218 protein-coding genes, 2 tRNA genes and 1 pseudogene (2 of these 221 only partly in view) are annotated in these 221,071 nt (G+C 67.1%); 119 read left to right on the top strand and 102 right to left on the bottom strand.

From position 1 onward, the window contains the following. Positions 1 to 510: the 5' portion of a MalM family protein gene (locus tag ACXU4B_RS07310; RefSeq protein WP_131409127.1), read on the bottom strand. The gene continues 360 nt to the left of window position 1, outside the view; the window shows 510 of its 870 coding nt (coding positions 1-510); the start codon lies at positions 508 to 510; the stop codon falls past the left edge of the window. A gap of 14 nt (positions 511 to 524) precedes the next feature. Continuing rightward, complete coding sequence (gene asnS / locus ACXU4B_RS07305) at positions 525 to 1,925, bottom strand: asparagine--tRNA ligase (RefSeq protein ID WP_131409125.1); 1,401 nt, start codon at positions 1,923 to 1,925, stop codon at positions 525 to 527. 121 nt (positions 1,926 to 2,046) lie between these two features. On the opposite strand from asnS, the gene ACXU4B_RS07300 reads away from it, so the two are divergent. The 9 genes from ACXU4B_RS07300 (at position 2,047) to radA (ending at position 8,735) form a co-directional block, all read left to right on the top strand. Then, positions 2,047 to 2,373: a HesB/IscA family protein gene (locus ACXU4B_RS07300; RefSeq protein WP_131409123.1), complete on the top strand. Its 327-nt coding sequence runs from the start codon at positions 2,047 to 2,049 to the stop codon at positions 2,371 to 2,373. Between the two features lie 205 nt (positions 2,374 to 2,578). Continuing rightward, positions 2,579 to 3,016: a 30S ribosomal protein S6 gene (gene rpsF, locus ACXU4B_RS07295; protein WP_121878540.1), complete on the top strand. Its 438-nt coding sequence runs from the start codon at positions 2,579 to 2,581 to the stop codon at positions 3,014 to 3,016. A 14-nt stretch (positions 3,017 to 3,030) separates the two neighbouring features. Continuing rightward, positions 3,031 to 3,261: a 30S ribosomal protein S18 gene (gene rpsR / locus ACXU4B_RS07290; RefSeq protein ID WP_017462785.1), complete on the top strand. Its 231-nt coding sequence runs from the start codon at positions 3,031 to 3,033 to the stop codon at positions 3,259 to 3,261. Positions 3,262 to 3,373: 112 nt separating this feature from the next. Next, on the top strand, positions 3,374 to 3,823 hold the full coding sequence (gene rplI, locus ACXU4B_RS07285; protein WP_131409121.1) for a 50S ribosomal protein L9: 450 nt from the start codon (positions 3,374 to 3,376) through the stop codon (positions 3,821 to 3,823). 194 nt (positions 3,824 to 4,017) lie between these two features. Next, positions 4,018 to 5,445 carry a replicative DNA helicase gene (locus ACXU4B_RS07280; RefSeq protein WP_131409118.1) on the top strand — a complete coding sequence of 476 codons (1,428 nt, stop codon included), beginning with the start codon at positions 4,018 to 4,020 and terminating at the stop codon, positions 5,443 to 5,445. Between the two features lie 158 nt (positions 5,446 to 5,603). Then, positions 5,604 to 5,756 carry a DUF3309 family protein gene (locus ACXU4B_RS07275; protein WP_131409116.1) on the top strand — a complete coding sequence of 51 codons (153 nt, stop codon included), beginning with the start codon at positions 5,604 to 5,606 and terminating at the stop codon, positions 5,754 to 5,756. A 12-nt stretch (positions 5,757 to 5,768) separates the two neighbouring features. Continuing rightward, complete coding sequence (locus ACXU4B_RS07270; protein ID WP_131409114.1) at positions 5,769 to 5,984, top strand: hypothetical protein; 216 nt, start codon at positions 5,769 to 5,771, stop codon at positions 5,982 to 5,984. Between the two features lie 201 nt (positions 5,985 to 6,185). Beyond that, the gene (alr, locus tag ACXU4B_RS07265; RefSeq protein WP_131409112.1) at positions 6,186 to 7,274 is read left to right on the top strand and encodes an alanine racemase; all 1,089 of its coding nucleotides are present in this window, start codon (positions 6,186 to 6,188) and stop codon (positions 7,272 to 7,274) included. A gap of 78 nt (positions 7,275 to 7,352) precedes the next feature. Beyond that, entirely contained in the window at positions 7,353 to 8,735 is a 1,383-nt protein-coding gene (gene radA, locus ACXU4B_RS07260; protein ID WP_131409110.1) for a DNA repair protein RadA, read from the top strand. Positions 8,736 to 9,156: 421 nt separating this feature from the next. Here the strand turns inward: radA and purU are convergent, their stop codons facing one another. Both purU and ACXU4B_RS07250 read right to left on the bottom strand, forming a co-directional pair. Next, entirely contained in the window at positions 9,157 to 10,014 is an 858-nt protein-coding gene (gene purU, locus ACXU4B_RS07255) for a formyltetrahydrofolate deformylase (RefSeq protein ID WP_131409108.1), read from the bottom strand. 5 nt (positions 10,015 to 10,019) lie between these two features. Beyond that, positions 10,020 to 10,817, bottom strand: coding sequence for a cytochrome C assembly family protein (locus tag ACXU4B_RS07250; protein ID WP_131409106.1), 798 nt, complete (start codon positions 10,815 to 10,817; stop codon positions 10,020 to 10,022). Between the two features lie 130 nt (positions 10,818 to 10,947). Here ACXU4B_RS07250 and ffh point away from each other — a divergent pair, with 130 nt between their 5' ends. From ffh to rplS, 5 genes are all read left to right on the top strand, one after another. Next, the gene (ffh, locus tag ACXU4B_RS07245) at positions 10,948 to 12,330 is read left to right on the top strand and encodes a signal recognition particle protein (protein ID WP_131409104.1); all 1,383 of its coding nucleotides are present in this window, start codon (positions 10,948 to 10,950) and stop codon (positions 12,328 to 12,330) included. 177 nt (positions 12,331 to 12,507) lie between these two features. Continuing rightward, on the top strand, positions 12,508 to 12,762 hold the full coding sequence (gene rpsP / locus ACXU4B_RS07240; RefSeq protein WP_131409102.1) for a 30S ribosomal protein S16: 255 nt from the start codon (positions 12,508 to 12,510) through the stop codon (positions 12,760 to 12,762). Positions 12,763 to 12,764: 2 nt separating this feature from the next. Next, positions 12,765 to 13,280 carry a ribosome maturation factor RimM gene (rimM, locus tag ACXU4B_RS07235; protein ID WP_131409100.1) on the top strand — a complete coding sequence of 172 codons (516 nt, stop codon included), beginning with the start codon at positions 12,765 to 12,767 and terminating at the stop codon, positions 13,278 to 13,280. Positions 13,281 to 13,313: 33 nt separating this feature from the next. Continuing rightward, a complete protein-coding gene (gene trmD, locus ACXU4B_RS07230) occupies positions 13,314 to 14,087 on the top strand; it encodes a tRNA (guanosine(37)-N1)-methyltransferase TrmD (protein ID WP_131409098.1) in 774 nt (257 codons plus the stop codon). Positions 14,088 to 14,118: 31 nt separating this feature from the next. Continuing rightward, entirely contained in the window at positions 14,119 to 14,511 is a 393-nt protein-coding gene (gene rplS, locus ACXU4B_RS07225; protein ID WP_131409096.1) for a 50S ribosomal protein L19, read from the top strand. A gap of 643 nt (positions 14,512 to 15,154) precedes the next feature. On the opposite strand, the gene ACXU4B_RS07220 is transcribed toward rplS, so the two are convergent. Together ACXU4B_RS07220 and epmB are read right to left on the bottom strand one after the other, a co-directional pair. Continuing rightward, on the bottom strand, positions 15,155 to 17,197 hold the full coding sequence (locus tag ACXU4B_RS07220; protein WP_131410428.1) for an EAL domain-containing response regulator: 2,043 nt from the start codon (positions 17,195 to 17,197) through the stop codon (positions 15,155 to 15,157). Between the two features lie 151 nt (positions 17,198 to 17,348). Continuing rightward, on the bottom strand, positions 17,349 to 18,359 hold the full coding sequence (gene epmB, locus ACXU4B_RS07215) for an EF-P beta-lysylation protein EpmB (RefSeq protein ID WP_131409094.1): 1,011 nt from the start codon (positions 18,357 to 18,359) through the stop codon (positions 17,349 to 17,351). A gap of 84 nt (positions 18,360 to 18,443) precedes the next feature. Here epmB and efp point away from each other — a divergent pair, with 84 nt between their 5' ends. The 8 genes from efp (at position 18,444) to ACXU4B_RS07175 (ending at position 24,759) form a co-directional block, all read left to right on the top strand. After that, positions 18,444 to 19,013: an elongation factor P gene (gene efp / locus ACXU4B_RS07210; protein WP_131409092.1), complete on the top strand. Its 570-nt coding sequence runs from the start codon at positions 18,444 to 18,446 to the stop codon at positions 19,011 to 19,013. A gap of 275 nt (positions 19,014 to 19,288) precedes the next feature. Then, on the top strand, positions 19,289 to 20,629 hold the full coding sequence (locus ACXU4B_RS07205; protein ID WP_131409090.1) for a TRZ/ATZ family hydrolase: 1,341 nt from the start codon (positions 19,289 to 19,291) through the stop codon (positions 20,627 to 20,629). A gap of 11 nt (positions 20,630 to 20,640) precedes the next feature. Further along, positions 20,641 to 20,895, top strand: a complete 255-nt coding sequence (locus tag ACXU4B_RS07200) for a YciI family protein (RefSeq protein WP_131409089.1) — start codon at positions 20,641 to 20,643, stop codon at positions 20,893 to 20,895. 31 nt (positions 20,896 to 20,926) lie between these two features. Next, positions 20,927 to 21,673: a bifunctional 2-polyprenyl-6-hydroxyphenol methylase/3-demethylubiquinol 3-O-methyltransferase UbiG gene (ubiG, locus tag ACXU4B_RS07195; RefSeq protein WP_131409087.1), complete on the top strand. Its 747-nt coding sequence runs from the start codon at positions 20,927 to 20,929 to the stop codon at positions 21,671 to 21,673. Further along, entirely contained in the window at positions 21,670 to 22,350 is a 681-nt protein-coding gene (locus ACXU4B_RS07190) for an HAD family hydrolase (protein ID WP_131409085.1), read from the top strand. The genes ubiG and ACXU4B_RS07190 overlap by 4 nt, the downstream gene beginning before the upstream one ends. Beyond that, positions 22,347 to 23,186: an isoprenoid biosynthesis enzyme family protein gene (locus tag ACXU4B_RS07185; RefSeq protein ID WP_131409083.1), complete on the top strand. Its 840-nt coding sequence runs from the start codon at positions 22,347 to 22,349 to the stop codon at positions 23,184 to 23,186. The genes ACXU4B_RS07190 and ACXU4B_RS07185 overlap by 4 nt, the downstream gene beginning before the upstream one ends. Positions 23,187 to 23,299: 113 nt before the next feature. Then, on the top strand, positions 23,300 to 24,253 hold the full coding sequence (folE2, locus tag ACXU4B_RS07180) for a GTP cyclohydrolase FolE2 (protein ID WP_131409081.1): 954 nt from the start codon (positions 23,300 to 23,302) through the stop codon (positions 24,251 to 24,253). Between the two features lie 68 nt (positions 24,254 to 24,321). After that, positions 24,322 to 24,759: a YbaY family lipoprotein gene (locus ACXU4B_RS07175; protein ID WP_131409079.1), complete on the top strand. Its 438-nt coding sequence runs from the start codon at positions 24,322 to 24,324 to the stop codon at positions 24,757 to 24,759. 44 nt (positions 24,760 to 24,803) lie between these two features. Here ACXU4B_RS07175 and ACXU4B_RS07170 read toward each other — a convergent pair whose 3' ends face one another. Then, a complete protein-coding gene (locus ACXU4B_RS07170) occupies positions 24,804 to 26,141 on the bottom strand; it encodes a dihydroorotase (RefSeq protein WP_131409077.1) in 1,338 nt (445 codons plus the stop codon). Continuing rightward, positions 26,131 to 26,391 (bottom strand): membrane protein insertion efficiency factor YidD, encoded by a 261-nt coding sequence (gene yidD / locus ACXU4B_RS07165; RefSeq protein ID WP_131409075.1) that lies wholly within the window; start codon positions 26,389 to 26,391, stop codon positions 26,131 to 26,133. The genes ACXU4B_RS07170 and yidD overlap by 11 nt, the downstream gene beginning before the upstream one ends. 125 nt (positions 26,392 to 26,516) lie before the next feature. Between yidD and dksA the strand changes: the two genes are divergently transcribed. After that, entirely contained in the window at positions 26,517 to 27,668 is a 1,152-nt protein-coding gene (gene dksA, locus ACXU4B_RS07160) for an RNA polymerase-binding protein DksA (protein ID WP_131409074.1), read from the top strand. 62 nt (positions 27,669 to 27,730) lie between these two features. Here dksA and ACXU4B_RS07155 read toward each other — a convergent pair whose 3' ends face one another. Next, positions 27,731 to 28,162 (bottom strand): SufE family protein, encoded by a 432-nt coding sequence (locus ACXU4B_RS07155; RefSeq protein WP_131409072.1) that lies wholly within the window; start codon positions 28,160 to 28,162, stop codon positions 27,731 to 27,733. Between the two features lie 183 nt (positions 28,163 to 28,345). Then, positions 28,346 to 29,734: a cysteine--tRNA ligase gene (cysS, locus tag ACXU4B_RS07150; RefSeq protein WP_131409070.1), complete on the bottom strand. Its 1,389-nt coding sequence runs from the start codon at positions 29,732 to 29,734 to the stop codon at positions 28,346 to 28,348. A 249-nt stretch (positions 29,735 to 29,983) separates the two neighbouring features. On the opposite strand from cysS, the gene ACXU4B_RS07145 reads away from it, so the two are divergent. The 11 genes from ACXU4B_RS07145 to ACXU4B_RS07095 all read left to right on the top strand — a co-directional run bounded on the left by ACXU4B_RS07145 (position 29,984) and on the right by ACXU4B_RS07095 (position 41,762). Beyond that, positions 29,984 to 30,520 carry a glycine zipper 2TM domain-containing protein gene (locus ACXU4B_RS07145; protein ID WP_205746534.1) on the top strand — a complete coding sequence of 179 codons (537 nt, stop codon included), beginning with the start codon at positions 29,984 to 29,986 and terminating at the stop codon, positions 30,518 to 30,520. 370 nt (positions 30,521 to 30,890) lie between these two features. Further along, complete coding sequence (locus ACXU4B_RS07140) at positions 30,891 to 31,898, top strand: N-acetylornithine carbamoyltransferase (RefSeq protein ID WP_131410424.1); 1,008 nt, start codon at positions 30,891 to 30,893, stop codon at positions 31,896 to 31,898. Positions 31,899 to 31,900: 2 nt separating this feature from the next. Next, the gene (locus ACXU4B_RS07135; protein WP_131409068.1) at positions 31,901 to 32,524 is read left to right on the top strand and encodes an FMN-binding negative transcriptional regulator; all 624 of its coding nucleotides are present in this window, start codon (positions 31,901 to 31,903) and stop codon (positions 32,522 to 32,524) included. Then, a complete protein-coding gene (locus ACXU4B_RS07130) occupies positions 32,521 to 33,000 on the top strand; it encodes an OsmC family protein (RefSeq protein ID WP_131409066.1) in 480 nt (159 codons plus the stop codon). Before ACXU4B_RS07135 ends, ACXU4B_RS07130 begins: the two co-directional genes overlap by 4 nt. Before the next feature lie 41 nt (positions 33,001 to 33,041). Further along, entirely contained in the window at positions 33,042 to 34,235 is a 1,194-nt protein-coding gene (locus ACXU4B_RS07125; RefSeq protein ID WP_131409064.1) for an argininosuccinate synthase, read from the top strand. A gap of 168 nt (positions 34,236 to 34,403) precedes the next feature. Next, a complete protein-coding gene (locus tag ACXU4B_RS07120; RefSeq protein WP_131409062.1) occupies positions 34,404 to 35,603 on the top strand; it encodes an acetylornithine deacetylase in 1,200 nt (399 codons plus the stop codon). A 37-nt stretch (positions 35,604 to 35,640) separates the two neighbouring features. Continuing rightward, positions 35,641 to 36,906 (top strand): acetylglutamate kinase, encoded by a 1,266-nt coding sequence (locus tag ACXU4B_RS07115; RefSeq protein WP_240734088.1) that lies wholly within the window; start codon positions 35,641 to 35,643, stop codon positions 36,904 to 36,906. A gap of 3 nt (positions 36,907 to 36,909) precedes the next feature. Beyond that, positions 36,910 to 37,866 carry an N-acetyl-gamma-glutamyl-phosphate reductase gene (gene argC / locus ACXU4B_RS07110; RefSeq protein ID WP_131409058.1) on the top strand — a complete coding sequence of 319 codons (957 nt, stop codon included), beginning with the start codon at positions 36,910 to 36,912 and terminating at the stop codon, positions 37,864 to 37,866. A gap of 123 nt (positions 37,867 to 37,989) precedes the next feature. After that, on the top strand, positions 37,990 to 39,285 hold the full coding sequence (argH, locus tag ACXU4B_RS07105; RefSeq protein WP_131409056.1) for an argininosuccinate lyase: 1,296 nt from the start codon (positions 37,990 to 37,992) through the stop codon (positions 39,283 to 39,285). A 12-nt stretch (positions 39,286 to 39,297) separates the two neighbouring features. After that, on the top strand, positions 39,298 to 40,503 hold the full coding sequence (proB, locus tag ACXU4B_RS07100) for a glutamate 5-kinase (protein WP_131409054.1): 1,206 nt from the start codon (positions 39,298 to 39,300) through the stop codon (positions 40,501 to 40,503). Next, positions 40,500 to 41,762, top strand: coding sequence for a glutamate-5-semialdehyde dehydrogenase (locus tag ACXU4B_RS07095; protein ID WP_131409052.1), 1,263 nt, complete (start codon positions 40,500 to 40,502; stop codon positions 41,760 to 41,762). The genes proB and ACXU4B_RS07095 overlap by 4 nt, the downstream gene beginning before the upstream one ends. Before the next feature lie 30 nt (positions 41,763 to 41,792). Here the strand turns inward: ACXU4B_RS07095 and kynU are convergent, their stop codons facing one another. From kynU to ACXU4B_RS07080, 3 genes are read right to left on the bottom strand one after another with little or no spacing between them, the layout of a single operon-like run. Beyond that, complete coding sequence (gene kynU / locus ACXU4B_RS07090) at positions 41,793 to 43,073, bottom strand: kynureninase (RefSeq protein ID WP_131409050.1); 1,281 nt, start codon at positions 43,071 to 43,073, stop codon at positions 41,793 to 41,795. 60 nt (positions 43,074 to 43,133) lie between these two features. Continuing rightward, positions 43,134 to 43,640 (bottom strand): hypothetical protein, encoded by a 507-nt coding sequence (locus tag ACXU4B_RS07085; RefSeq protein WP_131409048.1) that lies wholly within the window; start codon positions 43,638 to 43,640, stop codon positions 43,134 to 43,136. Further along, a complete protein-coding gene (locus ACXU4B_RS07080) occupies positions 43,637 to 44,671 on the bottom strand; it encodes an amidohydrolase family protein (protein WP_131409046.1) in 1,035 nt (344 codons plus the stop codon). The genes ACXU4B_RS07085 and ACXU4B_RS07080 overlap by 4 nt, the downstream gene beginning before the upstream one ends. Positions 44,672 to 44,866: 195 nt before the next feature. Between ACXU4B_RS07080 and ACXU4B_RS07075 the strand changes: the two genes are divergently transcribed. Continuing rightward, on the top strand, positions 44,867 to 45,241 hold the full coding sequence (locus ACXU4B_RS07075; protein WP_131409044.1) for a YciI family protein: 375 nt from the start codon (positions 44,867 to 44,869) through the stop codon (positions 45,239 to 45,241). A 34-nt stretch (positions 45,242 to 45,275) separates the two neighbouring features. Here the strand turns inward: ACXU4B_RS07075 and ACXU4B_RS07070 are convergent, their stop codons facing one another. The 4 genes from ACXU4B_RS07070 to ACXU4B_RS07055 form a co-directional block, all read right to left on the bottom strand. Further along, a complete protein-coding gene (locus tag ACXU4B_RS07070) occupies positions 45,276 to 47,360 on the bottom strand; it encodes an FUSC family protein (protein WP_131409042.1) in 2,085 nt (694 codons plus the stop codon). 81 nt (positions 47,361 to 47,441) lie between these two features. Then, a complete protein-coding gene (locus tag ACXU4B_RS07065; protein ID WP_240734030.1) occupies positions 47,442 to 48,200 on the bottom strand; it encodes an N-acetylmuramoyl-L-alanine amidase in 759 nt (252 codons plus the stop codon). A gap of 142 nt (positions 48,201 to 48,342) precedes the next feature. After that, positions 48,343 to 48,906, bottom strand: coding sequence for an elongation factor P-like protein EfpL (gene efpL / locus ACXU4B_RS07060; protein WP_131409038.1), 564 nt, complete (start codon positions 48,904 to 48,906; stop codon positions 48,343 to 48,345). 75 nt (positions 48,907 to 48,981) lie between these two features. Further along, positions 48,982 to 49,743 carry an SDR family NAD(P)-dependent oxidoreductase gene (locus ACXU4B_RS07055; protein WP_131409036.1) on the bottom strand — a complete coding sequence of 254 codons (762 nt, stop codon included), beginning with the start codon at positions 49,741 to 49,743 and terminating at the stop codon, positions 48,982 to 48,984. Between the two features lie 253 nt (positions 49,744 to 49,996). Here ACXU4B_RS07055 and ACXU4B_RS07050 point away from each other — a divergent pair, with 253 nt between their 5' ends. Next, on the top strand, positions 49,997 to 53,212 hold the full coding sequence (locus tag ACXU4B_RS07050; protein ID WP_131409034.1) for a hypothetical protein: 3,216 nt from the start codon (positions 49,997 to 49,999) through the stop codon (positions 53,210 to 53,212). A 30-nt stretch (positions 53,213 to 53,242) separates the two neighbouring features. Here ACXU4B_RS07050 and ACXU4B_RS07045 read toward each other — a convergent pair whose 3' ends face one another. The 14 genes from ACXU4B_RS07045 to ACXU4B_RS06980 all read right to left on the bottom strand — a co-directional run bounded on the left by ACXU4B_RS07045 (position 53,243) and on the right by ACXU4B_RS06980 (position 65,388). Beyond that, the gene (locus ACXU4B_RS07045; RefSeq protein ID WP_131409032.1) at positions 53,243 to 53,809 is read right to left on the bottom strand and encodes a GNAT family N-acetyltransferase; all 567 of its coding nucleotides are present in this window, start codon (positions 53,807 to 53,809) and stop codon (positions 53,243 to 53,245) included. Next, complete coding sequence (locus ACXU4B_RS07040) at positions 53,806 to 54,273, bottom strand: GNAT family N-acetyltransferase (protein ID WP_131409030.1); 468 nt, start codon at positions 54,271 to 54,273, stop codon at positions 53,806 to 53,808. The genes ACXU4B_RS07045 and ACXU4B_RS07040 overlap by 4 nt, the downstream gene beginning before the upstream one ends. Next, entirely contained in the window at positions 54,267 to 54,869 is a 603-nt protein-coding gene (locus ACXU4B_RS07035; protein ID WP_131409028.1) for a YdeI/OmpD-associated family protein, read from the bottom strand. Before ACXU4B_RS07035 ends, ACXU4B_RS07040 begins: the two co-directional genes overlap by 7 nt. A 9-nt stretch (positions 54,870 to 54,878) precedes the next feature. Next, on the bottom strand, positions 54,879 to 55,364 hold the full coding sequence (locus ACXU4B_RS07030; RefSeq protein WP_131409026.1) for a GNAT family N-acetyltransferase: 486 nt from the start codon (positions 55,362 to 55,364) through the stop codon (positions 54,879 to 54,881). Beyond that, complete coding sequence (locus tag ACXU4B_RS07025; RefSeq protein ID WP_131409024.1) at positions 55,361 to 56,680, bottom strand: metal-dependent hydrolase family protein; 1,320 nt, start codon at positions 56,678 to 56,680, stop codon at positions 55,361 to 55,363. The genes ACXU4B_RS07030 and ACXU4B_RS07025 overlap by 4 nt, the downstream gene beginning before the upstream one ends. Before the next feature lie 69 nt (positions 56,681 to 56,749). Next, complete coding sequence (locus ACXU4B_RS07020) at positions 56,750 to 57,124, bottom strand: hypothetical protein (RefSeq protein WP_131409022.1); 375 nt, start codon at positions 57,122 to 57,124, stop codon at positions 56,750 to 56,752. Between the two features lie 43 nt (positions 57,125 to 57,167). Beyond that, positions 57,168 to 57,932, bottom strand: a complete 765-nt coding sequence (locus ACXU4B_RS07015) for a LytR/AlgR family response regulator transcription factor (protein WP_131409020.1) — start codon at positions 57,930 to 57,932, stop codon at positions 57,168 to 57,170. Next, the gene (locus tag ACXU4B_RS07010) at positions 57,929 to 59,194 is read right to left on the bottom strand and encodes a sensor histidine kinase (protein WP_205746533.1); all 1,266 of its coding nucleotides are present in this window, start codon (positions 59,192 to 59,194) and stop codon (positions 57,929 to 57,931) included. Before ACXU4B_RS07010 ends, ACXU4B_RS07015 begins: the two co-directional genes overlap by 4 nt. A gap of 138 nt (positions 59,195 to 59,332) precedes the next feature. Next, positions 59,333 to 60,247, bottom strand: coding sequence for a hydroxymethylglutaryl-CoA lyase (locus tag ACXU4B_RS07005; protein ID WP_131409016.1), 915 nt, complete (start codon positions 60,245 to 60,247; stop codon positions 59,333 to 59,335). A 24-nt stretch (positions 60,248 to 60,271) separates the two neighbouring features. After that, on the bottom strand, positions 60,272 to 62,281 hold the full coding sequence (locus tag ACXU4B_RS07000) for an acetyl/propionyl/methylcrotonyl-CoA carboxylase subunit alpha (protein ID WP_131409014.1): 2,010 nt from the start codon (positions 62,279 to 62,281) through the stop codon (positions 60,272 to 60,274). Between the two features lie 89 nt (positions 62,282 to 62,370). After that, positions 62,371 to 62,889 (bottom strand): cupin domain-containing protein, encoded by a 519-nt coding sequence (locus tag ACXU4B_RS06995; protein ID WP_131409012.1) that lies wholly within the window; start codon positions 62,887 to 62,889, stop codon positions 62,371 to 62,373. A 93-nt stretch (positions 62,890 to 62,982) separates the two neighbouring features. Next, on the bottom strand, positions 62,983 to 63,375 hold the full coding sequence (locus ACXU4B_RS06990; protein ID WP_131409010.1) for a VOC family protein: 393 nt from the start codon (positions 63,373 to 63,375) through the stop codon (positions 62,983 to 62,985). 55 nt (positions 63,376 to 63,430) lie between these two features. Next, entirely contained in the window at positions 63,431 to 64,225 is a 795-nt protein-coding gene (locus tag ACXU4B_RS06985) for an enoyl-CoA hydratase-related protein (protein WP_131409008.1), read from the bottom strand. 71 nt (positions 64,226 to 64,296) lie between these two features. Then, a complete protein-coding gene (locus ACXU4B_RS06980) occupies positions 64,297 to 65,388 on the bottom strand; it encodes an MBL fold metallo-hydrolase (RefSeq protein ID WP_131409006.1) in 1,092 nt (363 codons plus the stop codon). A gap of 184 nt (positions 65,389 to 65,572) precedes the next feature. Between ACXU4B_RS06980 and ACXU4B_RS06975 the strand changes: the two genes are divergently transcribed. From ACXU4B_RS06975 to ACXU4B_RS06965, 3 genes are read left to right on the top strand one after another with little or no spacing between them, the layout of a single operon-like run. Then, positions 65,573 to 65,818 (top strand): FeoA family protein, encoded by a 246-nt coding sequence (locus ACXU4B_RS06975; RefSeq protein ID WP_131409004.1) that lies wholly within the window; start codon positions 65,573 to 65,575, stop codon positions 65,816 to 65,818. Then, complete coding sequence (gene feoB / locus ACXU4B_RS06970) at positions 65,815 to 67,659, top strand: ferrous iron transporter B (protein ID WP_131409003.1); 1,845 nt, start codon at positions 65,815 to 65,817, stop codon at positions 67,657 to 67,659. The genes ACXU4B_RS06975 and feoB overlap by 4 nt, the downstream gene beginning before the upstream one ends. Continuing rightward, complete coding sequence (locus ACXU4B_RS06965; RefSeq protein ID WP_131409001.1) at positions 67,656 to 67,955, top strand: DUF6587 family protein; 300 nt, start codon at positions 67,656 to 67,658, stop codon at positions 67,953 to 67,955. Before feoB ends, ACXU4B_RS06965 begins: the two co-directional genes overlap by 4 nt. A 15-nt stretch (positions 67,956 to 67,970) precedes the next feature. On the opposite strand, the gene ACXU4B_RS06960 is transcribed toward ACXU4B_RS06965, so the two are convergent. Then, a complete protein-coding gene (locus ACXU4B_RS06960) occupies positions 67,971 to 68,879 on the bottom strand; it encodes a tetratricopeptide repeat protein (RefSeq protein ID WP_205746532.1) in 909 nt (302 codons plus the stop codon). Positions 68,880 to 69,052: 173 nt separating this feature from the next. After that, positions 69,053 to 69,484 carry an SRPBCC family protein gene (locus ACXU4B_RS06955; RefSeq protein WP_131408999.1) on the bottom strand — a complete coding sequence of 144 codons (432 nt, stop codon included), beginning with the start codon at positions 69,482 to 69,484 and terminating at the stop codon, positions 69,053 to 69,055. Positions 69,485 to 69,685: 201 nt separating this feature from the next. Here ACXU4B_RS06955 and ACXU4B_RS06950 point away from each other — a divergent pair, with 201 nt between their 5' ends. After that, positions 69,686 to 69,871 (top strand): hypothetical protein, encoded by a 186-nt coding sequence (locus tag ACXU4B_RS06950; protein WP_131408997.1) that lies wholly within the window; start codon positions 69,686 to 69,688, stop codon positions 69,869 to 69,871. Positions 69,872 to 69,884: 13 nt separating this feature from the next. On the opposite strand, the gene ACXU4B_RS06945 is transcribed toward ACXU4B_RS06950, so the two are convergent. The 3 genes from ACXU4B_RS06945 to ACXU4B_RS06935 all read right to left on the bottom strand — a co-directional run bounded on the left by ACXU4B_RS06945 (position 69,885) and on the right by ACXU4B_RS06935 (position 73,240). Next, on the bottom strand, positions 69,885 to 71,492 hold the full coding sequence (locus ACXU4B_RS06945; protein ID WP_131408995.1) for a carboxyl transferase domain-containing protein: 1,608 nt from the start codon (positions 71,490 to 71,492) through the stop codon (positions 69,885 to 69,887). 140 nt (positions 71,493 to 71,632) lie between these two features. Then, positions 71,633 to 71,908 (bottom strand): hypothetical protein, encoded by a 276-nt coding sequence (locus ACXU4B_RS06940; protein ID WP_131408993.1) that lies wholly within the window; start codon positions 71,906 to 71,908, stop codon positions 71,633 to 71,635. 147 nt (positions 71,909 to 72,055) lie between these two features. Next, on the bottom strand, positions 72,056 to 73,240 hold the full coding sequence (locus tag ACXU4B_RS06935) for an acetyl-CoA C-acyltransferase (RefSeq protein ID WP_131408991.1): 1,185 nt from the start codon (positions 73,238 to 73,240) through the stop codon (positions 72,056 to 72,058). Between the two features lie 235 nt (positions 73,241 to 73,475). On the opposite strand from ACXU4B_RS06935, the gene ACXU4B_RS06930 reads away from it, so the two are divergent. Continuing rightward, the gene (locus ACXU4B_RS06930; RefSeq protein WP_458910871.1) at positions 73,476 to 76,295 is read left to right on the top strand and encodes an autotransporter domain-containing protein; all 2,820 of its coding nucleotides are present in this window, start codon (positions 73,476 to 73,478) and stop codon (positions 76,293 to 76,295) included. 55 nt (positions 76,296 to 76,350) lie between these two features. Here the strand turns inward: ACXU4B_RS06930 and ACXU4B_RS06925 are convergent, their stop codons facing one another. From ACXU4B_RS06925 to ACXU4B_RS06910, 4 genes are all read right to left on the bottom strand, one after another. Next, positions 76,351 to 77,508 (bottom strand): isovaleryl-CoA dehydrogenase, encoded by a 1,158-nt coding sequence (locus tag ACXU4B_RS06925; RefSeq protein WP_131408987.1) that lies wholly within the window; start codon positions 77,506 to 77,508, stop codon positions 76,351 to 76,353. A gap of 118 nt (positions 77,509 to 77,626) precedes the next feature. Then, positions 77,627 to 79,777, bottom strand: a complete 2,151-nt coding sequence (gene yccS / locus ACXU4B_RS06920) for a YccS family putative transporter (protein ID WP_131408985.1) — start codon at positions 79,775 to 79,777, stop codon at positions 77,627 to 77,629. 141 nt (positions 79,778 to 79,918) lie between these two features. Further along, the gene (locus ACXU4B_RS06915; protein ID WP_131408983.1) at positions 79,919 to 81,022 is read right to left on the bottom strand and encodes a Glu/Leu/Phe/Val dehydrogenase dimerization domain-containing protein; all 1,104 of its coding nucleotides are present in this window, start codon (positions 81,020 to 81,022) and stop codon (positions 79,919 to 79,921) included. 249 nt (positions 81,023 to 81,271) lie between these two features. Then, the gene (locus tag ACXU4B_RS06910; protein WP_131408981.1) at positions 81,272 to 81,595 is read right to left on the bottom strand and encodes a YXWGXW repeat-containing protein; all 324 of its coding nucleotides are present in this window, start codon (positions 81,593 to 81,595) and stop codon (positions 81,272 to 81,274) included. 173 nt (positions 81,596 to 81,768) lie between these two features. On the opposite strand from ACXU4B_RS06910, the gene ACXU4B_RS06905 reads away from it, so the two are divergent. The 3 genes from ACXU4B_RS06905 (at position 81,769) to ACXU4B_RS06895 (ending at position 86,948) form a co-directional block, all read left to right on the top strand. Further along, the gene (locus ACXU4B_RS06905; RefSeq protein ID WP_131408979.1) at positions 81,769 to 82,395 is read left to right on the top strand and encodes a TetR/AcrR family transcriptional regulator; all 627 of its coding nucleotides are present in this window, start codon (positions 81,769 to 81,771) and stop codon (positions 82,393 to 82,395) included. Next, a complete protein-coding gene (locus ACXU4B_RS06900) occupies positions 82,392 to 83,324 on the top strand; it encodes an alpha/beta fold hydrolase (protein WP_131408977.1) in 933 nt (310 codons plus the stop codon). Before ACXU4B_RS06905 ends, ACXU4B_RS06900 begins: the two co-directional genes overlap by 4 nt. A gap of 153 nt (positions 83,325 to 83,477) precedes the next feature. Then, a complete protein-coding gene (locus ACXU4B_RS06895; RefSeq protein WP_131408975.1) occupies positions 83,478 to 86,948 on the top strand; it encodes a methylmalonyl-CoA mutase family protein in 3,471 nt (1,156 codons plus the stop codon). Between the two features lie 127 nt (positions 86,949 to 87,075). Here the strand turns inward: ACXU4B_RS06895 and ACXU4B_RS06890 are convergent, their stop codons facing one another. Next, the gene (locus tag ACXU4B_RS06890) at positions 87,076 to 87,246 is read right to left on the bottom strand and encodes a hypothetical protein (RefSeq protein ID WP_458910853.1); all 171 of its coding nucleotides are present in this window, start codon (positions 87,244 to 87,246) and stop codon (positions 87,076 to 87,078) included. 201 nt (positions 87,247 to 87,447) lie between these two features. Between ACXU4B_RS06890 and ACXU4B_RS06885 the strand changes: the two genes are divergently transcribed. Then, a complete protein-coding gene (locus tag ACXU4B_RS06885) occupies positions 87,448 to 88,155 on the top strand; it encodes a polysaccharide deacetylase family protein (RefSeq protein WP_131410422.1) in 708 nt (235 codons plus the stop codon). After that, on the top strand, positions 88,152 to 89,264 hold the full coding sequence (locus tag ACXU4B_RS06880) for a glycosyltransferase family 4 protein (protein ID WP_131408971.1): 1,113 nt from the start codon (positions 88,152 to 88,154) through the stop codon (positions 89,262 to 89,264). Before ACXU4B_RS06885 ends, ACXU4B_RS06880 begins: the two co-directional genes overlap by 4 nt. 36 nt (positions 89,265 to 89,300) lie before the next feature. On the opposite strand, the gene ACXU4B_RS06875 is transcribed toward ACXU4B_RS06880, so the two are convergent. The 4 genes from ACXU4B_RS06875 to ACXU4B_RS06860 form a co-directional block, all read right to left on the bottom strand. Continuing rightward, positions 89,301 to 90,752: an Hsp70 family protein gene (locus ACXU4B_RS06875; RefSeq protein WP_131408970.1), complete on the bottom strand. Its 1,452-nt coding sequence runs from the start codon at positions 90,750 to 90,752 to the stop codon at positions 89,301 to 89,303. A 153-nt stretch (positions 90,753 to 90,905) separates the two neighbouring features. Continuing rightward, positions 90,906 to 91,118 carry a DUF3820 family protein gene (locus ACXU4B_RS06870; RefSeq protein ID WP_131408968.1) on the bottom strand — a complete coding sequence of 71 codons (213 nt, stop codon included), beginning with the start codon at positions 91,116 to 91,118 and terminating at the stop codon, positions 90,906 to 90,908. Beyond that, the gene (locus tag ACXU4B_RS06865; protein WP_165583162.1) at positions 91,115 to 91,537 is read right to left on the bottom strand and encodes a VOC family protein; all 423 of its coding nucleotides are present in this window, start codon (positions 91,535 to 91,537) and stop codon (positions 91,115 to 91,117) included. Before ACXU4B_RS06865 ends, ACXU4B_RS06870 begins: the two co-directional genes overlap by 4 nt. A gap of 42 nt (positions 91,538 to 91,579) precedes the next feature. Continuing rightward, positions 91,580 to 92,389: a class I SAM-dependent methyltransferase gene (locus ACXU4B_RS06860; RefSeq protein WP_131408966.1), complete on the bottom strand. Its 810-nt coding sequence runs from the start codon at positions 92,387 to 92,389 to the stop codon at positions 91,580 to 91,582. Between the two features lie 113 nt (positions 92,390 to 92,502). On the opposite strand from ACXU4B_RS06860, the gene ACXU4B_RS06855 reads away from it, so the two are divergent. Continuing rightward, the gene (locus ACXU4B_RS06855; protein WP_131408964.1) at positions 92,503 to 92,925 is read left to right on the top strand and encodes a hypothetical protein; all 423 of its coding nucleotides are present in this window, start codon (positions 92,503 to 92,505) and stop codon (positions 92,923 to 92,925) included. A gap of 219 nt (positions 92,926 to 93,144) precedes the next feature. After that, on the top strand, positions 93,145 to 93,555 hold the full coding sequence (locus tag ACXU4B_RS06850; RefSeq protein WP_131408962.1) for a VOC family protein: 411 nt from the start codon (positions 93,145 to 93,147) through the stop codon (positions 93,553 to 93,555). A 54-nt stretch (positions 93,556 to 93,609) separates the two neighbouring features. Here ACXU4B_RS06850 and ACXU4B_RS06845 read toward each other — a convergent pair whose 3' ends face one another. The 3 genes from ACXU4B_RS06845 to ACXU4B_RS06835 all read right to left on the bottom strand — a co-directional run bounded on the left by ACXU4B_RS06845 (position 93,610) and on the right by ACXU4B_RS06835 (position 95,936). After that, a complete protein-coding gene (locus ACXU4B_RS06845; RefSeq protein WP_131408960.1) occupies positions 93,610 to 94,320 on the bottom strand; it encodes a DUF899 family protein in 711 nt (236 codons plus the stop codon). Positions 94,321 to 94,418: 98 nt separating this feature from the next. Then, positions 94,419 to 94,892 carry a hypothetical protein gene (locus tag ACXU4B_RS06840; RefSeq protein WP_131408958.1) on the bottom strand — a complete coding sequence of 158 codons (474 nt, stop codon included), beginning with the start codon at positions 94,890 to 94,892 and terminating at the stop codon, positions 94,419 to 94,421. A gap of 33 nt (positions 94,893 to 94,925) precedes the next feature. Beyond that, entirely contained in the window at positions 94,926 to 95,936 is a 1,011-nt protein-coding gene (locus tag ACXU4B_RS06835) for a tetratricopeptide repeat protein (RefSeq protein ID WP_131408956.1), read from the bottom strand. Between the two features lie 192 nt (positions 95,937 to 96,128). On the opposite strand from ACXU4B_RS06835, the gene ACXU4B_RS06830 reads away from it, so the two are divergent. After that, the gene (locus ACXU4B_RS06830; protein WP_131408954.1) at positions 96,129 to 98,435 is read left to right on the top strand and encodes a transferrin receptor-like dimerization domain-containing protein; all 2,307 of its coding nucleotides are present in this window, start codon (positions 96,129 to 96,131) and stop codon (positions 98,433 to 98,435) included. A gap of 70 nt (positions 98,436 to 98,505) precedes the next feature. Here the strand turns inward: ACXU4B_RS06830 and ACXU4B_RS06825 are convergent, their stop codons facing one another. The 4 genes from ACXU4B_RS06825 to ACXU4B_RS06810 all read right to left on the bottom strand — a co-directional run bounded on the left by ACXU4B_RS06825 (position 98,506) and on the right by ACXU4B_RS06810 (position 101,519). Beyond that, positions 98,506 to 98,766, bottom strand: coding sequence for a GIY-YIG nuclease family protein (locus tag ACXU4B_RS06825; RefSeq protein WP_131408952.1), 261 nt, complete (start codon positions 98,764 to 98,766; stop codon positions 98,506 to 98,508). 24 nt (positions 98,767 to 98,790) lie between these two features. Continuing rightward, positions 98,791 to 99,276, bottom strand: coding sequence for a hypothetical protein (locus ACXU4B_RS06820; protein ID WP_131408950.1), 486 nt, complete (start codon positions 99,274 to 99,276; stop codon positions 98,791 to 98,793). A 99-nt stretch (positions 99,277 to 99,375) separates the two neighbouring features. After that, on the bottom strand, positions 99,376 to 100,833 hold the full coding sequence (locus tag ACXU4B_RS06815) for a phytoene desaturase family protein (RefSeq protein WP_205746531.1): 1,458 nt from the start codon (positions 100,831 to 100,833) through the stop codon (positions 99,376 to 99,378). 182 nt (positions 100,834 to 101,015) lie between these two features. Continuing rightward, positions 101,016 to 101,519, bottom strand: coding sequence for an ExbD/TolR family protein (locus ACXU4B_RS06810; protein WP_240734029.1), 504 nt, complete (start codon positions 101,517 to 101,519; stop codon positions 101,016 to 101,018). Positions 101,520 to 101,663: 144 nt separating this feature from the next. Here ACXU4B_RS06810 and ACXU4B_RS06805 point away from each other — a divergent pair, with 144 nt between their 5' ends. The 6 genes from ACXU4B_RS06805 (at position 101,664) to ACXU4B_RS06780 (ending at position 107,108) form a co-directional block, all read left to right on the top strand. Beyond that, the gene (locus ACXU4B_RS06805) at positions 101,664 to 102,269 is read left to right on the top strand and encodes a 2'-5' RNA ligase family protein (RefSeq protein WP_131408948.1); all 606 of its coding nucleotides are present in this window, start codon (positions 101,664 to 101,666) and stop codon (positions 102,267 to 102,269) included. A 111-nt stretch (positions 102,270 to 102,380) separates the two neighbouring features. After that, on the top strand, positions 102,381 to 103,778 hold the full coding sequence (locus ACXU4B_RS06800; protein ID WP_131408946.1) for a M20/M25/M40 family metallo-hydrolase: 1,398 nt from the start codon (positions 102,381 to 102,383) through the stop codon (positions 103,776 to 103,778). 187 nt (positions 103,779 to 103,965) lie between these two features. After that, the gene (locus tag ACXU4B_RS06795) at positions 103,966 to 104,733 is read left to right on the top strand and encodes a class I SAM-dependent methyltransferase (RefSeq protein ID WP_131408944.1); all 768 of its coding nucleotides are present in this window, start codon (positions 103,966 to 103,968) and stop codon (positions 104,731 to 104,733) included. Then, the gene (locus ACXU4B_RS06790; RefSeq protein WP_458910852.1) at positions 104,687 to 104,950 is read left to right on the top strand and encodes an oxidoreductase-like domain-containing protein; all 264 of its coding nucleotides are present in this window, start codon (positions 104,687 to 104,689) and stop codon (positions 104,948 to 104,950) included. Before ACXU4B_RS06795 ends, ACXU4B_RS06790 begins: the two co-directional genes overlap by 47 nt. A gap of 124 nt (positions 104,951 to 105,074) precedes the next feature. After that, positions 105,075 to 105,887 carry a creatininase family protein gene (locus tag ACXU4B_RS06785; RefSeq protein ID WP_131408940.1) on the top strand — a complete coding sequence of 271 codons (813 nt, stop codon included), beginning with the start codon at positions 105,075 to 105,077 and terminating at the stop codon, positions 105,885 to 105,887. 45 nt (positions 105,888 to 105,932) lie between these two features. Continuing rightward, positions 105,933 to 107,108: a YVTN family beta-propeller repeat protein gene (locus tag ACXU4B_RS06780; protein ID WP_131408938.1), complete on the top strand. Its 1,176-nt coding sequence runs from the start codon at positions 105,933 to 105,935 to the stop codon at positions 107,106 to 107,108. Between the two features lie 166 nt (positions 107,109 to 107,274). Here the strand turns inward: ACXU4B_RS06780 and ACXU4B_RS06775 are convergent, their stop codons facing one another. Next, complete coding sequence (locus ACXU4B_RS06775; RefSeq protein WP_131408936.1) at positions 107,275 to 107,694, bottom strand: RcnB family protein; 420 nt, start codon at positions 107,692 to 107,694, stop codon at positions 107,275 to 107,277. 261 nt (positions 107,695 to 107,955) lie between these two features. On the opposite strand from ACXU4B_RS06775, the gene ACXU4B_RS06770 reads away from it, so the two are divergent. Next, positions 107,956 to 108,954: an LLM class flavin-dependent oxidoreductase gene (locus ACXU4B_RS06770; RefSeq protein WP_131408934.1), complete on the top strand. Its 999-nt coding sequence runs from the start codon at positions 107,956 to 107,958 to the stop codon at positions 108,952 to 108,954. Between the two features lie 7 nt (positions 108,955 to 108,961). On the opposite strand, the gene ACXU4B_RS06765 is transcribed toward ACXU4B_RS06770, so the two are convergent. From ACXU4B_RS06765 to ACXU4B_RS06740, 6 genes are all read right to left on the bottom strand, one after another. After that, complete coding sequence (locus ACXU4B_RS06765; RefSeq protein WP_131408932.1) at positions 108,962 to 109,993, bottom strand: HDOD domain-containing protein; 1,032 nt, start codon at positions 109,991 to 109,993, stop codon at positions 108,962 to 108,964. Between the two features lie 101 nt (positions 109,994 to 110,094). Continuing rightward, entirely contained in the window at positions 110,095 to 111,357 is a 1,263-nt protein-coding gene (locus tag ACXU4B_RS06760) for a TIGR03862 family flavoprotein (protein WP_131408930.1), read from the bottom strand. Between the two features lie 10 nt (positions 111,358 to 111,367). Next, positions 111,368 to 111,922 (bottom strand): YaeQ family protein, encoded by a 555-nt coding sequence (locus ACXU4B_RS06755; protein ID WP_131408929.1) that lies wholly within the window; start codon positions 111,920 to 111,922, stop codon positions 111,368 to 111,370. A gap of 81 nt (positions 111,923 to 112,003) precedes the next feature. Next, the gene (locus ACXU4B_RS06750) at positions 112,004 to 112,759 is read right to left on the bottom strand and encodes a slipin family protein (RefSeq protein WP_131408928.1); all 756 of its coding nucleotides are present in this window, start codon (positions 112,757 to 112,759) and stop codon (positions 112,004 to 112,006) included. 25 nt (positions 112,760 to 112,784) lie between these two features. After that, positions 112,785 to 114,152 carry an NfeD family protein gene (locus tag ACXU4B_RS06745; RefSeq protein ID WP_240734028.1) on the bottom strand — a complete coding sequence of 456 codons (1,368 nt, stop codon included), beginning with the start codon at positions 114,150 to 114,152 and terminating at the stop codon, positions 112,785 to 112,787. A 132-nt stretch (positions 114,153 to 114,284) separates the two neighbouring features. Then, the gene (locus ACXU4B_RS06740) at positions 114,285 to 116,255 is read right to left on the bottom strand and encodes a S1 family peptidase (protein WP_240734027.1); all 1,971 of its coding nucleotides are present in this window, start codon (positions 116,253 to 116,255) and stop codon (positions 114,285 to 114,287) included. 264 nt (positions 116,256 to 116,519) lie between these two features. On the opposite strand from ACXU4B_RS06740, the gene ACXU4B_RS06735 reads away from it, so the two are divergent. From ACXU4B_RS06735 to ACXU4B_RS06725, 3 genes are all read left to right on the top strand, one after another. Continuing rightward, the gene (locus tag ACXU4B_RS06735) at positions 116,520 to 117,395 is read left to right on the top strand and encodes a pseudouridine synthase (RefSeq protein ID WP_131408925.1); all 876 of its coding nucleotides are present in this window, start codon (positions 116,520 to 116,522) and stop codon (positions 117,393 to 117,395) included. A gap of 65 nt (positions 117,396 to 117,460) precedes the next feature. Beyond that, positions 117,461 to 118,528 (top strand): class I SAM-dependent methyltransferase, encoded by a 1,068-nt coding sequence (locus ACXU4B_RS06730; RefSeq protein WP_131408923.1) that lies wholly within the window; start codon positions 117,461 to 117,463, stop codon positions 118,526 to 118,528. Beyond that, positions 118,525 to 119,238 (top strand): pseudouridine synthase, encoded by a 714-nt coding sequence (locus ACXU4B_RS06725; RefSeq protein WP_131408921.1) that lies wholly within the window; start codon positions 118,525 to 118,527, stop codon positions 119,236 to 119,238. Before ACXU4B_RS06730 ends, ACXU4B_RS06725 begins: the two co-directional genes overlap by 4 nt. 21 nt (positions 119,239 to 119,259) lie before the next feature. On the opposite strand, the gene ACXU4B_RS06720 is transcribed toward ACXU4B_RS06725, so the two are convergent. Next, positions 119,260 to 119,460, bottom strand: coding sequence for a hypothetical protein (locus ACXU4B_RS06720; RefSeq protein ID WP_131408919.1), 201 nt, complete (start codon positions 119,458 to 119,460; stop codon positions 119,260 to 119,262). Between the two features lie 224 nt (positions 119,461 to 119,684). On the opposite strand from ACXU4B_RS06720, the gene ACXU4B_RS06715 reads away from it, so the two are divergent. Together ACXU4B_RS06715 and ACXU4B_RS06710 are read left to right on the top strand one after the other, a co-directional pair. Continuing rightward, positions 119,685 to 121,244: a protein adenylyltransferase SelO gene (locus ACXU4B_RS06715; protein WP_131408917.1), complete on the top strand. Its 1,560-nt coding sequence runs from the start codon at positions 119,685 to 119,687 to the stop codon at positions 121,242 to 121,244. A 9-nt stretch (positions 121,245 to 121,253) separates the two neighbouring features. After that, positions 121,254 to 121,709: a hypothetical protein gene (locus ACXU4B_RS06710; RefSeq protein WP_165583161.1), complete on the top strand. Its 456-nt coding sequence runs from the start codon at positions 121,254 to 121,256 to the stop codon at positions 121,707 to 121,709. Positions 121,710 to 121,812: 103 nt separating this feature from the next. Here the strand turns inward: ACXU4B_RS06710 and ACXU4B_RS06705 are convergent, their stop codons facing one another. The 3 genes from ACXU4B_RS06705 to ACXU4B_RS06695 form a co-directional block, all read right to left on the bottom strand. After that, positions 121,813 to 122,901: an aromatic ring-hydroxylating oxygenase subunit alpha gene (locus ACXU4B_RS06705; RefSeq protein ID WP_131408915.1), complete on the bottom strand. Its 1,089-nt coding sequence runs from the start codon at positions 122,899 to 122,901 to the stop codon at positions 121,813 to 121,815. 73 nt (positions 122,902 to 122,974) lie between these two features. Continuing rightward, a complete protein-coding gene (locus ACXU4B_RS06700; protein WP_240734026.1) occupies positions 122,975 to 124,846 on the bottom strand; it encodes a 3'-5' exonuclease in 1,872 nt (623 codons plus the stop codon). Between the two features lie 62 nt (positions 124,847 to 124,908). Continuing rightward, entirely contained in the window at positions 124,909 to 125,832 is a 924-nt protein-coding gene (locus tag ACXU4B_RS06695; protein WP_131408913.1) for an oxygenase MpaB family protein, read from the bottom strand. Positions 125,833 to 126,072: 240 nt separating this feature from the next. Between ACXU4B_RS06695 and ACXU4B_RS06690 the strand changes: the two genes are divergently transcribed. Further along, entirely contained in the window at positions 126,073 to 127,164 is a 1,092-nt protein-coding gene (locus ACXU4B_RS06690) for a 3-deoxy-7-phosphoheptulonate synthase (protein ID WP_276322564.1), read from the top strand. 6 nt (positions 127,165 to 127,170) lie between these two features. Here the strand turns inward: ACXU4B_RS06690 and ACXU4B_RS06685 are convergent, their stop codons facing one another. Continuing rightward, positions 127,171 to 127,596 carry an OsmC family protein gene (locus ACXU4B_RS06685; protein ID WP_131408909.1) on the bottom strand — a complete coding sequence of 142 codons (426 nt, stop codon included), beginning with the start codon at positions 127,594 to 127,596 and terminating at the stop codon, positions 127,171 to 127,173. Between the two features lie 154 nt (positions 127,597 to 127,750). On the opposite strand from ACXU4B_RS06685, the gene ACXU4B_RS06680 reads away from it, so the two are divergent. Then, entirely contained in the window at positions 127,751 to 128,026 is a 276-nt protein-coding gene (locus ACXU4B_RS06680; RefSeq protein WP_131408907.1) for a GNAT family N-acetyltransferase, read from the top strand. A gap of 143 nt (positions 128,027 to 128,169) precedes the next feature. Continuing rightward, positions 128,170 to 128,868 (top strand): DUF1345 domain-containing protein, encoded by a 699-nt coding sequence (locus ACXU4B_RS06675; RefSeq protein WP_131408905.1) that lies wholly within the window; start codon positions 128,170 to 128,172, stop codon positions 128,866 to 128,868. A 62-nt stretch (positions 128,869 to 128,930) separates the two neighbouring features. On the opposite strand, the gene ACXU4B_RS06670 is transcribed toward ACXU4B_RS06675, so the two are convergent. Next, positions 128,931 to 129,413 (bottom strand): YajQ family cyclic di-GMP-binding protein, encoded by a 483-nt coding sequence (locus tag ACXU4B_RS06670; RefSeq protein ID WP_131408903.1) that lies wholly within the window; start codon positions 129,411 to 129,413, stop codon positions 128,931 to 128,933. 112 nt (positions 129,414 to 129,525) lie between these two features. Here ACXU4B_RS06670 and ACXU4B_RS06665 point away from each other — a divergent pair, with 112 nt between their 5' ends. Next, positions 129,526 to 130,704, top strand: a complete 1,179-nt coding sequence (locus tag ACXU4B_RS06665; protein WP_131408901.1) for a BaiN/RdsA family NAD(P)/FAD-dependent oxidoreductase — start codon at positions 129,526 to 129,528, stop codon at positions 130,702 to 130,704. 49 nt (positions 130,705 to 130,753) lie between these two features. Then, a complete protein-coding gene (locus ACXU4B_RS06660) occupies positions 130,754 to 131,665 on the top strand; it encodes an NAD(P)-dependent oxidoreductase (protein ID WP_276322563.1) in 912 nt (303 codons plus the stop codon). Here the strand turns inward: ACXU4B_RS06660 and ACXU4B_RS06655 are convergent. Together ACXU4B_RS06655 and ACXU4B_RS06650 are read right to left on the bottom strand one after the other, a co-directional pair. Then, complete coding sequence (locus tag ACXU4B_RS06655) at positions 131,662 to 132,129, bottom strand: YaiI/YqxD family protein (RefSeq protein ID WP_131408897.1); 468 nt, start codon at positions 132,127 to 132,129, stop codon at positions 131,662 to 131,664. The two genes, ACXU4B_RS06660 and ACXU4B_RS06655, sit on opposite strands and share 4 nt — an antisense overlap. Next, the gene (locus ACXU4B_RS06650) at positions 132,126 to 133,007 is read right to left on the bottom strand and encodes a PhzF family phenazine biosynthesis protein (protein WP_131408895.1); all 882 of its coding nucleotides are present in this window, start codon (positions 133,005 to 133,007) and stop codon (positions 132,126 to 132,128) included. The genes ACXU4B_RS06655 and ACXU4B_RS06650 overlap by 4 nt, the downstream gene beginning before the upstream one ends. A gap of 166 nt (positions 133,008 to 133,173) precedes the next feature. Between ACXU4B_RS06650 and ACXU4B_RS06645 the strand changes: the two genes are divergently transcribed. The 4 genes from ACXU4B_RS06645 to ACXU4B_RS06630 all read left to right on the top strand — a co-directional run bounded on the left by ACXU4B_RS06645 (position 133,174) and on the right by ACXU4B_RS06630 (position 136,413). Next, complete coding sequence (locus tag ACXU4B_RS06645) at positions 133,174 to 133,776, top strand: rhomboid family intramembrane serine protease (RefSeq protein ID WP_131408893.1); 603 nt, start codon at positions 133,174 to 133,176, stop codon at positions 133,774 to 133,776. A gap of 137 nt (positions 133,777 to 133,913) precedes the next feature. Beyond that, positions 133,914 to 134,732 carry a histone H1-like repetitive region-containing protein gene (locus tag ACXU4B_RS06640; protein WP_131408891.1) on the top strand — a complete coding sequence of 273 codons (819 nt, stop codon included), beginning with the start codon at positions 133,914 to 133,916 and terminating at the stop codon, positions 134,730 to 134,732. Between the two features lie 140 nt (positions 134,733 to 134,872). Continuing rightward, positions 134,873 to 135,268, top strand: coding sequence for a hypothetical protein (locus ACXU4B_RS06635; protein WP_205746530.1), 396 nt, complete (start codon positions 134,873 to 134,875; stop codon positions 135,266 to 135,268). Positions 135,269 to 135,288: 20 nt separating this feature from the next. Further along, entirely contained in the window at positions 135,289 to 136,413 is a 1,125-nt protein-coding gene (locus ACXU4B_RS06630) for an aminopeptidase (RefSeq protein WP_338069380.1), read from the top strand. Here the strand turns inward: ACXU4B_RS06630 and ACXU4B_RS06625 are convergent. Further along, positions 136,410 to 137,405 (bottom strand): cytochrome c, encoded by a 996-nt coding sequence (locus tag ACXU4B_RS06625; protein ID WP_458910851.1) that lies wholly within the window; start codon positions 137,403 to 137,405, stop codon positions 136,410 to 136,412. The two genes, ACXU4B_RS06630 and ACXU4B_RS06625, sit on opposite strands and share 4 nt — an antisense overlap. Here ACXU4B_RS06625 and ACXU4B_RS06620 point away from each other — a divergent pair. After that, complete coding sequence (locus ACXU4B_RS06620; protein WP_205746529.1) at positions 137,404 to 137,742, top strand: thioredoxin family protein; 339 nt, start codon at positions 137,404 to 137,406, stop codon at positions 137,740 to 137,742. The two genes, ACXU4B_RS06625 and ACXU4B_RS06620, sit on opposite strands and share 2 nt — an antisense overlap. 266 nt (positions 137,743 to 138,008) lie before the next feature. After that, positions 138,009 to 139,199 carry a nicotinate phosphoribosyltransferase gene (pncB, locus tag ACXU4B_RS06615; protein ID WP_131408886.1) on the top strand — a complete coding sequence of 397 codons (1,191 nt, stop codon included), beginning with the start codon at positions 138,009 to 138,011 and terminating at the stop codon, positions 139,197 to 139,199. Between the two features lie 574 nt (positions 139,200 to 139,773). Here the strand turns inward: pncB and ACXU4B_RS06610 are convergent. From ACXU4B_RS06610 to ACXU4B_RS06600, 3 genes are all read right to left on the bottom strand, one after another. Further along, complete coding sequence (locus tag ACXU4B_RS06610; protein WP_131408884.1) at positions 139,774 to 140,574, bottom strand: MetQ/NlpA family ABC transporter substrate-binding protein; 801 nt, start codon at positions 140,572 to 140,574, stop codon at positions 139,774 to 139,776. Between the two features lie 68 nt (positions 140,575 to 140,642). Next, entirely contained in the window at positions 140,643 to 141,329 is a 687-nt protein-coding gene (locus ACXU4B_RS06605) for a methionine ABC transporter permease (protein ID WP_131408882.1), read from the bottom strand. Further along, positions 141,326 to 142,357 carry a methionine ABC transporter ATP-binding protein gene (locus tag ACXU4B_RS06600; RefSeq protein WP_131408880.1) on the bottom strand — a complete coding sequence of 344 codons (1,032 nt, stop codon included), beginning with the start codon at positions 142,355 to 142,357 and terminating at the stop codon, positions 141,326 to 141,328. Before ACXU4B_RS06600 ends, ACXU4B_RS06605 begins: the two co-directional genes overlap by 4 nt. Before the next feature lie 165 nt (positions 142,358 to 142,522). On the opposite strand from ACXU4B_RS06600, the gene ACXU4B_RS06595 reads away from it, so the two are divergent. Further along, positions 142,523 to 143,005 (top strand): glutathione peroxidase, encoded by a 483-nt coding sequence (locus tag ACXU4B_RS06595; RefSeq protein WP_131408878.1) that lies wholly within the window; start codon positions 142,523 to 142,525, stop codon positions 143,003 to 143,005. Here the strand turns inward: ACXU4B_RS06595 and dacB are convergent. Continuing rightward, on the bottom strand, positions 142,993 to 144,594 hold the full coding sequence (dacB, locus tag ACXU4B_RS06590; protein WP_131408876.1) for a D-alanyl-D-alanine carboxypeptidase/D-alanyl-D-alanine endopeptidase: 1,602 nt from the start codon (positions 144,592 to 144,594) through the stop codon (positions 142,993 to 142,995). The genes ACXU4B_RS06595 and dacB overlap by 13 nt on opposite strands. 120 nt (positions 144,595 to 144,714) lie before the next feature. Between dacB and ACXU4B_RS06585 the strand changes: the two genes are divergently transcribed. After that, the gene (locus ACXU4B_RS06585; protein WP_131408874.1) at positions 144,715 to 145,197 is read left to right on the top strand and encodes an FKBP-type peptidyl-prolyl cis-trans isomerase; all 483 of its coding nucleotides are present in this window, start codon (positions 144,715 to 144,717) and stop codon (positions 145,195 to 145,197) included. A 54-nt stretch (positions 145,198 to 145,251) separates the two neighbouring features. Here the strand turns inward: ACXU4B_RS06585 and ACXU4B_RS06580 are convergent, their stop codons facing one another. Together ACXU4B_RS06580 and ACXU4B_RS06575 are read right to left on the bottom strand one after the other, a co-directional pair. Beyond that, the gene (locus tag ACXU4B_RS06580) at positions 145,252 to 146,367 is read right to left on the bottom strand and encodes a phospholipase A (RefSeq protein WP_131408872.1); all 1,116 of its coding nucleotides are present in this window, start codon (positions 146,365 to 146,367) and stop codon (positions 145,252 to 145,254) included. A gap of 136 nt (positions 146,368 to 146,503) precedes the next feature. Continuing rightward, positions 146,504 to 146,929: a hypothetical protein gene (locus tag ACXU4B_RS06575; RefSeq protein ID WP_458910850.1), complete on the bottom strand. Its 426-nt coding sequence runs from the start codon at positions 146,927 to 146,929 to the stop codon at positions 146,504 to 146,506. A 196-nt stretch (positions 146,930 to 147,125) separates the two neighbouring features. On the opposite strand from ACXU4B_RS06575, the gene ACXU4B_RS06570 reads away from it, so the two are divergent. Further along, positions 147,126 to 148,355, top strand: a complete 1,230-nt coding sequence (locus ACXU4B_RS06570; RefSeq protein ID WP_131408868.1) for a winged helix-turn-helix domain-containing protein — start codon at positions 147,126 to 147,128, stop codon at positions 148,353 to 148,355. Here the strand turns inward: ACXU4B_RS06570 and ACXU4B_RS06565 are convergent. Further along, positions 148,352 to 148,660, bottom strand: coding sequence for a hypothetical protein (locus tag ACXU4B_RS06565; RefSeq protein ID WP_458910849.1), 309 nt, complete (start codon positions 148,658 to 148,660; stop codon positions 148,352 to 148,354). The two genes, ACXU4B_RS06570 and ACXU4B_RS06565, sit on opposite strands and share 4 nt — an antisense overlap. A 506-nt stretch (positions 148,661 to 149,166) precedes the next feature. Between ACXU4B_RS06565 and ACXU4B_RS06560 the strand changes: the two genes are divergently transcribed. From ACXU4B_RS06560 to ACXU4B_RS06535, 6 genes are all read left to right on the top strand, one after another. Further along, positions 149,167 to 149,376, top strand: coding sequence for a cold-shock protein (locus ACXU4B_RS06560; RefSeq protein ID WP_114823570.1), 210 nt, complete (start codon positions 149,167 to 149,169; stop codon positions 149,374 to 149,376). 281 nt (positions 149,377 to 149,657) lie between these two features. Then, positions 149,658 to 149,867, top strand: coding sequence for a cold-shock protein (locus ACXU4B_RS06555; RefSeq protein ID WP_131408866.1), 210 nt, complete (start codon positions 149,658 to 149,660; stop codon positions 149,865 to 149,867). A 119-nt stretch (positions 149,868 to 149,986) separates the two neighbouring features. Then, complete coding sequence (locus tag ACXU4B_RS06550) at positions 149,987 to 150,868, top strand: alpha/beta hydrolase family protein (protein WP_131408864.1); 882 nt, start codon at positions 149,987 to 149,989, stop codon at positions 150,866 to 150,868. Positions 150,869 to 150,934: 66 nt separating this feature from the next. Beyond that, a complete protein-coding gene (locus ACXU4B_RS06545) occupies positions 150,935 to 151,993 on the top strand; it encodes an NADH:flavin oxidoreductase/NADH oxidase (RefSeq protein ID WP_131408862.1) in 1,059 nt (352 codons plus the stop codon). A gap of 33 nt (positions 151,994 to 152,026) precedes the next feature. Next, positions 152,027 to 152,899, top strand: coding sequence for a pirin family protein (locus ACXU4B_RS06540; RefSeq protein WP_131408860.1), 873 nt, complete (start codon positions 152,027 to 152,029; stop codon positions 152,897 to 152,899). A 110-nt stretch (positions 152,900 to 153,009) separates the two neighbouring features. Then, entirely contained in the window at positions 153,010 to 153,312 is a 303-nt protein-coding gene (locus ACXU4B_RS06535; protein ID WP_131408858.1) for a DUF962 domain-containing protein, read from the top strand. Positions 153,313 to 153,324: 12 nt separating this feature from the next. Here ACXU4B_RS06535 and ACXU4B_RS06530 read toward each other — a convergent pair whose 3' ends face one another. Beyond that, positions 153,325 to 153,714 (bottom strand): cytochrome c, encoded by a 390-nt coding sequence (locus ACXU4B_RS06530; protein ID WP_131408856.1) that lies wholly within the window; start codon positions 153,712 to 153,714, stop codon positions 153,325 to 153,327. A 225-nt stretch (positions 153,715 to 153,939) separates the two neighbouring features. On the opposite strand from ACXU4B_RS06530, the gene ACXU4B_RS06525 reads away from it, so the two are divergent. Continuing rightward, complete coding sequence (locus ACXU4B_RS06525) at positions 153,940 to 154,701, top strand: tRNA threonylcarbamoyladenosine dehydratase (RefSeq protein WP_165583194.1); 762 nt, start codon at positions 153,940 to 153,942, stop codon at positions 154,699 to 154,701. An 87-nt stretch (positions 154,702 to 154,788) separates the two neighbouring features. On the opposite strand, the gene phbB is transcribed toward ACXU4B_RS06525, so the two are convergent. Both phbB and gluQRS read right to left on the bottom strand, forming a co-directional pair. After that, on the bottom strand, positions 154,789 to 155,529 hold the full coding sequence (gene phbB / locus ACXU4B_RS06520) for an acetoacetyl-CoA reductase (RefSeq protein WP_131408852.1): 741 nt from the start codon (positions 155,527 to 155,529) through the stop codon (positions 154,789 to 154,791). A 157-nt stretch (positions 155,530 to 155,686) separates the two neighbouring features. Next, complete coding sequence (gene gluQRS, locus ACXU4B_RS06515; protein ID WP_131408850.1) at positions 155,687 to 156,547, bottom strand: tRNA glutamyl-Q(34) synthetase GluQRS; 861 nt, start codon at positions 156,545 to 156,547, stop codon at positions 155,687 to 155,689. Positions 156,548 to 156,759: 212 nt separating this feature from the next. Between gluQRS and htpX the strand changes: the two genes are divergently transcribed. The 5 genes from htpX to ACXU4B_RS06490 all read left to right on the top strand — a co-directional run bounded on the left by htpX (position 156,760) and on the right by ACXU4B_RS06490 (position 161,861). After that, positions 156,760 to 157,659, top strand: coding sequence for a protease HtpX (htpX, locus tag ACXU4B_RS06510; RefSeq protein ID WP_131408848.1), 900 nt, complete (start codon positions 156,760 to 156,762; stop codon positions 157,657 to 157,659). A 101-nt stretch (positions 157,660 to 157,760) separates the two neighbouring features. Next, a complete protein-coding gene (gene htpG / locus ACXU4B_RS06505) occupies positions 157,761 to 159,632 on the top strand; it encodes a molecular chaperone HtpG (protein WP_131408846.1) in 1,872 nt (623 codons plus the stop codon). A 144-nt stretch (positions 159,633 to 159,776) separates the two neighbouring features. Next, on the top strand, positions 159,777 to 160,679 hold the full coding sequence (locus ACXU4B_RS06500; protein ID WP_205746528.1) for an AEC family transporter: 903 nt from the start codon (positions 159,777 to 159,779) through the stop codon (positions 160,677 to 160,679). Between the two features lie 126 nt (positions 160,680 to 160,805). Beyond that, entirely contained in the window at positions 160,806 to 161,180 is a 375-nt protein-coding gene (locus ACXU4B_RS06495; protein WP_131410401.1) for an RNA-binding S4 domain-containing protein, read from the top strand. A 105-nt stretch (positions 161,181 to 161,285) separates the two neighbouring features. Continuing rightward, a complete protein-coding gene (locus tag ACXU4B_RS06490) occupies positions 161,286 to 161,861 on the top strand; it encodes a response regulator (RefSeq protein ID WP_131408844.1) in 576 nt (191 codons plus the stop codon). A gap of 89 nt (positions 161,862 to 161,950) precedes the next feature. Here the strand turns inward: ACXU4B_RS06490 and ACXU4B_RS06485 are convergent, their stop codons facing one another. Next, entirely contained in the window at positions 161,951 to 163,393 is a 1,443-nt protein-coding gene (locus tag ACXU4B_RS06485) for a catalase (protein WP_131408842.1), read from the bottom strand. A 342-nt stretch (positions 163,394 to 163,735) separates the two neighbouring features. Between ACXU4B_RS06485 and ACXU4B_RS06480 the strand changes: the two genes are divergently transcribed. Next, the gene (locus ACXU4B_RS06480; RefSeq protein WP_131408840.1) at positions 163,736 to 163,987 is read left to right on the top strand and encodes a hypothetical protein; all 252 of its coding nucleotides are present in this window, start codon (positions 163,736 to 163,738) and stop codon (positions 163,985 to 163,987) included. 52 nt (positions 163,988 to 164,039) lie between these two features. Here the strand turns inward: ACXU4B_RS06480 and mutS are convergent, their stop codons facing one another. Further along, on the bottom strand, positions 164,040 to 166,619 hold the full coding sequence (mutS, locus tag ACXU4B_RS06475) for a DNA mismatch repair protein MutS (RefSeq protein ID WP_165583160.1): 2,580 nt from the start codon (positions 166,617 to 166,619) through the stop codon (positions 164,040 to 164,042). Between the two features lie 270 nt (positions 166,620 to 166,889). On the opposite strand from mutS, the gene ACXU4B_RS06470 reads away from it, so the two are divergent. The 10 genes from ACXU4B_RS06470 (at position 166,890) to ACXU4B_RS06425 (ending at position 176,597) form a co-directional block, all read left to right on the top strand. After that, positions 166,890 to 168,290 (top strand): amidohydrolase family protein, encoded by a 1,401-nt coding sequence (locus ACXU4B_RS06470; RefSeq protein WP_131408838.1) that lies wholly within the window; start codon positions 166,890 to 166,892, stop codon positions 168,288 to 168,290. After that, positions 168,277 to 169,419, top strand: coding sequence for a dipeptidase (locus ACXU4B_RS06465; RefSeq protein ID WP_131408836.1), 1,143 nt, complete (start codon positions 168,277 to 168,279; stop codon positions 169,417 to 169,419). The genes ACXU4B_RS06470 and ACXU4B_RS06465 overlap by 14 nt, the downstream gene beginning before the upstream one ends. A gap of 153 nt (positions 169,420 to 169,572) precedes the next feature. Beyond that, on the top strand, positions 169,573 to 170,079 hold the full coding sequence (locus ACXU4B_RS06460; RefSeq protein WP_131408834.1) for a CinA family protein: 507 nt from the start codon (positions 169,573 to 169,575) through the stop codon (positions 170,077 to 170,079). Between the two features lie 122 nt (positions 170,080 to 170,201). Beyond that, positions 170,202 to 171,239 carry a recombinase RecA gene (gene recA / locus ACXU4B_RS06455; protein WP_131408832.1) on the top strand — a complete coding sequence of 346 codons (1,038 nt, stop codon included), beginning with the start codon at positions 170,202 to 170,204 and terminating at the stop codon, positions 171,237 to 171,239. A gap of 17 nt (positions 171,240 to 171,256) precedes the next feature. Then, on the top strand, positions 171,257 to 171,871 hold the full coding sequence (locus ACXU4B_RS06450; RefSeq protein WP_205746565.1) for a short chain dehydrogenase: 615 nt from the start codon (positions 171,257 to 171,259) through the stop codon (positions 171,869 to 171,871). An 18-nt stretch (positions 171,872 to 171,889) separates the two neighbouring features. Then, positions 171,890 to 172,390, top strand: coding sequence for a regulatory protein RecX (locus tag ACXU4B_RS06445; RefSeq protein ID WP_131408828.1), 501 nt, complete (start codon positions 171,890 to 171,892; stop codon positions 172,388 to 172,390). 85 nt (positions 172,391 to 172,475) lie between these two features. Continuing rightward, a complete protein-coding gene (alaS, locus tag ACXU4B_RS06440; protein WP_131408825.1) occupies positions 172,476 to 175,112 on the top strand; it encodes an alanine--tRNA ligase in 2,637 nt (878 codons plus the stop codon). 263 nt (positions 175,113 to 175,375) lie between these two features. After that, positions 175,376 to 175,582: a carbon storage regulator CsrA gene (gene csrA, locus ACXU4B_RS06435; protein ID WP_131408823.1), complete on the top strand. Its 207-nt coding sequence runs from the start codon at positions 175,376 to 175,378 to the stop codon at positions 175,580 to 175,582. Between the two features lie 75 nt (positions 175,583 to 175,657). Next, a tRNA-Ser gene (locus ACXU4B_RS06430) sits at positions 175,658 to 175,750 on the top strand. A 256-nt stretch (positions 175,751 to 176,006) separates the two neighbouring features. Beyond that, entirely contained in the window at positions 176,007 to 176,597 is a 591-nt protein-coding gene (locus ACXU4B_RS06425) for a hypothetical protein (protein WP_131408821.1), read from the top strand. 36 nt (positions 176,598 to 176,633) lie between these two features. Here the strand turns inward: ACXU4B_RS06425 and ACXU4B_RS06420 are convergent, their stop codons facing one another. The 7 genes from ACXU4B_RS06420 to ACXU4B_RS06390 form a co-directional block, all read right to left on the bottom strand. Further along, positions 176,634 to 177,362: a UDP-2,3-diacylglucosamine diphosphatase gene (locus tag ACXU4B_RS06420; RefSeq protein WP_131408819.1), complete on the bottom strand. Its 729-nt coding sequence runs from the start codon at positions 177,360 to 177,362 to the stop codon at positions 176,634 to 176,636. A gap of 5 nt (positions 177,363 to 177,367) precedes the next feature. Then, positions 177,368 to 178,072, bottom strand: a complete 705-nt coding sequence (locus tag ACXU4B_RS06415) for a peptidylprolyl isomerase (RefSeq protein WP_131408817.1) — start codon at positions 178,070 to 178,072, stop codon at positions 177,368 to 177,370. Positions 178,073 to 178,128: 56 nt separating this feature from the next. After that, positions 178,129 to 179,646 carry a Ppx/GppA phosphatase family protein gene (locus tag ACXU4B_RS06410; RefSeq protein ID WP_131408815.1) on the bottom strand — a complete coding sequence of 506 codons (1,518 nt, stop codon included), beginning with the start codon at positions 179,644 to 179,646 and terminating at the stop codon, positions 178,129 to 178,131. 85 nt (positions 179,647 to 179,731) lie between these two features. Next, on the bottom strand, positions 179,732 to 181,834 hold the full coding sequence (ppk1, locus tag ACXU4B_RS06405; protein ID WP_131408813.1) for a polyphosphate kinase 1: 2,103 nt from the start codon (positions 181,832 to 181,834) through the stop codon (positions 179,732 to 179,734). An 83-nt stretch (positions 181,835 to 181,917) separates the two neighbouring features. Then, positions 181,918 to 183,180: a phosphate regulon sensor histidine kinase PhoR gene (gene phoR / locus ACXU4B_RS06400; RefSeq protein WP_131408811.1), complete on the bottom strand. Its 1,263-nt coding sequence runs from the start codon at positions 183,178 to 183,180 to the stop codon at positions 181,918 to 181,920. A gap of 80 nt (positions 183,181 to 183,260) precedes the next feature. Then, positions 183,261 to 183,950, bottom strand: coding sequence for a phosphate regulon transcriptional regulator PhoB (gene phoB / locus ACXU4B_RS06395; protein ID WP_131408809.1), 690 nt, complete (start codon positions 183,948 to 183,950; stop codon positions 183,261 to 183,263). 120 nt (positions 183,951 to 184,070) lie between these two features. Continuing rightward, positions 184,071 to 185,756: a M48 family metalloprotease gene (locus ACXU4B_RS06390; protein WP_131408807.1), complete on the bottom strand. Its 1,686-nt coding sequence runs from the start codon at positions 185,754 to 185,756 to the stop codon at positions 184,071 to 184,073. Positions 185,757 to 186,014: 258 nt separating this feature from the next. Between ACXU4B_RS06390 and grxC the strand changes: the two genes are divergently transcribed. From grxC to ACXU4B_RS06375, 3 genes are all read left to right on the top strand, one after another. Next, a complete protein-coding gene (gene grxC / locus ACXU4B_RS06385; protein WP_131408805.1) occupies positions 186,015 to 186,278 on the top strand; it encodes a glutaredoxin 3 in 264 nt (87 codons plus the stop codon). After that, complete coding sequence (locus ACXU4B_RS06380; protein ID WP_131408803.1) at positions 186,275 to 186,679, top strand: carboxymuconolactone decarboxylase family protein; 405 nt, start codon at positions 186,275 to 186,277, stop codon at positions 186,677 to 186,679. The genes grxC and ACXU4B_RS06380 overlap by 4 nt, the downstream gene beginning before the upstream one ends. Before the next feature lie 215 nt (positions 186,680 to 186,894). Continuing rightward, entirely contained in the window at positions 186,895 to 187,908 is a 1,014-nt protein-coding gene (locus tag ACXU4B_RS06375) for an isocitrate dehydrogenase (protein ID WP_131408801.1), read from the top strand. Between the two features lie 55 nt (positions 187,909 to 187,963). Here the strand turns inward: ACXU4B_RS06375 and ACXU4B_RS06370 are convergent, their stop codons facing one another. From ACXU4B_RS06370 to ACXU4B_RS06340, 7 genes are all read right to left on the bottom strand, one after another. After that, positions 187,964 to 188,425 (bottom strand): carboxymuconolactone decarboxylase family protein, encoded by a 462-nt coding sequence (locus ACXU4B_RS06370; RefSeq protein ID WP_131408799.1) that lies wholly within the window; start codon positions 188,423 to 188,425, stop codon positions 187,964 to 187,966. Between the two features lie 34 nt (positions 188,426 to 188,459). Further along, positions 188,460 to 189,359 carry an RNA polymerase sigma factor SigJ gene (gene sigJ, locus ACXU4B_RS06365; RefSeq protein ID WP_131408797.1) on the bottom strand — a complete coding sequence of 300 codons (900 nt, stop codon included), beginning with the start codon at positions 189,357 to 189,359 and terminating at the stop codon, positions 188,460 to 188,462. Between the two features lie 58 nt (positions 189,360 to 189,417). Further along, positions 189,418 to 190,362, bottom strand: coding sequence for an aspartyl/asparaginyl beta-hydroxylase domain-containing protein (locus ACXU4B_RS06360; protein WP_131408795.1), 945 nt, complete (start codon positions 190,360 to 190,362; stop codon positions 189,418 to 189,420). 83 nt (positions 190,363 to 190,445) lie between these two features. Further along, positions 190,446 to 191,231 (bottom strand): bifunctional hydroxymethylpyrimidine kinase/phosphomethylpyrimidine kinase, encoded by a 786-nt coding sequence (gene thiD / locus ACXU4B_RS06355; RefSeq protein ID WP_131408793.1) that lies wholly within the window; start codon positions 191,229 to 191,231, stop codon positions 190,446 to 190,448. A 9-nt stretch (positions 191,232 to 191,240) separates the two neighbouring features. Next, on the bottom strand, positions 191,241 to 192,620 hold the full coding sequence (locus ACXU4B_RS06350) for a PhoH family protein (RefSeq protein ID WP_131408791.1): 1,380 nt from the start codon (positions 192,618 to 192,620) through the stop codon (positions 191,241 to 191,243). A 151-nt stretch (positions 192,621 to 192,771) separates the two neighbouring features. Then, positions 192,772 to 193,233, bottom strand: coding sequence for a peroxiredoxin (locus tag ACXU4B_RS06345; RefSeq protein ID WP_131408789.1), 462 nt, complete (start codon positions 193,231 to 193,233; stop codon positions 192,772 to 192,774). 306 nt (positions 193,234 to 193,539) lie between these two features. Next, entirely contained in the window at positions 193,540 to 194,136 is a 597-nt protein-coding gene (locus ACXU4B_RS06340; protein WP_425481403.1) for a glycine cleavage system transcriptional repressor, read from the bottom strand. Between the two features lie 150 nt (positions 194,137 to 194,286). On the opposite strand from ACXU4B_RS06340, the gene ACXU4B_RS06335 reads away from it, so the two are divergent. From ACXU4B_RS06335 to ACXU4B_RS06325, 3 genes are all read left to right on the top strand, one after another. Then, a complete protein-coding gene (locus tag ACXU4B_RS06335; protein ID WP_131408787.1) occupies positions 194,287 to 194,778 on the top strand; it encodes a hypothetical protein in 492 nt (163 codons plus the stop codon). Between the two features lie 310 nt (positions 194,779 to 195,088). Beyond that, on the top strand, positions 195,089 to 196,015 hold the full coding sequence (dapA, locus tag ACXU4B_RS06330; protein WP_458910848.1) for a 4-hydroxy-tetrahydrodipicolinate synthase: 927 nt from the start codon (positions 195,089 to 195,091) through the stop codon (positions 196,013 to 196,015). A gap of 38 nt (positions 196,016 to 196,053) precedes the next feature. Next, entirely contained in the window at positions 196,054 to 196,647 is a 594-nt protein-coding gene (locus ACXU4B_RS06325) for a hypothetical protein (protein WP_131408783.1), read from the top strand. 91 nt (positions 196,648 to 196,738) lie between these two features. Here ACXU4B_RS06325 and fdxA read toward each other — a convergent pair whose 3' ends face one another. Continuing rightward, positions 196,739 to 197,062, bottom strand: coding sequence for a ferredoxin FdxA (gene fdxA, locus ACXU4B_RS06320; RefSeq protein WP_131408781.1), 324 nt, complete (start codon positions 197,060 to 197,062; stop codon positions 196,739 to 196,741). Positions 197,063 to 197,111: 49 nt separating this feature from the next. Further along, positions 197,112 to 197,187 (bottom strand) — tRNA-Glu (locus ACXU4B_RS06315). A 187-nt stretch (positions 197,188 to 197,374) separates the two neighbouring features. Here ACXU4B_RS06315 and pcnB point away from each other — a divergent pair. From pcnB to pgi, 6 genes are all read left to right on the top strand, one after another. Further along, positions 197,375 to 198,730, top strand: a complete 1,356-nt coding sequence (gene pcnB / locus ACXU4B_RS06310) for a polynucleotide adenylyltransferase PcnB (protein WP_131408779.1) — start codon at positions 197,375 to 197,377, stop codon at positions 198,728 to 198,730. After that, positions 198,727 to 199,209 (top strand): 2-amino-4-hydroxy-6-hydroxymethyldihydropteridine diphosphokinase, encoded by a 483-nt coding sequence (gene folK / locus ACXU4B_RS06305; protein ID WP_131408777.1) that lies wholly within the window; start codon positions 198,727 to 198,729, stop codon positions 199,207 to 199,209. Before pcnB ends, folK begins: the two co-directional genes overlap by 4 nt. Before the next feature lie 56 nt (positions 199,210 to 199,265). Continuing rightward, complete coding sequence (gene panB, locus ACXU4B_RS06300) at positions 199,266 to 200,096, top strand: 3-methyl-2-oxobutanoate hydroxymethyltransferase (protein ID WP_131408775.1); 831 nt, start codon at positions 199,266 to 199,268, stop codon at positions 200,094 to 200,096. 26 nt (positions 200,097 to 200,122) lie between these two features. After that, entirely contained in the window at positions 200,123 to 200,968 is an 846-nt protein-coding gene (gene panC / locus ACXU4B_RS06295) for a pantoate--beta-alanine ligase (RefSeq protein WP_131408773.1), read from the top strand. A gap of 104 nt (positions 200,969 to 201,072) precedes the next feature. Further along, entirely contained in the window at positions 201,073 to 201,459 is a 387-nt protein-coding gene (gene panD / locus ACXU4B_RS06290) for an aspartate 1-decarboxylase (protein ID WP_090450268.1), read from the top strand. Between the two features lie 112 nt (positions 201,460 to 201,571). Beyond that, the gene (gene pgi, locus ACXU4B_RS06285) at positions 201,572 to 203,215 is read left to right on the top strand and encodes a glucose-6-phosphate isomerase (protein WP_131408771.1); all 1,644 of its coding nucleotides are present in this window, start codon (positions 201,572 to 201,574) and stop codon (positions 203,213 to 203,215) included. On the opposite strand, the gene queG is transcribed toward pgi, so the two are convergent. Then, positions 203,212 to 204,282, bottom strand: coding sequence for a tRNA epoxyqueuosine(34) reductase QueG (gene queG, locus ACXU4B_RS06280; protein WP_131408769.1), 1,071 nt, complete (start codon positions 204,280 to 204,282; stop codon positions 203,212 to 203,214). The two genes, pgi and queG, sit on opposite strands and share 4 nt — an antisense overlap. Before the next feature lie 59 nt (positions 204,283 to 204,341). On the opposite strand from queG, the gene ACXU4B_RS06275 reads away from it, so the two are divergent. The 5 genes from ACXU4B_RS06275 (at position 204,342) to ACXU4B_RS06255 (ending at position 211,043) form a co-directional block, all read left to right on the top strand. After that, the gene (locus ACXU4B_RS06275; protein ID WP_131408767.1) at positions 204,342 to 205,826 is read left to right on the top strand and encodes an NAD(P)H-hydrate dehydratase; all 1,485 of its coding nucleotides are present in this window, start codon (positions 204,342 to 204,344) and stop codon (positions 205,824 to 205,826) included. Further along, positions 205,823 to 206,281: a tRNA (adenosine(37)-N6)-threonylcarbamoyltransferase complex ATPase subunit type 1 TsaE gene (tsaE, locus tag ACXU4B_RS06270; protein ID WP_131408765.1), complete on the top strand. Its 459-nt coding sequence runs from the start codon at positions 205,823 to 205,825 to the stop codon at positions 206,279 to 206,281. Before ACXU4B_RS06275 ends, tsaE begins: the two co-directional genes overlap by 4 nt. 229 nt (positions 206,282 to 206,510) lie before the next feature. Beyond that, complete coding sequence (locus ACXU4B_RS06265) at positions 206,511 to 208,088, top strand: N-acetylmuramoyl-L-alanine amidase (RefSeq protein WP_240734023.1); 1,578 nt, start codon at positions 206,511 to 206,513, stop codon at positions 208,086 to 208,088. Between the two features lie 131 nt (positions 208,089 to 208,219). Beyond that, positions 208,220 to 210,058: a DNA mismatch repair endonuclease MutL gene (gene mutL, locus ACXU4B_RS06260; protein ID WP_131408761.1), complete on the top strand. Its 1,839-nt coding sequence runs from the start codon at positions 208,220 to 208,222 to the stop codon at positions 210,056 to 210,058. Positions 210,059 to 210,131: 73 nt separating this feature from the next. After that, positions 210,132 to 211,043 carry a DUF1684 domain-containing protein gene (locus ACXU4B_RS06255; RefSeq protein ID WP_131408759.1) on the top strand — a complete coding sequence of 304 codons (912 nt, stop codon included), beginning with the start codon at positions 210,132 to 210,134 and terminating at the stop codon, positions 211,041 to 211,043. A gap of 69 nt (positions 211,044 to 211,112) precedes the next feature. Here ACXU4B_RS06255 and ACXU4B_RS06250 read toward each other — a convergent pair whose 3' ends face one another. Continuing rightward, entirely contained in the window at positions 211,113 to 211,895 is a 783-nt protein-coding gene (locus tag ACXU4B_RS06250; RefSeq protein WP_131408757.1) for an enoyl-CoA hydratase/isomerase family protein, read from the bottom strand. Between the two features lie 154 nt (positions 211,896 to 212,049). Between ACXU4B_RS06250 and ACXU4B_RS06245 the strand changes: the two genes are divergently transcribed. From ACXU4B_RS06245 to ACXU4B_RS06235, 3 genes and pseudogenes are all read left to right on the top strand, one after another. After that, complete coding sequence (locus tag ACXU4B_RS06245) at positions 212,050 to 212,763, top strand: FKBP-type peptidyl-prolyl cis-trans isomerase (RefSeq protein ID WP_131408755.1); 714 nt, start codon at positions 212,050 to 212,052, stop codon at positions 212,761 to 212,763. A gap of 36 nt (positions 212,764 to 212,799) precedes the next feature. Beyond that, positions 212,800 to 213,605 (top strand): annotated as a pseudogene (locus tag ACXU4B_RS06240) (CoA pyrophosphatase). Beyond that, complete coding sequence (locus ACXU4B_RS06235) at positions 213,602 to 214,471, top strand: sulfurtransferase (protein ID WP_131408749.1); 870 nt, start codon at positions 213,602 to 213,604, stop codon at positions 214,469 to 214,471. The pseudogene ACXU4B_RS06240 and the gene ACXU4B_RS06235 overlap by 4 nt, the downstream one beginning before the upstream one ends. Before the next feature lie 3 nt (positions 214,472 to 214,474). Here the strand turns inward: ACXU4B_RS06235 and ACXU4B_RS06230 are convergent, their stop codons facing one another. The 4 genes from ACXU4B_RS06230 to uvrA form a co-directional block, all read right to left on the bottom strand. Beyond that, the gene (locus ACXU4B_RS06230; protein WP_131408747.1) at positions 214,475 to 215,230 is read right to left on the bottom strand and encodes an enoyl-CoA hydratase/isomerase family protein; all 756 of its coding nucleotides are present in this window, start codon (positions 215,228 to 215,230) and stop codon (positions 214,475 to 214,477) included. 102 nt (positions 215,231 to 215,332) lie between these two features. Beyond that, a complete protein-coding gene (locus tag ACXU4B_RS06225) occupies positions 215,333 to 216,778 on the bottom strand; it encodes a DUF4139 domain-containing protein (RefSeq protein WP_131408745.1) in 1,446 nt (481 codons plus the stop codon). Positions 216,779 to 216,882: 104 nt separating this feature from the next. After that, the gene (locus ACXU4B_RS06220; protein ID WP_131408743.1) at positions 216,883 to 217,389 is read right to left on the bottom strand and encodes an acyl-CoA thioesterase; all 507 of its coding nucleotides are present in this window, start codon (positions 217,387 to 217,389) and stop codon (positions 216,883 to 216,885) included. Next, positions 217,386 to 220,283, bottom strand: coding sequence for an excinuclease ABC subunit UvrA (gene uvrA, locus ACXU4B_RS06215; protein ID WP_131408741.1), 2,898 nt, complete (start codon positions 220,281 to 220,283; stop codon positions 217,386 to 217,388). The genes ACXU4B_RS06220 and uvrA overlap by 4 nt, the downstream gene beginning before the upstream one ends. Before the next feature lie 196 nt (positions 220,284 to 220,479). On the opposite strand from uvrA, the gene ACXU4B_RS06210 reads away from it, so the two are divergent. Then, on the top strand, positions 220,480 to 221,071 hold the 5' portion of the coding sequence (locus ACXU4B_RS06210) for a DUF2059 domain-containing protein (RefSeq protein ID WP_458910847.1). It continues 113 nt past the right edge of the window; the window shows 592 of its 705 coding nt (coding positions 1-592); it begins with the start codon at positions 220,480 to 220,482; the stop codon falls past the right edge of the window.

Raw genomic sequence — 221,071 nt, 5'->3', positions numbered from 1 at the left:
CGCGCGCTTGTCGGTGACCTCGACGCTGCCGAAGGCGCCGGTGGTCTCGTCGGTCCAGCCCATGTGCTCGCACAGGCCCACGTCCTGCGTGTTGATGGGCTGGAAGCCTTCGTCCAGCAGCACGACCGTGGGAGCAAACAGGTAGCTGGCGCGCAACCAGCGGCTGCTCAGTTCCGACTTCAGCGCGATGCGGTAAGGCATGGCGGCCTCGCGCGGCAGGGCGAAGCTGATGAAGTAGCTGCGTTCGCCATTGAGGCTGGCGACCATGCTGCCCGGCCCCAGCACGAACTTCTTCGGCTGCCAGGGCAGGGTGTTCTGGAACGAAAAGTCCGCGAACGTGCTGCAGCACGGCGTCGCCTGTTGCAGCGCGGTCCGGGCCTGGTCGAGGCTGTTGCGGGTGTCTTCGGGTGGCCGCAGGTTGGGCGGCACCAGCGTCTTGACGTTGTGACAGCCGGCGGCCGCCAGGGCGGCAGCGGCGAGGGCGGAAGCGACGATCAGGCGAGGACGCATAGACGGTTCGCAGCTCAGAATTCGGCCGTCCCCGCGGCACGCGGGTAGGGGATGGCGTCGCGGATATTGGACAGGCCGCACACGTAGACCAGCAGCCGCTCGAAACCGAGGCCGAAGCCGGCGTGCGGCACGGTGCCGTAGCGGCGCAGGTCACGATACCAGCCGTAGGTGGCCGGATCGAGGCCGAACTGGATCATGCGGCGGTCGAGGTAATCCAGGCGCTCCTCGCGCTGGCTGCCGCCGATGATCTCGCCGATGCCGGGCGCCAGCACGTCCATCGCGGCGACGGTCTTGCCGTCGTCGTTGAGGCGCATGTAGAACGCCTTGATCTGCTCGGGATAGTTCATCACCACCACCGGGCGGCCGACGTGCTTCTCGGCCAGGTAGCGCTCGTGCTCGGTCTGCAGGTCGATGCCCCAGGCCACCGGGAACTCGAACTTCTGGCCCGACTTCTTCAGGATCTCGATGGCGTCGGTGTAGTCGATGCGCTCGAACGGCTGGCTGATGAACGCCTCCAGCCGGCTGATCGCATCCGGCTGCACGCGCTCGGCGAAGAACGCCATGTCATCGGCACGCTCCTCCAGCACGGACTTGAAGATCGCCTTGAGGAAACCCTCGGCGCAGTCGGCATTGGCGTGCAGGTCGGCGAAGGCGATCTCCGGCTCGACCATCCAGAACTCGGCCAGGTGGCGCGGCGTGTTGGAGTTCTCGGCGCGGAAGGTCGGGCCGAACGTGTACACCTTGCTCATCGCCAGGCAGTAGGCCTCGACGTTGAGCTGGCCCGACACGGTCAGGAACGCCTCGCGGCCGAAGAAGTCCTTGCGGAAATCGATCTTGCCCTTGTCGTCGCGCGGCAGGTTGGCCAGGTCCAGCGTGGACAGGCGGAACATGTCGCCCGCACCTTCGGCATCCGAGGTGGTGATGATCGGCGTGTTGATCCAGAAGAAGCCCTGCTCGGTGAGCCAGCGGTGGATCGCCGTCATCATGGTGTGGCGCACGCGGGTGACCGCGCCGAACAGGTTGGTGCGCGGGCGCAGGTGCGCCACTTCGCGCAGGAACTCCATGGTGTGCGGCTTGGGCTGGATCGGGTAGGTCAGCGGATCGTCGACGAAGCCGGTGACGGCGACTTCGTCCGCCTGGATCTCGAAGCGCTGGCCCTTGCCCTGCGAGGGCACCAGGGTGCCGGTGACGATGACGCCGGCGCCGGTGGTGAGGTGCTTCACCTCGCCCTCGTAGTTGGCGACCTTGTCGGTGACCACGGCCTGGATCGGGTCGAAGCAGGAGCCGTCCGTCACGTTCACGAAGGACAGGCCACCCTTGGAATCGCGGATGGTGCGCACCCAACCGCGCACGGTCACGATGCTGCCGGCTTCGATGCTGCCGGAAAGAGCCTGCTTGACGCTAACCACCGCCATGGATTGAAACTCCTGCTGGGCGCCGCATATCGGACGCGTAAGACCAACTTGACATGATAATGTACGTTTCGTTCAGGTCGCGAGCCTTCGCGCACTGTTTTCCGGATCCCCAAGTATCGCCATGACCATCACCATCACTCCCGCCGCCAGCGAACGCATGCGCCAGTTCCTTGCCAGCACCCCTGGCGCGGCCGGCGTCCGTTTCGGCGTGAAGCGCACCGGTTGCTCCGGCTTCGGCTACGTGGTTGACCTTGCCGAGGCGCTGGGCTCCGAAGACCAGCTGGTCGAAGTGGATGGCGTGCCGCTCATCGTGGACGGCAAGAGCCTGCCGCTGGTCGATGGCACCGTGATCGACTTCCAGCGCCAGGGCCTGAATGCGGCGTTCGTGTTCCACAACCCCAACGCCACCGGGGAATGCGGCTGCGGCGAGAGCTTCACCGTCGGTTGAGCAAAGCCTGGCCGTGGCGCCAGCCGGGCGGGCCCGCCGGGCGCTAGAGAAGCGCCGGTTTTTCAACCACTTGCCCGGATCGCCCGATCTACCTTACAATTCCGCTTCTGTCCGCGCCCCCAGGGCACGGATGGAACCTTGCCTCACCGCATAGGGCGGGAGGCTGCGAGGCCGCAAGGCCGCATCCACAAGGAGTTACCCAACAATGTCCCTGCGACATTACGAAGTCGTGTTTCTGGTCCACCCTGACCAGAGCGAACAGGTTCCGGCCATGATCGAGCGCTACAAGGCGCTGATCGAGACCGACGGCGGCAAGATCCACCGCCTGGAAGACTGGGGCCGCCGTCAGCTGGCGTACCCGATCGTGAACCTGGCCAAGGCTCACTACGTCATGCTCAACATCGAAGTCAGCCAGAACGCGCTGAACGAGCTGGAGTCGGGCTTCCGCTTCAACGACGCCGTGCTGCGCCATCTCGTGGTTCGCCGCGACGAGGCCGACACCGAGCAGTCGTTCATCCTCAAGAGCAAGGAAAAGGATGACGCCAAGTCCTCGCGCCGCCGCGATGACGACAGCGATGGTGATGAGCGCCCGGCCCGTCGTGACCGCGACGACCGTGACAACGATCGCGACAGCGACGACTGATCAGGAGCACAGACATGTCCAAGTTCTTCCGCCGCCGCAAGTTCTGCCGCTTCACGGCCGAAAAGGTCAAAGAGATCGATTACAAAGATCTCAACACCCTGCGCCAGTACGTGACCGAGAACGGCAAGATCGTTCCGTCGCGCATCACCGGCACCAAGGCCCGCTACCAGCGTCAGCTGGCGACCGCCATCAAGCGCGCCCGCTTCCTGGCCCTGCTGCCGTACACGGACAACCACGACGTTTGATCGTGATTTAGCTTCCTCTCCCCTCCGGGGAGAGGGAGCAAAACGAAAACCCCTTCGGACAACCGTCCACGGCTGCGCGGGGCCACACCGGCGCTAACGAAAAGGAACCATCATGCAACTGATCCTTCTTGAGAAAGTCCGCAACCTCGGCAACCTTGGCGACAAGGTCAACGTGAAGCCGGGTTATGGCCGCAACTACCTGCTGCCGCAGGGCAAGGCCGTGCCGGTCAACGCCGCCAACCTCGAAGCTTTCGAGAAGCGCCGCGCCGAGTACGAAGCCAAGGCTGCTTCCCAGCTGTCGGGCGCCGAAGGCCGCAAGGCCAAGCTGGAAGGCGTCTCGGTGACCATCGCCGCGAACGCCAGCCCGGAAGGCAAGCTGTACGGCTCGGTCGGTCCGCGCGAAATCGCCGAGGCCCTCCAGGCTGCCGGCCAGGACGTGCACAAGGGTGAAGTGATCCAGGGCGAAGGCCCGATCCGCCACACCGGCGAGTTCGTTGCCGTGATCGCGCTGCACGCCGACGTGCAGACCCAGGTCACGGTGATCGTGGTCGGCGAAAAGTAAGCCGCCCATCGCCAATGCTGTACCCGGACGGGCGCCCCTGGGCGCCCGTCTGCTTTTGTGCCGGCACTTATCCACGCCTGCACACAGGTTATCCACAGACTTATTGTCTCGCGGCCTGAGATGGCGCCGCGTATGCTCTGTGCCCAACGTCATGCCGCCGACGCACCTGTGCCGGTCCGCTGCGAGGAATCTTGATGCCCTTCGTTACTGATCGTTCCGATCGCCCTGAGCGCCGCGGTCGTGCCGAGCGCAAGCTTCCTTCCAACATCGACGCGCTGCGCGTGCCGCCGAGTTCGATTGACGCTGAGCAGGCCGTACTGGGCGGCCTGATGCTGTCGCCGGACTCGCTGGACAAGGTGGCCGACCGCCTGGGCGAGCAGGATTTCTACCGCAAGGACCATCGCCTGATCTGGCGCGCCATCACCGAGCTGGCGGCCAAGGGCATGCCGTGCGATGCGGTGACCCTGGGCGACTGGTTCGAGGCCAACGGGCTGGGCGAGATGGTCGGCGGTGCCGGCTACCTGATCGAACTGGCCAACACCACGCCCAGCGCGGCGAATATCACCGCCTACGCGGAAATCGTGCGCGAGAAGTCGGTGCTGCGCCAGCTGATCGACGCCGGCACGGGCATCGCCGAGGACGGTTATCAGCCCGAAGGCATGGGCGTGCAGGAAGTGCTTGAGCGCGCCGAGCAGGCGGTGTTCAAGATCGCCGAGTCGGGTGCCCGCGGCAAGAAAGACACGGTGTCGATGCGCGAGGCGGTCAAGGACGCGTTCCGCATCCTCTCCGAGCGCTTTGAAAACAAGGGTCAGCTCACCGGCGTCTCCACCGGCTTTTCGGATCTGGACGAGCTCACCTCGGGCCTGCAGCCCTCCGACCTGATCATCGTCGCGGCGCGTCCCTCGATGGGCAAGACGGCGTTCTCGGTGAACATCGCCGAAGCGGTGGCGATGCGCGGCAAGAAGGCCGTGGCGATCTTTTCGATGGAAATGTCGGCCTCGCAGCTGGCCTTCCGCATGATTTCCTCGGTCGGCCGCATCCACGCGCAGCACCTGCGCAACGGCGACCTGGCCGAGGAAGACTGGCCGCGCGTCACCAACGCCATCGCCTTGCTCTCCGAGGCGAAGATCTTCATCGACGACACGCCCGGTCTGTCGCCGGTGGAAATGCGCTCGCGTTCACGCCGACTGCATCGCGAGCACGGCGGCCTTGGCTTGATCGTGATCGACTACCTGCAGTTGATGCAGGTGCCCGGCAACAAGGAAAACCGCGCTACCGAAATCTCGGAAATCTCGCGCTCGCTGAAGGGCCTGGCCAAGGAACTCAATTGCCCGGTGATCGCCCTGTCGCAGTTGAACCGCTCGCTGGAACAGCGCGCCGACAAGCGTCCGATGATGTCCGACCTGCGCGAATCCGGCGCTATCGAGCAGGACGCGGACGTGATCATGTTCATCTACCGCGACGAGTACTACAACAAGGAATCGCCCGATAAGGGCCTGGCCGAAATCATCATCGGCAAGCAGCGTAACGGCCCGACCGACACGGTGAAGCTCACCTTCCTGGGCCACTACACCAAGTTCGAGAACTACGCGCCCGACTCCTTCGTCGGCGCCTTCGAATGACGCGCTGAACCCGCGCCCGCGCGGTCAGGTACCGTTTCGCTTCGGGAACGGCGCCTGTATCGCGCCCGGCCTTTGCATCGCCTCCACATAAAACCGGGGCGAGGTTCACGTATCGCGGCGCACCCTCGTGGCGGGTTTTCACCCATGAGGTAAACCACATGTCGCTGATCCTTCTGCTCATCATCGTGTTGCTGCTGCTTGGCGCTGTCCCGGCGTGGCCGTATAGCCGGGGCTGGGGCTACGGGCCCAGCGGTGGCCTGGGCGTCATCCTGATCATCCTGATCGTCCTGCTGGTCATGGGCGTCATCTGACGGAGTGCTGCCATGAACAGGGCAATGACTTTCGGTGTGCTGCTCGGTGCCTGCGTGGGACTGGCCGGCTGCGGCAGCAGCACGCGCGTGGTGCAGAACAACGATACCTGCGGCAAGCAGATGACCGATCTGCAGGACGCGCTCAACTCCGGCGCCATGAGCCAGCACGAATACAACAAGGCCCGCCGTGTCGCCGTCGAGCGCTGCGAGAGCCGGGACAACCGCTAAGCGCGCGGCGCTTGCCGCTGCCCCGGGAAAGCCATGATGCAGGCAGGGGTCTGCCGCCATGGGGCGTTAGCGTGGAGGCAGTCGGGCGGCTTGGCATCGGCCGGGGCTGGTAAGCTTTGAGCCCTGGCCGGTCCTGCCGGCCCGCGTTTGTGTTCCGATCCTTCAACCATCATCGCGTCGCTGCACCGGCGCCAAGCAGGCATGAGCCGTACCACTGTCGCCACCATCCACCTGGGCGCGTTGCGCCACAACCTCGCCCGCATCAAGTCGCTGGCTGCGCCGGCCAAGGTGATGGCGGTGGTGAAAGCCGATGCCTATGGGCATGGGCTCGAGCGGGTGGCGCGCGCGCTGGACGGTGACGCCGACGCGTTCGCGGTGGCGGCACTGGGCGATGGCCTGCGCTTGCGTGCGGCGGGGCATCGCCAGCGCATCGTGGTGTTGTCGGGACCCGATCGCGCCAGCGATATCGCCGAAATGCAGCGCCTGAACCTCGATGCGGCGATCCATCACGAGGAGCAGCTGCAGTGGTTGAACGAGGCGTCGCCGGGTCGTGGCCCGCTGCGCGTGTGGCTGAAGGTGGACAGCGGCATGCACCGCCTGGGCTTCGCGCCGGAGGCCGTGGCCTTCGTCCATGCACAGCTGGCGGCCATGCCGGGCATCGATCCGGAAATCGGCCTGCTCACCCATTTTGCCGAATCGGAAGTGTTCGACGGCACCGAGACCCCGGCGCAGATCGCCCGCTTTGCCGAGGCCACGCGTGATTTGCGCGGCCCCCGTTCGCTGGCCAATTCCGCCGCCGTGCTCGGCTGGGCGGAAGCGCGCGCCGACTGGGTGCGTACCGGCGGGCTGCTGTATGGGCTGTCGGTGGTGGACGGCAAGACGGGCGAGGATTTTGGCTTCCGTCCGGCGATGACGCTGAGCACGCGCCTGATCGCCATCAATCGCATCACCAAGGGTGAGCGCATCGGCTACAACGGCACCTGGACCTGTCCCGAGGACATGTCGGTTGGCGTGGCGGCCGTGGGCTATGGCGACGGCTACCCGCGCAGCGCCGAGGCGGGCACGCCGGTGCTGGTGGGCGATCGCCGCGTGCCACTGATCGGGCGCGTGTCGATGGACCTGATCACGCTGGACCTGCGCCGCGCGCCAGACGCCAGGGTGGGCGACCGGGTGACGCTGTGGGGCCCGGAATTGCCGGTGGAAATCATCGCCGCCCAGGCCGGCACCATCTCCTACGACCTCACCTGCGGCATGACCCGTCGCGTGCTGTTCGTCGAAGACGAGCACTGACGGCGGTGCCGGCGTCTCGCCGGTTGCGATCGCCGCCCGCTAAGCTCCGCTCATTGCGCAACGCCCCGAGGAATCCGCATGGCCAAAGCCAAGACCGCCTATGTCTGCACCGATTGCGGGGCGGAACATTCCAAATGGCAGGGCCAATGCGTCGAGTGCGGCGTCTGGAACACCTTGAGCGAAATCGTGGTGCAGCCGGCGGTGAAGTCCGCGGGCGCCGCGCGCAGCACCAACGGCTACGCCGGTGCCGCGGCCGGATCGCCCAAGGTGACGCCGCTGACGGCGGTGGCGCTGACGGCGGAAACGCGCACGCTCACCGGTATCGGCGAACTCGATCGCGTGCTTGGCGGTGGCCTGGTGGACGGTTCGGTGGTGCTGATCGGCGGCGATCCGGGCATCGGCAAGTCCACCCTGCTGCTGCAGATGCTGGGCACGCTGGGTGCGCAGCTGCCCAGCGTCTACGTCACCGGCGAGGAATCGCTGGGCCAGGTGGCCTCGCGCGCTCAGCGCCTCGACCTGCCCCTGGCGCCCCTGCATGCGCTGGCCGAGACCTGCATCGAGCGCATCATCGAGCAGGCGCTGGCCAGCCGCCCACGCGTGCTGGTGATCGATTCCATCCAGACCATCTGGACCGAGCTGCTGACGGCAGCGCCGGGCTCGGTGAGCCAGGTGCGCGAATCGGCGGCCAAGCTCACCCGCTTCGCCAAGGAAACCGGTACCTCGGTGTTCCTGGTCGGCCACGTGACCAAGGAGGGCGGCATCGCCGGTCCGCGCGTGCTCGAGCACATGGTGGATGCCGTGCTGTATTTCGAAGGCGAATCCGGCAGCCGTTTCCGCGTGCTGCGCGCGTTCAAGAACCGCTTCGGCGCGGTGAACGAGCTGGGCGTGTTCGCCATGTCGGAGAAGGGGCTGCGCGAAGTGCCCAATCCCTCGGCGATCTTCCTGTCCGCACACAGCGGCCCGACCTCGGGCAGCGCGGTGATGGTGACCCGCGAGGGCACGCGGCCGTTGCTGGTCGAGGTGCAGGCGCTGGTGGACCAGTCCTCGCTGGGCAATCCGCGCCGCGTGGCGCTCGGCCTGGAGCAGAACCGCCTGGCCATGCTGCTGGCAGTCCTGCATCGCCATGGCGGCGTGGCCGCCTATGACCAGGACGTGTTCGTCAACGTTGTCGGCGGCATCCGCGTGCAGGAGACCGCGGCCGACTTGCCGGTGCTGCTGGCGGTGCTCTCATCCTTGCGCGATCGGCCGCTGCCGGAAAAGACCATCGCGTTCGGCGAAGTCGGCCTGTCCGGCGAGATCCGGCCCGTGCCCAACGGCGAGGAACGCCTGAAGGAAGCCGCGCATCACGGCTTCCTGCGCGCCATCGTGCCCAAGGCCAATGCGCCGAAGAAGGGCAGGGTGGGCGACATGGAAGTGGTGGCGGTGGAACGGCTGTCGCAGGGCATCGACGCCTGCCGCTAGCCGCTACGTTCCTCTCCCCAAAGGGGAGAGGATGGAGGTGAGGGGGCGGTGCTCGCGGTGGCGTGGATCGGGCGCGATCGTGTGGCGCTTTTCTCGCTTCGTTCCCAGGCATTGTCGCCCGCTTGCCGCTTGCGCAGCGGGCGTTTCGACCTCCTGCCGGAGGCCGAGTCACTTTTCTCTTGCTGGCCCAAGAGAAAAGTAACCCAAAGAGAATGGCCTCAAGAGCTCGCGGCAAAGGGTTGGATACAGGCCGGAACGGTCTTTGGGCCTCGAAGCGGGACGCCTCCGCCTCTGCGTAGCCGCTTCACTGCAACGCGCCATGACGTAGAGGGCTTAGAGCCGAGCGCTGCGTGCTTTTACTCCCTCTCCCCAAAGGGGAGAGGGAGCAACGCCACCGATTGGCGCGAGGGACGTCGTCCACTCAGGACGTAAAGACCACCGTCTTGCTGCCATTGAGCAGCACGCGATCATCGAGGTAGAGCCGCAGCGTGCGCGCCAGCACGCGGCGTTCGATATCGCGGCCGATGCGGATCAGGTCTTCGGGCGTATCGCCATGCGCGACGCGCTCGATATCCTGTTCGATGATCGGCCCTTCGTCCAGGTCAGGGGTCACGAAGTGCGCGGTGGCGCCGATCAGCTTGACCCCGCGGCGATGCGCCTGGTGATACGGCCGCGCGCCCTTGAAGCCGGGCAGGAACGAGTGATGGATGTTGATGCAGCGACCGGCCAGTCGCTGCGCCAGCCCGGGCGACAGCACCTGCATGTAGCGCGCGAGCACCACCAGTTCGGCGCCGCTATGTTCGATCAGCGACCACAGCTGCGCTTCCTGCGCGGCCTTGTCGTGCCTGCTGGTCGGCAGGTAATGGAACGGAATGGCGTCGAAATCGAGATGGCGATAGGTGTCGCGCGGATGGTTGGCCACGATGCCGACGATCTCCATCGGCAGTTCGCCGATGCGCCAGCGGTAGAGCACGTCGGCGAGGCAGTGGTCGAACCTGGAAACCAGCAGCAGCACGCGGCGATGCCGGGCGCGGTCGCGCAGTGTCCATTGCATCGCGAACGCGTCCGCGACGGGTGCGAAGCCCGCTCGCCATGCGTCCGGGGACAACCCCGTCGACTCGAACACCAGGCGCATGAAGAAACGCTGCGTCTCGGCGTCGCCGAATTGCTGCGCCTCGACGATGTTGCAGCCGCCGGCGCAAAGGTGTCCCGACACCGCGGCCACGATGCCCGCGCGATCAGGGCAGGACAGGGTGAGCACGTACTGGTCGGCGGCCATGGCGGTCAGGGCGTGCGATGCAGGATCAGTTCCAGCACCGCCTTGGTGCCGAAGAAGGCGAGCAGCAGCACGCCCATGCCGATCAGGGTGAGATTCACCGCGCCGCGGCCACGCCAGCCGTAGCGCCAGCGGCCGTAGAGCAGGGCGCCGAAGACCAGCCACGCGATGATCGACAGCACCGTCTTGTGCACCAGGTGCTGGCCGAACAGGTTGTCGACGAACAGGATGCCGCTGAGCAGCGTCAGCGTGAGCAGCACGAAGCCGCCGCCGATCAGGCGAAACAGCAGCGTCTCGGTCAGGGTCAGCGGCGGCAACGCGCGCAGCCACGGTCCGAACTGGCGATGACGCAAGGCGCGCTCCTGCACCGCCAGCAGGATGGCCAGGGCAGCGGCGATCGACAACACGCTGAAGGCGAGCAAGGCGACGGTGACATGCAGCTTGATCTGCCATTCCAGCGGTTCGGGCGAGGTGGTCGGCGCCATGAAGCTGTCTGCAGCCAGCAACAGCGCGGTGAGCGGGAACACGATGACGCCCAGCGCCGCGACCGGTCGCCAGATGTTCACCACCAGGGTCAGCGCGGAAACCACGCAGGCCATCAGCGAGAGCGCAGCGAAGAAATGCAGGTCCAGCGAGCCGCGGTGGATGCCCAGCAGGATGCCGGCGTGGATGAGTACCGCACCGCCTGCCAGGACCAGGGCCGAGCGATTGAACGGCTTGCCGCCGCTCAACAGCGGTCGCGCCAGTCCGGCGGCGGCAGTCAGGTACAGGGCGATGGCGAGCAGGGCAAAGAGGGTGATGGCCATGACGGCGGAGTGTAGGGGGTAAGGTGGGTGGCTGTGCAGCGGGCGCCAGGCGGCGCGGGAAAACGCCGAGGTCGGCCCCGTGCCCGAGGTCCGCTATACTCTGCGATCCTCTTACGTTGCCGCATCCCTTATGTTCGAGTCGCTCAGCCAACGCCTGTCCGCCACTGTCAACCGCCTGCGCGGCCGCGGTCGCCTGACCGAGGAGAACATCCGCGAGTCATTGCGCGAAGTGCGCATCGCCCTGCTGGAGGCGGACGTGGCCCTGCCCGTGGTGCAGGCCCTGATCGAGCGCGTGAAGGTGCGCGCGGTCGGCCAGGAAGTGCTCAAGAGCCTGTCGCCGGGCCAGGCGCTGGTGAAGGTGGTCAGCGACGAGCTGACGGCGCTGATGGGCACGGCCAATACCGAGCTCAACCTCGCCCAGCAGCCGCCTGCGGTGGTGCTGATGGCGGGCCTGCAGGGCGCGGGCAAGACCACCACGGTGGCCAAGCTCGCCCGCTTCCTGACCGAGCGCAAGAAGAAAAAGGTGATGGTGGTGAGCTGCGACGTGTACCGTCCGGCCGCCATCGAACAGCTGCGCACGCTGGCCGAGCAGGTCGGCGTGAAGTTCTTCCCGTCCGAGGCGGGCCAGAACCCGGTCGATATCGCCAGGAACGCCATCGCCGCCGCGCGCCGCGAAGTGGTGGACGTGCTGCTGGTCGATACCGCCGGTCGCCTGCACGTGGACGAAGCGATGATGGCGGAGATCAAGGCGCTGCACGCCGCGATCACGCCGATCGAAACCCTGTTCGTGGTCGACTCCATGACCGGCCAGGACGCGGCCAATACCGCCAAGGCGTTCGCCGAGGCGCTGCCGCTCACCGGCGTGGTGCTGACCAAGACCGATGGCGATGCCCGCGGCGGCGCGGCCCTGTCGGTGCGCTATGTCACCGGGCGGCCGATCAAGTTCCTGGGCGCCGGCGAAAAGACCGATGCGCTGGAGCCGTTCCATCCCGATCGCGTGGCGCAGCGCATCCTCGGCATGGGCGACGTGCTGTCGCTGGTCGAGGAAGTGGAGCGCAAGGTCGACCACGAGAAGGCGCAGAAGCTGGCCGAGAAGGTCATCAAGGGCAAGCGCTTCGATCTCAACGACATGCGCGACCAGCTCGAGCAGATGACCAACATGGGCGGCCTGGCCGGCCTGATGGACAAGCTGCCGGGCGTGTCGGGCCTGCCCGACAACGTGAAATCCAAGATCAACGACGGTGAGATCAAGCGCATGGTCGCGATCATCCAGTCGATGACCAAGAAGGAACGCCGTCACCCGGACCTGCTGAACGGTTCCCGCCGCGCCCGCGTGGCGCGCGGTTCCGGCACCCAGCCGGCCGACGTCAACCGTCTGCTCAAGCAGTACATGCAGATGGAAAAGATGATGTCCAAGCTCTCCAAGGGTGGCTCCAAGGGTCTGCTGCGGCAGATGCGTGGCGCCATGAAGGGCATGGGCGGCATGGGCGGCGGCTTGCCGCCGATGCGCTGAGAGCGGGGGCGAGGGAGCAGGGTCCGGCCAAGGGTTTTTGCCTCTTCGCCACGCATGCCTGGTCGCCGCTTTCGCCCCAACCCCTTCCTTTTTCCTCAAAATTCATTAAAATGCCGCGTTTACCGCGCACGGCCTCGTGCGTGCTGCCGGCATACGGCAATTCTGGAGCTTTTACTTATGGTCAAGATTCGTCTTTCGCGCGGCGGCGCCAAGGGCCGTCCGTTCTACCACATCGTTGTCACCGATCAGCGCAGCAAGCGCGACGGTCGCAGCATCGAGAACGTGGGTTACTACAATCCGGTTGCGTCGGGCAAGGACAAGCGCCTTGAGCTGAACGTCGCCCGCGTGCAGGAATGGGTTTCCAAGGGTGCGCAGCTGACCGACAAGGTCGCGTCCCTGGTGAAGGAAGCCGGCAAGCAGCAGGCTGCCTGAGCATGACGGCAGCCGGCCGGCGCGTCCTGGTCGGACGCATCGTCGGGCTGTACGGCGTGCAGGGCTGGCTCAAGATCGAATCCTGGACCGAGCCCCGCACGCGGATCTTCAGTTACCAACCCTGGCAGCTGGCAACGGCGCCGGATGTGGCAACCGAGATCACGGGAGTCAAGGGTCGTCCGCAGGGCAAGGGGCTCATCGCCCAGTTTCCCGGAGTGGATGGCCGCGACGCTGCGGCGGCGCTGGTGGGGCAGGACATTTATGTCGCCCGCGAGCTGCTGCCGCCTCCCGGCAAGGACGAGTATTACTGGGTCGATCTCGAGGGTCTTGAGGTCGTCACCACGGAAGGCGTGGCATTGGGTCGGGTCAGTCACCTGTTCGCGACCGGCGCCAACGACGTCGTGGTAGTGAAGGACGGTACGCGCGAGCGGCTGGTTCCTTTCATCCAGGGTTCTTATGTGCGTTCGGTGGACTTGTCCGGCGGGCGCATGGTGGTGGACTGGGATCCTGAATTCTGAGCGCGCCTGGCGCGGCACCAAGGGTTGAGGATCATGCGCATCGATGTCGTCACGCTGTTTCCCGACTTCATGCGTCAGTGTGCTGCCGTCGGTGTCGTGGGACGTGCGCAGCAGCGTGAGTTGCTGCAGGTGGAAGCCTGGAACCCACGCGACTACGCCACCGACAATTACCGCACCGTGGACGGCCGCACCTGCGGCGGCGGACCCGGGATGGTGATGCTGATCCAGCCTTTGCGGGCGGCCCTCAAGGCCATGCGCGAGGCAGCACCGGAACCGGTGCATGTGATTTACCTCAGTCCGCAGGGAGCGCGGCTGACGCAGGGCAGGGTGGAAGCGCTGGCGAAGTTGCCGCGCATCGCCTTGCTTTGTGGGCGTTACGAAGGTGTGGACGAGCGTCTGCTGGCGCACGAGGTCGACGAGGAGCTCTCCATCGGCGATTATGTGCTGTCCGGTGGCGAGCTGGGTGCCGCGGTGATCATCGATGCCGTGGGCCGCTTGCAGGAGGGCGCGTTGAACGACGCGCAGTCGGCGCAGCAGGATTCGTTTTCGGATGGCCTGCTCGATTGCCCGCACTTTGCAAAACCGGTGCATGACGCGCTGGGAGACGTACCGGATGTGTTGCTTTCCGGTGATCACGCGGCCATTCGCCGCTGGCGCCTGAAGCAATCGCTGGGACGGACCTGGTTGCGGCGTCCCGACCTTTTGGCGCAGCGCGCGCTGGATGCAGAATCCCGAGCGCTGTTGGATGAATTCCGCCGCGAGCATGCACGATCGCAGACGCGGCACAACGATGCAGTCGAACCGTGACTGCAGCAATTGATATCAAACAGGTGTTGCCATGAACAAACTCATTGAACAGTTCGAAGCCGAGCAGATCACCCGCCAGCTGCCGGAATTCGGCCCTGGCGACACCGTGGTGGTCAACGTGAAGGTGAAGGAAGGCAATCGCGAGCGCGTCCAGGCGTTCGAGGGTGTCGTCATCGCCAAGCGCAGCCGCGGCCTGCATTCGGCCTTCACCGTGCGCAAGATCTCGCACGGCACCGGCGTGGAGCGCGTGTTCCAGGCGCATAGCCCGGCCATCGACTCGCTGGAAGTGAAGCGCAAGGGCAAGGTGCGTGGCGCCAAGCTGTACTACCTGCGCAACCTGGAAGGCAAGGCTGCCCGCATCAAGGAAGACATCGCCGCCGTCTCCGCCGCCAAGGCCGCGAAGAAGGCTGCCGCCGCCGAGTAATCCCGGCGCGACACCGATGCACACAAGAAACCCGCGGAGCGATCCGCGGGTTTCTTGCTTTGGCTTTTGGTTTTCTTCCTCTCCCCGGCGAGGAGCGGATGGAGGTGAGGGGCGGGTGCTCGCGACAAGGCTTCCATCAAGCACGCCTTGAACTAAAGCCGCCGCAAGATTGACTCCTCACCCCAACCCTCTCCCCAAAGGGGAGAGGAAGCAAAACGCGCAGCGCTCGGCTTTAAGTCCTCTGCGCCGTGGCGCGTTGCAGTGAAGCGGCTATGTGGCGGCGAAGACGCTCGCAATCCGGCTCCGGAACCTTCTCTGGCTTCTATCCCACGCAATGCTATGGGCCTTTAAGGCCATTCTCTTTGGGTTACTTTTCTCTGACTCCGGGCATCCTGCCCTCCGCCCTTCGGGCCGGCTTCGCCGTTCGCACGCGCTCCTGCGCGTGCGTGGGCCAGCAAGAGAAAAGTGACTCGGCCTCCGGCAGGAGGTCGAAACGCCCGCTGCGCAAGCGGCAAGCTGGCGACGGCGCCTGGGAAAAATGCGAGCCGAGACGAGAACCACAGGCACACGCATGAATACACGCTACCGCGAGCACGCACCCCGCACCCCAACCCTCTCCCCGGAGGGAGAGGGGGCATGGCGCTCAGGTGAGCCGCTGGGGTTCCTGCAGGAAGTTGCCCTGCACGAAGTCCACGCCGCAGGCGAACAGCAGCGACGTGCTCGCCGCGTCCTCGACCCATTCGGCGATGGTCTGCTTCTTCAGCTCGCGCGCCTGGCGGCAGATCTCCGCCACCTTGCGCTGGCTCTCCGGCTGCTGCGGCAGGTCGGACATGTAGCTGCGGTCGATCTTCAGGTAGTCCGCGTCGATATGGTTGAGCAGCTGGAATGAATTCAGGCCTGAGCCGAACTGCTCCAGCGCGAACTGGCCACCGGTCTTTTTCCAGGCCTGGATGAACTCCTGGGCCGGTCGCAGCGAGGTCACCACCTTGCTCTCGGTCATTTCCAGCACCAGCTGGCCATGCTTGAGCGCCGCCTTCTTCATCCGCGCACCCAGCCAGGACAGCAGCTCGGCGTCGTGCAGCGAGCTGGACGTGAGCTTCACGAACAGGGTGCTGGGCGAACCCATGCGCTCGCGCGCGATGAGCACTTCGAGGGCCTGGTTGAGCACCCAGCGGTCGATGGCCGGGGTGAGGTTGTGCTTCTCGGCGATGGGCATGAAGAAGCCCGGCAGCACTTCGCCCTGCGGGCCATTGAGGCGCAGCAGGATTTCGGAGAACTCGCCCTCGGCGTCCTGCAGGCTGATCGTCTGCTGGTGATAGAGCACGAAGTCGTCCTGGGTGAGCGCCTGCTGCAGCACGCCCAGCCAGTAGCGCTCGCGTTCCTCGTCGGCCTTTTCGCGGGCGGCGGGGTCGTGCAGGTCGCTGCGATTGCCGCCCTGGCTCTGCGCGTTGCGCAGTGCCTGGCTGGCCTGGTTGAGCAGCAGCTCGGTGTTGGCGTTGCGCTCGCCCAGCAGGCTGCCGCCGATGCTCGCGGTAATCGTGATCGAGCGCGTGCCCAGGTCGAAGATGCCGCCGGAAATGCCTTGCTGCAGCCCGGTGATCCAGTTCTTGATGCCCTCGTCGTTGCGCGAATGGAGCAGCACGCCGACGGTGTGTTCGGCCAGCAGGCCGGCGGTGTCATGCGCGCCCAGCTGCGCCTCCACGCGTGCGGCGAACGCGGCCAGCAGCTCGTCGGCCTTGGACAGGCCGACGCCGGCCACGATGGACTGCCAGTTGTCCGGTTCGATCAGCAGCAGCGACTGCCCCTTGGTGCCCTCGGTGGCCGCGGCCACCGCCTGGTCGATGCATTCGAGCATGCGTGCGCGGTTGAACAGGCCGGTGACAGGGTCGCGCTGCAGCTGCTCGATCATGTTCTGATCGACCTGCTGGCGCCGGAACACGATCTGCAGGCAGGGCTCGCCCTCGAAGGTGGCGTGCGCGAATTCCACATTGGCCTTGAAGCTGCTGGCATCGGCGCGGCGGGCCTGCAGCTCGATCGGCCCATTGGGCTTCTCGCCGCGCGACAGGCCCTTGAGCGTGTTCTTGAACAGGTCGGTGTCGCTGGACCCGATCATGTCCAGCACCGGCAGGCCCAGCAGTTCGTCAAACTCGGTATAGCCGAAGGTGTCGAGATAGGCCTGGTTGGCGCGCACGTGCATGCCTTCGTGCACGTAGGCGATGGGATCGTTGGACGAGTCGAGCAGCGCATCGCAACGGCGCTCGGATTCGCGCAGGGCCGTTTCCAGGCGGCGCAGCTGCCGGCGCGTGTTGAGCGCCTCGAACTCGCGCTGGATCACCGCCATCAGCTGCCTCGGCTGCGGGCGCAAGGCCACGCTGCGGGCGCCGTTGGCGAACAGGTCCGTGACCACGGCGTTGTCGACCTGGCTGACCAGGGCGATCAGCGAGAGATCGCGCCCGTGGGCGTCGAGCATGCGGGTGAGGTCGCGAAGCTCCAGCGTGCCCACGGCGGGGTCATACAGCACCACGTCGGGGCCGAGCTCGTCCAGCGCCGCCGAGACCTGCTCGGTGCTGGTGGCGCGGGCGGGGCGCACGGCAATGCCGCTGTTGCGGAGCAGGCTGATGATCTGTTCCGCATCTTCGACCGACTTTTCGATGAAAAGGATCTTGATGACCTGGTCTGTTTTCATGGGCACGTCGAGCTATCCATTGTTCGCCGCTGCTGGAATACCTGCCATGGCAGCAGGGGGCGGTCCGCCCATGGTTGTAGCGGATTCCGCAGGCCACTGCCAGCGAAAATATTCCGGGAGTGACGCGGCCCACAGGTGTGCGTCGTTTTGGTTACACCGGCCGCTTGGAGCCCTCGCCGCCCACTTCGCGCACCAGCTTGGGCACCAGATAGCCGGGCAGGCGGTCGCGCAGCGCCTCGACCAGGGCCCTGGCCCGGGCGTCGTCCACCTCGAAATGCGCCGAGCCCTGCACGCGGTCGAGCTGGTGCAGGTAGTAAGGCAGGACGCCGGCGGCAAACATGCGCTCGGACAGCGCGGCCAGGGTGTCGGCATCGTCATTGACGCCGCGCAGCAGCACGGACTGGTTGAGCAAGGTGGCACCGGCCTCGCGCAGGCGTGCGCAGGCCGCATCGACCCCGGCGTCGAACTCGTTGGCGTGGTTGACGTGCAGCACCACCACCTTCTGCAGCGGAAGCTCGGCCAGCCAGCGCTGGAAGCCCTCGTCGACGCGCTCGGGCAGCACGACGGGCAGGCGGGTATGGATGCGCAGGCGGATGACGTGGGGAAGCTCGGCCAACCCCTGGCTCAGTTCCTCCAGCTTGGCGGTGGCCAGCGCCAGCGGATCGCCGCCGGAGAGCAGCAGTTCGCGGATCGAACCGTCCTGCCGCACATGCTCCAGCGCCTTGCGCCACCGGCCGGCCGCGGCCATTTCGTCGCCGTAGGGAAAGTGCCGGCGAAAGCAGTAGCGGCAGTTGATGGCACAGCTGCCGCTGGCGATCAGCAGCGCGCGGCCATCGTATTTGTGCAGCACCCCCTGGGCCGAGCGGGCGTCCATGTCTCCCACGGCGTCGGTGCCGAAACCGTCCACCTGCTGCAGTTCGGCCAGCTGCGGCAAGACCTGCAGCAGCAAGGGGTCGCGCTCGTCGCCGTGGCGCATGCGCGCCACGAAGCCGCGCGGCACGCGCACGGAAAAGCCCGCGTCATCGGCGGGCAGGCGGTCGGCCAGGTGCTCCAGCCCGACCAGGGCCAGCAACTCGGCCGGGTCGGTGACGGCCTCGCGCCACAGCGTGCGCCAGTCGGGTCCGGGCGGTGATAGGCGGGCAGCGTGGCTTGCGGTTATCATATTGGGTCTTGAATCGGGCCCCGGGCCCGGGAAACCCCATATTCTAGCTGCCTGTCGGCGGCGTCACATCTGGAGCGCAATCGCATGGCTACCGCCGGTCTCAACGACGTCAAGAAGGGTATGAAGATCCTTCACAACAATGACCCCTGGGTCATTACCGACGCCGACTTCATCAAGCCCGGCAAGGGTCAGGCATTCACCCGCATCTTCATCCGCAACCTGAAGAACGGTCGCACCAGCGAGTCGACGATGAAGTCCAGCGACAGCTTCGAAGTCGCCGACGTCGTCGATACCGACATGCAGTACCTGTACTCCGACGGCGAGTTCTGGCACTTCATGCACCAGGAAAGCTTCGAGCAGCACCAGGCCACCAAGGCTGGCATGGGCGATGCGGTGAAGTGGCTCAAGGGCGAAGAAGAGTGCGTGGTGACGCTGTTCAACGGCGAAATCATCTCCGTGCAGGCGCCGAACTTCGTCGAGCTGAAGATCACCGAGACCGATCCGGGCCTGCGTGGCGATACCTCGGGCGGCGGCGGCAAGCCGGCCACCCTGGAAACGGGCGCCGTGGTCCGCGTGCCGCTGTTCGTCACCACCGATGAAGTCATCAAGGTCGACACCCGCACGGGCGAATACGTCAGCCGCGTCGGCAAGTGACGCACTGGCCCGCGCGCTTGCGCGCGGCTTGCCAATGCGTCATCCCTGCGAAAGCAGGGATCCAGTGAAATACGCAGTGCGAAGCACGCTTTTTTGTTTTTCGTGCCGCCTAAAGCAACGTCACTGGATGACCAGCCATTCGGCTGTTGCAAGGCGCCTCCAGCTTTCGCTGGAATGACGAGCTGAAAATCGTCATGCCGATGGTGAATCATGGGGCGGCCACCGCGAGGTGATCCGCCCCATGTCGTATCCAACAATCGAAAAGTGAGCCCAGGATGAGCCAGACCATTCCGCAACCCGTCGACCTGCTGATCGAAGCGCGCTGGGTGGTGCCCGTGGAACCCCATGGCATCGTGCTCGACCATCATGCGGTGGCCGTCGACAAGGGCGCCATCGTGGCGCTGCTGCCCGTGGCAGAGGCGCGGGTGGCCTATGCGCCGCGTGATCGCGTCGAGCTGGGCGAGCACGTCTTGATCCCGGGCCTGGTCAACACGCATACGCACAACCCGATGACCCTGCTGCGTGGCCTCGCCGACGACCTGCCGCTGATGGTGTGGCTGCAAAAGCACATCTGGCCGGTCGAGGGCCAGGTCATCGGGCCGGAGTTCGTGCGTGATGGCGTCGAGCTGGCGGTGGCCGAGATGATCCGTGGCGGCACCACCTGCGCCAACGAGAACTACTTCTTCCCCGACGTGATCGGCGCGACCTACCGTCGCATGGGCTTCCGTGCCGTGGTGGGCCTGCCGGTGATCGAGTTCCCCACCGCGTGGGCGAAGACGCAGGACGAATATTTCGAGCGTGCGACGGAAGTGCATGACAGCTTCCTCGGCGACGCGCTGGTCGGCACGGCGTTTGCCCCGCACGCGCCGTACACGGTGTCGGACCAGAGCCTCGAGCGCATCCGCGTGCTGTCCGACCAGCTCGACATCCAGGTGCACCTGCACACGCACGAGACCGCGCACGAAGTCGAAGAGGAGAAGGCCAAGAGCGGCCTGCGCCCGTTCCAGCGGCTGCAGAAGCTGGGCCTGGTCAACGACCGCCTGATCGCCGTGCACATGACCCAGCTGACCGATGGTGAAATCGCCGCGTGTGCGGAAGCCGGCGTGTCGGTCGTGCATTGCCCGGAATCCAACCTCAAGCTGGCTTCGGGCTTCTGTCCCGCCGAGAAGCTGCGCCGGGCCGGCGTCAACGTGGCGCTGGGCACCGATGGCTGCGCATCCAACAACGACCTGGACATGTTCGGCGAGATGCGCACCGCCGCCTTGCTGGCCAAGGCCGTTGCCGGCGATGCGGCCGCATTCGACGCGGCCTATGCGCTGCGCGCGGCCACGCTCAACGGGGCGCGTGCGATGGGACTGGAAGCCCGGATCGGTTCGATCGAAGTCGGCAAGCAGGCCGATCTCGCCGCCGTGCGCCTGTCGGACCTGGAGACGCAGCCGCTGTTCCATGTCGCTTCGCAATTGGCCTATGCCACCAGCCGCCATCAGGTCAGCGACGTGTGGATCAACGGCGTGCGCAAGCTCGCCGGCCGCGTGCTGACCGATATCGATACCGACGCGGTGCTGGCCAAGACGCATGCCTGGCGCGAGCGCATCGCCGCGATCGACGCGGGTTGAGGGGACGCCCGGTGAATCGTTACCTGGTCATGGTCATGCGCCGTCCCCACTTCGATCCTGCGATGGTCCAGCGGCACAAGGATTTCCTGGAAGGCCTGCGCGCGGGTGGAACCCTTGAGATGACGGGTGGGTTCAGCGACAAGTCCGGCGGTGCCTATGTGCTGCGCGTCGACAGCATGGACGAAGCGCTGGCGATCGCGCACCAGGATCCGGCCCACCTGAGTGGTGGCTGGGATATCACGGTCTACGAATGGCAGGCGCGTTAAGCTCTGCACCCAGCGTCAAAGGAAGCTTTCCATGCAAGCCGCAGCCAATGTAAGCCCCGAGGAAATCGCCCGTTTCGGCAAGCTTGCCGCGCGTTGGTGGGATCCCGATGGCGAATCCCGGCCGTTGCACGACCTCAATCCCGTGCGTGCTGCCTATGTCGCCGCGCGCGTGGACTTGCGCCACGCCAGGGTTGCCGACGTGGGGTGCGGCGGCGGCCTGCTGAGCGAGTCGCTGGCCCGCGCCGGCGCGCAGGTCACCGGCATCGACCTCGGTGAGAAGGTGATCGAGATTGCGCGCCTGCATCTGCACGAATCGCGGCTGGAAACGCCGGGCCTCGCGGTTGATTACCGCGTGCAGTCATCGGCGGAACTGGCTGCGGCCGAGCCCGCCAGTTTCGATGCGGTCTGCTGCATGGAGCTGATCGAGCACGTGCCTGATCCGGCGGCACTGGTGAACGACCTCGCGCGCATGGTCAAGCCCGGTGGCGTGGTGGTCATGTCCACCCTCAATCGCACGCCGGCCGCGTTTGGTGCGGCCATCCTCGGTGCCGAGTACATCATGCGCATGTTGCCGCGTGGCACGCATCACTACGCGCAGTTCCTCAAGCCGTCGGAGCTGGGCCGCCTGATGCGCCATGCAGGGCTGGAGCCGGAGGACGTTTCCGGCCTCGGCTACAACCCGCTCAACCGCAAGGCGTGGCTCAGCCGCATCACCTCGGTGAACTACCTGATCAGCGCCCGTTCCACCGAAGCACCGAGTGGTCGCAAGCCCGCATGAAGCCTTTTCCCGATCACCTCCAGGGCGTGCTGTTCGATCTCGATGGCACCTTGCTGGACAGCGCCGCCGACCTGTATGCCGCGCTGAAAGTGCAGTGCGGGGAAATGGGCGTGGCGGTGCCCGCCTATGAGCCCGTGCGCGACGTGGTGTCGCGCGGTTCGCGGGCGATCCTGCGTTGCGCGTTCCCGCATGTCGACGAGGCGGCACTCGCAGCGCTGGTGCCTCGCTACCTGGTGCTTTACCAGGCGCTGATGGCCGAGCAGACGCGTGCCTTCGACGGCGTCGACGAACTGCTGGCGACGATCGAAGAGCGCGGCCTGGGCTGGGGCATCGTCACCAACAAGCCGGGCTTCCTGACCGACGAGCTGGTGCAGCGCATCGGCTGGGGTCACCGTGCTGCGGCAGTGGTGTCGGGCGATACCTTGCCGGTGAAAAAGCCCGATCCCGCGCCCGTGCTGCTGGCCTGCGAGCGTGCGGGACTGGAGCCGGCGCGTTGCCTGTTCGTCGGCGACGATCGCCGCGACGTGCTGGCCGGCCATGCGGCCGGCCTCTATACCGTCGCCGTGCGCTGGGGTTACCTCGATGGCGGCGACCCGGACCAGTGGGGTGCCGACCTGGTGATCGATCATCCCGCCGACCTGCGCGCGCGACTGTTGCATCAGCGGGCCACCGCATGACCGCGAATGCGCTGCAAAGCTATATCGACAAATGGCTCGCGGTGCAGCCGCAGCAGCGCATCGCGCTGGCGTTCGTCGACCAGGACACCTACCCGGGGCATATCGCGCTGGCCGCGCTCGAGCAGGAGCTGCTCGCCGCCGCCTATGGCATCCGCGAGCCGCAGGTGGCGGCAACCAAGCTCAACTGGTGGGCGGAAGAGCTCTCCGCCGCCGCTGCCAGCGGTGGCCGCCATCCGCTGACCCAGGTGCTGTTCGACGACGAGCGCGCCCACGCCTTGCCGAGCGAGCAGTGGGTCGCGCCGGTACTCGCCGCGATGGCGCAGCTGGAACAGGGCACCGCCGCCGATTTTCCGGCCCAGCTGGCGGCAGGTTCGCTGCTGCACGGCGCCCTGGCGGCGCTGGAGACCGCCTGGTGGTTCGGGCCTGGCGCCTCGCACGAACGGGCTGCCCGCGTCGCCACGCTGTCCCATCTGCTGTTTGCCCTGCTCAGACTGGAAGAGGATGTCGAGCGCGATCGCCTCGCCTTGCCGATGACGCGGCTGGCCCGCCATGGCCTGAGCCGAGGCCAGCTGCGGATGGCCAGCGCCGCGCGCGAAGATGCGATCCGGGCCCAGCTGGACGACCTGCACGCGGCATGGCGCGAATCGGAGCGCTTGCCGGGCCCGCTCAGCGCTTTTCGCGGGCTGGAGTCGCGCCATGGCCGGGCCATGGTGGCGCGCGCCCGCACCGCCCCGGACCCGCTGTCGGTGCTGCGCAAGGGGCAGGGCCGGCAGGGGCCGGCCGTGGCCTGGCAGGCGTGGCAGGCCGCGCGCGCCTGGCGTCGCCAGGTGGATTGAACTGGCGGGGACGCAGCGTTTCCGTCACGCCACTATTGCGAGGCTGGCGACCTGCCCCAAGATTGATGTCGCTCGCGGCGGCTTATCCGCCCGCTGGAACATAGGATTCCCCCATGTATACCGAGGAAAACACCGCCCGCCTGCTGCCTGACGTGGCGGTTCATGCCCAGCCGCATCTGGTGGGGGCGCTGGATTGGGTCGGCATGGACGGCATCGAAGTGCCGGTGCGGTTCGACGCCGGCGACGGCGATGCGCAGCGCGCCAGTGCCCGCGTCGGTGCCTTCGTGAACCTCAAGCGCCCGGACAAGCGCGGCATCCACATGTCGCGGCTCTACCTGCTGGTCGAACAGGCGCTGAGCACCCAGACGCTGAGCGCCCGTTCGCTGCACGACCTGCTGCGCGGCTTCCTGGATTCCCACAAGGATCTCTCCGACCGCGCCTGCCTGAGCATCCGCTTCGAGCATCTGGTGCGCCGCCCCGCCTTGCGCAGCAGCAACAGCGGCTGGCGCGCGTATCCGGTGTGCATCGAGGCGAGCCTCGTCGGCGACTCGTTCCTGCTCGAGTTCGGTACCGAAATCGTCTATTCGTCGACCTGTCCGGCGTCGGCCGCCTTGTCGCGCCAGGTGATCCAGGATCAGTTTGCGAAGGACTTCGCTGCGACTGCGCCGCTGGATCATGCCGCCGTGCTGGCCTGGCTGGGCAGCGAAAAGGGCATCGTGGCGACGCCGCATGCCCAGCGCAGCATTGCGCGGGTGCGGGTGCGTCCGGCCGACGGCGCGGCGTTCGACCTGATCCGCCTGATCGACCAGGCCGAGCAGGCGCTGGGCACGCCGGTGCAGACCGCGGTGAAGCGCGAGGACGAGCAGGCCTTCGCGCTCGCCAACGGCAGCAACCTGATGTTCTGTGAGGACGCAGCGCGTCGCATCCAGAAGACGCTGGACGCCGATGAAGGCCTGAGCGACTTCCACATTCGCGTGGAACACCAGGAAAGCCTGCATCCGCACGACGCCGTGGCCTATGCCAGCAAGGGCGTCGTCGGTGGTTACGCGGGCAAGGGCTGCGCCTGAGCTGGCGTCAGGGCATCGCCTGTTAGCATCGCGGGAGCCTCTCGCCAGGCTCCCCACAGGAGATCCCCATGCAGTTCCGCCTTCCATGGCTCGTCGCCGGCACGCTGGCCCTCGCAGCCTGCTCGATGTTCCCGCATCACGCAGGGGGCGATGCGCCGCCCGCCCACCAGTCGCTGATGAAGTCGATCACCGGCGACATCCGCTACGACCTGCCGCAGCCACTGCCCGCGGGCGCATATCTCAAGGTGACGCTGGCCGACGTGAGTCGCCAGGACGTGGCGGCCCGCACCATCAGCGAGGAAACCATCCAGCCGGTGGGCGCCTCGCCGGTGGATTTCCTCATCAGCTATGACCCGGCCGACTTGCGCGATGGCGTCGACTTCGCCCTCAGCGTGCGCCTGCAGCAGGGCGACAAGTTGCTGGCGATCAACGATACGCGCGTCAGCGTGCTGGGTCGTTCGGGCGAAAAGGGGCCGGTGAGCGTGCTGCTCAAGGCCGTGCCGTAAGGCCTTCACTGGCGAGGTCGGGCGACCTCGCCAGTGGCCCCGCATCAGCGCTGGAAGGCCAGGCGCTGGCCGCGCACGCTCTCGTCGACGGCTTGGCCATTCCACACGCGCTGGCCGTTCACGAAGGTGGCCGCGATGGAGCTGTTGAAGGTATAGCCCTCGAACGGCGACCACGCGCATTTGGAAAGCACTTCTTCGCGGCGGACGGTGTGCGGCCTGTTCGGATCCACCAGCACCAGGTCGGCCGCGTAGCCTTCGCGCAGGAAGCCACGATCCTTCACGTCGAACAGCGTGGCCGGCGCATGCGTCACCGCCTCGACCACGCGCTCCAGCGTGAGCTTGCCCTCGAACACACGTTGCAGGGCGGCCTGCAGTGCAAACTGCACCAGCGGCAAGCCACTGGGCGCCTTGTCGTACAGCTGGGCCTTTTCCTCCAGCAGGTGCGGTGCGTGATCGGTGGCGAGCACGTCGATGCGGCTTTCGGCCAGTGCCCTGATGATGGCTTCGCGGTCGGCGGCAGTCTTCACCGCCGGGTTGCACTTGATCAGGAAACCGAGCCGCTCGTAGTCGCGGTCGTCGAAGTGCAGGAAGTGCACGCAGGTTTCCGCGGTGATGCGCTTGCCCTTCAGCGGGCCGGGTTCGAACAGCGCCAGTTCGTCCGCGGTGGAGATATGCAGCACGTGCAGGCGGCTGTTGTGGCGCCGTGCCAGCTCGATGGCCAGGCGCGTGGACTTGATGCAGGCTTCGCGCGAGCGGATCAGCGGGTGTTCCCAGGCGGGGATGTCCTCGCCATACCGGGCGTGCGCCGCGGCGAGGTTCACGTCGATCATCGGCGTGTCCTCGCAGTGCGTGATGATCGGCGTGGGCGCCTCGCGGAAGATCCCGTCGAGCACTTCGGGATTGTCCACCAGCATGTTGCCGGTGGAGGCGCCCATGAAGACCTTGATGCCCGGCGCGGCCAGCGGGTCAAGTCGACGGATGGCTTCCAGGTTGTCGTTGCTGGCGCCCATGTAGAACGCGTAGTTCACCGCCGAGGTTTCCGCCGCGCGGGCGTACTTGGCTTCGAGGCTGTCGCGATCGAGCGCCGGCGGCTTGGTATTGGGCATCTCCATGTAGCTGGTGATGCCGCCGGCGGCGCAGGCGCGCGATTCGTGCGCGATGTCCGCCTTGTGGGTAAGGCCCGGTTCACGGAAGTGCACCTGGTCGTCGATCATGCCGGGGAACAGCCACAGCCCGCTCGCGTCGACCACCTGTTCGCCAGGGCGGGCGTCGAGATCGCCGGCAATGGCGTCGATGCGGCCCTGCTTCACCCGCACATCGGCATGGAAGCGGCGGCCTTCGTTGACCAGTTCGGCGTTCTTGATCAGCCAGTCAGTGGACATGGTTTTCTCCAGGAGTGCGGCAACGGCGGAAGGTAAACTGTTCGGGCACGGGGTCCTCCCCGCCCTCGCAAAGGGGCTGGCAGCGGAGCAGTCGCCACCCGGCCAAAGCGCCGCCACGCAGCGGACCGAAGCGCACGACCGCAATACGTGCATAATCGGAGCAGCTGGGATGGAAGCGGCAGCGCTGACCCAGCAGGGGGCTTAGCCAGCGCTTGTAGAAGCCGAGCAGTAGAAGTATTAGTCGGGTCACGACGGTTTGACGCTGCCGAAACAGCTTGCGGCATGTAGTGGCGCAAGTATTCCAGAAGCACGGTTGCCGGTGTAAGGCACTTGGGCTATAACACCCGGCCGCCAAGGCCAAAATGGTGAAGGGAAATGGCGAAAACGACGCGTAGTGCGACAGCCACCAAGCCGCAGAAGGGAAAGCCTGCTGGCAAGGTGAAAGACGTCAAGGCCGGCAAGAAGGCTGCCGCTGGCGGACGGGGTGTGAAAGCGGCTGCGGCCAGGCCTGCCGCCAAGTCGGCTCCGGCCAAGAAACCGGTGGCCAAGAAGCCGGCGGCCAAGAAAGTCGTGGCCAAAAAGGCCGCGGTGAAGAAGCCCGTTGCCAAAAAGGCGCCTGCCAAGGCTCCCGCCAAGCGTGTCGTCGTGAAGAAAGCCGCTCCCAAGCCGCAGGCCAGGAAGGCTGCGCCGGCCAAGAAGCCAGCGCCGGCCAAGAAACCACCCGCCGGCAAGGCGGTCGCCAAGAAAGTGGCCAAGCCCGCCGCCAGGAAGGTAGTGGCGCCGGTCAAGAAACAACCGCCCAAGGCTGTTGCCAAGCCGGCTCCCGCGCCGGTGAAGACGGCCAAGGCAGCACCGGCCAAGCCCACCGCCAGCGCACCGCCAGCCAAGCCCGCCGCGGCCAGGCAGGCGGCACCGGCGCCGGTGAAGGCAGCACCGGTGACTCCCGAGCCGGCGAAGCCCGCTACGCCCCCAATTGCGGGTAAAGTAGCCAGTGCCACCGCTCGTCATACCACTCCCAAAAAGCAGAAAGCCCAGCAGTCCTCGATGAACAAATCTGCAACTCTCGATAACGGCATTACCCGCGAAGACGGCCGCTACGCGCTGCCTTCCACGACCACGATCGATCTGCCCAAGGGTTATCGTCCCTCGAACGACGAGGAGTACATGAACCCGCGGCACCTGGCCTTCTTCCGCAACAAGCTGCGCGAATGGCGCGAACAGCTGGTGGAAGAGTCGCGCCAGACCATGGAGAACCTGCGTGACGAAGTGCGCGACGTGGGCGACGAAGCCGAGCGCGCCACCCGCGAAACGGAGAACTCGCTGGAACTGCGCACGCGCGACCGCTACCGCAAGCTGATCTCCAAGATCGACAAGGCGCTGCGTCGCATTGAAGAAGGTCGTTACGGCTACTGCGAGGAAACCGACGAGGAAATCGGCGTCGAGCGTCTCGAGGCACGCCCGATCGCCACGCTGTCGCTGGACGCGCAGGAGCGCCGCGAACACCTGCAGAAGCAGATGGGCGACTGATCCACCGGTTGCCGTGCGTACCGACAAGGCCCCGCCAGCGTGCGGGGCCTTGTTTTTTGGGCTCAGGCCAGCGTCGCGGCGGCGTATGCCTTGAGCTTGGCGAGCATCGCGGCCAGGCCGTTCGAGCGCGTGGGCGACAGGTGCTTGGCCAGGCCGATCGCTTCAATGAAGCGCGGCTCGGTGGCGACGATGTCGCGGGCGGCGCGGTCGGAATAGACGCGTAGCACCAGCGCGATCAGGCCGGAGACAATCGCCGAGTCGCTGCTGGCCTGGAAATGCAGGCGGTCCACGCTGCCGCTGGGTACCAGCCAGACCATCGACTGGCAGCCGTGCACGCGGTAGTCCTCGGTCTTCAGTTCTTCCGGGAAGGGCGGCAGTTGCTTGCCCAGGTCGATCAGGTACTGGTAGCGCTCGGTCCAGTCGCCAAAGAAGGCGAACTCGTCGACGATGTCCTGCTGCGCCTGTTCGGCGCTGGGTGTGGCAATGGCATTCATGCGCGCATTATCGCGCGTTTTGCCGGATTGCCGCCTTATTCCTTCTCCTCTGCGGGGAGAGGGGCAGGGTGAGGGGCGGGTGCTCGCGCCGAGGTTTCTACAGCGCCAGCCTTGATCAGGGCTTGTCGCAAGATTGGCCCCTCACCTCAGTCCTCTCCCCTGCGGGGAGAGGAGGCATGAGTGTCAGCCCTTCAGCACGTTCCAGCGCGTGCCCTGGGCGCCATCCTCGATGGCGATGCCCATGGCGGTGAGTTCGTCGCGGATGGCGTCGGCGCGCTTGAAATCGCGGGCGGCGCGGGCGGCACGGCGTTCTTCCAGCAGTGCCTCGATGCGTGCCTCGTCGACTTCCGCGGCGCCACCGGCCTGCTTGAACCAGCTTTCCGGATCCTGCTGCAGCAGGCTGAGCAAGGCGCCGGCGCCCAGCAGTGCGGCCTTGGCCTGGCGCTTCGCTTCGACGTCGCCGGCCTGGCGCGCGGCATCGGCCAGCTGGGAGAGTTCAGCCAGGGCCTGCGGCGTATTGAGGTCCTCGCACAAGGCGGCCTCGACCGTGGCCGGCACCGGCAGGTTGGCCGTGTCCACGTCGATGTCGGCGAGGTCGCGCAACACGCGGTACCAGCCGTCCAGCGTGCTGATCGACTGGGCGATGGCCGCGTCGGACCAGTCCAGCGGCTGCCGGTAGTGGCCACGCAACAGCAACAGGCGCAGTGCTTCGGGCGGATGCTCCCGCAGCAGCTCGTGCACCAGCATCACGTTGCCCAGCGACTTGGACATCTTGCGGCCGCTGAAGGTGAGCATGCCGTTGTGCATCCAGTAACGCGCAAACACTTTGCCGCCGTGCGCGCAGGTGGACTGCGCGATCTCGTTCTCGTGGTGCGGGAACTGCAGGTCAACGCCGCCGGCATGGATGTCGATGGTCTCGCCCAGGTGGGCTTCGCTCATCGCCGAGCATTCGATATGCCAGCCCGGGCGACCGCGGCCCCAGGGGCTGTCCCAGCCGGGAAGTTCGGGCGTGGAGGGCTTCCACAGCACAAAGTCGCCGGGGTTCTTCTTGTACGGAGCCACCTCGACGCGGGCGCCTGCCAGCATCTCCTCGGTGTCGCGGCCGGACAGGGCGCCGTAGGCCGGATAGGAGTCCACGTCGAACAGGACGTGGCCTTCGGCGGCGTAGGCGTGGCCGCTGACGATCAGCCGCTCGATCATCGCAATGATCTGCGGGATATGCGCGGTGGCACGCGGTTCCACGTCCGGTGGCGCGATGCCCAGTGCGGCCATGTCCTCGCGGTAGGCCTCGGCATAGCGGCCGGTGATGCTCTCGATGCCCACGCCAAGCTGCTGGGCGGCCGTGTTGATCTTGTCGTCGACGTCGGTGATGTTGCGCGCGTAGACCACGTTCGGGTAATGGCGGCGCAGCAGGCGCACCAGCACGTCAAACACCACCGGTCCACGCGCGTTGCCGATATGCACGTAGTTGTAGACCGTCGGCCCGCACAGATACATCGTCACCCGGTCCGGATCGAGCGGGGTAAAGGTTTCGGTGCGGCGCGTGAGGCTGTTGTGGAGCGAAATCGGCATCGGCGGGAGGTCTGGGCGGTGAGGGCGGGCGCCTGGTGGCGCAGGCCGGTCGCGCATCTTAACAAGCCGCAGGGCGCTCCGCAGACGGCGCCCGGGGCCGCGCGGCAATGGACGGGCCAACCGGACGAAGATCGGCGGGCAGGCGCCTGTCTTTAGGAAAACTTCTAAGCGTCGATTCAGTGTGAATTTGTTGCAATGGATGCTATGAGGTGCATAGATGCGCCCACACTGCCCCCTGCGGAGGTCCCGGTGACCAAATTGTTGTTCCCCGCGCTGGCACTAGCCCTGATGGCCACCAGCGTGTTCGCGCAGGATGCGCGGTACCAGAACCAGAATGACGACAATACCCATTACGGCTGGGCGGACGTCCTGCGCGTCGACCCGGTCTACGGCGTGGCGCGCACCGAAGTGCCGCGACAGGAATGCTACGACCAGCCGGTGGTGCGCAGCGCGCCCAGCCAGGGCAGCGCGGCGGGTACCCTCCTGGGCGCGGTCGTCGGTGGCGTGCTGGGCAGCACGGTGGGCAAGGGCGACGGCCGCACGGCGGCCACCGTGGCCGGTGCGGTCGCCGGCGGTGCCGTGGGCAACAACGTGTCCCGTTCGGGCGGCGGCGAGTACCAGACCACCGAAACCCATTGCCGCCAGGTCAGCGCCGTCAGCGAGCAGCGCCGGATCATGGGCTACGACGTGGAATACCGCTATCGCGGCGAGGTCTACCTCTCGCGGCTCAACTACGACCCGGGCGAGCGCCTGCGGGTACGGGTAAGCGTCTCACCCGCGGATTGACGCCACTGAAACCGCCGCCTCCGGGCGGCGGTTCGCATTTCGGGCGGCCGCTGGGCCGCGTTCTTGTTGCATGGCAGCGAAAATCCCGTCATGATGCGCGTTCGATTACCCGGAACCTCCATGTCCGCAGCCGTCTATACCGCTACTGTCCTTACCAGCGCCCGCATGGCCGCTGGCATGACGTCGCGTGCTCGCCGACCGCTGGTCCGACATTCGGCCGGGTAGGCTGTCGCACGCGTTTCATGTGTATCGACGACAAAAACCCGGCCTGCAGCCGGGTTTTTTTGTTTCCGGATTCTGACCGACGCGGGATGGCCCGCGCTGACCACCGGTCCAACGGGCCGAACGATTCGACAAAGGCATGCACGAGATGACTCTTCGCCACTTTCTGACCACCCAGGATTACAGCCGCGCCGAGATCGACGCGCTGCTCGAACAGGCCGCAGCGTTCAAGCGCTCCCCGCGCGGACAGCAACTGGCCGGCAAGTCGGTGGCGCTGATGTTCTTCAATCCGTCCATGCGCACGCGCACCAGCTTCGAACTGGGCGCCTTCCACCTGGGCGGGCACGCCATCGTGCTGGCGCCGGGCAAGGATGCGTGGCCGATCGAATTCGAGGTCGGCACCACCATGGAGGGTGATACCGAAGAGCACATCGCCGAGGTCGCGCGCGTGTTGTCGCGTTACGTGGACCTGATCGCCGTGCGCGCCTTTCCGAAGTTCCAGGACTGGGCGGTCGATCGCCAGGACCACGTGATCAAGGCGTTCGCCCGCTACGCCACGGTGCCAGTGATCAACATGGAGACCATCACCCATCCGTGCCAGGAGCTGGCGCACGCGCTGGCGCTGAAGGAGCACCTGGGCGACCTGCAGAACAAGAAGTACGTGCTGACCTGGACTTACCACCCCAAGCCGCTGAACACCGCGGTGGCCAATTCCGCGCTGCTGATCGCCACGAAGATGGGCATGGACGTCACCCTGCTATGCCCCACGCCGGACTACGTGCTGGACGAGCGCTACATGGCATTCGGCTACCAGAACGCGAAGGAGAACGGCGGTTCGCTGAAGGTGAGCCACGACATCGAGGACGCCTACCGCGGCGCCGACGTGGTCTACGCCAAGAGCTGGGGCGCCTTGCCGTTCTTCGGCCGCTGGGAGCAGGAGAAGCCGATCCGCGAGGCAAACCGCCACTTCATCGTGGACGAGGCCAAGATGGCGATGACCAACAACGGCCTGTTCAGCCACTGCCTGCCGCTGCGCCGCAACGTCAAGGCGACCGACGCGGTCATGGATTCGCCCGCCTGCATCGCCATCGACGAAGCCGAGAACCGCCTGCACGTGCAGAAGGCGGTGATGGCGTCGCTGATCGGACAGGGCTGACCATGTACCAGCCTGCGCACTTCAGGGAGACGGACAGCGCGAAGCTGCACGCGCTGATGCGTGCTTACCCGTTCGCCACCGTGGTGGTGCAGGGCGAAGGCGGCCTGGCCGCCAATCACCTGCCGATCGAACTGGTCGACGGCAAGTTGCACGGACATGTCGCGCGCGGCAATGAACTGTCGCAGCTGGATGGCGCCGAGGTGCTGGTGATCTTTCGCGGCCCGGACGGCTATATCAGCCCGAACTGGTATCCCAGCAAGCAGCAGACCCATCGCGAAGTGCCCACCTGGAACTACGCCGTGGTGCACGTGCATGGCCGCCTGCGCGTGATCAATGACGGCACCTGGCTGCGCCAGCTGCTGGAGCGCCTCACCGACCGCCATGAAGCGGGGCTGCCGGCACCGTGGCATGTCTCCGACGCGCCGGCAGACCACGTCGAGAACATGCTGCGCGCGATCGCCGGACTGGAAATTTCCATCGAGCGCATCGAAGGCAAGTTCAAATTGAACCAGAACCACCCGGCGCCGAACCGCGCCGGCGTGGTGGCGGGCCTCGGGCAGCGCGCCGGTCGTGGCGATGCCGAGCTGGCCGATCTCATGTCACGCGAGGAAGAGGGCAGGTCGTGAGCCATACGCATCAGCACCACTACAAGGTCGATGTCATCTGGACGGGCAACCAGGGTACGGGCACGAAGACGTACCAGGGCTACGGCCGCGACCACGAGATCCGCATCGAGGGCAAGCCGATGCTGGAGGGCTCGTCCGATCCGAGCTTCCGCGGCGATGCCGGCAAGCACAATCCCGAGGACATGCTGGTCACGGCCCTGTCCACTTGCCACATGCTGTCGTACCTGCACCAGGCGGTGCTCGCCGGCGTGGTGGTGACTGCCTACGCCGACAGCGCCGAAGGCACGATGGAGACCGATGCGCATGGCGGCCACTTCACCGAAGTGGTGCTGCGTCCGGTGGTCACCATCACCGCCGGCAGCGACCCGACCAAGGCCGAGGCGGCGCACGATCCCGCGCACCACGGCTGCTTCATCGCCAATTCCGTCAATTTCCCGGTGCGCGTGGAACCGCGCATCGTGGTTGAATCTGCCTAGTTGTTTATCCGTTTAGCCTTCCATTCCAGGATTCGCAAGTCATGAGCAAAGACATCGTTCTCGCCTTCTCCGGCGGCCTCGACACCAGCTTCTGCGTGCCTTACCTCAAGGAGCGCGGCTGGGCCGTGCATACCGTGTTCGCCGACACCGGCGGCGTGGATGCCGAGGAGCGCGCCTATATCGAGCAGCGCGCCACCGAGCTCGGCGTGGCCAGCCATGTCACCGTCGACGGCGGTCCGGCGATCTGGGAGGGCTTCGTCAAGCCGTTCGTGCAGGCCGGCGAGGCCTATCAGGGCCAGTATCCGCTGCTCGTGTCCGATCGTTATCTGATCGTGGACGCAGCCATCCGGCGCGCCAACGAACTGGGCACCAAGGCGATTGCGCACGGCTGCACCGGCATGGGCAACGACCAGGTGCGCTTCGACCTGGCGGTGAAGTCGCTGGGCGACTACGAGATCGTGGCGCCGATCCGCGAGATCCAGAAGGAGCACACCCAGACGCGCGCCTACGAGCAGGCCTATCTGGAGGAGCGTGGCTTCGAGGTTCGCGCCAAGCAGAAGAGCTACACGATCAACGAGAACCTGCTCGGCGTGACGTTGTCCGGCGGTGAGATCGACCACTGGAAGACGCCGGGCGAAGGTGCCCGCGGCTGGTGCAGGCCGCGCGCCGAATGGCCGTCCGAAAAGCTGTCGGTGACGATCGGCTTCGTGCAGGGCGAGGCGGTGTCGCTCAACGGCGAGAAGCTGGCGGGTGCGAAGCTGCTGGCACGGCTCAACGAGCTGTTCGCGCCGTATGGCGTGGGCCGCGGCATGTACACCGGCGATACCACCATCGGCCTGAAGGGTCGCATCGTGTACGAGGCGCCGGGCCTGATTTCGCTGCTTGCCGCGCACCGTGCGCTGGAAGAAGCGGTGCTGACCAAGCAACAGAACCGCTTCAAGCCGGAAGTGGCGCGCAAGTGGGTGGAAGCGGTCTACGAAGGTTTCTACCACGACCCGATCAAGGCCGACCTGGAAGCGTTCCTGGCCTCCAGCCAGCGTTGCGTCAACGGTGAGGTCGTGCTGGAAACCTCCGGCGCGCAGGTGACGGCGGTGGAAGTGCGCTCGCCGCACATCCTCAACGCGAAAGGCGCGACCTACGCGCAGTCCGCGGACTGGGGCGTGGCCGAGGCCGAAGGCTTCATCAAATTGTTTGGCATGAGCAGCACGCTGTGGGCCGAGGTCAATCGCGGCTGACCATGGCTCGTCATCCCTGCGAAGGCAGGGATCCAGCACCTTAATGGCACTGGATTCCCGCATGACCAGCTCTTCAGCTGTTGAAGATCGCCTCGCGGGAATGACGGACCTACTGTGACTTTTCGTGAGCCCCGGAAGGGGGCGCGTCGAACCCACCAGACGGATCGCATGAGCGCACTACTGGACGACACTCTCAGGCACCTTCGGGCGCTGGTCAGTTATGACACGCGCAATCCTCCGCGCGAGATCGGCACGGGCGGCATTTTCGATTACCTGCGCGACAACCTGCCGGGCTTCGACGTCAGCGTGACCGATTACGGCGCGGGCGCCGTGACCCTGTACGCCGTGCGCGGCCATCCCAGGGTGCTGTTCAACGTGCACCTGGACACGGTGCCCGATTCACCGCACTGGTCCGCGGACCCGCACACGCTGCGCGTGACGGAAGACCGCGCGATCGGCCTGGGCACCTGCGACATCAAGGGCGCCGCCGCAGCGCTGGTGGCGGTGGCCAATGCCACCACGGGTGATATGGCGCTACTGCTGTCCACCGATGAAGAAGCGAACGATCCGCGTTGCATTGCCGGCTTTCTGAAGGCTTTGCCCCCTCTCCCGGCGGGAGAGGGCCAGGGTGAGGGTACGGGCGGGATCGAAGCTTCCGCTCCGGCCGAACCCTCTCCCCAACGCTGCTCCCGCAGGGAGAGGGCCTACGAGGCCATCATCGTCGCCGAGCCGACCAAGGGCGAGGCGGTGCTGGCCCATCGCGGCATCCATTCGGTGCAGATGCGCTTCAAGGGCCATGCCGGGCACGCCTCGGGCGAGCAGAAAGCGAGCGACAGCGCGCTGCATCAGGCCATGCGCTGGGGGAGTGCCGCCCTGGACTTCGTCGAGCAGCAGTCGCACGAGCGCTTCGGCGGGCTGACCGGCCTGCGCTTCAACATCGGCAAGGTCGAAGGCGGCATCAAGGCCAACATGATCGCGCCGACGGCGGAAGTCCGTTTTGGCTTCCGTCCGCTGCCGACGATGAAGCCCGAGTGGCTGCTGGAAACGTTCCGCAGCCTGGTCCAGCCGCCACCGGTGGAGTTCGTCGAGACCTTCCGCGGCGATTCGCTGCCGGCCGGCGATACCGCCACGGCGGAAGCACGCCGGCTTGCCGCGCGCGACCTGGCGGACGAGCTGGACATCCCCATCGGCAACGCCGTGGACTTCTGGACCGAGGCGGCGCTGTTCTCCGCCGCCGGCTACATCAGCTTTGTCTACGGTCCCGGCGACATCGCGCAGGCGCACACCGCGGACGAGTGGGTCGCCCTCGACCAGCTCCAGCATTACGCAGAAACCATTTACCGGATCATCGATCGTGGAAGCCCATAAGCACACCCGCAAGACCATCGTGCGCCTGTTGTCCAGCATGGGCAGCGCGAAGGAAATCCAGCAATACCTCAAGCGCTTCTCGCAGCTCGACGCCAAGCGCTTCGCCGTAGTGAAAGTCGGTGGCGCGGTGCTGCGCGATGACCTGCCAGCGCTCACCTCGTCGCTGACCTTCCTGCAGCAGGTGGGCCTGACCCCGATCGTGCTGCACGGCGCCGGTCCGCAGCTGGACGAGGAGCTCGCGGCGGCAGGCATCGAGAAGCACACGGTGAACGGCCTGCGCGTGACCACGCCGAAGGCGCTGGCGATCGTGCGCAAAGTGTTCCAGGAGCAGAACCTGCGCCTGGTCGAAGCGCTGCAGACGATGGATACGCGCGCCACTTCGGTGCCGTCGGGCGTGTTTACTTCCACCTACCTGGACCGCGACACCTACGGCCTGGTCGGCAAGGTCAGTCAGATCAACCTGGCGCCGATCGAGGCCAGCCTGCGCGCCGGTTCCATCCCGGTCATCGCCAGCCTGGGCGAGACGGAAGAGGGGCAGATCCTCAACGTCAACGCCGACTTCGCCGCCAACGAACTGGTGCGCGTGCTGCAGCCGTACAAGATCGTGTTCCTCACCGGCACCGGCGGCTTGCTGGACGACCAGGGCCGCATCATCGACTCGATCAACCTGAGCACGGAGTTCGAGCACCTGATGGCGCAGCCGTGGATCAACGGTGGCATGCGCCTGAAGATCGAACAGATCGCCGACCTGTTGGCTGATCTTCCGCTGACCTCGTCGGTGTCGATCACCAAGCCGTCCGAGCTGGCCAAGGAGCTGTTCACGCACAAGGGCTCGGGAACGCTGGTGCGCCGCGGCGAGAAGGTGCAGCGCTTCGAGTCGTGGCAGGGCATCGACCTCAAGCGCATGCGCGAGCTGATCGAGTCCAGCTTCGGCCGCGAGCTGGTGGCCGACTACTTCGAGCGCACCGTGCCGTTCCGCGTCTATGTGAGCGAAAACTACCGCACCGCGATGATCCTCACCCTGGAAGACGGCCTGCCATACCTGGACAAGTTCGCCGTGCTCGACGACGCGCAGGGCGAAGGCCTTGGCCGCGCGGTATGGCAGGTGATGCGCGAGGAGAACCCGCAGTTGTTCTGGCGCTCGCGCCACGGCAACTCGGTCAACCACTTCTACTACGCCGAATCGGACGGCTGCCTCAAGCAGCCACAGTGGAAGGTGTTCTGGTACGGCATCGAGGCATTCGACACGATCGCCCGTTGCGTCGCGCATTGCGCCACGCGGCAGCCGACGCTGGCGGGTTGAGGCATGAGCATGAACAAGCAACGTATCGGCATTGTCGGCGCGCGCGGCCACACGGGCGCCGAACTCATCCGGCTGATCGCCGCCCACCCGGCGCTGGAGCTGGCCTTCGTGTCCTCGCGCGAACTGGACGGCCAGCGCGTCGCCGATCACGTCGACGGCTTCGATGGCGAGTTGCGCTACGCGAACCTGGATCCGTCGGCGGTGGCGGGGCAGGGCGCCGACGTGGTGGTGCTGGCGCTGCCCAATGGCAAGGCGGCGCCTTACGTGGAAGCCATCGACCAGGCGAAGGCGGACACGCTGATCGTCGACCTGTCCGCCGACTATCGTTTCGACGAGCGCTGGTACTACGGCTTGCCGGAGCTGACCCGCGGGCGTTGGCGCGGCGAGAAGCGCATCAGCAACCCCGGTTGCTACGCCACGGCCGTGCAGCTGTCGATTGCGCCGCTGAAAGACCTGCTGGCGGCGCCGCCGGTGAGCTTTGGAGTGTCCGGCTACTCCGGTGCAGGCACGACGCCGTCGGACCGCAATGACCCTGAAAAGCTGCGCGACAACCTGATGCCGTATGCGCTCACCGGCCACATGCACGAAAAGGAAGCCAGTCGCCACCTCGGCGTGCCGGTGGAGTTCATGCCGCACGTGGCGCCGCATTTCCGCGGCTTGACCGTTACCACCAGCCTGTATCTGTCGCGGCCGGTGAAGCGCGAGGACGTCGTCGCACGCTTCAACGGAGCCTATGAAGGTGAGAAGCTGGTGCATGTGGTGGACGAGGCGCCTTGGGTGAGCCAGATAGCGCACCGGCACCACGTGGACATCGGCGGGTTCGCCGTGTCCGTCGACGGCAAGCGCGTGGTGGTGGTGGCGACCCTGGACAACCTGCTCAAGGGCGCCGCGACCCAGGCCATGCAAAACATCAATCGCGCCATCGGCGTGGACGAGTACACCGCGATTCCGATCTCCTGACTGTCATCCCCGCGAAGGCGGGGGCCAGCCTTTGACGAGTTCGGCGCAAGCCACTGGATCCCTGCCTTCGCAGGGATGACGAGCGAAAGACCCGCGCTATATTTTCTTGCAGGATATGACCCCATGACCCAGCCCCTCTGGCAGAAATCCGACATCAAGATCGACGCCCGCATCATGAAGTTCCTGGCCGGCGACGACGTGCTGCTGGACCGGGAATTCTTCCTCCACGACATCACCGCCAGCAAGGCGCACGTGGAAGGACTGGCCAACATCGGCGTGGTCAGCGCCGACGAGGCCGTTGCGCTCAAGCGCGAGCTCGATGCGCTGGCCGAGGATTTCCGTGCGGGCCAGTTCGTGCTCGATGAGCGTTACGAGGACGGTCATTCGGCCATCGAGGCGCGCCTGACCGAGCGCCTTGGCGACGCCGGTCGCCGCGTGCACACGGGGCGCAGCCGCAACGACCAGATCCTGGTCGCCACCCGGCTGTGGCTGAAGGACCAGTTGGCCGCGCTCGGCCGGCATTGCCGGGCCGTCGCCGCGGTCTGCCTGGAGCGCGCCGCCCAGCCGGCCATACCGCTGCCGGGCTACACCCATCTGCAGCGCGCCGTGGTGTCCTCCACCGCGATGTGGTTTGCCGGCTTTGCCGAAGGCTTCATCGACAATGCGCTGCGCGCGCAGCAGACCGCCTTGCTGATCGACGCCAACCCACTGGGTACGGCGGCAGGCTACGGCGTGAACCTGAAGCTCGATCGCGAGCACACCACGCAGGCGCTGGGCTTCGCCCGCATGCAGCTGTCGCCGATCTATGCCCAGCTGTCGCGCGGCAAGTTCGAAATGGCGGTGCTGGAAGCGATTGCCGGTGCCCTGCTCGACGTTCGCCGCCTGGCCTGGGATCTGTCGCTGTTCACCACGGCCGAATTCAACTTCGTGAAGCTGCCGTCCGAGTACACCACCGGCAGCTCGATCATGCCGAACAAGCGCAACCCCGACGTGGTGGAACTGTTGCGTGCCAGCTACGCCAGCGTGGCAGCGGCCCGTACCGAGATCGAGCAACTGCTGTCGCTGCCCTCGGGTTACCAGCGCGACCTTCAGTTCTCCAAGGGCTCGCTGTTCCACGGTTGCCGCCACGGCCTGGCCGCGCTGGAGCTGGTTCCCGACCTGCTGGCGCGGATGGAGTGGAACGAAGCGGCCATGCGCGCCGCCATCGAGCCCGCCATGTACGCCACCGACGTGGCGATCGAGCAGGCGGCGGCGGGCGTGCCGTTCCGTGACGCCTATCGCGCGGCGGCCGATGCCGCTGCATCCGCCGGCGCCGGGCGCACGCCCGAGGGGAGCCTGGCCGCCCGCGTGTCACCCGGCTCGGGCCATGACCTGCGGCTGGACGAATTGCACGCTAGACTCAGCCATCTGGACGGCTAAACGGTGAAAGGCATGGGGGCCGTCAGCACGGGGAATGCCGAACACCATTCAAGGGAGCAGGGCGGTGCGTTGCCCGAGCAGGCGCTGCCAACCTGGCGACGTGCCGTGCTCAAGGTCGGCAGCAACCTGCTCGCCGCCGGTGGAGGCGGCCTGACCACGCGCCATGCCGCAGCGCTGGCGCGCTTCATCGCCGACAGTCGCGATGCGGGTCGCCAGGTGGTGCTGGTGTCGTCCGGTGCCGTGGCGGCAGGGCGGGCCATGCTCAGGGAGCGTGCAGCCGTCGCGGGCGACCTGGCCGCGCGCCAGGCGCTGGCGGCGCTGGGGCAGGCACCCATGATCGCCCTGTGGCAATCGCTTGCCGCGCGGCCCGTGGCGCAGGTGCTGCTGACCCACGACGACCTGCGCAACCGCCGGCGCTATCTCAATGCCCGCGCCACGCTGCGCGAACTGCTGGCGCTGGACGTGCTGCCGGTGGTGAACGAGAACGACACGGTGGCGGTTGATGAACTCAAGCTGGGCGACAACGACAATCTCGCCGCCATCGTCGCGGCGCTGGTGGATGCCGACCTGCTGCTGATCGCCTCCGACATCGATGCGCTGTACAGCGCCGATCCGCGGCGTGATGCGGCTGCCACGCCGGTGGCGCGCGTCCACGCGCTCACTCCCGAGGTCCTGGCGATGGCCGGCGGCAGCGGCAGCGCCGTGGGTACCGGCGGCATGCGCACCAAGCTGGAAGCGGCCACCAAGGCGTCAGCGGCCGGCATTCCCACTGCGTTGTTCAGCGGTCGCCAGCAGGCGACGGTCGAGGCGCTTTCCCGGGGATGCCTGCGCGGGACGCTGATCGCCGCCGCCGGCACGCGCATGCAGGCGCGCAAGTACTGGCTGCGGCATGCGCCGGCGGCGACCGGACGGGTCCAGGTCGATGCGGGCGCCGGGCGGGCGCTGGCCAGTGGCCGCGCCTCGCTGTTGCCTGGCGGCGTGGTGGGCGCGAGCGGCGAATTCCACCGCGGCGACCTCGTCGAGATCGTCGATCACGCCGGCCGGCCCGTGGCGCGTGGATTGAGCCAGTACGGCGCCAGCGAAATCCGTCGCATCGCCGGGCGGCACAGTCGCGAAGTGGAGCAGGTGCTGGGCTACAGCTACGGAGCTGAAATCGTGCATCGGGACGACCTGGCGCCGCTGGTCGATGCCGACACCAGCGGAGAGCTGCACGCATGAGCGGCATCCGCGCCGACGCCATCGCATGCCGGGACGCCGCACCCTTGGTGGCCGCACTCGGCACCGCGGCCAAGCAGGCGCTGTTGCGCGCCATGGCGACTTCGCTGGAGCAGCATGCCGCCGGCATCCTGGCCGCCAATGCGCGCGACATGGAGCAGGCCGCGGACAAGGGCGTGCAAGCTGCCTTGCTGGACCGGCTGCGCCTCGATGGCCCGCGCGTCGAGGCCATGGCGCAGGCCCTGCGCGAAGTGGCCGGATTGCCCGATCCCGTGGGCGTGGTCACGCGTAGCGAGGTGCGGCCGAACGGTATCCTGGTGGAACGCGTACGCATTCCGCTGGGCGTGGTGGCGATGATCTACGAGGCGCGTCCCAACGTCACCGCCGACGCCGCGGCTTTGTGCCTGATGGCAGGCAACGCCGTGATCCTGCGCGGCGGCTCCGAGGCCTTGCATTCCAATACGGCCATCGCCGAGGCGTTGCACGATGCCCTGCGCGCGCACGGCCTGCCGACGGCGGCGATCACCCTGGTCACCGACCTGAGCCGACAGGCCATGGTGGAGCTGCTGCAACTGGTCGACCTGGTGGACCTTGCCATCCCGCGCGGCGGCGAGGGGCTGATCCGCTTCGTCGCCGAACATGCGCGCGTGCCGGTGATCAAGCATTACAAGGGCGTGTGCCACCTGTACGTGGACCGCGCAGCCGACGCCGGCGTGGCTCTGGATCTGCTCATCGACGGCAAGACCTCGCGCCCCGGCGTGTGCAATTCGCTGGAGACCTTGCTGGTGCATCGGGACATGGCGGCCGCATTCCTGCCGCGGGCGGCCGAGGCGCTGCAGGCGCGCGGCGTGGAGCTGCGCGGCGACGAGCGCACGCGCGCCCTCGTGCCTGCGGCCATCCCGGCCGGCGACGAGGATTACGCCGCCGAGTTCCTCGACCTCATTCTTGCCGTGCGGGTGGTCGACGATCTGGAACAGGCCATTGCGCATATCCGTCGCCATGGCTCCGACCACACCGAAGTGATCGCCACGCGCGACGAGGCCGCCGCACAACGCTTCGTGCAGGCGCTGCGCTCGGCCGTGGTGATGGTCAACGCGTCCTCGCGCTTTTCCGATGGCGGGCAACTGGGGCTGGGGGCGGAGATCGGCATCTCCACCACGCGCCTGCACGCCTACGGACCGATGGGGGCGGAGTCGCTCACGGTGGAGCGCTTCGTGGTGCACGGCGACGGGCAGGTGCGGCACCCGCAGAGTCGCGGGTAGCCAGTCACGTCGGTCGCCGGTGCGCGATGCTCAGGCGCGGCTGGCCCAGCGTCGCACGGCTTCGGCGAAGGCCAGGCAATCGGCGTGGTGGTTGTACAGCGGCGCCGGCGAAATGCGGATCACGTCCGGTTCGCGCCAGTCGCCGATGATGCCTTGGTCCATCAGGTACTCGAACAGCGAACGCCCGCGTTCCCGGCCGCCCCTGACGCGGATGGACAGCTGCGAACCGCGCCGCGCCGGGTCGGCGGGCGTCACCACTTCCAGTACGTCCGGCAACTGGGCATGCACCAGCCATTCCAGGTAACCGGTGAGGCGTAGCGACTTCTCGCGCAGGCGCGACATACCGGCACGGCGGAAGATTTCCAGCGACACGCGCAGCGGCGTCAGTGCCAGGATCGGCGGATTGCTGAGCTGCCAGCCGTCGGCGCCATAGGTGGGCACGAACTGCGGGCCCATCTGGAAGCGGGTGGTCTTGTCGTGGCCCCACCAGCCGGCGAAGCGCGGCAGCTCCGTGCGCGCGTGGCGCTCGTGCACGAAGGCGCCACCGACGGCGCCCGGGCCGCTGTTGAGGTATTTGTAGCTGCACCAGATGGCGAAGTCCGCGCCACTGTCGTGCAGTTGCAACGGCAGGTTGCCCACGGCATGGGCCAGGTCGAAGCCGACCATGCAACCGTGGCGACTGGCCAGCCGCGTGATGGCGGCAAGGTCGAACGCCTGTCCGGTGCGGTACTGGATGCCGGGCAGCATCACCAGCGCGATGCGCGAACCATGTTCGGCCAGCACGCGCTCGATGGCAGCCATGGAGATGAGGCCATTGGCTTCGTCGCCTTCCAGCTCGATCAGGGACGTTGCCGGGTCGAAACCGTGGAAACGGATCTGCGATTCGACCGCGTAACGGTCGGTGGGAAACGCGCCCGCCTCGACCAGGATCGCGTGTCGCTCCGGTGTCGGGCGATAGAAGCTCACCATCATCAGGTGCAGGTTGACGCCCAGCGTGTTCATCGCCACCACTTCGGACGGCTGCGCGCCGACCACGGTGGCGAGGTCGTCGCGCACGAACTCGTGGTAGTCCATCCACGGCAGGCGGCCCTTGAAGTGGCCCTCCACGCCCAGTTCGCCCCAGTAATCGAGTTCGGCGCTGAGCGCGGGACGCACGGCGCGAGGCTGCAGCCCCAGCGAATTGCCGCAGAAGTAGTGGCTGTCGCGGCCCTCGTGCGGCGGAATCAGGAACTCGTCGCGAAAGCCGCGCAGCGGATCGGCGGCGTCGTGGGCCTGCGCCCAGGCGAGGGTGGCTTCGTAGGTGGCGGACATCGGCGGATCTCGTGCGTGAGGCGTCGCGCGCGCAGCTCGCGCGCGACGCCGGAGGTGTGCTTACTTCAGGCGTGCGGCGATGGCGTCGCAGCCCTTGTCGAACGCAGCCTTCCACGCCGCGCCGGCCTGGCTTTGCGCCGGGCGCACGCAGCGCAGCTGGATGGCATGGTTGTCCTTGAGCCAGTAGCGCTCGCTGTAGCTGTACTGCGCGCCGTTCTCCTGCGCGGAGTAGGTGAAGTTGTCGCTGCCCTGGCTGGTGCCCGCCTGGTAGCCGGTCAGTGCCTTGGCCTTGCCCATGGCGCTGTTGACGTACTGCTGGAATCCGCTGAGGTCCGCCACCTGCTTCACCGTGACCGTCACCCGCGCCAGGCTGCTGTTGGCGGTGGGCGACGGGTCGGGCACCTGGAACACGCGGACTTCCGGGTCGCCCTGGGTTTCCATGATGCCGACCCACTGGTCGGGCGTGCTGAAGTTGACGCTGCCACCGGCCATGCTGACATCCGTGGCGTGGGTTGCGCCGGCCAGCACGAGCGCGCCGGCGGCCATCATGTTGCGGAAGAAGCTCATGCCTGCTCCTGGGAAACGGCGGTGGGTTCGAATCGGTGTCGTGGCAGCCCCAGCCATTCCAGGGCGGTGCCATGGAAGAGTCGCGCGCGGTCCGCCTCACCCAGGCCCAATGCCTCGATGCCGCTGCCCGGATGCTGCTCCCCCAGCGGGAAAGGATAGTCGGTACCCAGCATCACGCGATCGACGCCGGTCACATCCAGGAGATAGCGCAGGGCCTGGGGATCGTGCACGCAAGAGTCGAAATACAGCCGCTGCAGGTACTCGCGCGGGTTGCGCGGGTTGTCGGTGGCGACCAGGTCGGGGCGCATGCGGAAGCCGTGTTCGATGCGGCCGATGCTCCAGGGGAAGCTGCCGCCGCCGTGGGCCAGCATGACGCGCAGCTTTGGCAGGCGTTCCAGCACGCCGCCGAAGACCAGGCAGCAGCCGGCGCGCGACTGTTCGGCCGGCATGCCCACCAGCCAGGGCAGCCAGTACTTCGGCATGCTGGCCGCGCCCATCATGTCCCACGGGTGCACCAGCACGGCGGCGCCCAGGTCGGCGGCGGCCTCGAAGAACGGGAACAGCTCCGGCGCGTCCAGGTTCCAGTCATTGCAGTGCGAACCGATCTGCACACCCTGCAGGCCCAGTTCGTCGATGCAGCGCTCCAGCTCGCGGATGGCCAGGTCGGGCGACTGCAGCGGCACGGTGCCGATGCCGGCGTAATGACGCGGATAGTCGGTGCACAGCTGCGCGGTCTGGTCGTTCAGGTGCCGGTGAAGTTCCAGCGCCTGGTAGCCGGGCGCCCAGTACGAGAACAGCACGGGCACCGTGGAAACCACCTGCACGCTGACGCCGAAGCGGGCGTAGTCGTCGATGCGCTGCCGGGCATCGAAGGCCGAATCCCATACTTCGCGGAAGAACTTGCCGTCCTTGTAGATCCGGTGCCGCCCGTCGTTGTGGATCATCACCGGAAAGCGGTCGTCGCCGTACTTGGCGGCCAGGTTCGGCCAGTCACGGGGAAGGATGTGCGCGTGGGTATCGATCTTGAGCATGGCGTCGAGTGTAAGTCCTCGCCGGGTCGACGTCGCGGGGGGCCGTGGCGGGCCTGCGGGCCGCGGTTTCCCCGCGCCGCCGATCCGGCCCGCTCGCGCCGTTCCGCGCGTCCCGGGAAACCTGAACGTGCATTTTGGTCGCATTCGCCGGCATCATGGCGGGCGCGATCACGGCGACGGCCGGCGGAGGCCCCCATGAAATTCCTGGTCATGATCTATTGCGACGACGCGCTGCTGGAAGCGCTGCCCGAAGGCGAATTCGACAGCATGATGCGCGGCTGTTTCGCCCGTGCCGACGCCTTGCGCGCCGAAGGGCGCCTGCACGACTCGATGCAGCTCGAATCGCCTCAGGAAGCGAAATCGCTGCGCATGCGCGACGACAAGATGAGCGTCGTCGACGGACCATTTGCCGAGGCCAAGGAATATCTTGGCGGCTTCAACGTGATCGAAGCGGCGGACATGGACGAGGCCGTGCGCATCGCCAGCGAGTTTCCGTGGTCGCGCACGGGACGCATCGAGGTGCGGCCGGTGCGGGACATGGACGCCGTGAGGCGCCGCGTCGGGGCGTAATCCGTTCGCCTGCACCCGCTGCGGGGGCGGCGCGTCACACCGTCGCTGCGGATTTGCTGCGGCTGCGGCCGGTGATGTGGGCCAGCGTGTTGACGTTGTCGACCAGGCGGTCGCTGATGCGCGTGAGCAGGTCGGCCGCCTGGCGATCCTCGGTCATGTTGAGCAGGGCGGTGTAGGTCCGCTGCAGGGCGCGCAGGTCGGGCAGGCGCTCGGGCGTGCATTGCGTACGCAGGGCCCCGGCGATTTCATGCAGCGCCGAAGCGGCGTTGTCCACGAAGATGCACATCTCGGCGGGCTCGGGCAGGTTGTGGTGATCGTCGATCAGCGCTTCGAGCGTCATCGCCGTGCGTGCGAGGCGGTTGCCGTTGGCGAACAGCGCGCTGGCCAGTTCCAGCAGGGCGGGCGGCGTGGCCGGCTCGGCGCGCATGCGGTCCAGCGAGGCCAGGGCGTTGCTGCGCGCCGTGCGGGCGGCGGTACGTGCCTCGCGTCGACCGTCGCGTCGTTCCGGGCGGGCCAGCGCGTGCAGGTAGTCGGCGTAGGCATCGAGCATGTCCGACAAGGCAGCGCGGGCGCGGCCGCGTTCCCAGGTGGGCCACAACACATAGGCCAGCAAGGCCAGGCCACTGCCCAGTGCCGTATTGATCACGCGGTCCATGACGGCGTCAGTGGAATTGACGCCTTCGAACGACAGCAGGATGACCACGGTGCCGGTCAGCGCCGCCACGGCGACGCCGTAGTGCGCCGTGGCCAGATAGCGGAAGCCCATGCACAACACCGCCATCAGGGCCAGGTGTACCCAGGCGTCGTTCGGGGTGATGTGCAGCAGGAACGAGGTGAGCACCAGGCCCAGCACGGTACCGACCACCCGCAGCAGGCCGAAGTTGAAGGTGGCCGAGAAATCGGGTCGCAACACGATGGCCGCCGTCATCGGCAGCCAGTAGCCGTGCGGTAGGCCCAGCTGGCGCGATACGTACAGCGTGGCCGACAGCGTGACGGCACTGCGCACGGCATGGCGGAACGCGACCGAATGCGGCGTCAGGTTGGCGCGCAGGGTGGCGCGGGCCGAACTGCTGCGCAGTGCGGCGGGCAGCGGCGTTTCAGCCGCGGCTGCGCGCAGTTCGCCGCGGCTGCCGGCCCAGTTGGCGTTGCGTACCGCGGCGGCCAGCTGGCCCGACAGGGCGTGGATGTGCGTGGCCAGGCCGTCGGCCGTGCCGCCATTGCCGAGCAGGGCGTTCTCGCTGGCCTGCAGCGTCTGCAGCGCGTGCTCGGCCTGTTGGGGCGGCTCGCCCGCCTCGAGCGCGTCGGCGACGGCGGCGAGCACGCGGGCGGCATCACCGCGGAACATCGCGTGGATGCTTGCATGGGCCCGCAGCTCCGCCATGGCGGTGAGTTCGAGGCGGATGCGCTCGGCCAGCTCCAGCAGCACGCCGAACGCCTCCATGGCGCGACCGCGCGCGTGGTGGCGGCCGAGCAGGGTGTGCTGCAGCGTGGTCATGGCGTCGGTGAGCGCGGGCACGTCGGCGTCGTCATGCGCCTGTTGCCGTGCCAGCGCGGCCAGGCCCCTGTACACCTCCGCCAGCGCATGGCGCTCGGGACGATACCGTTGCAGCGGCCACGCGGCGATCGAGAACAGGGTCAGCAGCAAGCCACCCGCAAAGATCAGGCCGGCAGCGCCCAAGGCCTCCGGCAGGGGGCGTGGCGTGGCCGCCGTGACCACCAGCAGGATCATGCTGGTCATGCCCACGCGCGTCATGTCGGTGCCGAACACCACCAGCAGGCCGCCACAGAAACCGAACGCCGCCGTGGCCAGCAGGATCGGCACCAGCTGGTCGCCGATCAGGAAGCCGAGCAGCGAGGCCAACCCCGCGGCGAACGACGCCAGCAGCAGCCGCAACAGGCGCTGGCGGTAGGGTCCCGGCTGGTCGGAGAACATCGTGTCCAGCGCGCCCGCGCTGATGCCCAGGCCGATGCCGGGGTGGCCGCTGGCGATGCCGATGGCCAGGGGCAGGATCACCGCGCCGGTGTTGCGCAGGACCACGCGCAGGGGCACGTCCGGCGGCCTGGTCGTGAGCAGGCTGTCGACGACGGTGGCGCGTAGCGAGTAGGCGCTGGCGGGCATGGTGCTTCGATCACTCCCAGGCGAGGCGCCGATTTTGCCTCAGCCAGCCTGAAGCGGATGCGACGACGGACACGACCGCCCTCAGGGCGTGTCCGCGCCGCCGAGCTGGCGGGACAGCGCGTACAGCACGCGCAGGTCCTGGCTGTCGAGGGTGTCGCTGTCCATGCCACGGAAATGATGGTGGAACGAACGCACCGCGGCAGGGCGGTTGTCCAGCGGATAGCCGACCAGTCCCAGCGCCATCCACGGATCGAACTCCGGCGGCGGGTCGACGAGCGGGCCGCGCGGCCACAGGCCGAAGCCGGCATCGGCGAGCTGCTGCCAGGGGAAGCGCGGGCCCGGGTCGTCCTTGCGCCCAGGCGCGAGATCCTCGTGCCCGATGACCTGCGTGCGTGGGATGCGCAGGCGCGTGGTGAGGTCGCCGAGCAGGCGCAGCAGACTGTCGATCTGCGCGGCGGCGAACGGTGAGTCACCGTCGTTGTCCAGTTCGATGCCGATGGAGGCCGAGTTGACGTCGGTAATGGTGCCCCAGCGCCCGGCACCCGCGTGCCACGCGCGTTGTTCGTCGGCCACCAGCTGGTAGATGCGGCCGTCGTCGCCGATCAGGTAGTGCGCACTCACCGGACCGCCGCGGTTGGCGGTGCGCAGCGTATCCAGCGCCTGCTGCGCCGAATGCTCGTTGGTGAAATGCAGCACGATCAGCACCGGTCGTCGTGCGTCGACGTTGGGCGAGGGCACCCATTGCGCCAGCGGGTTGCGCACCGGCGCCGGCACGCAGGCCGACAGCAGGGCCAGCAGCAGCGCCAGCCACGCGACGCGACCGACGCGGAAAGAGTGCACGGACCGGCTGGGGCGAGTGGACACGGCAGTCACGCGACGACGGGGAACCATCAAGCTCGCGCAGCCGCGAGCCGCCGTCAAGCCAAAGCAAGACGGCGCCCGGAGAACCGGACGCCGTCGAGGTCATGCCGAAGGCGCAAGCTCAGGCGCGGCCGGCGAATTCACCGGTGAGCGTGTTCACCCAGACTTTCTCTTCGTTGGTGATGTACTCGGGCACCTGGATCTCGATGCCGGTGTTGAGCTTGGCCGGCTTCGTGCGCTTGGTGGCGCTGGCGCCCTTCAGTTCCGGCGCGGTGTCGACCACGGTCAGCGTTACGCTGGTCGGTACCTGCAGGCCCACCGGCGCATCGTCGATCAGCTGCACGTAGTAGCCCTCGACCTCCTCGACGATGTAGCCCGTGTTGTCGCCCACCAGTTCCGGCGAGAGCAGGTACTGGGTGTAGTCCTCCTTGTCCATGAACACGAAGACTTCACCGTCCATGTACGAGAAGTTCGCCTCGCGGCGCACCAGGTCCATTTCTTTCAGGTCGTCGTCGGCACGCAGGCTCAGGTCGAACTTGCGGCCACCGGGGATCGAATACATGGTGAAGCGGAAGGTGACGTTGCCGCCGCGCGCGGTGGGCGCGCTGCGCTCGATGTCGCGTACCTGGTACACCGTGCCTTCGTGTTCGACTACGTTGCCTTTCTTGACGTCGGAAGCTTTCATTGGGTGTCTGATCGTTGGATGGACGTTTCATGGTCGTCATCCCTGCGGACGCAGGAATGACCGCAGCAAGAGGGCTTACTTCGGTTGCAGGCGCACCGCGCCGTCGAGGCGGATGGTTTCGCCGTTGATATAGCGATTGCCGAGGATGAAGCCCACCGTGCTGGCGAACTCCTCCGGTTTGCCCAGGCGCGACGGGAACGGGATCGAGGCCGACAGCGACTCCTGCACCTGCGGCGGCATGCCGTCCACCATCGGGGTCCAGAAGATGCCGGGGGCGATGGTGGCCACGCGGATGCCGAAGCGCGACAGCTCGCGCGCCATCGGCAGCGTCATGCCGACCACGCCGCCCTTGGAGGCCGAATACGCGGCCTGGCCGATCTGGCCTTCGAACGCGGCCACCGACGCGGTGTTGATGATCACGCCGCGCTCGCCGTCCTCGCCGGCCTCGTTGGCCTGCATCAGGTTGGCGGCGGCCTTGGCCACGTTGAAGCTGCCCACCAGGTTCACCATCACCGTGGTGGCAAACGTGTTCAGCGGCATCGGGCCGTCCTTGCCGAGCATGCGGCCGGCGCCCAGGATGCCGGCGCAATTCATCACCACGTTCAGTCCACCCATGGCGTCACGCGCGGCGGCGACATTGGCGGCGACGCCTTCCTCGGAGGTGACGTCGGTGCGGAAGAAGTGGCCGCCCAGCGCCTTGGCCGCCTGCTGGCCCTTCTCCTCGTTGACGTCGAACAGCGCCACGTGGCCGCCGTGGTCGACCAGGAACTGTGCCACTGCGTGGCCGAGACCGGAGGCGCCGCCGGTGATGATCGCCTTGACCTGATTGAGCTGCATGGGGAAGTCCGTAAAGCGGTGGAAAACGCCCATAGTAGCCCAGCGGAACCCGTCCGGTCCCGGCGGGCGGTCCGGCCAAACCGCGGGCCAGGGCGCGTCGCGACCGCATGGCCAGGCGGCCGGCCTATCACGGGTAGTCATACGTAGAGCTTTTGTCGGCGCCGCCTATATCGATCTTCCGGGCTATTTCCGCGCCGCCCGGGAGTAAAACCTAGGGGTCGGCTACAGGCGCCGTCAGCGGAGGAAGGTCGCCATGGAGCTAGGGGACGAGCACCCGCAGCGCGCTGCGGTGGCCCGGGCACGCGCCCGGGCGGCTTCGTCGTGGCTGTTGGCCGGTTGCGTGCTGCTGCTGGCGTGCAGCGGGTTGCTCACTTCGCACGCGGCGGCGGCGGATGCGCCTGCCGGTCCCGGCAGCGCGTATTTCATGACCACTGCGCAGCTGGACGATCCGCTCAAGCCCTTCACGCATTTGCCCAAGGGAGCAGCGGTCCATGTGCGTGCAGCGGTGATGGCGCTGCCCGATCCGCTGGAGACGCGCCTCGGTCGCGCCTTCGACGTGGAACTGGGCGCCGTGATCAGCGCGTTCCAGGCCAGCGGCTATGCGCTCGACGGCTTTGCCTTCGCGTGGTCGCCGCGTGATCCGAACCAGGGCGGCGACTATCCGAAGATCGGTGGCTCCACGCGCCGGCTTCCCGGCGTGATGCTGTTCCGTCGCGACGACTGGCGTAGCTGCAACGGCGCAACCAGGGCGGCCAGCTTCTGCGGATCGAGCTATTACGCCTTGTTCGTGGTGGGCGAGACGCCTACCTCCGGCGTACACCCCGAAGCATTTCGCGTGGCGGCCCATTGCGCGATGGCAGTGGACAGCATGGCGCGCGGGGCATCGCCGGCCGATCTCACGGCCGTCGACTGCAGCAAGGCAGGGGATACGCCGGACACGATGATGGCCGGGCTCGATTGCGAGCAACACCTCGACGTGATCGGTCCCGCGTTTTCCGGCTCGATGGAATCGATGGCTGCCGCGCTCGGCAAGGTGGCTGCGGAGTTGGCATCCGCCCCATGCACGGGCGCGTCGGCCAGGCAGCTGCGCGTCCGGCTGGTGTCGCCCTCGGCCAGCGTGAGCAACAACGAGGAGATCAGGTACCACGCCTATCTCGCCGCGGCGGACACGCCCCGGTTCAAGGTGGCGTTCGAGTACCGGTCGCTGGCGTACAGCGTGGCGGACCAGATGGACACGGTCATGGCCTATCTCGAGCCACGCCTGGGAACCGATGGCAGCATCCTGGTGCTGAGCGAGGAGTCGAGCTTCGGCGAGGGCGCGCGTGACGATGTCACGGTCAATCGGCTCGGCGAGGGCAACGCCATTTGCACGCGTCGCAACGAAGGTGGCGGACAGGGAGCACCGCACTGCTGGGGGCATCTGGTCAACGTGCAGTTCCCGCCCAACGTCGCGGCCATCCGCGCCGAGCACGTCAAGGTCAGGCAGAGCGAAGACCAGCAGCGCAAGCAGTTCCTCCCCGATCGGCTGCTCGAACTCGACCTGACCGGGGTGGACAAGGGCACGGACCAGCCGCCGACCTACCAGCCCAGCCTGTCCTCCCGCTCGGACGAACTCATGCTGTACCAGACGTTCGATGCGTTGAAGAAGTACATCCGTCCGGCCGCCGTGATCATCGTCGCGACCGACGTGCGTGACCGGCTGTTCCTGCTCAGCGAAGTACGCGACCTGCTGCCGGGCTCGCTGCCCATCGTGCTGGAGCAGGACAACCTGCTCGAGCATCCCGACTATCGCGACATCAGCCGCGGCAGCATCACCATGCCGGCGGGACAGAGCCTGGTCTGCCTCAACAGCTACAACGATCCGATGCCGTGTCCGGTGGGAGAGCGCCGCACGGACGCGCTCTCGCAGGGCCATGATTCGTGGCAGTGTCCCGCCATGCCGCGACACTTCGCTTTCGCCACGGACTACGCCGCCAACACATTCCGCGCCACGGTGCGGCTGGCCAAGCTGCAGAGCATGCCTGCCGGGCAAGAGCACCAGTTCACCGATCCCGATGGCCGGTGGATGGCGCCGCCGGTGCTGGTCGCGACGCTCGCGGGCTTCCAGTACCTCGATGCCACGAGCAAGCCGGCGAAATCGGCAACGGCGGACAATCCGTGCCAACGGACATCGTTGCGGGGCGGGCAGGACATCCTGATCGTGGCCGACACGCGCATCCAGTTGCAGGAGCCGGTCTATCTGGCCATGGCGCTGTTCTTTGCCGTGATGCTGGCGGTCGCCTTGTGGCTGACGTGGAACGGGCGCGACGTCTCGCTGGTGTCCTTCCCCGTGTGCCGCCACGCGCTGCGCTGGATGCGCGTGGCGCCGATCGCCGGCGAGCCGTTCGCCAACCCGTCGTCGGGCTGGCTGTTCGCGTGGCTGGCGTGCGCGTTGGCGGGACTCGTCATCACCGGTTCCAAGGTCATCACCATGCTGCCGCCGCCCTCGTACGGCGACACCAACCTGGCGCACGGCCGCGACTTGTGGGCGCTGATCGCGCTGTGCCTTGGCTATGCCTGCTTCATCGCGTTTGCTGCCTTGCGCGTGCTCCACTGGAACACGCATTGCCGGGCGCTGGCCCAGGCCATGGGCAGTGAATCGCGCTTCGGCGCACGCTTGCTGCAGCAAGGCCACTGGCACGCCACCGTGGGTGCGCTGGTGCTGCTGGTCGGCCTGGCGCTCAGCGTCAACGACATGAGTCCCACCACCTCGGATTACCCGTGGGTGTCCGAGCTGACGGGCCTTTTTGCCCTTGGCGCCAGCGCGTTTTTCCTCGTGCTGTTCGGCGAGACCTTCGACCGCTGGCGACGCATCTGCCTGGAACTGGCCAGGGTGATCGCCTTCGTGCGCGAGAAGACCAGGCTCGCCGACTGGCCCATGCCGTGCCTGCTCGACGAACGCCCACGCAGCCCGTTCAACATCGTCATGCGCAGCGAAAACTACGATGCATGGCGCAGGCAGCCGTTCACCGACTGGACCGGGCAGACGCGCCGGCTGCTCGGCCGTGACTGGCCGTTCGATGCCGGTGCAGCGTCGTTCGATGCCTGGCAGGCCCAGCTGGTGGCCGAGATGAAGCTGGCCGCCGCGGCCGTGCGCACCAGCGCCTGGTGTGCCGTGCTCGGCTCGACGCTGGCACTGATGCTCATGCAGGTGTTCCCGCCGGTGTATCCACGGCTGCAGACCAGCGCGGCCACCATCCTGCTCGTGCTGTCCTTCGTGGCCATCGTGTATGCCGTGCTCCAGCTGGAGAAGGACGCGCTGCTCGGCCGCATGTTCACCGCCGACAAGGATCACCTGACCCTGGGCGGTGCGCTCACGGCGCTATGGCCCAAGCTGCTGGCCTTCGGTTCGATCCTGGTGATGGTCTTCCTGCCCAGTGCGTGGGACTGGCTGGGAGGCCTGGTGAAGGCGATCAATACCTTGCACTGAGCCACCGCGCGCAGCGACGGCGCGTGGTGGTCAGGCGGCCAGCAGCGCGCGGAAGGCGTCGGTGTGGGCCAGCGCCGGGAAGGCCATGACCGGGCGCGGAGGCGTCTCGGGTGCCTGCAGTTGCTTCTGCCAGACGCCCACGTCCCACCATTGGCCCAGCTTGTAGCCACTGCTGCGCCACACGCCTGCGGGCGTGAACCCCATGGACTCGTGCATGGCCACGCTGACTTCGCCGGGCAGGGTGATCACGCCGACGGCCTGGTTCAGGCCTTGCAAGCGCATGGCGTCGAGCAAGACCGCGTAGAGCCGGCGCGCGATGCCGCGGCGACGCGCATCGGCATGCACATAGATGGACGTCTCGGCGATCCAGTCATACGCGGCACGTTCGCGGAAGCGGCTGGCGTAGGCATAGGCCAGCACGCGTCCGTCCTCCTCCCAGACCAGCCACGGATACTGCCGCAGCCGGGTCACGATGCGTTCGCGCATGGCATCGACGCCGGGCAGCTCGGTTTCGAACGTGGCCACGCCCTCGAGCACCGAAGGCACGTAGATATCGTGGACAGCGGCCGCGTCGTCGGCGCAGGCGATGCGGATCATGCGAGTGACTTTTCCATGCAGATGCTCAAGGGATTGGCACGGTGTTCGCCGAAGGGCGCGCAGCGACGGTAGCCGGCGCGCCCGTAGAGTTCCAGCGCTTCGGCCTGCGCGGTGCCGGTTTCCAGCCGCACCAGGCCGCCACCACTGCGCGAAACCTCGCGCTCCAGCGCCTCCAGCAGTTGCTTGCCCAGCCCGAGCCCGCGACAGGCCGGCAATACGTACATGCGCTTCACTTCCACGTAATCCTCGTGGCGCACGCAGGCGCCGCACGCCACCGGCGTGCCATCCACGCGCGCCGTCAGAAACGTCACGTTGGGCTGGGTCAGTTCGGCGACCGTCACCGGCTGGATGTTGCCGGTGGGATACAGCTCCGCCAGATAGCCGTCCAATTGCCGGATCAGCGGCATCACGTCCGGCGACGTGGGGTCATCAGCCTCGAAGCGGAGCACGGGCGCCTTCAGCATGACTCGTACTTCCAGTTGCGCCGCTTGCCCTCGGCGAGCCACTCGAGCGTGGTGGCGAGACGCTTCTGCCGCGTGGCCTCGGTCTTGGCTTCGGTGATCCATTCGACGTACTCGCGTTGCGCGCCGGGCGGGAAGCCCTCGTAGGCCTTGCGCGCCGCGGCGTGCTTGCGCTGCGCAAACGATGCCGCCAGGTCCTCCGGCATCGCCGGTGCCGGCCGTGGCGCGCCCGCCGTGCGCTGCTGCTTTACACCGGCGTCGTTCAGCGCCATCGCCTTCCTGATGTAGGCGATGAGGGTCTTTTTCGGTGGCAGGTCCTTCAGCGAAGCCAGCTTGCCGAACTGGCCCATGCCTTGCCCGGCGTCCTCGCCGACCACTTGCTTGTGCAGCCAGAAGCCGAAGCTGCAGTGCTGCTTGAAGGCCGCCATGTTGCACAGGGGCGAGCCCTTGTAGCTGAAGAACGGCATGCTCCACTTCAGGCCCTCCTCCACGTCCGGGCAGGCCTCGTGGACGATCTTGCGCAGATGTTCCAGGGTCGGCTGCGCGAAGGGTGCCGCTTTGGCGATATAGGCGTCGATGCGTGGGTCATGGCTGGCCATCACGGAACCTCACAGCTCGCGAATGAAGAACTGGTCGCAACTGAAGTGGCCAGTGCCACCCATGGGAGCACACAGGGTGGTAAAGCCGTGTCTGCGATACAGCGCCTGGGCGGCATCCATGCCCGTCAGCGTTTCGAGATAGCAGCGGCGGAAGCCGTGCGCGCGGGCCGCGTCAAGGCAGCGCAACATCATGGCGCTGCCGGCGCCGATGCCGCGCGCCTGCGGGAGGAAGTACATCTTGCGCAGCTCGCAGACGTCCGCGTCGCCGCCTTCCAGCGGGGCGATGCCGCCGCCGCCGATCACCACGCCGTCGCGTTCCACCACGAAGTAGGCGCTGCGCGATCGTGCATAGGCGTCGTACATGGTGTCCACCTCGGCATCGTGGATGGCGAAGCCCGGGCCATCGGCACCGAACTCGGGCATCACCGTGCGGATGATGTTGGCCACGGCGGGGTTGTCGCACGATTCGATCGGTCGGATCAGGAAGTCGGTCATGGCGTCGCTTGCGCTGTGCGGTAGATGGTGCCGTCCTTCATGACGAAGGCCGGATGCTGCAGGTCATCGATGTGCGTGCTCGGGTCGCCGCCGAAGGCGACCAGGTCGGCGCGCAGGCCGGGCGCGATGCGACCGAACCGTTGCTGTTGGCGCAGGATACGCGCGGCCACGTCGGTGGCGGCGTGCAGGGCCTGTGCCGGGGTCATGCCGTCGCGCACCATGTTGGCCGGTTCGCGCCAGTTGTCGCCGTGGGTGAACACGCCCACGTCGCTGCCGTTGCCGATGGTGACGCCGGCCTTGAGCGCCGTGCGGAACGCGCGCTCGGCCTCGCGCATGCGTGCGGTGGGTTCGCCCTGGCCCGGCACATAGTGCTCGAAGTATTCGGCGGTGGCTTCGACCGCGGTCAGCGTGGGCTCGTAGGCCACGCCGTGCTGTTTGAGCAGGCGGAAGGTGGCCTCGCTGGCGCCGTAGCCGTGCTCGATGCTGTCCACGCCGGCCTCGACCGCCAGGCGCACGCCGGCATCGCTGGAGGCGTGCGCGGCCACCGGGCGGCCGGACAGGTGCGCGGTATCGACGATGGCCTTCATTTCCGCGAGCGACAGCGTGGGCTGGGTGCCGCCATCCGCGCCCACGCGATAGTCGGCGTAGAGCTTGATCCAGTCGGCGCCGCGACCGGCCTGTTCGCGGGTGGCGCGGATCGCGGCGTCCACGCCGCTGATTTCTTCGGCGCCGCCGGGCAGGTCCAGGTCGGGGCGGAAGCCGCGCGGCCCCGGTCCGTAGCTCGCGGTGGCGACAATCGCACGCGTGGCCACGAACATGCGCGGCCCGGGGATCATGCCTTCGTCGATGGCGCGCTTGATCGACACATCGGCGAACCCGGCGCCCTCGGTGCCGAGATCGCGCAGCGCGGTGAATCCGGCCAGCAGGGTGGCGCGTGCATGGGCAGCGGCCTGCAGCGTGCGGTAGTCCTGCGGCTCCTTCAGCACCTGATCGTTCCACAGCGTCTCGTTGTACGGATGCAGGAACAGGTGCGAATGCAGGTCGATCAGGCCCGGCGTCAGCGTGGTGCCGGGCAGGGTGATGCGCTGCGCCCCGGCCGGCGCCTGGATGCTTGCCACGGGCCCGACGGCGGCGATGCTGCCCTCGTGCACGAGCACCGCCCAGCCGGCGTGCGCCATGTCGCCGTCGGCCGTCCATACGCGATCGGGCAGCAGCAGTACATCGCCCCTGGGCGCCGCGGCCATCACGCTGGATGCACTCGCCAACAGCAGGACTGCCAGCGCGCCTGCCCCCATTCGCCACCGATATCGCCGCATTGCCCGTTTCCCCTGCCAGCCCGAACCCCGATTCTAGCGAGGCGCGGCGCCTGCCGGCGAGGCCGCATTTCAGGGCGTGGCGCGCGCGGCCGTCGCCATCTGTTCGGCGCATTCGTCGGGCGCCGCGAGCCTGCTGGTCACGCAACTGCGGAAATCGACCGGCAGGGTGGTGACCATGAGACTGTCACCCTCGCGCATGCTGAACGTGCTGAGCGGCCGCTTGCAGCCGGTGCCAGTGACGGCACAGCTGTGCGGCAGCACGGTGTAGTGGCAGACGCCGGTCTTGCTGCGCAGGCAGCGGAACGAGGCCAGGTCGCCGACGATCTGGATCTGGCTGTCGATCACGTCCTCGCCATCGACGATGGAATGCGTGACCACGGTGCGCCCGTGGTCGCAGCCGGCCAGGGCCAGCAGCACATAGAACAGCAGGATCAGTTTATCCATGACGGTCTCCGACGCTGCGCGGGTGGCAGCGGTTTCGGGGCGCTCACATGTTGCGGAACAAGGCCATGAACGGCTGGCTCACCACCAGCGTCTCGGGTCGCTGCTTCAGGCGCAGCGTGCCCTTGCCGGTGTCGTCGCGCACCACCGAGGCCACGGCCTTGAGGTTGACGATGGTCGAGCGGTGGATCTGCTTGAACAGCGTGGGATCGAGCCGCGCCGCCAGTTCGCGGATCGGCGTACGCAGCAGCAGCTCGCCATCGACGGTCATCGCCACCGTGTACTTGCTGTCGGCGCGAAAATAGGCGACGTCGTCGACCATCAGCAGGCGCGTCTCGCGGCCGTGGCTGGCGGTGATCCAGGTGAGTGGCGAGGCGCTGGCATTGCGGTCCAGTGCCAGCTCGCGCAACAGCGAGGCGAGCGTTTCCCGGTCGGCCGTGGATGGCGCGCTGCGTGCCTTGATCCGCTGCACGGTGGCGGCCAGCCGCTCGAAACGGATCGGCTTGAGCAGATAGTCCACCGCACCGCGTTCGAAGGCGTCGATGGCGTACTGGTCGTAGGCGGTGATGAACACCACCTGCGTCGCCGGGCTGGCCTCGGCCGCGGCGGCGGCCACTTCCAGTCCGCTCAGGCCGGGCATGCGGATATCGAGAAAGGCGACGTCGGGCCGCTGCTCGGCGATGGCCTCCAGCGCACTGGCGCCGTCGTCGCACTCGGCCAGGATCTCCAGCGCCGGCCAGGCCTGCGCCAGCACCTCGCGCAGGGCCGTGCGCAGCAGTGCTTCGTCTTCGGCGAGTATCGCGGTGGTCATGGAGTGGTCCCCGTCGCGTCGGGCGCGGCGTGCACCGGCACGGTGATGGTGCTGGCCACGCCTTCGGGCGCGTTGCTGACCACCGACAGCGAGGCAGCGGCGCCATAGATCAGGCGCAGTCGTTCGCGCACGTTCTTCAGGCCGATGCCGGTGCCGCTGCTGGCGTCGCTGAAACCACGGCCATCATCGGCCACGGTGATGGCGACGGCGCCGTCGTCGCGCCGCGCGGTGATCCATACCGTGCCACCGCCGGGCTTGGGTTCCAGTCCGTGCTTGATCGCGTTCTCCACCAGCGTCTGCAGCATCATCGGCGGCAGCGACACGGTGCGCAGGGCATCGGGCACCTCGAGCTGCAGCGACAGGCGCGGGCCCATGCGCAGCCGCATGATTTCCAGGTAGGCGCGGGTGCGTTCCAGTTCGTCGCCCAGCGTCGACAGCGCGTCCTCGGTCAACGGCAGCGAATGGCGCAGGTAGTGGATCAGGTGGCCGAGCATCTGGTCGGCCTGCGCCGGATCGCTGCGGGTGAGGTATTGCGCGCTGGCCAGCGTGTTGTAGAGGAAGTGCGGCTCGACCTGCGCATGCAACAGGTTGAGGCGGGCCACGGTGCGTTCTTTTTCGCTCTCCGACTGTGTCGCGCGCAGCTTTTCGAGGCGACGCCGCTCGGCCACGCGACGACTGATGGCGCGCGTGATCGCTTCGGCGTTTTCAAGATTGGTGCCGTCGTCGACGCGGAACCAGTCGCTCCAGGCGCCGGCCTCCGGCTCGCAGATCAGGGTGACGCTGCCGGTGCTGTCGCCCGGCGTCACCGTGGCGAAGATCTGGTTGCGCAGATGGCCAAACCAGGTCGAGGGATCCAGGCGTCCGAGCGTGCTGCGTCCATACGGCATGGGGCGCCGTACCTTGGCGCGGATCTGCAGGCTGTCGCGGGCGCTTTCGATTTCCTCGGTGCGCGGCAATTCGCGAATGGCAGCGTCCAGCAGGTTGAACGCTTCGTCGGCTTCGAACGGGATCTCGACGCGTCGCCGTTGCCGGTTGCCCAGGGTGTCGCTGTCGACGTGCCCGGCGATCAGGCGAACGCGGCGCAGGTGCGACACTGCGCTGGTGACCACCATCAGCAGGGCGATGGCGATCAGCAGGGTGAAGCCGGCACCCACGTCGCGGTAGCGGAAGGGGGCGCTGTTGGCGAGCAGCAGCGCGGCGAACAGCAGGGCGAGAAACCATGCCACGACGAGGCGGGCAACAAAGAACACACTCTTGATCACGGCCTGACCCCGGTGGGCGATTGGGACGAACCGGAGCATACCCAGCCCGGTCGCCGGCGGGGTTCGTTTTTCGACGGAACGGGGATGGCGGCGACGAAGCCGGCCCTGGCGCGCATGAAATGCAGGCCGGTGTTGTTGCTAGGCAGCCGCCGTGCGTGCCCGCGTCACGCGGCTGGCGGTTTCCTTGTGCAGTTGCGCGGCCAGCCAGGCGCCGGTGGCGACCAGGATGTCGAGATCGATACCGGTGTGCAGGCCCATGCCGTGCAGCATGTACACGACATCTTCGCTGGCAACGTTGCCGGTGGCGCCTTTCGCGTAAGGACAGCCGCCGGTGCCGGAGACGGCGCTGTCGACCACGCGCACGCCTTCTTCCAGGCAGGCGAGGATATTGGCCAGGGCCTGGCCGTAGGTATCGTGGAAATGGACGGCCAGCGCCGCCAGCGGCACTTCCTGCGCCACGGCTTTCAACATGGCACGCGCCTTGGCCGGCGTGCCCACGCCGATGGTGTCGCCCAGCGACACCTCGTAACAACCCAGTTCATGCAGGCGGCGCGCCACGCGGACGACGTCGCTGACCGGCACTTCGCCCTGGTAGGGGCAGCCAAGTACGGTGGAGACATAGCCACGTACCCTGACGCCATCCGCTTTCGCACGCGCGAGCACCGGCATGAAGCGCTCGATCGACTCGTCGATGCTGGCGTTGATGTTCTTGCGGTTGAACGCTTCGGATGCCGCGCTGAACACGGCGATTTCCGTGACCCCGACGGCGCGTGCGCGCTCATAGCCCTGTTCGTTGGGCACCAGCACCGGATAGGCCACGCCGGGCACCTTGCGAATGCTCTGGTAGACCTCGGCCGCGTCCGCCATCTGCGGCACCCACTTCGGGCTGACGAAGCTGGTGGCCTCGATCGTTTGCAGGCCGGTGCCCGAGAGGCGGTCGATCAGCGCGATCTTCACGTCGGTCGGCAGCAAGGTCTTTTCGTTCTGCAGGCCGTCGCGCGCGCCGACTTCGACGATGCGGACGTGGTCGGTGGGTGGTGACGAAGCATTCATGGCGTGACTTCCTGCAATTCGCGATCAGGCCTGATCGGCGGGAACAAAGCGCACCAGCACCGCGTCGGCCTCGACAAAGTCGCCTTGCGCCGCGCCCATGCTTTCGATGGTGCCGGCACGTGGCGCTTTCAATGCCAGTTCCATCTTCATGGCCTCCATCACCAGCAGTTCCTGGCCTTCCTCGACGGTGTCGCCGGCGCCGGCCTTGACCAGCACGATGCGGCCGGGCATGGGCGCCTGCACCTGGTTGCCGCCGCCGCTCTCCTTCGACTGCCAGGCGAAGGCCGCGGCGCGTTCGAAGGCGTGGCGATGGCCCGCGGCATCGTGCACGGTCACGCGCGTGGCGTCGGCACGCACAGGCATGCGCAGCGCCTCGCCGCCAAAGCGGGCACTCAGTGTCTCGCCATCATGGCGCGCGCCGTGCACGTCGACGCGGGATTCGCCATGGCAAAGCCGATAGTCGCCGTCGTGGCCATAGGCATCGATTTCATGCCGCTGGCCATGCAGCGACAGCGCCACGATGCGCTTGCCGGCATGGCCGATGCGCCAGGCATCGGCGCGCGACCAGGGTGAACTCGGATCGGCGCCATGGCGGGCCTGCACCATCGCCGCGCATTCGTCGTGCAACAGGGCCGCGCTGGCCGCCGCGAACAGCACGCTGTCGGCGGGGGCGGCATCGCCGGCGAGGAACTCGCCGAGGTGACGGTCGAGGTAGCCGGTATCGATGCGGCCCGCGACCACGACGGGGTGGCGCGCAAGCCGTTCGAGGAAACCGATGTTGGATTTCGGGCCCACGATTTCGCAGGCCATCAGCGCATCGCGCAGACGCTGCAGGGCCTGGGCACGGTTCTCGTCCCATACGATCAGCTTGGCGATCATCGGATCGTAGAAGATCGTCACCGTGTCGCCTTCGACGACACCGCCGTCCACGCGCACGTGCCGCGACTCCGCCGGCAGGCGCAGGCGCAGCAGCTTGCCCGAGCCGGGCAGGAAGTTCTGGTCCGGGTCTTCCGCGTACAGGCGCACTTCGATGGCATGGCCGCGTGCGCGAAGCTGGTCCTGCGCCAGTGGCAACGCCTCGCCGGCGGCGATGCGCAGCTGCCATTCGACCAGGTCCAGCCCGAGGGTTTCCTCGGTCACCGGATGCTCGACCTGCAGCCGCGTGTTCATTTCCATGAAGAAGAACTCGCCGTCCGGGCCGACGATGAATTCCACCGTGCCGGCGCCGACGTAGTCCACTGCTTTGGCCGCGGCCACGGCGGCGGCACCCATCGCGGCGCGACGCGCGTCGTCGAGGAACGGCGAGGGCGTTTCCTCCAGCACCTTCTGGTAGCGGCGCTGGGCGGAACACTCGCGCTCGTTGAGGTGGATCACGTTGCCGTGGGTGTCGCCGAACACCTGGAATTCGATATGGCGCGGATGATCCACGTAGCGCTCGAGAATCACGCGCGTGTCGCCGAAGGCGCTGGCGGCCTCGCGCTGGGCCGAAGCGAGCGCATCGGCGAAGTCGCCCTCGGCGCGCACGATGCGCATGCCCTTGCCGCCTCCGCCGGCGGCCGCCTTGATCATCAGCGGAAAACCAGTGCGTCGTGCCTGCTCGGCGAGAAACGCGGGCGCCTGCTCGGCACCGTGGTAGCCCGGCACCAGCGGAACGGCGTGCTGTTCCATCAGCGCCTTGGCCGCGGCCTTCGAACCCATCGCGTCGATGCTCTCCGGACGCGGGCCGATGAAGGCGATGCCCGCGTCGGTGCAGGCACGGGCGAAGGCGGTGTTTTCGGACAGGAAGCCATAACCGGGATGGATCGCCTGCGCGCCGCTGTGGCGCGCCACCTCGAGGATGGCCTCACCGCGAAGATAGGAGTCGGTGGGTCGAGGGCCGCCGATCGGCCAGGCCTCGTCCGCCAGCCGCACATGCTGGGCGTTGGCATCGGCTTCCGAATACACGGCGATGGTATGGATGCCCAGGCGCCGGCAGGTGCGGATCACGCGGCAGGCGATCTCGCCGCGATTGGCAATGAGTACGCGCTTGAACATGCGGCTTCCGGGCTTGTGCGAGGTCGACAAAACTAGCAGATCGGGGCGCGCGAGCCGATGCGCGGCGCAGCATCGGGGCCCGGATCGGCCTATTCCTCGTCCCAGTAACCCACGCTCATGTCGGGCTTGCTGACGATGCGGAAGCCCTGCGGCGAGCCGTCTTCCCCGGGCGGGAATTCCGCCATGACGGCGTACTTGCCGGTGTCCGGGTATTCGCAGATCTCGGGGGTCTCTTTCGTGCTCACCGCGAGATAGCGCAACTCGACCGTGCCGGTGTTGATGATCTGGTGCGCCCGTTCCGGGCCGCCGGGCGGGCAGGCGATGACGTCACCGGCCCGGATGGGGTGATGCTCCTTGCCGAAGCGGACTTCGCCCGTGCCTTCGATGACGAAGAACATCTCTTCGTTGAAATGATGGCAATGGAAGGGGAAGGCTCGCTTGCCGGGCGGCACTGCGGTGATGTTGTAGCCCAGCTTGGTCGCGCCAAGCTGCGCCGAGAAGCGGCCCATGCGTGCGTCGAAGCGTTCGGCCGCCGGGCCCTTGGGGCTGTTGCCGGATGGGTAGGGCGCCAGTTCGACGTCGGCGATGTTGATGATGGGGTGGGGCATGGCGAGGTTCCCGGCGCTGGATGTGACAGGCGGTTTCGGCAAGCGGTCATCCGCCCGGGTGCAGGAAGATCCGCCCGCGCGGCTGCACCTTCGTCATTCCGGGCGGTGGCAGACGGCCTCGATATTGTGACCGTCCGGATCGAGCACGAAGGCGCCGTAGTAGTGCTCGTGATAATGAGGACGCAGGCCCGGGGCGCCGTTGTCCTTGGCCCCGGCCGCCAGCGCCGCGCGATGAAAGGCATCGACGGCGGCGCGGTCCGGCGCTGCCAGCGCGACATGCACGGGGCCGGTGGCCTGTCCCGTGTGCGAGGTGCCGATCCAGAAGTTGGGCACGCCATGGATGCCAAAGCCGGCATGCGCACCATCACCGGTCTGCTCGGCGGTGACTTCCATGATCAGCGCGCCACCCAGCGGCGCCAGCGCCTTGAGGTAGAACTCGCGGCTGCGTTCGTAACCGGAAACCTGCAAACCCACGTGGTCGAGCATGGCCTCACTCCTTGTGCAAGCGGATCGGAACGCGTCGAGTATGCCGCCCGTTTCGTCAGCCCGGCGTGGACCAGCGCGGCGCGCGCTTGGCCAGGAAGGCGCCGAGCCCTTCCTGGCCTTCGGCGGACACCCGCAGGCGCGCGATCAGCGCCGCGTTGTCGCGGTCGAGTTGTTCGGCTGCGGCTTCATCCACGCCGGCCATGCGCAAGGCCAGTTGCTTGGCCTCCGCCTGTGCCAGCGGACCGGCCTTGGCCAGCAGCTCGAGCGCGGTGTTCACGGCATCGTCGAGTTGCGCGGCCGGCACGCATTCGTGCAGCAGTCCGATGGCCTGCGCCGTGGCCGCATCGAACAGTTCGCCGGTGAGGAACAGCCGGCGCGCCTGGCGCAGGCCGATGGCGTGGATGACGTAGGGCGAGATCACCGCGGGTACCAGGCCCAGCTTGACCTCGGTGAGGCCGAAGCGCGCGCTGTCCACGCCGATGGCGATGTCGCAGCAGGCGATCAGGCCCACGCCACCGCCATAGGCGGCGCCGTTGACGCGGGCGATGGTGGGCTTGGGCAGGAATTGCAGCGTGCGCATCAGGCGGGCGAGGCGCAACGAGTCCGCGCGGTTTTCCGCCTCGCTCGCCTGCGCCATGCCGCGCATCCAGTGCAGGTCGGCGCCAGCGGAAAAACTGGCGCCCTCGCCGGTGAGGACCACCGCGCGCACGGCGGCATCCGCGCCGGCCTGTTCCAGCGCCGTGGTCAGCTCCGCGATCAGCCCGTCATCGAAGGCGTTGTGCACCTGCGGACGATGCAGCGTGATGCGGCGGACGCCGTCCTGATCGGCGATCTGGATGCTGGTGACCATGCGGAGCTCCTGCTAGGGGCGGATATCTTAGAGCCGAACCGGCTCGCGACGATCCCTCTCCGCTGGCGGTCCTAGTCCTTTGCCGGCAGGGCCAGGAACTCGGCGGCCTCGAGCGCCGATCCCTGCCAATGGGCCGGCGCCACGTCGCGCCACCACGGTTGCACGGCCTCCGCCTGGGCCGGTTCGACGGGCTCGCCCAGGCGCGGCATCAGCAGGCCTTCCGGTGCCTTGGCCAGCAGCACCTCGGCCGGTTCGGCCCAGGGATGCAGGGCCAGGTTGAAGGTGCCCCAGTGCACCGGCAGCAGGCGGCCGCTGCCCAGCTGCCGCCACGCGCTCAGCGCGTTGTCCGGGCCCAGGTGCACGTTGCCCCAGGAGGGGTGGAAGGCGCCGACTTCGATCATGGCCAGGTCGAAGGGGCCCAGGCGCTGGCCGATTTCCCCGAAGGCCGGCGACAGGCCGGTGTCGCCGCTGAAGAACACGGCGTGGCGTTCGCCGCGCAGTGCGAACGACGACCATAGCGTGGCGTTGCGGTCGTGCAGGCCGCGACCGGAGAAGTGATGCGATGGCGCGGCGGTGATGGTCAGTCCACCCGGCAGCGTGGCGTGTTCCCACCAGTCCAGTTCGATGATGCGCTCCGGCGCGATGCCCCAGGCCTCCAGGTGCATGCCGACGCCCAGCGAGGTGACGAACGGGACGTTCAGTCGGGCCAGGGCGCGGATGCTGGGGTAGTCCAGGTGATCGTAGTGATCGTGCGAGATCAGCACGGCATCCAGCGGCGGCAAGGCGGCGATGTCCACCGGCACCGGCTGGAAGCGCTTGGGGCCGAGGAACGAGAACGGCGAGGCACGCGGCCCCCATACCGGATCGGTCAGCACGCGCTGGCCGTCGATCTCCAGCAGCACGGTCGAGTGGCCCAGCCAGGTGGCGCGCAGGCCGGTGTCCGCCGGCCGTGCCCAGCCGGCACGCGGATCGAGCGACGGCAGCGGCTGGGCCGGGACGCGTCCCTCGCCGCGGAACACGAAGTCGACCAGCGAGGGTCGCTCGTCCTCCGTGCGCGGGGCGCTGGAAGGGTAGGTGTTGACGAAGCCCTCGCCGGCATACTGGGCGGAGGCCTGCATGCGCTCGAGCCTGTGTCCGGCGGCGCGTCGGGTAAACCAAGCCATGTGTAACCTCATCCGGGTGAACTGACGCGGCGGCTGCCGTTCAGGGCGAGCGGCACGGGGCGACCTGACTTGCTATCGGGGCGCGGCGAGCGTTTCCAATGGCCCGGGCAGGCGGTCCGGTCACGCTGCAGCCGGCGGGCGACCGATGTACAATGCGAACCATTCTTATTCAAGTTGGTGACCAGTGCGCCTGTCCGACCTGCCGAAAGGGGCAACTGCCGTGGTGGACCGAGTGGACGATGCTCATGCTTCCGACCCGATTGCGCAGCGACTGCGCGACCTCGGTTTCGTGGCAGGCGAGCCGGTTCGCCTGGTGGCCGTCGGTCCGCTGGGTGCCGACCCCTTGCTGATCCAGATCGGATCGACCCGCTTCGCGCTGCGACGGGCCGAGGCAGCCCGCGTGATCGTGCGCACGGAGCTGGCGGCATGAGCGCGGCTACCCTGCGCATTGCCCTGGTAGGCAACCCCAATTGCGGCAAGACGGCGCTGTTCAACCAGCTCACCGGTGGTCGCCAGAAGGTGGCCAACTACGCCGGTGTCACCGTCGAACGCAAGGAAGGCCGCTTCACGGCGCCGTCCGGTCGCGTGCTGCAGTTGCTGGACCTGCCCGGCACCTACAGCTTTGACGCGAACAGCCCGGACGAGCAGATCACCCGCGACGTGCTGGAAGGCAACTACCCGGGCGAGGCCGCCCCCGACCTGATCGTATGCGTCGCCGACGCGACCAACCTGCGCCTGCACCTGCGCTTCGTGCTTGAAGTCAAACGCCTGGGCCGGCCGGTAGTGCTGGCCCTGAACATGATGGATGCCGCGCGCCGTCGCGGCATCACCATCGACGTGCCCGCATTGGCGTCCCGGCTGGGCATGCCCGTGGTGGAAACCGTGGCCGTGCGCCGCGATGGGGTGAAGGCGCTGATCGCGCGAGTGGACGGCGAAATGCCGGTAGCCGCGCCGGCCGAGCCGGACGATCCGGCCAGTCGCGCCGACCTGCACGCGCAGGTGCGCGAGTTGCTGGCCGCCACCGTCCGCATGCCGCGCGCCACCGCGGAAATCGATGACGCGCTGGACCGGTGGGCGCTGCACCCGGTGTTCGGGCTGGCCATCCTGGCGGTGGTGATGTTCCTGGTTTTCCAGGCGGTGTATGCAGCCGGCAAGCCGATGACCGACCTGATCGGCGACGGCTTCGCCTGGCTGGGCGCGCACGCCACGGCGTGGATGCCGGCCGGACCGTTGCAGAGCCTGATCGTCGACGGCGTGTTCGGCGGCCTGGGCACGGTGATCGGCTTCCTGCCGGAAATCCTGGTGCTGTTCTTCTTCATCCTGGTGCTGGAGGAATCCGGTTACCTGCCACGCGCCGCGTTCCTGCTCGACCGGCTGATGGTGTCGGTGGGCCTGACCGGGCGCTCGTTCATTCCGCTGCTTTCCAGCTTCGCCTGCGCCATCCCCGGCATCATGGGCACGCGCAGCATCACCGATCCGCGCGACCGGCTGTCGACCATCCTGGTGGCGCCGCTGATGACCTGTTCGGCGCGCCTGCCGGTGTATGCGCTGCTGATCGGCGCGTTCATTCCCACGCGGCGCGTGCTGGGCATCTTCAACATGCAGGGCCTGGTCTTGTTCGCGCTGTATGCCGCCGGCGTGCTCGGTGCGATGACGGTGGGCTGGGTGATGAAGAAGATGCGCCGCGACCGCAGCGAGCATGCCTTGCTGATGGAGCTGCCGTCGTATCGCCTGCCCAAGCCGCGCGACGTGGCGATCGGCCTGTACGAGCGCGGCATGATCTTCCTCAAGCGGCTGACCGGCGTGATCCTGGGGCTGACCGTGTTGATGTGGTTCCTGTCCACCTTCCCGTCGCCACCGGCGGGCGCCACCGGCCCCGCGATCGACTACAGCTTTGCCGGCTATATCGGTCGCGGCCTGCAATTCATCTTTGCACCGCTGGGCTTCAACTGGCAGATCAGCGTGTCGCTGATTCCCGCCTTCGCCGCGCGCGAGACGGCGGTCGCCGCGCTGGCCACCGTGTATGCCGTGGGTGGCGAGGGTGCCGACGGCGCCGGCCTGGCGCAGGCGCTGGCCGCCAACTTCTCGCTGGCCAGCGCGCTGTCGCTGCTGGTGTGGTTCGCGTTCGCGCCGCAGTGCATGTCGACGCTGGCGGTGATCCGCCGCGAGACCAACTCGTGGCGCAACGTGGCCATTTCGTTCGGCTACATGTTCGTGGTGGCCTACGTGGCCTCGCTGCTGACCTACCAGATCACGAGCCTGCTGACATGAGCACGGGACTGCTGGTGCAATACGCCGTCATCGGCCTGGTCGTGCTGGCCAGCGCGCTGCTGACGTTTCGCAAGCTGGCACCCCAGCTCACCAACCGCTGGCTGGCGGCGGTGGCGCTGCAGCTGGACCGGCCTACGCACACCGCATGGCAGCGCGCGCTCGGCCGGCGCCTGCAACCACGGCAGGCCACCGGCAATTGCAGCGACGGCTGCAGCACCTGCGGCGCCTGCGGCCCCAGACCGCCGGCGGCCGCGCACGACGTGCAGCCGCTGGAGTTCCGCCCGCGCGCCAGGTAAGCGGGTGTTCCCGGCTCAGCGGTGGTCGGGGTTCGTATCCATCGGCGGATTGATCTTGCGGATGGCCGGATCCCCGGCCTTCAGCGGCGTCAGGATACCGACCGTCACCGTGCCTGACAGCAGGTAGGTCGCGAACTTCGGATCGTAGGGATCCGAGCTTGAACGCAGTTGCTGGTAGGCGAGGACTCCGTCGGTCACGTGAACGCCGGTCACATCCCACGGCGTGGTGCTGATATGCCCGCCGATGCCGACGTCGTAGTTCACCGGTGCCTGGTGATTGTTCATGCCGACCACGCCGCCGATGACCACGTGCGGGGCGGCGGAGCCGACGCGCGAGCCGGTGGCGGAGGCCAGCACTTCGCGCCAGCGTGCCTTGGCCCGCGGCAGCGCGGTCGCATCGCCGTAAGTGGGCAGCAGCTCGCGCCAGATCTCGTTGGCCTGGGCGAACTGCTCGGGCGTCAGGTGCGCGTACAGCAGTTGCTTGGCATAGACGTACTGCGGCTCGCCGCGCTCGGCGGCCAGGGCGAACCAGGCCATGGCCTGCGGAAGGTCAACGGAGGAACCGAGCCCGTTGAGATAGAGCACGCCCAGGTTGTATTCGGCCGGCTTGTAGGCCCACGACGCGGCCACCCGGTACATGGCGATGGCGTGGGCGTAGTCGTGCCGTTGATTGGCCAGCGCGCCGAGATAGAAGTAGTACTCGCCAGGCCGGCCATCATCCTCGGGTGTGTTGAAGGCGTCCGAGCGGCTGGTCGGCACATCCGGCGTGGCGTTGTAGCTCACCACGTGGGGAGATGGGGCGGCGGTGTCCACCGGAATGGTGGGAAGGGTCGTGTCGGCGCTGGCCTGGGTCGCGACGCACACCAGCCCCAGCGAGGCGGCAAGGCAGAACGAACGCAACGTCGGAAGACTTTGCCTGTTCATGGCGATACCTCTGGTCGACTGCATGGGGAATGCAGCGTCTTTACGCTACTCCCAGCGCCGGCAAGCGGCAATCGCGTCGTGGGCGTGCCGGCAGGCGGCGGACGCGGTTGCCAGATCCCGGCGTGCCAGGTCGCCCGGCGTTGCCGCACAGGAAGGCGGTTCCCGCGGCGTCCTCAGGCCAGCCGGCGGGCGAGACCCGCCAGGATCATGCCCCAGCCCTGCTCGGTCGCTTCGGCCCACGCAGGCAGCACGCCTTCATGGGTCAGCACCAGTTCGCAGCCGTCGCCGGCCGGCGTCAGTTCGATGGCCACGCGGGTGTGCACGGCCGAATATTTCGGTACCGCAAAGGTGAAAACGAGCCGGCGCGGGCGATCGATTTCCAGATATGTGCCCACATGCTCCACGTCTTCGCCGTCGCGGCGATCGGTCAACACAAAACCGCCGCCGATACGTGCATCGATGTCCACCCTTACCATCTCGCCGGACTCGGTGGCGAACAGCCAGCGCCCCGCCGTGGCCGGATCCAGCCAGGCGTCGAAGACGCGCCCGGCATCGACATCGAAGTGGCGCGCGATGCGGAGTGTGCGAGTCGGGGTGGCATTCATCGCGATGGTCCCTGGTCGGATGGGCGCGGCCTTGCGCCATGGACGGCGCGGCGGGCGCATGAGCTTGCGATGGCGGCAACGCCCATCGCGCGGAGGCGCACCCCCTGAGTGTACCTGCGTCGCCGCTGCACCCGTCTGCCCCAGGGTCGCCTTGCCGCCTGCCTCCTGGCTAGAATCGCTCACCGTCCCCGGGAGTCGACCATGCCACACGATCCGTCCATCGATAGCGTCCTGCCGCAAGGCGATACGACCGAGATCACCGTACCGCCCGTGACCTTGCGCCATCCGCGCGTCCATGGCGTGATCGACAGCCTCGACGTGGCCGAGCACGACGAAGTGGCGCACGAGGCGGCCTTGCGCGGCTCCGCCCTGCGGGCGCCGCGCTGACCGGTGGCGCCGGTCACATGCGGAACACGCCGTAGCGCTGCGGCTCGATCGGCGCGTTGAGCGAGGCGGAGATCGCCAGGCCAAGCACGCGTCGCGTGTCGGCCGGGTCGATGATGCCATCGTCCCACAGGCGTGCGCTGGCGTAGTAGGGGTGTCCCTGGCGCTCGTACTGCGCGCGGATCGGCGCCTTGAACGCCTCTTCGTCCTCGGCGCTCCATGTCTTGCCGGCCGCCTCGAGGCCGTCGCGGCGCACCGTTGCAAGCACCGACGAGGCCTGCTCGCCGCCCATCACGCTGATGCGTGCATTGGGCCACATCCACAGGAAGCGGGCGCCGTAGGCGCGGCCGCACATGGCGTAGTTCCCGGCGCCGAAGCTGCCGCCGATCACCACGGTGAACTTGGGCACGTGCGAGCAGGCCACCGCGGTGACCATCTTCGCGCCGTCTTTGGCGATGCCGGCGTTCTCGTATTTCTTGCCGACCATGAAGCCGGTGATGTTCTGCAGGAACACCAGCGGCACGTTGCGCTGGTTGCACAGCTCGATGAAGTGCGCGCCCTTGAGCGCCGACTCGGAAAACAGGATGCCGTTGTTGGCGATGATGCCGACCGGGTAGCCGTGGATATGGGCAAAGCCGCAGACCAGGGTCTTGCCGTAGCGTGCCTTGAATTCGTGGAACTCCGAGCCGTCGACGATGCGCGCGATCACCTCGCGGATGTCGAACGGGCGTCGCGTGTCCTGCGGTATGACGCCGTAGAGCTCGTCGGCCGGATAGAGCGGCTCGGACGGCGCGCGCAGCGCCAGCGGCATCGCTTTCCTGCGGTTGAGGCTGGCGACGATGTCGCGGGCAATCGACAGCGCGTGGGCGTCGTTCTCTGCAAAGTGGTCGGCCACGCCGGAAACCGAGGTGTGGACATCGGCACCGCCGAGCGCCTCGGCGTCCACCACTTCCCCGGTGGCGGCCTTCACCAGCGGCGGACCGCCCAGGAAGATCGTGCCCTGCTCGCGCACGATGATGGTCTCGTCGCTCATCGCCGGCACGTAGGCGCCGCCGGCCGTGCACGAGCCCATCACCACCGCGATCTGCGGAATGCCCAGGCCGGACATGCGGGCCTGGTTGTAGAAGATGCGGCCAAAGTGCTCCTTGTCCGGGAACACCTCGTCCTGCAACGGCAGGAAGGCGCCCCCGGAATCCACCAGGTAGACGCACGGCAAGCGGTTTTCCAGCGCGACTTCCTGCGCCCGCAGGTGCTTCTTCACCGTGATGGGGAAATAGGTGCCGCCCTTCACCGTGGCGTCGTTGGCGACCACCACCGTCTCGATGCCGTTGATGCGGCCGATGCCGGTGATGATGCCGGCCGCCGGGGCGGCGTCGTCGTACATGCCGTGGGCAGCAAGCGGGGACAGTTCAAGGAACGGCGAGCCGGGGTCGAGCAGGGCGCGGATGCGCTCGCGTGGCAGCAGCTTGCCGCGGGCCGTGTGCTTGTCGCGGGCCTTCTCGCCACCGCCTTCGGCGCTGCGGGCCAGCTCGCGGTGCAGGTCGTCCACCAGGCCCCGCAGTTGTGCACTGCCGGCCTGGAAGTCAGGGGAGCGTGGATCGATCTGCGTGGTTATGACGCTCATGGGAATCGGGCTGCCGGGCGAAAGAAGCCACCGATGATAGTGGCCCGGGCCTTCCGGCTAAATCGGCGACGCAGCATGGCGAACGCCCAAAAAAAAACCGGCCGCCCAAGGCGGCCGGTTTTCGGAATACACCGGACTGCTTACTTACCAGCGGTCGAAGCAGCGGCCGGAGCAGCCGTCGAAGCAGCGGCCGGGGCCGGCGCTTCAGCCGGAGCCGGAGCAGCGGCGGTCGAAGCCGGAGCAGCGGCCGGGGCAGCAGCGGTAGAGGCCGCAGCAGCCTTCTGAGCCTGGTCAGCGGACTGCTGAGCCTGGTCAGCCGACTTCTGAGCGTCCTGCGCGGAATCCTGCGCGCCGTTGCTGCAAGCCGCCAGCAGCGCGACGAGCGCGGAGGCGAGTAGGGTACGCGTGAACTTCATGGTGAATCTCCTTTGCCGTGGAATGCCGTTTGGCGGGCGTATTAATAACGCTTTCGTGGAAATTGCGCCACATCTTTGTGTAACACAATAAAAACGGTTAACCCTGCTTTCATGGGCGGCCGCCGGTCCGGCCGCCCGAATCGGCCATTAATCAAGGCATTCCACGGCGATGGCGGTGGCTTCGCCGCCGCCGATGCACAGCGAGGCCACGCCGCGCTTGAGGCCGCGGGCCTTCAGCGCGTGGATCAGGGTGACCACCAGGCGGGCGCCGCTGGCGCCGATCGGGTGGCCGAGCGCGCAGGCGCCGCCGTTGACGTTGAGCTTGTCGCGAGGGATCTGCAGCTCGTGCATCGCTGCCATGGCGACCACGGCAAAGGCCTCGTTGACCTCGAACAGGTCGACGTCGGCCACGGTCCAGCCGGCCTTCTCCAGCACCTTGTGCAGCGCGCCGACCGGTGCCGTGGTGAACCACTCCGGTTCCTGCGAATGCGTGGCATGGGCCACGATGCGGGCCAGCGGCCTGAGGCCGCGCGCCTTGGCATCGTCTGCCGACAGCAGCACGACCGCCGCGGCGCCGTCGGAAATGCTGGACGAGCTGGCCGCGGTGATGGTGCCGTTCTCCTTGCGGAAGGCCGGCTTCAGCGTGGGGATCTTGCTCGTATCCGAACGGCCCGGCTGCTCGTCGGTGTCCACCTTCACTTCGCCCTTGCGACCGGCCACGGTCACCGGGACGATCTCGTCGGCGAATGCACCGGACTGCTGGGCGGCCTTGGCGCGGTCGACCGACTCGGTCGAATAGGTGTCCTGTGCTTCGCGGCTGAAGTGGTACTTGTCGGCACACAGTTCGCCGAACACGCCCATGGCCTTGCCGTCGTAGGGACTGGTCAGGCCGTCCCACGCCATGTGGTCGACCAGCGTGCCGTCACCGTAGCGCAGGCCCGTGCGGGCGTTGACCATGTGCGGGGCGTTGGTCATCGACTCCATGCCGCCGGCGACCACGATGGCCGCCGAGCCAGCCTTGATCAGGTCGTGGCCCAGCATGATGGCCTTCATGCCCGAACCGCACACTTTGTTGACGGTGGTGCAGCCGGCGGCCGGCGGCAGGCCGGCGCCCAGCGATGCCTGGCGCGCCGGAGCCTGGCCGAGATTGGCCGGCAGCACGCAGCCCATGATCACCTCGCTGACATCCGTGGCGGCCACGCCGGACTGCTCCAGCGCGGCGCGGATGGCCGTGGCGCCCAGCGTCGGGGTGGGAACGCCGGTGAACTGGCCTAGGAAAGAGCCAATGGCCGTGCGCTTTGCACCGGCAATGACAACGCTGACGTCCGACATGGGGATCTCCGCAAGTACTTGATGGGGCAGGGGTGCCCGGTAATTAGCCGATGGATTATCGCAGCCCGCAGCCAAATGCGGCAAACGAGGCTTACTTGCGACAGTGGCGCGAGCTTGCCGACATTTAGTTGCGTTTGTGTTGTGCCACTATCTGTGCGCTGCGCGCGACGTGGCCGAGGGGGCGCGCAACGGGACATCGATCGGACACGCGGTGCGGTGCGGGGGCACTATGAACATGCGCATGACGGGGTGGCGGCAGCGTCGGCTGACCGTGCTTGTGGCGATGACGCTTGGCCTCGTGGCTTGCGGTGGCGGAGGCGGCAATACCCGGCCGACGCAGACGACCCCGCCCCCCGCCACGCCGCCATCCACGCCGGCGCCGCCGTCGACGGTGGTGCCGCCGCCGTTCGATGCCCAGATCAGGCTGACCAATGCCAGCGCGGCGCATGCGGCGGGGTACACCGGCGCAGGGGTCACCATCGGCATCGTGGATACGGGCGTCATGGCCGGTCAGCCGGCGTTGGCGGGACGGGTGGTGGCCAGGCTGACTTATGTCGACCCCACCACCAACAACCTCAAGATCGACGACGTCAACGGCCACGGCACCTACGTGGCCGAGATCGCCGCGGGCATCCCGTTCCAGCGCTTCGACGGCGGCATTGCGCCCGGTGCCAGCATTGTTTCCGCGCGCATCCTCGACGACAACGTGCCCGACGACAACGGGTCCAGCGCACCGGCGCCGGTGACGAGCTCCGACGCGGTTCCGTTGAACCGGGTCAACGCCGACCTGATCACCAGCGGCGTGAAGGTGATGAACAACTCCTGGGGCGGGATCAGCTGGAGCGCCACCGATACGGCGACCACCAAGGCCTTCCACGACGCCTACAGTCCCTTCATCAACTCCTGGGGCGGGCTGGTGGTGTTTGCGGCGGGCAACGATGCGCAGGCCAGCCCCAGCTCCATCGCCGCACTGCCGAGCCTGGCGCCGGACCTCGAAAAGGGCTGGCTCACGGTCGTGGCCGTCAACAGCAACAACCCCACGCAGCTGGACAGCTACTCCAACCGGTGCGGCGTCGCGATGAATTACTGCTTGGCCGCGCCGGGCGACGTGATCGTCAGCGGCAAGAACGATACGGCCAGCAGCGTCAGCTACTGGATCATCGAAGGCACGTCGCTGTCGGCGCCGCAGGTAACGGGTGCGGCCGCACTGGTGTGGCAGGCGTATCCGTACTTCAGCAACGACCTGGTGCGCCAGACCCTGCTGGGCACCGCCGATCCGCTGGGCGGCTCGCAACCGAACCCGACCTTCGGATACGGCGAACTGGACGTGGGCAGGGCAGTGAATGGTCCCGCACAGTTCAACTGGGGCGACGTCACCGTCAGTTTCAGCGGCAGCTCGAGCTGGAACAATCCCATTTCCGGTGCCGGCGGCCTGATCAAGCAGGGCACCGGCACGCTGACGTTGACCCAGCCCTCCAGCTATACCGGCCTGACCCAGGTGCAGGCGGGCACGCTGGTGGCCCGCTCACTGGCATCCAGCGTGAATATCAGTGCGCCTGGCGTGCTGACCGGCACGCCGTCGGTCGGTGGCTCGGTCACCAACGCCGGCGTGCTGGCGGTCGGCGGCAGCGACGTCACCGTGGGCGGCAATTACCTCCAGCAGGGTGCCGGTCGCCTTGCCGTTTCGCTGGGCTCCGCGCTGCGGGTGGCCGGCACGGCGAACCTGGCCGGTGGCGACCTCTATGTCACGGGCGCCAACCAGGGCTACCAGGCCAATGCGCATACCGACGTGCTGACCGCCAATGCCGGCCTCACCGGCACGTTTGCAGCCCTCAACACGGCCACCGGTGTGCTGCTGACCGCGTCGCTCAACTACGGCGCCAATGACGCCTGGTTGAACGTGAGCCAGGTGAGCGCATCGGCGGTGACGGGCATGACCTACACCGCTGCATCGATCGGAGCGGCGCAGCGCGTGGACGGTGCGTTCGCGACGATCAATGCACAGGTCGGGCAGGGCAGTGGCTCGGCTGGCGGCACGCCGGTGCCGACCAGTTTCATCAGCGGTGCCGCCAGCCTGCAGCAGACGGCGACAACGGCTGCCTTGCAGCGGTCGCTGGAAAGCCTTTCCGGCCAGCTGCATGCGGCCAGCGCCGCCATGACGTTCGAGGCCATCGACGCCGGCACGCGCGCACTGTCCGATCACTTCGACGACTTGGTCGATACGCGGCGGGCCGGTGGCTGGGCGCAGACGCTGGGATACCACGGCAACATGAGCCGCAGTGGCTACGGCGAGGTCGGTTATGACCTCAGTGGCTGGATGGTTGGCCAGGACCGGCGCATCGGCGGCAACGGCGTGCTCGGTTTCGCCGTGAGCCAGAGCCAGGGCCTCGGTCGCCTGGCCGAGTATGCCGACCAGGGCCAGAGCCGCGCGGTCGAAGGCATGCTCTATGGCGGCTTCGTGCGCGACGCCTGGTACAGCATGGGGCGCCTTGGCTTCGGCAGCTATCGCGAAGACATGCGCCGTCACCTGGAACTGGGCAGCGAGGTGGCCGGTGTCGCCAGCGACACCAACGGGCGCTACGGCGTGGCCTATGGTGAAACCGGTTATCGCGCGACGCTGGGCGGCCTGCAGGTCACGCCGTACGCCAACCTGCAGTACGCACGCATCCAGCGCGACGGCTTCAACGAGTTGGGTGGCGACGGTTTCGGCCTGAAGTCGGGTTCGCAGACGGTGGAGCGCTGGCAGGCGGGCTTCGGCCTGCGCGCGGGCCACACCTGGCAACTGGCGGGCGGCGGCAACCTGAGCCTGCAGGGTCGCCTGCAGTGGCAGCAGGCGCTGGCGACCCGAGGCGACGCCTTCGATGCCAGCTTCACCGGCATCGACCAGTGGGCGCCCGTGGGTGGCATCGGCCTGTCGCGCTATCAGGGCCAGGCGGGCGTGACGCTGGACTGGACCATGTCCGCGCGCGCCAGCCTGCAGTTCGGCATGGATCAGTACGTCGGCCAGCGCGACCAGGGCATGATGGGATCGCTCAATTACCGGCTGAATTTCTGAGCAAGGCCTGGTCCCTCGCCCCTTCGGGACGCCGTGGGGGCGAGGGGGGCAGGGCTCACGCCTTGCCGTGGAACAACTCGCGCCCGATCAGCATGCGGCGGATCTCGTTGGTGCCGGCGCCGATCTCGTAAAGCTTGGCGTCGCGCAACAACCGACCGGCCGGAAACTCGTTGATGTAACCGTTGCCGCCGAGCGCCTGGATCGCCTCCAGCGCGACCGTCACGGCATTCTGCGACGCGTTGAGCAGGCACGCGGCCGGGTCGATGCGCGACTTCACGTTGTTGTCGAACTGCTGCGCGACCATGTACGCATAGCCGCGGGCGGACTGCAGCGCGGTGTACATGTCGGCCACCTTGCCCTGCATCAGGCCGAACGTGCCGATCGGCGCATTGAACTGCTTGCGCTCGCGCACGTAAGGCAGGGTGATGTCCATCGCCGCCTGCATCAGGCCGATCGGGCCACCGGAGAGCACCAGCCGCTCGGTATCCAGGCCGCTCATCAGCACGCGCACGCCTTCGTTCACTTCGCCCACGATGTTCTCGGCGGGAATCTCGCAGTCCTCGAACACCAGTTCGCAGGTGTTGGAACCGCGCATGCCCAGTTTGTCCAGCTTCTGCGCCGTGCTGAAGCCCTTCATGCCCTTTTCGACGATGAAGGCAGTCATGCAGCGGCTGCCCGCCGGGCGCGGCGCGGTGCGCATGTAGACCAGCAGCACGTCGGCGTCGGGACCGTTGGTGATCCACATCTTGGAGCCGTTGGCGACCCACACGTCGCCCTTCTTCTCCGCCTTGCAGCTCATCGAGCCGACCACGTCGGAGCCCGCGCCGGGCTCGCTCATGGCCAGCGCGCCGACGTACTCGCCCGAGCACAGCTTGGGAATGTACTTGCGGCGCTGCGCCTCGTTGCCATTGTGGAAGACGTTCTGCACGCACAGGTTCGAATGCGCGCCGTAGGAGAGGCCCACCGAACCGGAAGCGCGCGAGATTTCCTCCATGGCCACCAGGTGCGCGAGGAAACCCATGCCGGACCCGCCGTACTCCTCGGGAATGGTGATGCCGAGCAGGCCCATGTCGCCCATCTTGCGCCAGAGGTCGGCGGGAAAAAGGTTCTCGCGATCGATGTGATCGGCGCGAGGGGCGATTTCCTTCTCAGCGAACGCATGCACGCTCTCGCGCAGCAGATCGATTTCTTCACCCAGCGGGAACGGACGCATGCGAGCCAACTCCGGATTCAATCAAGGGGCAAATGGTAGCGCGCCGCCTGTAACAGGACGTTGCGCGACGCACAACATCGCCGGCGGTCACGCCTGCGAAAACCCGGATTCAGGCCTATCAATTCAAGGCATTGGCAAGTTCGGCAAGGCGATCGCGCTGGGTCATGACCTGGCCGAGCTGGCCGAGCACCAGGCGCGCCGCTTCATCGTTGCCACAGGAGGCGAGGGCGCGGGCAGCGGCGTCGTCGTCGGTCGTGGCTGCCGTCTGCAGGCCACCGGCGAGCGCGTCGGCGAGCTGGTCGAGTGCGTTGACGCCTCGCCTGCCTTCCTCCGCGATGGCTTCGCGGGCAGGGGCCGACAGGATCGCCTGGCGGTTGGCACCCAGCGCGGAGACCTGCCCCAACATGGTGTGCGCCTCGGCAAGGAAGCGCAGAGGTGTATCGCTGCCGCGCTGGTGTTGCCCGGGTTCACGCAGCATGTTGGCCAGCAGGTTGCTCAGCGTCGCGTTCGCGTTGTGCGCGTCGCGCCGTGCGATGCGGTAGTCGAGATCGTCGCGGCGACCGCTGGCGTACTGCGCAAGGATCCGTGCCATGTAACGCGCATCGGATCGCACGGTTTCAGCCAGTACGTCATGCAGGCGTCGGCCCTGCCAGTCGGGCAGGATCAGGCGCATGGCGAGGGCGGCGATGGCGGCGCCGATCAGCGTGTCGAGCATGCGCGGCCACATGACCTCGTAGCCGTTGCCCATCTGGTTGAAGCACAGCACCACCAGCAAGGTGATGGCAGCAGTGGCCGTGAGGTACCGGCGCAGGCGAGCCGCGAAGAACACCACGCCGGAGGCGACGATCAAGGGCATCTGCCACGGGCCGAACGGCAGCAGGCGCAGCGTGGCCCAGCCAAGCACCAGGCCGGCCGTCGTGCCGACCACGCGCTGTACCAGCCGTCGCGCCGTCGCGCCGTAGCTCGGTTGGCAGACCAGCAACGTGGTGAGCAGGATCCAGTAGCCGTGGCGCGGATGCACCAGGTGCAACACCACGTAACCCACCAGCAGCGCCACGGCCAGGCGCAGCGCGTGGCGGAAGCGGAACGAGCGCGGTGTGAGCTGCAGGCGTACGCGCTCCCACGCCTCGCCCAACGATTGCGGCCCTGGATTCTGCAGCAGGCCCTCCTGTTCCGTGGAAGGCATGCCCACCGGAGCCGCGCCCTCGAGCTGGCGGTGGATGGTGGTGATGTTGTTCACCAGTGCCTTCAGTGGACGCAGGAGGTGCGCCGCCGGCGGGCGCGGCTGCTCCTGCAGTGCGTCGATGGCACCGAGCAGGTCCTCCAGCGCGGCCTTCGCGACGGTATCGATGGGCGGCTTGCCCCGCAGGCGCAGGGCATCGGCACGCTGTCGGCAGGACTGGGCTTCCAGGCGCAACACGTGCTCGCAGCGGAACAGCACGTCGCTGTGGAACAGTGCCTCCGCCAGGTCGTCGTACGGATAATGGGACGAGCTGACGCGTTCGTGGATGTCCTGCGCCATGAAATACTGGCGCAGTCGTGCGGCGCTGCTTCCACGGGGACGTCGCGAGCCGATGCGGTCGATCAGTATCAGTCGCGTGTCGTTGAGCGCCTCGACCACGCGCTCGTTGCGCGTGGCCAGCGTCAGTTGCAACGCCTCGCGATCCACGCCGTGCACGGGCGTGAACAACGCGGCCTTGGCTTCGATGACGTCGGCCAGGGCGTCGAACACGCGCGCCAGCGACAGCCGCACCGCCTGCTGCGGAGCCAGCACGCTCCACAGCAGCGACAGCACGCCGTACCAGGCCGCACCGGCGAGCAACAGCAAGGGCTGGTGCCATGGATGAGGGGCGCTGGCGCCGACCGTGTCCGCACCGATCATGGTGTAGACGGACAGCAGCAAGGTGGACGCGGCGATGGTGGCGTAGCGCTCGCTGATCGCCCCCAGCATGACCAGCACGAAGGTGGAGGCCAGCAGGCCCAGGGCGAACAGCACCGGATAGGCAAACAGCCATTGCACGGAGAACGACGACACGGCGAAGCAGGCCAGCGTAAGCACCAGGGTGCTCAGCCGGCTGCGCCAGTGGTCTTCGGTTTCGGCCAGCGCGCAGGCGATCACGCCGAGCAGCAGCGATACCACCGCATCGATGTGCCCGCTGCCGTAGCACCACGCCACGGCGCCACCCAGCGCGAGCAGCACGCGCAGGCATTCGGCGTAGCGATCTGAGCCGCGCAGACGACGCCAGCGCTGGGTTAACGAGTCGGGCATGGCTACAGCATACGATGCCGACGGCTGCGCGCAGGGCGCACCCGTGCTGCGGTGGTGGTGCGGGGAGGGCCCTGGATTCCGGGGCTGCCCAAAAAAAAACGCCGGCACGGGGCCGGCGTTTCCCGGAGCTTGCAGTGCCGCTTACTGGCCGCGCATGCGACCGGCGAAGCGCGGGCCATGGTCGCCCATGCTCGGCAGCTTGATCTTGCCGATAGCCTCGATGCGCTCTTCGGCCAGGCGATCGGCCGCGCGATAGGTCGGCACGCCTTCGTTCTTGGAGATTTCGAAGATGCGACCCAGGTTGTAGTAGATCGTGCGCATCATGCGCATCGCGCGCTCGCGGTTGTAGCCGTCGATTTCCAGCGACACGTTCATCACGCCGCCGGCGTTGACGGCGTAGTCGGGCGCGTAGAGCACGCCACGGCGCTGCAGCTCGTCGCCGATGGCGTCGGTGGCCAGCTGGTTGTTGGCCGCGCCGCAGATGATCTTCGCCTTGATGCGGTCGATGGTCTGCTCGTTGAGCGTGCCGCCCAGGGCGCACGGCGAGTACACGTCGGCGTCGACGTCGTAGATCTCGTCCAGGCCCACGGCTTCGCAGCCCAGCTCGTCCACGCAGCGCTGCACGGCATCCTTGTTGATGTCGGTGACGAACACCTTGGCGCCCTGCTCGCGCAGCAGCTTGATGAACTCGCTGCCCACGTGGCCGCAGCCCTGCACGGCGTAGCTGTACTTGCCCACGTCTTCGTTGCCGTGCTTGACCTGCAGTGCGGCCATCAGGCCCTGCAGGGTGCCGAACGCGGTGAACGGCGACGGGTCGCCGGAGCCGCCATGCACCTGGTGCACGCCGGTCACGTATTCGGTTTCACGGAACACGTATTCCATGTCGTTGACGTCGATGCCGACGTCTTCGGCGGTGATATAGCGACCGTTGAGCGAGTTGACGAAGCGGCCGAACGCGCGGAACAGCGCCTCGGACTTGTCCTTGCTCGGGTCGCCGATGATCACGGCCTTGCCGCCGCCCAGGTTCAGGCCGGCCACGGCGTTCTTGTAGGTCATGCCGCGCGACAGGCGGAGCACGTCGTTGACTGCGTCCTGCTCGGTCTTGTACGGCCACATGCGCAGGCCGCCCAGGGCCGGGCCCAGCACCGTGTTGTGGATCGCGATGATGGCCTTCAGGCCGGCGTCCTTGTTATGGCAGAAGACGACTTCTTCGTGACCGGTCTTGGCGATGGTTTCGAAAATCATTGGAACGGTGACTCCACGAGTTGAGCGCCTGGGGACAGCGCTTCGGAATGGAGGCGGGAACGGTCCAGCGCGGTCCCGCCAAGGCTGAAAACGCCTGAAACTCAAACGCCCCAGCGGGGCTGGGGCGAAGAATTTAGTTCCCTATTGTAGTACGGGCCGGGGCAGGGCTGATGTCGCGCCGCATCAAAGCGCCGCCGTATGGCCCCGACCCCGCGTGCCGCCGGTGTTCGCGGCCGCGAACGGATGCCGTCAACGGCCCCAGTAACCGTCATGCATGCGCCAGCCGTCACGCGCATGCTCCCAGTGCGACGGGTGATAGACGTAACCCGGGCGGCCGCGCACCCAGTAGCCGCCGACCCAGGCGTGACGCTGGCCTTCCCAGCGCCAGTAGCCCGGTGCCCACACGTACCCGACGCGCGGCGGGGGCACCGCTTCATGGCGGGGCGGCGGCGGAGCGGCGTTGATGCCGACCGCGACCGAGACGCCGGCGGCGGCCGTCGGGGTGTAGAAGGCGCCCGCGCCGACGAGTCCAGGCACGGCGAGCAGGGCGAGACGTCGGGTGGTGCGCAGCATGAGGCGTTCTCCTGGCTTTGGCCGCACCGCGCGGCCCTGGCGCTGAAAACGGAAGCCTTCGATCCCTGTTGACGCCGGTATCCGGGCCGGTTCAGGCGCCAGGCTGGCGCCGAAACGAGGCCGTCACCGCTACCTCACTATAAAAGAACGAACGGTCGTGCTATTTTATGGCCATGAACGCTACTGCGACCACCGGCAAGCGCGCTGCCACGCGCGAACTCATTCTTGAACACGCCTATGAGCTGGCCCGCGCGGAAGGGCTGGAGGGCCTTTCCATCGGCGTGCTGGCCCAGGATGTCGGCATGTCCAAGAGCGGCGTGTTCGCCCACTTCGGTTCCCGCGAGGACTTGCAACTGGCCGTGCTCGAGGCCGGGCAGCTACGTTTCCTGAAAAAGGTGAAGTGGCCGGCGCTCAAGTCCCCGCGCGGTTTGCCGCGCCTGCGCGCGATCGTCGCCAACTGGGTGGAGTGGGCGCAGGAGTATCGCAACGGCTGCGTCTTGCTCACCGCTGCCGGTGAATACGACGGGCGCGAGGGCCCGCTGCACGACGCCGTGACCCGCCAGCAGGCGGGGTGGCGCGAGGAAATGTGTCGCGCCATCGGCCACGCGATCGAGAACGGTGAGCTGGATGCCGGCACCGATCCGGGCCAGCTCGCCTTCGAAATCTATTCGCTCATGCTGGGCCTGCATCACGATGCCGGCCTGTTTGGTTTTGAAGAAGCCCGCCGGCACACGCTGGCCGGCTTCGAACGCCTGCTTTCGAGCTATCGCCCCGATCCCAGCCAGAGGACAGCGCCATGACGCGCACTCACGCGGCCAGCAAACGCCACCATGCTTCCGGCGCACTCAAGCTCAGTGCGGTGCGCGCCACCTTTGCGCTGGGCAGCCGCCTGGCGCCCGCGCGCACGGTGGCCCGCGCGGCACAGCTGTTCGTCACGCCGTTCGCCAGCAGTCGCCAGCGTGCGTTGCATGCGGAGCCCGATGCCGCGATGAGGCAGGGTGAGCTGGACATCGGCGGGCAGCGCATCGCCACCTATGTATGGGGCGATCCGTCACGGCAGCCGTATGCGCTGCTGGTGCATGGCTGGTCGAGCTTCGGGTTGCGCTATCTGCCGTGGGTGCAGTCGCTGCGGGCGCTGGGTTATGCGCTGGTGGCATTCGATCAGCCGGGCCACGGCAAGAGCAGCGGCCAGACCTGCACCTTGCCCGATTTCGTGAACACCGTGCGCGAGGTGGGCAGGCACTTCGGCGACGCGGCGCTGGTCATCGCGCATTCGCTGGGCGGCACCGCCGCCGCGCTGGCCCAGGGCGAGGCCTGGCACGCGCAGAAGGTGATCCTGATTGCGCCCGCCGCCGATCCGGTCGACGCCACCCGCCGGTTTACCCGTTTCGTGCATCTTGGCAGGCACCTGAACGAGCGCCTGCACCAGCGACTGGAGGCCATGTCAGGCATCAACATCCATGACCTGCAGGTGCATCGCCACCTGTCCGCGCTCGGCCAGCCGGCGCTGATCGTGCACGACATGGACGACCACGACGTGCCCTGGGGCGAGGGCGAGCGCTACGCCCGCCACTGGCGGGGTGCGCGCCTGCTCAGCACGCAGGGGCTCGGCCACCATCGCGTGCTGGACGCGCCGGAGGTCATCGAGGCGTCGCTGGCCTTCCTGCGCGGCGAAGTGGTGGGCGAGCGCGTGGTGTCGTCGCCGAATCTGCCGTTTGGCGACCATTGATCGCGCGGCCTGACAATACCGGCGCGCACGGTTGCCGCGCCTGGAGGTGGCGCGGAAACGGGTTTCTGCACGAAAAATCGCGCCGCAACATGTTCCAAACGTAACCATCGACTAAAATCGGGAATTCGACGCAGACGCAGTTTCGGAGTCCCCATGAGTTCCCCCGCCCAGCACGTTTCCACCCGCGCCGCCCAGGCGGAGACCCGCCCCCTGCGTTTCGTCACCGCCGCCAGCCTGTTCGACGGCCATGACGCGGCCATCAACATCATGCGCCGCATCATCCAGTCGCAGGGTGCGGAAGTGATCCACCTGGGCCACAACCGCTCGGTCGAGGACGTGGTGCGCGCGGCGCTGCAGGAAGACGCCGACGCCATCGCGCTGTCGTCGTACCAGGGCGGCCATGTGGAGTACTTCAAGTACATGGTGGACATGCTCAAGCAGCATGGCGCCGCGCATATCCGCGTGTTCGGCGGCGGCGGCGGCACCATCACGCCGGAGGAGATCCGCGAACTGCAGGCCTATGGCGTGGAGCGCATCTACCACCCCAACGACGGCATGAAGCTCGGCCTCGTCGAGATGATCGAGGACGTGATGCACCGCACCCGCGCCGCGGCGATCAAGCGCGCCAAGGAAGAGGAAGCCACCACGGTCGAACCGCGCGTCGACATCGACGACGAAATCTCCATCGGCCACATGCTCTCGGCGATCGAGGAGGGTGAACTGGCGGATCCGGAGCTCGACCACCTGCGCAAGCAGTGGAAGATGGCCGGCAAGCAGACGCCGGTGCTCGGCGTCACCGGTACCGGTGGCGCGGGCAAGTCGTCGGTGGTGGACGAACTGTTGCTGCGCTTCCTGCACGCGTTCCCGCAGATGCGCATTGCCGTGCTGGCCGTCGATCCCACCCGTCGCCGCAGCGGCGGCGCCTTGCTCGGCGACCGCATCCGCATGAATTCGCTGCGCAGCCATCGCGTGTACATGCGCTCCATGGCGACGCGCCGCCAGCATGCCGCCACCAGCGCGGTGCTGCGCGATTGCATCGATTTCCTGAAGGCGCAGCCGTACGACCTGGTGATCGTCGAGACGGCCGGCATCGGCCAGAGCGATTCGGAAATCGTCGACCTGGTCGATTTTCCCACCTATGTGATGACCAGCGACTACGGCGCGGCCAGCCAGCTCGAAAAGATCGACATGCTGGACTTCGCCGAACTCGTCGTGCTCAACAAGTTCGACAAGCGCGGCGCCGAGGACGCGCTGCGCGACGTGCGCAAGCAGTGGAAGCGCAACCGCACGGCGTTCACGCTGACCGACGAGCAGGTGCCGGTGTTTCCCACCATCGCCAGCCAGTTCAACGACCCGGGCGTGACGTGGATGTTCTCCAACCTGTGCCGCCTGCTGCGCGACAAGCTCGGCCTGCCGGCGGATAAGTGGACGCCCAGGCTCGACACCACGCTGAAGGAGCCGCGCGCCACCGTGCTGATTCCCGGCAGCCGCGTGCGCTATCTCGCCGAGATCGCCGAGCAGGGCCGCGGCATCAACAAGGAAATCGAGCGCGAGGCCGAGTTCGCCAGCAAGGCGCAGCATTACTACGAGTCGCTGAAGGAACTGGGCGACGCGCAGCTGCCGCGCGCGCTGGCGCGCTACGAAGCCGGCGCGTTGCACGAAGAGGGCGTCGACCGCACGCTGCTCACGCTGCGCCAGCGCTACAACGAGGCGATCAAGGAACTCAGCCACCACGCCATCCACCTGCTGCATGAATGGCCGGCGCGCTACAAGTCGGTGACCGACGAGATCAACGAATACAAGGTGCGCGACAAGGTGATCCGGGTGGAGAACTACCGCGTATCGCTGAGCCACCAGAAGATCCCGAAGGTGGCGCCGCCCAAGACCAGGGACTGGGGCGACCTGCTGCGCTTCCTGATGCGCGAGAACCTGCCCGGTCATTACCCGTACACCGGCGGCGTGTATCCGTATCGCCGCACCGGCGAGGATCCCACCCGCATGTTCGCGGGCGAGGGCACGCCCGAACGCACCAATCGCCGCTTCCACTACCTGAGCCAGGGCGGCGCGGCCACGCGCCTGTCCACCGCGTTCGATTCGGTGACGCTGTACGGCGAAGATCCGGCACCGCGCCCGGACATCTACGGCAAGATCGGCAACTCCGGCGTCAACATCGCCTCGCTCGATGACATGAAGAAGCTGTATTCCGGCTTCGACCTCAGTGCACCGAGCAGCTCGGTGTCGATGACCATCAACGGTCCGGCGCCGATCATCCTGGCGATGTTCATGAACACCGCGATCGACCAGAACGTCGAGAAGTACCTGAAGGAAGACCCGGCGCGCTGGGCGGCGGCGCAGAAGCGCATCGCCGAACTGTTTGCCAACGGCGCGCGCCCGACCTATGCCGGCGACCTGCCCAAGGGCAACGAGGGCCTGGGCCTCGGCCTGCTCGGCATCACCGGCGACCAGCTGGTGGATGCCCAGACCTACGCACGCATCAAGGAAGACACCCTGCAGACCGTGCGCGGTACCGTGCAGGCCGACATCCTGAAGGAAGACCAGGCGCAGAACACCTGTATCTTCTCGACCGAGTTCGCGCTGCGCATGATGGGCGACATCCAGCAGTACTTCGTCGACCACAAGGTGCGCAATTTCTACTCGGTGTCGATCTCCGGCTATCACATTGCCGAGGCCGGGGCGAACCCGATCAGCCAGCTGGCCTTCACGCTCAGCAACGGCTTCACCATCGTCGAGTACTACCTCGCCCGGGGCATGAACATCGACGACTTCGCGCCGAACCTGTCGTTCTTCTTCTCCAACGGCATGGACCCGGAGTACACCGTGATCGGCCGCGTGGCCCGCCGCATCTGGGCGCGCGCGATGCGCGAGCGCTACGGCGCCAGCGCGCGCAGCCAGATGATGAAGTACCACATCCAGACCTCGGGCCGCTCGCTGCACGCGCAGGAGATCCAGTTCAACGACATCCGCACCACGCTGCAGGCGTTGTATGCGCTGTTCGACAACTGCAACAGCCTGCACACCAACGCGTACGACGAGGCGATCACCACGCCGACCGAAGAGAGCGTGCGGCGCGCGGTGGCGATCCAGATGATCATCAACAAGGAACTGGGCCTCAACTTCAACGAGAACCCCTGGCAGGGCAGCTACATCGTCGATGCGCTGACCGACATCGTCGAAGAAGCCGTCTACAAGGAATTCGACGCGATCAGCGAGCGCGGCGGCGTGCTCGGCGCGATGGACACCATGTACCAGCGCGGCAAGATCCAGGAAGAGTCGATGTTCTACGAGCACAAGAAGCACGACGGCAGCCTGCCGCTGATCGGCGTGAACACCTTCCTGCCCAAGGACCACGGCGGGGAGATCGCCACCGAGATCGAGCTCATCCGTTCCACCGAGGAAGAGAAGGGCCAGCAGATCGACAACGTGCTGGCCTTCGGCAAGGCGCGCAATGGCCTCGCTCCCGAAAGCCTCAAGCGGTTGCAGGACACGGCGCGCGAGCGCAAGAACGTGTTCGAGCAACTGATGGAGGCGGTGAAGTACAACTCGCTGGGCCAGATCAGCCACGCCTTGTACGACGTGGGCGGCGAGTATCGTCGCAACATGTAAGCGCGGTTTTCCGGCCTGCGCGTGCAGCCGCCCGTGGATGTCCTGCCATCACGGCGCGGCTGCAATCTCCTTCGAGGCCAGGGTGGTTTCGCCGCCCTGAAGCCGCCACGGCAGCGCTCGGCGCTCGTCACGCAACTTCGGCGCCGCGCAGGTTGTGCGTGTGCCAGCTCACATTCGTCGCAAGGGCGATAGCCAGGCTTGCGTCAGCCTGGCGAAAACCTTCGCGCATCGCTTGCCGGCGCCAGCGATGATTTCCCGACTTGCGCGCCTTCACATCGAAAGAAGATGCGAAGCCCATCCGGCGCATCGCGCGCCCGGCGCGACCAGCTAAGCCAATCGACAGCTTGAACGCTCACTATGCCTGCCAGCGTCACGGCGGGAAGGGGCGGGTGTTGTCACGACACCGTTCCGCCCCCCCGCGTCGCGTTCCAGAGGTGCGTAGTGATCGCGCCGATTCAGTCATGCGCCATCAGGACGTCCCGTGAAAATACCTATCCTGATGTACCACAACATCGCTGCTGCGCCGCGCGATCTGAAGGTCTATCGCAGCTTGTACGTTTCGCCCGCGTCGTTCGCCCGGCAAATGGGCCTGCTGAAGATGCTCGGTTATCGCGGCATGTCGATGTCGGACGCGATGCCCTATCTGCGCGGCGAAAGGCAAGGTCGTGTTGCGGTCATCACGCTGGATGACGGCTACGTCGACAACCTGGAGTCAGCTGCCGCGATCCTGCAGCAGCATGGCTTCACCGCGACCTGCTATGTCGTCAGCGGGTTCATCGGCCAGTACAACGCATGGGACAGCGAGCGGCTTGGCGTGCGCAAGCCGCTGATGTCGGTGGAGCAGCTGCGCGGCTGGCGCGCGGCGGGCATGGAAGTGGGTGCGCACACGCGCACGCACCTGCGGCTGAGCCAATGCGACGACGCGAAGCAACACGACGAAGTGCACGGTTGCAAGGTCGAACTCGAGGATCGCCTGGGCACGCGCATCACGCAGTTCTGCTACCCGTACGGCGACTACGACGAACGTTCCGTCGAGGCGGCCCGGCGCGCTGGTTTCGAAGCCGCTACCACCACGGATCGCGGCCGGGCAGACGCAGGGCGTTCGACTGATTTCTGGCGCCTGCCGCGCATACAGGTTGCGCGGCACCACTTGCTTGCGCAGGTGGCTGCCAAGGTGCTCACAGGTTACGAAGACAAACGAAAATGAAACTGCTTTTTGTCGGGACCAATCCCGAAAACACGGGTGCTGCCACGCACTTTGTCGCGCTCGCCAAGGCGATGGCGCGGGCCGGGCACCAGGTGGAAGCCGTCGCCTCGCGACGCGGACTGATCGGCGGCGGGCTTGAAACGGCACGCATCCCCACTATCTACAGCACGTTTCGCAATGCCTACGACCCGCGCGGCTACGCCGCGGTGCTGGGACGGTTGAAGGCGTTTTCGCCCGACTGGCTGGTCGGCAACTTCGGCAAGGAATACTGGCCGCTGATTGCATGTGGCCGCCTGACCGGCACGCCCGTCGCGCTGTTCCGGCATCGCACGCCGCGCATGAGCAAGATTTCCGAATACGGTATTCCGCGCCTGGCGCAGCGCTTCATTGCGGTGTCGGAATACGCACGCGATGCCTATCTTCGCTGGGGCGTGCCCGCCGACCGCGTGTCGATCTCGTACAACCCGGTGGACACCGAGCAGTTCCAGCCCGATCCGGCGCGTCGCCTCGCCGTGCGCCGCGAACTGGGCATCGACGACGACGCGATCGTCGTGGGCTTCGTTGGCCGCATGCACGGCGGCAAGGGCGTCACCACCCTGATGCGGGCAGTGAACGAGGCGATGGCTGCCGAGCCGCGCCTGCACGCCCTGTGGGTGGGCAACGGGCCGGAGGAAGGCGTGTTGCACGCGATGGCGGCGCAGGGCGGTTTCACCTATCGGCATCACTTCACGGGATGGGTGCCGGACACCTATCGCTATTGTTGTGCGATGTCGTTCCTGGCGTTTCCCTCGGTCGAGCCGGAAACCTTCGGTCGCGTTGCCATCGAGGCCCAGGCCTGCTGCGTGCCGGTACTGGGCAGTGATATCGGCGGCATCCCCGAGACGATGCAGGACCAGAGCACGGGTTATCTGATCGCGCCGGGCGACGTCGAGGCATGGCGAGAGGGCATTCTTGCGCTGTGCGACACCGAGCGCTGTATGTCGATGGGCACGGCCGCGCGCGCCTACGTGACCGAGCATTTTGGCCATGCCGCGGTCGCCCGCGACTTCGAGAGCTTGCTGCGCCATGGCACGGTGCCTGTGCACCATCTTGGCCACGCTGCGACCTAGCGCGTCCCGGGCAGGCCACGCGGTTGATGGTTTGCGCTAGCCGACGCTCGCAACGGCTGGCGCAGGCGATGCGTCGTGCGCTGCCGCGACAAGGCAACGAGCGGCTTCGCGGGCCGCGACCGCCAGTCCCGACACCACGCCCAGCGAGGGGTCGCCTTGCACCAGCGGAATCTCGGGGAAGCACGCCTGCACGCGTGCCCTGATCTGCGGCGAACGCGAGGTGCCGCCGGTCAGGAATACGCTGGCGGGCAGGGCAGGCAGGTCGTTGCGCACGTTGGACAGCGTGCGCTCCAGTTGGGCAAGGAAAGGCTCGATGGCCTGCTCGAGATCAGCGCTGCCCGCTTCCACGGCCAGGCCGGGCTCGAGGAAGTCCAGCCCGGCGCAGTGGCTGGTCGCGGTGCTCAAGGTAATCTTGGTGCGCTCGGCCAGCTGGTTGAGGCGCGTGGTGGCGCCGGGTTCCTGCAGCGCGCGCAGGCGCGGGCCGTAGGGTGCGGCAACGAGGCGATAGTTCTGTTTGCGGAACTCGCGTTGCTTGGGCAGGTTATGCACGCTGGCCGCTTCCACGAACTGGTGCTGCGGCACGCGCACGATGTCCTTGCCGAGCAATGGCATGAAGCTGTGCAGGCTCACGCCCACGTCCAGGTCGGTGCCACCCTTGGGCAGGCCCCAGTTGCGCGCAATCGCCGGCGCCTGGTCGCCGCCGAGGTGCGCGTGCGTCACGTCGGTGGTGCCGCCGCCGATATCCACAATCAATGCGTGCTGACGGGCCTCGAGACTCTTGTGGTAGTGCATCGCGGCAGCGGCAGGTTCTTCGAGGAAGCTCACTTCGTCGAAGCCGGCCACGGCGGCTGCCTCGCGCAGAATCTCGATGGCCTGTTGCGAGCCTGCCGCGCCCATCGAACTGCGGAACTCCACCGGGCGCCCGATCACCGCGCCGCGCACCGCCGCGCCGAACTGGCGGCTGGCGGTGAGGCGGATGTGTTCGAGGATGTGGGTGGCGATATGCACGATCACCTTGCGCACCTGCGGGTCGAGCCGATAGCCAAACATCGACTTGGGCGACTCGATGAGGTTGCCGCCACCGCTGTCGAGATAACCCTCCACCGCTTCCTCGCCGAACAGCGCGTGCTGGAAGCTCGCGACCGAGGCGGTAGCCTCGCGCGCCTGTTCCTCCATCCACTGTCTGCGTACGCTACGCAGCGCTTCCTGCCGCAACTCGCCCTCGCTGCGCGACTGCGCTGCCTGGCCGCGCGCCGCGGCAGCCGCGGCCATCTCGCGCTGCTGCGCGCGCAGCAGGCGCAGCTGGGTTTCCAGCCGTGCCTCGAGCTCGGGCGTCAGTGCAAAGTCGTTGGGATCGGGCACCAGCTCGGGGAAATACACTGCCGTGCGGAACTGCTCGGCCACGCCAAAACGCACCAGGGTCAACTCGCCGTTGACGATGGCGGCGGCCGCCGAGTAGCTGGTGCCGAAGTCGATGCCGATATGCATGGGGTCAGGTGAATCCTGTGCTGCAACCGCACATTATGACCTGTCGCGGAGGCTGACCCAAGCGCCGGCAGGGGCGGCAGCGACGCTTTTGCCCGGATATCGCGGCCCCGGCAGATCCATAGAGGCGCCGGCACGGCGCCGTGTCGCCGCGTGCTAGCGCTTGCGCAACGGGTCGAGCAGCGGCTTCAGGCCGTTGTGGTCGAGTTCGAGCGCCAGGGCCAGCAGGTTGCCCAGGTCGCCGCGAGGAAAACCCTTGCGTGCATACCAGGCGAGGTACGCGCCGGGCAGGTCGGCGATCAGGCGGCCCTGGTACTTGCCGTAAGGCATGGCGACGGTGACCAGCCGCTGCAGGTCTTCCGGCTTCACTTGGCAAACAGCCGCGAGCGATCCGCGAACGCCTTGAACTCCAGCGCATTGCCGCAGGGATCGAGCAGGAACATCGTGGCTTGCTCGCCCGGCTGGCCCTGGAAGCGGATGTGCGGCGCGACGATGAAGCGCGTGCCCGTGGCCTGCAGTCGGTCCGCCAGCGTCTGCCAGGCCTGCATGGACAGCACCACGCCGAAGTGGCGGACCGGCACCGCATCACCATCGACGTCGTGGGCGGCGACGGCGCGGGTTTCCTCCGGCGCCAGGTGCGCGACGATCTGGTGGCCGTAGAAATCAAAATCCACCCAGTTCGCGCTGGAGCGTCCTTCCGGGCAACCCAGCAGCTCGCCGTAGAACGCGCGTGCATTGGCCAGCGACGTGACCGGAAAGGCGAGGTGGAACGGTGGCAGCTCGTGCATGGTCGGGCTCGATGGCAGGAGGCCCGCCTTATTACCACCACCTCACGGTTTTACAAACCGCAACGTCATGCGGTCGGATTCGCCAATCGCCTTCATCTGCGCATGTTCGCTCTCGGGTCCCGCCAGATCGGGCGGAAGACGGTGGACGTTGATGTCCTCGGGATCGTTGCGGTTGGCATTGATCTCCGAGGCGTCCGCCAGCCGGAAACCGGCCTTCACCGCCTGCGAAATCATGTAGTCCTCGGAAATGCGATGCAGCGCGCCGGCGGTGACGTGGGCATCCTCGAACGGCCTGGCGCGATGTTCCTCGATGCCCAGGATGCCGCCGGGCTTGAGCACGTCGAAGGCTGCCTTGAAGACGGCGTCCAGCGTATCGGGGCTGTCGATCAGCCAGTCGTGCGTGTTGCGGAAGGTCAGCACCATGTCGGCCGAGCGGCTCGGGCCCAGGTTTACCTGTTCCGGTGGTGCAAACGGAATGACCCTGGTGATGTGGCCGAACACGGCCGGATTGCCCTTGAGCTTGGCGGTGAACTTCTCCGCCTTCGGCGAGGCCGCTTCGATCAGATGCCCGCGCGCGGCCAGATAGGGCGCGAGGATTTCGGTGTACCAGCCGCCGCCCGGCGACAGTTCGATGACCGTCATGTCGGGACGGATGCCGAAGAATTGCAGCGTCTCGACCGGATGCCGGTAGACATCGCGCGCCTTGTTGGCATCGGAACGCCAGCTTCCGTTCGCCGCCTCCTGCAGCGATACCTGCGTCGCGTCGGTGGCGCCGAAGGCGGCCGGGCTGGCCGAGATGATCAACAGCAGGACGGGAAACAGCGCGCTCAGCTTGCCGGTTCGGTGGAACATGGTTCGACCCTCCTGACGTGGACCCGCCAAGACTACGCCGAAATTCGCGGGACGGAGGAGCGCCGCGCGGCGACGATGGTTATGATCGGCCAGTCCACGGTGAGGACCATCCCATGTTCAAGCCCAGGAAGATCGAGAGCCGTACCGACTGGGTCGACCCGGACGGCATCAAAATCTACACGATCTCCGCCTTCGACCAGCCCGTCGATATCGAGGCCTATGCGGCGCGCCTGCAGGAAGCGAAGCGCACGCGGCAGGTGGACTGGCGCGCCACGCCTGCCTTTGCCATTTGCCACGATGGCGCCAGCGCGCGTTACCTCGTGCTGGCGTGGTGGGGCAATGACAACGAGATGTTCACCTCGGTGTCGGTGCAGATGGCTTCGGCGACGGCATGGGTCGAAGACCCCGGCCGCTTTTCGTTCTGCCTGTGGGACCTCGAAGTGATGTGGCACGAACGCAACATGTTCGTGGAGCTGATGTACGGCGCGACGCCCAGCCTGGAGGCATACCGGGCCGGGCGCTTCGTCGCCGCCTGACGAGACGGGACGGTGGCGCGGCGAGACCTGCCTGCGCAGTCGGGTGGTCGGGGACATCGACCGGACGTTCGCGCCCGATGCCCTATAAGCGGACCTGCCTTTGGCGACGTACCGGCGTCGTGGGCGCGTGTCGATCCTGAGCGACCCCGTTCGTCGCACCCATGACACGCGCGCTCACCGGTCACCGGGAGCGTTCATTCCACCGCAGGAGCCCATGCCATGCAGTTCATTCCGTACCTCAATTTCGACGGCCAGTGCAGGGAGGCCTTTGATTTCTACGCCACCGCGTTCAAGGCGAAGATCACCATGCGCATGACGTACGGCGAGTCGCCCATGGCCGCCGAAATGCCGCCCGAGACGCACGGCCGCGTCATGCATTCGCAACTGGAAACGGCGAACGGCCTGCTGATGGGCGCGGATGGTCCGCCGAATACCGCCACGCACAAGGGCTGCGTGAACCTGATGATCGACACGCCAGCCGAGGCCGAGCGCGTGTTCAAGGCCTTGAGTGACGGTGGCGAAGTGCAGATGCCGATCCAGGAGACGTTCTGGGCGAAGCGCTTCGGCGCGCTGACAGACCGCTATGGCAAGGCCTGGATGGTCAACTGCCTGAAGACGCCTGGCGAATGACAGCTCACGCGGGCGGCGGCCATCGTCGCCCGCGCGGTCCACCTGCGCGCAACATCAGGCCGGGTAATCGAGCTTCGGATACCAGTCGGTGCCGCGCCCTTCGGGCACGCAATCAAGCACGGTCCACAGCGGCATGAGGTCCGGGGCGCCGCGCGGGTCCTGGCCCGGGTCGGCGCTGGCGGCGCCCATTTCGCCGGCCCAGAACAGACGGATGCGGCCGTCCCGGCGGGTGAAGACGTTGAAGGCGGGTTCGTCGCCGCCGTTCTCGCCGATCGCGTGGTAATCGTGGCTGTAGTGGCCGTTGAGGTCCGAGTAGAGCCTGAGGTGGCGCCAGCCGCGTTCCTTCCCGAAGGCCTGCAGCCGTTCGATGGGCGAACGCGCAATGATCGCGAGCGCCACGCGTTGTTCGATGTCGCGCGCCTCGCCGTCCCAGGCGCTCAGCAGCGAGGTGCACATGGGGCAGGGCCGTTCCCGCTGCGGCCCGAACATGTAGCTGTAGGTGACCAGGCTCTGCTTGTCACCGAACAGTCCGGCGAAATCGACCGGTCCGTGTTCGCCCATGAAGCGGTAGTCGCCGGTGACCTCGGGGCCGGGCGGCAGCGCGCGGCGTTGCTCGGCCACCCGCTCGATGTGCCGGCGCAGTTCGATTTCCTCGGCCAGCAAGGCATCGCGCGCGTGGCGATACGCCTCGCTCTCGCCGGGAAAGCGCATGCCGTTGCGCATGGCCAGTTCAACGGCGGGGACAAGCGGCGGGTTCCTGGTCATGGGCGGTTACCTTGGCGAGGGAGGGGGCTCTTCCTGACGACGAACCACGGCGGGCGAAATCGACACCCGCCCTCCATGGACCGTCCAAGCCCTCGTCGTCAGGTCTGCTCGGGGTCCAGGTTGAAGTGCTCGACGCGCCCGACCTTGGCCAGCGCCTGCTGGACGGCCGGGCGCGCGATGATCGCGCGCCAGCGCTGCAGGCACTGTGCATCGACCGGCGTGAGGCGCATGTCGGCGTATTGCTGCATGTCGTCGAGCGCGGCACTGCGCCACTCTTCGTGGTCGAGGCGCTCGACCAGCAGGTCGGCGGCGGCGTCCAGGTCACCGGCAACCAGCAGGGCGCTCTGCCAGGTGGCGATGGCATCGGCTCGATGCTCGCGCATATAGGCCAGGTGCGTGGCCACGGCGGCCCGGTCGCCTTGCTGCAGGGCAATTTCCAGTTTCACGATTTCCAGCTGCATGCGTCCGAACGGGCTCATCGGGCCCAGTTCCGACACCATGGCCAGCGCTTCGCCGGGCCGGTGCAGGCCCGCATAGAATGACCCCAGGTTGATGATCTGGCTGACATTCATCACGCCTTGCTCGGGGCGTCGGGCCGCGCGCGACTATTGGTCGATGGCTTCGTCCCAGTGCCCTTGTCGCGCCAGCGCGCGGGCACGCTGGTCCAGCACCCAGACGTATTCCTCGTCGAAGTCCTTGTAGACCGACGAGCCTTGCACGTCCTTCACCTGGGCGATGACGCCATCGGCAAGCGCGATCACTTCGTCGTACTCCCGCGTGCCAAGCAGCAGGCCCTGCAAATGGGTCACGCGGCGCAGCGTGCCGGGTTCGGCGCGCACGCGCTCGCGAGCGGCGACCACTTCGGCGCGGGCGATGCGGTCGATGTCGTATGCCGCGGGGTTTGCCTGCGTGATGCCGTCGAAGCGCTTGTCGATGCGCATGCTGATGGCGACGCGGGCAGAGTCGATCTGCGCCGCGACGGCCGCGGCCTTGTCCATCCGGCCCTGTGCGATCAGCAGGCGCGCCAGGTCGCGCCAGAGCGGACTCGGCACGCCGTCGGAGTCCATCCAGCGGGCGTCATGGAGGGATTCGAGCATCTGCCGCTTGGACGCCTGCGCAGCGGTCGTGTCGAGCCGGTCGGCGATCTGGTAGATCGCGTGGTCATTGATGTCGTCCAGGGTCTCGGGCCAGCGCCGCGCGATCGTCGCCACGCAATACGCGCTATCGGTGTAATCCTTGAGGTCGAACGCGATCGCCAGGCGCGTGTACCAGATGCGGCCATCGGCCTGCCTGAACCCGGTGGCCTGGCGCAGCAGGCGCAGTGCGGCCTCGTTTTCCTTGGCTTCCTGGGCCAGCAGGCCCGATGCAGCCAGTGCGTGGTAACGCTGCTCCTCCGGTAGCCGGGCGAAGGCACTGGAACGCAGTACGCGGTTGAAGGCGGCCGTGGCGGCAGCCAGGTTGCCGTTGCGCAGGTAGACCTCGCCGAGCCGTTCGTCTTCGCGGGCAGCGTCGATCTCGGAAGCTGGCACGTCCGGTGGGGCGGCGGGCTTGCTGGCGCCGGCATGCGCCATCGAGGCCATCGTCAACAGCATGAACAACCACAGCATCTTGCGCATGGCCTTCTCCCCCTCAGGAGTGGGAAGTCTGCCTCAAGCCGCGGCCAGTTGCAGTCTCGCGCGCCAACCGGCGCAGGCATGACCTCTGTCCTACGCGGGCGCCGTGGCTCACAGGCTATAAGGGGAGGGTGACGCCGGCCCCGTGCGGCATGGCAACGACAAGACGATCCGTCCCCTGGGAGAGACAACGGCATGACCCGACTGAAAATACGGCCCCTGGTGGCCGCCGCCTGCCTGTTTGCAACATTCGGCAGCGCCATGGCGGCCGGCGAAGAAGGCCACGGCGAAGGCATGCTCGGCTTTACCGCTGCCGGCGCGACCGGGCAGCAGAGCCTGGAGCAGCGCTTCGACGCGCTGCTCGACCCCGCTGACCAGCGCGAGTGGCTGCGGCAGATGTCGTCCGCACCCAACCAGGTCGGCTCGCCGCACGACAAGGCCAACGCCGAATTCATGCTGGCCAAGTTCCGCGAATGGGGTTGGGACGCCCGCATCGAAACCTTCAGCGTGCTGTATCCCACGCCGAAGAAGGTGGCGCTGGAACTGCTCGGCCAGCATCCCTTCACGGCCGCGCTGAACGAGCCGGCCGTGGCGGGCGATGCCACCTCCGGCATCCGGCAGGACGCGCTGCCCCCGTACAACGTCTATGGTGCGGACGGCGACGTCACCGCACCGCTGGTCTACGCCAACTACGGCATGCCGGACGACTACAAGGAACTGGCACGGCGCGGCATCGACGTGCGCGGCAAGATCGTCATCACCCGCTACGGCGGCGGCTGGCGCGGGCTCAAGCCCAAGCTTGCGGCGGAGCACGGCGCCGTCGGCTGCCTGATCTATTCCGACCCGCACGACGACGGCTACGCCGAGGGCGACACCTATCCGCAGGGCGGCTGGCGCCCGGCAGATGCCGTGCAGCGCGGCTCGGTGGCGGACATGCAGCAGTATCCGGGCGATCCGTTGACGCCCGGCGTGGGTTCGACCCCCGGCGCCAAGCGGCTGGCGCTGAAGGACGCCAAGACCATCCTGAAGATTCCGGTGTTGCCGATTTCCTACGCCGATGCCACGCCGCTGCTGAAGTCGCTGACGGGGCCGGTGGCGCCGGCTGGCTGGCGCGGCGCGCTGCCGCTGACCTATCACATGGGCCCGGGCAGTGCGCCGGTGCATTTGACGGTGCAGTCGGACTGGGGCCAGAAGCCGATCTATGACGTGATCGCCACGCTCAAGGGTTCCACCGAACCCGACCAGTGGATCGTGCGCGGCAACCACCACGATGGCTGGGTCTTCGGCGCGTGGGATCCGCTCGCCGGCAACGTCGCCCTGCTGGCGGAAGCCAAGGCGATGGGCGCGCTCTACCGACAAGGCTGGCGTCCGCAGCGCACGCTGGTCTATGCCAGCTGGGACGGCGAGGAGCCGGGCCTGCTCGGTTCGACCGAATGGGCCGAAACCCACGCCGACGAATTGCGCCAGAAGGCGGTGCTGTACCTCAACTCCGATACCAACGGGCGTGGCTTCCTCAATGCCGCTGGCAGCCATTCGCTGCAGCACCTGGTCAACCAGGTCGCGGACGGCGTCACCGATCCGGAAACCAGGGTGAGCGTGCGCGAACGCATGCGTGCGCACATGCTGGTGACGGGCAGCGAGAAGAACGCCAAGGCCGCGGCCAAGGAGGACGCGAAGATCGCGCTGCAGGGCGGCGACCTGCCGATCGGTGCGCTGGGCTCGGGTTCCGATTTCAGCGCGTTCCTTGAACACCTGGGCGTCGCCTCGCTCGACCTAGGCTTTGGCGGCGAGGACGAAAGCGACGGCATCTACCATTCGCAGTACGACTCGTTCGACCACTACGTGCGCTTCGGCGATCCGACCTTCGCGTATGGCGTGACGCTGTCCAAGGTGGCCGGCCACATCGTGCTGCGCACGGCTGACGCCCCCGTGTTGCCGCTGCGTTTCGGCGACTTCAGCGCCACGCTCGACCGCTACCTGGTGGAACTGCACAAGCTGGTCGACGATACGCGCCAGGACACCGAGCAGCAGCATCAGCTGCTCGATCGCCACGCGTTTGCGCTGGTTTCCGATCCCGCGCGTCCGCTGGCGGCGCCCGAGCGCGACTCCGACATGGCGGACATCAACCTGGTGCCGCTTGACCACGCCGCGCGCGAGCTCAAGCAGAGCGCACAGGCTTTCCAGGCGGCCTACAACGAACGGGCGGCGGGCGGCTTCGACCTGCCGCCGGCGCAGCGGGCGGCGTTGAACGCGTTGATGGCGAAGATGGAGCAGGCGCTGTCCGATCCGGCCGGCTTGCCGGGTCGTCCGTGGTTCAAGCACATGATCTACGCGCCCGGCCTGCTCACCGGCTATGAAGTGAAGACGGTGCCCGGCGTGCGCGAGGCGCTGGAGGGCCGGCGCTGGAGCGAGGCCAACCAGTACGCGGTGGCCACGGCCAGGACACTCGACCGCTATCGTTCGCAGCTCGACCAGTTGACGGCCATGCTGAAGAAGTCGTAATCCACCGTCGCTGTTTCCCATGACTCATCCCGGCGCATGCGGGATGAGTCATGGGGCGATAGTCGGCGACTCAGGCCCGGTCTTGCGTGAGGTAGGCGATCTTGCGCTGTTTCGGCAGCTGCTTGATTTCCCACTCGGCGCGCGAAGCCGCGGCGCGATTCGGGTAGGCCCGTGCGCCGAGCAGTCGGCGGGGCGGATGGGAGCGCGTGTAACGCGCACCGCGTCCGGCCGCATGCGCCTCGTAGCGCGCGTCAAGGTCGTTGGTGATGCCGGCGTAGTACGAGCCGTCCTGGCACTCGATCAGGTACAGCCACCATGCGCACTCACTCACCGCGACGACCTCGTTGCGCCGGCACTACGACTGCACGGCCGAGGTGCCGCCGGCCGCGGCGGGATGCAGGAAGATCCGCGCGAAGAAGGCCACGATCCAGCCGAACAGCAGCATCGCGGCAAGGTTGGCGATGAAGCTGTAGGTGCTGAAGTGCGGCACCTTGCCGAGCGCCGACAGCGGCACCACCACGTAGTTCATGACGATGAAGATGACAACGCCATATGCGACGCCCCAGACCGGCCAGTTGCGCGTGCCGGCGAGGCGGCGTGCCGCGAACACGAAGATGGCGGCGATGAGGATCGACATGGCCCACTGCAGCACCAGCCCGAGCACGGCGACCGAGGGCGGGCCGGCCAGCGCCGACTTGCCGAGCAGTCCACCGGCGATGTACTTGAGGATCACGACCGGGTTATAGCCGCTGATCAGCGAGGCGGCGCCGATATCCAGCGTGCCGGCGACGAAGCCGCCCCAGAGGGCGGCGGCAAGGGCGGGGTAGCGCGTGCGGTTCATGCGGTGCTCCGTGGGTGTTTGGAATTCCGTCGATGGCAGGGCATGCGTTCTGACCGCGCACTCTAGTGGCCGCAGCGACGAATGGCGACATGACTTTCCTCAGGGCCGTGTTGGCGTCAGCAGGGCGTCGGCCGCGAACACGCCCGAAAACATCGAGGTGGCCACGCCAAAGCCCGGGTAAGTGGTCTGGCCGGCAAGGAAGAGCCCGGCCAGCGGGGTCTTGTGGGGGAACTGCTGGTCCGGCCGCGCCGCCGGCGACAGGCCGTAGACCGCGCCGGCATGGAGGTGCATGTGCTCAGCATAGTCCCTGGGGCTGAGCAGGCGCGTGGTGGCGATATCCAGCGGCTGGTATCGGCCCAGCGCGGCGATATAGGTTTCCGCCGCCGTCATCCTGACCTCGTCGCTCCATGCTTCCAGCGGAAGGCTTTCGTCGACGGCGCCAAACAATTCCACGATGCTGCCGCCGGCAGGCGCCAGGTCCGGCATCGGCCGCGTGGGCACGGTGTAGTTGAACCAGCGGACGCCATCGGGCTGCGGTAACAGGAACTGCGACTGCTCCTCCATCAGCGGCACGTGGTTGACCGAATGCGCCGGTGGCAGCAGCCGGTTGCGCAGCCCCAGCTGGATGCCGAGCGTGCGGTGCGACAGCGGCGCGCGCTGTACCCGTCGTTGCATCGCGGGCGGCACCAGCGATGGCTCCACCAGTTCGGTGAACGTGTGCATGCCGCCCGTGGTGGAGACGACGGCATCGGCGGCGACTACTTCGCCACTGGCCAGGGCCAGTCCATGCGCGCGCCCGCCTTCGATGCGGATGCGCGCGACCGGCGCCCCGGTGCGTACCTGTCCGCCGAGCCGGCGGAAGGTCGACTCGAGCACATCGGTGATCGCGCCCATGCCACCTTCCGGCAGATAGAGGCCGTCCTGCAGCATGGAGACCAGCCCCACGATGAGGAAGGCCGGCGTACGTTCGGCGGGCAGGCCGGTGTAGAGCGTGACCGCGGCCAGCGCGGCGCGCGCCTGCGGATCGCTGAAGCCACGCCTGAGTTCGCCGGCCAGGCTGCCGCGCAACTTGGGCAGGTGCCGCCAGGTCCTGGCGAACACGCGCGGGAGCGACATCGGCCGGGTCAGCAAGTCGTCGGTGAAGATCTTCAGCAGCGGGTTCCAGCGCGCCAGGCAGCGTTCGATCTCGCCCAGCAGCGTGACCGTGCGCGCCTCGCCCCGCTTGCCCTCGACGCGTACGTGGTGCCGGTCACCCAGGGTGACCAGCGTGTCATCCGGCAGGATCGACGCCTGCGGCGTATTGATGCGACGCATCGGCAGCACGGTGGCGCGATGCAGTTGCAGCCGCTCGAAGGCGTGGTCAAGCAGGTTGGGAACGGCCACGAACATGGCGCCATTGTTGAATCGAAAACCATTGACCAGCGTGGTGGAACAGCAGCCACCCAGGGTGTCGTTGGCTTCGAACAGACTGACGCGAACTCCTTGCTGCAACAGTCGTATGCCTGCGGCCAGGCCGGCGACGCCGCCGCCGACAATGGCGGCATGGTGGATCTTCATCCGTGCACTCCAGCATGGGCTTTCGGCCCGGAAGATAGCGAAGGATCATGTGCGGACGATGTGATTCCGGTAACGCCCGGCAGCATGCCCTTCGCGGGACGGATCTTTCGCCTGCCCTTGCCCTGCCGCAGCCGCCGCCGGGGTTCCACCCCCACGCTGCGGCTGCGGCCCCGCCCGGTCGCTTACCGGCGCTCGTCCATGAAGTCGATCCGGTCCAGACCTTGCCGTCTCGCGCTGGCGATCACGCCGGCCACGATCTGGTAGGGCACGCCGTCGGCGGGATCGATGAAGATCTTCGGTCCGTCCTTCCGGCGTGCGGCCACGGCAAACTGCGCACTGAGCATGGATGAGTCGATGGGAATTTCGTTCCAGGCCATCGATCCGTCGGCGTGGATGGCGAGCCGGACCGGTTCGGCCTGAAGCGGCGCATCGGGCGCGGCCTGCGGCAGGTCGAGCGACAGCTTGTGCGTAATCACTGGCGACGTGATCATCACGATGACCAGCAGGACCAGCAAGACATCCACCAGTGGCGTCACGTTGATCTGTGCGATGGGTACATCCGGGCTACGTGCAGAGAAAGCCATGGATCTTCCTCCTGACTGCGTGATGTGGCTCGATGTGGGAATGCCGTGCGTGGGGACGCGCCGGCGGCCCCAGCATACGCCCGCCTTGCCGGGCTTGCCCATGGCCGGTGCGTGCCGCGCGGCGCGCGAACCCTCGTTGCACCCGGGCGGTGGCGTCGATGCATGGAGGCGTGGAAGACGGGCGCGATGCCCGGGCCTACAATCGCCGGTGTCCCCGTTCCGCCCGCCTGCTTCCCGGTTCTTGCCATGCCCACTCGCCGTACCGATCCGACCTCCCGGCAATTCGACCTGTTGGGCGCCGGTGTGCCAGCACAGGTGCACCGGTTGTTTTTCGCGCTGCTGCCGGGCGAGACCGAGGGTGCACGCATCGAGCGCGCCGCGACGGTGGCGGTGGCGACGCAGCATCTGCGGGCACGCATGATCCGGCCGTCGCGCTATCACGCCACGCTGCATTTTCTCGGCGACCATCCTTCGCTGCGCAGCGACATCGTCGACGGCGCGATCGCCGCGGCGGGCAAGCTGCGTTGCGCGCCGTTCGAGCTGGTGCTCGATGGCGTGGCCGGCTTCCATGGGCGCGAGCCGCCGTGCGTGCTGCGTTGCTCGCAGGTGCCGCCGGAGTTGCAGGGTCTCTGGCAGGACCTGCGCCAGGCGCTGACCCTGGCGGGACTGGGCAACCATCTCGCGCGAGTCTTCACGCCCCACGTCACGTTTGCCTATAGCCGCGGCGCACTGCCGGAGGCGATGCCGATCGAGCCGATCAGCTGGCGGGTCGAGGGCTTTGCCCTGCTGCACAGCATCGTCGGCGGCGGGGAGTACCGCACGCTGGACGCATGGCGCTTTTCGCCCGTCTAGCGGTTGGCGCCTGGCTCTCCGGACATCGTGAAAATCCTTGCAGCCGGGCGTGCACGACGGGCCGGTCTCAGGACATACTCACGGCTCCTTCCGACGCCGGTGAGATGTTCCATGAAGAAAACCCTGCTCGCTTCGCTGCTGACCTTTTCGGTCGCGCTATCTGCACAGGCAGCCACGCTGGATCCGAACCAGGCACGGGCACGCGACATCTTCAGCCACCTGATCGCGTTCAAGACCGAGATCGGACAGGGGCAGGTGCCGGTGATGGCGAAGTACCTGGCCGACCAGTTCCGCGCGGCAGGCTTTCCGGAGTCGGACATCCACATCATTCCGCATGGCGAAACGGCAGCGATGGTCGTGCGCTACCGGGGCAATGGCACCGGCGGCAAGCCGATCGCCTTGATGGCGCACATGGACGTGGTCACCGCCAAGCCGGAAGACTGGCAGCGCGATCCGTTCAAGCTGATCGAAGAGAACGGCTACTTCTACGGACGTGGCACCGAGGACATCAAGAGCGGCGTGACCGTGCTGGCGGCCAATTTCATCCGCCTGAAGAAAGAAGGCTTCGTGCCGTCGCGTGACCTCGTCATCGTCTACACCGGCGACGAGGAAACCACGCAGGACACCATCGAGGACCTGGTCAAGAACCATCGCGACCTGGTGGACGTGGAATACGCGCTCAATACCGATGCCGGTGGCGGTGAACTGAGCGAAGCGGGCAAGCCGCTGGTGTACGGCATCCAGACCGCCGAGAAGGCCTATGCGAGTTTCGAGCTGACCACGCACAACCCGGGCGGGCACAGTTCGCTGCCGCGTCCGGACAACGCCATCTATGAACTGGCCGACGCACTGAAGAAGGTGCAGGGCTACAGTTTCCCGGTGATGTGGAACGACACCACGCTGGCCTCGTTCAAGGCGCTGGGCGCGACCACGCCGGGCAAGCTGGGCGAGGCGATGCGTGCCTTCGCCAAGGACCCGCACGACGCGGCCGCCGCGGCGACGCTGGCCGCCGAGCCGTCCGAGGTGGGCAAGACCCGCACGACCTGCGTGGCCACCCTGTTGCGCGGCGGCCACGCCGACAATGCGTTGCCGCAGTCGGCCACGGCCACCATCAACTGCCGCATTTTCCCCGGCGTACCGGTCAATACCGTGCAGCAGGCGCTGCAGGACGTGGTCGGATCCAAGGTCTCGGTGGCGCTGGTGGGCAAGGCGGTTGCCAGCGATGCCTCGCCGCTGCGTCCGGACGTGATGGCGGCGGTGACCCGGGCCGTCCATACCATCCGCCCGGGCGTGACGGTCACGCCGGAGCAGGAGTCGGGTGCGACCGATGGCCTGTATTTCCGCGCCGCCGGTGTGCCCACCTACGGCGTCAGCGGGTTGTTCATGAAGACCAGCGACGCGTTCGCGCATGGTCTCAACGAGCGCATTCCGGTGAAGTCGTTCTATGACGACGTGGCCTACTGGCATGTGCTGCTGACGGACCTGGCCGGCAAGCCGGCGGCGAAGTGACCCGGACGGCCTCGCCCTTTCCGTGGGGCGAGGCCGGGCAGGGGGCTGCCGGCTCGCCTCGCCCGTCGGCGGGTCCGGAGCGGCCGCCGCGCTTTTCCGGGACGCGACTCGTGCCGAAGGTCATGGCGCGGGTTACGCTGTAGGGGCGCACAATGGCGCCCCCACAACCCAGACCACGGAGTTCGTCATGCGTCCTACCGTTCTTGCAGTGCTGGTTGCCCTCGCTTTTCCTGTCACCGCGTCGCTGGCCGCATCACCAGCTTCGTCGGACGTCCCCGCGTATGTCACCTCGGCGGTCAACGATCCGGCGCGCAAGGACGACGCCGCCAACGACGCCCGCCGCAAGGTGGGCGAACTGGCCGCCTTCGCCCAGATCAAGCCCGGCCAGTCGGTCGTGGACCTGATCCCGGGCAGCGGCTACTTCACCCGCGTGTTCAGCGCCATCGTCGGGCCCAAGGGCCGCGTGTATGCGGTATGGCCCAATGAGTACGGCAAGGAGGCACAGTCGGACGTGCAGGCCTCCAAGGCGCTGGTGGCCAACCCGCACTACGCCAACGTGGGCGTACTGATGGTGGCGGCGAAGGAGTTCAAGACGCCCGAAAAGGTCGACGTCGTGTTCACCTCGCAGAACTACCACGACTATCCCGACAAGTTCATGGGCAATGTCGATCCGGTGGTGTTCGACAAGCAGGTGTTCGATTCGCTCAAGCCCGGCGGCGTCTTCGTGGTGGTAGACCACGTGGCCGAGGCGGGCTCGGGCATGCGCGACACCGACACGCTGCATCGCATCGATCCGGCCATCGTGAGAAAGCAGGTGGAGTCTGCGGGCTTTGTCTTCGACGGCGAAAGCGACGTGCTGCGCAATCCCGCTGATCCGCACAACATCAAGGTGTTCGACAAGTCGATCCGTGGCCATACCGACCAGTTCGTCTACCGTTTCCGCAAGCCCGGATGATCGTTTGACCGATTCGCATCAGCCCGACGTCACGGAGGGCGCGCCTGCGCCCTCCGCTGACCCGCCACCCACACGCCCCCAGCCGCCCGACGATGGTGACTGCTGTGGCCAGGGCTGCGTCCCCTGCATCTTCGACCTGTATGACGAGGCCATGGGTCGCTATCGCGAGGAACTGGCGGCGTGGAAGCAGCGGCATCCGGGACCGTCGGCGGACTGAACAGGCCGTGCCTTCGGTCTCGTTGTTTGCGTCCATATGCGGCAAGCTATGCCGTCGTGCTCCCGAGTGGACGGCCATGCGGGCCATCTCCGGCGGCACACCGCTAGTCGAAAGGATTTCCCGGATGCATAAGCAGGCCCTGCGGGCACTTGCATGTGCCATGTTGCTGGCGGTGTTGCCGGCATCGTGGGCGCAGGCGCCGAAAACCGTCCTGCTCGAGGACCTCACCTGGACGGAAGTGCGCGACCAGGTCCAGGCGGGCAAGACCACCATCATCATTCCCATCGGCGGTACCGAGCAGAGCGGGCCGGGCATCGCCGTGGGCAAGCACAACGCGCGCGCGGCCTTCCTGGCGCGGAAGATCGCCGAGCGGCTGGGCAATGCGCTGGTGGCGCCGGTGGTGGCCTATGTCCCCGAAGGCGGTTATGCCCCGCCTGCCTCGCATATGCGTTTTCCGGGCACGATCACGATCCCCGATGCCGTGTTCGAGCAACTGCTGGAATCGGCCGCGCAGAGCTTTGCCGTGCACGGCTTCCGCAACATCGTCCTGCTCGGCGACCATGGCGGCTACCAGCAAGACCTGGCCCGGGTCGCCGGGCGCCTGAACAAGGCATGGGGCGGCAAGGCCCGCGCCATCGTGCCACCCGAATACTACGCCAGCGCGTCGGACGGCTATGCGCAGATGCTGCGCCAGCGCGGCTTCCGCGACGATGAAATCGGCACCCATGCGGGACTGGCCGATACCTCGTTGCAGCTGGCGGTGGCGCCGCAGATGGTCCGGCTCGAGCAACTGCAGCGCGCTCCCAGGCTGGGTCCGTCCGATGGCGTGTATGGCGGCGACCCGCGCCGCGCCTCGGCTGATCTCGGTCAGCTGGGCATCAATGCTATCGTGTCAAATACCGTCGACGCCCTGAAGAAAGACACACAGGGACGCTAATCCCCCCGGGGGCAACCCCTGACTTCCCACCTACGTTGCATGACCATGGCCATTCCCAACTCCCCACGCTCATCCCGTCTGTTCCGCCTGGCATCGTTTGCGCTCACCGCGGCGTGCATCGGCGGCACCGCCCTGGCGGCCTCGGCCGTCACCACGGTTCCCGGCATGCCGCCGGTGGTCAACCCGGCCAACATGTACAGCGAGGCCGGGCTCAACCACCTCAGTGCGGCCGTGGCGAACGACCTGCCGCGAATCTATGTGCCGAACCTGCGCTCGAACGATGTCTACGTGATCGATCCGGCGACCTACAAGGTCGTGGACAAGTTCAAGGTGGGCGAGAGCCCGCAGCACGTGGTGCCGTCGTGGGACCTGCGTACGCTGTGGGTCACCAACAACGCCGAGCGCAAGACCACCGGCAGCCTGACGCCGATCGATCCGAGGACCGGCAAGCCCGGCGCGAATGTCGCCGTCGATGACCCGTACAACATGTACTTCACGCCCGACGGCAAGGAAGCGATCGTGGTGGTGGAGGCGCATGCGCGCCTGGACTTCCGCGACGCGCACAGCATGGCCATGCATTCGAGCCTGCAGGCGCCCGACTGCAAGGGCATCAACCACGCCGAATTCGCCATCGACGGCAGCTATGCCATCTTCACCTGCGAATTCACCGGCAAGCTGGTCAAGATCGACTTCGTGAAGCGCCAGGTGGTGGGCTACCTGGACCTGGCCAAGCACGGCATGCCGCAGGACATTCGCGCCTCTCCTGATGGCAAGACCTTCTTCGTCGCCGACATGATGGCCGACGGCGTCTACCTGATCGACGGCAAGAGTTTCACGCAGGTCGGCTTCATCAAGACCGGCGTGGGCACGCATGGTCTGTATCCGAGCCGCGATGGCACCAGGCTCTATGTCGCCAACCGCGGATCCAACAAGATCCACGGTCCGCGCAAGGGCAAGGGCAGCGTGTCGGTGATCGATTTCGCCACGCAGAAAGTTGTGGCCAACTGGCCGATCCCCGGTGGCGGCAGCCCGGACATGGGCAACGTCAGCGCGGACGGCAAGACGCTGTGGCTGTCGGGTCGCTTCGACGACGTCGTCTATGCCATCGACACCGCCTCGGGGCAGGTCCGTTCCATCAACGTCGGCCAGGAGCCGCATGGCCTCACCGTGTGGCCGCAGCCAGGACGCTATTCGCTGGGCCACACCGGCATCATGCGCTGATCGCGTACTGAAGCCTTCGCTGGCGCCGGGACAGCCCACCATGCGCGGTTGACGCCAGTCGCCGTGCGTGGGTCGCCCGCCTGGCCCGCCAACCGCATCATTCCATTGCCGGGAACTGCCCGCGCGCACCGGGCAGGTGCGGCGGGCAGCCGGCCGTGCGTCAACCTCAGTGGTTCAGCGCGATGTCGATCACGAGGCCGGTGGCGATCGCAGTGAGGATCAGCTGGCCATCGTCATCGCGCACCCAGCGGTAACCCGGCTCCGGGCGACGCACGTGATAGCGCTCGTAGTCGACCACGACATACTCGCGACCGTAGTAGCGGTCGGGCAGGCGTTCGCCGCGACGGTAGGCGTGCTTTTCCCAGCCCCGGTGATTGCCGTTGTCGTGGCGGTACTCGTCGTGGTCGCCGTGGCCGTGCTTGTCATCATGGTCGTGCCAGTCGCGGTCATGGTCATGGTCGCGGTCATGGTCGCGATCGTGGTCGTCCCAGTGTTCATGTTCATGGTCTTGCACGGGGCCGGCGAGCGCCACGGCGCTGCCGCCGAGCAGGGCGACCGATAGGGCGAGGATAAACAGGCGCTTCATCAAACCTCCGGTAAGGAAAATGCACGGGCGGAAGCGACCCGCCGCAGATGGCGGGCGCTTCGTTGGGCGACGCAAGCTTACGCGGCCTTCACGCGAAAAATTTGCGCCCCGTCAACATTTGTCGCGAAACGGCGTGGTCGCACCGCGGCTCGTGCGTGGCGTTCAGCCAGTTCGAAGGAATTTGCACCACCCGCGATGGCGCCACGGTGGCATTTCGCCCGGGCGCCCCCACCTTGCTGACTTCCCCGCCGAGGACGCCGCATGATTCCGTTTTCCGTTCTGGACCTGGCCCCTGTCACCGAAGGCAGCAACGCGGCCCAGGCGTTTGCCCATACGCTGGACCTGGCGCGTCGCGCCGAACAGTTGGGCTATACGCGCTACTGGCTGGCCGAACACCACAACATGCCGGGCATCGCCAGTGCGGCGACGGCGGTGCTGATCGGTCACGTGGCCGGCGGCACCTCGACCATCCGGGTGGGGGCGGGCGGCATCATGCTGCCGAACCATGCGCCGCTGCAGGTGGCGGAACAGTTCGGCACGCTGGCCTCGCTGTATCCGGGGCGCATCGACCTGGGACTGGGGCGTGCGCCGGGGACCGACCAGGCGACGGCGCGGGCGCTGCGACGCTACTTCGACAGTGCGGAGGCCTTTCCGCAGGACGTAACGGAACTGCTTGCCTACTTCGAGCCGGCCACGCCGGAGCAGCCGGTGCGGGCCGTACCGGGCGCCGGCATCGAGGTACCGGTGTGGCTGCTCGGATCGAGTCTTTTCAGCGCCAGGCTGGCGGCGGCCATGGGCCTGCCGTTCGCCTTCGCTTCGCATTTCGCGCCCGACGCGATGGACGAGGCGCTGGCGCTGTACCGCCGCGATTTCCGCCCGTCGGCGCGCCTGCAGGCGCCTTACGCCATGCTGGGTGTCAACGTGGTGGCCGCCGGCAGCGATGCCGAAGCGCGGCGGTTGTTCACCACCCAGCAGCAGAGCTTCATCAATCTTCGCCGGGGCCGGCCGGGGCTGATCCCGGCGCCCATCGACGATATCGAAAACTACTGGACGCCCACCGAGAAATTCGGCGTGGAGAGTGCGCTGGCCTGCGCGATCGTGGGCGGGGCGGACACGGTGAAGCAGGGCATCGAGGCGTTCGTCGCACGGCATCGTCCCGACGAGCTGCTGGTGACCGCCAACGTGTTCGACCACGAGGCGCGCTGCCGCTCATTCGCGATGGTGGCCGAGGCCAGGGCGCGCATCGCCGCGAATCAGTGAGGCCGGTTCAGGGCGCGGCGAAGTTCTTCTGCAGGTCCTGCCGGCAGCGATGGAGCAGCATTGACGGGAACTGGGTGATCGAGCCGTCGGTGTAATCGGCTTCGCCGTCGACCAGGCCGTTTTCTGCCAGCAACTGGCACATGGCCAGGCGCTGCGCCGCATGCAGCACGCGGCTCATCGGCAGCGTCAGGTTGGCATGGTCGGCTTCGGCGTGCTCGGTCAACGCGTCCAGCACCAGCGGCGGCAAGTCCCAGTGACGGCCGACCTGCACGGTGAGGTGGGTGGCGATCCTGGCGCATCCAGCGATGAAGGCTGGCGAGCAGGCCGCCAGGCTGCCGCTCGCTTCCCGATCAAGCAGGCGTGCCACGGCGCCGACCCCGCTGTAACCGACCAGGCCCGCCAGATAGGCCTCGAACGGATCGCACTGGCCCTTGCTGAGAAAAACGGCGGCATGTGCGCAGCGCTCGGCGTGTTCCCATAGCCGCTGCCCCACGATCTGCCCCCGGGCGCCTGCGCTGGCCACCAGGATCGGTTTCATCACGTAGACCGACACCACATGGCGCAGGCCGATCTGGCCGAGCAGCACCACGGCGTGCTGCAGGCTGCCGACCGGATGGGCGGTGCGGTAGGTCACGCTGCCGGTGACGCGCATCACCTCGCCGACCAGCACCGGATCACGGCGGATCAGGTTGGCCAGTTGCGCGCCGTTGAGGTTGTCGCTCTTCATCGCACGCATCAGCTGCGGCAGCACGGACGGCATGCGCGGCAGGCTGCGCACGTCGAAGCGGCCGCTGTCGCACAGCTCGCGCAGGCGCTGCAGCACGGCCTGTTCGTGGGCCAGGTTCGCCTCGTCGCTGGTGCTCGCTGGCAGGTTCAGGATGAAGCGATGAAAGCGCTCCTCGATCTCGTCGCCCGACACGCTGCCGTGCGCGGCGGGAACGGGCGCGGGCGCGCCGGGCTTGCCCGACGCAGGCTCGCGCGGCGCCTGTGGTACAGGCGTGCGTTCGCGTGCGAAGAACCGCCACCAGTTGCCCGTCATCGTGCTTCCCGCTCCCACGTCAGTCCCGCCTTCGCTCCGCTTCTGTATCGGCGGGTGGCGGAAAAGATGTAGCGCGGTCCGGCGATCCTGCGACGCGAGCCTCAGCCCGCAGGCTGCGCCTGCAAGTGCTTGATCCGGCTGGCGGCGGCCAGGCCCGCGCGACGTCCGCTGGCGAAGCAGGCGGTGAACAGGTAGCCGCCGGTCGGTGCTTCCCAGTCGAGCATCTCGCCGGCGCAGAACGTACCGGGCACGGCCGTGAGCATCATCTGCTGGTCCAGCGCTTCCAGGCGCACGCCGCCGGCGCTGCTGATGGCCTCTTCGATCGGGCGCGCCTTTTCCAGCCGCAGCGGCAGGCGCTTGATGGTGCGCGCGAGGGTGTCAGTGTCGTGGAACTGCTCGCGGGTGAGCACTTCGTGCAGCAAGGCCGCCTTCACGCCGGTCAGGCCGGTCTGCCGGCGCAGGTGGTCGCTCATCGAATGGCTGCCGCGGGGTCGCGCCAGATCGCGGCACAGGCGCTCCAGCGTGCGGTCGGGAGCGAGGTCGAGCGCGAGCCTGGCTTCGCCGTGCGCGGCGATGGCGTCGCGCAGCGGGCCGGAGAACGCGTAGATCAGACTGCCTTCGATGCCGGTGGCGGTGATCACGCACTCGCCCTGGCGCGCATGCTCGGTGCCGGCGGCATCGCGAAAATGGATCGACACGGGCTTGAGCGGCGCCCCGGCGTGGCGGCCGGCGATGTGCTCGCTCCAGCCGATGTCGAAGCCGCAGTTGGCCGGCACCAGCGGCGTCATGGCCACGCCACGCGCGGCCAGCCAGGTTTGCCAGGCGCCATCGGAACCCAGTTGTGGCCAGCTGCCGCCACCCAGCGCCAGCACCACGGCGTCGGCCCGGATGGCGAGCTCGCCCGCGGGCGTGGCCATGCGCAGCGAGCCGTCGTCGTTCCAGCCCGTCCAGCGGTGATGCACATGGAAGCGCACGCCACTCTCGCGCAGGCGATGGACCCAGCCGCGCAACAGCGGGGCGGCCTTCAGATCATGCGGGAAGACCCGGCCCGAGGTGCCCACGAACGTCTCCACGCCGAGGCCGCGGGCCCAGGCGCGCACCGCGTCGGCATCGAAATCGTCAAGCCACTGGCCGACTTCCGGCGCGCGTGCGCCGTAGCGCTGCACGAAATCGGCCCTGGCTTCGCCGTGGGTGAGGTTCATGCCGCCTTTGCCGGCGATGAGGAACTTGCGCCCGACCGAGCCCTTCGCCTCGTAGAGATCCACCTCCACACCGGCGTTGCGCGCGACTTCCGCCGCCATCAGTCCGGCGGGACCTCCGCCGATGATGACCAGGCCGGGGTGGTTGGACGACGCCGAAGGCATGCGCGGGCCGTCAGTTCGCCTGGGCGGCGGTCATGCGGCGCTGCGGCTCGACCGACACGCTGGTGGTCTCGCTCATCACCTGCAACTGGCCATCCTGGATCAGGCATTGCAGGCGCATGCCGCGCTCGGACATCGCCGCCAGCATGTCCACCGTCTCGGATGCGATGTCCAGCACGGTGAGGTTGCGGTTGCGACTGAGCGAGCCGGCGATCTTCTCCCACCAGATGTCGGCGCCGCGGCCGCTGTAGTTGATCACCACGACCTGCTGCGAACGCCCGCAGGCCTTGCGGATGCGCGCCTCGTCGGGCTGGCCCAGTTCGATCCACTGTTCGATCTCGCCGGTGTACGCCTTGCGCCACAAGGCCGGCTCGTCCTCGTCGCTGAGGCCCTTGCCGAACTCGAGCCGGTCATCGGCATACAGGGCGAACGCCAGCAGTCGCACCATCAGCCGCTCTGCCGTTTCGGAGGGATGCCGGGCGACCGTCAGCGCATGGGTGGCGTAGTAGTGCCGGTCCATGTCGCTGACCTGGAGCTCGGCCTTGTAGATGGTGGCGTTGAGGGCCATGGGAATGCCTGCGCAAGGTAGCCGCCCATTGTACGCGTCCGCGGCACCCCGCCGCCTGCCGGGCCTTCCGCCGGGCGGCCCTCAGGCCCGGGGCAGGGCGTCCAGCAAGGGCTTGAGCAGGTCGATGGGCAGGGGGAAGACGATGGTGGATGCCTTGCCGCTGTTGGACATGTCGGCCATGGTCTGCATGTAGCGCAACTGCAGGGCCTGCGGTTGCTGCGACAGGGTGGCGGCGGCATCGCGCAGCTTTGCGGCGGCCTGCAGCTCGCCGTCGGCGTGGATCACCTTGGCGCGGCGTTCGCGCTCGGCTTCGGCCTGGCGGGCGATGGCGCGCACCATGGTCTCGTTGAGGTCCACGTCCTTGATCTCGACATTGCTGACCTTGATGCCCCAGGGGTCGGTGGCCTCGTCGAGCACCTGTTGCAGGCTGTGATTGATCGATTCGCGCTGCGAGAGGATGTCGTCCAGCTCGTGCTGGCCCAGCACCGAGCGCAAGCGCGTCTGCGCGAGCTGGCTGGTGGCCTGGAAGAAGTCGGCGACCTGCAGGATCGACTTGTCCGGCTCCACCACGCGGAAATACACCACGGCGTTGACGCGCACCGACACGTTGTCGCGCGAGATCACGTCCTGTGGCGGCACGTCCATCACGGTGACGCGAAGGTCCACGCGCATCATGCGTTGCACGATGGGCACCAGGATCACCAGTCCCGGCCCCTTGGTGCCGGTATAGCGACCCAGCGTCAGCACTACGCCGCGCTGGTATTCGGGCAGCACCTTGATCGACAGGAACAGCAGCGCCGCCACCCAGATCACGATCACACCGAGGAAACCGAACATGAGCTTCTCCTTTGCCATCCGGTGATCAGGCCGCCGTTACCCGCAGCAACAGGCCGTCCCGACCCACGACACGCACGCGCGCACCGGCCGGCAGGGCCGATTCGCAGCGCACGCGCCATTGTTCGCCACCAATGCGCGCCCAGCTTTCACCGCCGGCCGTCACCCCGTGCAGCAATTCGCCGGTGCCGCGCAGCAGCTGGGCGTCGCCGTTGAACGGGCGCGTCCGCCGCGATCGCGTCACCTGGCGCAGCAGCAGGGCCAGCAGCGCCGCCGCGGAAAAGGCGATGCCGCCGATCACGCCCAGGTTCACTGCATAGCCCGGCACGCCGGTGTTGAACAGCATGATCGAGCCGATGACGAAGGCGACCACGCCGCCGATGCCGATGGCGCCGACCGAGGGCGCCAGTAATTCGGCCAGCACCAGCGCGATGCCCAGCGCCATCAGGGCCAGGCCGGCGTAATTGACCGGCAGCAGCTGCAGCGCATACAGGCCGATCAGCAGGCAGATCGCGCCGGCGATGCCCGGCAGCAGCACGCCGGGATGGAACGCCTCGAGCACCAGCCCGTAAACGCCGGCCAGCAGGAGCATGTAGGCGATGGTCGGGTGCGTCACGATGCCCAGCAGGTGCGTGCGCCAGTTGGGGGCATAGTCGCGCACCGGCAGGCCGGCCACGTGCAGGGTGATGTCGTTGCCGGCCACGTGCACGCGGTGGCCTTCGGCGCTGCGCAGCAGCGCATCGGTATCGGCGGCGACGAAGTCGATCACGTGCTTCTGCAGCGCTTCGTCCGCGGTCAGCGTGGCGGCGCCGCGCACGGCCTGCTCGGCCCATTCGGCATTGCGGCCGTTGAGCTGCGCCAGCGTGCGGATTGAGGCGATCGCATCGTTGAGTACCTTGGTCGCTTCCGCATCGCTTTCGGGTCGCGGCGTGCTGCCGGCAGGCGCCGGCGTGTTGCCCAGCGGCAGGGGCGCGGCGTCGCCCAGCGGCACTGGGGTGGCCGCGCCGACGTGGGTCGCCGGGGCCATGGCGGCTATCTGGCAGGCATAGAGGATGTACGTGCCGGCGGATGCTGCCCGAGCGCCACCTGGCGCCACGTAACCGAGCACCGGCTGCTTCGACGCCAGGATGCTGGCGATGATCGTGCGCATCGCGTCGGACAGTCCGCCTGGCGTATCCATCCGCAACACGACGGCGGTGGCGCCGTCGCGCTGGGCGCGGGCCAGCGTTTCGTCCACGTATTCGGCCGCGGCGGGGCCGATCGGTCCGGTCAATTCCATGCGCACCACGAAGCCCGTGGCACGCGGGCCCCCGACAGCGGCCGGTCCGGCCACTGCAGACAAGGCGAGCGCCAGGACGAGCAGGGCGCTTGCCATCGTCCCGAGCCATCGCTGCATGCGCGCCTCCCGGTGGTGGCGGCATTACATTGCACCAGCGAATGTTGCGGCGACGTTTAAACGTGGGCGGCAAGGACCGCTTCCGGGCCCCTTCCCCCGCAGGGAAGGGGCCCGCCCCGCCCGTGGCGGGGATCAGTGCTCGTTGATCTGCAGCTTCTGCAGCAGCAGGTTGAGCTTGCCCTTCATGGCGTCTTCGGGGCGCGGCCCGTCCACGCCGTAGAACGCCGTATAGAGCACATCGGGCCTGGCCTCGGCCGAGACCCTGGTGCCGCCGACCGTGCCGATATAGGTCATGTCGTTCTCGCTGTACGGCACACCATCGTCCGGATGGTCGCGACGCACGACCTTGCCCCAGTAGTTGCGATAGCTGTCGTCGAGGTCGTCCGACGGTGCGACGTGGCGGTTGAAGCTGATCTCTTCGGCATTGTCGATATTGGACTTCACGACCACGTTGGAAACATCCCACACCACCTTGCCGTGATCCTCGAAGTAGGACATGCCCAGCACGAGCTGGCTGTCCTTGTCGATCTTCTGCAGCTCGGGCGTATAGGCGAATCCGATGCGCCGGGACTGGTAGTGGAAGTTGTTGCCGTAGTCGAAGCCGATGGCGATGTTCGACAGCGTCGCGGGCAGCAGTTCGGTGTTGCCGAGGTAGTCCTTCCACTGCGCCAGCGTGCCGCTGTAGGACACATAGACGAAATCGGCGAGCGCCTTGAGGTCATTCACCTCCTCATGCTCGCTCTTGGCTGGCACGACGCGTACCATCGCCGCGTAGCCATCGGGTACCGGCAGCATGAAGGCGATGAGGATGGAGTTGTCGTACGCCATCGGCCACACGCGCACCTGCCAGCGGCGCTGGTAGGCGTCTACGTGCATGTGCTCCTCGGTGGGCTTGCCTAGCGAGGTCACCTTGACCTGTTCGGAACCGACGCGGCGCTGCAACGGCGCGCCCTGGAGCACCAGGTCCATGAACAGCTTCGAGTCGCCGTAGAGCTGCCGGCTCGGGATGTCGTCGGGCTTGCGCAGGCGAAACATCACCTGGTTGCCGATGGCGGCCTTCGACACATAGCCGTTATGGGGCAGGTTGCCCTTGCTTTCGCTGGCGGCCGAAACCACCCAGGTGCCGTTGCTGTTGCGATGGAGCAGCGACGGGAACGGATTGAGGCTGGAGCCACCGTGCAGGAGGCGGCTGGAACCGGCGCCGTGGGGGAACATGGTGCTCGCGTTTTCCGCCAGCAGGTCGTGCAGCTGCTGGTCGGCGTTGGCGTTGTAGAGCTTCTGGTACGCGGCGCTGAAATCAGCAAAGCTCCTGGGCAGCGGGAACTCGCCCTTGAACGCGCCCGAGTGCTTGCTGTCGATCACGTCCAGCTGGTAAAGCTCGCGGGTGTCGATGACGGCGAGGTTGGCCGGCGCATGCAACACCAGCTCGATCGGCAGTGCGTAGTTGAGGTTTTCGTCGGGTGACTTCATCAGCACGACGCCGATGATCTTGCCGTCCTTGTCGAGCAACGGGCCGCCACTGTTGCCCGGCGACGCGGCGGCGGAAAAGCGCATCCACTGCCAGCGGCCGTTTTCCTCCTCCGGCGTCTGCGAGGTATACAGGCCGTCGCGGATCACCACGCCGGTGCCCAGGGCGTTGCCCACGGCATAGACCACGTCGTTCATCGCCGGATGCGTGTTGACCTCCAGCGGGGCGACCTTGGGCGGGTTCTTCAGGGTGAACTCGACGAAATCCTCCTGCAGCGAGTAGCGCGTGATCTTGTCGATGGCGTAGACGTGCCCGCTCGCGTCGCGCACCGCGGGCTCGCCCATCAGGCTGTCGATGCCCAGCGACAGCACGTGGCCGGCGGTGACATAGCGGTTGTCGCCCAGCGCAAAGGCGGTGCCCACGGAGTAGTACTTGTCGTTGCGCAGCTGGAACGGCAGTTGGTCGAGCGGCAACGGCCTCTCATACGTGAGCGTGTCGTTCACCGGCTTGGGGATCACCACTTCGAAGGTGGCGGCCTGCACCTTGGGCAGCACGGCCGGGTCGAGGGTGGCGGCATGCATCGCCGGTGCGACCAGCAGGGTGATCCAGGCCATCCATGCCAAGGGCGCGGGCACCCGCCGCGATCTCCCGGGCTGTTGCCGCGCACGCTCAGTCCGCTTGTCCATCTCCTGCCCCCGTCAGCGTTTCACGACGCCGGCTGGCGTCACCGTCGGGCTGGCGCCCGGTCATGGCTGGAGTGTAGCCAAGGCAGCGCGTCACGAAACGGGGGGTGGCACCGATATCGCCCGGATGCCTCCACCGATCAGTGCCAGGCCAGCGCATGTCACAAAAAGGCCAGACAGGCTCTAAGCTGGGGCCCTGCCGTCACGGAGTCGCGCATGCCCAGCCCCGCCGCCAGTACCTTGCAGTTGCCGCCGGGCGATTGGGCGACGGTGCTGGATGGCCTGTGCGCTCAGTTTTCGCAGATCGGGCGCGAACGCTGGGTGGACCGCTTCGCGCGTGGGCGTGTGCAGGACGAGGCCGGCCAGCCGCTGGCCGCGGACGCGCCGTATCGCGTCGGCCTGTGCGTGCGCTATTTCCGCGAGGTCGAGGACGAGCCGACGATCCCGTTCCACGAGACCTTGCTGCACGTCGACGCGCACCTGGTGGTCGTCGACAAGCCGCACTACCTGCCGGTGACGCCTGCCGGCAGCTTCGTGCAGCAGACCGTGCTGGCGCGGCTGACCCGCACGCTGGACAACCCCGAGCTGGTGCCGCTGCATCGCATCGACCGGCATACGGCGGGGCTGGTGCTGTTTTCCGCCAGCCGGGACAGCCGCGCCGCCTACCAGGCGCTGTTTCGCGAACGCGGCATCGACAAGCTGTACCAGGCCTGGGCCCCGGCGCTGCCGGCGCTCGACTGGCCGTGTGTCCGCCGCTCGCGCATCGTGGCGGGCGAGCCCTTTTTCCGCATGCAGGAAGTCGACGGGCAGGCCAACAGCGAAACGCGCATCGACGTGCTCGAGCGTGCGGGCCGGCACTGGCGCTACCAGTTGCAGCCGATCACCGGCCGCAAACACCAGCTGCGCGTGCACATGGCTGGCCTGGGCGCGCCGATCCTGCACGATCCGTTCTATCCGGAACTGAGCGGGCCGGCGGCCGATGACTATGCGCGGCCACTGCAGCTGCTGGCGCAGTCGCTGTCGTTCATTGATCCGCTCAGCGGCAAGCCGCGCCAGTTCCGCAGCGAGCGCGAGTTGTTGCCGCCCGATTGAAGGCACCGGCGCGCGGGCGCGGCTAAAATGCCGGTTCCCTCGCTGACGTGGATGTGTCGCGCGTAATGGCTGCCGTATTCAACGCCGCTGCTTCGGATGCAGCGCTGGAAGCGCTTTTCGTACCCTTCGACGTGGGCCAGCTGCGCTTGCCCGCGGACGGGCGCGTGTTGTTCCTGCGCGCGCGCGACGGCTTCCGGCTGCGCGAGATGGCGGGCGCGGGCTGGACCTGCGAACAGAGCTTCCGGCCCTTCGCCGATGCCCTGGAACGTAGCGGCATGCGCGTCGCCACGCCGGACCTCGACGCGTGCTTTCCGCTGGTACTGGTGTTGCCGCCGCGCCAGCGCGACGAGGCGCGCGCGCTGTTTGCCCACGCGGTGCGCCGGGCGATGCCCGGCGGCGTAGTGCTGGCGGCGATGCCCAATGCCGAAGGCGCCCGCTCCGGCGAATCGGATCTGGCGCGACTGGCCGGACCGCTGCAGCAGCTTTCCAAGCACAAGTGCCGCGTGTTCTGGACGCAGCCGCTGGGCGATGGCGTCGAGCATGCCTTGCTGGACGAATGGCTCGCCCTCGATGCGCCGCGCCGCAACGCCGCCGGTTACATGAGCCGGCCGGGGTTGTTTGCCTGGGACCGGGTGGACACGGCCTCCGCCTTGCTGGCCGCGCACCTGCCTGCCGACCTTGCCGGTGCGGTGGCCGATCTGGGTGCAGGCTATGGCTACCTGTCCGCCCAGGTGATGGCGCGCTGCCCTGGCGCAACCTGCATCGACCTGTATGAAGCCGAAGCGCGCGCGTTCGAGCCGGCGCGGCTCAACCTGGCGCAGGCGCAGCGCGAGTGTGGCCGTGAGGTGCCGTTCTCGCTGCACTGGCATGATGTCGCCGAGGGCTTGCCGAGGCGTTACGACGCCATCGTCAGCAACCCGCCGTTTCACCAGGGGCGCGCGGATCTTCCCGAACTGGGTCGCGCCTTCATCGATACCGCCGCCAACGCATTGCTGCCGCACGGCCGCCTGTGGCTGGTGGCCAATCGCCATTTGCCCTACGAGTCCACGCTCGCGGCACGTTTCAATCAGGTACGCACCGTGACGGTGGCAGAGGGATTCAAGGTGATCGAGGCAAACGGGGTGCGCGCATGAAACTGGTCAAGCTGATCGCCAATCTTGGTTATGGCAGTCGCAAGGACGTGGCGCTGATGTTTCGCGAAGGGCGCATCACCGACCCGGACGGCGAGGTGCTCTACGCGGACGACAAAGTGTCGCCCGAGCACATTCGCATCGACGACGAACCGCTGGATCCGCCGGCAGGCCTGGCGCTGATGATGAACAAGCCGCTGGGTGCCACCTGTTCGCGCAAGGACCAGGGCCGCGTGGTGTACGACCTGCTGCCGCCACGCTATCGCCTGCGCGATCCGGCGCTGTCGACCGTGGGCCGGCTTGATCGTGATACCTCGGGGCTGCTGCTGTTCACCGATGACGGCGCCTTGCTGCACCGGATCATTTCGCCGCGCGCGAACGTGGCCAAGGTATACGAGGCCACGCTGGCACACGACCTGCGGGGCGACGAGGGCGAACTGTTCGCCAGCGGCAGCATGATGCTCGAATCGGAAACGGAGCCGCTGGCGCCCGCCGAGCTGGAAGTGCTGGGGCCCCGGCTTGCGCGGTTGACGCTGACCGAAGGGCGTTATCACCAGGTGCGGCGGATGTTCGCCGCGGTCGGCAATCACGTGGAGGCGCTGACACGCGTCTCGGTGGGCGCACTGACCCTGGGCGACCTCGCGCCCGGGAAGTGGCGCGCGCTTGACCCGGACGACATCACGCGGATCTTTGCCGGTCCCGCCAGCCCCTGAGGCTGGCCATGGCCGCCGACCTCAGTCGGGCAGCTGCTCGCGCTGGCGGGCCAGTTCGTCTTCCCGCCGCGAGTGCGCGCCGGGTTGCCAGGACACGAGCTGGAAGTGGCTCTCGTCCCGGGTCTGGTGGTTGGAAGCGTCCTGCGGGTCCCTATGGGCGAGCATCCCTGCTACCAGCTGCATCCCGCGCTCGATGGCGGAACGGGTCAGTAGCAATTGCATGATTGGACTCCCGGCTACCCCTGCGCAGCCGTTCGAGGTCACTCTAACCATCCTCACGGGCAATACACAAATGCCAAAAGGAACTGAATTTCAACGAAGGATTCACGCAAGTCACTGTTTATCTTCACAATCATGAATGGCTGTCACCCTTGCCGTGCCCTGGCTCGCGCCTGGCGGGCCCGGGTATAGGCTGACAGCCGCGGCGACATGGGACTGGGCAACGCATGCATCACCTGCGATTCGACAATGCCTTTGTGCGCGGCCTTCCCGGCGACCCGGAGCAGGGGACGCGCCAGCGACAGGTGCTCGGGGCACTCTATTCACGCGTGGATCCGACGCCGGTCGCCGCGCCGCGCCTGGTCGCCTATTCACGCGAAATGGCCCAGGCGCTGGGGCTGGGCGAGGCGGACGTGGCCAGTGCCGAATTTGCCGCGGTGTTTGGCGGCAACGCGCAGCTGGAAGGCATGCAACCGTATGCGGCCAATTACGGTGGGCACCAGTTCGGCGTGTGGGCCGACCAACTCGGCGACGGTCGCGCCATATCGCTGGGCGAAGTGCTGGGCAGCGACGGCCTGCGCTGGGAACTGCAGCTCAAGGGCGCCGGGCGCACGCCTTATTCGCGTGGCGCCGATGGTCGCGCGGTGCTGCGTTCATCCATTCGCGAATTCCTCTGCAGCGAGGCGATGCACCACCTGGGCGTGCCGACCACGCGCGCACTGAGCCTGGTGATGACCGGCGATACGGTAGTGCGCGACATGTTCTATGACGGCCATCCGGAGGCGGAGCCCGGCGCCATCGTGTGCCGCGTCGCGCCGTCCTTCATCCGTTTCGGCAACTTCGAATTGCCTGCAGCGCGCGGCGATGTCGCCCTGCTGCAACAGCTTGTCGATTTCACCATCGCGCGCGATTTCCCGGAGCTGCGCGGGGAGGGCGAAGCGCTCTACGCCGAATGGTTCGGCCAGGTGTGCGAGCGCACGGCCGTCATGGTGGCGCACTGGATGCGTGTGGGTTTCGTGCACGGGGTGATGAACACCGACAACATGTCCATTCTCGGCCTCACCATCGACTACGGCCCGTACGGGTGGGTCGACAATTTTGATCGCGAATGGACGCCCAACACCACCGACGCCGGGCGCCGCCGCTACCGCTTCGGCCAGCAACCCAATGTCGCATGGTGGAACCTGTCGCGACTGGCGATGGCGCTGTCGCCGCTGTTCAGCGGCACCGAGCCGCTGCAGGCCGGACTGGACCGCTATGCGGACGTCTATGCCGGCGCCGATCGGCTCACCATTGCGGCCAAGCTCGGCCTGGCCGAGTGCCGGGACGACGACGTGGAACTGATGCGCGACCTGTATGCGCTGCTGGAACAGGCGGAGGTCGACATGACGCTGTTCTTCCGCACGCTGACGGAGGTCGACCTGCACGCCGTGTCGCTCACGCCGCTGCATGCGGCCTTCTACGACGAGGCCCTGCGTGCGGCGGCCGAACCGGCTTTCCTGGCGTGGCTGGCGCGATACGCGGCACGCGTGGCCGACGACCCGTTGAGCGATGACCAGCGGCGTGCCCGCATGCGCGCCGCCAATCCGCGCTACGTGATGCGCAACTATCTGGCGCAGGAAGCCATCGACCGCGCCACGGCCGGCGATGACGCAGGCATCCACGAACTGCTGGAGGTGATGCGCCGTCCTTACGACGATCAGCCCGGGCGCGAACACTATGCGCAGAAGCGTCCCGACTGGGCGCGCCAGAAGGCGGGCTGCTCCATGCTTTCCTGCAGTTCCTAGGCCGGCGACATGCGCGGCCACCGCGTTGCTGCCCGGCGCACGGCCACGGCCGCGATGGTCGTGCTGGGCATGTTGTGGACATCGCCGAACACGGTGCTCGGGCTGCTCGCCGGTGGCCTGGGCATGTTGCTGGGAGCGCGCGTGCAATGGCGCGCGCGCGAGCAGGCCATCGTGTTCCGGCGTTGGCCGTGGGGTGCTGGCGGCGCACTGACGCTCGGCAACGTCATCCTCTACACCGGCGACAACCTCGACACGCCGTGCCTTACCTATGCGCATCGCGCCGGGCGTTGCAGCGAGGCGGCCATCGTGCTCGCCGATCACGAACGCGCCCACGTCTACCAGTACATGCTGTTCGGCCCGCTGTTCCTGCCGCTGTACCTGCTGTGCGGTGGCGTCAGCGTACGCAATCCCTTCGAACGGGCGGCGGATCGCTATGCGCAAAGCGGCCGTGGCTGGTGTCCTTGATCCCGGCCGGGTGCATCGATCGCCGACGCTCCTGCCATGGGCCAGGCCACGCATCGCCGCGCTGACGACGTTGCACCAGCCCCGGCCTTACGTGTTGGGCGGGTCAGGCGCCCGCCAGCGATTCGCGATAGGCGCGGCGCACCAGTTCGTGGAAATGGTGCACGGCGTTTTCGCGCAGCGGATTCAGGCGCCCCATCTCGTACGAGCCGGAAGCGAGGCCGCGCTGCACGTCCTGGCAGATCGTCACGTCCTCTTCCTGCACTTCGTCGCTGAACTCGATGTCCTTGCTGCGCCGCGAATGCGCGGCAGAACTGTCGTCGGGCAGGTAGTAGAAATCGAACTCCACCCGGCAGCGGTCCACGCCGATCGGCAATACCCGGTTGGTCTGCAGGCGGCCCGGCAGGATATTGAGCATGGTGTTGGGGTAGATGAAGTAGTAGAGCGCTTCGCCGCTGCCGTAGAGGTCGCTGCCGCTTTCCAGCGGGCTGAACTGGAACGAATACCACGGCGCCGTCTCGGTGATGTAGCTGCGGTAGTCGAGCAGGCTGTTCAGGCCGGGGTGGATGTGCGGGACGTGGTAGCCCTCCAGGTAGTTGTCGACGTAGACCTTCCAGTTGCAGGCCACCTCGTAGCTGGAGCGGTGGTGGAAGACGTAGCCCTCCAGCGAGCGGTCGGCGCCCAGGCGTTCGTCGATGCCTGCCACCAGTTCGTCGAACGGGGGCGCATCGCTGATGGCGACGAAGACCAGGCCCTGCCACACCTGCACGCGTACTTCCGGCAGGCGGATATCCGAGGGATTGAAGTCCGGCGTGCGCCCCATCTCCGGCGCGCCGCGCAGCACGCCGTCGAGACCGTAGGTCCAGCCGTGGTAGCGGCAACGAAGGGCCTTGGCACCCTTGCCGTCGCAACTGGCGATGGGGCCGGCGCGGTGGCGGCAAACATTGTGGAAGCCACGGATGGTGCCGTCCTCGCCGCGCACCACCAGCAACGGCAGGCCGGCGATGTCGGTCACTACATGGTCGCCGGTGCCGGCAAGCTGCGACTGGTGGCAGACCAGCTGCCAGCTGCGCGCGAAGATCGCCCTGGCGTCCAGCGCCACCATGCGCGCATCGGTGTAGAAGCGCGCAGGCAGGGTCAGGGCGTGATCGAGCGGCTGCGAGGCGAGGACGGGGGCATCGAGCAAAACGTGCATGGCGACGTACCGGCGTGGGATTTGCTCAGTATCTGCCGCTTTGCCGCCGGAGTGAAAGGGGCGCACCGGGCTTTCAGGCCACCGTCGACAGCTGTGCCTGCACCTCGTTGATCGACAGGCGGATGCGCTGGCTGAAGATCGAATCCTCGTGATGGATCAACACCAGCCGTTCAGTGGCGCGGGTCATGGCCACGTAGAGCAGGCGGGCCTCGTCGGCTTCGTCCTTGCCGGGCTTGGGCAGCGAGCCCAGGCCCGGAATGATCACCAGGGGGAACTCCAGGCCCTTGCTGCCATGCATGGTCACCAGTTTCACCGCGTCCTCGACCACGAACAGCGAGGTGCGGCCAGTGCTTTCGGCGAGGCGGCTGGGGATGCCCGCGCGCTCCAGCGCCTCATGCAGCTTTTCGCCCTCCCAGGCATTGCGGAAGATCACCGCCATGTCGGACAAGGCGCGGCCTGCGGCCCGCTCGTCGCGCAGCCGCTCGATGATCGCCGGCAACTGCTGTTCCATGCGCTCCACGCGGATCAATTCGGGCAGCGCGCCGCGCCGTCCCGCGCTCTGCGGGGCGATCAGCGGCACGCCATCGTCGTCATCCGGGCGTTCCAGCAGCAGTTCGCTGGCGAAGCCGCGTGCCACGGAAAGGATCTCCAGCGTATTGCGGTAGTTGAGCTTGAGGATGGTCGTGCGGCCCTGTGCCTGCACGCCCAGGCTCTTCCAGCTGATCTTCTTGCGCTGGGCCTGCCCGTAGATGTTCTGCGCGTCGTCGTACAGCACCAGCAGCGAGTTGGTGTCCGGGTCGATCATCTGCACGATCAGCCGGTACCAGTCGGGCTCGAAATCGTGGCCTTCGTCGACCAGCACCGCGCCATACTGGAATCGAGGGATCTGGCCGCTGTCGACGCCCGCGATCACCGCCGGCGGCAGCTCGTCGGCCACGTGCGGGCCTTCGGGTGGCTGCGGCACGTGATAGGCCGTGAGCATGCTGCGGCACCAGGTATGGAAGTTGTAGACCTGCACCTTGTCGCTGAGGCCGCGCTCGCCCATCAGCTGGTCCAGTCGCGCCGCCAGCGTCTTGTTGTAGCAGAGCACCAGGATCGGCTTGGCCAGGGAACGCGCCAGCTGCATGGCGCGAAAGCCCAGGATCATGGTCTTGCCCGAGCCAGCCACACCGTGAATGATGCGGTGCTCGTCGCCCAGCGAGCGCGCCAGCAGTTCCTGCTGCGCATCCATCACCTTGACCAGTTCGGGAATCTCGAGCGAGGTCGCCTCGCTGCGTTTGCCGGGCGCAAACAGGCCGAACTGCCCTTCGCCGGGTTCCAGCCGGATTTCCGGGAACAGGTGCCAGCGCACGCGATCGATCTGCGGCAAGGTCAGCGCCGCGGGAAAGATCTGCGGAAACATCGCCCACAGGCGTTCCTGGAAGGCTTCCGGGTCCACTGATTCGTACATCTCGTCCTGGCAGATCACCAGGTGGGCGGGAATGGCCGCATCGAGCTGGCCGGCCTCGAACTGCTTGCGGCTGATGTTGGAAAGCACCACGCCGTAGCCCCACGGCATCAGCAACTGGCCTTCGTAGTGATGGCCGGGTGGATAGCACAGCGCGGGATCGCGCAGCAGCTCCTTGTGGATTTCGTTCGCGCAGTCGCGCGCCTGCATCAGCGGGTTGGGTTCCTTCACGCTGCTGCTGCCGGCGAGCAGGGTGAACAGCGTGCGGTCGGCCTGCTGGACGCTGCCCGGTTTCCAGTCCTTGACCTCCAGCACCAGCAGGCCGCGCCGTGGATGGAACACGATGAAATCGGGGTGGCGCTGCCGCGGTCCGATCGGCACGTCGTACCAGAGCAGGTAGTCGTCCTCGAGTTTCTGCTCAAGCCGCTCGGAAAATCGCCTCTCGCCGCTGCCCATGCGCGACAGGCAGCCATTTCGGTTTGGAATCAGCGTCGCCACCAGGGTCCCCAGGCAATCCGTCCGGCGACGTTAGCCGAACCGCGCGGGGTGTCAATCGTGCCTCAATGCCAGCGCTGCAACGATTCCGCCGGCACGCCCATCCTGCTGCAGGCACGGCTGGCGATGCCGTCGGGCAGGGCGGCGCGGAACACCGGCGCCACCGACCACAGCGCACGCGCGGCCAGCCCCGCCTGCGCGCGCTGCAACGGCGTGCGTTCCAGCATGCTTTCGGCCCATGCGGGAAGGAGGGCGGCGCCGGCCTGCAGGAACACGTCGCGCGACAAACCAGCGACCGGCACGGGCAGTCGGACGCGTGACAACACGCCAAGCACTTCGCGCGAGCGCGCGGTGAACGACAGCTCGGCGCGAACCCGGCGGAAATAGCCGTTGATCTGCGCTTCGGATGCGGGCACCTCGCGCGCGCCCAGCGCCTCGGCCACGCGGCGTACTTCGTCGTAATAGCGATCCGCCGCGCCGGCAGGCAGCTGCACATGGCTGTAGCGGCGGAAGCCCTGCAGGAAGCTGTAGGCCTCGGTGACATGCACCCAGGTGAGCAAGTGCGGATCGTCGGCGGCATACGGACGTCCATCTTCCGCCTTGCCACGCACCTGCGCATGAATGGTCCTGACGCGCTCGATCAGCATCATGGCCTGGTCGCGCGGCGCGTAGGTGGTGCCGCTGACGAAGGTCGTGGTGCGACGCAGGCGACCGACCAGGTCGTCGCGGAAGTTCGAATGGTCCCACACGCCAGCCAGTGCCAGCGGATGCAGGGTCTGCAGCATCAGCGCGGCGAGGCCACCTGCCAGCATGCCGGGGAAGTCGGCATGCACGCGCCAGGTCGCGCTGTCGGGCCCGAACAAGCCTGGATCGCCCATGGGCCGGTCGTACTCGATCAGGCCGCCGCCGCCGCGCGGAAACGCGCCCAGCACCCAGCGTCGGATCGGTTCGCGGGCGGGCAGGGCAAGCAGTTTCCAGGGCGAGCGCATGGCTGCAGTGTATCGCCTGGTTTCAATTGCATCCTTTGCACGGGTGATCACGCTGTGTTATTCCTTGATCCATGACCTCCCTCTCCGCCCGCCAGTATTTTTGGTTTTACGGCTATCCGATGCCGCTGGCGGAGGGTTGGTAGCGATTGTCCTGACGACAAGACACCATTCCCAAAAGGCCGCCAGCCACCACTGGCGGCCTTTTTCATGGTCGCGAGTGGAACCCTCCAGGAGACCACCGTGAACCCTTCCACCGATGACCTGCGCATCCGCGCCATCACCACGCTGAGCACGCCCGCCGAAGTCATGCGCGACTGCGCGATGTCGGCACGGGCGGCGCAAACCGTGGCCTCGTCGCGCATGGCGCTGCATCGCATCCTCGCCGGCGACGACGACCGGCTGGCCGTGGTGATCGGCCCGTGTTCCATCCACGACACCGCGGCGGCGCTCGAGTACGCCGGGCGCCTGGCCAGCCAGCGCCGGCGCTTCGCGAATGAACTGGAAATCGTCATGCGGGTGTATTTCGAGAAGCCGCGTACCACGGTGGGCTGGAAGGGACTCATCAACGACCCCGACCTGGACGGCAGCTTTCGCATTGACAAAGGCCTGCGGCTCGCACGCGGCCTGTTGCGCGACATCAACGAAGTGGGCGTGCCGGCGGGTTGCGAATTCCTGGACATGATCACGCCGCAGTACATCGCCGACCTGGTGGCGTGGGGCGCGATCGGTGCGCGCACGACGGAAAGCCAGGTGCATCGGGAACTGGCGTCCGGCTTGTCCTGTCCGGTCGGCTTCAAGAATGGCACCGACGGCAATGTCAGGATCGCCATCGATGCGGTGCAGGCGGCATCGCAGCCGCACCATTTCATGGCGGTGACGAAGGACGGTCAGACGGCCATCGCGGCGACCACCGGCAACGAGGACTGCCACGTGATCCTGCGTGGTGGCAGTTCGCCCAACTACGCTGCCGACTGCGTCCACGCGGCCTGCGACGCGATCGCCGGAGCGGGCCTGAGGGGGCGCGTGATGATCGACGCCAGTCACGCGAACAGCAGCAAGCAGCCGGAGAACCAGCCGCACGTGGTGGCGGATATCGCCGGCCAGCTCGCCGCCGGCGAGCGGCGCATCATCGGCGTGATGGTGGAGAGCCACCTGCAGGGCGGCCGCCAGGACCTCGTGGCAGGCCAGCCGCTGCGCTATGGCCAGAGCATTACCGACGGCTGCATCGACTGGGACAGCTCGGTGGCCGTGCTCGAGCGGCTGGCCGAAGCCGTGCACCTGCGCCGTGCGTCATCGGCGCCGCAAAGGCGGGCCGCCAGTGCCGGCTGCTGAGGCGGTTCAGGCTTCCAGTTGCGCATCGAGCGTGATGGTCGCCTTGAGCACCTTGGACACCGGGCAACCTTCCTTGGTGGCCCTGGCGATCGTGTCGAAGGTGGACTTGTCGATGTTGGGTACCTTGGCCCGGGTGGTCAGATCCACCGTCGTGATGGCGAATCCGTCGCCGTCCTTGTCCAGGGTGACGACGGCCTTGGTGTCAATATGTGCCGCGCTGAATCCGGCCTGCTCGAGCCCGGCTGCGAGGGCCATCGTGTAGCAGCCGGCGTGCGCGGCGCCGAGCAGTTCCTCGGGATTGGTGCCGGGGCCGTCCTCGAAGCGCGAGCGAAAGCCGTAGGGCGCATCGCGCAATACCCCCGTCGCGGTCGACACGGTGCCCGTGCCATTCTTCAGACCGCCTGACCAGCTGGCGGAAGCATTCTTTTTCACGGCTGTCTCCTCGGCGACGGCGACGATCGTCCGCGGAGTCTGCCCAGTCACCCATGCAAGAAATGCGAAAAACCGGCGTCGGCGCCTTCACGTGGGATTCGCCGCGATGTGCTCTATTCTCTCGCGCCCTCGTCATTCCCCAGTCGAGCACGCCATGACCGCCCCCATCAACCATGACCCGCAAGGCCACCGCTTCGAAGTCAAGGTCGACGGTATTCCCTGTGTACTCGACTACACGCTCGCCGATGGCGTCATGACCATCACGCACACCATCGTGCCGTCCGCCGTCGGCGGTCGCGGCATTGCTGCGACGCTGGTGCGCACGGCGCTGGACACGGCGCGCACGGAGCACTGGAAGGTCGACCCTGCCTGCTCCTATTCCGAGATCTGGATGACGCGCCATCCCGAGTACGCCGACCTGCACGTCTGACGCGCTCTCGCATCGCATGAACTCACGCCATGGCGGGTGCTGGCGCGGCGGGCGAACCCGACTAAGATGCGCCATGCCCGATGAGCGGCGAAGGGAGAGAGCGTCTTGGCGATGTGTCGTACCTGCTGCGCGGGGATGCCCGCATGAATGTTCCCGGCGGAAAGCCTTCGCCCCACGGCAACTCGGCCCGCCACTGGCTGGCCTTCCACAACTTGCGGGCCAGGCCCCGGCTGGTCGTCTCGGCCGTCATTTTCGTGCTGGTTTCGCTGGTGCTATGGCGATGGGGGCACCTGAACCCGCACAAGGCCCTGCTGGTCGGTTTCGACGTCGGCGTCCTGATCTATCTGGTCGCGCTGGCCACGTTGTTCAACCAGGCGCGCACGCCCGGCCTGATGCACGGCGAGGCCCGCAAGCAGGACACCGGGCGCTGGGGCGTGCTGTGGGCCGGGGTGGGGCTGACCGCCTTCGTCGCCATGGCGCTGACCACCGAAGTCGGCGCCGCCCGCGGCGGTGACGCCGAGGCACTGGTGATCGCGGCGGCCAGCATCGTGCTGTCGTGGCTGTTCATGAACATCTTGTTCGCGATGCACTATGCCCACGGCTTCTACGGCGACTTCGGCAAGCAGCACGAAGGGTTGGAATTCCCGGGGACGGAGCAGCCGGACTACTGGGACTTCGCCTATTTCGCCATCGTGATCGGCATGACCTTCCAGGTCTCCGACGTGCAGATCACCAGCCGCTACCTGCGTCGCGTCGCGCTGCTGCACAGCGTGATCGCGTTCTTCTTCAACGTGTTCATCATCGCCATCAGCGTGAACATCGCCGCGGGGCTGGCGGGTTAAGCGCGGATCATTCCGGCGCGAACCGGAATGACGATCCCGCATCGGGCCCGTGGCGAGCGGGCTCAGTCCCTGAAGTTGTCGAACTGCAACGGCAGCTCCACGTCGGCCTTGCGCAGCACGGCCATGGCCAGTTGCAGGTCGTCGCGCTTCTTGCCGGTGACGCGCAGCTTGTCGCCGTTGATCTGGGCTTCCACCTTCAGCTTGGCGTCCTTCAGCGCAGCGACCAGCTTCTTGGCCACCGGCTGCTCGATCCCCTGCTTCACGGTGATCTTCTGGCGGGCGCCGCCCAGGTTGGTCTCCGGGTCGGACACGTCGAGCGCGCGCACGTCGATCTTCCGCGAGGTCAGGCGGCCACGCAGGATGTCCATCATCTGCTCGAGCTGGAATTCGCTGGGGGCGCTCTGGGTGATGACGAACTTGTCCAGTTCGTACTTCGCGTCCGTGCCCTTGAAGTCGAAGCGGCTGGTCAGCTCCCGGTTGGCCTGGTCCACGGCGTTGGTCAGTTCGTGCTTGTCGACTTCGGAGATCACGTCGAAGGAAGGCATGGCGGCGGCTCGCTGGGCGGATGGAGCGGAAAGTGTACGCGATGCAAGTGGTGGGATAATGCCCCGTTTCTGCGCGTGATGCAGGTGCAGGGCAAGTGAAGAGGAGCGCAGCTTGAAAACGGATGTACTGGTCATCGGCGCGGGAGCGGCGGGCCTGATGTGCGCCATCGTGGCGGGGCAGCGCGGGCGCAGCGTGCTGGTGGTCGACCATGCCAACAAGGTCGGCAAGAAGATCCTCATGTCCGGCGGCGGCCGCTGCAATTTCACCAATCTTGGCGTCACCCCGGCCAGCTATCTTTCGGCCAACCCGCACTTCGCCAAGTCGGCGCTGGCGCGCTACACGCCGTGGGACTTCATCGCCATGGTGGAGAAGCACCGCATCGCCTACCACGAGAAAGAGCTCGGCCAGCTGTTTTGCGACGAATCGTCCAAGCTGATCGTGCGCATGCTGCTGGACGAATGCGCGCAGGCCGGCGTGCGCATCGAGAGCAGCTGCGGCGTCGACCGCGTGCGTCGCACCGAGGAAGGCTTCACCGTCCACACCGCGCGTGGCGAAGTGCATGCGCAGTCGCTGGTGGTCGCCAGTGGCGGGCTGTCGATCCCCAGCATGGGTGCCACCGGGTTCGGCTACGAGCTGGCGCGGCAATTCGGCCATGCCGTGCTGCCGACGCGCGCGGGCCTGGTGCCGCTGACCCTGAGCGGCAAGCACCAGGAGCGCTACCAGGATCTGTCCGGCGTGGCGCTGCCGGCGGTGGAGGCGCGCGTGGGCAAGCGTTCGTTCAAGGCCGGCATGCTGATCACCCATCGCGGTGTCAGCGGGCCGGCCATCCTGCAGATTTCGTCCTACTGGCAGCCCGGCGACGACTTGCGCATCGACCTGCTGCCGGACCTCGACGCGGCGGCGTGGCTGCAGGAGCAGCGCGCCGCGCATCCGGCGGCCGAGTTGAAGAACGTGCTGTCCGACGTGCTGCCACGCCGCCTGGCGCAGCGGCTGTGCGAGCTGTGGTTCGAGAGCCGGCCCATGCGCCAGTACCGCGAGGCGGAGCTGGCCAACATTGGCGCGCAGCTGCATGCCTGGCCGATCGTGGCCAGCGGCACGGAAGGCTATCGCACGGCCGAAGTCACGCTGGGCGGTGTCGACACCGATGGCCTGTCCTCATCGACCATGCAGTCGAAACTCGTGCCCGGCTTGTTCTTCATCGGCGAAGTGGTCGACGTCACCGGCTGGCTGGGGGGCTACAACTTCCAGTGGGCGTGGGCGTCGGGACGCGCCGCGGGCGAAGTGGCCTGAGCCTGCGCTTTCGCGTGCGCTCAACGCGTGGCGTGATCCACTGCAGCGGTTGCCAGCGTTGGAGGAAGTAGGCATGAAAGTCGGCTTTATCGGCCTTGGCGCCATGGGCAGTGCCATGGCCAGCAACCTGATCAAGGCGGGCCACGAGGTCACCGTATGGAACCGCTCGCCGGCGGCGGCCGAGCCGCTGGGCTCGCTCGGTGCCAGGGTGGTGCGGACCGCCGACCGGGCGGCGCAGGGTGACGTGGTGTTCAGCATGCTCGCCAACGATGAGGCTGTGCGCGAGGTGATACTCAGCGGCGGCCTGCTCGACGAGATGGACCGGGGCACCGTGCACGTCAATCACGCCACCATTTCGGTGGCGCTGGCCAGGGAGCTGGCCGCCGAGCACGCCAGGCGCGGGCTGGACTATGTGGCGGCGCCCGTATTCGGTCGTCCCGACGCGGCCGCGGCCGCCAGGCTCACCATCGTCGCCGCCGGCAAGCCCGCCGTCATCGAGCGCGTACGCCCCCTGCTGGAGGCGATGGGCAGTCGCGTGTGGTCGATGGGCGATGCGCCGGAGCGTGCCAACGTGGTGAAGATCGCCGGCAATTTCATGCTCGGCGCCGCCATCGAGAGCATGGCCGAGGCCTCGGCGCTGACGCGTTCCTACGGCGTCAGCGCGGCCGACTTCCTGGAAGTCATGACCCACTCGCTGTTCGCGACACCGGCTTTCCAGGGCTATGCGGCGCTGATCGCCGAGCAGCGTTACACGCCGGCGGGTTTTGCCTTGCCGCTGGGCTACAAGGACATCGGGCTCGCGCTCGCCGCGGCCGATGCCGCGCGGGTGCCGCTGCCTCTGGCGGGCCTGCTGCGCGACAGCCTGCTCGAGGCGCTGTCGGCCGGTGACGAGGACGTGGACTGGTCGATCATGGCCCAGGTCGCGTCGCGTCGCGCCCATCTGGACGAACGCAATCTCTAGCGAGCCTGCCGCCGCCGCGTGAGCCAACGGTCCAGCTGGTTGGCGAAGGCCTGCTTGTCGCGTGGATGGAAGGCGGCCGGGCCACCGGTGTCGACGCCGGCTCCGCGCAGTTCGTCCATGAAGTTGCGCATGCCCAGCCGCTGCGCAATGGTCTCGGCGGTATACAGCTCGCCGCGCGGATGCATCGCCAGTGCGCCTTTGCCGATCACCAGCGAGGCGAGCGGGATGTCCTGCGTGACCACCAGGTCGTCTACCGCCACGCGCTGCACGATCTCGGTGTCGGCCACGTCGAAGCCGCCGGGTACCTGGATGGCGCGGATGAAGCGCGACGGGGGCGTGCGCAGCCACTGGTTGGCGACGAGGGTGACCTGCACCTGCTCGCGTTCGGCCGCGCGAAACAGCACTTCCTTGATCGCCACCGGGCAGGCGTCGGCATCCACCCAGATTTGCGCCGCGTGGTTCAATCCTGTCCGCTCCAGTGCAGCGCGCCGTCGATGATGGTGTGGGTGCGACCGCCGATCCAGACCGTGTCGCCTTCGATGCGCACGGCCAGGCTGGCGTCGTGGCCGATCTCGCGGCCCTGGCTCACGGTGTAGCCGCGCGCCAGCGGGCCGGTGGGCTCGGCATGCGCGATATAGGCCGCAATCAGGCCGTTGGCGGCGCCGGACGCGGGGTCTTCCACCAGCCCGACGCCCGCCGGGAAGGCGCGGACCACCAGTTGGTGGTCCGCATGCGAACTGCGCGCGAATACGCACAGGCCCAGGCTGTCGGTCGCCCGGGCCAGCGCCCCGATCGCGGCGTGGTCGGGTTGCCAGTGGCGCAGACTGGTTTCGTCCGCGCATTCGGCCAGCCACCAATGGCGGCCACCGGCCACGAAGGCGGGGGGGAGGTGCCCCAGTTCGATCCCGGACAACGCCGCGCGCAGCAGCGGATGGGCATCGCTCCCGACTTTTTCCACCACCGCCTGCGGCGACTTCAGCAGCAGCTGGCGGCTGTCGCAGGCTCCTTCAATGCGGATGGGCAGCACGCCGGCACCGCATTCCTGCCACAAGACGCCATCGACGGGGCGCGCAAGGCCGCACAGCAGCACGGCATGGGCGCTGCCGATGCTGGGATGGCCGGCGAAGGGGATTTCCTTGTGCGGCGTGAAGATGCGCACACGGTAACTGGCACCCGGCCGGGTGGGCGGCAGCAGGAAGGTGGTCTCGACCAGATTGGTCCAGCGGGCAAAGGCTTGCATGCGGGCGTCGCTCCAGCCGGTGGCGTCGGTGACGACGCCCAGGTGGTTGCCGCCGCCAGGCGTGGCGGCAAAGACGTCCAGATGCAGGTAACGGATCGACATGGGCAAGGGTCCGCAGGCGTGGGGGAAGCGCGCGAGAGCCGCGCATCATAGTGCGGTTTGACGCCCGGTGTCCGCCATGGGGCCACTCGTGGAGTCGACAAGCGGCCAGCGCACAGCCAAGATGCGGGTTCTTTGTCGCCGAAATCCGGTCTTCCTGGAATACCGCATGATCACGCTGGCCATCATCGCCATCACCTGCATTGTTTCTTTCATGGCGTTGAACAACGGCCGCCTGATGAATGACCTGATCCTGTGGCCGCCGGCCATCGCACGCAACCGGGAATACCACCGGCTGGTGACCTACGGACTGGTCCATGCGGATTTCAACCACCTGCTGTTCAATATGCTGACCCTGTTCTTCTTTGGCCGGGCGGTGGAAGGCTTCTACACCGCGAATCTCGGCGCGCTGGGTTTTGCCCTGTTCTACATCGGCGCACTGGTGGTCTCGATCCTGCCCACCTACCTGAAGAACCGCGGCAACCCGAACTACCGCAGCCTGGGCGCCTCCGGCGCGGTGTCGGCGGTGCTGTTCGCCTTCATCCTGCGGGCGCCGTGGTCGAGCATCATCGTGCTGGTGGTGCCCATGCCGGCGATCATCTACGCCGTGCTGTACGTGGCCTATTCGGTCTACATGGATCGCCGCGGCCAGGGCAACGTGAACCACAGTGCGCACCTGTGGGGCGCCGCATTTGGCGTGGCCTTCACCTTGCTGATGCAGCCCTCCGTGTTGTCGCACTTCCTCGAGCAGCTCGCGCAACCGCGCTTCTGAGCAGCGCACGCCCGAAACATCAGGCCTGCACCGGCTTCCTGCTCACCCGGTATACATCTTTGCGGTGCTAATCCTCGCGTTGCCTGGCGTACAACCAAGGCGTCGGGCTTTCTCGACCAATGCAGGAGTGAAGACGCATGGCAACGACGCGCAAACCGGCCGCGAAGAAATCCGCGGCCAGGAAGGCAGCCACCCGCAAGAGCACCCGCAAGACCGCTTCGAGGAAGGCCGCCGCCAAATCGACGACGGCCCGCAAGAGCGCCGTGCGCAAGCCGGCAGCGAAGAAGGCGGCAACCCGCAAGAAGGCCGTCGGCAAGGCGGCAGTCCGCAAGACGGCGACGAAAAAGGCGGCTGCCCGCAAGGTCGCCACCAAGCGGCCGGCGACCCGCAAGGCGACGGCGAAGAAGGCCGCAGTGAAGAAATCCGCAGTGAAGAAATCCGCCACCCGCAAGGCCGTGGCGAAGAAGGTAGCCACCCGCAAGTCCACCGCCAGGAAGGCCGCCACGAAGAAGGTTGCCGCCAGCAAGCCGTCCGCCAGGAAGGCGGTGGCGAAAAAGGCCGTCGCCCGGAAAGCGCCGGCCACGAAGGCGCCGGTGCGGAAAGCCGGCACCACGAAGACGGTACGCAAGCTGGCCGGCAGGGCCGTTGCAGGAGCCGCGCAGCGCAGGGCCGCCGCGAAAAAGACCCCGGCAAGGCGACCTCGTTCATCGACGCCCGCGCCGCGCAGGGCGGCGAAGCAACCCATCACGCCACAGGAAGCCGTGGCACACATCCAGGCGCTGCTCGAGGCCAAGCAGGAGCGCGTCAAGCAGGGCCCGACCTGGCCGGGGGCAGACCAGTTTCCGTCGGGAGACCATGGCAATAATCACGGTGGGATAGGGCAGGGCGGCGGGGTTTCCAGCGAAGCCGTCTACGGCCACATCCGCCAGCCGCCGGAGCGCAGCGGCAACGGTTGAGGCGATCGGGCGGCGGGCCAGACGGCGCCTGTCGGTGCGCATGGCTGGCGAGAAAATATTTCCAGCCATGCCCGCCGCATTCAGTGCGCACTCAACGGAACAGGTCTAGCGTGGAGCCATCCTCCATCGAGGTCATGGCCATGAAACGCGTGCTTGCCGGTCTTGCCCTGGCGGTCGCCACCGCGGCACTGTCCGGTTGCTACTACTACCCGAACTACAGCTACGTACGCCCGGTCGGCAGCTATGGCGGCGATGCCTACTACGGCACCGGCGTGACCTATGACAGCGGCTACTACGCGGCCCCCGGCTATTACTACCCCTATGGCTACTATGGCTGCTGTTACGGGCCGGCGGTAAGCATCGGCATCGGTGGCCTCTGGTACGGTGGCTCGCACTACGGCGGCCACTATTACAACGGCCACGGTGGCTATTACGGCCATGGGCATGGTGGCTGGAGCGGCGGCCACGGCGGTCACGGCAGCTGGGGCGGCCATGGCGGTGGTGGCCATGGCGGTGGCGGCAACAACGGCCACTGAAGTCGCGGCACAATCGCGGCATGAGCTGGTCAGCCGCCACGCCGCCCACCCGACGGATCCTCAGGCCCATCGCTTCCCTGGCGATGGGCCTTGTGCTGTCCGCCTGCAGCACGGTGGGCTACTACGCCCACGTGGCGCACGGGCAGGGCGAACTGGTGCTGCATCGGCGCGCGGTGGACAGCGTCATCGACGATCCCCGCACCGATCCGGCATTGAAACGCCGGCTGGAACTCTCGCAGCAGGCGCGCCGGTTTGCCTCCACCCGTCTCGCCCTGCCGGAAAACCGCAGCTATACCAGCTATGTGCCGCTGGACCGGCCTTACGTGGTCTGGAATGTGTTCGCCACGCCGCGCTACGCAGTGGAGGCCATCCAGCATTGTTTCCTGTTCGCCGGCTGCGTCGCCTATCGTGGCTATTTCACCCACGACAAGGCCAAGGCCGAGGCCGCGCGCCTGCAGGCGCTCGGCGATGACGTCTACGTCAGCGGCGTGGCAGCGTATTCCACGCTGGGCTGGTTTGCCGATCCCATCCTCAGCAGCATGCTGCACTGGGACGACGACGAACTCGCCGGCACCATCTTCCACGAGCTCGCGCACCAGCGCCTTTACGTGAAGGACGACAGCGAATTCAACGAGTCCTTCGCCGCCTTCGTGCAGGACGAGGGCGTGCGCGAATGGCGGCTTTCGCGCGGACTGGCCCCGTCCGAAGGGCACGACAAGGCCATGGACGACGGCTTCACCAAGCTGGTGCTCGACCTGCGCCATCGCCTGAAGACGCTCTACGCCAGCGGCATCGACGAACCGCACATGGCCACCGGCAAGCAACGCGAAATCGCGGACTTTCGTGCACGCTACGCCGCCTGGCGCGAGCGCGAGTGGCCAGGTGACCATCGCTACGATGCGTGGGTCGCGTCACCCATCAACAATGCCCGCCTGCTTCCCTTTGGCCTGTACGCCCACTGGACACCGGCCTTTGCCGCGCTGTTCGAGCGGTCAGGGCGGCAGTGGCCGGTGTTCTACGAGGATGCACGGCAATGGTCGCGCCTGCCGCCAGCGGAGCGCAGCAAGCTGCTCCAGCAATGGCTCGAAGCGGCCACACCCCGCGCAAAAGCAGCGTCGGAAGCCGCTGATCCGGCGTTTCCCTAAGGACTGGGCTTGTCGCGCGAAGCGACTTTGCGCCCGCTCATGTGGTGCAGATACGCCAGCAGCGCATCGAGATCCGCGTCCGACAGTGCCTGGCGATCGAACCCCGGCATGCGCGCCTGCGGCCAGTGGCGCAGTGATTGCGGGTCGCGGATATAGGCCCGCAGGAGGTCCTCGGGCAGGTATTCGGTGGGATTGTGCGGAATGTTGAGGTCCGGCCCGAGGCGGGCGTCTCCCTGACCGTTGAGCGTATGGCAGGCAAAACAGGTGCGCTGGAATACGGCGAAGCCCCGCTGGACCGCGCTGTCCGGCTTGAAGCCGGCATGCGGCCGGATGGCCGGAAAGCGCTCCGCGACGGGTGGCAGACGACGAATCTCGGCCAGCTGATACGGCCACTGCTCCGGCCCGACCTGCATCGCTGCCGGATCGGTCCACACCACGTAGAACGGGCCCGCATCGCCCTTGTCGCCCGGCAGCGTGGGCCACGGACGGCCCGGCTCCTCGACCGCCAGCCAGGCCTCGGAGCCGCGTGCATGCAGCATCAGGGCGGCCGGGATTTCAGCGGCGAAGCCGTCGGTGGCGACGAACAGCAGCGCATCACCGGCATCCGCCTCTGACAACAGCGCCTTGAGCGGGACGGCGCGATAGTGCATCGACCGCTTGAACGCGACATCGCCGGGGATGTCGATGTCGCGGGCGTCGCTGCGCGCCAGCAGCGACGCCGTGTCATGGCGCTGCACGCCATGGCCAAGGTCGATCCTCAGTTCGGCAGCCTGCACCGGCAGCGCCAGGCAGGCAGCAAACAGGCACAGGCAGCGCAGCAGCGATGGCATCAGGCGTCCCCATTGAAAGATGGCGTCGATTGTAGGGGTAGGCAAAATCAATGGGGACAGCCCTCGATTTGCTCCGTCCGCGGCCACATGTTGATACCAACCTGACGGATCACCAGCCATGACAGACAGCGCGGTTCCCCAATTTTTCCAGGACTTCCCCATGCAGCGCGTGCACGAGGCGACGCTCGATGCGGCGCTGGCCGACACCGCGCAGCCGCTGACCGTGTTGTTCCTGTGGGGGCGTGATTGCCCCAATTGCGATATCGCCAAGCGCGCGATGCTGCTGGCGAAGGAGCGGTTCCAGTGGGAGCCGGTGCGCTGGCTGCACGACAACGTCTATGAGGATCCCGCCATGGCCACGCGTTTCGGGCTGCACGGCATTCCGGCGTTCTTTGTGTTCGCCGGCCAGCGCAAGCTCGGGCGCATCACCAGCTGGCCCGGTGCGCAGCCGTTCGTGGAGGCGATCGAACGGCAGCTCGCCCACCTTGCCGAAACCTGAACGAAACTTGGGGTGGCCTTGAACTGGATGCGGCCCGGCCACACTAAGTAACCGTATCGCCGTGACGGCGACAAGAAGTGGTGCAGCTTCATCGTGCCACTGGGGGGTCGGTCCTTTTTCCCCTCTTTGTTTGAGACCGGCCTGACAAAACCTCGGTAGTCCCTCCCCTGACTACCGGGGTTTTTATTTTTCCGCTCGCACCGCCGGGCCCCCGCCGGGGATAATCGATCCGCCCCCGCGCCATGGCGCAATCGCATGAGCGACCGATGATCGTCACCTCGCTGCTCGACACCGACCTGTACAAGTTCTCCATGATGCAGGTGGTGCTGCACCACTACCCCGCTGCGCAAGTCGAATACAAGTTCAAATGCCGCAACCCGGGCATCGACCTGACCCCTTATATCGACGAGATCCGCGCCGAGCTCGATGGGTTGTGCGCGCTGCGCTTCAGCAGGGAGGAGCTCGACTACCTGCGCAGCTGGCGCTTCATCAAGAGCGATTTCGTCGATTTCCTCGGTCTGTTCCAGCTGAACGCGAAATACGTGGATATCCGCCCCGCGCAGGAAGGGCCTGGCGAGATCGAGATACGCATCCGTGGTCCGTGGCTGCACACCATCCTGTTCGAAGTGCCCCTGCTGGCCATCATCAACGAGGTGTATTTCCGCAACACCCAGCCGCAACTGGATCTGGCCGAAGGCCGGCGCCGGCTGCGGGACAAGATCGCCTTGCTGCGCGATACCGACGGCTATGCCAGTTGCCGCATCGCCGACTACGGCACGCGCCGACGCTTTTCGCGGGCATGGCATGAAGAAGTGGTGACCACCCTGCGCGACCAGCTAGGCCCGCAACTGGCCGGCACCAGCAATGTGTGGCTGGCCTGGAAACTCGGCCTGACGCCACTGGGTACGCTCGCCCACGAATACCTGCAGGCGCACCAGGCGTTGGGTCCGCGTCTGCGCGATTCGCAGGTGGCCGCGCTGGAAACCTGGGCACGCGAGTACCGCGGCGACCTGGGCATCGCGCTGTCGGACGTGTATGGCCTCAGCGCGTTCCTGCGCGATTTCGACATGTACTTCTGCAAGCTGTTCGACGGCACCCGGCATGACTCGGGCGATCCTTTCGCGTGGGGCGAGCGCGTGCTGGCGCACTACCGCGCCAATCGCGTCGATCCGCGCAGCAAGGTGCTGGTGTTCAGCGATGGCCTGGACGTGCCCAAGGTGATGCAGCTGTTCGCGCATTTCCGCGATCGCTGCCAGCTCGCCTTCGGCGTGGGCACCAATCTCACCAATGACGTCGGGCCCGAGGCGTTGCAGATCGTGATCAAGATGATTCGCTGCAACGGCCAGCCGGTGGCCAAGATCAGCGACACCCCCGGCAAGAACATGTGCGAAGACAGCGCCTACGTGACCTACCTGCGCCAGGTCTTCGAGATTCCGGCGGAGCCGGCCGCAGCCTGACCGGCGGTCTCGCCGTGGGTGGGGTCGCCGCGGGGAGAAGGGTTGCTCCGATCGAGCTTGCCTTAGCCCCTCTCCCCTCGGGAGAGGGGTTGGGGTGAGGGTGCGGGGCTTGCGCGGCCTTTCCAAGTTCGCGCTTCGCCCGAACCCTCATCCGCCTGCCGGCACCTTCTCCCGAGGGGAGAAGGGATCCTTCGATGGATGATCCTTGAGCCCCTCTCCCCTCGGGAGAGGGGTTGGGGTGAGGGTGCGGGGCTTGCGTGGCCTTTCCAAGTTCGCGCTCCGCCCGAACCCTCATCCGCCTGCGACCAAAGGGAGTCCCTGTGGGGCCGGCACCTTCTCCCGGCGGGAGAAGGGCTCCCTCGATGGATGCTGCTTTAGCCCCTCTCCCAAGAGGGGTTGGGGTGAGGGTACGGGGCTTGCGTGGCCTTTCTAAGTTCGCGCTCCGCCCGAACCCTCATCCGCCTGCGACCCAAGGGAGTCCCTGTGGGGCCGGCACCTTCTCCCGCGCCGGGAGAAGGGCTCCTTCGATTGACGTTGCCTTGGCCCTCTCCCTGCGAGAGCGGACGCGCGCGGCTCAGAACGCGGGCAGCACCGCGCCCTGGTACTTCTGCTCGATGAAGGCCTTCACCTCGGGGCTGTTGAGCGCCTTCGCCAGCTTCTGCACGCGCGGGTCGTCCTTGTTGTCGGGACGCGCGACCAGGTAGTTCACGTACGGCGAATGGCTGTCCTCGATCAGCAGGGCGTCCTTGGTCGGGTTGAGGCCCGCTGCCAGCGCGTAGTTCGTATTGATGAGCGCCAGGTCCACCTCGTCCAGCGTGCGCGGCAGCATGGCCGCCTCGAGCGCGCGGAACTTCAGCTGCTTGGGATTGCCTACGACATCCTTGGGCGTGGACAGCGCGTTGCCCGGATCCTTGAGCGTGATCAGGCCGTGCCGGGCCAACAGCAGCAGGCCGCGGCCGCCGTTGCTGGGGTCGTTCGGCAGGGTGACGGTGGCGCCGTCCGGCAGCTGGTCGATCGACTTGTACTTGCGCGAGTACGCGCCGAACGGCTCGATATGCACGCCGGTGACGATGGTCAGGTGGGTGCCGCGTTCGTGGTTGAACGCATCCAGATAGGGCCCGGTCTGGAAGTAATTGGCGTCGATCGACTTTTCCAGCACCTGCACGTTGGGCTGCACGTAGTCGGCGAATACCTTGATTTCCAGCTCGACACCTTCCTTGGCCAGGATGGGTTTCACCTGCTTGAGGATCTCGGCATGGGGCACGGCCGTGGCGGCAACCACCAGCTTCTGGCTGGCGGTTCCGCCGCCGGATGACGGCGACGAGCAGCCGGCCAGCGCAAGCAGGGCGGCGAGAGCGACGATCAGCTTATTCATGGCGGGAAGTCTTTGTGCGGCGCAACAGAATAGCCGTCCATACCGCCGAATGCAAAGCCGGCTGCCGCTCAGGACCGGGTGAAATGCGCCACGATGCGATCGCCGAGCATTTGCAGCAGCTGCACCAGCACGATCAGCAGCAGCACGGTGACCAGCATGTAGTCCGATTTGTAGCTGAGATAACCGTAACGGTAGGCCAGGTCGCCGAGTCCACCCGCGCCGATCGCACCGCCCATGGCCGTATAACCGACCAGCGCGATGGCTGTCACCGTGGTGCCGGCGATAAGGCCGCCACGCGCCTCGGGCAGCAGCACGTGGCGCACGATTTGCCAGGTGCTGGCGCCCATGGCCTGGCTCGCCTCGATCACGCCGCGCTGGACTTCGCGCAGCGCGGTCTCCACCAGGCGCGCAAAGAACGGTGCGGCCCCGATCACCAGGGGCGGAATCGCGCCACGGATGCCCAGCTTGGTGCCCACCAGCACATAAGTCACCGGCATCAGCACGATCATCAGGATGATGAACGGAATCGAGCGCAGGATGTTCACCAGCAGCGACAACACCGCGTACAGCTTGGGCATCGCGCGCAGCTGGCCCTTGCCGGTCAGGTACAACAGCACGCCCAGCGGCAGGCCGATCGCGACGGTCAGCAGCAAGGAGCCGCCAAGCATCAGCAGCGTGTCGATGCAGGCCTGGCCGATCTCGCTCCAGTCATCGATGTTGGGAAACAGGCTCTGCAACAGCGGTGCGGCGCTCATGCGCGGTGCTCCTGGGGCGACGGGGTGATCTCCTCGATTTCGATGCCGGCCTCGCGCAGGCAGGAGAGTGCATCGTCCACGCGCTCGCCCTGCATGGCGAGGGTGAGCTGGCCGTAGGGGAGGTCCTTGATGCGATCGATGCGGCCGGCAAGGATGTTGAAGTCCACCAGGGTTTCGCGCGCCACGCGCCCGAGCGCCGGCGTCCAGGTGGCCTCGCCGCGGAACGACAGGCGCAGGATGCGCCCCGGCACATGCGCGAACGGGGCCTGTTCGCCGGCGGCCTCTTCCGGCAGCGCCTCGTTGACGAAGCGGCGCGTGGTGGCGTGCTTCGGATGCAGGAAAACATCGGCTACCGAGCCGCTCTCCACGATGCTGCCGGCGTCGAGGACCGCCACGCGATCGCAGACGCGCCGCACGACATCCATTTCGTGGGTGATCAGCACGATCGTAAGCTTGAGCTCGCGATTGATTTCGGCCAGCAGGTCGAGCACGGAGGCCGTGGTCTGCGGATCGAGCGCACTGGTGGCCTCGTCGCACAGCAGGATCGACGGCCGGTTGGCCAGCGCACGCGCAATGCCCACGCGCTGCTTCTGCCCGCCCGAGAGCTGCGAAGGATACTTGTCGGCATGGGCGGTCAGGCCCACGCGCGCGAGCAGTTCGTTGACGCGCTGGCGGATCACCGCGGCGTCGCGTTCGCCGGCCAGGCGGAGCGGGAACGCCACATTCTGCGCCACCGTCTGCGAGGCAAGCAGGTTGAAGTGCTGGAAAATCATGCCGATGCGCTGGCGTTGCTGGCGCAGCGCCGGTTCGGACAGCGACGTCACGTCGACCTCATCGATCAGCACGCGCCCGCCGCTGGGGCGTTCGAGCAGGTTGATCAGCCGTATAAGCGTCGATTTGCCCGCGCCCGAATGGCCGATGATGCCGAATACTTCGCCATCGGCGATGTCCAGGTTGAACGGTTGCAGGGCGGAAACGTCCCTGCCGTCGACGCGGTAGGACTTGTGGACGGCCTGGAATCTGATCACGGGGTACCTTCGGGGAAGCCAGAGGCACCTGCCTCGGGATACGTGCCGGCGAGGCCGGCCAGTGGCAAGCATAAGGCATCGGGGCGCCGGCGCAGAAAGGGGAACGGTCGCCTCCCGATGCCTCGCGGGACTAGACTTGGCCTCTCTCTCGACAGGACGCGCCCGATGACCTCCGTGTATGAATTTTCCGCTCGTGACATCGATGGCAACGAGCGCTCGCTCGCCGACTACCGGGGCAAGACCCTGCTGATCGTCAACGTTGCCTCCAAATGCGGCTTCACCCCGCAGTACACCGGGCTCGAGGCGCTGTGGCAGGCCGACCGTGACAAGGGCCTGGTCGTGCTGGGTTTCCCCTGTGACCAGTTTGGCCACCAGGAGCCGGGCGACGAGGCCGAAATCCGCAACTTCTGCTCGACCAGTTATGACGTGAGTTTCCCGCTGTTCTCCAAGATCGAGGTGAACGGCGACGGCGCACACCCGCTCTACAAATGGTTGAAGAGCGAAGGGAAGGGCATTCTCGGCAGCGAGTCGATCAAGTGGAACTTCACCAAGTTCCTGGTCGACCGGCAGGGTCAGGTGGTGAAGCGCTACGCCCCCACCGACACGCCCGAGAAGATCGGCAAGGACCTGCAGGCTCAGTTGGGATGAGCGGCCACGCTGGGTGATGCCGCGGCCTCGCCGCCGCGGCTGTGCGACCCGGCCAGCATCACCGCGATGGCGTCCACGTCATGGCTGGCGGCGGGCGAGCCGGGTGCCGGATCGTAGTTGTTGAGCATGATGGCGAACGCCAGCCGTTCGCCGTCGGCCGTGGTGACATAGCCGGCCAGGCAATGCACGAAGCCCATGCTGCCGGTCTTGGCGCGCACGTTGTTTTCGGCGGGCGTGTTGCGCATGCGCCATTGCAGCGTGCCATCGACGCCAGCGATGGGCAGTGCTTCCTGCACCGCGGCGGCATACGGCTGCGCGGCAAGATACGCCAGCAGCCGGACCATGGCATTGGGCGTGGCAAGGTTGCGCCGCGACAGGCCCGTGCCTTCTTCGATCAGGCTGGTGGCCGGCGCAATGCCGATCTGGTCGAGCAGCGCGCGCATGGCGCGGATGCCCCAGCGCTCGGTGGTGATGAAGCCGGTGTTGCCCTCGCGCTGTTCGGCGTCCGCCTGGGCGTGCACACCGGTCAGCAACAGCAGGTTCTGCAGGTAGAGGTTCTGCGAACGCTTGAGGCCGCGCTGGAGAATTTCCGCCACCGGGGGCGACAGCACTTCCGCCAGCGTGCGCGGCTGTCCTTCCAGTGCGGCATCCCGCTGTGGCCACTGCAGCGTGACCAGCTTGCCGTCGAGCTGGATGCCCTGGCGCGCCAACGCCTGCCGCAGCAGGCTGCCGGCGTAGAGGGCCGGCTCGGGCGTGGCGAGTTTGTAGCTTTGCGCCGGCGAATGCGCCGCGATGCTGCCGAACGCGTAAAGCACATGGTTCCCGGGCGCGCGGTAGAGATTGATGTCGTTGCGCGAGCGGGCCTCGCCGGTCACCACCTCGTTGATGGCGCCGGGCATCGCTTCCGCCGGTTCGAACACGACCGTGGCGCGCCGGCCGGCACTGGCGGCGGGCACCACGGTTACGTCCACCTGGTTTTCCCGCACGCTCAGCGCTGTCGCGGGCACGGCGAACCAGCTTTGCAGGTCGATGGCTTCCCAGCCGGTGCCCATCTGCGGTCCGGCGAAATAGGTGGCGTCGGCAATCAGGTCGCCATGCACGTGGCGCAGCCCTTGCGCTGCCAGCCTGGCCGCCAGCTGGTCGGGCCAGTTGGCGGTGGACGGGTCCGAACCCAGGGTCGGATCACCCATGCCAAACAGGATCAGCGGACCGTTGAGCTGTCCGTTGCGAATCTCACCCTTGGCGAGAACGCGGGTGGGGATCCGGTAGTCCGGCTGCAGCGCGCTCAGCACGGCCGCCGCGGTGAAAAGCTTGGCGGTGGAGGCGGGCTGCAGCAGCTGGTCGGCATGGTGGGCGTAGAGCGTGCGGCCGTTGTCCAGCGAGACCACCGCGATGCCCCAGTCGGCGCCGGCGAAGCGGGGCTGGGCAATCAGGCTGTCGATCTGCTCGGTCAGTGAAGGGCTGCGGACCGCGACAGGTGGCGCGGCCTGCTGGGCCAACGGGGCGCCACTGGCCAGCGACCAGACGCCCAGCCCGGCGCATAAAAACAGGGCCGTCCAGCGGTTAAACAGGCGTGCTTGCGTGACCATGGGCAGAGTATCCCCAATCCTGCCGCCCGGCGCCTAGCGGGCGCCCGCCGGGCCTGGTCTGGTAATCTTGCGCCTTCGTGCCCGCGCTCGCCGGCATCCCATTCCCCACTAGAGAACGTCATGCAGATCGCACAGAACTCCGTTGTCTCCTTCCACTACACGCTGACCGATGACCAGGGACAGGTGCTCGACAGTTCGCAGGGCCGCGAGCCGCTGGTGTATCTGCAGGGCGTCGGCCAGATCGTGCCGGGCCTGGAGAAGGCGATGGAAGGCCGTCAGGTCGGCGACCAGTTCAAGGTCGACGTGGCGCCGGAGGAAGGTTACGGCGTGCACCATCCGGAGCTGATGCAGGAAGTGCCGCGCGAAGCCTTCCAGGGCGTCGAGGACATCCAGCCGGGCATGCAGTTCCAGGGCCGCGGTCCGCAGGGCGTCATCAACGTCACCGTCACCAAGGTCGAGCACGACAAGGTGCACATCGACGGCAACCACCCGCTCGCTGGCCAGGCGCTGCACTTCGACGTCGAAGTGACCGATGTGCGTGCCGCCAGTGAGGAAGAGCTGGCCCATGGCCACGTTCACGGCGAAGGCGGCCATCACCACTGATGGCCCCGATGGCGCCGCCGTCCGCGCGGCGCCATCCCGCCCGCTTGGCCGGGCCTAGTACCAGTCGAGCAATGACAACCCGATGCCGAGATACGTGGCGTTGTGGTTGTAGTCGATCATGCTTTCGCCGTAGCCCTTGAACAGTTCCATGTAGCCGCGCAGGTTGCCGGCGACGGGGAAGGCCCAGGTGAACTGCGCGGCGCCATGGCTCTCGCTGCCGCCGCGCAGCGAATGACGCAGCATCAGGCCGAATTCCTGGCCATTCCACTCGTGGATGATCTGCATGTCGGCCCGGCCCATGTAATTGCTGATGTCCGGGTTGTTGTCGTCGCTGCGGCTCTCGGGAATGCGCCACCATGGGCGGAACATCACCGTCCAGTTGTCGCGCTCGAAGCCCGCGTAACCCATCACGCGGTTCCAGCTGCGCGACAGCGGATCGGAGCGGCCATTGGATTCGTGGTTGAGACCGATGCCGAACAGCCGTCCATCCCATCCGGCCAGCTCGTAGTTGGTGTTGAACATGAGCATGGCTTCGGGTTCGTAGTTGGTCTCGCGGAATGGCCGCGAGGTTTCCTTGTTGTAGACCTGCCAGCGCGAGGACTGGGTGTAGCCCGCCCACACGTCGCCGGCATCGCCGAATACACCCTGCCACACTTTCGTTTTCAGGCTGAGCTGGAATTTCGCCTCGATGTTGTCCAGGACCTGCGGCGTGGTCACCGAGTCGACCGGGTTGGGGCTTAGCGGCTGCTTGTTCTGGTTGCTGGTGGCGAACACCGGCATCAGCGTCACCGGCTTGTAGCCGCGCAGGTTGAAGGTGCCCAGCTTGCTTTCGGGCGTCAGTTCCCAGCGACTGTCGAGCAGCGAGAGCGGCTTCACTTCCGCTGCCGGCTGCGTTGCAGGGCTCGCCTGCGCGGTCGATGCCACCGGAGTCTCATGACCGAACACCGTGCCGCCGTGTTCCACGACGGGCTGCCCGGATGCCTCATTGCGCTTCTGCGCAGTAGGCAGGTTGTCGCGACCGGTGGCGCGGTCGTAACACGCCAGTCGCTGTGCATCGGTTTCGATGGCGGTGCACGCGCGGATATCCATCGGATCCGGATTCTGTGCGTGGGCCGTCATGAGGGGCAGGCTGGTGGCCAGCGCCAGGGCTGCCGTCGTGGTAAATCGCATCAATCGCTCCGTCCGTGCGCACGCTCGCCGCGCGCCGTGCCGGTCCACATCGCGGCGTTCCGGCACGGGGCATGCGTCATACATGACGACGCGGGCTGCCATGACGGCCAGCCCGCGTCGGGTGCTTTCATCTTACTCACTTGTTGCTGAGCCAACGTTCGTACTGCTGCTTGTTGATGCGGCCAGTGTGACCTTTGTCAACGAAGATGAAGTCGTTGGCCAGCAGCGGATAGGCGACTGCCTGATCTTCGGTGATGTACTTCGCACCACCGGACAGCTGTTCAAAACTCGGTGCCGGACCGGCCACCACCGGCGGCATGACCGAGTTGATCGTCACCTGGCCTTGCGTGGTATTGAGCTGCGCGCTCCCTCGCGTGTTGCCCGTCGCGGCGGGCGCCACGGGTTGGGCCGGTGGCATCGGCGCGGCCGGAGCCGCGGGAGCCGCAGGCGCCGCGGGGGCCGGCGGCGGTGGCGGCATGGGTTGGCTCTGGGCCAGCAGTGACCCGGCAAACATCATCGAGCCAGCGGTAAGTATCGCGAGAAGTGGTTGACGTGCTTTCATCATCGTTACTCCATGCCAGAATGCGTGGCTTGTGAACGGGTGCGCGGTATCGACGATGGCTGTAGTCGCGTCGAAGTCCTCCGCGCCGACTGCCACGCTACCAAAGACTGCTTAAATGCCGCCTCAATACCAGCATCGTGGGCGTGTGAAGTCATCGTTATCGTTGTCGGTGCCTTCATCTACGCCGGCAACGTCCATGGGCCTGGCGCAGGCGCAGCGCCTGCATCTGGCAGCGCAAGGGCTACTGCATGTACCGCAGGCACGTGCGCGGCAAGCCGACGTGGTCGACACGATTACGCGCATGCGTCTCCTGCAGATCGACAGCATTCATGTTGTCGCGCGCAGTCCTTACCTCGTGTTGCATTCGAGGCTTGGAAATTACCAGCCGCAGTGGCTTGACGATGCGCTGAGTGAGGGCCGTCTCGCCGAATGCTGGGCGCACGAAGCGTGCTTCGTGCCAGCGGCCGACTTGCCGTTGCACCAGGCGTGGCGCCGGCAGCGCTCGATGCATTGGGCGCACAAGCACGCCGAGCGCATGCATAGCGAACATCGCGAAGGCATGGACGGGTTGCTGGCCCGCATCCGCGAACATGGTGCAGCACGTGCAGCCGACTTCGAGGGCGAGCGCGGCGGTGCAGGTGGCTGGTGGTCGTGGAAGCCTGCAAAGCGCTGGCTGGAAGCGTGGTTCGCGCTGGGCGAGCTGATGGTCACCCGGCGCGAGCGGTTCCAGCGCGTGTATGACCTGGCCGATCGCGTACTCGCCAGGCTTGATCCGCCGCTCGATCGTGAACTGCTGCAACTCGACCACGCCGGCCTGCGTCGGCGCTTCATCCTCGATACCGTTCGCGCACTCGGTGTGACGCAGGCCCGCTGGATCGCCGACTACCATCGGCTGCGGCCCGCCGTGACGGACCGGGAACTCGCGCCACTGGTCGACGGCGGTGAACTGCTGCTGGTGCAGGTTGCCGACTGGAGCGTGCCGGCCTACGTGCATCGCGATCATGCGGAGCTGCTGGCACAGGCGACGCAGGGAAAACTCCGTGGCACGCATACCGCGTTGCTTTCACCGTTCGATCCGGTCGTATGGGATCGCGCACGGGCACGGGCCTTGTTCGGCTTCGAATACACCATCGAGTGCTATCTGCCGGCGCCGAAGCGACGCTACGGCTATTACGTGCTGCCGATCCTGCATCGCGGGCAACTGGTCGGTCGTCTCGACGCGAAGGCCCATCGCGGCGAAGGCGTGTTCGAGATCAAGGCACTGTTCCTCGAGCCGGAGGTGGAAGCCACGCCGCGGCTGCTGGCCGATCTTGCGGCGGCCATCCGCGCCTCCGCGCACTGGCACGGCACGCCGCAGGTTCGCCTCGGCCGGAGCCGGCCTGCCGGCGTGTCGGCCGCCTTGCGTGCGCTGCTGCGCGGCGCCTAGGGAGAGCCGGCGCCAGCAGGCGCCGCGCTGGGCTGCGTGCACGACTTTCCGTGCAGGGCCTGCCGGAGGCCAAGCGCCAGCGAGGTGCAGCGCGAACCCAGCTGTGGCCGCACCTCAGGATCGAGCGAATCGCGCAGCAGGTTGGTGCGCATTTCGTCGTAGTGGCCCTGGATCTGGTCGGGAGGCCAGATCGCAGCCGCCCGATGGCAGGCCACATAGCTGGCGAGATAATCGTCGCAGGCCGGAATGCCGGTCTTGTCGGGCAGCGCTGGCCCCGCCGGCCCCGCCGGCCGCGTGGCAGCCACAGGAGCCGCGCCCGTGGTTGTGTGGGCCGGTGGCGGGGCGGGGCGGGCCGTCGGTTTGCCGGCGCAGCCGGCGATGACCAAGGCTCCAGCCAGCAGGAGCGGTGCGAGGCGATAACAGCGCAACATCATGGTGTGCATCTCCTGCGCAAGAATGGCGTGTCCCAGGACCTTGCCGGCGGGTGGCGTGGCCGCGCATCCGTCATGAGATCCGATACTCCTGGCGACGAAGGAAGCGGATCAAATGCGAAGACCATGTGAAAATGAAATACTCCGGCCGTGCTTCAATTGTTCCATTCAGCTTCGGAAAATCAAATATTCGCGTTATGGGCGCGGTGCGGTTATGATAGGCCCACTGTGTTTGCCGGGGTCACCAGAGTTTTGTGACCCGATGCCGCTGATCTCGATCTAGCCTCATCGCCTCACCCCTAGGGTTTCCTAGCACACCAGTAAGTCGGCCTGCGCATGTCGCGCGGGCTGAGTCTGTTCAATCCTTAGGAGTGATTTATATGTCTGATCGTCAGATCGGTACCGTCAAGTGGTTCAACGATGCCAAGGGTTTCGGCTTCATCAGCCGCGACAATGGCCCGGATGTTTTCGTGCATTTCCGCGCGATCCAGGGTAACGGCTTCAAGAGCCTGCAGGAAGGCCAGAAGGTCAGCTTCAAGGTTGTGCAGGGCCAGAAGGGCCTGCAGGCCGACGAAGTGATGGCTGCCTAATAGCCGCTTTCAAGCGCTAGAAAAAAGCCAGGCAGTAATGCCTGGCTTTTTTTATTGCCCGAATTCCAAATGTCGTGGAAATGTGAAGACGATTAAGGTCATTCACTTGCATTAAAAAAATCCGTTATGCTGGATTCACTGTGGTTGCTCGGTCACGTGCGTGCCCGGTGCGCGACTCGCGAGAGTCCACATCGCTTCACCCCGATCCCTGCATGCCCAGTAAGCCGTCGGCCAAAGGGGGAGGCTGACTTGTCTCAGTATCGAGCAGATCGGAGTGAGTCATGTCGGATCGTGAAGTTGGCACAGTCAAATGGTTCAACGACGCCAAGGGCTTCGGCTTTATCAGTCGCGAAAGCGGCCCCGACGTCTTCGTGCATTTCAGGGCAATCAGCGGGGCAGGATTCCGCAGCCTGAAGGAAGGGCAGAAGGTGAGTTTCAAGGTCGTGCAGGGCCAGAAAGGCCTGCAGGCTGATGAAGTCGCCCCGGCCTGAGCATTAGGTCAATCCTCGGGAGAAAAAGGCCGGCGCAAGCCGGCCTTTTTCGTGGCGCGGACTTTTTCCTCGCGACCTTATTCGCTAGCCTGCGACGTTTCCCGTGGATACGCGCCCGAATGTCCGTTCCCGTTCCGAACGCATCCACCCTCCCGCCCGCCGAGGTACTTCCGGCGACGGGCGCCGACGGTGCCTCGGCCGAGGTGCTGCTGCAACTGCCCGCGGCTGCCGTCCGCCAGGTGGTTTACTGGCTGCCGGCGCTGGGCGTGTCGGCACGCCAGTACCAGCCATTGGCGCAGGCGCTGGCGCAGAGGGGCATCGCCACGGCCATCCATGAATGGCGTGGCATCGGTTCCAGCAACCGCCGCGCGAGCCGCCGCGTCGACTGGGGCTATCGCGAATTGCTGGCCCAGGACCTGCCCGTGGGCCTCGCGGCCTTGCGCAGGCGCCTGCCGCGCGAGCGCTACTGGCTGGGTGGGCACAGCCTCGGCAGCCAGATGGCGTCGCTCTATGCGGGACTGCAGCCACGGGATGCGGCCGGCCTGGTGGTGGTGGCCGGCGGCGCGCCGTACTGGCGACAATATCGCGCTGGCCGGCTGCTCTGGCTGGCCTACGCGGCGGCCCCCCTGCTGGCCTCGCTGGTGGGATACCTCCCCGGGCGAAAGATCGGTTTCGGCGGCAATGAGGCGCGCCGCCTCATCGCCGACTGGGCCCGCACCGGGCGCAGCGGCCGCTATGCCGCCGAGGGCATGGTGGAGGACCTCGAGCAGCGACTGCGGCAGATCGAGCTGCCCGTGCTGGCCCTGCGCATGCAGGACGACTGGCTGGGCCCCGCCGCGTCGCTGGCATGGCTGCTCGGCAAGCTGCCGCTCGGCCGGTGCGAAGAGCAAGTCATGACCTCCGCGGATTTCGCGGGTGCTGCGGCCGATCATTTTGGCTGGATGAAGAACCCCGGGCCGGTCGCCGAGCGCATGGCGCGATGGATGACGTCGGTGTCATGAGGCGGCGGCCTTGAACCGGGCGTCCGGCGCCGGCATCTGTGCCGGATCCCTTGACAGGCAGGTCCCATGAATCTTTTTGCACCACTGGCACAGCGCAGCCTCACCTTGCGCAACCGACTGGTGATCGCGCCGATGTGCCAGTACTCGGCCGTCGACGGCATGCCGGACGACTGGCACATGGTCCATCTGGGCAGCCGCGCGGTCGGCGGCGCCGCCGTGGTCATTGCCGAGGCGACGGCGGTATCGGCGGAAGGGCGCATTTCGCCGGGTGACGTGGGCTTGTGGAACGAGCAGCAACTCGCAGCATGGCAACCGATCACCCGCTTCATCACGGCGCACGGTGCCGTGGCAGGGGTGCAGCTGGCGCACGCGGGACGCAAGGCGAGTGCCATGCGTCCGTGGGACGGCGGCCATCCGCTGCCGGCCGGCGCTGGCGCCTGGCCGACGGTGGCGCCCTCGGCGCTGCCGTTCGACCAGCACTGGCCGGTGCCGCAGGCGCTGGATGAGCAGGCCATCAACGGGGTCGTGGCGGATTTTCGGGCTGCCGCGCAGCGCGCACTGGACGCCGGGTTCCAGCTGGTCGAGATCCATGCCGCGCACGGCTATCTGCTGCACCAGTTCCTGTCGCCGCTGAGCAATCGCCGCACCGACCGCTACGGCGGCAGCTTCGAGAATCGCACGCGCCTGTTGCGCGAAGTGATCGCGGCCGTTCGCGACGTGTGGCCGCAGGCGTTGCCGTTGTGGCTGCGCATCTCCGCCACCGACTGGGTCGACGGCGGCTGGGATATCGAGCAAAGCGTGCGGCTGGCGCACGAGCTCAAGGATCTGGGAGTCGACCTCGTCGATGCCTCCAGCGGCGGTGTCGTACCACACGCGAAGATTCCCCTGGCGCCGGGATACCAGGTGCCGTTTGCCGCGCGCATCCGCCGCGAGGCGCACATGGCCACCGGGGCCGTGGGTCTCATCACTGAATCGACACACGCGGCGCGGATCATCGAGGAAGGCGCGGCCGACGTGGTGCTGATCGCGCGCGAGAGCCTGCGCGATCCCTATTTTCCGCGCCGTGCGGCGCAGGAACTGGGCGTGGCGATCACGGCGCCGCTGCAGTATCAGCGCGCCTGGTGAACCCGTTCGATACCGTCACCCGAGGAGTCATGGATGGAACAGCAACCGATGTTGATCGAAGGCCGCGTGCACGACCTGGGCGATGGCTTCCAGGTGCGGCGCCTGCTGCCGGTACTGCAGGCGCGGCATGTCGGGCCGTTTGTATTCTTCGACTACATGGGGCCGGTGACGTTTCTCGACGGCAAGGGCATGGATGTGCGCCCGCACCCGCATATCGGCCTGGCCACAGTGACCTGGTTGTTCGAAGGCGTCATCCGCCACCGCGACAGCATCGGCAGCATGGCCGACATCCGTCCGGGTGAAGTGAACTGGATGACGGCTGGCCGCGGCATCGTGCATTCGGAACGCACGCCGCCCGAGGCACGCGCGGGCGGGCTGCGCGCGCACGGCATCCAGGTGTGGGTCGCGTTGCCGCAGAAAGTCGCCGAGGTGGAGCCGGAATTCCATCACCACGGCGCCGATGCCTTGCCGCGCATCGCCTTGCCCGGGGCCGCACTGGTACTGATTGCCGGCACCGCTTACGGCAAGGCATCGCCAGTCAAGGTGTTCGCGCCGATGTTCTTCATCGAGGCAACCCTGGAGGCGGGCGCCGAACTGGCGTGGCCGGACGAGCACGTGGAGCGCGGCGTCTGTGTGGTCGACGGCGAGGTGGAATGGGCTGGCGTGACGGTGCCGCCGATGCAGGCGGCCGTGCAGGCCGGCCCGACCGCACCGTCGCTGCGTGCGCGCACGGCCAGTCGCGTCATGCTGTTCGGTGGCGCGCCGCTGGATGGCGAGCGCCACCTGTGGTGGAACTTCGTGGCCAGCAGCCGCGAGCGGATCGAGCAGGCCAAGGCCGACTGGGCGGCCCAGCGCATGGGCAAGGTCATCGGCGACGAAGCGGAATACATCCCGCTGCCGGACTGACGCCAGCGCGCCTGCACGCAGGGGACGCCAGGCCCGCCGATGCTGCGTCCGCGCATGCGCCGACGTGCGAGGCGCATTACGCTGGCGCCATCTCAGCCAGGGTGACCTGCATGTCCGGCTACGCCAGCTTCCGCGAGTTCTACCCGTTCTATCTGAACGAACACAGCGACATCCGCTGCCGCCGCATGCATTTCGCGGGAAGCACCCTGGTGCTGGCGGTGATCGCGGTCGCCCTGGCCACGGGCAGCGCCGCGTGGCTGTGGCTGGCGCCCGTCGCGGGTTACGGCTTCGCCTGGATCGGGCACTACGTGTTCGAGAAGAACCGGCCCGCCACGTTCACCCACCCGCTGTACAGCCTGATGGGTGACTGGGTGATGTTTTGGCAGATCCTGCGCGGCAAGGTGCGCATCTAGCCCCGGCGCAGTTCAGCGATATTGCTGGTGGCAGGACTCGCAAACCTCGCCGATCGGCTTGATCACCGCCAGCAGTGCCTTGCAGTCGCCCGGTGCCGCCGCCAGTGCGGCCTGGGTCTTGTCGCGCAGCTTCGCCGCTTCGTCCAAGAACGGTTGATCGACACCCGGAAAGGCACCACCGATGTCGGCCGAGGTCTGCAGCAGCCGGGTGAGATGCTGCTGTGACTGGGCGGCGTCGCACCGCTGCGACTTGACGGCCGCGTTGAGCGCGCCGGCGTGATGGGCCATGACCGACATCACCGCGTGCGGAAACGGATTGCGCTCATGCAGCGCGTTCATCGCGAAGACGGTGCCGATGATGCCGATGAACAATCCGAGCACGATCATGAGGGCGAAGCGCATGCCAGGGCTTCCAGCAGTGGGGACGAGGGGGGCGCAAAGCATAACCTGCCTCGCGCCGGCGGGCTGCGTGGGCGGCCTGCTCGCGGTAAAATGGCGGGTGTTCAATGTCTTGGATCGGTTCCAGTGAAGCAATCAGAAGCTGCGGCAGGCCAGGGTGCCGGCCGGCAGGCGCACGAGCACACGGCTGCCACCGAGGTCGCGTTTCCCCGCGAGCGTTTTGCGGGCGTGGAGCGCCTGTATGGCGTGGGCAGCGTCGACATGCTCGCGCAGAGCCATGTCTGCGTGATCGGCATCGGCGGCGTGGGCTCGTGGGCTGCCGAGGCGCTGGCGCGCAGCGGCGTGGGCCAGCTGACCCTGATCGACGCCGACGAGGTATGCGTTTCCAATACCAACCGCCAGATGCATGCGCTGGACGGCGAGTTCGGCAAGTCCAAGGTCGCGGTGATGGCGCAGCGTCTGCGCGCGATCAATCCGGCGATCAAGCTCGATGCGATCGAGCGCTTCCTCACGCCGTCGACGCTGGACGAATTGCTCGATCGCGGCTATGACGTCGTGCTCGATGCCTGCGATGCGTTCCGCGTGAAGCTCGAAGCGATTGCCTGGTGCCGTCGTCGCAAGCTTCCCGTGGTCTCGGTAGGTTCGGCAGGTGGCCGCACCGACCCGACGCAGATCCGCGTGCGCGATCTCTCGCGCACCGAGCACGATGCGATGTTCAGCCTCATCCGCAAGAAACTCCGCCAGGATTTCGGCTTTCCGCGCAATCCGGACCGCTACTTCGGCGTGTCGGCCGTCTATTCGCTGCAGAACGTGCAATACCCGCAACCGGACGGCACGGTCTGCGGCACGCGGCCACCGGGCGTGGCGGGCGCCGAGGCGCTCAACCTCGCCTGCGGCGGAGGCCTTGGGGCGGCCACGCATGTCACCGGCGCGTTCGCGTTTGCGGCGGTGGGCAAGGTGATGGAGAAGCTGCTCAAGGGTGAGAAGTAAGCAACGAGCAGTGAGAAGCGGGAGAGAACTGGCAAGACCGCCGCTCTTCCCCCACTTCCCACTCCTCGTCACTCACTGCTGGCTTGGTCACCAGCCCATGTAGTGGCCGCCGTTGATGGACAGGTTGGCACCGGTGATCCAGGCAGCCTCTTCGCCGGTAAGAAACGCCACGGCATGTGCAATTTCCTCGGGTCGGCCGAGGCGGCCGACGGGAATTTGCGCGACGATCTTTTCGCGCACTTCTTCCGGCACGGCCATCACCATGTCGGTTCCCACGTAACCGGGGGACACCGTGTTGACGGTGATGCCGAACTTGGCGTTTTCCTGCGCGAGCGAAATGGTGAAGCCGTGCATGCCCGCCTTGGCCGCGGCGTAGTTGGCCTGGCCGTACTGGCCCTTCTGGCCGTTGATGGAGCTGATCTGCACGATGCGGCCCCACTTGTGCTTGCGCATGCTTTCGATCACCGGGCGGGTGACGTTGAAGCAGGCGTTGAGGTTGGTGTTCACCACCTCCATCCACTGCGGATAGGTCATCTTGTGGAAGGTGGTGTCGCGCGTGATGCCGGCGTTGTTGACGAGGATCTCCACCGGGCCCAGCGCGCTTTCGACGATGGCGGCCATCGATTCGCAGGAATCGGGGTCGCAGACGTCACCGGGAACCAGCATCACTTCGATGCCTTCCTGCGCCATCAGCGCCTTCACCGCCTCCGCCTTGGCCTGATCGCGATAATTGGTGGCGACCCGATGCCCCTGGCGGGCGAGATAGCGGATGATGGCCGTGCCGATGCCGCCGGTTCCGCCAGTGACCAATGCCGTGCGCTGCGTCATGCCTTGCCTCCGATAATGCTTGTGGTCCGTTCGACCCGGATCGTGCAGCCCGGGCGTCGCCATGTCTACCACGTGCAACATGGCAAAACGTCTACGGAAGGCACGCCGCCTGCCCCTGGGCGTGCGATCGGTCAGGGTCCGGGTTCTTTATAGCCGCTTATGCCACGGCGCGTTCGCTGCAATGCGGCAATCGTGCCGGCGAAAAATGCTCGCGTGCATGGGCCAGCAACGCCGCCGGCTCGCGGGCGTGGCGCAGCACCGGCAGGTCGAGGAAGGCGAGCGCCTCGCGCAGCGCTGGCAGGGGGTCGGTCGGATCGACCGGAAGCGCCTGTTCCGACTTGGACAGCTTGCGGCCCTGGCCGTCGAGCGCCAGCGGCAGATGGAGATAACCCGGCGTGGGCAGGCCCAGGCAGCGTTGCAGGTAAATCTGCCGCGGGGTCGAATCCAGCAGGTCATTACCCCGCACGACTTCGGTCACGCCCTGGAACGCGTCGTCCACCACGCAGGCCAGCTGGTAGGCGTAGAGGCCTTCCACGCGGCGTATCACGAAATCGCCCGCCGTCGTGCGCAGGTGCTGCCCTTGCGGTCCTTGCAGGGCGTCGTCAAAGCGGATCTCGATGTCCGGCACGCGCAGTCGCCAGGCCGGCGTGCGGTCCGGCATCGGCGGCGCCAGGCAATGGCCATCCAGATGCAGGCCGCCAGCGAGGTCGTTGCGGCTGCACCAGCAAGGAAACACCAGGTCGGCGGCCTTCAACTGTTCAAAGGCGGCGTCATAGGCATGCTGGCGGGTGGACTGGAACAGCGGCGGCGCGTCTGCCGACAGCCCGAAGGCGGGCAGGGCGGCGAGGATGCTCTCGGCAGAACCGGGCATTTCGCGCGGCGGGTCGATGTCTTCCACCCGCAGCAGCCACTCGCCATTCGCGTGGCGGGCGCACAACCAGCTCCCCACCGCGGCCATCAGGGAACCGAAATGCAGATGGCCGGTCGGAGAAGGGGCGAAGCGTCCGCGATAGCTCATCCGGCCATTTTACGGGCCGGACCGCTGCATGCGAGCGCATGCGACACGTGATGGCCCGGGTTGCCGCGCCGGGCTGACGCCTGGGTGAAGGCATCGCGTGCCGGGCGTGCTGCGGCGGCCGTCAGGCCTTGAAACAGCGAGGCTTCGCCACGATCCTTGCAAGGCGGTGTATGCCGCCATCATCGTTTTCTGTGACTGCCCGAGAGACAGCCATGCGCCGCATCGCCTTGTTCCTGCTGACCAATATCGCCGTCCTGTTCCTGCTGAGCATCGTCTGCCATCTGTTTGGCGTCGACCAGTGGGCCGCTGCCCGTGGCTATGGCGGCATGGGCGGCTTGCTGATTTATGCCGCGGTGTTCGGCATGGGCGGTGCCTTCATCTCGCTGGCCATGTCCAAGTGGATGGCCAAGATGTCCACCGGCGCCCGCGTGATCGAGCAGCCGCAGAACGAGGCCGAGCGCTGGCTGGTGGATACCGTCCGCCGGCACGCCCAGGCCGCCGGCATCGGCATGCCCGAGGTGGCGGTCTATGACGCCCCGGAAATGAACGCCTTTGCCACGGGCATGACCAAAAACAGCTCGCTGGTGGCGGTGAGCACCGGCCTGCTGCAGCAGATGGATCGCGAGCAGGTGTCCGCCGTGCTCGGCCATGAGATCGGCCACATCGCCAACGGCGACATGGTGACCCTCAGCCTGATCCAGGGCGTCGTGAACACGCTGGTGATCGTCGCTGCGCGCGTGGTCGGCCGCCTGGTCGACAGCTGGCTCTCCGGTGGCCGCGATCGCGACGGTGGCGGCGGCATCGGCTACTTCGTGTCGGTGATGGTGCTGCAGCTGGTGTTTGGCCTGTTCGCCTCGATGATCGTGATGGCCTTCTCGCGCTGGCGCGAATTCCGGGCCGATGCCGCGGGCGCCAGGTTCGCCGGTCGCGGCGCGATGATCTCGGCCCTGCAGCGCCTGCAGGTGCAGCACGGCGAGAGCACGCTTCCGCAGACCATCGCCGCGTTCGGCATCTCCGGCCACCTGGCTACCGGCTTCAAGCGCCTGTTCATGAGCCATCCGCCGCTGGAAGAGCGCATTGCCGCCCTCCAGAATGCCTCGGCCCACGCCTGAATTCACCCGCTCTCCGACGGAGAGCGGGCATCATGAGGGGCCGATTCGTCGGCCCCTTTGCTTGTCACCCCTTCGACCGACCTTTGCATGAGTCTTTCCGCATGACGAACACCGCGCCCGAAACCCGCAAATTCGAAGCCGAAGTCGCCCAGGTCCTGCACCTGGTCACGCATTCGCTCTACTCGCACAAGGAAATCTTCCTGCGCGAACTGGTCTCCAACGCCTCCGACGCCTGCGACAAGCTGCGCTTTGAGTCGATTGCCAACCCCGGGCTGCTGTCCGGCGATGGCGAGCTCCAGATCGACGTGAGCTGGGATCCGGACGCTCGCACGGTCACCGTGCGCGACAACGGCATCGGCATGAGTCGCGATGAAGTGGTCGCCAACATCGGCACCATCGCCAGTTCCGGTACCCGGCGCTTCCTCGAAGCGATGAGCAGCGAACAGAAGACCGATGCGCGCCTGATCGGCCAGTTTGGCGTGGGCTTCTATTCGGCCTTCGTGGTGGCCGACCGCGTCACCGTGCTCAGCCGTCGCGCCGACCTGCCGGTGGGCGAGGGCGTGAAGTGGGAAAGCGACGGCAAGGGCGAATACAGCCTGGCCCAGGTCGACCTGCCGGAGCGCGGTACGGCGGTCGTGCTGCACCTGAAGGCCGACGAGGACGAGTTCCTCAAGGGCTGGGAGCTGCGTTCGCTGATCCGCAAATACTCCGACCACGTCGCCTTCCCGATTCGCATGCCCAAGGAACAGGACGGCAAGCCGGGCGACGAGTGGGAGACGGTCAACGACGCCTCCGCCCTGTGGGCCAAGCCGCGCAACGAGATCTCCGACGAGGACTACCAGAGCTTCTACAAGTCGCTGGGCCACGACTTCAACGATGCGTTGGCGTGGACGCACAACCGCGTCGAAGGCAGCCAGAGCTTTACCACGCTGCTGTACATCCCCGAGCAGCCGCCGTTCGACCTGATGATGGGCGGTCGCGACGAGCGCAAGGGGCTCAAGCTCTACATCAAGCGCGTCTTCATCATGGATGCGGCCGAAGAGCTGCTGCCGAACTACCTCCGCTTCGTGCGGGGCGTGGTGGATGCGGACGACCTTCCGCTCAACGTGAGCCGCGAGATCCTGCAGCACAACCGCCAACTGGAGCGTATCCGTGCCGCCTGCATCAAGCGTGTGCTTGACCTGCTGGAGAAGCTGGCGCGCGACGAGCCGGAAAAGTTCGCCACCTTCTACAAGGCTTTCGGCAACACCCTGAAGGAGGGCATTGCCGAGGACGCCGCCAACCGCGAACGTATCGCCAAACTGCTGCGCTTTGCGTCCACCCGGGGCGAGGGCTCGGCGCAGACGGTGTCGCTGGACGACTACCTCGGCCGCATGGCGGTGGGCCAGGACACCATCTGGTACATCACGGCCGACAGCTACACGGCCGCCGTGGGCAGCCCGCAGCTCGAAGCGTTCAAGGCCCAGGGCATCGAGGTGCTGCTGATGTCCGACCGCATCGACGAGTGGATGATCGGCAGCCTCAGCGAATACGCCGGCAAGAAGCTCAAGAACGTCGCCAAGGGCGAGTTGCCGCTGGACGAGGCCGGCAAGAAGCAGCAGGAAGAAGCCAGCAAGGCCGCCGAGCCGCTGTTGAAGAAGCTCAAGGACATCCTTGGTGACCGCGTGAATGACGTGCGTGTATCGGCGCGTCTTACCGATTCGCCCTCGTGCCTGGCGCTTTCCGACTTCGAAATGGCGCCGCACCTGGCCCGACTGCTGCGCGAGGCAGGCCACGAGATGCCCGAGAGCAAGCCGACGCTGGAGGTCAATCCGCAGCATCCCCTGCTCAGGCGCGTCGAGGGCGAGAGCGACCCGGCCAAGGCCGCGGATCTGGCCAACCTGCTGCTGGACCAGGCCGAGATCGCGGCCGGTGCACAGCTGCCCGATCCCGCGGCGTTCGTGCAGCGGCTCAATCGCCTGATCGTTGGCTGATCCCTGCATGGCTTCGTGCCCTGCGCGCAATTCCGGCCGCTGCCGGCATGACGCGCAGGGCCGGCGGTCCTGCGTTCGGGCTGCACGCGCGGCCGCAGGTTGGCCGGTCGCTATACTGCGATCGTTCGTCCGCAAGGGGAGTCCATGAGCGCGCTGTTGCTCCTATTCGTCTGCCTTGCGCTGGGCGCCTTGGTGGCGCGTTTCGCCAGGCCACCCTCAGGCATCGTCCACAGCATCAACTGGTGGGTAATCCGGATTGCCTTGCCGGCGCTGGTGCTGGCGCTGGTGCCGCACGTCAAGGTCGACACGCAGCTGTGGTTTCCCGTGGTGGCGATGTGGGTGGTGTTCTTCGGGGCGTGGGCGCTGTTTGCCGTACTGGGCGCCTGGCTGGGCTGGCCGCGCGAACGCATCGGTGCGCTTACCCTGGTTTGCGGCCTCGGCAATACCTCGTTCATGGGTTATCCCATGATGCAGGCGCTGCACGGCAAGGAAGGACTGGCCCTGGCCGTGGTGGCCGACCAACTCGGATGCTTTCCGCTGCTGGCGTCGGCAGGCGTGCTTATCGCATCGCTGTATGCAGGCAAGGCGCCGCAGCCAAAGGTGATCGTGCGTCGGATTCTTGCCTTTCCCGCCTTCCTTGCCCTGCTGGTCGGCGTCGTCGCTGGCCTGCTCGGCGGCTGGCCGGCATGGCTGGACGAACTGTTCGTGCCGATCGGCGCCACCTTGACGCCGCTGGCGTTGTTTTCGGTGGGCCTGCAATTCAAGTTTCATCTCGGCGAGCGCCAGCATGCCGCCCTGCTGCTGGGGCTCGGCTGGAAGCTGGCGCTGGCGCCGCTGCTGTGCTGGACCATGGGTTCGCTGGCCGGGGTGGGAGGCCTGACCCTGACCGTAGGCGTATTGCAGGCCGCCATGGCGCCGATGATTTCCGCGGCGATCCTCGCCGATGAGTACAAGCTGGAGCCGGCGCTAGCCAACACCATACTTGGCGCCGGCATCGTGCTGTCGCTGGTCACGATTCCCCTGGGCAATCTGCTGCTGGGTGCGTGACCTGGCGGCGTCGCGCATCTCGCGGCGTATCTGATCGATACGAGGCGCAGCACCAGCAGCCGGTTGTGCATGCGAGTGCGGTGCCGGTGCGACAATGGCCCCATGCCATCTCCGCCAACTCCCGACATGGAATCCGTGCGCGCCGACGTCTGGCTGTGGGCCGCGCGCTTTTTCAGGACGCGCAGCCTCGCCAAGCAGGCCATCGAAGGCGGCAAGGTCGATCTCAACGGGCACGGCTGCAAACCGGCCAAAGCGGTGCATGTGGGCGACCGGTTGGTGCTCGGCCGCGGCGAGGAACGCCTCGAGGTCGAGGTGCTGGGCCTGTCCGAGCAACGTGGGCCTGCGAGTGTGGCGCAGGCTCTGTATCGCGAAAGCGACGCCAGCGTGGCGCAGCGCGAAGCGGCGAAAGCCCAGCGCAAGCTTGTGGGCGCGATGGCGCCACCGGGGCGTCCGGACAAGCAGGCGCGTCGGGAATTGCGACGGCTTAAGGATTCCATGTGAGTCACCCATCGCAGAACCCGGGGCGGTTCTGCGGGAGCATCTGCATCGAGGAAAGACCGCGCGCGGGTGCGGCCTTCCCATGGATTCGATGTAGGAGGGACGATCATGGCAGGCTTGGCATTCCTTAAGCGACTGCTTGGCGGGACGACGGAGACGCGGCCGCCGGAAGTGGAGCGCAAGGCGGCGCAGGGCGCACGCGTGATGGTGGTGGACGATTCGGCCACCATCCGGGCGGTGCTGGGCCGCATGCTCGAAGTCGACGGCTACAGCGTGGCCCGTGCCGCTGACGGCGAGAGCGCCCTCGAGATGGCGCGAGGCGAGCCGCCGGCGCTGATCTTTCTCGATATCGTGCTGCCGGGTATGAATGGCTTCGCGGTCCTGCGCTCGCTGCGCCACGATCCGCTCACGCAGCACATACCGATCGTGATGATCAGCGGCAATCAGCAGGCGACCGAGCAGTTCTACGTGCAGCGCTTTGGCGCCGACGACTTCATCAGCAAGCCGTTCGGCCAGGCCGAAGTGGCACGCAGCATCGATCGGCTGGTGCGGCTGGGGCGACTGCCCGCACGCGAGACGGCCAACGTGGTGGCGCTGCCGCTGGCGGCGGAGAACATTCCCGCCCTGCTGGCCAATGCGACCACCGAACCGGCGCGAACCGAAGTGCCGGGGCTGGCGGCCTGACCGGCGCCAGGGCAGGCTGCGAACAAGACGAAGGGCGGCGCCCATTTCTGGACGCCGCCCTGTTCACAGGATCGCGCTGATCCGGTGGCTCAGGGCTTGATGCCCAATGCCCTGGCAACGCCTTCGCAATAGGCCGGATCCGCCTTGGCGAAATGGCCCAGCTGGCGGCGGACGATTTCCTCGGGCACGCCCTGCATGGCGGCAGCGATATTGCCGAACAGTGCGGCCTTCTGCGCGTCATTCATCAGGCGGAACAGGTCGCCGGCCTGCCGGTAATCCTCGTTGCCGTCGCGGTGGTCGTAACGATCGGCGTCGCCGGAAATCTTCTGCGGCGGTTCCTTGACCGACCGGTCCTCGACCGGCCCGCCGAACGAATTGGGCTCGTAATTGACGCTGCCGCCGCCGTTGCCGTCAAAACGCATCTCACCATCGCGGTAGTAGTTGTGCACGGGGCAGCGCGGGCGATTCACTTCCAGCGACTCGTGGTTGGTCCCCAGCCGGTAACGCGCCGCGTCCGCATACGCGAAGATGCGAAATTGCAGCATCTTGTCGGGGCTGTGGCTGATGCCGGGCACCACGTTGGCTGGCGAGAAGCTCGATTGCTCGACCTCGGCGTGGTAGTTGTCCGGGTTCTTGTCGAGTTCCATCACGCCCACTTCGATCAGCGGGTAGTCCTTGTGCGGCCACACCTTGGTGAGGTCGAACGGGTTGTACGGTGTTTTCTCCGCGTCCTGCTCCGGCATGACCTGCACGTACATGGTCCAGCGGGGGAAGTCCTTTCGCTCGATGGCATCGTAAAGGTCGCGCTGGTGCGACTCGCGGTCCTCGCCGATGACCCGGGCGGCCTCCTCGTTGGTCCAGTTCCTGATGCCTTGCTGGGTCTTGAAGTGGAACTTCACCCAGTAGCGTTCGCCCGCATCGTTCCACAGGCTGAAGGTATGGCTGCCGAAGCCGTGCATGTGGCGCAGGCTCGCGGGCAGGCCGCGATCGCTCATCAGGATGGTGACCTGGTGCAGCGATTCGGGTGACAGCGACCAGAAGTCCCACATCGCGGTGGCGTTGCGCATGTTGCTGCGCGGGTCGCGCTTCTGCGTATGGATGAAGTCGGGAAATTTGAACGGATCGCGCACGAAGAATACCGGCGTGTTGTTGCCCACCAGGTCCCAGTTGCCTTCCTCGGTATAGAACTTGATGGCGAAGCCGCGCACATCGCGTTCGGCATCGGCAGCGCCGCGCTCGCCGGCCACGGTGGAGAAGCGCAGGAACAGCGGCGTCCTGGTGCCGGGCTTGAACACCTTGGCGCGGGTGTAGCGGGTGATGTCGTGCGTGATGGTGAGCGTGCCGTGCGCTGCCGAGCCCTTGGCATGCACGACCCGCTCGGGGATGCGTTCGCGGTTGAAGTGCGCGTGCTTCTCGAACAGCTGGTGGTCCTGCACCAGCAACGGCCCGCGCGGGCCGGCGGTGAGGCTGTTCTGGTTGTCCGGCACCGGTGCGCCGGAAGACGTGGTGAGGGTTCTGCGATGGGCGCTCATGGTGGGCTCCTGGCTGGCGGAGATCGGCTGGCGGAGGCTGGCTCCAGTCGAATCTACGCAGGCGTTTTCACAAGGGGAATTTGATTGTTCCGATCCATGCCATAGCTGTCGACTATCAAGCGGACTTCAGCGACGACATGGAACCGCGCAATTGGCCATCACCCTGGTGATGATTTCGTGACGGACCATCACGCCGCCTCAACGGACGCCCCTGTGCGGGGATGGCCGGCTTCCATCTTGGCCTCGAGGCGCGCGCCAACGGCTCGTCGCGCCATCACTTCACGTCTGGCTGACAGCGGCTTGCACACGATCGTCCGTCCATCGCGCAAGCGGAGACAGGCCGTGGCCGAGATCATCGAGGAAGGTTCGCTGGTATTCGTCGCCGATGGCGAAGACGGCATCGGCTCCGTGCGCCGGATGCTGCCGGATGAGGCAATGCTGCTGGTGTATATCGAAAATGCGGGCGACTTCGAGATACCTGTGCGCGCCGTGCGGTCGGTGCATTCGGGCAAGGTCATGCTCGATCCCGACAAGCTGGCGAGTCCGGTGCTCGAAGCCATCGGCAACGCCAGGAAGCCAGAGTACCCCTATTAGCACGCGCCACCGGCGCCGCGTCGGCTCCCGCCGGGCGACGAGGCGCCGCGGATCAGGCCAGCGTCTTGAGCCGGTATAGCGCCTCGAGTGCCTCGCGCGGCGACAGGGTATCGGGGTCGATGTCTTCGAGCGCGCGCTCCACCACCGAGGGTTGGCTCGCGAACAGGCCCAGTTGCGGCGAGTCCTGCGCCCCCGCCCGGCTGCCGGCCGACGAGGCCTGCTGATACATGCCGCGCTCCAGTTCCGCCAGCGTGCGTCGCGCATCGGCGATCACCGACTTGGGCAGCCCGGCGAGCGCAGCCACCTGCAAGCCAAAGCTGCGGTTGGCGGGGCCTTCCTTCACGGCGTGCATGAACACCAGTTGCTCGCCGTACTCCACCGCGTCCAGGTGCACGTTGGCAATCGACGGATACTCGCTGGCCAGTTCGGTCAGTTCGAAATAGTGGGTGGCGAACAGCGTGTAGGCACGGCTGCTGGCGGCCAGGTGCACAGCGGCGGCGCGCGCCAGCGCAAGGCCGTCATAGGTGCTGGTGCCGCGGCCGACTTCGTCCATCAGCACCAGGCTGTGCTCGGTGGCGTTGTGCAGGATGTTGGCGGTCTCGCTCATTTCCACCATGAAGGTGGACTGCCCGCGCGAGAGGTCGTCGCCCGCGCCGATGCGGGTGAACACGCGGTCGATCGGGCCGATCGCCGCACGCGAAGCCGGCACGTAACTGCCGATATGCGCGAGCAGCACGATCAGCGCGTTCTGGCGCATGTAGGTGGACTTGCCGCCCATGTTCGGGCCGGTGATGACCAGCATGCGGCGGTCATCGCCCAGGACCAGGTCATTCGGTTCGAACGGTTCCTCGCGCACTTTCTCGACCACCGGATGGCGACCGCGCTCGATGGCGATGCCCGCTTCGTCGGTGAGTTCCGGCGCACTCCAGTCCAGCGTGGTGGCGCGCTCGGCCAGCGTGGCGACCACGTCGAGTTCGGCCATCGCCGAGGCGGCGTTCTTGAGTGGTTCCAGCTGCGCGATCAGGGTGTCGAGCAAGGCTTCGTACAACGCGCGCTCGCGCATCAGCGAACGCTCCTTGGCCGAGAGCACCTTGTCCTCGAAGGTCTTCAGTTCCTCGGTGATGTAGCGCTCGGCGTTCTTGGTGGTCTGGCGGCGCGTGTAGTGGGTGGGCGCCTTGTCCGACTGGCCCTTGCTGATCTCGATGTAGTAGCCGTGCACCCGGTTGTAGCCAACCTTGAGCGTCGCGATGCCGCTGGCGGCCTTCTCGCGCTCCTCCAGTTCGACCAGGTACTGGTCGGCATGCGTGGACAACCGGCGCAACTCGTCCAGTTCGGCGTCGTAGCCATCGGCAATGACGCCGCCGTCGCGCTGCAGCACGGGCGGTTGCGCCACCACGGCGCGGGCGAGCAGGGCGGTGGTGTCGGCGTGGTTGCCAATGCGGGCGACCAGGCTGTGCAACAGCGGGCTGTCGAGCGACCCGATCAGGGCGCCCAGCGTCGGCGCCGCGGTGAGGCCGTCGCGCAGCGTGGACAAGTCGCGCGGACGCGCCGAACGCAAGGCCACGCGGGCGAGGATGCGTTCGAGGTCGCCGATGCCGCGCAGCGGTTCGCGCAGCGCTTCGTACTGGCGGATGTCGATCAGCGTGCCGATGGCCTGGTGGCGACCGCGCAGCAGCTCGCGCGAGCGCAGCGGGCGATTGAGCCAGCGGCGCAGCAGTCGCGCGCCCATGGGCGTCACGGTTTCATCGAGTACGCCCAGCAGGGTGTGCTCGGTGCGCCCGCTCGGATGCGTGTCCAGCTCGAGGTTGCGGCGCGTGGCGGCATCCATGGCGATGGTGTCGCCCGCGCTTTCCACCGACATGCCGGACAGGTGGGGCAGTGCGCTCTTCTGCGTCTCTTCCACGTAGCCGAGCAGGCATCCGCCGGCGGCGATGGCCAGCGGCAACCTGTCGACGCCGAATCCGCCGAGGTCGCGCGTGCCGAAGAAGCGGTTGAGCTCGCGTCGCGCCGCGTCGCCGTCGAAGTGCCACGGCGGGCGCTTGCGCAGGCCGGGCAGGCCGCTGACGAATTTTGGCCAGGTGACGTCTTCGCCGACCAGCGTTTCGGCGGGCTGCAGTCGCGCCAGTTCCGAGGCGAGCGCTTCGGCGCCCTGGACCTCGCTGAGCAGGAAGCGGCCGCTGCTCAGGTCCACCCAGGCGAGCCCGTAGGCGCCATGCGCGCCGGCGGCGATGGCCATCAGCAGATTGTCGCGGCGTTCCTCCAGCAGGGCGGCATCGGTCACCGTGCCCGGCGTGACGATGCGCACCACCTTGCGTTCCACCGGTCCCTTCGAGGTCGCCGGATCGCCGACCTGCTCGCAGATCGCCACCGATTCGCCCAGCCGCACCAGCCGCGCCAGATAGTTCTCCGCCGCGTGATACGGCACGCCCGCCATCGCGATCGGCTGACCGGCCGACTGGCCGCGCTGGGTCAGCGTGATGTCGAGCAACCGCGCCGCCTTGCGGGCGTCGTCGTAGAACAGCTCGTAGAAGTCGCCCATGCGAAAGAACAGCAGCACGTCCGGGTGCTCGGCCTTGGCGGCCAGGTACTGGCGCATGAAGGGAGTGTGGCTTTCGAAATCCTGGGCGACCATAGCTTGCTGTTCTGTCGGGCCTGACGATGGAGTTGGCCGTGGCGGGCGGGCGTGGTGTGTCGTGCAAAAATGCCCGCCACGATAACCCAATTGCCTGGCCATGGCATGGTCGCGAGCCGGCCTCTCGTGCCACGGCCACGGCCACTGGCTCGCGGCTCAAGGCATGGGCCGGAGGCTCGGGCAGGCCATCGCAGCGTTTGCGCACGGCCGTCGCGGCTTGACCTCTGGCACGTTGTGGCGCGGCGAATCCGATGTGTAGGATCGTCCCCCATGCATAACCCCTCTCGATCCGCCTCCTGGCTGGTGGTGGCGCTGGTCCTTGCGCTCGGTGCCTGCCTCGCCTTCGCCGCGGACAGCGGGGCGCCCCCGCCACCGGCCGTGGATGCCGCCACGCTCTACGCCGGCGCAACCGTCATCGACGGCACGGGCGCGGCGCCGCGCCCGGACCAGGACATCCTCGTGCGTGGCGAGCGGATCGTGGCGGTGGGGCCGCACGGCTCGCTCGTCGGCGCGCATGATGCGGCGGTACACACCGTCGACCTGCGTGGCAAGTACGTGATCCCCGGCCTGATCGACAGCCACGTCCATCTGGCGACGCCACCGGATGCCCGGCGTGCGCAGGCCGTCCTGCGCCGCAACCTGTATGCCGGCGTCACCGCCGTGCGCGACATGGCGGACGATCTGCGCTCGGTTGGCGAACTGGCGCGCGCGGCGCGCGCCGGAGAGATTCCTTCGCCCGACATCTATTACGCCGCGGTGATGGCGGGCCCCGCATTCTTCGCCGACCCGCGGGTGGCGGCGGCGAGCTTCGGCGTGGCGCCGGGCCGCAGTCCGTGGATGCAGGCCATCGACGGGCAGACCGACATGCGCGAGGCAGTCACGCTGGCGCGTGGCACGTCCGCTACGGCGATCAAGGTCTACGCCGACCTGCCGCCGGAACAGGTGGCGGCGATTACCCGTGAGGCGCACCGCCAGCATCTGATGGTGTGGGCGCACAGCGCCGTGTTCCCGACCCGTCCGGCCGATGTCATCTCCGCCGGCGTCGACGTGGTCAGCCACGCCTGCTATCTGGCCTATCAGCTGGAGCCGGTGATGCTGAAGTCCTACGAGGACCACACGCCGTTCCACGACGAACTCCTTGCACGGGACGGCGACGATCCGGTCATGGCGTGCCTTTACCGCGACATGCTCAAGCACGGCACGATCCTGGATGCGACCGGCAGCCTGTTCGTTCGCCACGACGCCGGGCGCAAGACGCATCCTGACTGGAAGCCGCTGCGTTGCACGGGGGCGACCACGACTCGCCTGGTGCGCCAGGCCTGGCAGGCCGGCGTGCCGATCTCGACCGGCACCGACAGCGATGGCGGCGTCAACGACAAGTGGCCGGCCGTGTTCGACGAAATGCTCTTCCTGGCCCACGGCGTGGGCATGCCGCCCTTGCAGGTGATCCATGCGGCGACCCTGGTCGGCGCCGAGGCCGCCGGGCAGGCGCAGGACATGGGCTCGGTCACGGCCGGCAAGCTGGCCAATTTCGCGGTGCTGGCGGCCGATCCGCTGCAGGACATCGGCAACCTGCGCAGCATCCGCATGACGGTGAAGCGCGGGCGTGCGTATCCGCGTGCCGACTATCGGCCGGTGACCCGGCGCGAGATGGGCAATGACGCGGATTGACCGACGCACGTTCCTGGGCGGGGCGGCGTGGGCGGCCGCGGCGTCGTTGCTGCCGTGGCAGGCGCGCGGTGCCTCGCGCGATGACGCCGCCGTGGCCGACAGCGGCATCATCATCAACGCACTGGGCGGCCTCGACGATCCGAACCGGGCATCGGATGCATTGGTGCCGGAACTCACGCCGCGCGTGCTGGCCGAAGCGCATGCATCCGGACTGACCGCGGTCAACATCACCCTGGGTTATGTGTCCGGGCCCGCCGACCCGTTCGAGGCCAGCGTGCGCGACATTGCCGCCACCGATGCCCTGGTGCGCGCCAACCAGCGCGACGTCGTGAAGGTGCTGACGGCCGGCGACATCCGCCGCGCCCGGGCCGAACGCAAGATCGGGCTGATCTACGGTTTCCAGAACGGCGCCATGATGGGCAATGACGCCCGGCGCGTCGACATCTTTGCCGACCTCGGCGTGCGCGTCTTCCAGCTCACCTACAACCCGGCCAACCAGCTGGGCGACGGTTCGATGGCGCCGGAAAATCGCGGGCTGACCGCCTTCGGCCGCGAGGTGGTCGCGCGACTCAATGCGCGCCACGTCATGGTCGATCTTTCGCACAGCGGCGAGCGGACCTGCCTGGAAGCCGCGCGGGTGTCGACCGCGCCGGTCTCGATCAATCACACCGGTTGCCGTGCGCTGGCCGACCTGCCGCGCAACAAGACCGACGCCGAGCTGAGGCTGGTGGCCGAACGGGGCGGTTTCATCGGCATCTACTTCATGCCGTTCCTCACCCTGTCGGGCCACGCGCATGCCGAGGACGTGGTGGCGCACATCGATCATGCGGTGAACGTCTGCGGCGAGGATCACGTCGGCATCGGCACCGATGGATCGGTCACGCAGATCGACGACCTCGACCGCTACCGGTCGGCGCTGGCGAAGGAGATCGCCCAGCGCAGCGCGGCCGGCATCAGTGCCGCGGGCGAAAGACCGGATACTTATCCGTTCGTGGTCGATCTGCGCGGGCCACAGCAGTTCCACCGGCTGGCCCAACTGCTGAGGCAAAAGGGCTATACGAGCGGACGGATCGACAAGATCCTCGGGGCGAATTTCCTGCGTCATGCCGAGACCGTCTGGGGCGGTTGAGCGTCGCGCCGCCGGCCCCGAGGCCGGCATCGGGCGGTACGCTCGGACCGCGGCCGGCGATCATCCGTCAAGCCCTTGGCCTGGCTCCCCGGAAGGGGTAGAACGGGCCACTTCGCGCCGGTGTGATGCCGGCCCTCTGCGCAGGAGTACCGCATGGCGTTGTCCGTTCCCACCGATGCCGAGCTCAGGGCCCTGGCGGAACAGGTTGCCGAGGGCGCCCAGCAGCGGCGCCTCATGGTGGTCACCGCCGAGTCGTGCACCGGCGGCTGGATCGCCAAGGCCCTGACCGACCTGGCGGGCAGCTCGGCCTGGTTCGATGCCGGCGTGGTGGCCTACAGCTACGGGGCCAAGGAAGCGCTGCTCGGGGTCGACCCGCGCACGCTGGAGCGTACCGGCGCGGTGAGCGAGGAGACCGCGCTGGAAATGGTTTCCGGCGCGCTGGCGCGCTTTGGTGCCGGGGTGGGGGTGGCCGTCACGGGTATCGCCGGCCCAAGCGGCGGCACCGCGGAAAAGCCGGTCGGCACAGTCTGGATCGGCTGGCAGCGCCGTGGTGGCCATGCCCACGCCACGCTGTTCCGGTTCGACGGCGACCGCGAGGCGGTACGCCGGCAGACCGTGGCGGCGGCTCTCAGCGGCGTCATCAAGGCGCTGACGGACTGATCCGTGCCGCCTGTCCGGGCCGGCTTGACCGATGTGGGATACTCGCTGGCCACAGATCGCAGCCCGTGAGACTACCCGCGGGCATCATCCCTTTCATTCACTGCCACCCAGGATTCAAGACGATGGATGACAACAAGCGCCGCGCGCTCACTTCCGCCCTCGGCCAGATCGAGAAGCAGTTTGGCAAGGGTGCCGTCATGCGCCTGGGCGACCGCACCGACGACGCCATCGAGACGGTTTCCACCGGCTCGCTGGGTCTGGACATCGCGCTGGGCGTGGGCGGCCTGCCGCGCGGCCGCGTGGTGGAAATCTACGGTCCGGAGTCCTCGGGCAAGACCACGCTGACCCTGCAGGTCATCGCCAACTGCCAGAGGAACGGCGGCACGGCGGCCTTCGTCGATGCCGAGCATGCGCTGGACCCGAGCTATGCCGCCAAGCTGGGCGTCAATGTGGACGACCTGCTGGTCTCGCAGCCGGACACCGGCGAGCAGGCGCTGGAAATCGCCGACATGCTGGTGCGCTCCGGCGCGGTGGACGTGGTGGTGGTCGACTCGGTCGCCGCGCTCACGCCCAAGGCCGAAATCGAAGGCGAGATGGGCGACTCCCACGTTGGCCTGCACGCCCGCCTAATGAGCCAGGCGCTGCGCAAGCTCACCGCCAACATCAAGAAGTCCAACTGCCTGGTCGTCTTCATCAACCAGATCCGCATGAAGATCGGCGTGATGTTCGGCAGCCCGGAAACCACCACCGGCGGCAACGCGCTGAAGTTCTACGCTTCGGTGCGCCTGGACATCCGCCGCATCGGCGCGGTGAAGAAGGGCGACGAGGTGATCGGCTCGGAAACCCGCGTCAAGGTGGTCAAGAACAAGGTGGCGCCGCCGTTCCGCCAGGCCGAGTTCGAGATCCTCTACGGCGAGGGCACATCGCGCGAGGGCGAGATCATCGAGCTGGGCGTGGCGCAGAACCTGATCGACAAGTCCGGCGCCTGGTACAGCTACAAGGGCGACCGCATCGGCCAGGGCAAGGAGAACGTGCGCCAGTTCCTGCGCGATAACCCGGCCATCGCCAACGAGATCGACACCGAACTGCGCGCACGCCTGCTGACCAATGCCGGTGGCAAGGGCGCGCCGATCTCCGAAGAAGCCATGGAAGAAATCTGAGCATGGCCGAGCGACGTCTGCGCATCTTGCTGGTGGGCGCGTCCGGCACGCTGGGTCGTGCCGTGGCGGCGGAGCTTGGCCAGCGCCATGAAGTGATCGCCGCCGGACGCCAGTCCGGCGACGTGCGGATGGATCTGACCCACGTGGCCAGCATCCGCACGGGCCTGGCCCGGGCCGGCGAGCTGGATGCGGTGATCAGCACCGCCGGCCGCGTCACCTTCGCGCCGCTGGCGGACTTCGCCGCCGCGCCGTTCGGTGAGTCGAAGCACACGCTGGGCATCACCGACAAGCTGATGGGGCAGGTGAACCTGGCCCTGGCGGCGCGGGATCACCTGCGCGACGGTGGCTCGATCACGCTCACCACCGGCATCCTGGCCGAGCAGCCGATTGCCCAGGGCAGCTCGGCCAGCCTGGTCAATGGCGCGGTGGAGGCGTTTGTGCGGGCGGCGGCCATCGAGTTGCCGCGCGGGCTGCGCATCAACGTGGTCAGTCCGAACGTGCTGGTCGAGGCGATGGGTGACTACGCGCCGTATTTCCGCGGGTTCGAGCCGGTGACGGCGGCCCGCTCGGCGCTGGCCTACAGCCGCAGCGTGGAAGGCTTGCAGACCGGCCAGGTCTTCAAGGTGTTTTGAGCCGACGGCGCCCCAGCCATGAAGCGCCGGCCCGATTCCGGGGACGACAAGAAGCCCAGGCCCAGCGCCTATAGCAAGGCGCTGGGCCTGCTCGCGCGCCGCGAGCATTCCCGTCGCGAGCTGAAGCTCAAGCTGCGCCAGGGCGGCTACGAGGGCGACGAGGCCGGCGAGGCGCTCGATCGCCTGGGCGAGCAGCACTACCAGGACGACGACCGCTTTGCCGAGATGCTCGTGCGCAGCCGTGTTTCGCAGGGTTACGGCCCCATGCGGCTGCGGGCGGAGCTGAAGAGCCACGGCCTCACGGATGCCCGCATCCGCGCCGTGCTGGATGCCGCCGAGGTCGACTGGACGGCCGTCGCCGCCGCCCAGCTGCGCCGTCGATACGGTGCAGGGGCCGCCGCCGAGCCCGAGGAACGGGCCCGCCGGGCGCAATTCCTCTTGCGTCGGGGCTTTCCCGCCACCACAGTACGGAGTGTTACCCACGCCGACGTGGACGACGCTGCCGACGGAGATTCCTGAAAACCATCATCCAGCGATGATGGTCGGATTGACCGCGGCAGTGCGGCCTTGGCGTGGCCTCCCTCGTCAGGTCGTCCCCAATTGCATGAAAACCGCCGAAATCCGCTCGACTTTCCTCGACTATTTCCGTTCGAAAGACCACACCATCGTGCCGTCCAGTTCGCTGGTGCCGGCCAGCGACCCGACACTGCTGTTCACCAACTCGGGCATGGTGCAGTTCAAGAACGTGTTCCTGGGCAGCGAGAAGCTGCCCTACGTGCGCGCGGCTGACGTGCAGCGCTGCCTGCGCGCCGGCGGCAAGCACAATGACCTGGATTCGGTGGGCTACACCGCCCGCCACCACACCTTCTTCGAGATGCTAGGCAACTGGTCGTTCGGCGACTACTTCAAGCGCGAGGCCATTGCCTATGCGTGGGAGCTGCTGACTGACGTCTTCAAGCTGCCCAAGGACCGGCTGTGGGTTACCGTCTATCACACCGACGACGAGGCCTACGACATCTGGAACCGGCAGATGGGCGTGCCGGCCGAGCGCATCGTGCGCATCGGCGACAACAAGGGCGCGCCATTCGCCTCGGACAATTTCTGGCAGATGGCCGACACCGGCCCCTGCGGTCCCTGCACCGAGATCTTCTACGACCACGGTCCGGGCATCGCCGGTGGCCCCCCGGGCTCGCCGGACGAAGACGGCGACCGCTACATCGAGATCTGGAACCTGGTGTTCATGCAGTTCGACCGCGCGCCCGACGGCACGCTGTCGCCGCTGCCGGCACCGTGCGTGGACACCGGCATGGGCCTGGAGCGCCTCGCCGCCGTGCTGCAGCACGTGCACACCAACTACGAGATCGACCTGTTCCAGCACCTGATCGAGGTGGCTTCCGGGCTGACCCGGACCAGTGACCTGGCCAACAAGTCGCTGCGCGTGATCGCCGATCACATTCGCGCGTGCTCGTTCCTCATCGTCGACGGCGTGCTGCCTTCAAACGAAGGTCGCGGCTACGTGCTACGCCGCATCATCCGTCGCGCGCTGCGCCACGGCTGGATGCTGGGCGTGCGCGGCGATTTCTTCTGGAAGATGGTGCAGCCGCTGGTCGAGGAGATGGGCGAAGCCTATCCGGAGCTGGCTGCGAAGCAGTCGTTCGTCGAAGACGCGCTGCGCACCGAAGAGCGCCGCTTCGGCGAGACGCTGGAAAACGGCATGCGCCTGTTCGACGCCGTCGCCGCCAAGGCGAACGGCATGATTCCGGGCGCGGACGCCTTCCGCCTGTACGACACCTACGGTTTCCCGGTCGACCTCACCGCCGACATCGCGCGCGAGCGTGGCCTCACGGTCGACATGGACGGCTTCGAGCAGTCCATGAAGGAACAGCAGGAACGCAGCCGCGAAGGCGGCAAGTTCGAAGCCAAGGGCCAGATGCCGGCGGAGCTCGCCAGCCAGCTGCAGCCCACCGTGTTCCTCGGCTACGAAGCCCTGCAGGGCAAGGGCAGCAAGGTCGTCGGCATCGTGCGCGCCGGCAAGCAGCTCGAGCAGCTGGGCAACGGCGAGGAAGGCCTGGTCATGCTCGATCGCACCCCGTTCTATGCGGAGTCCGGTGGGCAGGTCGGCGACACCGGCAGCCTGGCGAACGGCGCTGGACGATTCGAAGTGGGCGACACGCTCAAGATGGGCGGCGTGTTCTTCGGCCACGCGGGCCGCTGGCGTGGCGCGCAACCGCTGCGCGTGGGCGACGCTGTTGATGCAACCGTCGATGGCGAGCGTCGCCAGGCCATTGTGCTCAACCACTCGGCCACGCACCTGTTGCACGCGGCGCTGCGCAAGGTGCTCGGCGAGCACGTCACGCAGAAGGGCTCGCTGGTGGCGCCGGAGCGGCTGCGCTTCGACTTCTCGCACTTCAAGCCGCTCAGCGCGGACGAGCTGCGCCAGATCGAAACGATGGTGAATGCCGAAGTGCGCCGCAATGCGCCGGCCGAAGTCCATCAGATGGGCTATGACGCGGCGATCGAGTTCGGCGCCATGGCGCTGTTCGGCGAGAAGTACGGCGACGAAGTGCGCGTGCTGAAGATGGGCGACTTCTCCACCGAACTGTGCGGCGGCACCCATGTGGGTCGCACCGGCGACATCGGCCTGTTCAAGATCGTCAGCGAGGCCGGCGTGGCCTCCGGCGTGCGCCGCATCGAGGCGGTGACCGGTGCCGGCGCCCTGGGCCACGTGGCCGACGAGGAACGCCGGCTTGGCGAGTTCTCGCAGCTGCTCTCGGCCCATGGCGACGATGCGGTGGAAAAGCTGCGCCAGCTGTTCGAAAAGCAGAAGAAGCTGGAGCGCGAGCTGGAGTCGCTGCGGGCCAAGGCGGCCGGCTCCGCCACCGCTGACCTGGCTTCGTCGGCCCACAGCGTCGATGGCATCAAGGTGGTCGCTGCCCGCCTCGAGGGCCTGGACACCAAGGCCTTGCGCGACAGCATGGACCAGCTCAAGCAGCAGCTTGCCGATTGCGTGATCCTGCTCGCGGGTGCCGCGGACGGCCGCGTGTCGCTGGTGGCCGGCGTGCATGGCAAGGCGCTGGGACGCATCAAGGCCGGCGACGTCGTCGCGCACGTGGCAGGGCAGATCGACGGCAAGGGCGGCGGTCGCCCGGACATGGCCCAGGGTGGTGGTGCGGACACCAGCGAACTGCCGCGGATCCTGAACGGACTGGCCGGCTGGATCGGCGAGAGACTGGCCTCCTGAGGCCAGTCAGCAGGGCTACGTGCTTCACTGTTTGCGCATTGCGCTGCCCGCGGACGCTCGGCTAGTATCCAAGCACTGCCGACACCGAAGGTTGCGCTGGTGTCGCTCGACATGGCATCTACAGGGGGTGCCTCGTGTGTGTGACCGGGGAAGGCGGTAGGGCCTTCGGCGGGTAAGATCGTCGAACTGCTAGACGGTGAAGCTCAGGGGTGAGGCATAACCGTCTGTTGGCCTATGACCAATGTATTCATGGAGTGGCAAACATGTTGATTCTGACCCGCAGGGTCGGTGAAACCTTGATGATCGGCGACGAGGTGACCGTCACCGTTCTGGGCGTGAAGGGCAACCAGGTGCGGATCGGCATCAATGCGCCGAAGAACGTGGCTGTGCATCGCGAAGAGATTTACCAGCGCATCAAGAACGAGCACGAGCCGGATGGCAGTACCTCCAGCGAGCCCGGCGAACACTGACAGGCAAGAAAAGCTTTACCTCGAGCGCGCCGGTTAGTATCCTTGCCGGCTCCGCAGAAATGCGGACAAAAATCCGGAGAGATGCCCGAGAGGCCGAAGGGGCTCCCCTGCTAAGGGAGTATAGGGTCAAAAGCCTTATCGAGGGTTCGAATCCCTCTCTCTCCGCCAGATACGCCAAAAGCCCCCTCGCGGGGCTTTTTGCGTTTCTGGCGGGATGTCATACGCGCGCGTGGCATCGGCGAAGAACCCCGCAGCGGCAGGCCTGGCCGCAGGCCGGTTCGACGCGTAGTCCGCCCGCCCGGCGCGCCCGGCCGGATCGGGTCTGGCCGCTCGCGTCCCATACAATGGCCCCGCGATGCAGCCTGCATCGTGCAGGTCGGGAATCGCCTGCCATTCAGCGATTGATGAAGAGGACCAGGGGACCATGAAGCTGAAGCGAGTCGTGTTTGTGGCGTTGCTGGCGATGTCCGGCAGCGCGATGGCGTCGAAGGACCTTAACAATATTCCGCTCGTGTGGTCGCCGACGCAGAGTTTTGCCGAATTCGGCGCGATCGATCTGAACGGCCTCGGCAACGTCAAGGTGCAGTTCAACAGGTTCACCGATGTGCGCAAGAACCAGGCCCTGATCGCGGAGAACCACGAGAAGGCCCAGGTGCGCCAGGTGACCACCCGCGACGACGTGGCCACCTATGTCACCGATCACGTGAAAGAGACCTTCGGCAAGGCCGGGCTGAGCGTGGTCGACAGCGGTGGCGACGTGGTCGTCTCCGGTGAAATCCGCGATTTCTTCGTCAACGAAACCGACCAGTACGTCGGCAGCATCACCATCTACACCACGGTGACGGACGCCGCGGGCAAGGTGCTCTGGCAGGGCATCGCGGGTGGCGGCGCCACCAATTTCGGCCGCTCGTACAAGGCCGACAACTACTACGAAACGCTGTCCAACGCGGTGCTGAAGACGAGCAACAGCATGCTCAACAGCCCGGGCTTCCACCACGCGCTGGAAGCACGCTGATCGAACCGGGCCGTCACTCGCGCGGCGAGTGGCGGCTCAGTCCAGCGTCAGGCCGCGCAGTTCCGCGCCTTCGGGCGTGACGCGCAAGACCGAGCCGTGTTCGTACCAGTCGCCGAGCACGATGCGCTCGGCCGGTTGGCCGTCCAGGTCGAACCGATGGATGGCGGGGCGGTGGGTGTGGCCATGGATGAGTCGCGTCACGCCGGCGTCGCCCATGGCCTGGGCCACGGCTTCGGCGTTCACGTCCATGATGGTTTCCATGGTGCTGCCGGTATGCGCGCGGCTGTCTTCGCGCGCCTTGGCGGCGAACGCGCGGCGGGCATCCAGCGGCATGGCCAGGATCTGCGCCTGCCATGCCGGAGTGCGTACCTGCTGGCGCACGGCCTGGTAGGCGAGGTCGTCGGTGCAGAGCACGTCGCCGTGCATCAGCAGGGTGGGGCGGCCGTAGAGTTCGTGCACGGTGCCGTCGTCGAGCAGGGTGAAACCGGCACGAGCGGCGAAGGCCTGGCCGAGGAGGAAATCGCGATTGCCGACCATGAAGTACACGGGCACGCCGTGGTCGTGCAGTGCGGCCGTGGCCTTGGCGATGCGCCTGGGCAGTTCGGCATCATCGTCGTCGCCGATCCATGCCTCGACCAGGTCGCCCAGGATGTAGACGGCGTCCGCCGCGCGCGCCTCGTCGCCGGCGAGGAACTCCTCGAACAGCCGGGTGATCTTCGGCCTGCTGTCGTCCAGGTGCAGGTCAGAGATAAACAGCGTGGCCATCGACCTCAGCCCTTGGTCTTGCCGCGCGACTTGTCCTTGTCGGCGGGTCGGGCGGTCGACGGCGTCGCGGGCGCGGCAGGTGTCGATGCGGCAGCCGGGGATTCCTCGCCGACTACGCCGGCACTGTCGATGACCACCAGCGGATTGGGTACGTCACCCGCGAACGGGCCGAGGCCACGGGTGGGGAGCGCGGCGATCTTGTCGACCACGTCCATGCCCTTGATGACCTTGCCGAACACGGCGTAGCCCCAGGTCAGGCCGCTCTGGTTGCCGACATAGTCGAGTCGTCGGTTGTCCACCAGGTTGAAGAAGAACTGCGCCGTGCCCGAGTTGGGGTCCGCGCCGCGCGCCACCGCCACCGTGCCGCGCAGGTTGGACAGGCCGTTGTCGGCCTCGCTGGCAATCGCCGAATGCGTGCGCTTGGGCTGCAGGTCGCGCGTGTACAGGCCGCCCTGCACGAGATAACCCTGGATGGCCCGGTGCAGGACCGTGCCGCTGTAGAAACCGTCGCGCACGTACTGCAGGAAATTCGCCACGCTCTTGGGCGCCTTGTCCGGGAACAGTTCCAGCGTGATGTCGCCCTGCGACGTATGCAGTACCACCTCGGGATGCGGCTGGGCGGCAGCCGGCGCGGCCCCGGGCTTGGCGGCCTGTGCCAGCAGTGCCAGCGGCGAAATCAGCAGGAGGGCGGCGAGCAGGAGTCGGGACATGGCGGGATGGGCGGCTGGTGGCATCGGGACATCATACGGCTAACGCACGCCGCGGTTCAGGACGGGTGGACTTCCAGCAGCAGTCCCAGTTCGTTCATGGGCGCCTGTTCCTGTTCCAGGTCGGCCTCGCTGAGCGGGTGCTGCTCCAGCCACGCCGATGGCAGCACGAGCCGCATGCGCTGGGTGGTCGCGGCGAGCTGCATCTGCGGCAGCGACTCGGCGCGGCGCGCGCGGCGGAACAGCACGGCCAGGCGCAGCAAGGCGGTGATGTAGCGGGCAAGCTGGCGATAGCGCTGCGGCAGCGCCGAGAACGTGGCCTTGTCGGGCTTGCGCCGGTGCGACTCGACGATGGCCGCCAGCAGTTGTTGTTCCTGCCGCGAAAAGCCCGCGAGATCCGCGTGGCGCAGGATGTAGGCACCGTGGTGGTGATGCTGGCTGTGGGCGATGGCCAGGCCGATCTCGTGCACGCGCGATGCCCACGACAGCCATTCGCGGGCTTCGCCGTCGAGCTTCCAGAAGCGGGCGATCTGGTCGAACAGCATCAGTGCAGTCGACTCCACGCGGCGCGCCTGCGCGCGGTCCACGCCGTAGCGATTGGCCAGCGCATCGATGCTTGCCGTGCGCGGGTCGCTGCCGCCGGCGCGCCCGATCAGGTCCCACAGCAGGCCTTCGCGCATCGAGCTTTCGCACACGCGCATGCGCTCGATGCCGAGCGCTTCGAAGGCGGCCTCGAAAATCACCACGCCGCCGGCAATCACCGGCGCGCGGTCTTCCGCCAGCCCCGGCAACTTGAGCGTGCTGATCTGCCCCTGTTCCAGCAGGGCGTCCCGCAGCAAGGCCAGCGACGCCGGCGTGATACCGTCGTCGGAAAATTTCATGGCCTGCACGACCGAGCCGATCGCCTTGGCCGTGCCGGAGGAGCCATACGCTTCGATCCAGCCCGATTCGCGGTAGTCCTCGGCAAACTGCTGCAGCAGCACGCCGATTTCGCTGTTGGCGCGCTGCCAGCGCTTGCGGTTGAGCTTGCCCCCGGGGAAGAAGCGCAGGGTCGAGGCGATGCACCCGGCCTGCACGCTTTCGGTGTGCATCGGCGCGAAGCCTCGCCCGATGATGAATTCCGTACTGCCGCCGCCCACGTCGATCACCAGCCGGCTTTCGCGCGAGGCGGGCAGGTCATGCGACGACCCCAGGAAGATCAGGCGGCCTTCCTCGCGGCCCGAGACGATTTCCACCGGATGGCCCAGCGCGGTTTCCGCCGCGGTGAGGAAGGACTGCGGCGAAGCGAGCCGTCGCACGGTATTGGTGGCCACGGCGCGTACCCGGATCGTTGGCACGCCGGCGATGCGCTGCCCGAAACGGGCCAGGCAATTGAGCGCGCGTGCGCGATGCTCGGCATCGAGCGTGCCGTCCGCGCGCAGGCCAGCCGCCATGCGCACGGTTTCGCGCAGGCGATCGATCACGCGCGGTTCGCCGTGCTCAACGCGTGCCACCACCATGTGGTAGCTGTTGGAACCCATGTCCACGGCGGCAATCAGTTCGCCGTCCTTGATCTGGGTCTGATCGCCTTGGCTCATGCGTGGCTCATGTTGGGCTGCAAGGGGTGGATTCTCTCACGCAACCGCCATGACGCGAAGCAGCATGGCGCCACCGCCAGGCCCGCTAGCCGCTTATCGGGACGAGTTTGTCGAGCAGGGTCTGCTGGGCGCTGTGCGGCGGCGCGTCGCCCGGCCGGGCGCGCGCATAGCGGCCCTTGCCTTCCAGCAGCCACGCTTCGGTGTTGTCCGCCAGGTAATTGGCCAGCGTTTCGTCGTAGACGCGTTGCGCCAGCACCGGGTCGAGGATGGGAAAGGCGATCTCGATGCGGCGCTTCAGGTTGCGCTCCATCCAGTCGGCACTGCCGCAATAGATTTCTGGTGCCCCGTCGTTGGCGAACCAGTAGACGCGGCTGTGCTCGAGGAAGCGTCCGACGATCGAACGCACCCGGATGCGCTCGGACGTGCCGGGCAGTCCGGGGCGCAGCGTGCATGCGCCGCGCACGATCAGGTCGATCTCGACGCCGGCCTGGGAAGCGCGGTAGAGCGCCTGGATCACATGTGCCTCGTTGAGCGCGTTGAGCTTGGCCACGATGCGGGCGGGAAGGCCCGCCAGCGCATGGGCAGTTTCGCGCTCGATCTTCTCCAGCACGCTGCGGTACAGCGTGAACGGCGAGTGCAGCAGATGTTGCAGCTCGATCACCGGGCCGAGACCCGACAGTTGCTGGAACACCTTGTGCAGGTCCTCGCCGATGCCGGGATGGGCCGTCATCAGGCCGATGTCGGTATAGGTGCGGCTGTTGGCCTGATGGTAGTTGCCGGTGGACAGGTGCACGTAGCGGCGCAGCATGTCGTCTTCGCGGCGCACGATCAGCAGCATCTTGGCATGCGTCTTGTAGCCGACCACGCCATAGACCACCTGCACGCCAGCCTCCTGCAGGCGCGTGGCGAGACGGATATTGGCTTCCTCGTCGAAGCGCGCCCGCAGCTCGATGACGACCGTGACGTCCTTGCCGTTGCGGGCCGCCTCCACCAGCAGGTCGACCAGCGGCGTATCGACGCCGGCACGATAGAGCGTCTGCTTGATGGCCAGCACGGCCGGGTCCTGGGTGGCCTGGCGCAGCAGGTCCACCACGGCGGCGAACGACTCGTAGGGATGGTGCAGCAGCACGTCGCGCTGGCGCAGCACCTCGAACTTGCAGCGGTTGGCGTTGAACGCCTCCGGCAGCTGCGGGATGAAGCGGGGGAACTTCAGTTCCGGCCGGTCCAGCCCGTCATAGATGGTGCCGGCGCGGATGATGTTGACCGGGCCGTCGCAGCGATAGACGTCCGTTTCCTCCAGCTCGAAATTGGCAATGAGCATGGAGACGATCGCCTTCGGGCAGTCGTTGCCGATTTCCAGCCGCACCGGGCGCGCATAGCCACGCCCGATCAGCTCCTCGGTCAGGGCGCGGGCCAGGTTGTCGACCTCCGCCTCTTCCACCATCAACTCGCTGTTGCGGGTGACGCGGAACTGGTAGGAGCCGGCCACCTTGAAGCCCGGGAACATCAGGTCGACAAAGCCCTGCAGCAACTCGGCGAGGAAGACGTAGTGATTGCCCTGGTCGCAGACCTCGTCCGGCAGGCGGATGATGCGCGGCAGCGAGCGCGGCGCGCGCACCAGCGCCATGTGGCCTTCGCGGCCAAAGGCATCGCGACCCTTCAGCACCACCGCCACGTTGAGGGTCTTGTTGAGGATGCGCGGGAACGGGTGGGCCGGATCGAGTCCCAGCGGGGACAGCACCGGCATCACTTCATTCTCGAAATAGCCCTGCAGCCAGTGGCGCTGGCGTGCCGTCCAGCTGTCGCGCGTGAGGAAGTGGATGTTCTCGGCATGCAGCGCCGGTCCGAGCTCCTCGCGCCAGGTTTCATATTGCGCCGCCACCAGGTCCAGCACGCGCTTGCGGATGCGGGTGAGCAGTTCGCCGGAAGAGAGGCCGTCCGGCCCTGGCGCCGCCGAGCCGAACATGTGGTGATGCTTGAGCATCGCCACCCGCACTTCGAAGAACTCGTCCAGGTTGTTGGCGACGATGCTCAGGAACCGCAGCCGCTCCAGCAGCGGCATGCTGGTATCGCGCGCCTGGGCCAGCACGCGGAAATTGAATTCGAGGGCCGCCAGCTCACGGCTGAAGTAGAGCTCGGGGGCGGCACGGTCGAGGACGGGCGGAGGAGTGGCAGGTTTACGGCGCATCCCCTCATTCTGGCCGATGCGACGCTTTGTTACATGGCGCACTGCCGCGTAGTGTGATGGGCGTTCAGCTAGGCCGCCGCGGCTCAGTCCGGATCGCCCGGTGCCAGCAGGCGCTCCTTGCTGAACCAGCAGGCAAAAGTGGAGCCCTGGCCGGGTTCGCTCTGGATGTCCAGGCGCGCCTGGTGCAGGTTCAGCACGTGCTTGACGATGGACAGGCCCAGGCCGGTGCCGCCGCTTTCCCGCGAGCGGCTGGACGATACGCGGTAGAAGCGCTCGGTGAGGCGCGCCAGGTGGGAGGCGGGGATGCCGTAGCCGGTATCCGTGACCGAGTAGACCGCGCCTTCCGGCGTGCGGCGCCAGCGGATGCTGATGCGTCCGCCGGTGGGCGTGTAGCGCACCGCATTGCTCACGAGGTTGGAAAGGGCGCTGTGGAGGTCCTTGGTCGAGCCCAGCAGGTCGACCTCGGCGGTGACCTCGAAGCTGATGTGGTGACGCCCCTGGCTGAGCGCCTCGGCTTCCTTGCGGATGGTCGCCAGCAGCGGCGTCATCTGCACGCGCTCCTCGATGACATGCTCCTGGGTCTCCAGCCGCGAGAGGGTGAGCAGGTCCTCGACAATCTGGCCCATGCGCTTGGACTGCGCGCGCATCTCGTTGAGCACGGGGGCCAGTTCGGGCACGTCCTCCGGGTCGATCAATTCCAGATAGCCATGGATCACCGTCAACGGCGTGCGCAACTCGTGCGACACGTTGGCGACGAAGTCACGGCGGATCTGCTCGAGCCGCGTGAGGTGGCTGATGTCGCGGGCGAGCAGAAGATGCTGCCGCCGCCCGAACGGCAGCAGCGTCACGTTGATATGGCGATTCGGGTGACCCGGCGCCGCCACGTCGTTGAGCGGTTCGCGCGCGCCTTCCCTGAGCCAGGTGGCGAGCTCCGTGGTGCTGAGGCGTTCGTCCAGGTTCGCGCCGCGGTCCTGCGGACGGCGCAGCCCGAGCAGGTCTTCGGCCGCGTGGTTGAACCATCGCACATGCTGCTGGTTGTCGAGCAGTACGACCGCGTCGGGCAGGCTGCCGGCGGCGCTGCGCAGGTCACGCAAACTGGAGGCAATACGACGGGAACGCGTCATGAAGCGGTCATGCTGGAGGGAACTCATGGTGGAGCCTTGCGTCATCATGTGCCGTGCTTGATGACGGATTCGGGACAGCAGCAAGACGATTTCCGCGATAGCGACGAGGGCCACGCCAGTGGCCACATGCCCCCCGGCCAGCCATCCAGCGACGGCGCCCGCGAGCAGGCCGGCAGCGAGTGCGGCCGGCAACAACGAGGGACGGTCGAGGGCTTTGGGCATGGGCGGTTGGGGCTAGGATGCCTGCTGGCGGTTACCCAGCATCGGCAAAACCCGGCGCGCCCGCAAGGGACGCGGGTGCGTCAGACGCTGGCGGAGAAACGGTAACCCGCGCCGCGAACGGTCTGCACCATGTCGTCGAGCTTCCACGGCTCGAGCGTCTTGCGCAGGCGGCGGATGTGCACGTCGACCGTGCGTTCTTCCACGTACACGCTGCCGCCCCACACATGGTCGAGCAGCTGCGCGCGCGAATAGACACGCTCCGGATGGGTCATGAAGAAGTACAGCAGGCGGTATTCGGTCGGCCCGATGGTGATGGGGTCCTCCGCGGCGAACACGCGGTGCGCCGGGCCATCGATGCGCAGGCCGCCGAGCTCAACCATGCCGGAGCCGTCGTCACCCTGACTGCGCCGGAGCACCGCCTTGATGCGGGCCACCAGTTCGCGCGTGGAGAATGGCTTGATCACGTAATCGTCGACGCCGGCCTCCAGGCCGTTGACGCGATCCATTTCCTCGCCGCGGGCGGTGAGCATGATGATCGGGATCTCCCGGCTCAGCTCCTCCTTGCGCAGGCGCCTGGCCAGGTCCAGCCCGCTGGTGCCGGGCAGCATCCAGTCGAGCAGGATCAGGTCCGGCACCTGCTCGGCGATGGCCAGCTGGGCTGCCCGTGCATCGGCGGCGTGGATCGCGTCCATGCCGGCCTTGCGCAGGGCAAAGGCGACCATGTCGCGGATCGATGCTTCGTCTTCGACGATCAGAATGCGCTTGTGCACGCGTTGGGTCCGCTGGGGGAGGGCTGTGACGCATTTATTGCAGCGGGATAATGTTACGTCCCGATGACATTTCACATGACCGCCACGTGACAGGGGCGGTGCGGCACGTTCCCGGGCAGATCAGCGGCGGCTGTCGCCGGCGCTGAAACAGACCCGGCCCTGGCAGTTGGCCCCGCTTTGCAGCGGCTGCTGGCTGCGCCCATCGGGGTTGTCGTCGGTCTGCACCCGGCGCTTGCGCAGCTCCATGACCAGCGGGGTGAGGTCGTTGATGCGGGCCTGGATGCGGGCGCGGGCGTAGTAATCCAGGTCCGGACGCTGCAGCAGCCGCTTGAGCTGCTCCATGGCGTCGAAGGGGCGGCCGGACAGGTAGGAGGCGTCCGCAAAGGCCTCGCCCGCGCGCACCGAGTCGCCGGCCTTGTCGCTGGCACGGGCAAAGGCGCGATAGAGCTCCGGCTCCTCGTTGTTGTCCAGCATCGGCATCAGCATGGTCGCCGCCTGGTTGGCCTCTGCCTGGGTGCCCCCCTCGGTCAGCGCCTTGGCATAGCCCATGGCGATGGCCCGGTTGCGCGGCGATTGCTGGTTGAGGTCGGCATACAGCGCCAGGGCCTCGGCGCGACGACCCGCCTGGAGTTTGGCGTCAGCCATGGCCAGCCGCACGATCTGGTTGTCCGGGTGGGTCGCCACCAGGGGCTGCAGCTCGTCGGCCGCCTTGGCGCCGCGATTGCTGCGGATGAGCGCGAGCGCGTAACCGTAGTGGTTGGCCGGGGTGTTGAAGTCGTGCTGGTTCTGCAGGTTATTGGCGTAAAAGGTGGCCAGCTGCTGGGCGTCGCCCGACAGCACGCGCACGCGTTCGCGCATCAGCAGGTACGTGTCCAGGTCGCCCTTGCGCTCACGATGGCCCAGCACCGTGGGGTCTTTCACGTACGCGATCGGTGCCGTGCTCTTCTCCCACTGGCTCTTGTCCAGGGTCGAACCCGGCGGGCGCAGCTTCTGCTGGGCGATCAGCGCGCCTGCACGCGACTTGGCGTCGCTGATGCGCGACAGCGTGACCGGGTGATCCTGCAGGAATGCCGGCACGTCGCCGAGGTCGCCGCCGGAGCCGACGCGGAGCGTGTCCTGCATGCGCTCGAAGAACGAGGCCATGGCCGCGGGGTCGAAGCCGGCGTTCGCGAGCGTCTGGATGCCGGCGCGGTCGGCTTCGACTTCATCCTTGCGGGTGAAGTTGATCTGGCGCTGCATCAGCAGGCCCTGTCCGCCCATCAGGATCGCGCCGGCCGCATCGCCTGCGCTGGCTCCCGCGCCGGCGACGATGGCGCCCAGCAGGACCAGCGCCATCAGCGGCGTGTCCTTCTTCGACGCCTCGAACGCGCGCTGCAGGTGGTTCTGGGTGATATGCCCGATCTCATGGGCGATGACACCGGCCAGCTCGCTCTCGCTGTTGGTGATGGTGATCAGGCCCGAATTCACCGCGATATAGCCGCCGGGCGCGGCGAAGGCATTGATCACATTGTCCTTCTCGATGAAGAAGGAAAAGTGTTCCTTGGGCTTTTCGCTGCCGGCGACCAGGCGATAGCCGAGGTCGTTGATGTAGTCGTCGAGCATGGGATCGTCGACCACCATGTCCAGTGCACGCATCTGCCGCAGCATCGCCGCACCGTAGTCCTGCGCTTCCTGGGGCGAGATCAGGGCATTGGCCGAGCTGCCCAGGTCGGGCAGGCGCACATCCTTGTCCTGGGCCTGGGCGCTCAGCGTGAGGCCGGCACACAGCAGCGCGGCAAACAGGCGGGAGGGCGAAAATCGGTTCATGGGCGTCCTGCCGGGCCGGGGTGCGTCAACATGGCATGTGTTGCCTTCGGGCGAGCCGCATGGCCGCCGTCCATGGATGGTAGGAGGGCGGGTTTCGCGAGCCAAATCAAGTGGACGTGGTGCCATGCGCATAGGTCAGCGACAATAGCATTAGTGACCGCTGACCAAGGGTTCAGTTCAGTGTCCCCGCGCTTGTTTCCGGGTGCCGGGAACCCCACGTTGGCGGAGTCGTATTTTTTTTCGGTTCCGGAGTTCCCCGTGCCCAAGATCGAGATCTATTCCACCGCGGTGTGCCCTTACTGCGTGTCCGCCAAGAACCTGCTCAAGTCCAAGGGACTGGAGTGGAGCGAGGTACGCATCGACACCCTTCCGGCAGAGCGCGACGCGATGCTGGCGCGCAGCGGTGGCCGCCGCACGGTGCCGCAGATCTTCGTCAACGATCATCACGTGGGCGGCTTCGACGACCTGGTCGCTGCCGATCGCAGCGGCAAGCTGGCCGAGTTGCTTGGAGCCGTGGCATGAGCAAGCCGACCGACGAACAGGCCGGCAAGGACCGGGTCGCCGAATTCACCGCATTCCGCCAGCGCATGAACGAGCGCATCCTGTCCGAGGACAACCAGGTGGTGCGGCGCTTCTTCGCGCTGGACACGCAGACCTACAAGCCCGGCGCGCTCGACGTGAAGACCAAGGAATTGCTGGGCCTGGTCGCGTCCATGGTGCTGCGCTGCGACGACTGCATCAGCTATCACGTCGCCCAGTGCAAGGAAGCTGGCGTGACGCGGGAGGAGTTCTTCGAGACCTTCAGCGTGGGACTGGTGGTCGGTGGCTCGATCGTGATCCCCCACCTGCGCCGGGCGGTCGATTTCCTCGACCAGCTGGAAGCGGGCGGCACGGCCGCGGCGGACTGCGTCAGCCACGGCTGAGGCCGTTCCCCCCGACGGGTCCACGGTGGCGGCCCCCTCCTTGTCGCCACCTTGACGCATGCGAGTTTATTCAATGCTGCATGCGAGGATTTGCGATGCCGGGCAGCGGCTTTTCACTGGCTGCCATGGGCCGCATGGGCGATAATTGACGGGATTTACAACCCCGCGGGCCCCCGCCGCAGGGTTGCTCGATTCTTATTCCAAGGAGTGTCCCCATGAGCAAGACCATTGCCGTGATTCCGGGCGACGGTATCGGCCCCGAGATCATGAACGCCACGTTGCGTGTGCTCGATGCGCTGGACTGCGGTCTGTCCTACGAGTTCGTCGATGCCGGCATGGTCGCGCTGGAGAAGCAGGGTGACCTGCTGCCGCAGCCCACGCTGGACGCCATCGCCCGGCACAAGGTGGCGCTCAAGGGACCCCTGACCACGCCGGTGGGCGGTGGCTTCACCTCCATCAACGTCACGCTGCGCCGCCACTTCGACCTGTACGCCAACGTGCGCCCGGCGATCAGCTTCCCCGGCACCAAGTCGCGCTTCGACAACATCGACATCATCACGGTGCGCGAGAACACCGAGGGCGCCTACCTGTCCGAGGGCCAGACGCTGTCCGAGGACGGCGAGACGGCCATCTCGATGGTGCGCAACACCCGCAAGGGCAGCAGCCGCATCGTGCGCTACGCCTTCGAACTGGCCGTGAAGAAGGGCCGCAAGAAGGTCACGGCGGTGCACAAGGCCAACATCATCAAGACCGCCTCGGGCCTGTTCCTCAACGTGGCGCGCGAGATCGCCAAGGAATACCCGCAGATCGAGTTCAACGAGATGATCGTGGACAACACCTGCATGCAGCTGGTGATGAAGCCCGAGCAGTTCGACGTGATCGTCACCACCAACCTGTTCGGCGACATCCTGTCGGACCTCTGCGCCGGCCTGGTGGGCGGCCTGGGCCTGGCTCCGGGCGACAACATCGGCACCGAGGCGGCGATCTTCGAAGCCGTGCATGGTTCGGCCCCGGACATCGCCGGCAAGGGCATCGCCAACCCGTGCGCGCTGTTGCTGGCGGCGGCTGACATGCTCGACCACCTCGGCATGGTGGACAAGGGCAACAAGGTGCGCGATGCCATCCGCGACACCATGACCAACGACCGCGACAACGTCACGCCGGATCTTGGCGGCAAGGGCACCACGTCGAGCTTCGGCGACGCCATCGTCAAGCGCGTCCGCGCCTGATTCCGGCGTCCATGTCGCAGCGGAAAGCCCCTCGTTCGAGGGGCTTTTTTTTGCCTCAGGCGACCTGTTTCGCCGGGCGATAGCCGCCGGCCGGGGTCTGGAACGCGACGTTGATGCGGTTCCAGGTGTTGATCATGCCGATGAGCAGGGTGAGGTTCACCAGTTCCTCTTCGCTGAAGGAGCCGAGCGCGCGCTCGTAGACGTCGTCGCTGACGCCATGCTCCCCGAGGCGCGTCACTGCCTCGGCCCAGGCGAAGGCCGCGCATTCGCGCTCGCTGTAGAACGACGCTTCGCGCCAGCCCGGCAGCACGTAGAGGCGCTGCTCTGTTTCGCCCCCGGCCCGTGCATCCTTGCTGTGCATGTCCATGCAAAACGCACAGCCGTTCATCTGCGACACGCGCATCAGCACGAGTTCCACCAGCGGGCGTTCCAGGCCGCACTGTTCCATGGCCGCACTCAGGTCGAACAGCGGCTTGAGGGCCTTGGGATACTTCATATACGAGAGACGCTTGGACATGATGGACTCCTTGGGATGCGGCCACGCTGGCCTTTCAAGACAAGGACGCACCACCCGCCGGATTCGTGACAGCTTCCAGTCGCGCCAGTTTCTCCGGGTTGCGCAGCGAGTGGATGCCGGCAATGCGCTCGCCGTCGGTCTCGATCCAGGCCACGGTCACCAGCCTGCCGTCCACCCAGGTAAGCAACGCCGGTTCGCCGTTGAGCCACTGCAGCCGGTGCACGATGGCGAGGGAGCGGTAGCGCCTGGCGATGATGGCGTACAGCCGGACGATGCGTTCGCCGCCGTGCAGCGGCCGTAGCGTGGCCGAGGCCTTGCCGCCGCCGTCGGCAAGATGGACGGCATCGGCCGCGAACAGCGCCTGCAGCGCCTCGACGCTGGCGCTTTCCAGCGCATCGCGGAATTTCTCCAGCAGGTGGCGCTGTACGTCCGGCGCGTGCTTGAAGCGCGGACGTCCTTCGCGCAGGCGCTGCCGCGCCCGGTGCACGCGTTGCCGGCAGGCGTCCTCGGTGATCTGCAGCATGGCCGCGGTTTCCGCGTGGCTATAGTCGAACACCTGATTGAGCAGGAACGCGGCGCGCTCTTCCGGACTGAGCCGTTCGAGCAGGGCGAGGAAGGAAAGGCCGAGGCTTTCGGCGCGCTCGAGCTCCGCCTCGGGCAGGTCCATGTCCTCGACCAGCGGTTCAGGCAGCCAGGGTCCGGTGTAGTGCTGGCGTTCCGTCCTGGCGCGGCGCAGGCGATCGAGCGCAAGGCGGGTGGTGACGGTGACCAGCCAGGCCTCGGCATCATCCAGGTCGTCCGCATCCTGCTGGTGCCAGCGCAACCACGCGTCGTGCAGCACGTCCTCGGCGTCGGCGGGCGTGCCAAGCATGCGGTAGGCCAGGCCAAACAGGCGTGGCCGGTGCTGCTGGAAGGTGGCGGTGGCGGGGTCCATGGCGGGCTCGGCGACGGATATACCTCAAGGACGCGCCGGCACGGCCGGATGTGACCGACTAGCCTAAGAACGGCCAGGGCGCCAGGAAAACCAGCCAGATCAGCACCAGCATGCCGGCATACTTGAGCGCGCGGAACAGCCTGGGATGCTTCTTCTTGAACGCGCGATTGCGCTCGCGGCTGCGCTGGTTGAGTTCGAAGACGCGGTTGACGAAGCCGGTCTTCTCTTCCGGCGACTCGGTGTTGGGCGAGGCGGTGATCTTGCCCATGAAGGCGCCGACGCGATGGTTGATCGCGCTCATCCATCGCGTGCGCAGCGGGCGCTCGACATCGGCGAACAGGATCACGCGGGTCTGGTCGGTGCGGTTCTCGGCCCAGTGCACGTAGGTTTCGTCGAACACCACGTCCTTACCGTCGCCCCAGCTGTGCATCTCGCCGTCGATGAAGATGCGGCAGTCTTCCGAGTTGGGCGTGATCAGGCCCAGGTGGTAGCGCAGCGAGCCGGCGAAGGGGTCGCGATGGGGGTTGAGCTTGCTGCCCGGCGGCAGCAAGGCGAACATCGCCGCCTTCACGCTCGGAATGGAGTTGAGCAGCGCCACCGTTTTCGGGCACAGCGTCTCGGCCGAGGCAAGCGGCTCGCCGTACCACTTGAGGTAGAAGCGCTTCCAGCCCTGCTTGAAGAAGCTGTTGAAGCTGGCGTCATTGCTCTTTTCGGCGGCGCGTATATAGCCCTCGTCAAAAAGGTGCAGCGCTTCCTCGCGAATCGCCTGCCAGTTCGCCTGCAGCAGGTCGAGTTGCGGGAAGCCGCGGCGATCGAGGATGGGACGCGCCGGCACTGCCGAAAACGCGTACATGAGCAGGTTGTACGGCGCGAACACCGCCGAGTGATCCACCAGCTGGCGGTCGAAGCGCAGGCGCGCACGTCCACGCAGATGCACCAGCAATACGCACAGCGTAAAGCATGCAAACAGGAACAGCAGCACGAGGCGCGGGGCAAGGATCATGGAGTGTCGCGGCCGATGAGGGAAACGGCATTCTACTCCCTGGGGGGCTTTGGCCGTCCGCCCGGTTCAGCCGGCGTGCGGGTTCAGTGGCCGAGCACGTGCACTGCGCCGCCCCCGGGCTGGTAGCTGCGCGCCAGGGCCCGGTGCACGTAGGCCACGGCACGGCGAACCGCGGAGCGCGGTGGCTTCCCCCGGGCCAGTTCCGCCGCGATCGCCGAGGCCAGCGTGCATCCGGTGCCGTGACCTTCGATGGGCATGCGGGCATGGCGCAGTTCCACCACACCGCGCGCGTCGTAATAGCGGTCCACCACGTCGCGTTCCTGCGAATGGCCACCCTTGAGCAGCACCGAGCGGGCGCCCAGGCCCAGCAAGGCTTCGCCCGCGCGGTCGAAATCCTTCGCGTTGCGCAACTTGCGGCCGAGCAGCGCTTCGGCTTCCGGCAGGTTCGGCGTCAGCACATCGGCCAGGGGAATGAGTTCGTCGAGCATGGCCTGCACCGCATCCGCATCGAGCAGGCGCGCGCCGCTGGTGGCGATCATCACCGGGTCGACCACCAGCCACGCCGGCTTGCGCGTGCGCAGCTCACTGGCCACCAGCCGGGTGACGGCCGCGCTGCCGAGCATGCCGGTTTTCACCGCACCGACGGGAAAATCATCGAACACCGCCGCGATCTGGCTGCGAATATGCTTCAGCGGCACGGTGTGCACGGCGCTCACGCCGCGCGTGTTTTGCGAGGTGATCGCGGCGATGACGGACAAGCCATGCACGCCACGCGCGTGGAAGGTCTTGAGGTCGGCCTGGATGCCCGCACCACCGCCGGAATCGGAGCCGGCGATGGTGAGGGCGATGGGTGGGGCAGTACGCGTCATGCGCGCAGCTTACAGCGCCTCCGACGCGAAATCCGCCAGGCGCGAGCGTTCACCGCGACGCAGCGTGATATGCGCCGAATGCTCCCAGTGCTTGAAGCGATCGACGGCGTAGGTGAGGCCCGAAGTGGTTTCGGTGAGGTAGGGCGTGTCGATCTGCTCGACGTTGCCGAGGCACACGATCTTGGTGCCCGGGCCGGCGCGCGTGATCAGGGTCTTCATCTGCTTGGGCGTGAGGTTCTGCGCCTCGTCGATGATCAGGTAGCGCGACAGGAAGGTGCGGCCGCGCATGAAGTTCAGCGAGCGGATCTTGATGCGCGACGCCAGCAGGTCGTTGGTGGCCTGGCGCCCCCAGCTGCCGCCTTCCTCCGGATTGGCCAGCACCTCGAGATTGTCGGTGAGCGCGCCCATCCACGGCGTCATCTTTTCTTCTTCCGTGCCGGGCAGGAAGCCGATGTCCTCGCCCACCGAGACGGTGGCGCGCGTCATGATGATCTCGCGGTAGCGCTGCTGGTCCATCACCTGCGCCAGGCCGGCCGCCAGTGCCAGCAGCGTCTTGCCGGTGCCCGCCGTGCCGAGCAGGGTGACGAAGTCGACGTCCGGATCCATCAGCACGTTGAGGGCGAAGTTCTGTTCGCGGTTGCGCGCGGCGATGCCCCACACGGCGTGGTTGCTGTGGCTGTGGTCATCGAGCAGCACCAGGGTGGCCTTGGTGTCGTCGACGCGCAGCACGCGCAGCTCCACGCTGTTGTCGCCCGGCAGGAACAGGCACTGGTTGGGATGCCAGTCCTCGTCGTCGCGGCGGTCCACCTTGTAGAACGTGCGCCCGCGTTCGTTCCAGGACTGCACTTCGGGGTGGCGTTCCCAGAAGTCCTCGCTCAGTCCGGCGGAGCCGGTGTAGAGCAGCGCGAAGTCGTCCAGCGCCCGGTCGTTCTCGTAGTCCTCCGCGTCGATGCCGTAGATCTTGGCCTTGATGCGCAGGTTGATGTCCTTGCTGACCAGTACGACGGAGCGGTCCGGGTTCTGGTCGCGCAGTTCGATCACGGCCGACAGGATCAGGTTGTCCGCCTTGCCATGGCCATTGGTGGTGCGCTGCTGGAAGTACAGGCGGCCCACCGCGCCGCCGCGCTTGAGATTCACGCCTTCGGGGTTGGCCAGCTCCAGGCCGTTGCTGATGCCGTGGCCGTTGCCGCGCACAATCAGTTCGTTGAGGAACCGGCTGACCTGGCGGCCGTTGCGTGAAACTTCCGACGCGCCCTTTTTCTTTTCGTCCAGCTCTTCCAGCACCGTCATGGGAATGAAGACATCGTGCTCTTCAAATCGGAACAGCGAGGTCGGATCGTGCAACAACACATTGGTGTCGAGAGCGTAGATGCGCTTGCTTCCGGTCATACGGAAGGAACCTCTTGAATGATGCGAGGTGGATGAACCGCGGCGTGGGGCACGCCGTGGGGAACCGGCTGGCACAGCCGGGATGCTGGGCGCCGTGCCGCACGCCGGTCCTGGGGGCCGGCGACGACGGGGCGGTTGGGGCGGTCGAGGGTCACCTGGCGGGAATGGCGTCGAGCACGGCCTGCGCGTGCCCCGCGACTTTCACGTTGCGCCATTCCTGCACCAGCCTGCCCTCGGGATCGATCAGGAAGGTACTTCGTACGACACCCATGTGACGTTTTCCATACAGCACCTTCTCGTGGATCACGTCGAAGGCCTGGCACCAGGCTTCGTCGTGATCGGAAACGAGCGGGAACGGCAGCTCCTGCTTGCTGGCGAAATTGGCGTGGGATTTCACCGAATCGCGCGAGACGCCGATGACCTGGGCGTGGCGCTGCTGGAACTTGGCGTACAGGTCGCGGAAGTCTTTCGCTTCCGTGGTACAGCCAGGCGTGCTGTCCTTCGGGTAGAAGTACACCACCACCCATTGGCCCTTCAGGCTTTCCAGCTTCAGTTCACTGCCATCGCCGGTGTGGCCCTTGAGCCTGGGGACTTTCTTGCCAACTTCGGGCATGGGTTCTCCTGCGAAGCCCGCACGGGCTCCGACTGAATGCCGGGAATCAGGATGGTCAGCGAAACGCGGGACGACGTGCTGGCACAGCGGGCGCACCTTGCGATCGGTGTGGCTCGAACCGCCCTGGGCATGTGTCGTCTCCGGTGCTCTCTGGGAACAGAGACTAGCGCCATATGCGACGGATAACAGCTCTTGCAAGGGCTGGTTTCAGGGGGCATGCTGAGGAACCCGCCGGCGCTTCGCCGGAACCACCTCCGCATGACCTGGCTGGCCTCTCGCCACGCCGTTCTGCACGGCGCCGGAGTGTCAGAACTTCACCGGGTCCATGATGGCGTCGAGGTTCAGGCCATCGCAGAATTCCAGGAAGTCATCGCGCAACGCGGCGATATGGGTCTGCGCGGGAATGCCGATGGTGATCTGCGCCTGGAACATTTCCGCGCCCGTCTGCATGGCCTGGTAGCGCAGCGAACTGAGTTGCTCGATGACGATGTCGCGGCGGTCGAAGAAATCGATGATCTTCACCAGGATGCCGGGTCGATCGGCCGAAATGACTTCGATCAGGTACGGCAGCAGGTGCGAGTGGTTTTCGCGCGCCCCCGTGCGGTAGTGCACCAGCCGCAGGTCTTCGTCGCGGGCCAGCTTGGAAAGCGCCGACTCCAGCTTGGCCACTGCGTCCCAGGCGCCGGTGGCAAGCAGGGTCAGGGAGGTGTCCGGGCCGATGGTGGTGACCCGCGCGTCGGCCAGGTTGCAGCCCGCATCGGCAATCCGCTTGGCCAGTGTCAGCAGCGGGGTGCGCGGGGAGGGCGTCAGCGTCTGGATCAGCAGCTGGTTGTCAGTGCCGGTACGCGCGGAGGAACGATTCAAGGGAGTCCACCTGTGGCAGCCCCCCGCGATTGGCGGGATAAAGGCTCTGCGAGCTTACTTGCCGCGGCCAAGCAGCCGCAACTCGGGCCCGGGCGAGCGCTGAACCGGCACTTGGCCGCCGGGCGGTACAGCCCTACGATCGAGCGCTGCAGCATCATGTCCCTTGGATCAGCAGCCCAGGAGTTGGCTATGAAGCTCGGCAAAGACGGGATTTTCGTTGTCCTGATGGCGTTGCTGTTGCCACTGGCCTCCTCCCACGCCAAGGAGTCCGCACCGACCGTCAAGGCCGATTCCCGGGAAACGTTCATGCCCGTGGCTGACAACGTGCGTGAGGAGATGCGAGCGGGCGGGCGGTTCGAATTCGTCACCGCCCAGGAGCGCGGGACCATCGACAAGGACCTTGGCCAGATGCAAGCGCTGTTCGACAAGTTCAATACCGTCGACGGCATGGACCTGGCGACGAAGATCCAGCTCTACAACGCCCAGTCCGAGGTCAACGCGATCCTGACCCGGCGTGACGGCGACCGGGAAATCTGCGAGTACGCCACGCCCACGGGTTCCAATATCCCCAAGACCACGTGCCGCAAGTACAGCGATATCGAACGCAACCGCAGGGCGACCGAGGTCATGAAGGACAACATGCTCCACACCATCCTTCCCTCGGATCGCGTGAGCCACTGAGGTCGCAGGTCGGGCCGCGGTTGATCCGGCCCGGCGGGGCATGGGCCGCGGTGACCGGGCCATCTGTCGTTGCGCATCGCCCGCGCCCTCCCATTTCCCCCGGGACGTCATGTCGCAAGTTCGGCGATATCGCGCGCCGTCGCGGGGACACCGTGACACGGATGGGCGACATGATTCCCACCGATCGCCTGAAACACGGGTGCCCGAGCCGCCGCTGAGGGGCATGGCGGGATGCCGGCAAGGCCAGGCCGATTCGGCCGCGGCCGCCACCACCGGGCCCTGTATTGGCTGAACAAGGTTTTCCAGTAACATGCCGGGTTTAGCTTTTCAGGCGGAGTGGGCCTTGAACATTCGCGGAAGCATCTGTGCGCTGGTGACGCCATTTTCGGCGGACGGTGCGCTGGATCTTGCGGCTTTCGGAAAGCTGCTGGATTACCAGATCGACGGCGGAACCGAAGGCGTGGTCGTGGCCGGCTCCACCGGCGAAGCGCACATGCTCGAGCATGACGAATACGAGCGCCTGCTCGCGTTCGCCGTGGAGCGGGTGGCGGGTCGCATTCCGGTCATCGCCGGCACCGGCGAGGCCGGCACGGCCAAGACCGTGGCGCTCACCCGTCGCGCCAAAGCCCTGGGCGCCGATGCGGCGCTGGTGGTGGCTCCCTACTATGTGCGCCCCACGCAGGAAGGCCTGCGTCGCCATTTCCTCGAAGTGGCCGACCAGGGCGGGCTGCCCGTGCTGCTGTACAACGTGCCGGCCCGCACGGCTTGCGATCTGCTGCCGGAGACGGTGGCGGCGCTGCGTGACCATCCCGCCATCGTTGGCCTGAAGGAAGCGCAGGGCACCGACGAGCGAATTGCCGCCATTGCGGAACTTGCGCGGCCGGATTTCGTCTATCTGTCCGGTGACGACGGCACGGCCTGCAAGGCGATGCTTGTCGGCGGCGCGGGGACCATCTCGGTCGTAGCCAATCTGGTGCCTCGTGCGTTTCGCATGCTGTGCGATGCTGCGACGGCTGGCGATCGCGCCGAGGCACTGCGTTGCGACGCCGCCCTGGCACCGCTGGTTTCGGCGCTCAACTGCGCGCCGAACCCGATTGCCGTGAAGGCCGGGTTGCCGCCGCTGGGGCTGGGGTTGGCGACGCCGCGCCTGCCTCTGGTTGAATTGGAGGATGGTCCGGACCGCGCGCGACTTCGCGAAGCGCTGGCGGGTCTGGCATCCTTGGCGAATGCGGCCTGACATTTCGGGCAACTGATACTCCTACGGAATCTGCTTACATGAAGAAATCCCCGCTTGTCGTGGCCCTGCCGGTACTGGCCCTGTCTGCCTTGCTGCTCTCCGGCTGCGGCATGTTCCGTTCGCAGAAGGCCTGGGAAACCGCCAAACAGGAAACGCCGCTCGAAATTCCGCCGGGCCTGGACACGCCGTCCACCAGCGCTGCGCTGGTCATTCCCGAGCCGGGCGCCAACAATCCGACCTCCAACGGCGCCACCGCCCGCGTGGGCCAGACCAGCTCCCAGATCGCCGACGGCTTCGTGCTGAACGATTCGGCCGACAATGCGTACCGCCGCGTGGGCCAGGCACTCGAAAAGGGTGACATTGGCCAGGTGGTTGCGCATGACGACGACGCCCGTACCTACACGCTGAGCGTGGTGGCGAACGCCCAGCTGACCAGCGACAAGGGTTTCTTCAGCCGCATGTTCAACGGCAAGTCGAAGGAAACGGCGGATGCGCCGGGTGCCGCGCCCCGCCAGGTGCAGGTGACCATCGGCGGCAGCGGCGAGAAGGCCAGCGAAGTGCGTGCACAAGGCGATGCCGCGGCGGTGGCCAAGGTGGTCGACACGCTGAAGTCCCGCCTCGGCGGTACCTGAGGGGCGTTGGCCCGCCCATGAAAAACGCCGCCCTGGGGCGGCGTTTTTTTGTGTGCGGCGCGGACGCTGGCGAAAGCGCGGCGGAAACCGCTCAGCGCTCGAGCAGGTCGAGCTTGCCGGGCTTGTTTTCCCAGTCCTTGGCGTCGGCCAGGGCATCCTTGCGCTCGGTGATCACCGGCCAGCTCTTGGCCAGGTCCGCGTTCAGCGCAACAAAAGATTCCTGCCCGGCAGGCACGTCGTCCTCGGGATAGATCGCGTTGATCGGGCACTCCGGCTCGCACAGCGTGCAGTCGATGCACTCATCCGGATTGATGACGAGGAAGTTGGGGCCTTCGTGGAAGGCGTCGACCGGACAAACCTCGACGCAATCGGTGTATTTGCACTTGATGCAGTTGTCGGTGACGACAAAAGTCATGCTGTCGCGCGCCTGTCTTGAATGGCCGAGGCCCGTGCCAGGCCGGAAGTGGCGCTCCCTACGAGGTTCGAACTCGTGTTCCCGCCTTGAGAGGGCGGTGTCCTAGGCCACTAGACGAAGGGAGCGAAATGCACCGGAGCGCGCTAGTATAGCGGAATTGTTTCGCCCGGCAATGCCTCCAGGACTCGCTGGTCCCGCCGGTCGGACATGTCCCGCCGGCCCTGCGAGGCTGATGGCGGGTGTGGACGCAGCGCCCGGCGCTGCGAATGATCGCTTTGAACGGCGCCATGCGCCTGCAAGGATCCAGACCGCTTGAGTCACGACGCAAGGACCAATGCCACGCCTGCACTGCGCATCATTCCGCGCGAGCAGCACGTCATTTCGCGCAAGAACATCAGCAAGGCCGCATTGCGCGTGCTGTACCGCCTCAATGAAGCCGGCTACCAGGCCTATCTGGTAGGCGGCGCCGTGCGCGACCTGCTGCTCGGGGGGCACCCCAAGGACTTCGACGTGGCGACCAGTGCTACGCCGGACGAAGTGAAGCGGCTCTTTCGCAATTCGCGCCTGATCGGCCGCCGCTTCCGCCTCGCCCACGTGGTGTACGGGCCGGAGATCATCGAAGTGGCCACGTTCCGCGGCACCGGCGAGGAGGAGGGCGAGGGTGACCGCCACATCGTCGACGGGCGCATCGTGCGCGACAACGTGTGGGGCACCATCGAAGAGGACGCGATCCGCCGCGACTTCCGCGTCAACGCGCTCTACTACGACATCAGTGATTTCTCCGTGCGCGACTACGTCGGCGGCATGCAGGACGTGGAAGACCGCGTGCTGCATCTTATCGGCGACCCCGAGACGCGTTACCGCGAAGATCCGGTGCGCATGCTGCGCGCCGTGCGACTCGCCGCCAAGCTCAATTTTCGCATCGACCGCGCAGCCTCCGCACCGTTTGCCGAGCTGGGACCGCTGCTGGCCGAGGCGGCGCCTGCGCGCCTGTTCGACGAGTCGCTGAAGTTGTTCCTGGCGGGCGACGGTCTCAAGAGCTTCCACATGCTCGAGCAGACCGGCCTGCTGAAATTCATGTTCCCGGCCACGGCGCGTGCGCTCAAGCGCGGCGACAATGCGCTGCGCGCGCTGGTCGAGCATGGCCTCGCCAATACCGATGCGCGCATTGCCGAAGGCAAGTCGGTGACGCCGGCGTTCCTGTTCGCCGTGTTGCTGTGGGGCGAAGTAAGGGACCTGGCGCATACCTGGGTGACCAAGGGCATGGAGGCCGGCGCGGCGTGGGATCGCGCTGCCTCGCACGTGGTTGCCGAGCAGTGCCAGCGCGTGGCGATCCCGCGACGCTTCACCCTCACCATGGAAGAAATCTGGTCGCTGCAGCCACGCTTCGAGCAGGTGCAGCGCAAGCGTGTTTTCCGCCTGATGACGCATCCCCGCTTCCGGGCTGCGTTCGATTTCCTGTTGCTGCGCGCCGCGGAGTCGCCGGCGATTCGCGAACTCGGCCAGTGGTGGGCGCATGCCCAGCAGCTGCCGCATGAGACGCTGGCGGCCGCATTGTCCAGCGGGCCGCAGGGTGCCGTGGCCGAGGCCGCTCCGGCGGCCAAGCCGCGCAAACGGCGGCGCCGCAAGCCGGCAGGCAAACCTGGCAGCAAGTCGGACCCGGCGTGACCGAGGCTTTTATTGCGCTGGGCAGCAACCTGGGTGACGCGCGTGCCCAGGTGTCCGGCGCCTTTGATGCGCTGGCGCAGCTACCCGGCACCCGCCTGCTGGCCAGGTCGCACCTGTACCTGACGCCGCCCTGGGGCATGCTGGAGCAGCCGCCTTTCATCAACGCCGCGGCCCGGATCGACACCTCCTTGTCGCCCCATGAGCTGCTTGACGGGTTGCTGGCGATCGAGCGTGCCGCCGGCCGCGTGCGCGGCGCCGAGCGATGGGGGCCGCGCACGCTCGATCTGGATGTGCTGCACATCGACGGCGTGTCCCTGGCCGACGAGCAGCTGACCTTGCCGCACCCGCGCATCCGCGAGCGTGCGTTCGTACTGCTGCCGCTCCATGACCTGGCTCCCGACCTGCAGTTGCCGGGCCAGGGAACGGTGGCTGGCCTGCTGGCGGCGATCGACGCCAGCGGTTGCGAGCGCCTGCCTTGAGCCCTTCACGCAGCGCGCGGGATAATCGCCGCCTGTTTCCGTTTTAAGGAATCGTTGTGTACGCGCAGAAAGCGAATGCACCTACGCGCAAGCCGGTTACCGTGCCGTCATTGCGTACGATGAAGGCGGAAGGCCGCCGCATCGTCATGCTCACGGCGTACGACGCCACCTTTGCGTCGCAGCTGGAACTGGCCGGCATCGATATTGCGCTCGTCGGCGATTCGCTTGGCATGGTGATCCAGGGGCATGCGAGCACGCTGCCGGTCACGCTCGATCACATGGTCTATCACACCAGCAACGTCGCGCGCGGCGTGTCTGCGACCTTGCTGGTGGCCGACCTGCCATTCATGGCCGATCGCGACGTCCCCCATGCCCTCGAGGCGGGTGCCCGCCTGGTAGGCGAGGCCGGCGCGGCCATGGTCAAGATCGAAGGGGCGTCGCCGCACATCCTGGAAGCGATTTCCGCCCTGGTGGAGCGGGCGATTCCGGTGTGCGCTCACCTCGGCCTGACGCCGCAGTCGGTACACAAGTTCGGCGGTTTTCGCATCCAGGGACGGGAGCGGGAAGCCGCGGACCGGCTGGTGGCGCAGGCGAAGGCCGTTGAAGCCGCGGGCGCCGACCTGCTGGTGCTGGAAGGCATGCCGACGTCGCTGGGCGAGCGCATCACGCAGGCGGTGGCGATCCCGACCATCGGCATCGGTGCCGGTCCGCATTGCGACGGCCAGGTGCTGGTGATCCAGGACATGCTGGGCATCACACCGGGCAAGCGCCCGAAATTCAGCAAGGATTTCCTCGCAGGACGCGACTCGGTGGCTGCGGCGATTGCGGCCTATGCCGAGGAAGTGCGCGGTGGCGCCTTCCCGGCCCCGGAACATTGCTTCGACTGAAGCAGCCACAAGACAGGCTCTGATCCATGCAAACAGTGCAAGATGCCGCGGCGCTGCGCGCCATGATTCGCGGGTGGCGCGGCCAGGGGCTCACGGTGGGTTTCGTGCCCACCATGGGCAACCTGCATGCCGGCCATCATTCCTTGATCAAGCTGGCCCGGGCCCGCGCCGATCGCGTGGTGGCCAGCGTGTTCGTGAACCCGACCCAGTTCGGTCCGAACGAGGACTTCGAGCGTTATCCGCGCACGCTGGTGCAGGACCAGGCCGGACTGGCCGAGCACGAATGCGACCTGCTGTTCGCTCCCGAGGTGGTCACGATGTACCCGTTCGGCCCGCAGAACAGCGTGAGCCTGCGGGTGCCGCAGCTCACCGAGATGCTCGAAGGCGCGCACCGCCCGGGGCATTTCGATGGCGTGGCCACGGTGGTCTGCAAGCTGTTCAACCTGGTGCAGCCGGACCTGGCCGTCTTCGGCCAGAAGGATTTCCAGCAGCTGAAGGTGATCGAACGGATGGTGCGCGACCTGTCGCTGCCGGTGAAGATCATGGCGGCTGCGACGCTGCGCGCCGAGGATGGCCTGGCGCTGAGCTCCCGCAATCAGTACCTGTCGGCCGAGGAGCGCGCGCTGGCGCCGCAGATCCACGCCACGCTCGCCCAGATGCGCGAGCTGGTAGCCAAGGGGCACGCCCGGACGGTGGTGGAGCAGGCGGCGGCATCCAAGCTGGCGCGGGCCGGTTTCGATCCGGACTACGCGGCCATCCGGCGTGCCGAGGATCTGGCCGAACCGGCCGACGGCGAGCGCGAGGGCCTGGTGGCGCTGATTGCCGCTCGCCTGGGCAAGACGCGCCTGATCGACAACTTGCTGTTCGACTGAGCAGCCCCATATTCGGCCTTGGGCCAGGGTGATGTTGCAGTGCGATGTTCCCCGGCCGGATAATGCCGCGCTCAGCGCACTGTACCTGCCGGAAAACTGAAGTCATGAACCTGAACATGCTCAAGGCCAAGATCCACCGCGCCACGGTGACTCACGCCGAGCTCCATTACGAAGGCTCCATCGCGATCGACGGCCTGTTGCTCGATGCCTCGGGCATCCGCGAGTACGAGCAGATCCATGCGTGGAACATCAACAACGGCAAGCGCTTCGTCACCTATGCGCTGCGTGCCGAAGAAGGCTCGGGCATCATCTCGGTCAATGGCAGCGCGGCCCATCGTGCCCAGCCCGGCGACCTGATCATCATTGCCGCGTTCGCGCAGCTGTCCGAGGCCGAGGTCGAGCAGTTCCAGCCGACCCTGGTCTATGTGGATGCGGACAACCGCATTTCGCACACCAACCGCTCCATTCCGAAGCAGATGGCGGCAGCCTGAGCTCGGCGGCCCCGCCCATCGGCGGGGCCTGGTTGCGGTGCAACATTGTGCTGGCGCGGGACGCCGGGAGCTGCGTAAGATCGGCGTTCCCGTCCCCCATGCCCAAGAGCCCATGTCGCCCGAGCGCCGTTCGTCCTTCCTGGCTGAGCACGTTGACCGTCTTTCGCGCAGCTCGCTGCGCGAATTGCTGAAGGACATCCCGCGCGGCGAACGCCTGCGGCAGCGGCTCGGGCCGATCTTGCTGGACCTGAGCCGGCAGCAGCTGGACGGCGCCGCGCTCGATGCGCTCGGCACCCACCTCGAAGCCAGCGACTGGCAAGCCTCGCGCAATGCCATGTTCGCCGGCGCGCCCATCAATACTTCCGAACAGCGTGCCGTGCTACATACGGCCTTGCGTGCGGGCGAGTCGCGCCTGCCGTCGCCCGCGCCCCGCGCCGTGCTGGCGGAGATCGAGCAGACCCTGCAACGCATCGAGGCGCTGGTGCAGGCCATCGGGCACGGCGATGCCACCGCCTTCGGCATCGCCCATGGCATCACCGACGTGGTCAACATCGGCATCGGCGGCTCCGACCTGGGGCCGCGCCTGGCCGTGCGTGCGCTGGCGCCGTTCCACGTGGCTGGCCTGCGCAGCCACTTCCTGACCAATGTCGACGGCCAGGCGGCGCACGACCTGATGGCGCAGCTCGATCCCCGGCGCACGCTGGTGATCATGGTTTCCAAGACCTTCACCACGCAGGAAACGCTGCTCAATGGCCAGGTCCTGCGTGACTGGATCAGCCGCGCCTACGACGGCAATGCGCGCGAAGTGTCGCGCCACTTCCTGGCGGTGAGCGCGAACGTGCCGGCGGCGGAAAGCTGGGGCGTCCCGGCGGCGCAGGTGTATCCCATGTGGGACTTCGTGGGCGGCCGCTTCTCGCTGTGGTCGGCGGTCGGCCTGTCGCTGGCGATCGCGGTCGGCATGGAGCATTTCCGTACGCTGCTGGCCGGCGCCGCGCGCATGGACGATCACTTCCGCAGCGCGCCGTGGCAGGAAAACCTGCCGGTGCTGCTGAGCCTGGTGGAGTTGTGGAATCGCAACGCGTTCGGGCGCGGCAGTCGCGCCGTGGTGCCGTATGCCGATCTGCTCACCGACCTGACCTCGTACCTGCAGCAGCTGGAGATGGAAAGCCTGGGCAAGCAGGTGACACCGCAGGGACAGCCGGCGGGCCAGTCCACCTCCGCCGTTGTCTGGGGCAGCGTGGGCACCAATGCGCAGCACGCGTATTTCCAGGCGCTGCACCAGGGCACCGATGTGGTGCCGCTGGAGTTCATCGGCGTGGTGCAGCCCGCGCACGAGCTGCGCGGCAATCATGACGCGCTGTTGTCCAACCTGCTGGCACAGGCCGCCGCGCTGGCGCTGGGCAAGACCTTCGACGAGGCCCTGGCCGAGGCGAAGGAGGGTGACGAGGCCGCACGCCGCGTGCTCGCCGCGCAGCGCACGTTTCCCGGCGACCGTCCAAGCACGGTGATCCTGCTCGATGCACTGACGCCGGAAAGCCTGGGTGCGCTGATCGCGCTGTACGAGCACAAGGTGTTCATGCTCGGCCACCTGTGGGGCATCAACGCGTTCGACCAGTGGGGCGTGGAGCTGGGCAAGTCGATTGCGCGGCAGATCCTGCCGGCGCTGGAGAGCGATTCGGCAAGCGCCAGCGCATTCGATTCGGCCACGCAGGCGTTGATCGAGGCGATCCACCAGCGCCGCAAGCAAAGCGATTAGGACGGGTGCCTCGCCAGCGCCCAGGCCACATGCTCGCGCACGATCGCCGATGGGTGGTCGGCGCGCGCCAGCAAGGCCTGCCGCACGTCGTCCGAAGGCGGTGCGTTGCCCAGCGCCACGGCAATATTGCGCAGCCAGCCCTCGTAACCCGTGCGACGGATGGCCATGCCTTCCGTGCGCTGCAGGAATTCCTGCTCGCTCCAGCCGAACAGTTCGACCAGCCTGGCGCCGTCGAGGCTATGGCGCGGAGCGAAGTCGGGTTCGCTGGCATCTTGCGCGAACTTGTTCCACGGGCAGATGAGCTGGCAGTCGTCGCAGCCGAAGATGCGGTTGCCCATCGGTGCCCGCAGCTCCTCGGGAATGCTGCCGCGCAACTCGATGGTGAGATAGGAAATGCAGCGGCGCGCATCGAGTTGGTAGGGACCCACGATGGCCTGGGTAGGGCAGATGTCGATGCAGCGACGGCAGGAGCCGCAATGCGCGCTGGCCGGTTCGTCGATCGGCAGCGGCAGGTCCGTGTACAACTCGCCCAGGAAAAAATACGAGCCGGCGTGGCGGTTGATCAGCACGGTGTGCTTGCCGATCCAGCCGAGTCCCGCGTTGCGCGCCAGGGCTTTTTCGAGCACGGGTGCGGAGTCGACGAAGGCGCGGTAGCCAAAATCGCCGATCGCCCCGTGGATGCGCTCGGCCAGTTTCTGCAGGCGGTTGCGCATGAGCTTGTGGTAGTCGCGGCCCAGCGCGTAACGCGCCACGTAACCGGCCTCGGCATCCTCCAGAACGTTCCACGCGTTGCGCGTGCCGGGCGGTATGTAATCCATGCGCACCGAGATCACGCGTAGCGTGCCGGGCTCCAGCTCTGCCGGGCGGCTGCGCTTGTCGCCGTGGCGGGCCATGTATTCCATCTCGCCATGATGGCCATCGTCGAGCCATCGCTTCAGGTGAAGCTCGTCCTGCGTGAGGTCGGTGCCCGCGATGCCGGCATCGGCAAAACCCAGCTCGCGCGCCCAGCGCCGGATGTCGGCGGCGAGGGCAGCGTAGTCGGTAGCGTGGTGGGCGGCCGTGGGCATGTGCGTATTGTAGGCGCTGCGCGAGCGGGGCCTTCGCCGGTCATGCCTATAATTCCCGCATGACTGCCTGCGACCATCGCCACCAGCTCTTCACCGTCGACCAGGTGCGCGCGCTTGACCGCCGTGCCATTGAAGAACTTGGCGTCGCCGGCTACGAGCTCATGCAGCGCGCCGCTGCGGCAGCGCTGGTGTGCCTGCAGCAGCATTGGCCGCGGGCACGTCGCATCGCGGTCTACTGCGGTCCCGGCAACAACGGCGGCGACGGCTACCTGCTGGCGTCGATGGCGCGCGAGGCTGGATTGCAGGCGGTGGTGATTGCGCTGGACGCGAGCCGCGGCGACGACGCGATCCGCGCGCGGCACGAGTTCGAGCAGGCTGGCGGCACGGTGATCCGGTGGCACCAAGACGAGCCGTTGCCGGTCGTGGACGTGCAGGTCGACGCGCTGTTCGGCACCGGGCTGCGCCGTGCGCTGGCGCCGGATGTCGCGGAACTGGTGCGTCGCATGCAAGCCAACGGTGCGCCCGTGCTGGCGCTCGACGTGCCGTCCGGCGTCAATGCCGACTCCGGCGCAGTGCCGGGCGAGGCCGTAAGTGCCAGCGTCACCGTGAGCTTCATCGCGGCCAAGCGGGGTCTCTATACGGGCCAGGCGCCTGGCCATGTGGGACAGATTCAGCTGGAGCCGCTGGGCCTGCCCGAAGGGCTCTGGCAGGGTGTCGAGGCCGATGCGGAACTGATGCAGGCGCACACGCTGCCGCCGCGACCCCGGCAAGCCCACAAGGGCAATAACGGGCACGTGCTGGCCATCGGCGGCGAACACGGCACCGCCGGTGCGATCCGCCTGTGCGGCGAGGCCGCCCTGCGCGCCGGGGCCGGCCTGGTCAGCGTGGCCACGCGCGGCGAGCATCTGGTGGCGCTCAACAGCGCCCGGCCCGAGCTGATGGCGCATGAGGTTGATGGCATGCAGGCGCTGGCGCCGCTGTTGCAGCGGGCTACGGTGCTGGCGGTCGGCCCGGGGCTCGGGCAGGGCGCCTGGGGACATGCCCTGTGGCTGGCCGCCCTGGATGCCGCGCTGCCGCTGGTGCTCGATGCCGACGGCCTGAACCTGCTGGCGCGCGAACCGCGGCCGCTGTCGGGTACGGCCGTGCTGACGCCCCATCCGGGCGAAGCGGCGCGCCTGTTGGGACAGGACACCGCCGCCATCGCCGCGGATCGCTTTGCAGCGGCGCGCGAACTGGCGCGGCGCTATCGCGCCGTGGTGGTCCTCAAGGGTGCCGGCAGCCTTGTGGCAGCTCCTGACGGCCGCGTGGCCGTATGCCCCTGGGGCAATCCCGGCATGGCCTCCGGCGGCATGGGCGACCTGCTGACCGGCATCATCGCGGCCCTGCTGGCGCAGGGTTGTGACGCCTGGCAGGCGGCCGTCCTGGGCACCGGCCTGCACGCGCGCGCAGGCGACCTGGCAGCCCGCCAGGGCGGTGAACGTGGCCTGCTCGCAGGCGACCTGCTCGGGCCCCTGCGCCTGCTGCTCAATGGACGGGAATCATGAGCGCCAACGGCTGGAATCTTTCCGACGAAGCGGCCACCGGTGCGCTGGCCGCCCGGCTGGCCGGCGCGCTGGGCGAAGGACTCGTGATCTATCTCCATGGCGAGCTGGGCGCCGGCAAGACCAGTTTCGCCCGGGCCCTGCTGGGGGCGCTCGGCGTCGGCGAGCGCATCAAGAGCCCGACTTACAGCCTGGTGGAGTCCTATTTCGCCCGCGGACGGCCCGCCTGGCATCTGGATCTGTACCGCATCGCCGACCCGGGCGAGCTCGAATGGCTGGGTCTGGATGCACTCTCCGACCCGGCGGCCCTGGTCCTGGTGGAGTGGCCCGAGCGGGGCGCCGGCGCGCTGCCGGCGGCTGACCTGGTCCTGCACCTCAGCTACGCGGGGACCGGCCGCAAGGCCGTCATGGAGCCGAAGACCGCGCGGGGCGAGCAGGTGGTCGCGCGGTTGTCGTGAGGGCGGGTCCCGGCGCACGGCCGTGGCTGTCAGGCGTGCCTAAGTATTGATCTGGCTTGAGATTTTTCCCGCTGTGGACGGGGCGAACGAAGCCTTCAGTTTGCGTGGCTTGCGGCCGATAGCTGGATATCTTCTGACAAATCTTCTGCAGGTCATGGATATTCAAGGGAAAACCTCTTGCAATCGGCACGGCACTGGGCTTCAATTCGGCTCCATGAAGGGATCCAGGATGAATCCTGCTCGTTTTGGCGCCGTGGCCTTGCTGGCCCTGGCGCCTTTTTGTGCTGCAGGTGCCGCCGACATCAAGTCGGCGAGGGTCTGGGCCGGCAGCGAATACACCCGCGTCGTGCTCGATGTCTCCGGTCCGGTCACCTACAAGGTCAGGCAGGACGGTGAGCAGCTCACCGTGGACGTGGACGACAGCAGCTTCAGCAGCAGCTTCAGTTCTCCCTCGTCACAGGGCCTGTACAAGGGCATGACGGGCTCCAGGCAGGGCAGCAGCGCGCGGCTGACGGCATCGGTCGCCCCCAGTAGCACCGTAAAGACCTTCCTGCTCAAACCGCAGGCCGAGTACGGCTACCGGCTGGTGGTGGACCTGTACCCGGGCAGTGCCAGCGCGGCCAGCCGGCCGGCGGCGGCTCCGCTGCAGGACGACGACAGCCCGGCACCCGACGTGTCGGTGGCCCCGGTGGCCGCTTCCGCGCCGGTTCGCAGCCCGGGCAAGACCAGCCTCAAGCCTACCCAGAGCGGCATGGCGTCCACGCGTGCGGCGGCCGCGTTGCTCAACGGCGAGCGCAAGGTGGTGATTGCCATCGATGCCGGCCACGGCGGCGAAGATCCGGGCGCCCACGGCCCCGGCGGCACGCTGGAAAAGAACGTGACCCTGGCCGTGGCGCGCGAACTGGCCGAGCAGATCAACCGCCAGCCCGGCATGAAGGCCGTGCTGACGCGCAGCTCCGACTTCTTCATTCCGCTGGCGCGCCGTTACCAGATCGCGCGCGACAACGCTGCGGACCTGTTCGTCTCGATCCACGCCGACGCCTTCGTCAACGGCGACGCCAAGGGCTCGTCGGTATGGGTGCTGTCGCCGCGAGGCAAGACCAGCATGGCGGCGCGCTGGCTGGCGGACGGTGAAAACCGCGCGGACCTGATCGGCGGCGTCACGCTGGACGACAAGAACGACGGCCTGGCGGCCGTGCTTTTGGACCTGCAACAGGGTTATTCGATGCAGGCCAGCGAGTCGGTCGCCGGCAACGTGCTCAAGGCCCTGGGCAACCTCGGTCCCACGCATCGCGGCTATGTCGAGCGTGCGAATTTCGTGGTGCTGCGTTCGCCCGACGTGCCGTCCATCCTGGTCGAGACCGCCTTCATCAGCAATCCGGATGAAGAGCGCAAGTTGCGCGACCCCTCGCACCAGGCGCACCTGGCCGAGGCGGTCATGAGCGGCGTGAAGGGCTACTTCGAATCGACGCCGCCGCCGGGCAGCTGGTTCGCCGCGCAGGCGGCACGCCGCAACAACGTGGCGTCGACGGTGGCTTCCTCGCAAGGCGATGACGGCGACACCTCGGCGCGCGCCAGCCGGGCCGTTGCCCAGGCCATGGCCTCCGCCGGCGACGGCGGGGCCAGCACCGGCGCGCCACGGGCCGACGACGGCGTGCGCGACCTGCATCGGGTCGAGCGTGGCGAGAGCCTGCGCAGCATCGCCCGCCAGTACGGCGTGAGCATCGACGCGCTGAAAAACGCCAATCGCATCAACAGCGAAAGCAGCATGCGCGTGGGCATGGTGCTGACCATTCCGGCGGGCTGAAAAAAACTGGCTTGAGCGGGGCAGTGCGTGGTGCCGGAGGGCTGCGCCATTCGTTGCTTTCCCTCGCATTGCACGCCGCTGGGCGCACTCCTGCGCTTTCCCCTCATGACGGCAGGCTTTAAGCTTCACCGATGCCTGTCATCCGTCCGCTTCCGCCCGAACTCATCAACCAGATTGCCGCCGGCGAGGTGATCGAGCGACCATCGTCGGTGGTCAAGGAACTGGTCGAAAACAGCCTTGACGCCGGCGCAACGCGCATCGAAGTCGACATCGAGCAGGGCGGCGCGCGACTGATCCGCGTGCGCGACGATGGCTGCGGCATCGCGCCCGACGAGCTCCAGCTGGCCGTGGCCTCGCACGCCACCAGCAAGATCGGCAGCTTCGTCGATCTTGAGCACGTTGCCAGCATGGGGTTCCGCGGCGAAGCGCTTGCCTCGGTGTCGTCGGTGTCGCGCTTTGCGCTGACCTCGCGTGCGCAGGGGCAGGACACGGCATTCCGCATCGAAATGGATGGCGGAAAGATGCAGGCCGCCCGGCCCGCGCAGCATCCGCAAGGCAGCAGCGTGGAAGTGCGCGACCTGTTCTACAACGTGCCGGCGCGGCGCAAGTTCCTCCGCGCCGAGCGCACGGAGTTTGCGCATATCGACGACCTGCTGAAGTCGCTGGCGTTGGCGCGCGGCTCGGTGGAATTTCGCCTGAGCCACAACGGCAAGCCGGTGCGCATCCTCAAGTCGGCCCGCGATGAAGGTGCGGCGCTGCAGCGCGTGGCCGAGGTGCTCGGCGAAGAATTCCCGGCGCAGAGCCTGCGCATCGACCACGCCGCGGCGGGCCTGCATCTTTCCGGTTGGGTCGGCCTGCCGACGGCGTCGCGTTCGCAGGCCGATTCGCAGTACTTCTACGTCAATGGCCGGCTGGTACGTGATCGCGTGGTCGCCCACGCCGTGCGCCAGGCCTATGCGGACGTGTTGTTCCACGGCCGCCACCCGGCGTTCGTGCTCTACATGGAACTCGATCCGGCGGGCGTGGACGTCAACGTGCATCCTGCCAAGCACGAAGTGCGTTTCCGCGAACAGCGGCTGGTGCATGACTTCCTGTTCCGCACCTTGCACGAGGCGCTGGCGCATACGCGCGCAGGGCAGGGCGGGCTTCCGGCGGCCGAGCCGGCCGCGATGGCCACGCCGGCTTACGGGGCAGCACTGTCGGCCCAGCCAACGGCTGCGGCAGCGCCTTCCTGGCCCCATTCCTTCAGCCAGAGCCGGCTGAGCCTGGGCGTGCGCGAGGAACCACTGGCCGGCTATGCGGCGCTGCTGGGCGAACCCGCCGCCACGGGCGGCCCGCTTGCGTTCGCCGCCCAGGCTCCCATGCCCGATGCGGCCGACGGCGAGGCGCCACCACTGGGCTTTGCCATTGCCCAGCTCAAGGGCATCTACATCCTTGCCGAGAATGCGCACGGCCTGATCCTCGTCGACATGCATGCCGCGCACGAGCGCATCACCTACGAAAAGCTCAAGGCAGGTCGTGCGTGCAGCAACCTGCGTTCGCAGATGCTGCTGGTGCCACTGAACGTGGCAGTGAGCACGAAGGAGGCGGCTGCCGCCGAAGAGCACGCCGATGCGCTGGCCGAGTGGGGCCTGGAGCTGTCGCGCAGTGGTCCGTCCGGTGTCGTGGTGCGGCGCATACCGGCTCTGCTCGAAGGCGCCGACGTGGCGCAGCTGTGCCGTGACGTGCTTGGCGAGCTGGCCCAGCACGGCAGTTCACGGCGCCTGCAGGAGCAGGAAAACGAGCTGCTCTCGACCATGGCCTGCCACGGCTCGGTTCGCGCGGGGCGGCGTCTCACGATGCCGGAAATGAATGCCTTGCTGCGCGAGATGGAAGCCACCGAACGTTCCGGCCAGTGCAACCATGGCCGGCCGACGTGGACGCAGCTGAGTCTGCCCGAGCTGGACAAGTTGTTCCTGCGCGGCCGTTGAGTACCCGCCGCCGGGCTTGCTTCACGCGCAAATGGACGTCCATACTCGGGTCTTGATGCCGACGGGGCCTGCCATGTTGCGTACCGCCGTTCTTGTTTTCTTCTTGAGTCTTGGAGTCGCCACCGTGCATGCCCAGAACACCAGTGCCACCGCGCCGGCCGATTTTCCCCAGCAGGTCCAGCAATGGCAGCACCAGCGGCTGGCCAACCTGACGGCACCTGGCGGCTGGCTGAGCCTGATCGGACTCGAATGGCTGCAGGAGGGCGCCAACCGCGTCGGCAGCGCTGCCGACAACGACATCGTGCTCAAGGCCGGTCCGGCCCATCTGGGCGTGGTGACGCTGGCCAGGGACGGCGCGCTGCACATCGCGCTGGACAAGGACAGCGGAGCGACGGTCGACGGCAAACCGGTGCGCGAGGCCGCGCTGGTCGATGACATGCACGCCGGCGATGGCGCGCCGACCGTCGTGGCGTTCGGCAGCGCAAACTTCTTCGTGATCGACCGCGATGGTCGCAAGGCGTTGCGCGTCAAGGACAGCAACGCCGAAACGCGCACGCATTTCGTGGGTCTGGACTATTTCCCGATCGACTCGTCGTGGCGCGTCGTGGCCGACTGGGTGCCGTTCGACCCGCCGCACGAGCTGGAGATCGGCTCGGTGCTCGGCACGATCAACAAGGAGAAGGTGCCGGGCAAGGCGGTGTTCCATCGCGATGGCCACACCTACGAGCTGATGCCGATCCAGGAAGAACCCGATTCGCTGTTCTTCGTGATCGCGGACCGGACGTCCGGTCGCGACACCTACGGTGCGGCGCGCTTCCTCTACGCTGCGCTACCGCAGGACGGCAAGGTGGTGCTGGACTTCAATCGCGCCTACAACCCGCCGTGCGCGTTCACGCCTTACGCGACCTGTCCGCTCGCGCCGCCGGAGAACCGGCTGGATCTGGCGGTCACCGCAGGCGAGAAGAAATACCGCGGCGGGCATTGAGCGAGGAGTGCGTGGCGTGGAGTGAGTAACCAGAGGGCTTGCTCTCGCTACTCACTCCGTTCGCCTGTCTTATTGGCCCTTGAACACGGGCTTGCGCTTCTCGAGGAAGGCACTGGTGCCTTCGCGCATGTCCTCGGTGGAAAAGGCGAGCGCAAAGGCCTGCGTCTCGAACTCCAGGCCCTGGTCGATCGAGGTCTCGCCACCTTGCAGCACGGCGTCAAGGATGCCGGCGGCCGCCAGCGGTGCCGCCGCGGCAAGCTGGTCGGCCAGGGCATCGACCGTCTCCTCCAGCGCTTCCGGCGCCGTGATGCGCGTAACAATGCCCAGTTCGAGGGCCCGCTGGGCGCCGATCGCCGCGCCGGTGAGGCAGAGCTCCAGCGCGGCACTGCGCCCGGCAAGGCGCAACAAGCGCTGGGTGCCGCCAAAGCCCGGGATCAGTCCCAGGTTGATTTCGGGCTGGCCGAACTTCGCCTTCTCGCTGGCCACGCGCAGGTGGCACGCCATGGCCAGCTCCATGCCGCCGCCGAGCGCAAAACCCTGCACGCGCGCAATCACCGGCTTGCCGAGGCGCTCGATCAGGCTCATCAGGCGCTGGCCGGCACGCGAGAAGCCCTGGGCCTGCACCGGCGTGTAGCCGCTCATCTCCGAGATGTCGGCGCCGGCGACGAAGGCCTTCTCGCCAGCGCCGGCAAGCACCACCACGCGCACGGCGTCGTCCTGCGCGGCCTGGGTGAAGGCCAGCGTCAGCTCGTTGATGGTTTCCCGATTGAGGGCATTGAGCTTGTCGGGGCGGTTGACGGTGATGCTGCGCACCGCGCCGCGGTTGGCGATTTCCAGGTTCCGATAGGCCATGACGTACTCCGGCGAATGAAAGCGGAAATAGTACCAGCGGGAACCTTTGCCGCCGCCGGCGTTCTCAGCTGCAAAGCCGGATCGGCCGGCGCTCGCTGCACGATTCGTCCGGACCGCTTACGATGGGAGAAATCCGGCTGCAATGGAGATAGGCATGGCACAACTGCGTTGGCTGGCTCTTGGCATCCTGCTCTGGGGTGCCGCGACGCATGCGCAGGACGGCGTCGCGTCGCCGGAAACCTCGGCGGTCAAGCTGGACAAGAACAAGCTGTCCTATGCCATCGGCTACCAGATCGGCAGCCAGTTCGCCAACGGCGAGCCGGACATCGACATCCCGACCTTGCAGCGTGCGATCCAGGACGCTTATTCCAAGCGGCGCCCCACCGTGCCCATGCAGGACATGCACGATCAGCTGCAGAAGCTCGACCAGCAGATGCACGCGCAGGCGCTGGCGGAATTCAAGCGCATCGCCGAGGTGAATGCGCGCAAGAGCGCCGACTTCATGGAGCGCAACCGGCAGCAACCCGGCGTGGTGCAGCTGCCGTCGGGCATCCAGTACGCGGTGATCAGGAAGGGCGACGGCAGGGTCAGCCCGACGGTGACCAGCATGGTCACGGTGAACTATCGCGGCATGCTGGTGGACGGCACCGAGTTCGACAGCACCTGGGCGCGCGGCGCGCCGGTGCATTTCGAAGTCGACAAGGTCATTCGCGGCTGGCAGTTCGTGATTCCGCAGATGCACGTGGGCGACCGCTGGAAAGTGGTGATCCCGCCGCAGCTTGCCTACGGCGCGCACGGCGCCTTGCCGCGCATCGGGCCGAACGAGGCGCTGGTGTTCGAAATCGAGCTGCTCGACGTCCAGCGGTGACCTGCTCCGCTGCCGGGAGGCGGCGAATCGGCTAGCATGGCAGGGCTCATGCTTACCGATCCCGCCCCGACACCCACCCTTCCTTTGTCGCCGTGCATCGGCATCTGCCAGCTCGATGCGCGCGGCTATTGCATCGGCTGCCTGCGTACGGGCGATGAAATTGCCCGCTGGCGCGGCATGAGCGACCTGGAACGGCTGCACGTGATGCGCGAGGTATTGCCCGCGCGCAAGGTGCCGTGATGGGCGCGGCGCTGTCCGAGTTGCGTGCCGCCCTGTTGCCGTTGTCGTCGCCGCCGACGGGCAAGGGCTGGAATCACCTCGACATGGCGGAGCTGCTGGGTCATGCGCCGCGCCGGCCGGCGGCGGTGCTGGTGGGCCTGCGCGAAGGCGTGCAGCCGCGCCTGGTGCTCACCGTCCGGACGGATCACCTGCAGGACCATGCGGGGCAGGTCGCGTTCCCGGGTGGACGCACCGACCCCGAGGACGCCGACGCCATCGCCACCGCCCTGCGCGAAAGCGAGGAGGAGATCGGCCTCGCGCGCGCACTGGTGACGCCGCTGGGTTTCCTGGACCGCTTCGAAACCATCAGTGGCTACTGCATCACGCCCGTGGTGGCGTGCATCGATCCGGACGCGCGCCTCTATCCCGCGCCCGGCGAAGTGGCCGAAGTGTTCGAAGTGCCACTGTCGTTTTTCCTGGATCCCGCCAACCTGCGGCGCTACACCATGGAATTCCGCGGGCATCGGCGTGACATGGTGGAATTCGTGCACGGTGGCCATCGCATCTGGGGCGCCACGGCGGCCATGTTGTTCAACCTGCTGCAGAGGATGGGGCGCACATGACGCTCAGGACCACGCTGGTCGATGTCGACGAACTCGCGGCCATGCCGGTGGGCGCGGTACTCGTGGTCGACTGCCGCTTCGAGCTCATGGCGCCCGGCAGCGGCCAGCGCGACGTGGCCAAGGGCGAGCGCGACTATCGCGCTGGTCATATTCCGGGGGCGGTGTATGCCAGCCTCGACCGCGAGCTTTCCGACCTGTCGCGCCAGGCCGAAGGGCTGGGCCGGCATCCGTTGCCATTGGAGTCCGCGTTCTCCGAGGTGCTGTCCCGCTGGGGCTGGCGCCCGGGTCTTCAGGTGGTCTGCTACGACGCCGCCGGCGGATCGCTGGCGGCCGCGCGCCTGTGGTGGCTGCTGCGCCTTGCCGGCGTGGGCGAGGCGGCCGTACTCGATGGCGGCTATCCCGCCTGGGTGGCGGCGGGCAAGCCGGTCGAGGCAGGCGAGGTGACGCGCGAGCCGGGCCAGATGGCGGTGCATTTCGATGCAAGCCAGTACCTGGTCGATCACGCAGGGCTGCTCGGCGCGCCGGAACGGCTGCTGCTGGACGCGCGCGCGGCGCCGCGTTATCGCGGCGAGGTCGAGCCGATCGACCGCGTGGGTGGTCACGTGCCCGGTGCCCTGAATCGTCCGTTCGCCGAGAACCTGGCCGCCGACGGGCGCTTCAAGCCCGCCGATGCGTTGCGCCAGGAGTTCCTTGCGCTGCTGGGCAGTCATGCGCCGACCGACGTCGTGCACATGTGTGGCTCCGGTGTCACCGCGTGCCACAACCTGTTGGCGATGGAACACGCCGGCCTGCCCGGTTCGCGGCTGTATGCGCCGTCATGGAGCGGCTGGGTCAGCGACCCGGCGCGCCCCGTGGCCACGGGCTGAGGCTCAGTCCTTCTTCTTCAGGCGCGCAACCAACTGCTGCAGCACGGCCTGCGTTTCCGGGTGGAAGTAAGCGTCCATGAACTGGTCGATCGGCAGGTTGTCCGGGTCCGCCCAGGCCTTGGTGAGGTCCGCGCGCGCCAGGGCACGCGTGGTCAGCATGGCGTTGGAGGGCAGGGCCAGCATGCTTTCCAGCCAATGGATGGCGCGCGTGGTCACCTGTTCCACGCCGGTGAGTTCGTCCACCAGCCCGCAGGCAAGCGCCTGGGCCGATTCGATCATGGCGCCCGCCACGATCAGGCGTTCGGCGCGGTAGGGGCCCACGATGCGACGCAGCGCTAGCTGGATGCTCTCGGGTACGACCAGGCCGACCTGCACCTCGTTGAGCCCGATGCGGAACGGGCCTTCCGCCATCACGCGGTAGTCGCAGAACAGCGACAGCACCGCGCCGCCCGCCGGGCTGTGGCCCGTGATGGCGGCGACCACAGGCACCGGCGACAGCGCCAGCTTGGAGCAGGTATGGAAGAACTCCCGCCAGAACTCGCGCACGCCGTCGCGGTCGCGGCCGAGCAGGGCCGGTACGTCGACGCCCGCGGAGAACATGCCCGGCGCACCCGACAGCACGAGGCCACGGGTACCCGCATCCAGGGCCCCATCGATGGCATGGCGCACGGCGCGCAGGAGGTCGATGTTGAGCGCGTTGACCGGCGGCCGGGCCAGGTTGATCTCGGTGATGGCGCCGTGGGTGATGACGTTGAGCATGGGCAAGGCCTGGCAAGACGGAATCCGGGAAGGCGAGAGTAGCAAACCTGTCCTGTGCAGGCCGTCACGCTCGCCGGTTTTGCGCGTTCGACGCGGGCAAGGCTATTGCGGCTGCTCGTCGGCCGTCCACTGGTAGTGCACCGCGTAATCCAGCGTGGCGGCGCCGCCCGCCGGAACGGTGACTTCGAACTCGAGGGTGTCCGCGCCCTGCTGGCTTGGCTTGCGGCTCGACGAGGCCAGTTGCCACGCGCGCCAGCGGTTAGGGTGTTCGCGTACGGTAACGGTACGGGCGGCGTCGCCTGCGTTGGTCAGCGTGATGCGAAAGGCCTCGTCGAGCGTGCGGCCGGCCTTGTCCACCTTGAACGCCGTGCGCTCGCGCTGCCCGCGCAGGTCGAACGCCGTGCCCAGCACGATGTGGGCGTCGCCGCCCTTGGGCGTGTCATTGAGGCGTCCCTCGCCGATGAATTGCGGCGTGCCGCGGCGATCGCCGGCAAGCACCCGCAAGTAACCGGCGGGGAGGCTGTCGAAGGCACGGAACTGCAGCGTGCTGATGATCGCGGTATTGCCGCCCTGCTGGTATTCGCGACCGATCATCGGCTGCGGTGGCATCCAGCCAGCACCGTTCTCGTACAGCGCGGTGCGTTCGCACTCGAGTGCGCGCGTGGCGTACAGCGGCATCTGGCTGACACTGCCTTCCGGCAGGTCGACGTTGCCGGGCAAGGCATAGGTGCGGTAATCGGCCAGCGTCGACTGTTCCGGCAAGGCCGCGTTGTCGGTCTTGGCGCGTGCCGCATAGGCCATCGGCTGCGGGCGCGGCGCCGACGCCCTGGCGAACTGCGGTTCGCCGGCCACCAGGGTCAGTTGCACGTCGTGCCAGTCGCGTCCGCTGCGATTGGCGATGCTGGCGCGCGATTCGAACTGCATCCGGCAACTGTTGCCCGCCTGTAGGGTTGCGACATAGGCGGCCCGCCAGCCCAGTCCGCTGGTGGGATAGCTCAGCATGGCGCGGGCAGTGCCGGCGCGGCCGGCATCGACGCGAAGCTCAAGGCTCGATCCGGTCTGGAAGCTGCCCTGGGCGCGTACGGCGGCGAACTCGCGGATCAGGCTCGTGCGGCCCGAGGCATCCTGCACCAGCAGGCCATCGCCGGCGCGAAGCAAGGTGCCGCTGGCCAGCGGCTGGCCGGTGCTGGCCAATACCTCGACGGGTTGTCCGACCAGACTGCCCAGCGCGGCGTCCTGACCCTGGCCGAGCTGGAGACGCTGCGAGATCACCTTCGCGGCGTCACCCTCGACGCTCAGCGCCAGTGCCTCGGTGTCCAGATAGGGCGGCAGGCCGCCAAGGCGGATGTCCTGCACGCCGGCCTTCAGTTGCAGCTCGCGCGGCTCCCGCGCCATCGCATAACCGGCGTTGACGCTGCCGTTTTCGCCGGCACTGAACAGGGCGTTGTCGTCGCTGCGATAAAGCGTGAGGCTGGTCGATGCCGCCGCCGTGGCAGTGAAGCCGGCGGCGATGGCGAGGGCGAGAATACGCAGGGGAAGCGGGGTCACGGTCGAACTCCATTCGGGTGGTCGCCGTGGATGTTACGGGTCCCGCATGAAGCTGCGGCATCTGCCGCGCGGAACCCCCTGACCCCGAAACGGCCGACCGACGTTCAAGCAGCCGCGGCGGCCGCGTCGCGGATCGACCGGGGCAAGGCCACTGGCTTGCCGGTCGCGGGGTTCATCCACACCATCACCACGTTGCCGTCGCTGTAGACGCAACGGTCGTCGTCGGCATCGACGATGTGGTGGGCCAGCGTGATCGAGCTGGTGCCCAGCCGTTCGCAGCTCAGCCTCACCTGCAGCTGTGCCGGCCATTCGATCGGCCGGCGGTAGTTGATGTTGCTCGCGGCCAGCACCGGCATCGACTGCTCGTCGAACCAGCCCGGCACGTGCTGCAGCCACTGCAGCCGCGCTTCTTCCAGATAGGTGAGGTAGTTCGCGTTGTTGACGTGATTGAACGCGTCGAGGTCGCGCCAACGCACGCCGATGGGCGCCACGAACAGTGGTCGCGGCGCCGCGCTGTCGAACGCGGCATCCGCATGGACCATGCCCGCGTCTGCCGTTGCGGTCTTGCGGGCGCGTGCGCGCTTGGCAGGCAGCGTTTCGGTGGAGCTCATGCCGTCTTCTTCCGTAATGCGGGTTTGCTCTTGCCGTTGCTCTGGGCCTTGGCAGCCTTGGCCGGCTTCATGTCGAGGTGCGAGGCGAGGAAATGCCCGGTGTGCGAGCCCGGCGTGGCCGCCACCGTTTCGGGCGTGCCCGTCACCAGGATGCGACCGCCTCCGGCGCCGCCTTCCGGACCGAGGTCGACCAGCCAGTCGGCGGTCTTGATCACGTCGAGGTTGTGCTCGATCACGACGACCGTATTGCCCTGGTCGACCAGCTGGTGCAACACGTCCAGCAGCTGCTCGATATCGTGGAAGTGCAGGCCGGTGGTCGGCTCGTCCAGGATGTACAGGGTGCGGCCGGTGTCGCGCTTTGACAGTTCCTTGGACAGCTTCACGCGCTGCGCCTCGCCGCCGGACAGCGTGGTCGCGCTCTGGCCGAGCTTGATGTAGTCCAGGCCCACGGCACGCAGCGTTTCGAGCTTGCGCGCGATGGTCGGCACGTTCTCGAACAACTTCAGCGCGTCTTCCACCGTCATGTCGAGCACGTCGGCAATCGTGTGGCCCTTGTAATGCACTTCCAGCGTTTCGCGGTTGTAGCGCTTGCCGTGGCAGACGTCGCAGGGCACGTATACGTCAGGCAGGAAGTGCATCTCCACCTTGATCATGCCGTCGCCTTCGCAGGCCTCGCAGCGGCCGCCGCGCACGTTGAAGCTGAAGCGCCCGGGCGTGTAACCGCGCGCACGCGCCTCCGGGACCTGTGCAAACATTTCGCGCAGTGGCGTGAACAGGCCGGTGTACGTTGCCGGGTTGGAACGCGGCGTGCGACCGATCGGCGACTGGTCGATGTCGACCACCTTGTCGAACAGCTCCAGCCCTTCGACGGACTGGTGGGGCGCTGCCTGGGTGCTGGCGCCGTTCAATTCGGCGGCGGCGAGGCGGAACAGCGTGTCGTTGACAAGCGTGGACTTGCCCGAGCCCGACACGCCGGTGACGCAGGTGAACAGCCCGGCGGGAATCGCCAGGTCGACGTTCTTCAGGTTGTTGCCGCTGGCGCCCTTCAGATGCAGCCACGAGTCGGCGTCAAGCTGCTGGCGACGTTCCGTGGGCACCTCGATGCGGCGCCGGCCGGAGAGGAACTGGCCGGTGACCGAGCGCGGCGCGGCGAGGATGTCCTTGAACGAACCCTGCGCGACGATCTCGCCGCCATGCACGCCGGCGCCAGGGCCGATGTCGAGCACATGGTCGGCCATGCGAATGGCGTCCTCGTCATGCTCGACCACGATCACCGTGTTGCCCAGGTCGCGCAGGCGCGTGAGCGTGCCGAGCAGGCGTTCGTTGTCGCGCTGGTGCAGGCCGATGGACGGTTCGTCCAGCACGTACATCACGCCGACCAGGCCTGCGCCGATCTGCGAGGCAAGGCGGATGCGCTGCGCCTCGCCGCCGGACAGCGAGTCGGCCTGGCGATCGAGCGTGAGGTAATTGAGGCCGACGTCGTTGAGGAACGAGAGCCGCTCGCGGATCTCCTTGATGATCTTCACCGCAATCTCGCCGCGCCAGCCGCTGAGCGTGAGCTTCTCGAAGAACGCCAGCGAGTCGTCGATGGAACGCGAGGTCAGCGACGGCAGTGCGTGGTCGGCGACGAACACGTTGCGGGCCGAACGGTTGAGGCGCTGGCCGTGGCAATCGGGGCAGGGCTGGTCGCTGATGTACTTGGCCAGTTCCTCGCGCACGGCGGGCGACTCGGTTTCCTTGTAGCGACGCTCCATGTTCGGCAGGATGCCTTCGAATGGATGCTCGCGCGTTACGCGGCCGCCGCGTTCGGTGATGTAGCGGAACGCGATCTTGTCTTTGCCGCTGCCTTGCAGGATGGCCTTCTGCACATCCGCCGGCAGTTTCTGCCACGGCGTGTCGACATCGATGCCGTAATGGGCGGCCAGCGACAGGATCAGCTGGAAATAATGCGCATTGCGGCGATCCCAGCCGCGCACCGCGCCGTTGGCGAGCGACAGCTCGGGATGGGCGACCACGCGCGCGGCGTCGAACACCTGGGTGACGCCCAGGCCATCGCAGGCCGGGCAGGCGCCCACCGGCGAGTTGAACGAGAACAGGCGCGGCTCCAGCTCGGGCAGCGAGTAGTCGCAGACCGGGCAGGAGTAGCGCGAGGAAAACAATTGTTCTTTCGCCGACGCGTCATCCATGTCGGCCAGGATCACCAGCCCGTCACCCAGCCGCAGTGCGGTCTCGAACGACTCGGCCAGGCGCTGCTTGATGTCATCGCGCGGACGGAAGCGGTCGATCACCGCTTCGATCGTGTGCTTCTGGCGCAGCGTGAGCGGCGGCACGGCATCCAGGTCGTAGACCGTGCCGTCGACGCGGGCACGCACGAAGCCCTGCGCGCGCAGCTGGTCGAACACCTGCACATGCTCGCCCTTGCGTTCGCGGATCACCGGGGCCAGCAGCATGTAGCGCTTTTCCGGATCCAGCGCGAGCGTGGTGTCGACCATCTGGCTCACCGTCTGCGCTTCCAGCGGAATGCCGTGGTCAGGGCAGCGCGGCGTGCCTACGCGTGCGTAGAGCAGGCGCAGGTAGTCATACACCTCGGTGATGGTGCCCACGGTGGAGCGCGGGTTGTGCGACGTGGACTTCTGCTCAATGGAAATGGCCGGCGACAGACCTTCGATGTGGTCGACGTCCGGTTTTTCCATCATCGAGAGAAATTGCCGGGCATAGGCCGACAGCGACTCCACATACCGGCGTTGGCCTTCGGCATAAATGGTGTCGAAGGCCAGCGAGGACTTGCCGGAACCCGACAGGCCGGTGATCACGATCAGCCGGTCGCGGGGCAGGTCCAGGTCGATGTTCTTGAGGTTGTGCGTGCGTGCGCCGCGTATGCGGATGGTGTCCATGACGCCCGGGGGTGGGGAAAAACTGCACTATATCAAACTAATCAGGTTAGTTATTACCTGCCAGCCCCGGTCGGTGCCCTTCAGGGAAGGTGGGCCCGACTATGGCTTAATAGGGCTTTGGCCGACCCCGGCCAGGCAGTGACAGAGAGTGCGGATGGGTAAGTGGATGAGATGGGGCGCCGCTCTGGCGCTTGCAATGGGCGCCGGCCAGTCGCTGGCCGCGTCGGCTCCGGCCAGCGAACAGCAGGTGCGACAGCTGATGGAGGTCGTCGGCGTGGGCAAGATGCTCAGCCAGATGAACACCCAGGCCGTCGGCATGATGCAGCAGTCGCTGCCCTGCGTGCCGGGCGACTACTGGCAGAACTACGTCGACGCCAATGGCACCCAGCAGTTCATCGGTCGCCTGGTGCCGGTGTACCAGCGCCATTTCAGCTCGGACGAGCTCGAGGGGCTGCTCAAGTTCTATCGCTCGCCGCTGGGCCAGAAGGTGATCAACGAGATGCCCACCACCATGGCCGAGGCCTCGCAGGCCGGCCAGCAATGGAGCCATGAGCGCAGCGACCAGATGATCGCCGAACTCAAGCAGAAGGGCAGCCTGGACGCCAACGGGCGTTGCCCCGCCAAGGTGGGTGCGGCAGGCCCGGTGATCGGCGCCGGGGCGCTCGCGGCGGGCGCCGCGGCCAAGGCCGGCGACGAGGATACGGATGAGGGCCCGGCCAAGGCGGCATCGACGGCCAAGCCCAAGGCCAAGGCGCCAGCAAGGAAGAGCACGAAGCCGCCGGTCAAGA

It is taken from the genome of Dyella soli (assembly GCF_054482295.1).
This window is presented reverse-complemented; position numbering and strand designations above follow the sequence as displayed.

Excerpts from the sequence above, each read along its gene's own strand:
- asnS (WP_131409125.1), bottom strand. The coding sequence starts at position 1,925 with ATGGCGGTGGTTAGCGTCAAGCAGGCTCTTTCCGGCAGCATCGAAGCC.
- ACXU4B_RS07300 (WP_131409123.1), top strand. The coding sequence starts at position 2,047 with ATGACCATCACCATCACTCCCGCCGCCAGCGAACGCATGCGCCAGTTC.
- rpsF (WP_121878540.1), top strand. The coding sequence starts at position 2,579 with ATGTCCCTGCGACATTACGAAGTCGTGTTTCTGGTCCACCCTGACCAG.
- rpsR (WP_017462785.1), top strand. The coding sequence starts at position 3,031 with ATGTCCAAGTTCTTCCGCCGCCGCAAGTTCTGCCGCTTCACGGCCGAA.
- rplI (WP_131409121.1), top strand. The coding sequence starts at position 3,374 with ATGCAACTGATCCTTCTTGAGAAAGTCCGCAACCTCGGCAACCTTGGC.
- ACXU4B_RS07280 (WP_131409118.1), top strand. The coding sequence starts at position 4,018 with ATGCCCTTCGTTACTGATCGTTCCGATCGCCCTGAGCGCCGCGGTCGT.
- ACXU4B_RS07275 (WP_131409116.1), top strand. The coding sequence starts at position 5,604 with ATGTCGCTGATCCTTCTGCTCATCATCGTGTTGCTGCTGCTTGGCGCT.
- ACXU4B_RS07270 (WP_131409114.1), top strand. The coding sequence starts at position 5,769 with ATGAACAGGGCAATGACTTTCGGTGTGCTGCTCGGTGCCTGCGTGGGA.
- alr (WP_131409112.1), top strand. The coding sequence starts at position 6,186 with ATGAGCCGTACCACTGTCGCCACCATCCACCTGGGCGCGTTGCGCCAC.
- radA (WP_131409110.1), top strand. The coding sequence starts at position 7,353 with ATGGCCAAAGCCAAGACCGCCTATGTCTGCACCGATTGCGGGGCGGAA.
- purU (WP_131409108.1), bottom strand. The coding sequence starts at position 10,014 with ATGGCCGCCGACCAGTACGTGCTCACCCTGTCCTGCCCTGATCGCGCG.
- ACXU4B_RS07250 (WP_131409106.1), bottom strand. The coding sequence starts at position 10,817 with ATGGCCATCACCCTCTTTGCCCTGCTCGCCATCGCCCTGTACCTGACT.
- ffh (WP_131409104.1), top strand. The coding sequence starts at position 10,948 with ATGTTCGAGTCGCTCAGCCAACGCCTGTCCGCCACTGTCAACCGCCTG.
- rpsP (WP_131409102.1), top strand. The coding sequence starts at position 12,508 with ATGGTCAAGATTCGTCTTTCGCGCGGCGGCGCCAAGGGCCGTCCGTTC.
- rimM (WP_131409100.1), top strand. The coding sequence starts at position 12,765 with ATGACGGCAGCCGGCCGGCGCGTCCTGGTCGGACGCATCGTCGGGCTG.
- trmD (WP_131409098.1), top strand. The coding sequence starts at position 13,314 with ATGCGCATCGATGTCGTCACGCTGTTTCCCGACTTCATGCGTCAGTGT.
- rplS (WP_131409096.1), top strand. The coding sequence starts at position 14,119 with ATGAACAAACTCATTGAACAGTTCGAAGCCGAGCAGATCACCCGCCAG.
- ACXU4B_RS07220 (WP_131410428.1), bottom strand. The coding sequence starts at position 17,197 with ATGAAAACAGACCAGGTCATCAAGATCCTTTTCATCGAAAAGTCGGTC.
- epmB (WP_131409094.1), bottom strand. The coding sequence starts at position 18,359 with ATGATAACCGCAAGCCACGCTGCCCGCCTATCACCGCCCGGACCCGAC.
- efp (WP_131409092.1), top strand. The coding sequence starts at position 18,444 with ATGGCTACCGCCGGTCTCAACGACGTCAAGAAGGGTATGAAGATCCTT.
- ACXU4B_RS07205 (WP_131409090.1), top strand. The coding sequence starts at position 19,289 with ATGAGCCAGACCATTCCGCAACCCGTCGACCTGCTGATCGAAGCGCGC.
- ubiG (WP_131409087.1), top strand. The coding sequence starts at position 20,927 with ATGCAAGCCGCAGCCAATGTAAGCCCCGAGGAAATCGCCCGTTTCGGC.
- ACXU4B_RS07190 (WP_131409085.1), top strand. The coding sequence starts at position 21,670 with ATGAAGCCTTTTCCCGATCACCTCCAGGGCGTGCTGTTCGATCTCGAT.
- ACXU4B_RS07185 (WP_131409083.1), top strand. The coding sequence starts at position 22,347 with ATGACCGCGAATGCGCTGCAAAGCTATATCGACAAATGGCTCGCGGTG.
- folE2 (WP_131409081.1), top strand. The coding sequence starts at position 23,300 with ATGTATACCGAGGAAAACACCGCCCGCCTGCTGCCTGACGTGGCGGTT.
- ACXU4B_RS07175 (WP_131409079.1), top strand. The coding sequence starts at position 24,322 with ATGCAGTTCCGCCTTCCATGGCTCGTCGCCGGCACGCTGGCCCTCGCA.
- ACXU4B_RS07170 (WP_131409077.1), bottom strand. The coding sequence starts at position 26,141 with ATGTCCACTGACTGGCTGATCAAGAACGCCGAACTGGTCAACGAAGGC.
- dksA (WP_131409074.1), top strand. The coding sequence starts at position 26,517 with ATGGCGAAAACGACGCGTAGTGCGACAGCCACCAAGCCGCAGAAGGGA.
- ACXU4B_RS07155 (WP_131409072.1), bottom strand. The coding sequence starts at position 28,162 with ATGAATGCCATTGCCACACCCAGCGCCGAACAGGCGCAGCAGGACATC.
- cysS (WP_131409070.1), bottom strand. The coding sequence starts at position 29,734 with ATGCCGATTTCGCTCCACAACAGCCTCACGCGCCGCACCGAAACCTTT.
- ACXU4B_RS07140 (WP_131410424.1), top strand. The coding sequence starts at position 30,891 with ATGACTCTTCGCCACTTTCTGACCACCCAGGATTACAGCCGCGCCGAG.
- ACXU4B_RS07135 (WP_131409068.1), top strand. The coding sequence starts at position 31,901 with ATGTACCAGCCTGCGCACTTCAGGGAGACGGACAGCGCGAAGCTGCAC.
- ACXU4B_RS07125 (WP_131409064.1), top strand. The coding sequence starts at position 33,042 with ATGAGCAAAGACATCGTTCTCGCCTTCTCCGGCGGCCTCGACACCAGC.
- ACXU4B_RS07120 (WP_131409062.1), top strand. The coding sequence starts at position 34,404 with ATGAGCGCACTACTGGACGACACTCTCAGGCACCTTCGGGCGCTGGTC.
- ACXU4B_RS07115 (WP_240734088.1), top strand. The coding sequence starts at position 35,641 with ATGGGCAGCGCGAAGGAAATCCAGCAATACCTCAAGCGCTTCTCGCAG.
- argC (WP_131409058.1), top strand. The coding sequence starts at position 36,910 with ATGAGCATGAACAAGCAACGTATCGGCATTGTCGGCGCGCGCGGCCAC.
- argH (WP_131409056.1), top strand. The coding sequence starts at position 37,990 with ATGACCCAGCCCCTCTGGCAGAAATCCGACATCAAGATCGACGCCCGC.
- proB (WP_131409054.1), top strand. The coding sequence starts at position 39,298 with ATGGGGGCCGTCAGCACGGGGAATGCCGAACACCATTCAAGGGAGCAG.
- ACXU4B_RS07095 (WP_131409052.1), top strand. The coding sequence starts at position 40,500 with ATGAGCGGCATCCGCGCCGACGCCATCGCATGCCGGGACGCCGCACCC.
- kynU (WP_131409050.1), bottom strand. The coding sequence starts at position 43,073 with ATGTCCGCCACCTACGAAGCCACCCTCGCCTGGGCGCAGGCCCACGAC.
- ACXU4B_RS07085 (WP_131409048.1), bottom strand. The coding sequence starts at position 43,640 with ATGAGCTTCTTCCGCAACATGATGGCCGCCGGCGCGCTCGTGCTGGCC.
- ACXU4B_RS07080 (WP_131409046.1), bottom strand. The coding sequence starts at position 44,671 with ATGCTCAAGATCGATACCCACGCGCACATCCTTCCCCGTGACTGGCCG.
- ACXU4B_RS07075 (WP_131409044.1), top strand. The coding sequence starts at position 44,867 with ATGAAATTCCTGGTCATGATCTATTGCGACGACGCGCTGCTGGAAGCG.
- ACXU4B_RS07070 (WP_131409042.1), bottom strand. The coding sequence starts at position 47,360 with ATGCCCGCCAGCGCCTACTCGCTACGCGCCACCGTCGTCGACAGCCTG.
- efpL (WP_131409038.1), bottom strand. The coding sequence starts at position 48,906 with ATGAAAGCTTCCGACGTCAAGAAAGGCAACGTAGTCGAACACGAAGGC.
- ACXU4B_RS07055 (WP_131409036.1), bottom strand. The coding sequence starts at position 49,743 with ATGCAGCTCAATCAGGTCAAGGCGATCATCACCGGCGGCGCCTCCGGT.
- ACXU4B_RS07050 (WP_131409034.1), top strand. The coding sequence starts at position 49,997 with ATGGAGCTAGGGGACGAGCACCCGCAGCGCGCTGCGGTGGCCCGGGCA.
- ACXU4B_RS07045 (WP_131409032.1), bottom strand. The coding sequence starts at position 53,809 with ATGATCCGCATCGCCTGCGCCGACGACGCGGCCGCTGTCCACGATATC.
- ACXU4B_RS07040 (WP_131409030.1), bottom strand. The coding sequence starts at position 54,273 with ATGCTGAAGGCGCCCGTGCTCCGCTTCGAGGCTGATGACCCCACGTCG.
- ACXU4B_RS07035 (WP_131409028.1), bottom strand. The coding sequence starts at position 54,869 with ATGGCCAGCCATGACCCACGCATCGACGCCTATATCGCCAAAGCGGCA.
- ACXU4B_RS07030 (WP_131409026.1), bottom strand. The coding sequence starts at position 55,364 with ATGACCGACTTCCTGATCCGACCGATCGAATCGTGCGACAACCCCGCC.
- ACXU4B_RS07025 (WP_131409024.1), bottom strand. The coding sequence starts at position 56,680 with ATGCGGCGATATCGGTGGCGAATGGGGGCAGGCGCGCTGGCAGTCCTG.
- ACXU4B_RS07020 (WP_131409022.1), bottom strand. The coding sequence starts at position 57,124 with ATGGATAAACTGATCCTGCTGTTCTATGTGCTGCTGGCCCTGGCCGGC.
- ACXU4B_RS07015 (WP_131409020.1), bottom strand. The coding sequence starts at position 57,932 with ATGACCACCGCGATACTCGCCGAAGACGAAGCACTGCTGCGCACGGCC.
- ACXU4B_RS07005 (WP_131409016.1), bottom strand. The coding sequence starts at position 60,247 with ATGAATGCTTCGTCACCACCCACCGACCACGTCCGCATCGTCGAAGTC.
- ACXU4B_RS07000 (WP_131409014.1), bottom strand. The coding sequence starts at position 62,281 with ATGTTCAAGCGCGTACTCATTGCCAATCGCGGCGAGATCGCCTGCCGC.
- ACXU4B_RS06995 (WP_131409012.1), bottom strand. The coding sequence starts at position 62,889 with ATGCCCCACCCCATCATCAACATCGCCGACGTCGAACTGGCGCCCTAC.
- ACXU4B_RS06990 (WP_131409010.1), bottom strand. The coding sequence starts at position 63,375 with ATGCTCGACCACGTGGGTTTGCAGGTTTCCGGTTACGAACGCAGCCGC.
- ACXU4B_RS06985 (WP_131409008.1), bottom strand. The coding sequence starts at position 64,225 with ATGGTCACCAGCATCCAGATCGCCGATCAGGACGGCGTCCGCCGCATC.
- ACXU4B_RS06980 (WP_131409006.1), bottom strand. The coding sequence starts at position 65,388 with ATGGCTTGGTTTACCCGACGCGCCGCCGGACACAGGCTCGAGCGCATG.
- feoB (WP_131409003.1), top strand. The coding sequence starts at position 65,815 with ATGAGCGCGGCTACCCTGCGCATTGCCCTGGTAGGCAACCCCAATTGC.
- ACXU4B_RS06965 (WP_131409001.1), top strand. The coding sequence starts at position 67,656 with ATGAGCACGGGACTGCTGGTGCAATACGCCGTCATCGGCCTGGTCGTG.
- ACXU4B_RS06960 (WP_205746532.1), bottom strand. The coding sequence starts at position 68,879 with ATGAACAGGCAAAGTCTTCCGACGTTGCGTTCGTTCTGCCTTGCCGCC.
- ACXU4B_RS06955 (WP_131408999.1), bottom strand. The coding sequence starts at position 69,484 with ATGAATGCCACCCCGACTCGCACACTCCGCATCGCGCGCCACTTCGAT.
- ACXU4B_RS06950 (WP_131408997.1), top strand. The coding sequence starts at position 69,686 with ATGCCACACGATCCGTCCATCGATAGCGTCCTGCCGCAAGGCGATACG.
- ACXU4B_RS06945 (WP_131408995.1), bottom strand. The coding sequence starts at position 71,492 with ATGAGCGTCATAACCACGCAGATCGATCCACGCTCCCCTGACTTCCAG.
- ACXU4B_RS06940 (WP_131408993.1), bottom strand. The coding sequence starts at position 71,908 with ATGAAGTTCACGCGTACCCTACTCGCCTCCGCGCTCGTCGCGCTGCTG.
- ACXU4B_RS06935 (WP_131408991.1), bottom strand. The coding sequence starts at position 73,240 with ATGTCGGACGTCAGCGTTGTCATTGCCGGTGCAAAGCGCACGGCCATT.
- ACXU4B_RS06930 (WP_458910871.1), top strand. The coding sequence starts at position 73,476 with ATGCGCATGACGGGGTGGCGGCAGCGTCGGCTGACCGTGCTTGTGGCG.
- ACXU4B_RS06925 (WP_131408987.1), bottom strand. The coding sequence starts at position 77,508 with ATGCGTCCGTTCCCGCTGGGTGAAGAAATCGATCTGCTGCGCGAGAGC.
- yccS (WP_131408985.1), bottom strand. The coding sequence starts at position 79,777 with ATGCCCGACTCGTTAACCCAGCGCTGGCGTCGTCTGCGCGGCTCAGAT.
- ACXU4B_RS06915 (WP_131408983.1), bottom strand. The coding sequence starts at position 81,022 with ATGATTTTCGAAACCATCGCCAAGACCGGTCACGAAGAAGTCGTCTTC.
- ACXU4B_RS06910 (WP_131408981.1), bottom strand. The coding sequence starts at position 81,595 with ATGCTGCGCACCACCCGACGTCTCGCCCTGCTCGCCGTGCCTGGACTC.
- ACXU4B_RS06905 (WP_131408979.1), top strand. The coding sequence starts at position 81,769 with ATGAACGCTACTGCGACCACCGGCAAGCGCGCTGCCACGCGCGAACTC.
- ACXU4B_RS06900 (WP_131408977.1), top strand. The coding sequence starts at position 82,392 with ATGACGCGCACTCACGCGGCCAGCAAACGCCACCATGCTTCCGGCGCA.
- ACXU4B_RS06895 (WP_131408975.1), top strand. The coding sequence starts at position 83,478 with ATGAGTTCCCCCGCCCAGCACGTTTCCACCCGCGCCGCCCAGGCGGAG.
- ACXU4B_RS06890 (WP_458910853.1), bottom strand. The coding sequence starts at position 87,246 with ATGGGCTTCGCATCTTCTTTCGATGTGAAGGCGCGCAAGTCGGGAAAT.
- ACXU4B_RS06885 (WP_131410422.1), top strand. The coding sequence starts at position 87,448 with ATGTACCACAACATCGCTGCTGCGCCGCGCGATCTGAAGGTCTATCGC.
- ACXU4B_RS06880 (WP_131408971.1), top strand. The coding sequence starts at position 88,152 with ATGAAACTGCTTTTTGTCGGGACCAATCCCGAAAACACGGGTGCTGCC.
- ACXU4B_RS06875 (WP_131408970.1), bottom strand. The coding sequence starts at position 90,752 with ATGCATATCGGCATCGACTTCGGCACCAGCTACTCGGCGGCCGCCGCC.
- ACXU4B_RS06865 (WP_165583162.1), bottom strand. The coding sequence starts at position 91,537 with ATGCACGAGCTGCCACCGTTCCACCTCGCCTTTCCGGTCACGTCGCTG.
- ACXU4B_RS06860 (WP_131408966.1), bottom strand. The coding sequence starts at position 92,389 with ATGTTCCACCGAACCGGCAAGCTGAGCGCGCTGTTTCCCGTCCTGCTG.
- ACXU4B_RS06855 (WP_131408964.1), top strand. The coding sequence starts at position 92,503 with ATGTTCAAGCCCAGGAAGATCGAGAGCCGTACCGACTGGGTCGACCCG.
- ACXU4B_RS06850 (WP_131408962.1), top strand. The coding sequence starts at position 93,145 with ATGCAGTTCATTCCGTACCTCAATTTCGACGGCCAGTGCAGGGAGGCC.
- ACXU4B_RS06845 (WP_131408960.1), bottom strand. The coding sequence starts at position 94,320 with ATGACCAGGAACCCGCCGCTTGTCCCCGCCGTTGAACTGGCCATGCGC.
- ACXU4B_RS06840 (WP_131408958.1), bottom strand. The coding sequence starts at position 94,892 with ATGAATGTCAGCCAGATCATCAACCTGGGGTCATTCTATGCGGGCCTG.
- ACXU4B_RS06835 (WP_131408956.1), bottom strand. The coding sequence starts at position 95,936 with ATGCGCAAGATGCTGTGGTTGTTCATGCTGTTGACGATGGCCTCGATG.
- ACXU4B_RS06830 (WP_131408954.1), top strand. The coding sequence starts at position 96,129 with ATGACCCGACTGAAAATACGGCCCCTGGTGGCCGCCGCCTGCCTGTTT.
- ACXU4B_RS06820 (WP_131408950.1), bottom strand. The coding sequence starts at position 99,276 with ATGAACCGCACGCGCTACCCCGCCCTTGCCGCCGCCCTCTGGGGCGGC.
- ACXU4B_RS06815 (WP_205746531.1), bottom strand. The coding sequence starts at position 100,833 with ATGAAGATCCACCATGCCGCCATTGTCGGCGGCGGCGTCGCCGGCCTG.
- ACXU4B_RS06810 (WP_240734029.1), bottom strand. The coding sequence starts at position 101,519 with ATGGGCAAGCCCGGCAAGGCGGGCGTATGCTGGGGCCGCCGGCGCGTC.
- ACXU4B_RS06805 (WP_131408948.1), top strand. The coding sequence starts at position 101,664 with ATGCCCACTCGCCGTACCGATCCGACCTCCCGGCAATTCGACCTGTTG.
- ACXU4B_RS06800 (WP_131408946.1), top strand. The coding sequence starts at position 102,381 with ATGAAGAAAACCCTGCTCGCTTCGCTGCTGACCTTTTCGGTCGCGCTA.
- ACXU4B_RS06795 (WP_131408944.1), top strand. The coding sequence starts at position 103,966 with ATGCGTCCTACCGTTCTTGCAGTGCTGGTTGCCCTCGCTTTTCCTGTC.
- ACXU4B_RS06785 (WP_131408940.1), top strand. The coding sequence starts at position 105,075 with ATGCATAAGCAGGCCCTGCGGGCACTTGCATGTGCCATGTTGCTGGCG.
- ACXU4B_RS06780 (WP_131408938.1), top strand. The coding sequence starts at position 105,933 with ATGGCCATTCCCAACTCCCCACGCTCATCCCGTCTGTTCCGCCTGGCA.
- ACXU4B_RS06775 (WP_131408936.1), bottom strand. The coding sequence starts at position 107,694 with ATGAAGCGCCTGTTTATCCTCGCCCTATCGGTCGCCCTGCTCGGCGGC.
- ACXU4B_RS06770 (WP_131408934.1), top strand. The coding sequence starts at position 107,956 with ATGATTCCGTTTTCCGTTCTGGACCTGGCCCCTGTCACCGAAGGCAGC.
- ACXU4B_RS06765 (WP_131408932.1), bottom strand. The coding sequence starts at position 109,993 with ATGACGGGCAACTGGTGGCGGTTCTTCGCACGCGAACGCACGCCTGTA.
- ACXU4B_RS06760 (WP_131408930.1), bottom strand. The coding sequence starts at position 111,357 with ATGCCTTCGGCGTCGTCCAACCACCCCGGCCTGGTCATCATCGGCGGA.
- ACXU4B_RS06755 (WP_131408929.1), bottom strand. The coding sequence starts at position 111,922 with ATGGCCCTCAACGCCACCATCTACAAGGCCGAGCTCCAGGTCAGCGAC.
- ACXU4B_RS06750 (WP_131408928.1), bottom strand. The coding sequence starts at position 112,759 with ATGTTCGGTTTCCTCGGTGTGATCGTGATCTGGGTGGCGGCGCTGCTG.
- ACXU4B_RS06745 (WP_240734028.1), bottom strand. The coding sequence starts at position 114,152 with ATGCAGCGATGGCTCGGGACGATGGCAAGCGCCCTGCTCGTCCTGGCG.
- ACXU4B_RS06735 (WP_131408925.1), top strand. The coding sequence starts at position 116,520 with ATGCCCAGCCCCGCCGCCAGTACCTTGCAGTTGCCGCCGGGCGATTGG.
- ACXU4B_RS06730 (WP_131408923.1), top strand. The coding sequence starts at position 117,461 with ATGGCTGCCGTATTCAACGCCGCTGCTTCGGATGCAGCGCTGGAAGCG.
- ACXU4B_RS06725 (WP_131408921.1), top strand. The coding sequence starts at position 118,525 with ATGAAACTGGTCAAGCTGATCGCCAATCTTGGTTATGGCAGTCGCAAG.
- ACXU4B_RS06720 (WP_131408919.1), bottom strand. The coding sequence starts at position 119,460 with ATGCAATTGCTACTGACCCGTTCCGCCATCGAGCGCGGGATGCAGCTG.
- ACXU4B_RS06715 (WP_131408917.1), top strand. The coding sequence starts at position 119,685 with ATGCATCACCTGCGATTCGACAATGCCTTTGTGCGCGGCCTTCCCGGC.
- ACXU4B_RS06710 (WP_165583161.1), top strand. The coding sequence starts at position 121,254 with ATGCGCGGCCACCGCGTTGCTGCCCGGCGCACGGCCACGGCCGCGATG.
- ACXU4B_RS06705 (WP_131408915.1), bottom strand. The coding sequence starts at position 122,901 with ATGCACGTTTTGCTCGATGCCCCCGTCCTCGCCTCGCAGCCGCTCGAT.
- ACXU4B_RS06695 (WP_131408913.1), bottom strand. The coding sequence starts at position 125,832 with ATGCGCTCGCCCTGGAAACTGCTTGCCCTGCCCGCCCGCGAACCGATC.
- ACXU4B_RS06680 (WP_131408907.1), top strand. The coding sequence starts at position 127,751 with ATGACCGCCCCCATCAACCATGACCCGCAAGGCCACCGCTTCGAAGTC.
- ACXU4B_RS06675 (WP_131408905.1), top strand. The coding sequence starts at position 128,170 with ATGAATGTTCCCGGCGGAAAGCCTTCGCCCCACGGCAACTCGGCCCGC.
- ACXU4B_RS06670 (WP_131408903.1), bottom strand. The coding sequence starts at position 129,413 with ATGCCTTCCTTCGACGTGATCTCCGAAGTCGACAAGCACGAACTGACC.
- ACXU4B_RS06650 (WP_131408895.1), bottom strand. The coding sequence starts at position 133,007 with ATGTCGATCCGTTACCTGCATCTGGACGTCTTTGCCGCCACGCCTGGC.
- ACXU4B_RS06645 (WP_131408893.1), top strand. The coding sequence starts at position 133,174 with ATGATCACGCTGGCCATCATCGCCATCACCTGCATTGTTTCTTTCATG.
- ACXU4B_RS06640 (WP_131408891.1), top strand. The coding sequence starts at position 133,914 with ATGGCAACGACGCGCAAACCGGCCGCGAAGAAATCCGCGGCCAGGAAG.
- ACXU4B_RS06635 (WP_205746530.1), top strand. The coding sequence starts at position 134,873 with ATGAAACGCGTGCTTGCCGGTCTTGCCCTGGCGGTCGCCACCGCGGCA.
- ACXU4B_RS06630 (WP_338069380.1), top strand. The coding sequence starts at position 135,289 with ATGAGCTGGTCAGCCGCCACGCCGCCCACCCGACGGATCCTCAGGCCC.
- ACXU4B_RS06620 (WP_205746529.1), top strand. The coding sequence starts at position 137,404 with ATGCAGCGCGTGCACGAGGCGACGCTCGATGCGGCGCTGGCCGACACC.
- ACXU4B_RS06625 (WP_458910851.1), bottom strand. The coding sequence starts at position 137,405 with ATGGGGAAGTCCTGGAAAAATTGGGGAACCGCGCTGTCTGTCATGGCT.
- pncB (WP_131408886.1), top strand. The coding sequence starts at position 138,009 with ATGATCGTCACCTCGCTGCTCGACACCGACCTGTACAAGTTCTCCATG.
- ACXU4B_RS06610 (WP_131408884.1), bottom strand. The coding sequence starts at position 140,574 with ATGAATAAGCTGATCGTCGCTCTCGCCGCCCTGCTTGCGCTGGCCGGC.
- ACXU4B_RS06605 (WP_131408882.1), bottom strand. The coding sequence starts at position 141,329 with ATGAGCGCCGCACCGCTGTTGCAGAGCCTGTTTCCCAACATCGATGAC.
- ACXU4B_RS06595 (WP_131408878.1), top strand. The coding sequence starts at position 142,523 with ATGACCTCCGTGTATGAATTTTCCGCTCGTGACATCGATGGCAACGAG.
- dacB (WP_131408876.1), bottom strand. The coding sequence starts at position 144,594 with ATGGTCACGCAAGCACGCCTGTTTAACCGCTGGACGGCCCTGTTTTTA.
- ACXU4B_RS06585 (WP_131408874.1), top strand. The coding sequence starts at position 144,715 with ATGCAGATCGCACAGAACTCCGTTGTCTCCTTCCACTACACGCTGACC.
- ACXU4B_RS06580 (WP_131408872.1), bottom strand. The coding sequence starts at position 146,367 with ATGCGATTTACCACGACGGCAGCCCTGGCGCTGGCCACCAGCCTGCCC.
- ACXU4B_RS06575 (WP_458910850.1), bottom strand. The coding sequence starts at position 146,929 with ATGAAAGCACGTCAACCACTTCTCGCGATACTTACCGCTGGCTCGATG.
- ACXU4B_RS06570 (WP_131408868.1), top strand. The coding sequence starts at position 147,126 with ATGGGCCTGGCGCAGGCGCAGCGCCTGCATCTGGCAGCGCAAGGGCTA.
- ACXU4B_RS06560 (WP_114823570.1), top strand. The coding sequence starts at position 149,167 with ATGTCTGATCGTCAGATCGGTACCGTCAAGTGGTTCAACGATGCCAAG.
- ACXU4B_RS06555 (WP_131408866.1), top strand. The coding sequence starts at position 149,658 with ATGTCGGATCGTGAAGTTGGCACAGTCAAATGGTTCAACGACGCCAAG.
- ACXU4B_RS06550 (WP_131408864.1), top strand. The coding sequence starts at position 149,987 with ATGTCCGTTCCCGTTCCGAACGCATCCACCCTCCCGCCCGCCGAGGTA.
- ACXU4B_RS06545 (WP_131408862.1), top strand. The coding sequence starts at position 150,935 with ATGAATCTTTTTGCACCACTGGCACAGCGCAGCCTCACCTTGCGCAAC.
- ACXU4B_RS06540 (WP_131408860.1), top strand. The coding sequence starts at position 152,027 with ATGGAACAGCAACCGATGTTGATCGAAGGCCGCGTGCACGACCTGGGC.
- ACXU4B_RS06535 (WP_131408858.1), top strand. The coding sequence starts at position 153,010 with ATGTCCGGCTACGCCAGCTTCCGCGAGTTCTACCCGTTCTATCTGAAC.
- ACXU4B_RS06530 (WP_131408856.1), bottom strand. The coding sequence starts at position 153,714 with ATGCGCTTCGCCCTCATGATCGTGCTCGGATTGTTCATCGGCATCATC.
- phbB (WP_131408852.1), bottom strand. The coding sequence starts at position 155,529 with ATGACGCAGCGCACGGCATTGGTCACTGGCGGAACCGGCGGCATCGGC.
- gluQRS (WP_131408850.1), bottom strand. The coding sequence starts at position 156,547 with ATGAGCTATCGCGGACGCTTCGCCCCTTCTCCGACCGGCCATCTGCAT.
- htpX (WP_131408848.1), top strand. The coding sequence starts at position 156,760 with ATGCGCCGCATCGCCTTGTTCCTGCTGACCAATATCGCCGTCCTGTTC.
- htpG (WP_131408846.1), top strand. The coding sequence starts at position 157,761 with ATGACGAACACCGCGCCCGAAACCCGCAAATTCGAAGCCGAAGTCGCC.
- ACXU4B_RS06500 (WP_205746528.1), top strand. The coding sequence starts at position 159,777 with ATGAGCGCGCTGTTGCTCCTATTCGTCTGCCTTGCGCTGGGCGCCTTG.
- ACXU4B_RS06495 (WP_131410401.1), top strand. The coding sequence starts at position 160,806 with ATGGAATCCGTGCGCGCCGACGTCTGGCTGTGGGCCGCGCGCTTTTTC.
- ACXU4B_RS06490 (WP_131408844.1), top strand. The coding sequence starts at position 161,286 with ATGGCAGGCTTGGCATTCCTTAAGCGACTGCTTGGCGGGACGACGGAG.
- ACXU4B_RS06485 (WP_131408842.1), bottom strand. The coding sequence starts at position 163,393 with ATGAGCGCCCATCGCAGAACCCTCACCACGTCTTCCGGCGCACCGGTG.
- mutS (WP_165583160.1), bottom strand. The coding sequence starts at position 166,619 with ATGGTCGCCCAGGATTTCGAAAGCCACACTCCCTTCATGCGCCAGTAC.
- ACXU4B_RS06470 (WP_131408838.1), top strand. The coding sequence starts at position 166,890 with ATGCATAACCCCTCTCGATCCGCCTCCTGGCTGGTGGTGGCGCTGGTC.
- ACXU4B_RS06465 (WP_131408836.1), top strand. The coding sequence starts at position 168,277 with ATGACGCGGATTGACCGACGCACGTTCCTGGGCGGGGCGGCGTGGGCG.
- ACXU4B_RS06460 (WP_131408834.1), top strand. The coding sequence starts at position 169,573 with ATGGCGTTGTCCGTTCCCACCGATGCCGAGCTCAGGGCCCTGGCGGAA.
- recA (WP_131408832.1), top strand. The coding sequence starts at position 170,202 with ATGGATGACAACAAGCGCCGCGCGCTCACTTCCGCCCTCGGCCAGATC.
- ACXU4B_RS06445 (WP_131408828.1), top strand. The coding sequence starts at position 171,890 with ATGAAGCGCCGGCCCGATTCCGGGGACGACAAGAAGCCCAGGCCCAGC.
- alaS (WP_131408825.1), top strand. The coding sequence starts at position 172,476 with ATGAAAACCGCCGAAATCCGCTCGACTTTCCTCGACTATTTCCGTTCG.
- csrA (WP_131408823.1), top strand. The coding sequence starts at position 175,376 with ATGTTGATTCTGACCCGCAGGGTCGGTGAAACCTTGATGATCGGCGAC.
- ACXU4B_RS06425 (WP_131408821.1), top strand. The coding sequence starts at position 176,007 with ATGAAGCTGAAGCGAGTCGTGTTTGTGGCGTTGCTGGCGATGTCCGGC.
- ACXU4B_RS06420 (WP_131408819.1), bottom strand. The coding sequence starts at position 177,362 with ATGGCCACGCTGTTTATCTCTGACCTGCACCTGGACGACAGCAGGCCG.
- ACXU4B_RS06415 (WP_131408817.1), bottom strand. The coding sequence starts at position 178,072 with ATGTCCCGACTCCTGCTCGCCGCCCTCCTGCTGATTTCGCCGCTGGCA.
- ACXU4B_RS06410 (WP_131408815.1), bottom strand. The coding sequence starts at position 179,646 with ATGAGCCAAGGCGATCAGACCCAGATCAAGGACGGCGAACTGATTGCC.
- ppk1 (WP_131408813.1), bottom strand. The coding sequence starts at position 181,834 with ATGCGCCGTAAACCTGCCACTCCTCCGCCCGTCCTCGACCGTGCCGCC.
- phoR (WP_131408811.1), bottom strand. The coding sequence starts at position 183,180 with ATGCCCAAAGCCCTCGACCGTCCCTCGTTGTTGCCGGCCGCACTCGCT.
- ACXU4B_RS06390 (WP_131408807.1), bottom strand. The coding sequence starts at position 185,756 with ATGAACCGATTTTCGCCCTCCCGCCTGTTTGCCGCGCTGCTGTGTGCC.
- ACXU4B_RS06380 (WP_131408803.1), top strand. The coding sequence starts at position 186,275 with ATGAGCAAGCCGACCGACGAACAGGCCGGCAAGGACCGGGTCGCCGAA.
- ACXU4B_RS06375 (WP_131408801.1), top strand. The coding sequence starts at position 186,895 with ATGAGCAAGACCATTGCCGTGATTCCGGGCGACGGTATCGGCCCCGAG.
- ACXU4B_RS06370 (WP_131408799.1), bottom strand. The coding sequence starts at position 188,425 with ATGTCCAAGCGTCTCTCGTATATGAAGTATCCCAAGGCCCTCAAGCCG.
- sigJ (WP_131408797.1), bottom strand. The coding sequence starts at position 189,359 with ATGGACCCCGCCACCGCCACCTTCCAGCAGCACCGGCCACGCCTGTTT.
- ACXU4B_RS06360 (WP_131408795.1), bottom strand. The coding sequence starts at position 190,362 with ATGATCCTTGCCCCGCGCCTCGTGCTGCTGTTCCTGTTTGCATGCTTT.
- thiD (WP_131408793.1), bottom strand. The coding sequence starts at position 191,231 with ATGACGCGTACTGCCCCACCCATCGCCCTCACCATCGCCGGCTCCGAT.
- ACXU4B_RS06350 (WP_131408791.1), bottom strand. The coding sequence starts at position 192,620 with ATGACCGGAAGCAAGCGCATCTACGCTCTCGACACCAATGTGTTGTTG.
- ACXU4B_RS06345 (WP_131408789.1), bottom strand. The coding sequence starts at position 193,233 with ATGCCCGAAGTTGGCAAGAAAGTCCCCAGGCTCAAGGGCCACACCGGC.
- ACXU4B_RS06335 (WP_131408787.1), top strand. The coding sequence starts at position 194,287 with ATGAAGCTCGGCAAAGACGGGATTTTCGTTGTCCTGATGGCGTTGCTG.
- dapA (WP_458910848.1), top strand. The coding sequence starts at position 195,089 with ATGCCGGGTTTAGCTTTTCAGGCGGAGTGGGCCTTGAACATTCGCGGA.
- ACXU4B_RS06325 (WP_131408783.1), top strand. The coding sequence starts at position 196,054 with ATGAAGAAATCCCCGCTTGTCGTGGCCCTGCCGGTACTGGCCCTGTCT.
- fdxA (WP_131408781.1), bottom strand. The coding sequence starts at position 197,062 with ATGACTTTTGTCGTCACCGACAACTGCATCAAGTGCAAATACACCGAT.
- panC (WP_131408773.1), top strand. The coding sequence starts at position 200,123 with ATGCAAACAGTGCAAGATGCCGCGGCGCTGCGCGCCATGATTCGCGGG.
- panD (WP_090450268.1), top strand. The coding sequence starts at position 201,073 with ATGAACCTGAACATGCTCAAGGCCAAGATCCACCGCGCCACGGTGACT.
- pgi (WP_131408771.1), top strand. The coding sequence starts at position 201,572 with ATGTCGCCCGAGCGCCGTTCGTCCTTCCTGGCTGAGCACGTTGACCGT.
- queG (WP_131408769.1), bottom strand. The coding sequence starts at position 204,282 with ATGCCCACGGCCGCCCACCACGCTACCGACTACGCTGCCCTCGCCGCC.
- ACXU4B_RS06275 (WP_131408767.1), top strand. The coding sequence starts at position 204,342 with ATGACTGCCTGCGACCATCGCCACCAGCTCTTCACCGTCGACCAGGTG.
- tsaE (WP_131408765.1), top strand. The coding sequence starts at position 205,823 with ATGAGCGCCAACGGCTGGAATCTTTCCGACGAAGCGGCCACCGGTGCG.
- ACXU4B_RS06265 (WP_240734023.1), top strand. The coding sequence starts at position 206,511 with ATGAATCCTGCTCGTTTTGGCGCCGTGGCCTTGCTGGCCCTGGCGCCT.
- mutL (WP_131408761.1), top strand. The coding sequence starts at position 208,220 with ATGCCTGTCATCCGTCCGCTTCCGCCCGAACTCATCAACCAGATTGCC.
- ACXU4B_RS06255 (WP_131408759.1), top strand. The coding sequence starts at position 210,132 with ATGTTGCGTACCGCCGTTCTTGTTTTCTTCTTGAGTCTTGGAGTCGCC.
- ACXU4B_RS06250 (WP_131408757.1), bottom strand. The coding sequence starts at position 211,895 with ATGGCCTATCGGAACCTGGAAATCGCCAACCGCGGCGCGGTGCGCAGC.
- ACXU4B_RS06245 (WP_131408755.1), top strand. The coding sequence starts at position 212,050 with ATGGCACAACTGCGTTGGCTGGCTCTTGGCATCCTGCTCTGGGGTGCC.
- ACXU4B_RS06235 (WP_131408749.1), top strand. The coding sequence starts at position 213,602 with ATGACGCTCAGGACCACGCTGGTCGATGTCGACGAACTCGCGGCCATG.
- ACXU4B_RS06230 (WP_131408747.1), bottom strand. The coding sequence starts at position 215,230 with ATGCTCAACGTCATCACCCACGGCGCCATCACCGAGATCAACCTGGCC.
- ACXU4B_RS06220 (WP_131408743.1), bottom strand. The coding sequence starts at position 217,389 with ATGAGCTCCACCGAAACGCTGCCTGCCAAGCGCGCACGCGCCCGCAAG.
- uvrA (WP_131408741.1), bottom strand. The coding sequence starts at position 220,283 with ATGGACACCATCCGCATACGCGGCGCACGCACGCACAACCTCAAGAAC.